Genomic DNA, 223,523 nt, shown 5'->3' with positions numbered 1-223,523 from the left:
ACGACCCCGGGGAGGTGCGCGCCGCCCTCGACCTGCCCGAGGAGGTGCCCGTCGTCCGCTGCGACGCCCGGATCTCCAGCTCCGGCGTTCAGACCCTGCTCATGCTCGTCCGCCATCTCATCGCGCACGCGCCCGCCACACCCACGGGGTACGGCGCCCCCATGTGATCCCCGCACACCCCACGGAGCCCGTCCATGAACTTCGCCCACGCCCCCGGAGCCCGCCCATGAGCTACGACCCGCCCCGCCCGGCCGGTCGGCTGCTGCTCACCCCGGAGGACCGGCAGGCGCCGGAGCGCGCCCGCAGGCTGCGCCGGCTGGGATTCGGGGAGCGCCCCGATCCCGAGCTGGACGCGTTCGCCCGCGGTCTCGCCGAGCTCACCGGGGCGCCGTACGCCGTGGTCAACCTCCCCGGCGAGCACGGGCAGTTCTTCGCGGGTCTGCACACCCCGGGCGTCGCCCCCGTCCTGCGCAGCGACGGCACCGGCGCCCTGCTCGGCCGGGCGCTGCCCCGCGACCACGGCTTCTGCCCCCACGTCATCGCCCGCGGCAGGGCGCTGGTGCTGGAGGACGTGAGTGACTATCCGCGCTTCGCGGGCAATGCGGTGGTGGACGAGTTCGGCGTCCGCTCCTACATGGGGGCGCCGCTCACCGACGGCACCGGCATGGTGCTGGGCACCGTGGCGGTCAGCGACGTACGGCCCCGCGGCTGGGGGCAGCCCGGCCTCGCCGCCATCAAGGCGCAGGCCGCGGAGCTCGCCGCGCGGCTGGAGCGCCGGGAGGGCGACGGGCTGCCGCTGTGACGCGAGGCGCACGCCCGCGCCCGGACGGGTGACGCGTGAAGCAAAGCTGTGGCCGCGCTTAAGAAATCCTCGATGGACCGGTGAGGGTGTTGTACGGCAGATTGCAGTCGATTCCACTCCTCTTCCCGGACCGGGCCGCCTCGGCATGCCCGCACCCGGGACTCACCCTCAGGAGCCGTAGCGTTGAAGGCGCTGGTCAAGGAGAAGGCGGAGCCCGGGCTGTGGCTCACGGACGTCCCGGAGCCCGCCGTCGGACCCGGCGACGTGCTGATCATGGTGCTGCGCACCGGTATCTGCGGCACCGACCTGCACATCCGGAACTGGGACGGCTGGGCCCAGCAGACGATCGACACCCCGCTGGTCCTCGGACACGAGTTCGTCGGTGAGGTCGTGGAGACCGGGCGGGACGTCCCCGACGACATCAAGCCCGGTGACCGGGTCAGCGGCGAGGGCCACCTGGTGTGCGGCAAGTGCCGCAACTGCCTGGCCGGCCGCCGCCACCTGTGCCGCGCCACGGTCGGCCTCGGCGTGGGACGCGACGGCGCGTTCGCCGAGTACGTCGTGCTCCCCGCGACGAACGTCTGGGTGCACCGGGTCCCCGTCGACCTCGACATCGCCGCGATCTTCGACCCGTTCGGCAACGCCGTGCACACCGCGCTGTCCTTCCCGCTGGTCGGCGAGGACGTCCTGATCACCGGCGCCGGGCCGATCGGCCTGATGGCCGCCGCCGTGGCCCGGCACGCCGGAGCGCGCAACGTCGTCATCACCGACGTCAGCGAGGAGCGCCTGGAGCTCGCCCGCAAGATCGGCGCGACCCTGGCGCTGAACGTCGCCGAGTCGACGATCGCCGACGGGCAGCACACCCTCGGCCTGCGCGAGGGCTTCGACATCGGCCTGGAGATGTCCGGCCGCCCCGAGGCGATGCGCGACATGATCGCCAACATGACGCACGGCGGCCGCATCGCCATGCTCGGCCTGCCCGCCGAGGAGTTCCCGGTCGACTGGTCCCGGATCGTCACCTCGATGATCACCGTCAAGGGCATCTACGGCCGTGAGATGTTCGAGACCTGGTACGCCATGTCGGTGCTGCTGGAGGGCGGGCTCGACCTCGCCCCCGTGATCACCGGCCGCTACTCCCACCGCGACTTCGAGGCCGCCTTCGAGGACGCCGCCGGCGGCAAGGGCGGCAAGGTCATCCTCGACTGGACCGCGTAAGCCATCTGCCTCCCAAGGAGCTTCTGAGATGTTCGACTCCGTGCGCGACGACCTGCGCGCCACCCTCGACGAGATCCGCGCCGCCGGGCTGCACAAGCCCGAGCGCGTCATCGGCACCCCGCAGTCCGCGACCGTGAACGTCACCGCCGGCGGCCGCCCCGGCGAGGTCCTCAACTTCTGCGCCAACAACTACCTGGGCCTCGCCGACCACCCCGAGGTGATCGCCGCCGCCCACGAGGCCCTGGACCGCTGGGGCTACGGCATGGCGTCCGTCCGCTTCATCTGCGGCACCCAGGAGGTGCACAAGGAGCTGGAGGCGCGGCTGTCGTCGTTCCTCGGCCAGGAGGACACGATCCTCTACTCCTCCTGCTTCGACGCCAACGGCGGCGTGTTCGAGACGCTGCTCGGCCCCGAGGACGCGGTCATCTCCGACGCGCTCAACCACGCGTCGATCATCGACGGCATCCGGCTGTCCAAGGCCCGCCGCTTCCGCTACGCCAACCGTGACATGGCCGACCTGGAGTGCCGGCTGAAGGAGGCCGCCGAGGGCGGCGCCCGCCGGAAGCTCATCGTCACCGACGGCGTCTTCTCCATGGACGGCTACGTCGCCCCGCTGGACGAGATCTGCGACCTCGCCGACCGGCACGGCGCGATGGTCATGGTCGACGACTCGCACGCCGTCGGCTTCGTCGGCCCCGGCGGCCGCGGCACCCCCGAGCTGCACGGGGTGATGGACCGCGTCGACATCATCACCGGCACGCTCGGCAAGGCCCTCGGCGGCGCCTCCGGCGGCTATGTCGCCGCCCGCGCCGAGATCGTCGCACTGCTGCGCCAGCGCTCCCGCCCGTACCTGTTCTCCAACACGCTCGCCCCGGTCATCGCCGCCGCCTCCCTGAAGGTCCTCGACCTGCTGGAGTCCGCCGACGACCTGCGCGTCCGCCTGGCCGAGAACACCGCCCTGTTCCGCCGGCGGATGACCGAGGAGGGATTCGACATCCTCCCCGGCGACCACGCCATCGCCCCCGTGATGATCGGCGACGCCTCCCGCGCCGGACGCATGGCGGAGCTGCTGCTCGAGCGCGGCGTGTACGTGATCGGGTTCTCCTACCCGGTCGTGCCCCAGGGCCAGGCCCGCATTCGCGTGCAGCTCTCGGCCGCGCACTCCACGGACGACGTGAACCGTGCCGTCGACGCCTTCGTCGCGGCCCGTGCGGAGCTCGACGCCTGACCGTCGCGCACCGCTGCATTTGAGACAATCGATCCCATGATCGAAGCGCGGCGGCTCCACATCCTCCGTGCGGTGGCGGACCACCGCACGGTCACCGCGGCGGCCGCCGCGCTGTACCTCACCCCCTCGGCCGTCTCCCAGCAGCTCACCGCGCTGGAGCAGGAGACCGGTCACCGCCTGGTCGAGCGCGGCGCCAAGGGCGTACGGCTGACCCCGGCCGGGGAGATCCTGCTCAGCCACACCCACGCGGTACTCGCCCAGCTGGAGCGGGCCGAGGCCGAGCTGGCCGCGTACGGGGCGGGGGAGGCCGGCACCGTCACGGTCGCCGCCTTCGCCACCGGCATCGCGCAGGTCGTCGCACCTTCGGTGGCCCGGCTCGCGCGGTCGGCGCCCGGCATCCGCATCAGGGTGCAGGACGCGGAGGGCGACGCGAGCCTCCCGATGGTGCTGGACCGGCAGGTCGACGTCGCCGTGGCGGTCGAGTACCGGGGGGCGCCCGCCGCCGACGACCCGCGGCTGACGCACGTCCCCCTGTACGCCGAGCCGTTCGACGCGGTCGTTCCCGTCACCCACCGCCTCGCCGACGGGCCCGAGGTGCCGCTCGCGGAGCTGGCCAAGGACCCCTGGATCGGCCCGTACCCCGGCAACCCCTGCCACGACGTGGTGGTGCTGGCCTGCGAGAACGCCGGATTCCAGCCGCGTCTCGAACACTCCTCGGACGACTTCCGCGCCGTCGTCGCGCTCGCTTCCGCGGACGTCGGCGTGGCCCTCGTGCCCCGGTCGGCGCTGCGCGGGACGGACCTCACCGGCGTGGTCGTGCGCCCGGTCGACGGGGTGGCGCCCACGCGCCGGGTGTTCGCCGCCGTGCGCCGGGGCGCGGAGGGGCATCCGCTGATCCGCCCGGTGCTGGACGCGCTCCGCGCGGCCGCCGAGGACGCCTGAGAGGCCCTCGCCGGACGAAGGCGACCCGCATGTCGAGCGTGGAGCGCCGCGGTCAGCCTTCCGGCTTCGGGTCGGGCCGGCGGGCCGGGGCGTATCTGGCGAGCATGGTCCGGACGGCCTCGTCGACGGCGTGGTGGATGTCGGAGGCCGTGGGGTCCCAGTCGGTCAGCAGCATGCGCGGCCACAGGACGTAGTTGGCGATCATGCCGAGGAACTGGTTCGCGGCGCTCTCGGCGTCCGGCACCTCGGCGTTGCCCGCCTCGTGCTCGGCTTCCAGGTACTGCTGGACGGACGTGAAGTAGGGCAGTTTGCCGAGCTGGAACTGCATCCGTCCCAGTTCGGGGAAACGAGGCAGTTCGGCGATCACGATCCGGAACAGGGCGGCCATGCCGGGCCGCCCGACCAGGTCGGCATAGCGGCGGCCGATGGCGGTCAGCCCGGAACGCAGGTCTCCTGTCCGCGGCCGCGCGGCCTCGTCGTCGGCGTCACGCTGCCAGGACTCGGCGACGATGGCCTCGAAGAGTGCCGCCTTGGTCGGGAACTGCTTGAACAGCGTGGACTTCGAGACCCCGGCCGCTTCGGCGATCCGGGCCAGCGAGGTGCCGTCGTAGCCACGGTCCAGGAACAGTTCCGTGGCCGCGGTGATGATCGCCTCCCGCTTGCGCTGAGCGAGTCTGCGGTGGTGTACGGAGAGCTCTGCTGCCATGCGGACAGTATGCCGTAAACCCGAGGCGAGTCACTTGACTCGCCTTTCGGTCCTGCTACGGTGGGAGAGGAAGGTGAGTCGAGTGACTCGCATCGCATCTGCGACGCCGGATGATCCGGTGGCCGCGCAGCGAAGGGACCCTCCATGACGAGCGACAGGATCGCCTTGGTGACCGGTGCGAATCGCGGCCTTGGACGCGCCACGGCCGTCGCCCTGGCCGCGCGCGGCGTACGAGTCCTGCTCACCCACCGCGGCGACGCGGACGGGGCCGGGGAGACGGCGGAACAGGTGCGGGCGGCGGGCGGGACCGCCGCCGTGCTCCGGCTCGACATCGGTGACGTCTCCTCCTTCCCGTCCTTCACCTCCGCACTGGGTGAGCAGTTGGAGCGCTGGGGTGCCTCGCGGTTCGACATCCTGGTCAACAACGCCGGGGTGGGGGTCTTCGGACTACTGGAGGGCGTCACGACCGACGACTTCGACACGGTGATGGGCACCAACGTCCGGGGCACGTTCTTCCTCACCCAGGCGCTCGTGCCGCTGCTGGCCCAGGGTGGCCACGTCATCAACGTCTCGACGTCACTGACTCGGCACACCAGTCCCGCCACGTCGGTCTACTCCGCCTCGAAGGCAGCCGTCGAAGCCCTGAGCCGCACCCTCGCCGCCGAGCTCGGCCCGCGCGGCATCCGGGTCAACTCCGTCGCCCCCGGGCCGACCGCCACGGACTTCAACGGCGGGGCGATGCGGGACGACGCCGGGATGCGCCAGGTTCTGGGCGGGCAGACCGCGCTCGGCCGCGTCGGCGAACCCGAGGAGATCGGCGACGCCATCGCGACCCTGGCCTCCGACGGCCTGCGCTGGGTCACCGCTCAGCGGATCGAGGTCTCCGGCGGCGCCCTCCTCTGAGGTCTTCCGGGCTGTTCACATTCGGGATATCGTCCCGGATATGAAACAGGGGCAAGGGCTCGTCCCCGATCCCGTCGACGTCCGGCTCGGTGCGCGTCTGTCCGAACTCCGCGCCGAACACGGCTGGTCCTTGGGGGAGTTGGCCGAGCGCAGCGGCATCAGCCGGTCCACGCTGTCCCGCGCCGAGCGGGCCGAGACCAGCCCCACCGCCTCCCTGCTGAACCGCCTCTGCGTCGTCTACGGCCGCACCATGTCCCAGCTGCTCAGCGAGATCGAGGCGGAGCCGGCACCGGTGGTGCGCGCCGCCGACCAGCCGGTGTGGCGGGACAAGGCCTCCGGCTTCGTCCGCCGCTCCGTGTCCCCGCCGCACGCCGGACTGCGCGGCGAACTCGTCGAGGGCCGCCTCACCGTCGGTGCGGACATTCCCTACGACCGGCCGCCCGTCCCCGGCCTGGAACAGCACATCTGGGTGCTCGAAGGCACGCTGGCCGTCACCGTCGGCGACATCGGGCACCTCGTGGGCGAGGGCGACTGTCTCCGGCTCCGCGTCCGGGGCCCCACCCGCTTCCGCTGCCCCGGCCCCGGGAACGTCCGCTACGTGCTGGCGGTGGTGCGCCCGTGAACATCGAACGCCCCGATGCCGCCCGGCTCCTGGAGATGACCGGCGCGCTGGCCGACCTGCTCGCCGACGCCGTGGAGGGCGGCGCGTCCGTCGGCTTCCTCGCCCCGCTCGACCACCCGGCCGCCGTCGCCTGGTGGACGGAGCGGTGCGCGGCTGTCGCCGCCGGACGGCTCACGGTGTGGACCGCGTCCGAGGAGCCGGGACGGGTGCTGGGCACCGTGAGCCTCGCCCTGCCCGCGGACAAGCCGAACAGCGCGCACCGCGCGGAACTGGTGAAGCTGATGGTGCGCCGCTCGGCGCGCGGCAAGGGCCTCGGCCGCCGGCTGCTGGCGGTCGCGGAGGAGGCGGCGGCCGCGGACGGCATCACCCTGCTGCACCTGGACACCGAGACCGGCAGCCCCGCCGAGCACCTGTACCGCACGTCCGGCTGGACCGAGGTCGGCGCGATTCCGGACTACGCGGCCGACCCGGCCGGCGTGCTGCGGCCGACGACGATCTACTACAAGAGGCCGGTTCTTCCGGATCCGCGCGAGGGCAACACCCTTCAGGGGCGCGGGGAACTGCGCAACGGGGGCCCGGGGGCGGAGCCCCCGGAACCGGGAGCGGCGGGCGCCGAACGGTGACTGTCCGTCCCACCCGCTACCGTGCCAGCCATGCCGGATGCCGAAGACGTACGACGGATCGCCCTGTCCCTGCCGGACACCACGGAGAAGGTCGCCTGGAGCATGCCCACGTTCCGGGTCGCGGGGAAGATGTTCGCCACCCTGCCGGAGGAGGAGACGTCGATCGCCGTGCGCTGCCCCAAGGAGGAGCGGGACGAACTGGCCCTCGCCGAGCCGGAGAAGTTCTGGATCGCGGACCACGAGGCGCAGTTCGCGTGGGTGCGGGTCCGGCTCGCGGCGCTGGAGGACGAGGACGAACTGCGGGACATCCTCGCCGACTCCTGGCGCCAGGCCGCCCCGCCCCGGCTGCTGGATGCGCACCCCCGGCTGGGGCTGCCGTCCGGGGGCTGACGGAGCCGGGCCGTCCGGCCCCCTCCCGTTGTCAGTGCCCCGTGACATGATCCCGATCACGCGTGGCCGCCGGGTCCGGAGGGGGGGCCCGGCGGCCGCCGCGCGCACCCCGCCCCAGGCGGCCGGCTCAGGCACCGGCGGGCACGGCACCGGCGGTGAACCGAGTGATCCGCTCGCGCAGCGACCGCGCGTCCAGGCCGTGCGCCGCGACGTGCTCGTCGATCTGCCCGTAGCGGCGCAGCTCCGCCCGGCCCACGCCCAGCCCCAGCACCCGGTGCGGCACGTCGGCCAGCGCGTCGTTGGCCGCCGCCGTCGACGTCCCCGCCAGATACGGCTCCACCAGCACGACGTCCGTCCCCGCAGTCGCCGTGGCCCGGCGCAGCGCCGCCGCGTCGAAGGGGCGGACGGTGGCGGCGTACAGGACGGTGACGTCCAGGCCCTCCGTCGCCGCGAGCACGGCGTCCAGCATCGGCCCGACCGCGACCACCACCCCCGCGCGCCCCTCCCGCACCGTGAGGAACCGCTGCCCGTCCACGGGCCGCCCGGCCGCGTTGGACTGAAGGGAGAGCCGGACGTACACCTTGTCGTCGCCGGCGGCCACCGCGTGCCGCAGCAGCGTCTCGGCCTCGTCCGGATGCCCGGGCACGTGCACCGTCCACCCGTCCAGGGTGTCGAGCAGCGCCACGTCGCCCGGCGCCATGTGGGTGTAGCCGCCGGCGGGCCAGTCGAAGGAGGCGGCGGCGCTCACCAGCACCGCGCCCACGTCCTGGTGCCCCAGGTCCAGCTTGACCTGCTCGAACGGCCGCTCGACGAGGAAGCTGGCGAAGGTGTGCGCCACGGGGCGCATCCCGGCCAGCGCCATCCCGGACGCCGCGCCGACCAGCAGTTGCTCCCGGATGCCGACGTTGACCACCCGGTCAGGGTGGCGGCGCCGGGCGTCGGCGAAGCCGTCCGCGCCGATCTCCGCGAGAACCACGGCGACCCGCGGGTCCTCGTCCAGCAGCCGGGTGACGACGGGAACGAAACGATCACGCATGGTGTCCACGGGAAACGTCCTTCCGAAGAGCGGTGAGGATGAGTGAGGTGTCGGGAGGGGAGGGGGCGCTCACGCGTTCTTGGGCTCGACGCGCGCCACGACCACGTGCGGCCTGCCCGGGTGCGGGGCGGTGAACGCGGCGTACAGCGCCTCGTGGTCACGGCCGTCGACCGTGCGGGCGGACCACCCGGCCGCCTCGAACCGCGCGGCGATCCCGCCCGGACGGGCGTACGACGCCGAGGCGTTGTCGACGACGACCGTGTGCAGCCGGTTCAGGCCCGCGGGGCCGGCGAAGGCGATCGCCTCGTGGTTGCTGCCCTCGTCCAGTTCGGCGTCCCCGATGAGCGTCCACACCGCCGGGTCGTGCAGCCCCTGGGCGCGCAGCCCGAGCGCCGTGCCCACCGCGATCGGCAGCCCGTGCCCCAGCGACCCGCTGCCGATCTCCACGCCCGGCACGAGCGTCCGGTCCGGGTGATGACCGAGCGGGGAGTCGTAGGAGCCGAAGGCGGGCAGCCGGTCCACCGGCAGGAATCCCTTCGCGGCCAGGACGGCGTAGTACGCCATCGGCCCGTGTCCCTTCGACAGCAGGAACCGGTCCCGTCCCGGGTGGCCGGCGCTGTCCGGGCCGACCCGGAGCACCCGGTCGTAGAGGACCCACAGCACGTCCAGCGTGGACGTCGCGGCAGGTCCGTGCTTCTCGTCCCCGGTCATCAGCCCCATCAGGCCCGGGAGATCGGAGTATCCGAACGTCTGCGTGCGCTGCTCGGTGATCGTCATGAGTCGATCGTGCGACCTCAACCGAAGTTGAGGTCAAGTGTCACCCGGAGGTGTTGCGCGCGGGGAAACGGATGCGCGATCACCGTCCTGAGTGCGGTATGGTTTCCGTGCGCGTTCGGCCGGGGGAATCCCCAGGTCAGGCGGGCAACGGGACGTGGCGCAGCTTGGTAGCGCACTTGACTGGGGGTCAAGGGGTCGCAGGTTCAAATCCTGTCGTCCCGACTTGTGCGAGTCGTGAATCAGGGCCGGTACCGGATGACATCCGGTACCGGCCCTGACGCATGTCGCTCCCGTCAGGCGGGGGCGCCCAGGGGCGGGTGCTCAAGCACGCGGGGCGTGTACTCGACCAGCTGGGTACAGCCGTCGAAGGTGCGGCTCCCGGTCATCTCGAGGGCCACGTCCGGGTAGCCGTCGTAGATGCGTTCCGCGCCTGTGGCCCCGGTGATCACCGGGAACATCACCACCCGGAAGCGGTCGACGAGGCCCGCCCGCAGCAGGGACCGGGACAGGCTGAGGCTGCCGATGGTGCTGAGGATCCCCGACCCGCTCTCCTTCAGGGCGCGGACGGCCTCCACGGCGTCGTCGCGGACGAGCGTGCAGTTCGCCCACTTCAGCGGCTCCTCCAGCGAGGAGGAGAACACCACCTTGGGCGCCCGCGTGAGCTGGTCGACGGACTCCTTCTCCTCGTCCCTGAACTCGTCCTGGCCGGCCGGGACGTCGCCCCCGGCGAAGCCGGACATCAGTCGGTAGGTGTTCGCTCCCATCAGGTACGTGACCTCGGGCTGTTCGCCGAGCCAGGCGAGGTACTCCGGGCCTTCGAGGCCCCAGAACCCGGGCCACCCCTCTCCCGACGCGTAGCCGTCGAGGGAGGTGATGAAGTCGACGAGAAGCTCTGACATGGCGGTGTCCTTTCCTGGAGTGTCACGAGTGCGGACCGCCCGGAGGGCGCGAACTCATCGGTCCGGGCGCCCTAAGAATCGCCCGCGTATGTCCTTGATGTCGCTTTCCTGGCTATCTAACGTTCCGGCGGAGACACCGTCGCGGGTTCCGACGCCCGTGCCGCCGTCCCGGAAGCGAGGTGTGGAGCGATTGCACGCGAGGTGCGGACGTCACAGAAGGCCGCGGCGCGCACGGGCGCTGCTCGCCCTGACCGTGCTCGCCTCGACGCTCGCCGCCTGCGGCGGTGACGACGAGAGCTCCCGCCCCACCCTCAACTGGTACAACTTCCCCGACGACTCCGGCGCCCTCCAGGAGGCCGCCGACCGGTGCAGCCGGGACTCCGGGGGGCGCTACCGCATCGTCTACAACAAGCTGCCCCGCGCGGCCGACGGCCAGCGCCAGCAGATGGTGCGCCGCCTCGCCGCCGAGGACGACTCCCTCGACATCCTGGGCCTGGACGTCACCTGGGCCGCCGAGTTCGCCGAGGCCCGCTGGATCAAGGAGTGGACCGGCGAGAACAAGCGCCGGGCCACCGAGGGCACCCTCGACGTGCCGATCCAGACGGCGACCTGGAAGGGCAAGCTCTACGCGGTCCCGTACAACACCAACATCCAACTGCTCTGGTACCGCAGCGACCTCGTGCCGAAGCCGCCCACGACCTGGGCCGAGATGCTGGACATGTCCCGCGACCTGGCCCGGCAGGGCAAACCGCACTACGCCGAGATCCAGGGCGCCCAGTACGAGGGCCTCACCGTCTGGTTCAACTCCCTGATCAACAGCGCCGGCGGCACCATCCTCAACCCGAGCGCCACCGAGCCCTCCCTCGGCCCGCCCGCCGTGAAGGCCGCCTCGATCATGCGGGACCTCGCCCGCTCCCCGGCCGCCGACCCCTCCCTGCCCAACCAGATGGAGGACCAGAACCGGCTCGCCATGGAGTCGGGAGTCGCCGCCTTCGAGATCAACTACCCGTTCGTCTATCCGTCGATGAAGAGCAACAACCCCACGCTCTTCAAGAACTTCCGCTGGGCGGTCTACCCCCGCGTGGACGCCGACCGCCCCTCCCGCCCCACCATCGGCGGCATCGACCTCGCCGTCAGCGCCTACTCCCGCCACCCCGACCTGGCCTTCGACGCCGCCCTGTGCCTGCGCGACCGGGAGAACCAGCTCAACGCGGCGCTCAAGGGCGGACTCCCGCCCACCCTCCGCGCCCTCTACGACGAGCCGGAGTTCATGAAGGAGTACCCCTTCTCCAAGGAGGTCCTGAGCTCCCTGGAGTCGGCGAGCGTACGGCCGCTCACCCCCGCCTACCAGAACGTGTCGATCGCCGTCTCGCACACCCTGTCCCCGCCCTCCGACATCCAGCCGGAGAGCGACGTCTCCACCATCAGGGAACAGATCGACGAGGCCCTGCGATCCGAGGGTGTGATCCCGTGAGCACCATGGCAGAGCCGGCGAAGGACGAAGCGAAGGACAAGAAGGCCCTGTCGGCGGGCGCCCGGCAGGAGCGGCGGCTCGGCTGGCTGCTGTGCGCGCCCGCCGTGATCGTCATGGTCGCCGTGACCGCCTACCCCATCTGCTACGCGGTCTACCTGTCCCTCCAGCGCTACGACCTGCGCTTCCCCGACCGCGCCGAGTTCACCGGCCTCAGCAACTACGGGGCCGTGCTGACCTCACCGTTCTGGTGGGACGCCTTCTGGGTGACGCTGTTCCTCACCGTGGTGTCCGTGGCCATCGAACTGGTCCTCGGCATGGGCCTCGCCCTGGTCATGCACCGCACACTCTTCGCGCGTGGCACGGTCCGCACCGCCGTCCTCATCCCGTACGGCATCGTCACCGTCGTCGCCGCCTTCTCCTGGCAGTACGCCTGGACCCCCGAACTCGGCTACCTCGCCGGGCTGCTGCCCAGCGGGGAGGCCCCGCTCACCGAGCAGTGGCCCGCCCTGTGGCTGATCATCCTGGCCGAGGTGTGGAAGACGACCCCCTTCATGGCGCTGCTGCTGCTCGCCGGCCTCGCCCTGGTTCCCGAGGAGACGCTGAAAGCCGCCATGGTCGACGGAGCCACCCCCTGGCAGCGCTTCACCAAGGTGATGCTGCCCCTGATGAAACCGGCGATCCTGGTCGCCCTCCTCTTCCGCACCCTGGACGCCTTCCGGATCTTCGACAACATCTACGTCCTCACGGCGGGCGCCCACGGCACCGGATCCCTGTCCATCCTCGGCTACGACAACCTGTTCACCGCGCTGAACCTGGGCATCGGGTCGGCGATCTCGGTCCTGATCTTCATCTGCGTCGGGATCATCGCCTTCACCTTCGTCAAGCTGTTCGGCGCCGCCGCACCGGGCGCGGAGGTGAAGCGCTGATGGCCGCCGCCGGCAGGTCGCACGCGACGCGATGGGGCGTCGTCAACGTCGTGGTGGTGCTGTACGCCCTGTTCCCGGTGTGGTGGATCGTCGCCCTGTCGTTCAAGGCGCCCAGCACCCTCACCGACGGCAGCTACATCCCCACCGACTGGACCTGGGAGAACTACAAGGGGATCTTCCGGACCTCCGAGTTCACCCGGGCCCTGATCAACTCGATCGGCATCGCCCTCATCGCCACGGTGATCGCCGTCGTGCTCGGCACCATGGCCGCCTACGCGGTGGCCCGGCTGCGGTTCCCCGGCAAGCAGGTGCTCATCGGGATGTCGCTGCTCATCGCGATGTTCCCGCCGATCTCCCTGGTGTCCCCGCTGTTCAACATCGAGCGGAGCATCGGCATCTTCGACACCTGGCCCGGGCTGATCATCCCCTACATGACCTTCTCGCTGCCGCTGGCGATCTACACCCTGTCGGCGTTCTTCCGGGAGATCCCCTGGGACCTGGAGAAGGCCGCCAAGGTGGACGGGGCGACGCCCGCCCAGGCGTTCCGGCTGGTCATCGTGCCGTTGGCCGCGCCGGGCGTGTTCACCACGGCCATCCTCGTGTTCATCTTCTGCTGGAACGACTTCCTCTTCGCGATCTCGCTGACCTCCACCGAGTCCGCGCGCACGGTGCCCGCCGCGATCGCGTTCTTCACGGGCAGCTCGCAGTTCCAGCAGCCCACCGGATCGATCGCCGCGGCCGCCGTGGTGATCACCGTCCCGATCATCATCTTCGTCCTGCTCTTCCAGCGGCGGATCGTCGCCGGCCTGACCTCCGGCGCGGTCAAGGGATGAGCCCGAAGGCAAGGAGGCAGCACCCATGGCCGAGATCGTCCTCGAGGGAGTCACCAAGCGCTATCCCGACGGATCCCTCGCCGTGCGGGACGTGGACCTCGAGATCGCAGACGGCGAGTTCGTGATCCTGGTCGGCCCGTCCGGGTGCGGCAAGTCGACCACCCTGAACATGATCGCGGGCCTGGAGGACATCACCGAGGGCACCCTGCGCATCGGCGGGCAGGTCGTCAACGACCTCGCGCCCAAGGAGCGCGACGTCGCCATGGTGTTCCAGAGCTACGCCCTCTACCCGCACATGAGCGTGCGGGAGAACATGGGCTTCCCGCTGCGGCTCGCCAAGGTCGACAAGGCCACCATCGACCAGAAGGTGGAGGAGGCCGCCCGGGTGCTCGACCTCGTCGAGTTCCTGGACCGCAAGCCGTCCAACCTCTCGGGCGGCCAGCGTCAGCGTGTCGCGATGGGCCGGGCCATCGTCCGCGACCCGAAGGCGTTCCTCATGGACGAACCCCTGTCCAACCTGGACGCCAAGCTCCGCGTGCAGATGCGCACCCAGATCTCCCGCATCCAGCGCCGCCTGGGCACCACCACCGTGTACGTCACCCACGACCAGACCGAGGCCATGACCCTCGGCGACCGGGTCGTGGTGATGCGCCAGGGCCTGGTGCAGCAGGTCGGCACCCCCGCCGAGCTGTACGACATGCCGCGCAACCTGTTCGTCGCCGGGTTCATCGGCTCCCCGGCGATGAACTTCGTCCAGGCGTCCCTGACCCCGGACACCCTGCGCACCCCGCTCGGGGACCTGCCGCTGGACGACCGCATGCGCCGCGAGCTGGAACGGCGGGACGCGCCCCGCGAGGTGATCGTGGGACTGCGGCCCGAGGCGTTCGAGGACGCGAGCCTGGCCCGCGACACCGAAGGCCCGGCCGTCACCGTCACCGTGGACGTCCTGGAGTCGCTGGGCTCCGACGCCTACGTCTACTTCAGCGCCGAGGGCGGCCCGGTGAGCACCGCCGAACTGGAGGAACTGGCCTCGGACTCGGGCCTGGCGGACACCGGCGCGGGCGGCGACCAGCAGATCGTGGCCCGGCTGGACGCGGCGACCCGCGCCCGGGAGGGACAGCCGATCGAGCTGCGGGTCGACCTCGGCAAGGCGCACGTCTTCGACCCGAAGAACGGCACCAACCTCACCCACCCGGAGAGCTGACCCCGAGCCGTCCGGACCGCCTTCCCGCCCGGCGGCCCGGACGGCGTCACGCGTCAGATCACGCAGCCCGCGTGCGCCAGCGCCTGCTTCAACAGCACCCCGTGCCCGCCCGGCATCTCGCTCTGCACCGCCCGCGACACGGCCTCCTGCGGGGTGAACCACACCAGGTCCAGCGCGTCCTGCCGAGGCCGGCAGTCACCGGTCACCGGCACGATGTACGCCAGCGACACCGCGTGCTGCCGGGGGTCGTGGAACGGAGTGATCCCCTGGGTGGGGAAGTACTCCGCGACCGTGAACGGCTGCAACGACGCCGGGACCCGGGGGAGCGCCACCGGGCCGAGGTCCTTCTCCAGATGACGCAGCAGCGCGTCACGCACCCGCTCGTGGTGCAGCACCCGGCCGGAGACCAGGGTCCGGCTGACCGTCCCGTCGGGCCCGATGCGGAGCAGCAGACCGACACTGGTGACCTCACCACTGTCGTCCACACGCACGGGGACGGCCTCGACGTACAGGATCGGCATCTGGGCGCGTGCCTGCTCCAGATCGTCGGAGGACAGCCAGCCCGGCGTGGTCTCGGTCATGTCAGACATTGCTTGATCATACTTTCGAGGGTCAGGGCTTCACGGCCACCGCGCCGTACTGGGGCACCACCGGATCGGCGCCGGGTTCGGCGCGCCACCGGGAACAGGAGACCAGACCGGGCTCGACCAGCTCCAGTCCGTCGAAGAACGCGGTGATGTCCGCCGCACCCCGGGCGGTGATCGGGGGAGTGGCGTTCGCGTTCCAGAAATCCATCGCCGGCACCTGGAGTTCCCCGCCCACCTCGGCGTCGAACGTGGGGTGGGTGAGCACCAGGAAACTGCCGGAGGGCACCTCCGCCATGATGCGGCGCACGATCTCCCGGGCCTTCTCCGTGTCCAGCACGAAGTTGAGGATGCCTAGCAGCATCACCGCGACCGGCTTCGAGAAGTCCAGCGTCGCGGACGCCCGCTCCACGATGGCGCCCGGGTCGTGGACGTCGGCGTCGATGTAGTCGGTGGCGCCCTCGGACGTGCCGGTCAGCAGGGTCCGGGCGTGGACGAGGACGATCGGGTCGTTGTCGACGTAGACGATCCGCGTGTCCGGCGCGATGCGCTGCGCGATCTCGTGGGTGTTGTCCGCCGTCGGCAGGCCCGTGCCGATGTCGAGGAACTGCCGCACCCCTCGCTCGCGCGTCAGATACGTGACCGCCCGGCCCAGGAAGTCCCGGTCCGCGCGGGCGATGTCCCGGATGACCGGGATGATCGACGCGACGTGGTCCCCGACCTGTTGGTCGACCTCGTAGTTGTCCTTGCCGCCGATCCAGTAGTTCCACACGCGCGCGTTGTGCGCCACACCGGTGTTCAGCCTCGCCGAGCCGCTCGTCGGGGTGTGGCTCTCACTCAACGGTCTCTCCCTCTCCCTCGCCCGCGTCCTGCCCGTACGGGCCGACCCGGCCATTGTGCATCGCGGTGATCACATTGTCCCGGGAACGGAGCGGGCCGCCCCGTGAACCGGGGCGGCCCGTACGGATGCTGAGGGGCGGTCAGCGGCGTCCGGCTCTGCGCAGGGTGTCCTCGGCGACGTCCTTGTCGAGCGCCGCGCGCACCAGCGCCGCGGACAGCACGGCCGGTTCCGTGCGGCCCGCGAGGCCGAGCAGCCGGTCCGGGTCCTCCGGCAGCCCGAGCCGCCGGGCGCCCTGCAATGCCTTGGCGTCCACCAGCGGGGCCGCCTCGGGCCACACCGCCTGCACCTCGCGCAGGAAGATGCCCGCGCCGGAGGGGCCGACACCGGGGAACTCCTGGAGCAGACGCCGCAGTTCGCCGACGTCACCGTCGGCCTCCGCGCGCAGCCGGCGCAGGTCGCCGCCCCAGCGGTCCAGCAACAGCTCCGCCGCCTCCCCGAGCTGGGTGGCGGTGCGCTCGTCGTAGCGCCGGTAGCCGCCCCGGCCGAGGGCGTCGACCCGGTCCTGCCACGACGCGTCCGCCATCCGGCGCGGGTCGCGCAGCCCCGCCTCGTGCAGGGCACGGGCGGTGGCCACGGCGACCGAGCCGCGGATGCGCGCGCCGAGCAGCCGGGCCAGCACCAGCAGCCGGTACAGCGGCTGCGGCGTGTTCCGCAGGGCGATGCCCGCCTCGTGCGCATACGTCTCGCCGTGCGCGTCGACGAGGACGCGCACCACTGCCCGTTCGCCGTCGCGGCCGGCCACGGTCACGCCTTGAGCGGATCGTGGCCCAGCGTCATCAGACGGTGGCGGCGGGCGGTGTCCCCGGCCACCGGCTCGTTCTCCGGGTCCGTCTCGTCCTCGACGGCGTCCACGACCTCCTCCATCACGCGCAGGTCGTCCTCGGTGAGGTCGGTGCGGCGCTTCTGGAGGATGGCCAGGACGCGCTGTCCCGTCCCGCTGCCCGCCCGGTCCGGCAGCGGCTCCGTCGTCTCGCCGGCGTCACCGACCCGCAGCCATGCGGCCAGCTCCGCCGACGTCATGTTCACCGCGCGGTGGAAGTCCTCCCACAGCGCGTCCATCTCGAGGGCGTCGGTCATCGTGTGCCCCTTCGTCCGCGTGCGTCGTGCGTCCGGGGTCCTCAGGACTCCCGGGGGTGGTTCTCCGCCTCGAACATCCAGCGCTGCTTCTCGAGGTCGGCGGTGACGGAGATCAGCAGGTCCTGCGTGACCAGGTCGGCCTTCTCGGTGGCGTCGATGCGCTCGCGCAGCCGCGTGATCGCCGCGCCGAGCGCGTCGGTCATCACCTCGACGGCCTCGGAATCGCGCAGCCAGCCCTCCGCGGGCGCCGGCAGGGAGAGGACCTTGGCGATCGTCTCCGGGCGGCCGTCCGGCGGCACGCCGATGGCCGAGGCGCGCTCCGCCACCGTGTCGGCGTGCGTGCGCGCGGCCGAGACCACCTCGTCCAGCTGCAGGTGCACCGAGCGGAACCGCGGCCCCACGACGTTCCAGTGCGCCTGCTTGCCGATCAGGGACAGTCCGAGCAGGTCGATCAGGGTCTCCTGGAGGGCCTCGCCGGAGATGCGGCGGGCCTCGTCCGGAAGCGTGCTCCTCACGACGGTCATGAAGTGGTGTTCCTCCCAGTTGATGCGCTCGTGGCGCGAGGGCGCGGACCCGCGGGCGGTGCCGGCGCGGGGCCGCGCTCCGCGACCACTCCGTGAACGCGCGGGTGCCCCCGGCCCACCGGGACAAACCCGGCCGGCGGTACGGCGGGACCAGCCGTGACCTCCAGGATCTTCCCCGGAAGGGCCGGGCGGTCTATAGTCCGAAACTAGCGGTGCTAATTAAGTGAGCCGCCGATCGGCAGCCCGGCCGTCGGCCCCCGGATCAGGAGTTTGCGTTGCGACCCGTCCACTTCGCGGCCGCCCGCCGCACCCCCATCGGCAAACTGCGCGGAGCCCTCTCCGGCGTGCGGCCCGACGACCTCGCCGCCGAGGTGATCCGCGGTCTGGTCGTCGACGTGCCCGCGCTGGACCCGGACCGCGTCGACGACGTCTACTGGGGCGCCGCCAACCAGGCGGGCGAGGACAACCGCAACGTCGCCCGCATGGCCGCCCTGCTCGCAGGCCTCCCCGAGTCCGTCCCCGGCGCCACCGTCAACCGCCTGTGCGCCTCGGGTCTGGAGGCCGTCACCACCGCCGCCCGCACCATCGCGGCCGGCGAGGCCGACATCGTCGTCGCCGGCGGCTCGGAGTCCATGAGCCGCGCGCCCTTCGTGCTGCCCCGCCCCGACGAGGCGCTCCCGCACCGCATGGAGACCTACGACACGCGGCTCGGCTGGCGGCTCGTCAACCCGGCGATGAAGGACCTGCACGGCCTGCTGGCGATGGGCGAGACCGCGGAGGAGGTCGCCGGACGGTACGGCATATCGCGCGAGCGGCAGGACGAGTTCGCCCTGCGCAGCCACCGGCGCGCCGCCGACGCCCGCAAGAACGGCCACTTCGACGACGAGCTGCTGCCCGTGACCCGCCCGGACGGCGTGGTCGTCGACGCCGACGAGTGCGTCCGCGAGGACACCTCCCTGGAGAAGCTCGGCCGGCTGAAGCCGGTGTTCCGCGCGGGCGGCTCGGTCACCGCGGGCAACGCCTCCCCGATGAACGACGGCGCCGCCGGGCTGATCCTGGTCAGCGAGGAGGCGCTCCACGACCTGGGCCTGGAGTCGCTCGGCCGCTACGTCGCCGGCGGCTCGGCGGGCGTCCACCCGGACGTCATGGGCATCGGCCCCGTCCCCGCCACCCGCAAGGTGCTCGCCCGCGCCGGCTGGGACATCGGGGACGTCCAGGAGGCCGAGTTCAACGAGGCGTTCGCCGCGCAGGCGCTGGCCTGCGTCGACCAGCTCGGCATCGACCCGGAGCGGGTGAACCCGTACGGGGGCGCCATCGCCCTCGGCCACCCGCTGGGCTGCTCCGGCGCCCGCATCCTCACCACCCTGCTGCACCGCATGCGCCGCACCGGCGCCGAGCGGGGCCTCGCCACCATGTGCGTGGGCGTGGGCCAGGGCAGCGCGGTTCTGGTCGAACGCCACTGAGGGACGGCCGCCGCGGCGGCCGTCCGGGCGGTCACCGGGTGGGAGGCGGCTCACCGGCGGCCGATGCCCGCACGTAGCATCGGTCGCCGCATGAACACCATGACCCTCTGGAACCTCACCGGCTGGGAATTCGCGGCACTGGCCTTCGCGGCCCTGCTCGTCGGGTTCTCCAAGACCGCCGTCAGCGGCGCGAACACGGTGAGTCTCGCCGTGTTCGCCGCCGTCCTGCCCGCCCGCGCGTCCACCGGCGTGCTGCTGCCCATCCTGATCGCCGGGGACGTCCTCGCCGTGCTGACCTACCGACGGCACGCCCACTGGCCCACCCTGTGGCGGCTGTTCCCCGCCGTCGCGGCGGGCGTGGTCGTCGGCACGGTCTTCCTCATGTGGGCGGACGACGGGATCGTACGGACCTCGATCGGCGTGATCCTGCTGCTGATGGCCGGGGTCACGGTGTGGCGACGGCGCCGCGCCGGCACCGAGGACGAACCCGACGGGGTGGTCACCCGGGCCGGCCGCGTCAAGGCCCGCTCCTACGGCGTCCTCGGCGGTTTCACCACCATGGTCGCCAACGCGGGCGGCCCGGTGATGTCGATGTACCTGCTCTCCGCGGGCTTCCGGAAGCTGGGCTTCCTTGGCACGTCGGCGTTCTTCTTCCTCATCGTCAACACGTCCAAGCTGCCCTTCAGCGCGGGCCTCGGCCTGATCGACGCGGACTCGCTGCTGCTGGACGCGGCGCTTGTCCTGTTCGTGGTGCCGGGCGCCTTCCTCGGCAAGTGGGCGGTGACGCGGATCAACCAGCGGTTGTTCGAACAACTGGTCATCGCGGCGACAGTGGTGGGCGGACTGCAGCTGCTGTTGAAGTGAGTGCCGGGACGGTACGCCCATGGGTGGGGTGCCGGGGGTGCCCCGCAGGGCACCTGCTCAGGTGTCGGACGGGCCGCCCCGGGGTGTCGTCTCCCTGTGGTCCTCCAGGTGCCGTGCCCTGTGGCGGGGCCAGTGGAGGTGGGTGGGGGCCGCCGTGCGGCCCACCGTCGCGGCCAGCTTGCGGAGGCGGCGCCAGTCCAGGCGGGGCGGTCCGGGGGCGACGCCCGGGCGCTTGCGGGGGACGCGGACGCGGAGGGCGCCCGGGGCGATGCGGCAGTGGACCGGCGCGGGCAGGACCATCGCCTCGCCGTCGACGCCCGCCTCGATCTCGTCCCGGTCCGCCTCGACGACCACCTCCGGCGCCGTCAGCACCGTCAGCCCCGCGGGGTCCGGGTTCAGCAGCAGCGCGGCCGCGCTGATCGCGCCCTCCACCTTCACCCCGAGGACGCCCAGCGTCCCCGAGTCCAGCCGCTCGCGCCGCCCGAGCCCGAACGGGTCGCCGGTGCGGTACGGGTTGTTGCTGACCAGGACCGCCTGCGGAGCCGTAAGCGTGGTGTCACCGGCGCGGGCGACCAGCCGGGGCCCCTGCTGCCCGGTGAGCAGGTCCGGCAGCATCTCGAGACTCGTGCCGATCTTGTCGTCCCGGTACGCGGGACTCTGCACGATCGCCGCGTACGCGCCGAACGACGCGTTGTTCACGAACGGCTGGTCCCCGGCGAACCCCAGGTCGACCCGGAGCTCCACCCCGTCCGTCAGGGCGTCCAGGCACGCCGCCGGGTTCCCCCGGTCCAGGCCGAGGTCGAGCGCGAAGTGGTTGCGGGTGCCCGCGCTGATCACCAGGAACGGGACATCGTGCTCCGCGGCCACCGCCGCGACCAGCGCCTGGGTGCCGTCACCGCCCGCCGCGCCCAGCAGGTCCGCGCCGTCGGCGACGGCCCGCCGGGCCAGCTCGGTCACGTCGTGCTGCTGCCCCGGCTCCAGCAGCACCACCCGCGCACCCAGCCGCTCCGCCTTCTCCCGCAGCCGGAACCGCCCCACCTTGCCGCCGCCCGACCGCGGATTCATGATCAGCACCGGCTTCCGGGGCGGCGGCAGCCGCCGTTCCCGCGCCGGGGTGTGCCCGCCCGTGCCGCGCAGCGCGTACCTGCCGCTCCACACCGCGAGGCCCCACAGCGCCAGTGACACCAGCAGCGCCCAGAACAGCGTCACCGCGAACAGCGCCAGCAGCCCCGCCGGCACGCACACGGCGACCAGCGCGGCCCCCCACCGCAGCGGTCCGCGCAACGTCAGCGTCCACCACACGGCCGCCGCACTGAACCCCAGCCCGGCCGCCCCGAGCACCAGAAGCGCCAGTCCGCGCAGCCCGCCGTAGACCAAGGGGGTCGCCACCGCGAGCGCCGCCGCGAGCAACGCTCCCCGCGCCGCCCACCGCTGGGCGTGATAGCCCCGCCTGCTCCACTCCACGCCCATGACTCCTTAGGTCGCCCGGCGTCATCGTAGGGCGAACAGCACAGGCGTGCGGGACGACGGCGATCACCGGCCACCGGGGTGCCCCCGGCCGCCGTACCCCGAGGCCCGTACGCTCGGCGCATGTCCCCGCACGTCCTGATCCTCGGCGGCACCACCGAGGCGCGCCGGCTCTCCGCGGCGCTGGCCGCCCGCCCCGGGACCCGGGTGACCACCTCGCTGGCCGGACGCGTGTCCCGGCCGGGCGCGCTCGACGGCGAGGTACGCGTCGGCGGTTTCGGCGGCCCCGACGGCCTCACGGCCTGGCTCCGTGAGGAGCGCGTGGACGCCGTCGTCGACGCGACCCACCCGTTCGCCGCGGCGATCACCGGGAACGCGGCCGCCGCGGCCGCCGCCGCGCGGGTGCCCCTGCTGGTGCTGCGCCGCCCCGGCTGGCAGCCCGGACCGGGTGACCGCTGGCACCCGGTCCCGTCCCTGGAGGCGGCTGCCGCCGCGCTGCCCGCACTCGGGCGCCGGGTGTTCCTGACGACCGGGCGTCTCGGCCTCGCGGCCTTCGCCGGGCTCACGGACCTGAGCTTCCTCGTGCGATCCGTCGAACCCCCCGGGCCGCCGCTGCCCCCCCACACGCACGTCCTGCTGGCGCGCGGCCCGTTCACCGTGGCCGACGAGACGGCACTGCTGCGCGAGCATCGCGTCGACGTGCTGGTGACGAAGGACAGCGGCGGCGCGGCGACCTCGGCGAAACTCGCCGCCGCCCGGGATTTGGGCCTCCCCGTCGTGGTCGTCCGCCGCCCGCCCCTGCCGGAGGGCGTCACCGCGCTCCCCGACGTGCCGGCGGTGCTGGAAAGGCTCGACGCGGCGCTCAGGGCGGCTCCCTCCCCAAGCGGGGACGGGGGCCCGTATTCGGTCGACAACCGCCGGAGGGACCCGCTGTGATGGTCAGCGACCGCCTGCCGTGCGGAGCGGGCCGGCGACGGGAGTGCGCTCGGGAGCCGAGAGTGCCGCGGAGCTTCGTCGGAGGCGGACGCGGTACGGGCGGGCCTGCACGGTGCCACCCACGGCGAGGGCCTGCTCGAGACCACCACCGACCACCACCGGCCCGCCCCGGCCCCACCCGCGGACCGGACCCGCCCCGCGGGTCCTAACGCTCGCCGGGGGCGCGGCGCAGCAGATACGTGTCCATGATCCAGCCCTTGCGCTCCCGCGCCTCGGCGCGCAGCCGTTCGATGCGCGGGGCGGCCTCGGCGACCGGACCGGAGACCAGGATCTCGTCCGGGGTGCCGATGTACGCGCCCCAGTAGATGTCGACGTCCTCGTCGGCGAAGGCACGGAAACGCTGGTGCGCGTCCAGCATCACCACCACGTCGTCCACGCCCTCCGGGAAACCCTCCTCGGCGAGCCGCCGTCCCGTGGTGATCTGCACGGGACGCGCCACCCGGTTGAGGCCCGTGCGGTGCCGGGCGACGAGGGCGGAGACGCTGCTGACGCCCGGCACGACGTCGTGGACGAAGGGGACCGTGCCCCGCTCCCGCACCTCCTCGAGGATGCCGAGCGTGCTGTCGTACAGCGCCGGGTCGCCCCACACCAGGAACGCTCCGGTCCCGTCCTCGTCCAGCTCCTCCGCGATCAGCCGCTCGTAGATGTCGGCACGGGCGCCGCGCCAGTCGCCGACGGCGGGGGAGTAGGCCGAGCCGCCCGCCGAGCGGTCACGCTCCGGGTCACGCGCCTCGACGACGCGGTACGTCCGGTCCGCCAGATGCGTCTTCAGCATGTCCCGGCGCAGCCGCGTCAGGTCCGCCTTGGCCTCACCCTTGTCGAGCAGGAAGAACACGTCCGTGTCCCGCATGGCCCTGATCGCCTGCAGGGTGAGCTGGTCGGGGTCGCCCGCGCCGATACCGATCACATGAAGAGTCCGCACGCCCCGAGTCTGCCGCACGCCCCCGGCCGCCCCGCACCCAGGTCAGGCGGCGCCCCGCAGCCGAGGCGCCCGCGCGCCCGCGTCCACCGGAACGTCCTGCCCGCGCTCCACATCCGCCGCCAGCTCCCGCGCCCAGCCGATCACCGACGGCAGGTCGATCCCGTGCGGCCGGAGCCCGCCGCCCGCCGCCCACGCCTCGGCCGCGCCCGCCCCGCGCCGCAGCAGCCGCGCCCCGCCCGTGACGTTCCCGCGCGCCGCGTGGGTGAGCCCCACCGCCATCTGGGCCAGCCCTCGCCACAGCTCCCGCTCCTCCTCGGGACCGGACTTCCAGGCGTCCTCGAACACCTCGTGCGCGTGGAAGGGCTTGCCCTCGTCCAGCAGCCGCTGCGCCTCGGCGACGCTCTCCTCCGGCGGCCGGACCACCCCTTCCGGCTGACGGGGCACGCCCTCCTCACCGTACGGCAGGGGCCGCCCGAGACCGTCGCGCGGGCGGGCGTTGCGCGCCCGGCCCTCGTCGTCGCGGTCCCGCCCGGCGGCCGCGCGGCCGGTGGACCGGTGGTCGGTGGATGTGCTGTCCGTAATGCCCATACGGCCGATTGTGCCCCGGCCCGGCGCACCGATTCGTGCCCCGCCTCCCGGCCCGGCTTCGGTCCGGCGCCGGGTGTGCGGTAAAGTGCTCATCGCGCGATCACGCGGTTCGCCCGTGCGACGCGCACCGGGACGTGGCGCAGCTTGGTAGCGCACTTGACTGGGGGTCAAGGGGTCGCAGGTTCAAATCCTGTCGTCCCGACTTGCGACACAGCAGGTCGTCGGGCCGTATCGGAGCACTCCGGTACGGCCTTTCTCGCGTCCGCGCCTCAGTCGAGCGCGATCCGGGCCCGCACCGGCAGGTGGTCGCTCCCCGTGGCGGGCAGGGGGTCGATCCGGCGCACCGTCGCCGAGCGGGCCATCACCTGGTCGATCCGCACCAGCGGCAGCCCCGCGGGGAAGCTGAACGCGAACCCGCGCCGTGGGACCTCGAGCCGTGACGTGAGCGGCTCCAGACCACGGTCGTCGACCGTGCCGTTCAGATCGCCCAGCAGGATCACCCGCTCCACCGGCTCCGCCGCCACCTCCCGTCCGAGTCGCACGGCGCTCTCGTCGCGCTGGGCCGACGTCATCCCGCGCGGCACGATCCGCACCGACGGCAGATGCGCGACGTACACGGCGACCTCCCCGTGCGGTGTGGCGGCCAGCGCCCGCAGCCCCCGGCTCCACGGCTCGGTCAGGCGGGCCGGCTTGATGTCCACCGTCCGCGCCCCGCCCAGCGGGTGCCGCGACCACAGCCCGACGGTGCCCCGCACCACGTGGTGCGGGTAGCGCGCGGCGAGGACCCGCTCGTACGCGGGCAGCGCGTCCGGGACCAGTTCCTCCAGCGCGATCAGGTCCGCTCCGGAGCCCGCGAGGGCGCGGGCCGTGTCCGCCGGGTCCGGGTTCTCGTCGGAGACGTTGTGCTGCACCACGACCAGTTCGCGCGGCCCGGCCGGGTCCGCGGGGAGGAGCAGGCCGCCGAAGAGACGCGTCCACACCGCGACGGGCAGCAGCACGGCCACCAGGACGAGGGGCGACCTGCGTACCAGGCCGTACAGGAACAGGGCGACGGCCGCCAGGCCGAGCCACGGCAGGAACGACTCCAGCAGGCTCCCCACCCGGCCCGGCGTGTTCGGCACGGCCCGGTGCGACGCGAGCAGCGCCGCCGCCAGTACGGCCAGGGCTGCGGGCACCCGTCCGCGGACCGGGCGGGCCTTCGGGATGTCCACCCGGGGCGTCCCCCTCGCGCGTCGTGATGATCAGTACTGATCGTACGGACGCGCGGGGACGGCCCTTTGGTTCACGGTCTGACCAGCAACTGGAAGTCGAAGGAGTACCGGGACGCGCGGTAGATGTGGCTGCCGTACTCCACCGCACGGCCCGTGTCGTCGTACGCGGTGCGCTGCATGGTGAGCAGCGCCGCGCCCTCCTTCTCGTCCAGGCGGGACGCCTCCTCCGCGGTCGCCGAGCGGGCGCCGACCGTCTGCCGGGCGCTGTGCAGGGTGATGCCGGCCGCGCGCATCATCCGGTACAGGCCGGTCGCCTCCAGGCGGTCGCCGTCCAGGTCGAGCAGGCCCGACGGCAGGTAGTTGCTCAGCAGGGCGACCGGGAGGCCGTGGGTGCGCCGCAGCCGCTCCAGGACGATCACCTCGGCGCCCTCGGGCAGCCCCAGGGCGGCGGCCACGCCGGGCGGCGCCGGGGCGGTCTCGTTGCGGACCACCTCCGTGGTCGGCGCCTGCCCGGCCGCCTCCAGGTCGTCGTAGAGACTGGTCAGCTCCAGCGAGCGGCGCACCTGGCTGTGCACCACCTGCGTGCCCACCCCGCGCCGCCGGACCAGCAGCCCCTTGTCGACCAGGGACTGGATGGCCTGGCGGACGGTCGGCCGGGACAGACCCAGGCGCACGGAGAGGTCCACCTCGTTGCCCAGCAGGTCGCCGGGCGCGAGCATTCCGCCGGAGATCGCCGCCTCCAGCTGCTGGGCGAGCTGGTAGTACAGCGGCACCGGACTGCCCCGGTCCAGGGCGAAGTCCAGGGTGTGCGTCACCGGTCCGGCCGAGGCGCGTGCGGGGTCACCGGCCTTCGCCATGGACGTGCCTTCCTGTCGGGCTCCCGGTCGGAGCGCGGGGGACGGGTTCACAGGTGGCGGCGGCGCCCGGCGACCTGGGCGTCGTAGCGTTCGCGGGCCTGCCGGGCGGGCTCGCGGGTGGCGACCTCCGCCACCGGCACGTCCCACCAGGCCTCGGCCGGGGGAGCGGTCGGCGTCGGGTCGGTCTCGACGTAGACGCAGGTCGGACGGTCGGAGGCGCGGGCCTCCGCCAGCGCGGTGCGCAGCTCCCGCACCGTCTTCGCCCGCAGGACGTCCATGCCGAGACTGGCCGCGTTCGCCGCGAGGTCCACCGGCAGCGGGGCACCGGTGAAGGAGCCGTCGGCGGCGCGATGGCGGTAAGCGGTGCCGTACCGCTCGCCGCCGGTCTCCTCCGACAGACCGCCGATGGACGCGTAGCCGTGGTTCTGCACCAGCACCACGTTGACCGGCAGGCCCTCCTGGACGGCCGTCACGATCTCCGTGGGCATCATCAGGTACGTGCCGTCGCCGACGAGTGCCCAGACGGGCGTGCCGGGCGCGGCCTGCTGGACGCCCAGCGCGGCCGGGATCTCGTAGCCCATGCAGGAGTAGCCGTACTCCAGGTGGTACTGGCGCGGGCTGCGGGCGCGCCACAGCTTGTGCAGGTCGCCCGGGAGCGAGCCGGCCGCGTTGATCACCACGTCGTCGTCGCCGACCACCGCGTCCAGCGCGCCCACCACCTGCGTCTGGGTCGGCACGGCGGTGTCGTCCTCGGCGCGCAGCGCGGCCTCGACGACCGCGTCCCAGCGCGCCTTGCCCTGCCGGTACTCCGCCGCGTACGCCTCGTCCACGCGGTACCCGGCAAGTGCCTCCGTGAGCCGCTCCAGGCCGGTGCGCGCGTCGCAGACGAGGGGGCGGGCGGCGAGCTTGTGGGCGTCGAAGCCGGTGACGTTGACGTTCACGAACGTGACGTCCGGGTTCCGGAACAGGGTGCCGGAGGCGGTGGTGAAGTCGGTGTAGCGGGTGCCGACGCCGATCACCACGTCGGCGTCGCGGGCCAGCGCGTCACTCACCGCGGTGCCGGTGTGGCCGATGCCGCCCAGGTCGGCGGGGTGGTCGTGGCGCAGCGAGCCCTTGCCGGCCTGGGTGGAGGCGACGGGGACGCCGGTGGCGTCCACCAGCGCCCGCAGCGCGTCCTCGGCCTCGCTGTGGTGCACACCGCCGCCCGCGACGATCAGCGGCCGGCGGGCCGCCCGTACGGCCGCCACGGCCGCGTCCAGCTCCACCGGGTCCGGGGCGGGCCGCCGTACCGTCCACACCCGTTCGGCGAAGAACTCCTCCGGCCAGTCGTACGCCTCCGCCTGCACGTCCTGCGGCAGCGCGAGGGTGACGGCGCCGGTCTCGGCCGGGTCGGCGAGCACCCGCATCGCGTTCAGCGCGGACGCGATCAGCGCCTCCGGGCGGGTGATCCGGTCGAAGTACCGGGACACCGGGCGGAGCGTGTCGTTGACCGACACGTCGGCCTCGACGGGGTGCTCCAGCTGCTGGAGCAGCGGGTCGGCGGCGCGGGAGGCGAAGTAGTCGCCGGGCAGCAGCAGCACCGGCAGCCGGTTGATGGTGGCGAGCGCCGCGCCGGTGACCATGTTGGTCGCGCCGGGGCCGATGGACGTGGTCACCGCCTGCGCGGAGAGCCGGTTGAGCTGGCGGGCGTACCCGACGGCCGCGTGCACCATCGACTGCTCGTTGCGGCCCTGGTGGTACGGCATCGTGTCGCGGTACTCGACGAGCGCCTGTCCGAGCCCGGCGACGTTGCCGTGGCCGAAGATGCCCCAGGTGCCCGCGATCAGCCGGCGGCGCACACCGTCCCGCTCGGTGTACTGCGCGGACAGGAACCGCACCAGGGCCTGGGCGGTGGTCAGTCGGCGGGTGGTGGCGCTCATGCGGACCTCTCCGGTGCGGTGTAGAGGGGGAGTCGGGGGTCGACGGGCTGCTCGGGCCAGGTGTCGCGGATCCAGGCGTGGCCGGGGTGGTCGCAGATCAGCCAGGCGCGCTCGGCCTCGGGTCCGGCCATGACGTTGAGGTAGTACATGTGATGGCCGGGCACCGCCATGGACGGGCCGTGCCAGCCGTCCGGGATGAGGACGACGTCACCGTCGCGCACCTCCGCCAGAACGTCCGTGTCACGGCCCGGACCGGACGGGGAGACCCGCTGGTAGCCGAGGCCCGGCGTGCCGTCGTGGGCGGCGAACTCGAAGTAGTAGATCTCCTCCAGCACCGACTCCTCGCCCGGCCGGTGCTCGTCGTGCTTGTGCGGCGGGAACGACGACCAGTTGCCGCCCGGGGTGAGCACCTCGACCGCGATCAGCTTGTCGCACTCGAAACCCTGTCCTTCACCGCTTCCGGCGGGGGCCGCCGCCCCGAAGTTGTTGACCTGGCGGGAGCAGTTTCCGGTGCCGCGCAGTTCCACCGGCACGTCCGACGCCGGCCCGTACCGCGCGGGCAGCCGCCGCGAGCAGCGGGCGCCGGTCAGCGCGAACCGCCCGCCTTCCGCCGAGGACACGGTGACCCGGGCGTCGCGCGGTACATAGGCGAAGTCGGTGACGCCGTCGAAGACGCTCGTCCGGCCCGTGAGCGCGAACTCCTCGTGGCCGAAGTCGTCGTCCGAGGCGACCGTGCACGCGCCGGCCAGCGGCAGCACGATCCACTCGCTGTCCCCGGTGTCGAAGGTGTGCGAGCCGCCCGGCTCCAGCCGCAGCACCCGCAGTGAGGAGTACCCCCAGCCGGCGCTCCGCGGGCTCACGTCCACGGCGTACGGGCCGTCGGCGGCCCTGCCCGCGGGAAGGTGATGGGTCATGCGTGCCTCCGTCTGCGAACGTCGTCGTACGGACTTGTCACAACAGGCCGACGGCCGTGTCCACCGCCGTCTCCACACTGCCCTCGGCCGGGTAGAGCAGCGAGCGGCCGACGACCATGCCCTGCACGGTGGGCAGCCGCAGCGCCTTGCCCCAGCGCTCGTAGGCCGCCTCCTGGTCGCCGACCTCACCCCCGAGCAGCACCACCGGCAGCGTCGAGGTGCGCAGGACCTCGTCCATGTCGTCGACGTTCTCGGTGACCGGCAGCTTCAGCCAGGTGTAGGCGGAGGTGCCGCCGAGCCCGGAGGCGATCGCGATGGAGCGGGTGACGGCCTCGGCCGACAGGTCGTTGCGGACCCGGCCGTCCGCCCGGCGGGAGATGAACGGCTCCACGAACACCGGCAGGCGGCGCGCGGCCATCGCGTCGACGGCGCGGGCGGAGGCCTCCAGGGTGGTGAGCGAACCGGGGTCGTCGTAGTCGATGCGGACCAGCAGCTTGCCCGCGTCGAAACCGAGCCGCTCGATGTCCTCGGCGCGGTGGCCGGTGAAGCGGTCGTCCATCTCGAAGGAGGCCCCGGCCAGGCCGCCGCGGTTCATCGACCCCATGACGACCTTGTTCTCCAGCGCGCCCAGCAGGAGCAGGTCCTCCAGGATGTCGGCGGTGGCCAGCACCCCGTCCACGCCCGGCCGGGACAGTGCGACGCACAGGCGTTCCAGCAGGTCGGCCCGGTTCGCCATGGCCAGACGGCGGTCGCCTATGCCGAGCGCGCCCCGCGCGGGGTGGTCCGCGGCCACGATCATCAGCCGGCCGCTGTCGCCGATCAGCGGACGGCGGGTCCGGCGGGCGGCCGCCTCGGCGACGGCCTCGGGATGCCGGGCGCGGACCGTGGTGAGCTCGGGGATGCTGAGTTTCAAGGAAGGGCTCCGTTCAGGACTGGCTCGGCCGGCCGGCCGCGTCCGGCTCCGCGTCCCGTGCGAGGAGGTCGGCGACCTCCGGCCCGGTCGGCATGGCGGACGAGCAGGCGAGGCGCGAGGCGACGAGGGCGCCGGCCGCGTTGGCGTGGCGCATGGTCCGCTCCAGGTCCCAGCCGGAGAGCAGACCGTGGCAGAGCGAGCCGCCGAAGGCGTCGCCGGCGCCGAGGCCGTTGACCACCTCGACCGGCACCGGGGGCACCTCGGCGCGGGTGCCGTCCCGGTGCACGGCCAGCACACCCCGCGGACCCTGCTTGACCACGGCCAGCTCCACGCCCGCCGCCAGCAGCGCCTCGGCGCACGCCTCGGGCTCGCGCACCCCGGTGGCGACCTCGCACTCGTCGAGGTTGCCGACCGCGACCGTGGCGTGGCGCAGTGCCTCGCGGTAGTACGGGCGCGCCTGGTCCGGGTCCTGCCAGAACATGGGACGCCAGTCCAGGTCGAAGACGGTGGTGCCGGCCTTGGCCCGGGCCTCCAGGGCGGCCAGCGTGGCGGTGCGGCTCGGCTCCTCGCTCAGGCCGGTGCCGGTGATCCAGAAGATGCCGGCTGCGCGGATCGCCGGCAGGTCCAGCTCGTGCGGGTGGATCTCCAGGTCGGGCGCCTTGGGACGACGGTAGAAGTAGAGGGGGAAGTCGTCCGGCGGGAAGATCTCGCAGAAGGTGACGGGGGTCGGGTAGGCGGCCACCGGGGTCACCCAGCGGTCGTCCACACCGAAGTCCTTCAGCGCCTCGTGCAGATAGGCGCCGAAGGGGTCGTCGCCGGTGCGCGTGATCACCGCGGTGGAGCGGCCGAGCCGCGCCGCGGCGACCGCGACGTTGGCGGCCGATCCGCCCAGGAACTTCCCGAACGTCTCCACCTGCGACAACGGCACTCCGGTCTGCAAGGGATAAAGGTCGACCCCGATGCGACCCATGGTCACCAGGTCGAAATACTGTGGCGTGTCGGCCATTGAGCGACGCTCCTCGAGCAGCTGGGGATGCGGGGCCCAGGACGCCCTGCCACGGTGGGGACGTGCTTCCGGGGACCTGCCGCCTCCCAGGTGTAGGTCTCGAGGGGCGGCGGTGTCAATAGTTTGTACTTACATTCGGACGAGCGCGTGAAATGATGTCTTAACAAAGTATTGACAGCAGGCGGTTTTCGGGGATTGGATCGCGTCCCAGCACGAACCGCCGTGTGTGATGGCACACACCCCGGACTCCCGAGGTTCCGGGCACCGGACTCTCGGACTCCTCGCCCCCTTTTCCCCGTGAAGCACAGTGAGGTGCAGGACTGATGGACCGCTCTTCCCACCCCCGCTCCCGCAGAGTCGCCCCCTTCGTCGCGGCCGCGGCGGCAGCCGCCCTGGCTCTCGCCGGCTGCTCGAGCAGCAGCGGCGGCAAGAAGTCCGAGGAAGGCGGAGCGGACGCCTCGGCCGGAAAGGCCTCGACGCCGCAGATGACGGTCGCCCTGGTCACCCACCAGGCGCCCGGCGACACCTTCTGGGACATCGTGCGCAAGGGTGCGCAGACCGCCGCCGACAAGGACAACGTCAAGCTGATCTACTCGGCCGACCCGAACGCCGGCAACCAGGCCAACCTGGTGCAGAACGCCATCGACCAGAAGGTCGACGGCATCGCGGTCACCCTCGCCAAGCCGGACGCGCTCAAGGGCGTCATAGCGAAGGCCACCGCGGCCGGCATCCCGGTCGTCGGCCTGAACTCCGGACTGAGCGACTGGAAGGACCTCGGGCTGCTGGAGTTCTTCGGGCAGGACGAGACCGTCGCGGGCGAGGCGTTCGGCAAGAAGCTCAACGAGGTCGGCGCGAAGAACGCGGTCTGCGTCGTCCAGGAGCAGGGCAACATCGGCCTGACCCAGCGCTGCGCCGGCCTGGAGAAGACCTTCGAGGGCAAGACGCAGGTCCTCAACGTCAACGGCACCGACATGCCGTCGGTGAAGTCGACCATCACCGCCAAGCTGAAGCAGGACTCCTCCATCGACTACGTCGTCACCCTCGGCGCGCCCTTCGCGCCGACCGCGGTGCAGTCCGTCGAGGAGGCCGGCAGCAAGGCGAAGGTCGCCACCTTCGACCTGAACAAGGAGCTGACCGGAGCCATCCAGGAGGGCGACATCCAGTTCGCGGTGGACCAGCAGCCCTACCTCCAGGGCTACCTCGCCGTCGACGGCCTGTGGCTCTACAAGAACAACGGCAACTACAGCGGCGGCGGCGAGCAGCCCGTCCTGACCGGCCCGGCGTTCGTCGACAAGTCCAACGTCGAGGCGGTCTCCCAGTTCGCCGCGAAGGGCACCCGGTGATGAGCATGGCCCAACAGGCTGAGCCGGCGGCGACCACGCCGCCGGCCCCCGGCCCCGAACAGCAGAAGGACGGCCGCACCACGCGGCGCCCGCTGGCGCTGCGGCTGCTCGCCCGGCCCGAGGTCGGCGTGTTCCTCGGCGCCGTCGCGGTCCTCGTGTTCTTCCTGGTCGCCGCCCCGCCGGTGCGCGACGGCAGCTCGATGGCGAACATCCTGTACCAGTCGTCGACCATCGGGATCATGGCGCTGCCCGTGGCGCTGCTGATGATCGGCGGCGAGTTCGACCTCTCGGCCGGCGTCGCCGTCGTCACCTCGGCGCTCACCGCGAGCATGCTGAGCTACCAGCTCACCCTGAACGTGTGGATGGGCGTGATCGTCGCCCTCGTGGTGTCCCTCGCCGTCGGCTTCTTCAACGGCTGGATGCTGGTGAAGACCGGGCTGCCGAGCTTCCTCGTCACCCTGGGCACCTTCCTGATCCTCCAGGGCGTCAACCTCGCGGTGACCAAACTCGTCACCGGCAACGTCGCCACCGACAGCATCGCCGACATGGACGGCTTCGACCAGGCCAAGGCGCTCTTCGCCTCCAGCTTCGAGGTCGGGGGCGTCCAGGTGAAGATCACCGTGATCTGGTGGCTCGTCTTCGCCGCCCTCGCCACCTGGGTCCTGCTCCGCACCAAGTACGGCAACTGGATCTTCGCGGTCGGCGGCAACAAGGACAGCGCCCGCGCGGTCGGCGTCCCCGTCACCTTCACCAAGATCTCCCTGTTCATGCTGGTCGGCCTCGGCGCGTGGTTCGTCGGCATGCACAACCTGTTCTCCTTCAACACCGTGCAGTCCGGCGAGGGCGTGGGCCAGGAGCTCATCTACATCGCCGCGGCGGTCATCGGCGGCTGCCTGCTGACCGGCGGCTACGGCTCCGCGATCGGACCGGTCTTCGGCGCCTTCATGTTCGGCATGGTGCAGCAGGGCATCGTCTACGCCGGCTGGAACCCCGACTGGTTCAAGGCCTTCCTCGGCGTGATGCTGCTCGGCGCCGTCCTCATCAATCTGTGGGTCCAGCGCACGGCGACCCGGAGGTGACCGCAATGACCGACAAGACGACCGGCACCGACGGTGCCGTCCGCACGGACACCCCGGCCGACGGGGACCGCCCCCTGGTCGAGCTCCGCGCCGCCGGCAAGTCCTACGGCAACATCCGCGCCCTGCACGGCGTGGACCTGACCGTCCACCCCTCCAGGGTGACCTGCGTCCTCGGCGACAACGGCGCCGGCAAGTCCACCCTCATCAAGATCGTCTCAGGGCTGCACCAGCACACCGAGGGCGAGTTCCTCGTCGACGGCGAACCGGTGCGCTTCTCCACCCCGCGCGAGGCCCTCGACAAGGGCATCGCCACCGTCTACCAGGACCTCGCGGTCGTCCCGCTGATGCCGGTCTGGCGGAACTTCTTCCTCGGCTCCGAGATGACCAAGGGCCCCTGGCCGCTGCGCCGCCTCGACATCGACCGCATGAAGCGGACAGCCGACGAGGAACTGCGCAACATGGGCATCGTCCTGGACGACCTGGAGCAGCCCATCGGCACGCTCTCCGGCGGCCAGCGCCAGTGCGTGGCGATCGCCCGCGCCGTCTACTTCGGTGCCCGCGTCCTCATCCTCGACGAGCCCACCGCCGCCCTCGGCGTCAAGCAGTCCGGCGTCGTCCTGAAGTACATCGCCATGGCCCGCGACCGCGGCCTCGGCGTCATCTTCATCACCCACAACCCGCACCACGCCTACATGGTCGGCGACCAGTTCAACGTGCTGCGCCTGGGCACCCTGGAGCTCAGCGCCGACCGCAGCCAGGTCAGTCTCGAGGAGCTGACCAACCACATGGCCGGCGGCGCGGAACTGGCCGCGCTCAAGCACGAGCTGGCGCAGGTCCGCGGCGTCGACACGGAGGGTCTGCCGGAGTCCGGCGACCTCCGGGCACCCACGGCCGCAACCCCGGAAGGGAAGTCCTGACATGGCAGTCGCCCTCGACCGCATCCGGGTCGGTTCCGCCCCCGACTCCTGGGGCGTCTGGTTCCCCGACGACCCGCAGCAGGTGCCCTGGCAGCGCTTCCTCGACGAGGTCGCCGAGGCCGGCTACTCCTGGATCGAACTCGGCCCCTACGGCTACCTGCCGACCGATCCGGCCCGCCTCACCGACGAGGTGCGCAGCCGCGGCCTGAGCGTCTCCGCCGGCACCATCTTCTGCGGGCTGCACCGCGGCCCCTCCGAGTGGGACTCCACCTGGGAGCAGGTCAGCCGCGTCGCCGCGCTCACCCAGGCGATGGACGCACAGCACCTGGTCGTCATCCCGTCGTTCTGGCGGGACGACAAGACCGCCGAGATCCTGGAGCCGCCGGAGCTCACCACCGAGCAGTGGGGCCACCTCACCCGGGGCATGGAACGCCTCGGCCGCGAGGTGAAGGAGACGTACGGGCTCGACATCGTCGTCCACCCGCACGCCGACACCCACATCGACACCGAGGAACACGTCGAGCGCTTCCTCGACTCCACCGACTCGGGTCTGGTCAGCCTCTGCCTCGACACCGGTCACTACGCCTACTGCGGCGGCGACAGCGTCAAGCTGATCGAGACCTACGGCGAGCGCATCGGCTACCTGCACCTCAAGCAGGTCGACCCGGAGATCCTCGCCGACGTCGTCAAGAACGAGATCCCGTTCGGGCCCGCCGTCCAGCGCGGCGTGATGTGCGAGCCGCCCGCCGGCGTGCCGGAACTGGGCCCGGTCCTCACGGCCGCGCAGAAGCTGGGCGTGGACCTGTTCGCGATCGTCGAGCAGGACATGTACCCCTGCGAGCCGGACAAGCCGCTGCCCATCGCGGTGCGCACCCGCAAGTTCCTCCGCTCCTGCGGCGCCTGAACCACCACACCCGGACCGGGAGGCGACACACATGAACGGGCGCGAGCCCCTCGGCATCGCCGTCATCGGCACCGGCCGCATGGGCGCCGACCACGTGCGGCGGATCGACCGGGTGATCAGCGGGGCGCGGGTCGCCGCGGTCGTCGACGTCGACGAGGAACGGGCCAAGGCCGTCGCGGCCGGCGTCGACGGCTGCACCGCCCACACCGACGCCGACGAGGCGATGGCGGCGCCGGGCGTCGACGCCGTGCTCATCGCCTCCTCGGGACCCGCCCACGAGGCGGCCCTGCTCGGCGCGTTCGCACGCGACCTGCCCGTCCTGTGCGAGAAGCCGCTCACCCCCGACGCGGCCTCCGCGCTGCGCGTCATGGAGGCCGAACTGGCCCTCGGCCACCGCCGGGTGCAGGTCGGCTTCATGCGCCGCTACGACACCGAGTACGTCCGCCTCAAGGCGCTGCTCGGGACCGGGCAGCTGGGCCGGCCGCTGATGCTGCACAACCGCCACCGCAACGTGGCCAGCCCGCCCTTCTTCACCAGCTCCATGCTGATCAGCGACTCCGTCGCCCACGAGGTCGACGCCACCCGCTGGCTGCTGGGCCACGAGATCACCGCCGTGACGGTGCTCCGGCCGACGCCCTCCTCGGGCTCCCCCGACGGACTGCGCGACCCGCAGTTCGTCGTCCTGGAGACGGACGGCGGCGCCCTCTCCGACGTCGAGATCTTCGTCAACTGCGGCTTCGGCTACCAGGTGCAGGCCGAGGCGGTCTGCGAACGCGGCACCGCCCGCATCGGCGACGGCCACCAGCTCGTCACCAACATGGCAGGACGCTGGGGCGGCACCATCACCCAGGACTGGACCGAACGCTTCGCCCAGGCCTACGACGACGAGGTGCAGGCGTGGGTCGACGCCACCCGCCGCGGCGAGGTCACCGGCCCCAGCACCTGGGACGGCTACGCCGCCGCGGCCGTCTGCGAGGCCGGCGTCCGGGCGCTCGAACAGGGCGGACGGGTCGAGGTCGAGCTCGCGGAGGAGCCGCCCCTGTACGCCTGATTCCGCGTTCCCCGCAGGGCCGGCCGTGACCGCACGGCCGGCCCTACGCCGTGTCGTCCAGCCACACGACGATCCCGGTGAGGCCGTTGAGCACCGCCGCCACCCCCGCCCGCACGGCGGCCCCGCACCGGGCCGCCGTGAACGACGCGGGGTCGTACGTCGACGACATGCCGAGCCCTTCGCCGCGGAAGGAAGCCCCGCTCCAGTCGGCCGCCGTGACGTTCTCCGTCGGCTCGGCCAGCTCCGCACCCACCACCAGGAACTGCTGGTCCAGATGGCTCGGCGTGACGGCCGCGAGCGGGTCCACCAGGTCGTTGCCGGCGCCGACGACGAGGTCCGGGCCCATGTCGATCGCCTCGCGGACCGACGCGACGTAGCGGGCGGGGTCGTCGGCGGTCACCGTGCGCAGGTCGACGTCCTCCTCCTCGGCCCAGTCCCGCACGGCCTTCACCAGCGCCCGGGTCGGCCGGTCGTCCCCGGCGGTCAGCAGCACCACCCGGTAGTCCTCCGGCGGGTGCACGCCGTCCCACGACCCGGGGCGTGGGGTGACCGTCGCCTCCGGGGTGGGGGTGGCCGTCGGGTCGGTGAAACCCGGTCCGAGCACGCCCACGGGGGTGGGAGCGGCGTGCGGCCGCGACCAGTTGTCGGCCGAGGCGCATCCGGAGACCAGGGTGGCGACCGCCGCCAGCGCGGCGGCGGCCCGAAGCGGTGAGCGCAAGACGATCGTCCCTCTGAGCGGTGGCGGGTGCGGTGGTGCGCGGATGGGCGCGCCCCCATCCTGCGCCGCCGCACGCCCTCACCCACCCCGTCGAGGGCCCGGGAACGGGTTGTTGTCCGACGTTTCGCCGCCGCGTCGGACGCCGTTCATCCCACCCGCGCACGGTGCTCCGGAAACCTGAAGGAGCACCATGTCACAGCGGATTCGCCGCACTCTTCTCACCCTGTGCCTGACCGTCGCCGCACTCGCCGGGTTCGGCGGGCAGGCACAGGCGCACGGCTTCACCTCCACCGTGTACGCCGACGTCGTCGAAACCGACGGCCGGCCCCGCACCACTCTGCAGCTCGAATACGACCTCCTCGTCGTCTCCGCCGCCGACGCGGAGGACGACGACGCCCTCTTCCGGGAGGGCACGGCAGCCTTCGAGAACGGCGACGACCGCACCAGGGCCCGGGTGCTCGACGACCACGCGGAGGCCGCGGTCGGCTACGTCACCCGGCGCTTCTTTCTCACCTCCGGGGGCCGGGCCTGTACCGCCCACCGGGCGGGCGACGTCACCATGACCCGGCGCGAGGGCGTCCCGTACGCCGTCCTCGTCCTCGACTGGACCTGTGCGGACGGCGACGGAACGGTGCTGCGCAGCACGCTCTTCCCCGACCGGGAGCAGTACGTCAAGGACACGAAGACGATCGTCACGTACGCCGTCGACGGACTCTCCGGCAGCGCCGCGCTCGACGCCGCCCACCCGTCCTTCTCCCTCGACCAGGCCTGGTACGAGCGGTTCGCGGAGTTCTTCCGCCTGGGCGCCGAGCACCTGCTGACCGGCATCGACCACATCCTGTTCCTGCTGGCCCTGATCGTGGGCTCGCGCAGCCCGCGCGAGGTCGTGCTCGCCGCGACGAGCTTCACGCTGGCCCACTCGGTCACCTTCCTGCTCGCCGCGCTCGGTGTGGTGGACGTCCCCGCGGGCGTCGTGGAACCCGTCATCGCCGCGTCGATCGCCGTCGTCGCGGGCTGGCACCTGTGGCGGCTCGCCCGCCGGGCCGACCGCCCGCCCACGCCGGGGCGGGGCCACTTCCGGCTCGACCGGGCCGGCTGGACCCGGCTCGCCGTCGTGTTCTGCTTCGGGCTGGTGCACGGGCTCGGGTTCGCGGGGGCGCTGGGCATCGACGCGGCGTGGTCCTGGACCCTGCTCTGGTCGCTGGCGGTGTTCAACCTCGGGATCGAGGCGGTGCAGCTGGCGCTCATCGGGCTCACCTTCCCGGCGCTGGCGGCCCTGCGGCGGCGAGCGCCCCGCGCGGGCCGCCTCGTCACCGGGCTCGTCGCCGCCGGGGTCGCCGTCATGGGCCTGATCTGGTGCGTGCAGCGCATTACCGAAACCTGAACCGCCCTTGACGGAACGTTCAGGCAAGGCGGCCGGATCGTTCCCCGCCGGTTCATGGCGGGCCGACACCGTTCACACCGCCACATCCGTGCACTCATGAACGCACAAGGAACGAAAGAACGCATGAGACCCAGCAGCAAGACCCAGACCGACGGCTCCGTCGGACGCCGTGTCGCCGGCGGCGCCGCCACGGTCGTCCTGGGACTGACCATGGCCCTCGGCAGCGGGGCGGCGGCCCCGGCCGTCGCCGCCGACTCCGCCGCACTGTCCGGCGTCGTCCTCGGCGTCGGCGCGGACGAGACCCAGCGGACCGTCACCTGGTACTCCTCGGCGGACACCGCGCAGGAGCTCCAGGTCGCCCCCACCGCCACGCTCGTCGGCGGCGAGTTCCCCGCCGGCGCGGCCACCTTCGCCGCCACGGGCGGCGCCAACATCGCCTCCAGCGGCGGCTTCAACCGCCATGCCACCGCCACCGGGCTCAAGGAGAACGTCGAGTACTCCTACCGGGTCGGTTCCGAGGGCAACTGGTCGAAGACCTACACCTTCAAGACGCGTGACTTCGAGGGCGACTACGACTTCCTGTTCCTCGGCGACCCGCAGATCGGCTCCAGCGGCGACGCGCGGAAGGACGGCGTCGGCTGGGCCGACACCCTCAAGGTGGCAACCGAGGCCAACCCCGACGCGGAACTGCTCGTGTCCGGCGGCGACCACGTCGAGAGCGCCAACAACGAGGAGCAGTGGACGTCGTTCCTCGGCCCCGACCAGCTCCGTCAGGTCCCGCTCGCCGCGACCATCGGCAACCACGACGTCGGTGGCAAGGCCTACGAGCAGCACCACTTCACGCCCAACACCGACAAGTCCGACGCGTACTACGACAAGGACGCGGCGACCCGGTCCGGCGGTGACTACTGGTTCATCCACAAGGATGTGCTGTTCATCGACATCAACAGCAACGCCCAGAGCGACACCAAGGACGCCCAGCACGTCGAGTACATCACCGACGTCATCAAGAAGCACGGCTCGGAAGCCAAGTGGAAGGTGCTGGTCTACCACCACTCCATCTACTCGCCCGCCAGCCACTCCTACGACCAGGGCAACAAGGACCGCCGCAAGGACTTCACCACGGCGTTCTCCGACCTGGGCATCGACATGGTGCTGCAGGGCCACGACCACAGCTACTCGCGCAGCTACGCCATCAAGAACGGCCAGAAGGCCGATCCGACGGAGCAGCCGGGCCAGGCCGAGGTCTACCCGGGCCCGGGCGGCGTCATCTACGTGACCGCCAACTCCGCCTCGGGCTCGAAGTACTACGACATCAAGAAGCCCGACAACTCCGGCACGGGCGTCCAGGGCAACGGCCCCGACCCGCTCAACCCGGAGAACTTCTGGTTCAACTCGGTGGAGAACCAGGAGCACGTGCGGTCGTACGTCCGGGTCAAGGTACGGTCCGACAAGCTGGTCCTGGAGAACGTCCGCTCCGGCACCTGCGACGCGCCCAACCCGGCCGTCGACAACGGCAACGTCCCCTGCTCCAACCCGGACAAGCCGGTCGGCTCGGTGGTCGACAAGGTCACCGTGCACCCGTACAACGGTGACGGGCAGTCACTCCAGGTGAACGTCCCGGACGCGGCGCCCGGCGAGTTCGGCTGGACCATCGACGGCTACAACGGCCTGGTCGACCTCGGTACGGCCAAGGAGCGCGACGGCGACCACTTCGAGGCCACCGGCAAGATCAACCCGCTCCGGGTGACCGACAGCCGCCGCTCGCTCTCGCCCTGGTCGGTCTCGGCCAACGTCAGTGACTTCCAGGATGCCGGCAAGAACTTCGCCGGCTCCTACCTCGGCTGGAAGCCGTACGTCCTCAACGGCGGCGCGGGCGCCAAGGCGGCCTCCGCAGTGGCCTCCGGTTACGACGACAAGGGTGCCGGTCTGTCCGTCTCGCGGGGGCTCGCCTCCGCCGAGCAGGGCCACCCGCGGGGCGAGGCCCGGCTGGGTGCCGACCTGGACCTGAAGATCCCGGACAGTGTCGCGAAGGGCTCCTACCGGGCGACCCTCACGATCACCGCGCTGAGCAGTTGATCCGTCCGACGGCGTGGCGGGGCACGCACCTTGTGTGCCCCGCCACGCCTCCCGCTCCTGGAGAACCCCCCATATGCACGTGCTCGCCGTCTCCCGATGGACACCCCGCCTTCCCGTTCGCCTCCCCATGCTTGTCCGCGCCGCCGTCCTCGGCCTGCTGACGGTGCTCGCGCTCGTCTGCGCGCACCCGACTCCCGCGGCGGCCGCCGACGGCGACGTCAGCTGGCGGGTCCGCACCGGCGCCAACGCCTACGGCGACGACCGCTCCAGCTTCAGCTACGCGGTGAACCCGGGCGGCACGGTCGAGGACACCATGGTCGTCACCAACCGCGGCAAGGCGCCGCTGCGGCTCGCCGTCTACGCCTCCGACGGCTACACCACCGACGCCGGACAGCTCGACCTGCTCACCCGCGACAGGAAGTCCACCGGCGTGGGCGCGTGGACCCGTCCGAAGGTCACCGCCGTCACCGTCGCGCCCGGCAAGTCGGCCGACGTCCCCTTCACCGTCACCGTCCCCGAGAACGCCACCCCCGGCGACCACGTGGGCGGCCTCCTCACCTCCCTCAAGCAGGCCGACACCGCCGCCGGCATCAACGTCGACCGGCGCCTCGGCCTCCGTGTCGCCGTCCGGGTCGGCGGCGAGCTGAAGCCGCGGCTCGCGGTGGAGGACGTACACCTCGACTACCACGGCAGCGCGGGCCCCTTCTCGAAGGGCTCGGCCACCGTCACCTACACGGTCCACAACACGGGCAACGCCCTGCTCTCCGGGCGTCAGGAGGTCGCCGTGCGGGGGCCGTTCGGATGGCTGCGCACGGCCGCGGACGACCTGCCCGACACGCCCGCGCTGCTGCCGGGGGAGCGGTGGAAGGTGACGGTGCCTGTGGCGGACGTCGCCCCGGGGGTCCGGCTCACGGCCACCGCGAAGGTGCTGCCCCTGCTGACGGACGCCTCCGGGTCCACGACCCCGCTGAAGCCGGTCGAGGCGAGTGCGGGCGCGTGGGCCGTCCCGTGGACGCTTGCGCTGATCGTGCTGCTGCTGATCGCGGCGGTCTCCGCGATCGTGCTCCTCGCCCGCCGCAACCGCACCCGCCGCAAGGCCCGCGAGGCGGCGCTGGTGCGCGACGCGGTGAAGGCAGCAATGGGCTGAGGTCAGGCCGGTGGGGGGTGAGGTAACGCGTCTGCGGCGCGGGGTGCTGTGGGGGTGAGGGCCTAGGTCCGACGCCTGTGGCGCGGGGTTCTGTCCGGTGGGGGCTGGGGTCGCGTGCCTGCGGTGCAGGGTTGCGGTCGGTGGGGGCGGGCGTAGCGCCTACGGCGGGTGGGTGGTGCGGGGCCGCGGTGGGGGTGGTCGTCCTCGGTCTGGCGCGATCGTGCCTGTCGGCAAGTGAACGGTGCGGACGCGCCAGCCGCTGCGGGCGCCCACCCCCACCCCGTCCCCTCCCCGCCGTGTGCGGCCACACCGACACCGGTGGCGGGCACACGCCGCGCAGTCCGCGGGCATTCGTGCCCCCCAGGGCGATGGGGATACCTCCCGCTCGAGCGAAGCCGAGAGTGGGGAGGGCGGGCGCGGCGGCACCTCGTTGGCGGCGAGGTGCGCCGACCACCCCCCGGCCCACAGCAACACCGGTACCGGCGTGATCAGCGCTCCGTGCGGGGCCGCGGCCCCAACCCCGCCGCCGTGTAACACGCGTCCACCAGCCGCATCGTCTCGACCGCATCGACCGCGTCGAGAGGCATCGGCGTCCCCCGCCGCACCCGGGCGGCGAAGGCCTCCAGCTGGTACGCGTACGACGAGCGCGTGCCCAGATGCTCCGTGCGTTCGCCGTCGCCGGTGCGGATCACGACCCGGTCGTCCTGGTGCGGCAGCACGAAGTTCGGGGCCGTGGCCTCGCCCCGCGTGCCGACGAAACGCAGGCTCATCTCCAGACGGTCGTACGCCATGTGGCAGCGGGCCGTGCCGGTGGCGCCCCCCGGGAACAACAGGTCGGCGTCCAGCCACTCGTCCACGCCCGGCGCGCCCGCCCGCTCCCCGGCCCGCGCCGCGACCGGGCGCGGTGCGCCGCCCGCCCACGGTGCGAGCACGCGCAGGGCGTGCAGGCCGTAGCAGCCGAGGTCCATCAGGGCGCCGCCGGCAAGACGCAGGGACCAGCGCGGGTCGTCGGGCTCGGGGGCGGGGATCGCCACCATCGCCTCCGCGTGCCGGAGTTCGCCCAGTTCGCCGGAGGCCAGCAGCTCGTGAAGCCGCCGGGTGACCGGGTGGAAGAGGTAGTGGAAGGCCTCCATGAAGACCGTGCCGGACGTCGCGGCGGCCTCCCGTACCTCCTGGGCCTCCGCTGCGTTGCTCGCCGACGGCTTCTCCGTCAGGACGTGCTTGCCGGCCGCCAGCGCGGCCAGGTTCCACGGGCCGTGGAGCCCGTTGGCCAGCGGGTTGTAGACCACCTCGACCTCGGGGTCGGCGATGAGATCGGCGTAGGAGTTGTGCGTCCGCTCCACACCGTGCGCGGCGGCGAAGGCCTCGGCGCGGGAGCGGTCGCGGGCGGCCACCGCGACCAGGCGGTGGCCGCCGGACCGGGCCGGGGCGACGAGGGCGCGCTCCGCGATGCGAGCGGCCCCCAGGATTCCGATGCGCAGTGGAGCGGACTCGCTCATGCCTGCCGTACCTCCTCGAGGGTGACGGGACGGTGTTCGTGCAGCGACAGTGTGCACGCCTCGGCGATCCAGCCCGCCTCGAGGGCGTCCTCGATCGTGCACGGGGACGGGCGGGAGCCCGCCACCACCTCGGTGAACGCGAGGAGTTCGGCGCGGTAGGCGTCGGTGAAGCGGTCCATGAAGAAGTCGTGCGGCACGCCCGCCGGGAAGGTGACGCCGGGTTCGACCGAGCGCAGCGGCAGCTTGTCCTCCAGGCCCACCGCGATGGAGTCGGTGAAGCCGTGGATCTCCATGCGGACGTCGTAACCCCGGGCGTTGTGGCGGCTGTTGGAGACCACCGCGAGGGTGCCGTCGTCCAGGGTGAGGATGGCGCCCGTGGTGTCGGCGTCGCCCGCCTCCTTGATGAAGTCGGCGCCCCGGTTGCCGCCGGCCGCGTACACCTCGGTCACCTCGCGGCCGGTCACCCAGCGGATGATGTCGAAGTCGTGCACCGAGCAGTCGCGGAAGATGCCCCCGGACGCGGCGATGTACGCGGCGGGCGGCGGTGCCGGGTCCAGGGTCGTCGAGCGCACGGTGTGGAGCTTGCCCAGCTCGCCTGCCCGGACCGCGGAGCGGGCGGCCACGAAGCCGGTGTCGAAGCGGCGGTTGTAGCCGATCTGGACCGGCACGTCCCGGCCCGCGACGGCCTTCAGCACCTCGACGCCCTCGGTCATCGTGCGGGCGACCGGTTTCTCGCAGAAGACGGGGACGCCCGCCTCGACGCAGGCCGTGATCAGGTGCGGGTGGGCGTCGGTCGCGGCGGCGACGACCACGCCGTCCACACCGGCCGCGAGCACCGCCTCGGGGGAGTCCGCGACCTGCGCGCCGAAGCGCTCCGCGGCGGCCTTCGCGGCGTCCGCGAACGGGTCGGAGACGACGAGGGACTCGACGGCGTCGAGCCCGGACAGGGTCTCGGCGTGGAAGGCGCCGATGCGGCCGAGGCCGAGGATTCCGATGCGCATGTGGTGGTGCTCCTTGGTGAGAGGGCGGGGCAGGTCAGTCGAGGCCGCCGAGGACGTTCTGGTCCCAGTCGACGACGGAGCCGGTGACCACCCCGGAGCGGTCGGAGAGCAGCAGGACCACGAAGTCGGCGATCTCGTCCGGCTGGCCGAGCTTGCCCATCGGCAGCCGTGCGGCGGCCTGCTCCCGCCAGTCGTCGCCGGCGCCGTGGAAGGTGCGCTGTGTGGCGTCCTCTCCCTCGGTCGCGGTCCAGCCGATGTTCAGACCGTTGATGCGGATGCGGTCCCACCGGTGGGCGTGCGCCGCGTTGCGGGTCAGGCCCATCAGACCCGCCTTGGCGGCGACGTAGGGGGCGAGGAACGGCTGTCCGCCGTGCGCCGAGGAGGTGATGACGTTGACGATCGTGCCGGGCTCGGCGCGCCGCACCATGTCCGCCACGGCGGCCTGCATGGCGAAGAACGGCGCCTTGAGGTTGATCGCGATGTGCTGGTCGAACAGGTCGGGTGTGGTGTCCAGGAGCGTGCCGCGTGAGGTCAGTCCGGCGGAGTTCACCAGGCAGTCGATGCGGCCGTACGCCTGTACCACCTGGGCGACCGTGTCCTTGGCCTGCTCGGCGTCGGCCAGGTCGGCCCGTACGAACATGGCCTTGCCGCCCTGCCCGGCCAGTTCGGCGACCAGCGCCTCGCCCGCCTCCGGGCGGCGGCCGCTGACCGCCACGACCGCGCCTTCGCGCACCGCGGCCCGTGCGACGGCGGCACCCACACCCTGGCTGCCGCCGTTGACGAGGACGACCTTGTCGTCGAGGAGTCCCATGATGTCCTTTCGGGTCAGCTCGCGCGGCGGGCGGCCGCGGCCCGCAGTTCGTCGCGCAGGGCTCGGGGGGTCGAGCCCTCGCGCAGCGCCCTGCGTACCACGTCGGCCTGGGACGGCGGGGCGAGGCCGTCGACCGGCGGGTCGTTGTCCAGGTTGGTGGGGAACGGGTAGCCCTCCGCGCTCGCCGCGATCACGTTCTCCAGCCACTGCTCCGAGGCGCCCTCGGCCTTGCGGGCCAGCAGCACCGGGTAGACGGCGCCCACCACGGCCTCGCGGTCCACGGTCTCCATGGCCCGGCCGAAGGCGGACGACACCTGGAGCAGGTTGGCCGCGCGCCGGATGTCCGTCGAGTGGTTGGCGCCGGCGGCGTGGAACAGCGCCGGGTTGAAGAACACCGCGTCACCCTTGGCCAGGGGGAGCTGGATGTGGTGGTCGTCGAAGTACGCCTGGAACTCGGGCAGCCGCCAGGCGAGGTAGCCGGGCCCGAACTTCTGCGAGTGCGGCAGGTACATCGTCGGCCCGGACTCCACCGGCATGTCGCAGTGCGCGACGGCGCCCTGGAGGGTGAGCACGGGGGAGAGGCGGTGCACGTGCGCCGGGTAGGCGGCGGCCGTCTCGTTCGACAGGAAACCCAGGTGGTAGTCACGGTGCACGGTCTGCGCCGCACCGCCCGGGTTCACCACGTTGACCTGCGAGGTCACCTGGTAGCCGGGGCCCAGCCAGGCCGTGGACACCAGGGCGACCATGTCGTTCGCGTAGTAGTCGGCGAACGTCTCCGGGTCGTGCAGCGCGGCCTTCTCCAGCGCGTTCCACACCCGGTCGTTGGCGCCCGGCTTCGCGAAGTGGTCGCCGGCGGTGGCGCCCGACGCCCGCTGCTGGGCGATCAGGGCGTCGAACACGGCGGTGGCCCGGTCCACCACCGAGGTGTCGGAGAAGGCGCCGCGGATCGCCACGATGCCGGGGCCGTCGGCGAGGGCGCGGACCAGCTCGGCCTGCGCGGTGCGGCGGTCGGCGAGCGCGAGCCGCTCGGCGTCGTAGAGCAGCACGTTCCGCTCGACCGCGGAGGCCAGCGGGTACGAGGAGGCGTCGGTCGACTGCTCGACCAAGGCGCGGAAGGCGTCCAGATCACAGTCCCGCTCCGACAGCCAGGCGGCCGGCGCGGGGGTCTGCACGGAAGACGATGCGGACATGGAGTCGTCCCTTCGGGTCACGGAGCGACGCTGGTGATGTCATTCTTGTCAGAACAAACCCCTCGCACCACCATCAGGAACCCATCAAAAACCCCTCAGGAGCAGTCGCATGGGGCACCCCTTCCCGATCCGTGAAATCGCACGTCAGGCCGGACTGAGCGAGGCCACCGTGGACCGGGTCCTCAACGGCCGGGGCGGGGTGCGGGAGAGCACCGCGCGTGAGGTGCACCGGGCCATCGCCGACCTGGACCGGCAGCGCACCCAGGTCCGCCTGGTCGGCCGGACGTTCATGGTGGACATCGTCATGCAGTCGCCGGAGCGGTTCTCGACGGCCGTCCGCGCCGCCCTGGAGGCCGAACTGCCGTCCCTGCACCCGGCGGTGGTGCGCTCCCGCTTCCACTTCCGGGAGACCGGGCCGGCCGAGGAACTGGTCGCGGTCCTCGACCGGATCGCCCGCCGCGGCTCGCAGGGCGTACTGCTCAAGGCGCCCGACGTCCCCGAGATCACCGCCGCCGTCGGCCGGCTCGCCGCGGCCGGCATCCCGGTCGTGACCCTGGTGACCGACCTGCCGGTCAGCGCCCGGATCGGCCATGTCGGCAGCGACAACCGCGCGGCCGGCGCCACCGCCGCCTACCTCATGGGCCAGTGGCTCGGCGACCGGCCCGGCAATGTGCTCACCAGCCTCTCCAGCGGATTCTTCCGCAACGAGGAGGAGCGCGAGATGGGTTTCCGCAGCACCATGCGCGTCCGCCACCCCGGGCGCACCCTCGTCGAGATCGCCGAGGGCCAGGGCCTGGACGCCACCCAGTACGACCTGGTCCGCGCCGCCCTGGCCCGCGACCCGGAGATCCGCGCCGTCTACTCGATCGGCGGCGGCAACATCGCCACCCTGCGCGCCTTCGAGGACGCCGGACGTGAATGCGCCGTGTTCGTCGCGCACGACCTCGACCACGACAACACCCGGCTGCTGCGCGAGCACCGGCTGTCCGCCGTCCTCCACCACGACCTGCGCCACGACCTGCGCGAGGCCTGCCACGTCGTGATGCGCGCGCACGGCGCGCTGCCGCCCGCCGGGCCCACCCTGCCGTCCGCGATCCAGGTGGTCACGCCCTACAACATGCCCGCGCCCGCCGTGGCCGGGTGACCCGCCTGGCGTGTAGCCCCGCCCGCCGGGGCGGCCGTGCCTACCGTCGTGCGCATGAGGAGACCGACCACGGAAGGCGGGCCCGACCGGCTGCTGGCGCTGTCCGACGGCGTGTTCGCCATCGCCATCACCCTGCTGGTCCTCGACATCCAGGTACCGCAGGGACTGGACACCGACGAGTTCCACCAGGCGCTCGGTGACGTCCTGCCCAATCTGGGCGCCTACGCGATCAGCATCGCCGTGCTGGCCGGCTTCTGGCGCGACCACCGGGCGATCTTCCACCGGGTGCGGCTGGTGGACGCCGACGTGATCTGGCTGACCGTCCTGGGCCTGGGCCTCGCCGCGCTGCTGCCGTTCCCCACCGCCCTGGTCTCCGAGTACGGCGACGAAAGCGCCTCCGTCGTCATCTACTCGGCGGCGGTGGCCTCCCTCGGCGCGGTGCACCTCGCCCTCGCCGTCGTCGTCGCCCGCCGGCCCTGGCTGCACGGCGACGCCGAACCCCTGCGGAACGAGTTCCTCTACGCCGTCGACCTGGGGGCCATGGTGGCGGTGTTTCTGATCACCATTCCCCTGGCTCTGGTGGTGGGGCCTGCCGCCATGTGGTGGTGGCTGGTACTGGTGCCGATGAAGGTGTGGCTGGGGCGGAAGGAGGATGCGGCGGCGAGATGAGCGTCCGGTCACTCACGCGGGCGCGTCCACCGTCACCCACGCACGGTCCTCCACCGACCGCGCCATCGCGTCCAGCACGGCCGCGCTGTGCACCGCGTCCGCGAGGGTGGCGCCGTACGGGACGCCCTCGGCGACCGACCGCAGGAAGCGGTACGCCTCGATCACCTTCAGGTCGTCGTAGCCCATGGCGTTGGCCGCGCCGGGCTGGAACGCGCCGAACTCGCCGTCGCCCGGCCCGACGTACACCGTGCTCACCGGCTGGTCCTGGTAGCCGGTGCCGCGGCTGACGCCCAGTTCGTTCATCCGGCGGAAGTCCCAGAACACCGCCCCCTCGGTGCCGTGCACCTCGAAGCCGTAGTTGTTCTGCTCGCCCACGGAGACCCGGCAGGCCTCCAGCACGCCCCGCGCGCCGGAGGTGAACCGCAGCAGGCAGTTCACGTAGTCCTCGTTCTCCACCGCGCCCAGCTCGCCGCCCGTCGCACGGGAGTGCCCCGCGGTGGCGCCGGCCGGGCGGGCCCGCTCGGGCAGGAAGATGGCCGTGTCGGCGGTCAGGGAGGCGATGTCGCCGAGCAGGAAGCGGGCCAGGTCCGCCCCGTGCGAGGCGAGGTCGCCCAGCACGCCGCTGCCGCCGCGCTCCCGCTCGTAGCGCCAGGTCAGCGCGCCCTCGGGGTGGGCCGCGTAGTCGCTGAACAGCCGCACGCGGGCGTGCGTGACCCGGCCGATGCCGCCGGACGCGATCAGCTCGCGGGCGGCCTCCACGGCGGGCGCGTTGCGGTAGTTGAAGCCGACCGCGCCCTGGACGCCGGCCTTGGCGACGGCGTCCGCGACCGCCCGCGCGTCCTCCGCGGTCAGCCCGACCGGCTTCTCGATCCAGATGTGCTTGCCGGCCTCGGCCATGGCCACGCCGATCTCGCGGTGCAGGAAGTTCGGAGCGGTGATGCTGACCGCCCGCACCCGGGGGTCGGCGGCCACCTCACGCCAGTCGCGGGTGGTCGAGGCGAACCCGAACTGCGCGGCGGCCTCCTCCGCCCGCCCCGGCACCTCCTCGGCCACGGCGACCAGTTGCGGCCGCAGCGGCAGCCCTGGGAAGTGGTGCGCCACCCGTGCGTAGGCCTGGGTGTGCACCCGCCCCATCCAGCCGAATCCGACGACGGCGACGCCCAGCGCATCCACCATGACTGCCTCTCTCCGGCCGGGTCCTGTCCTGCCCGCCCACCTTCGGGCCGGGCGGAGTGTCCTGTCAACCGTTTGACAGGACAAATGTGCGGGCTCGCCGGGCTACGGCCCCGGCCCACCCGCCCCTCCGCATACGGTAGGGTTGACCTGCGAGATCACGCGGTTCGCCGCGGGAGTCGCATCGGGACGTGGCGCAGCTTGGTAGCGCACTTGACTGGGGGTCAAGGGGTCGCAGGTTCAAATCCTGTCGTCCCGACGATGCGAGGATCAGGGGCCCGCCGGTACATCCGGCGGGCCCCCGAAGCATTCCGTGCCCACCGCGCGGAATCACGCGGAGCTCTGCGCAGGACCGAGGCCGTCTTCTAGGGTCGTACGTATGACCACCGACACGGGGACCACCGCCGGCCTGCTCTACGACGCCCTGAAGGCGGACGCCCTCACCAGCACGGAACAGTTGCGCGAGCTGTATCCGCAGCCCAACGAGAACGCGGTCCGCAAGGAAATCGACCATCTCACCGACGAGACTCGGGCGTTGATCGGCTGCGCCTCGCTGGTCCTCGTCGGCAGCGCGGACGCCGCGGGCCGCGCCGACGTGACCCCGCGCGGGGGCCCGCCCGGGTTCGTCGCGGTGCTGGACGACCGGACGCTGGCGATCCCCGACGCGACGGGCAACAAGCGGCTCGACACCCTGCAGAACGTGGTGGAGACCGGGCAGGTCGGCCTGCTCTTCGTCGTCCCCGGCCGCACGACCACGCTCCGCGTCAACGGGCACGCCTTCGTCTCGGCCCGCCCCGAACTGCTCGGCCGGCTCACCGCCGTGGGCCAGCCGCCCGCCTCCGCGATCGTGGTGCGGATCGAACAGGCCTACCCGCACTGCCCCAAGTCGCTGATGCGCGGCAACGCCTGGCAGCCCGAGAAGTGGCTGCCCGCCGACGCCCAGCCGAGCAGCGCCCAGGTGACGCTGGCGCAGCTGAACCTGCCGGGTCTGACCGTCGAGCAGATCGAGGAGATCGAGCGGGAATCGCTGCGCACGCGCTACGAGTGAGCGCGAGGCCGGCCGGCCGGTCCGGGGATCAGTACGGCCGCCACGGCCAGGTGCATGAGCGCCGGGCGCCGTGCGCGTCCCGGTGTCCGTGCCGTCGCCGGCCAACGGCAGGCAGGACACGGCCAGTGCGGCGACGGCCACGGCGGTGACCACCCGGTGCCGTGGTCCTCACCGAGGTTCGGCTCGGCCCCGTGCCTCAGGAGTGCGCGCACCGTCTCGACGCGCCCCCGGCATGCGGCCGTACGCCGCCTCGGTCCACGGAGCGACCGACAAGGTGCGGCGTCGTAGGACAGCGCGGGCAGCACGGCGACCCGGTACCGGGCCGTTCCACCGGTACGGCGGGGTCGCGCACCGCCCGCGCCCTGGACACCCCGGCCGGCCCGCACGGGCCGTCCTCACGCCGCCCCGAAAGCCGTGAAGGCCCACCCCGTGGCCCGGTGCAGGGCGTCGTCCGGCATCGCCGACCGGGCGTCGCGGAGTGCCTCGGGGAGAGGGAGACCCGCGGCCAGGCCCTCGTGGAGGGCGAGCATCAGGGGGACGACCGCCGCGTCGTTGACCGGCGCGCTGCACGCCACCACGCCCGCCGTGCCCAGCGGCAGCAACGCCGTGACCAGGCCGAGGAGTTCGTCCGCGCCGACCGTGGCGAAGCGAGCCGTGTCGCAGCAGGACAGGATGATGCGGTACGGGCTGCGGCCGAGCCGTTCGAAGTCGTGCACGATCAGCGGGCCGTCCGCCATCCGGAGGGACGAGAACATGGGACCGTCCGTGCGGAACGTGCCGTGCGCCGCGATGTGCGCGAGCCCCGCCCCGTCCAGCTCCGCGAGCACCCGCGGCACCGTGGCGTCCCGGTGCTCCAGCACCGTCGCACCGCCGTACCGGCCGGCCAGCCGGGTCACCTCCGCGCCGCCCGTCGCCAGACCCGGCCCGCGCACCAGCACCTGACGTCCGCCCCACGGCGGCCGTGTCTCCCGCGCGCGCAGCCAGCTGCTCGCCGACGGGGACACGCTGACGACCCGTTCCCGCAGCGACGGCAGCAGCGCCCACGGCACCCGGTGCAGCCGCCCCGGCGGCACGATCACCACCGGGCCGTCGCCCAGGTGCGCCGCGGCGGGCCCCAGCAGCAGCTCCTCCAGGCGGCGGCCCGCCGCCTCCACCACCGGCAGCCGCGCCTGCGCCCCCGGATGGGCCAGCCGCCGCAGCCCCGCCTGCACGTGCTCGGCCTCCGTCTCGGCCGCCGCCAGCGACCCCGCCTCGAACCGCCGCACCCGGCCTTGCCCGCACAGCAGCACCTGCACCCGCCCGTCGACCACCGCCAGCTCCACCAGCCGTATGCCGTGGCCCAGTTGCTCCAGCAGCCGGCCCACGTCGAAGCGGGTGTCGTCGCCGTGGGCCTCGCCCCGCATGTGCAGGGTGCGGGAGCGGATCGCCCGCTCCAGACGGCGCTGCTCCCGCTCCAGGGCCGGCACCGGTCTGCCCTCCATCCGGGCCTCCTCGGCGCGCGCCGCGATCTCCCGGTAGGCGGTCATGTGACTCAGCAGCTCCGGGTCGGCGGGCGGCCGGGTCGGCGGCGCGGACAGCGCGGTGGCCCGCCAGCGTTCGCTCCACACCAGCAGCCGCCGCGTGCCGCCCGACCGCAGCGCGGCCTGCTGCGCCAGCGCCGCCAGCTCCGCGCCCTGCGTCGTGGCGCGCGCCCGCAGCTCCGACGCGCCCAGCGTCATCCGGTGGTCGTCCAGCACGTCCAGTCCGCGTCGGCACGCCTCCAGCACACCCCGCGTGGACGCGGCCGCCCGTGCGCGCAGCGCCTGCGCGGCCCAGCCCGTCATCCGCGCGAGCGGAGGCCCGTTGTGCCGGCTGCGCGCGGCCACCGCCAGATGCCGCTCCGCGTCCGCCGTCCGGCCCAGGTCCAGCGCGATCCGCCCGGCCAGCAGGAGCGCCTCCGGTGCGGCCGGCGCCCCGAGCTCCACCAGCCGCTCCGCCACCGCCGCCGCGTCCCGGACCAGCCGGCCCGACTTCTTCCCGGCCGCGTGGCGGGCCCCGATCAGCACCAGCCGCGCGTGCGCCTCCCACCAGGCGCGCCGCTGCCCCGCGAACAACCGCACGGCGAGCCCCGCGCGGGCCGTCGCCGTCGCCGGGTCGTCGGCCTGCCGGGCGGCCCGCGCGGCCGCCAGCAGCAGCTCCGCCTTCCGCGTCGACTGCCCGCCGATGGAGTCCAGTTCGGCGATCGCCGTGTCCGCCTCGGCCAGTGCCTCCGCCGCGAGTCCCGCGGCCATCAGCACCTCGCAGCGCCGGATGCTCAGCATGAACGTCGGCGTGCCCAGCTTCGCGTACCGCTCCTCCGCCTCGTCCAGCAGCCGCAGCGCCGCCGGGACGTCACCGGAACGGAAGGCGGCGAGACCTCGGCTCTCCACCGCGTCCGCCTTGTCGTGCTCCTGGTCCGTGACCGCCCACAGGTCCTCCGCCGACGCGAAGTCCGCCTCGGCCCGCTCCACCGCGCCCAGCGCCAGATGCACCGTCGCCCGCAGCGTCAGCGCCCGCGCCGTCCAGATCACGTCGCCCGCCTGCCGCAGCACCGGCACGGCCCGCCGTACGTCCTCCAGCGCCTCCCTGTGATGGCCCAGCACCCACCACGAGTACGCCCGCCGGAACAGCACCCGGGCCCGGGTGTGGCCGGTGCCGCGCCGTACGCCCCGGCCCAGGGCGTCCAGGCCCTGCCGGGTGCGACCGGAGTGCACCAGCGCGACCCCGAGGGTGGCGAGGACGTCCGCCTCCCGGTCCGCCGAACCCGCCCGCGCCGCCCAGTCCCGCGCCCGGCGCAGATGACGCAGGGCGAGCCGCATGTCCCCGAAGTCCCGCTGCCAGATACCGATCACCTGATGCGCCACGGAGGCGTGCAGGGGCTCGGGGCGGTGCCGCAGCACGGACTCCGCCTTCGTCAGTGCCTCGCCCGGGGCGGCGAACACCAGCGGAAGGAGGTCCTGCACCGCGTCGCTTCCCGCTGTCACCTGCACGATGGTAGTGGTCCGCAACCACGCCCCACAGGTTCGGCGTTGTATCAAAGGAGCCCTCGGAGGCTCTTCATCACGACAGCTCCGCGGCTCCGGCCCCGTCGCCCCAGTGGAGGACCACGCCATGCCACCCCAGCGCTTCCGTGAGCAGTTCCGGCAGATCCAGCGCTCCATGCCCGGCGTCCCGCTGGCCGTGGGACCCGACGACGCGGGGGAGTTCCTCTACGAGAAGGGCGTCGTCCTCGCCCGCGAGGGGGAGGAGGCGCAGGTCGTCGAGGACACCGTGCGCGGGCACTTCCGCACCTTCGCCGCGGGCGCCCCGGACCGCGTCCGCCGTCTCGGTCCCGCCGGCAACCGTTCCGGCGTCGTCCGCATCCAGGTGTCCGACCCCGGCGAGGGCGACGCCGGCGGCGACCCTGCCGTCTCCGGCGCCCTGCGCGCCCTCTCCGCGGTGGAGGGCCGCGCCGGACGCCGCATGGTCACCCGCAACCACGTGGTGCACATCGCGGTCAACGCCTGCCCCGGCGACGAGCCGGTGCCCGTGGCGCGCGATGCCCGGCCCAACCCGGCCGTCGCCGAGACGGACGGCGAACCCGGCGAGGACGCCGCGCGCGTGCTGGTCGTCGACACCGGCCTGATGCACGACTACCGCTCCTACCCGCCGCTCGCCCGCACCGTGGGGGACGCGCAGGTCGCCGAGTGCGACGACGACGGGATCCTCCAGCAGTACTGCGGACACGGCACGTTCATCGCCGGACTGGTCGCCGCCGTCGCCCCGCACACCGACATCACCGTCAGCGGCGCGCTCAACGACGCGGGGGCGGTGCTGGAGCACGAGTTCGGCGAGAAACTCTTCGACGCCGTCGAGGCGGGCGGCTGGCCGGACGTCCTCAGCCTCTCCGCCGGCACGTCCAACGGCCGCACCGACGGACTCCTCGGCGTCGACGCCTTCATGCGCGAACTGCGCCGGCAGCGCACGCTGCTGGTCGCCTGCGCGGGCAACAACGGCAGCGCCACGCCGTTCTGGCCGGCCGCCTACGCGGACCTGCCCGGATACGAGGACGCCGTGCTGTCGGTCGGCGCGCTGCGCGCGGACGGCGAGGCCGGCGCCTGCTTCAGCAACCACGGCGGCTGGGTGAAGGCGTACGCCCCCGGCGAACGGCTGACCAGCGCCCTCACCGGCTTCGAGACGCCCGTCCCGTACGTGTACCAGCACTCCACCTACGACGCCTGCCGCTACGGCTCCGACTACGTCTGCACCTGTCACCACCCGCGCCACACAGGCGTGTTGAGCGAGGACGGCGGCACCGCCAAGCCGGATCAGGTGATGTTCGAAGGGCTCGCGCAGTGGAGCGGCACCTCGTTCGCCACCCCCGTCGCGGCCGGCATGATCGCTTCCCACATGGTGGCCCGCGGGGAGCGCGACCCACGCGTGGCCCGTCGGCAACTTCTCGACGCCGTCGACGAGTTCGTGGACGTACGCGGGACGCACAAGGCGGCGCTGCTGCCGCCCACCTGGCGCCCCGTGCGCGTCCCGGCCCCCACCGCGCGGCCATGACGATCGGAATCTTCCCCTCCGCGGCGTACCATGACGTGCCGTACACGAGGGGTGGCACCGTGGAGCGTTCGGAAGTCGGCGCGTTGGTCCGGTCCGCTGTCGACGGAGACGCGGCGGCCTGGAAGGCGATCGTGGAGGGGCTGGGCCCGCTGGTCTGGTCCGTGGTGCGCGCGCACCGGTTGTCCGACGCCGACGCCCACGAGGTGTACCAGACCGTCTGGTTCCGCTTCACCCAGCATCTGGACCGCATCCGGGAGCCGGAGAAGGCGGGCTCCTGGCTGGCCAGCACCGCGCGTCACGAGTGCCTGAAGGTGCACCGCCACGCGCGGCGGCTGGTCCTGACGGACGACCCGCACATGCTCGACACGGTCAGCGAGGACGGCGAGCCCGAACAGGCGCTGCTGGAGACGGAGGAGGCCGCCGCGCAGGGGGAGCGGGTACGGCGGTTGTGGCAGGCGTTCGAGGAACTGGGCGAGCGGTGCAGGCAGTTGCTGCGCGTGCTGATCGCGTCTCCGCCGCCCAGCTATCAGGAGGTGTCCGCCGCGCTCGACATCGCGGTGGGCAGCATCGGGCCGATGCGCCAGCGCTGCCTGCGCCGGTTGAGGGCCCGGCTGGAGTCACGGGGGACGGTATGAGCGACGACATCAGCAGCGGCAAGGGCTTCGGCGACGGCCCCGGCGTCGAGGAGGAACTGCTGGAGGAGGAGCTGCGGCAGGCCGCGTCCCTCCTGGACCCGGTGCCGCCGGCGCTGCTCCAGAGCGCCGTGGACGCCTTCGCGCTGCGGGACCTGGAGGCGCGGGTCGCCGAGCTGACCTTCGACTCGCTCGTCGACGCGATCCCCGTGCGGGGCGCGGCGGCGGCTCCGCGCATGCTGACGTTCAGCGCGGGGGAGACGACACTGGACGTCGAACTGACGGACGAGGGCCTGATCGGTCAGGTCCTCCCTCCGGCGCCCGCCCGTATCGACGTCCTCACGGGCCCCCACCCGGCGGCGACCACCACGGCCGACGACATGGGCCGCTTCACGGCCACGGTGACCCCGGCCGGGCCGTTCGCCCTGCGGCTGCACACGACCGGCGAGACCGTGATGACGGAGTGGCTCCGCGTCTGAGCAGCGCGTCCTTCAGGGGCGGTGGGCGCGCGTGGCGGTGAGCCGTGCGGCCCGGCGGACGCGTGCGGCTGCCGCTCCCCCGGGCCGTCTTCGAGAGGCGCCGCGCTCCCGGACGGACGCGTGAGCTGTCCAGGCGAGCGCCTGTGGTTCCGGTCCTCCTGCGGCGGATACCGGGGACGCCCGTCGAGGGCGCGCGGGAGGCGCGTCGTGTCCCGGCCGGGGTGGCTGACCGCCGCCTGAGGCCGGGGCGCCTGACCCGCAAGCGGCCCGTTGTCGCCTCACACCGCGTCAATCAGGGAGGCCAGCGCCGACGCCAGGCGCGTCACTCCCTCGTGGGCCGGGCCGCCCGGCTCCGTCATGTACGTGTCGCGGCGGATCTCCACCATCAGGGCCGTCACCTCCGCCCGCTTGCCGTAGTACCTGAGCGGGACGTACGTGCCCGCGAAAGGGCTGTCCAGGCCCGTCTCGCCGCACCGGGCGAACGCCTCACGCGCCGCGTCGAGGAGGGCGGGCGGGGTGTGGAAGGGGTCGGTGCCGAGGCAGACCGGGGGCCGGGGCCCGTCGGCGTGGAGCTCGTAGGGGAGCGGGGCCGTCGGGTACGAGTGCACGTCGACGATCACGCAGCGTCCCGTCGCCGCGAGCCGGTCAGACACCGCCTCCGTCATCGCCGACGCGTACGGGAGGAAGTACCGCTCGATCAGCGGGCCCGCGTCGAAGCCGTCGGGGCGGAGGGCGTCCTTGTGCGTGGTCCGCGTGTAGACCGCGCCCAGGCCGACGGCGAGCATCTCCTCCCGCTCGTCCGGGAACCGCTCCGGGTCCACGACCAGCCGCGACAGCCGGTTCACGAACCGCCACGGCGTGACCCCGGCCGCCCGGGCCGCCTCCTCGGCGATCGCCGCGGTGTGCGCGTCGGTGATGTGGTCCAGTTCGCGCTCCAGCACGGCGTCGTCCAGGACGATCCCGGACCGTACGTCGTCCGGGATCTCCCGCGCCGAGTGCGGCACATGCAGGATCACGGGGGAGGCGGCGTCGCCGGGGAGGAGGTCGAACGAGGGCGGCACGACGGTCATGCGCTGCTCCAAAGGTGCTGTCGGTGAAGTACGACGATCAAGGTGCCACACGTCACTGACAACGGCCCTGGACGTCCCCACCCGGCCCCGGACGCTCTCCGGCCAGGCCCGGACGCTCTCCGGCCGGCCCCGGACGCTCTCCGGCCAGGTCCGGACGCTCTTCGGCCAGGCCCCGGAGGCTTTCCGTCAGGCCCCTGAGGCACCGGCCGCTCCCCTCACCCAGGATTCGGGGAGCCCCGCCCAGGCCACCGGACACGGCTCCGCCCCGGCCGGGCAGGTTGCCGGCCGGGGCGGAGCCCAGGGTCGTCCGGATCAGCTCAGGGACGCCAGCGCCTCGTTCCACGTGGTGGACGGGCGCATGACCGCGGCGGCCTTCGCCGGGTCGGGCTGGTAGTAGCCGCCGATCTCGGCCGGCTTGCCCTGGACGGCGGCCAGCTCCTCGACGATCTTCGCCTCGTTGGCCGCGAGGGTCTCGGCGAGCGGCGCGAACGCCTTCGCGAGGTCCGCGTCCTCGGTCTGCGCGGCCAGCTCCTGAGCCCAGTACAGGGACAGGTAGAAGTGGCTGCCGCGGTTGTCGATGCCGCCGACGCGACGGGTCGGGGACTTGTCCTCGTTGAGGAACGTCGCCGTGGCGCGGTCGAGGGTGTCGGCGAGCACCTTGGCGTGCGCGTTGCCGGTCGTGGAGGCGTACTGCTCGAACGACGGCACCAGTGCGAAGAACTCACCGAGGGAGTCCCAGCGCAGGTAGTTCTCCTTGACGAGCTGCTGCACGTGCTTCGGCGCCGAGCCGCCCGCGCCGGTCTCGAAGAGGCCGCCGCCCGCCATCAGCGGGACGACCGACAGCATCTTGGCGCTGGTGCCCAGCTCCAGGATCGGGAACAGGTCGGTCAGGTAGTCGCGCAGCACGTTGCCGGTGACCGAGATGGTGTTCTCGCCGCGGCGGATGCGCTCAACCGACAGCTTGGTCGCCTCGACCGGGGCGAGGATCCGGATGTCCAGGCCCTCGGTGTCGTGCTCCGGCAGGTACTGCTTCACCTTGGCGATCAGGTTGGCGTCGTGCGCGCGGGTCTCGTCCAGCCAGAAGACGGCCGGGTCGCCGGTGGCGCGGGCGCGGGTGACGGCCAGCTTCACCCAGTCGCGGATCGGCGCGTCCTTGGTCTGGCAGGCGCGGAAGATGTCACCGGCGGACACGGCCTGCTCGATGACGGCGTCGCCGTTGGCGTCGACCAGGCGGACGGTGCCGGTGACGGGGATCTCGAAGGTCTTGTCGTGGCTGCCGTACTCCTCGGCCTTCTGCGCCATCAGGCCGACGTTCGGGACCGAGCCCATGGTGGACGGGTCGTAGGCGCCGTTGGCGCGGCAGTCGTCGATCACGGCCTGGTAGACGCCCGCGTAGGAGGAGTCCGGGAGCACCGCGAGGGTGTCGGCCTCCTGACCGTCGGGGCCCCACATGTGGCCGGAGGTGCGGATCATGGCCGGCATGGAGGCGTCCACGATGACGTCCGAGGGGACGTGCAGGTTCGTGATGCCCTTGTCGGAGTCGACCATCGCCAGGTCCGGGCCCTCGGCGAGCTCGGCGTCGAAGGACGCCTTGATCTCGGCGCCCTCGGGCAGGCTCTCCAGGCCCTTGTAGATGCCGCCCAGACCGTCGTTCGGGGTCAGACCGGCGGCGGCGAGCTTGTCGCCGTACTTCGCGAACGTCTTCGGGAAGAAGGCGCGCACCACGTGGCCGAAGACGATGGGGTCGGAGACCTTCATCATCGTGGCCTTCAGGTGCACGGAGAACAGCACGCCCTCCTGCTTGGCGCGGGCGACCTGCGCGGTGAGGAACTCGCGCAGCGCGGCGACGCGCATCACGGAGGCGTCGACGACCTCGCCCTTGAGGACCGGCACCGACTCGCGCAGCACGGTCGTGGAGCCGTCGTCGCCCTTGAGCTCGATGCGCAGCGCGCCGTCCTCGGCGATCACGACGGACTTCTCGGTGGAGCGGAAGTCGTCCTGGCCCATGGTGGCGACGTTGGTCCTGGACTCGGAGGACCAGGCGCCCATGCGGTGCGGGTGGTTCTTGGCGTAGTTCTTCACCGAGGCGGGGGCGCGGCGGTCGGAGTTGCCCTCACGCAGGACCGGGTTGACGGCCGAGCCCTTGACCTTGTCGTAGCGGGCCTGGATCTCCCGCTCCTCGTCGGTCTTCGGGTCGTCCGGGTAGTCCGGCAGCGCGTAGCCCTTGCCCTGCAGCTCGGCGATCGCGGCCTTGAGCTGCGGGATCGACGCCGAGATGTTCGGCAGCTTGACGATGTTGGCCGCGGGCGTCTTCGCCAGCTCACCGAGCTCGGCGAGGGCGTCCGGGATGCGCTGGTCCTCGGTGAGGTACTCCGGGAACACGGCGATGATGCGCCCGGCGAGCGAGATGTCCCGCGTCTCCACGGCGACACCCGCCTGCGAGGCGTATGCCTGGACCACCGGCAGGAAGGAATACGTCGCCAGGGCCGGGGCCTCGTCAGTGTGCGTATAGATGATGGTCGAGTCAGTCACCGGGTGCTCCGCTCCACGTCTGCAACATTGCTCGACATCAAGATATCTTGTGACGGCCCCGGGCTCGACAGGGGTCCACGCCGAGTTCCCGGGGAGCGCCTCGCCGGGGCACGGCTGCGAGAGGGAGCGCGGCGCGCCGGGAGCGCCCCGCAGGGGCGCGGGGAACCGCTCGAACGGGGCCCGGGCGGAGACTCGAGAACCCGCCGGAGGCGGGTGCGCCGGGCCGCGGCGGCCGATCCGCGCCACGGCCCGGGGCCGACCGTCAGACCGGCCGCCCGGTGGTCATGTCGTCCACCGCCGCCGACCCGTCCCGCTGGGACGGAATCAGCACCGTCCCCTGCTGAAGGGCGACCGTCCGCGCGGGCGACGGGATCCGGATGCCCTCCTCGCGGTAGCGCCGGTGCAGCCGCTTGATGAACTCGTGCTTGATCCGGTACTGGTCGCTGAACTCCGCCACGCCCAGGATCACGGTGAACCCGATGCGCGAGTCGCCGAAGGTGTGGAACCGCACCGCCGGCTCGTGCTCAGGCACCGCCCCGGTGATCTCGGTCATCACGTCCGCGACGACCTCCTTCGTCACCCGCTCCACGTGTTCCAGGTCGCTGTCGTACGACACGCCGACCTGGACCAGGATGGTGAGCTGCTGCTGGGGCCGCATGAAGTTGGTCATGTTCGTCTTGGCGAGCTGGCCGTTGGGGATGACCACCAGGTTGTTGGACAGCTCACGGACGGTCGTCTGGCGCCAGTTGATGTCCTCGACGTACCCCTCCTCGCCGCTGCTGAGGCGGATGTAGTCGCCCGGCTGCACGGTCTTGGAGGCGAGGATGTGGATGCCCGCGAAAAGGTTCGCGAGCGTGTCCTGGAGCGCCAGCGCCACCGCCAGACCGCCCACGCCGAGGGCGGTGAGCAGCGGGGCGATGGAGATGCCCAGCGTCTGCAGTCCGATGAGGAAGCCGATCGCGAGGACCAGGATCCGGGTGATGTTCACGAAGATCGTCGCCGACCCGGCCACTCCGGACCGGGACTGGGTGACCGAGCGGACCAGGTCCGCCACCACCCGGGCGGTCGCCACGGTCGCGACGAGGATGACCAGCAGGGTCAGCACCTGGTTGGTCGTGTGCTGCACGGCCCGGGTCAGCGGCAGCGCCGCCGCCGCGGAGGCCGCCCCGCCCGCCATGGCCGCCCACGGGGCGACCGTGCGCAGCGCCTCCACCATGATGTCGTCGCCGCGCCAGGCGGTGCGCTCGGCGTGCCGCGCCAGCCAGCGCAGCAGCATGCGGAGCAGGAACGCCGCCAGCAGGCCGGCGGCGAGGGCGATTCCGGCGTGCACCAGATCGTCCACGGTGAGGGAGCGGGTCACCGCCCACCTCCCGGGCACCCCTGGGCCGACGGCCGTCTCTCCTGGGCCGAGAGCCGTATGTGAAGTCGTGTCACGTGAGTCACCTGCTCGAGGTATACGGGATCCACCGGTGCCGCACCCGCGTTGACCTGCGGGGGCACCGTCGCTCATCCTGCCGTATCCAGAAGGGTGTTCGTACCAGCCGGCGCTCCCGCAGCCGTCTCACGACCCGTCGGGCGCCCCGTGCCGCCCCGCCCCGGACGCGAACCGGGCCGCGCCCTCCAGGCTCTCCGCCAACACGGCAGAACCGTGCCGGAGTTCGGCCGCGAGCGCCTCCTCCTCGCCCAGCCCCTCCTGCTCCAGCACCGACGCGCGGTCGGAGCGCAGGCAAGCCTGTGGGAACCGGGCCAGCGACGCCGCCAGTTCCTCCGCCTCCTCGCGGGCCCGCCCCACCGGCACCACCCGGTTGGCGAGCCCCATCGCATGCGCCTCGGCGGCCGGCACCGGACGGCCGGTGAGGATCATGTCCATCGCCCTGCTCGTACCGATCAGCCGGGGCAGCCGCACCGTGCCGCCGTCGATCAGCGGCACGCCCCACCGGCGGCAGAACACACCGAACACGGCGTCCTCCTCGGCCACCCGCAGGTCGCACCAGAGCGCCAGCTCCAGACCGCCCGCCACGGCGTGCCCGGCCACCGCCGCGATCACCGGCTTGGACAGCCGCAGCCGGGTCGGCCCCATCGGCCCGTCGCCGTCCTCGGTCACCCGGTTGGCGCGCTCCGTGCCCAGCGCCTTCAGGTCGGCGCCCGCGCAGAACGTGCCGCCCTCGCCCCACAGCACCGCCGCCCGCGCCTCGTCGTCCGCCTCGAACGCGCGGAAGGCGTCGGCGAGTTCGGCGGCCGTCGGCCCGTCCACCGCGTTGCGCGCCTCGGGGCGGGAGAGCACCACCGTGGTGACGGCTCCCCGGCGTTCGCTCCGTACCGGCATGACAAGGTCCCTTCCGTGAGTGGGACCGGGACCCTACCCGTCCCGCGTACCACCTCACCCGTCCCGCACGTCAGATCACCTTCATCCGCACCAGTGCCGCGAGTGTCAGCGCGCCCGGCAGCAGCGGCAGCCACACCGTGAGCAGCCGGAACACCACCACGACCGCCGTGGCCGGCGCCGCCGCCCCGCCGGCCGCCACCAGCGCCACGACCAGCGCCGCCTCCACGGAGCCGATCCCGCCCGGGGTGGGCACCAGCGCCACCGCCACCGTGGCCGCCAGGTACGCGACCGCCAGATGCGCGGACGGGACCGCGAGACCGAACGCCCGTGCCACCAGGACCAGTACGCCCGCCTGGAGCGCCGGGAAGGCCAGCGCCCCGCCCCACAGCGCCACCGCCCGTGCGGGCCGGGCGTGCACCGAACGCGCCTCGCCCAGCGCCGTCCGCAGGAACCCGGCCACCACCGTCCGCACCCGCCGTACGGCGGTGAGCCCGCCCACCAGCAGCACCAGCACCGCACCCGCCACGAGGAGCGGCCCGACCGGCGCCTCGTCCGGCAGCAGCGACCCGAACGGCAGCGCGTCGGGGAACGTCACCAGCAGCGCGGCAAGCAGCCCCACCCGCCCGACGCTCTCCGCGAGCAGATACAGCGCCAGGGCGGCCGAGGACCGGGCCGTGCTCAGTCCGCACACCGTCATGAACCGCAGGTTGACCGCGCTCGCCCCCAGCCCCGTGGGCAGCAGGTGGTTCGCCGCGCCCGCCGCGAACTGCGTGGCCACCAGCCGCCGTCCGGGCAGCCGTTCGAGCACGGCGCCCTGCCTGGTGCACGCGGCGGCCGGCCAGGTCAGACACGTCAGACCGGCCGCGGCCAGCAGCCACGGCCACCGGGCGGTCGTCACCAGCCCCAGCCCCTCGGCCAGCACTTCCCGCTGTTGTACGGCGACCACGGCCACGAGCAGCAGCGGCAGCACGCACAGCACCCGGCGGATCGTCACCGTCATGTCCACGGAGGATGAACGTCGCGGGCGAACGGAGAGTTGCGGCAAGCCGGATGCGGGGCGACGGCCCCGGCCCGCGGGCCGGGGCGGCGGAACGGGAGCGTCCTTGACCCCAATCATGGTTGAGGTCATAGCGTCTCCGTCATGAGCATGGAGACCACCGCGTGGGCGCAACTGCGCAGCGTCATGACCGCCGAGGACGAGCGCCGGCCCGTCACCCGGGACACCCTGCGCCGCATCGGCGCCTTCGCCCGCCCCCACCGCCGCAAGCTGATCCTGTTCCTGCTGCTCGGCACGGCGACCGCGGCGCTCGCCGTGGCCACGCCCGTGCTCGCCGGGCGGGTGGTCAACACGATCGTGTCCGGCGGCGACCCGGACACGGTGGTGCGTCTGGCGCTGCTGATCGCGCTGATCGCGGTCGTGGAGGCGGCCCTCGGCGTGCTGGGCCGCCGGCTGTCGGCGGCGCTCGGCGAGGATCTCATCCTGGGGCTGCGGACGGCGGTCTTCGACCACGTGCAGCGGATGCCGGTCGCGTTCTTCACACGCACCCGTACGGGCGCGCTCGTCTCCCGTCTCAACAACGACGTCATCGGAGCCCAGCGGGCGTTCAGCTCCACCCTCTCCACCGTGGTCGCCAACGCCGTCACCCTGGTCCTGACCCTCGGCGTGATGCTCACCCTGTCCTGGCAGATCACCCTGCTGGCGCTGGTCCTGCTCCCCGTCTTCGTGATCCCCGCGCGGCGCATGGGCCGCCGGATGGCCGGTCTCCAGCGTGAGGCCGCCACCCTCACGCGGCCATGGGCACGCGGATGACGGAGCGGTTCTCCGCGCCCGGCGCCACCCTGGTGAAGCTGTTCGGGCGGCCCGAGGAGGAGTCCGAGGAGTTCGCGGTACGGGCACGCCGGGTCCGCGACATCGGCGTGCGGACGGCCACCGCCCAGACGGTGTTCATCACTGCCCTCACCCTGGTCTCCGCCCTCGCCCTCGCGCTGGTGTACGGCCTCGGCGGCCGGCTCGCGCTCTCCGGCTCCCTCGACGCAGGCGCGGTCGTCGCCCTCGCCCTGCTGCTCACCCGCCTCTACGCGCCCCTCACCTCCCTGGCCGGGGCGCGGGTGGAGGTCATGAGCGCGCTGGTGAGCTTCGAGCGGGTCTTCGAGGTGCTGGACCTCGACCCGCTGATCCGGGAGAGGCCCGACGCCCGCGAGGTGCCCGAGGGCCCGGTCGCCGTGGAGTTCGACGACGTCCGCTTCGGTTATCCGTCCGCCGACAAGGTCTCCCTCGCCTCCCTGGAGGAGGTCGCCGCTCTCGACACGCGTGGCGGCGAGGAGGTGCTGCACGGTGTCTCCTTCCGCGCCGAACCCGGGCAGACCGTCGCCCTCGTCGGCTCCTCGGGCGCGGGCAAGTCGACCGTCGCCGCGCTGCTGCCACGGCTCTACGACGTCGACGCGGGGGCGGTCCGCGTGGGCGGTGCCGACGTACGGGACCTGAGCGCGGCGTCGCTGCGGGCCACGGTCGGGATGGTGACGCAGGACGGTCACCTCTTCCACGACACGGTCCGCGCCAACCTGCTGCTGGCGCGGCCGGACGCGGGCGAGGAGGAACTGTGGGACGCGTTGCGCCGGGCGCGCCTGGACGCGTTGGTGCGGGCGCTGCCCGACGGGCTCGACACGGTCGTGGGGGAGCGGGGGTACCGGCTGTCGGGCGGGGAGCGGCAGCGGATGACGATCGCGCGGCTGCTGCTGGCACGGCAGCGGGTCGTGGTCCTCGACGAGGCGACGGCCCACCTCGACAACACGTCCGAGGCTGCGGTCCAGGAAGCGCTGGGGGAGGCGCTGGAGGGGAGGACTGCGCTGGTGATCGCGCACCGTCTGTCGACCGTGCGGGCCGCCGACCTGATCCTCGTGGTCGAGGGCGGCCGCGTGGTCGAACGCGGCACCCACGAGGAGCTGCTGGATGCGGGCGGGCGGTACGCGGAGCTGTACCGGACGCAGTTCGAGGAGGAGCACGCGCCGGCGCGGGCCGGCCTGTGACGGGTACGCCCTGGCTGCTCCCGCCGCGACGGACGGGCCGCCGGTGAGGTGGGCGGCCCGTCACGCGGCCGGCGAGGTCAGCGCATCTCCGGCGGGGAATCCCTGAGGGGCCGTGACCGGGGTGATCACGGAGGTGGTCCTGTCCGTCTGCACGTAGCTCGCCGAGTGCTCGACCCCCTCAGGCACGAGGTGCTCGAGTTCGGCCGGGTCGGCCCCGCCTTTTTCTGCAGATGGCCGCAGCCCGCGGTGTGCTGGTGCTGTTCCTGCGCCCAGGGGTGTCCGGCCTGCCGGAGCATCCGGACGACGGCGGCGTTGCCGGCTGCGACCCGCAGTGGGTGGGTTGGCCGACGTGACCTGCCCGACGAACGCACCGACAGGAACGCCGCCGCGGCTCCGGGCCGCGGCGGCGTTCCGCGGTGTTACGAGCGGCGTCCGCTCGTCGCCGTCTGCTCCTTCCGTCCGTCCGGGTCGGCCGGTGCGCGGCGGGACGGGACTCGGCCGCGGGGACGGCCGCCCGTCCTCGCGTCCAGCTCGATCGCGAGGGGGGACGCGGTGAGCACCGAGGAGTACGTGCCGACGACCATCCCGATGAGCAGCGCCAGGGCGAAGTCCGTCAGCGAGTCGCCGCCGAGCAGAGCCAGCGCGGCCAGGATGAAGATCACGCCGATGCCCGTGTTCACCGTCCGCGGCACCGTCTGCAGGATCGCCTGGTTGGTGACCTGCGCCAGCGGGGCCTTCGCGTCCTTGCGCCACAGTTCCCGGATGCGGTCGAAGACCACCACGGAGTCGTTCACCGAGTAGCCGATCACCGTGAGCAGCGCCGCCAGGAACACGCCGTCGACCGGCTTGCCCAGCCAGGCGAAGATGCCGGTGAGGATCACCACGTCGTGCGCCAGCGCGGCCACCGCGCCCGCGCCGAACATCCACCGGAACCGCACGGCGAGATACAGCAGCTGGGCGGTGAGGGCGAGCCCGAGCGCGATCAGCGCGTTGCGCCGCAGCTCGTCGCCGAGGCTCGGGCCGATCAGTTCGTCGCGGACCTTCTCCGCGCCGCCGCCGACCTCGGCGACGGTCTCCTCGACCTTCACCGCCTCCTCGTTGGTCAGCTCCTCGGTGCGCACCGTCAGACCGCTGTCCCCGGAGGTCTGCACGACCGCCTGCGGGAAACCGGCGTCGGCGAGCGCGGCGCGCGCCCGGTCCGGGTCCACGGTCTGCTCGGTGGAGTACTCGATCAGCCGGCCGCCGGTGAACTCCACGCCGAAGTTCAGCCCGCGCACGAAGATGCCCGCGGTGGCGACGGCCAGGACGACCGCGGAGACGGCCAGCCAACGGCGGGGACGCCGCATCAGCTGCGGGTCGCGGCGGGTGAGGTAGGCGCGGACCCGGCCGACGGAGGCAAGACCGGTGACCGCCGGACGCCGGTGCACCCAGCGGCGCGCCACCGCGAACTCGGCGAGCACCCGGGTGATGACCAGGGCGCTGATCATGGACGCCAGCACACCGATGCCGAGCGTGACGCCGAAGCCCTTCACCGGGCCGGACGCCAGCACGAACAGCAGCGCCGCCGCGATCAGCGTGGTCACGTTGGAGTCCGCGATCGCGCTGAACGCGCCCTTGAAACCGGCGGTCAGGGCCGAGCGGCCGCTGGGCCGGTTGCGTTTGGCGTACTCCTCCCGGGCGCGTTCGAAGACCAGCACGTTCGCGTCCACGGCCATGCCGATGGCCAGCACGAAACCGGCGAGGCCGGGCAGCGTCAGCGTCGCGCCGAGGGCGGCGAGACCGGCGTAGGAGATCAGGCCGTAGCAGAGCAGGGCCACGATCGCGAGGAAGCCCATGAGGCGGTAGACGACGAGCACGAACAGCGCCGTGAGGGCGGTGCCGACCACGGCGGCCCAGGCGCTGGCGCGGATGGCCTCGGCGCCCAGCGTCGGGCCGACGGTCCGCTGCTCCACCGTCTCCACCGGCACCGGCAGCGCGCCGCCGTGCACCAGCAGCGCGAGCTCCTTCGCCTCGTCGCTGGTGAACGAGCCGGTGATCTGCGTGGACCCGCCCGTGATGCCCGCGCCGCACGCCACCGACGGGTCGACCTGCGGCGAAGAGATGATCTTGTTGTCGAGGACGATGGCCACCCGGCGCTGCGGGTCGCCCGCCGGGTGGCAGGCGGCCTCACCGGTCAGCCGGGCCCAGCCCTTGGCGTCCTCGAAGTCGACGGTGACGTGCCAGCCGGCGCCGCTCTGCGGGTCGAAGCGGGACTCGGCGCTCTTGACGTCCTGGCCGCTGAGCGCGGCCTTGCCGAGGTGCAGCCGCTCGCCCGACTCGTCGGGCAGCACCCGCTCGCCCTGCGGCGGCTTCGTCGCGTCCCCCGTGCCCGGCCCCTTCACGGGATGCACCGAGAGTTGCGCGGTGCGGCCCAGCACGTCGGCCGCCTTCCGCGGGTCCTGCACGCCCGGCAGCTCGACGATGATCCGCTGGTCGCCGGAGCGGACGATGGTGGGCTCGGCGACGCCGAGGGCGTCGATCCGGCCGCGCAGCACCTCCAGGGTGCGGTCGGTGGCCTCGGCGTCGGCCTCCAGGGTCTCGGTGGAACGGGTCTCCAGCACGATCTGGGTGCCGCCCCGCAGGTCCAGTCCGAGACGGACGGGGACGGTGACGGCGACGAACACGGACACGGCGATCACGGCGAGCGCGAACAACGCCCTGACGCGGGCGGGACGTTTCACAGATGCCTCCAGCAAGGCACACGTGCCCGTCGGCGGGCACGCGGAAAGCGGAAAGAATGGGGGACGGCTCAGGTGCTGGAGGCGCCGGGCGGAGCCCTCCCCAGGTCCGCCGGGACGTGCGCGGCGGCGGGCGGCGCGTGACCGGCCGCGGGAGCGGGGCGCGCGGGCCGGGGCGGGACGCGCGGGGTGTGCGCGGGGGTGAACAGCAGAGGGCCGGCGGCCGTGTCCTGCCTGCCGGTGTCCCGCTCCGGCCGGGCGAGCACCGTACGGGCGGCGACGTACGCCTCGTCACTGTGCGGCTGCGTCCCGGAGGAGTACGTCGGCGTGCCGGGGGACGCCGGGAAGTAGGCGGGAGCGGCCGGGCCGGCCGCGACGGCCGACGCCGGAGCGGAGCCCGAGGTGAAACCGAGGGTCAGCAGCACGGCCGCGAACGCGGCCAGTACGGCAGCGGCGGCTCTCAGCGGAAGCCGGGCGGCACGGCCCGGGGCGCGGGAGGTCAAGGTTCCACGAGCCCTGCGCGGATCGCGTAACGCGTCAGTTCGAGGCGGTCCCGCAGCCCCAGCTTGTGCAGCAGATTCTCCCGGTGCCGCTGCACCGTCTTGACGCTGATGAACAGCAGCTCCGCGATCTCCTTCGACGAGTGGCCCTCGGCGACCAGCTTCAGCACCTCCTCCTCGCGCGGCGTGAGCAACTGCTCGGGCGCCTCCTCGCCGTGCCGCACCCGGTCCAGGTAGTTGCGGATCAGGGCGGTCACCGCCCCCGGGTACAGGAACGGCTCGTCCCGCATCGCCGCCCGGCAGGCGGCGACCAGGTCCCGGTCGGCGACGGACTTCAGGACGTAGCCGCCCGCCCCTGCCTTAAGCGCCTGGAACAGGTACTGCTCGTTGTCGTGCATCGTCAGCATCAGGATGCGCAGCCCCGGCTTCAGCGCGGTCAGCTCCCGCGCCGCCTGGAGACCGGTCAGCCGCGGCATGGCGATGTCCAGCACCGCGAGGTCCACGTCGTGGGTCCGGGCCATGGCGATCGCCTCGGCCCCGTCACCCGCCTCGGCGACCACCTCCAGATCCGGCTCCCGGTCGAGGATGAGCCGGACCCCGCGCCGCACCAGCGCGTGGTCGTCGGCGAGGAGGATGCGGATCCTCTCCGCGGGGCGGTCCGCGTGGATGTCCTGGTCGTTCATGACTGCTTCCTGACGGCCGGCACGGTCAGCCGGATTCGGGTACCGGTTCCTGCGGCGGAGACCTCGTCCGGACTCCGGACGTCCAGAGTGGCCCCGATCAGCAGCGCGCGTTCACGCATTCCGCGAAGTCCCGCGCCCTCACGGGCCGCGCCGATGCCGCGCCCGTCGTCGGCCACCTCCAGTACGACGGTGTCCCCGACGGCGCGCAACGCCACCTCCACCCGGCGGGCCTCGGCATGCCGGGCCGCGTTGGTGAGGCCCTCCTGCGCCACCCGGTAGATCACCAGCTCCGTCTCCTGGTCCAGGGCGGGAAGGTCCGGATCGAAGCGGCGCGCCACACGCAGCCCGGTGTGCGTGGAGAACTCCGTCGTCAGCGACGTCACCGCGCTCACCAGCCCGAGGTCGTCCAGCACCCCGGGGCGCAGCCGGCGCACCAGCCGCCGCACCTCGTCCAGACTGCCCCGGGTGATCTCCTGCGCCTGCAGCAGCTCCTCACGCAGCGGCTCGGACGCCTCGTCGGACGCCCGCTTCAGGGCCAGCAGCACGGCCGTCATGCTCTGCCCCACCTCGTCGTGCAGCTCCTGGGCGATACGACGCCGCTCACCCTCCTGGGCGAGGATCGCGCGGGCGCTGCTCGCGGCGCGTTCCCCCTCGAGGCGCTCCAGCATCGCGTTGAAGGTGCTCACCAGCTCGGCCACCTCGCCGCCGCCCCGCACGGGCAGCCGCTGGCCGGGGCGCAGCAGGTCGACGGTGGTCATCAGCCGGGTCACGCGGTCCAGCGGGGCGAGTCCGATGCGCAGCAGCGCCGCGTTGGCGACGAGCATCACGACGAGACCGCCGACGAGGATCACCGCCTCCGTCAGCAGCACCGGCACGGACACGGTCACCGGAGCCCACAGCAGCAGCGCCGTGGCGCTGCCGAGCACCACGGCGTTCAGACCGAAGATCCGCCAGTACAGGGACACGGAGGTCACGCCTTCCTCTTTCTTGTCTGCCTCTACTGTCGGTCACCGCGGCCCCTGATGCGGCAGCGACCCCCTGTCCCGGGCGGACACCGGCCAGCCTGCCCCGCCCGCCCCCGCCGGGTCGATGGGCCCCACAGCCCATTTCCCGTCGGCCGGCGGACCCATGCCGCACGGGGTGGGTCCTCGGACCCCGCGGAGATGGGTCCCGCGCCCAATGGGAAGACGGGCCGGCCCGGGCCATGGTGGAAGCGTCATCCCGTACATCTCCCACGTCACCCATGCCCTCCAGGAGGAACACGTGTCGCTCGACCTGCCCCGCACCGACCCCCGTGCCGCGAACCTCGCCGCGGACGAGGTCCGCCGGCGTCTGGAGCACGCCCGAACGACCAGGCTCGCCCAGCTCAAGGCGCTGGACGAAACCGGGGCCGCCCCGGGCGACCACCTGATGTCCAACCAGAAGGACGCCATCAAGCGGGTCCTCCAAGAGATCGACGAGGCATTCGCACGCGTGGAGGACGGCAGCTACGGCACCTGCCTGGGCTGCTCGAAGCCGGTACCGCCGGAGCGGCTGGAGATCCTGCCGCACACCCGGTACTGCGTCGGCTGCCAGCGCGCGGCCTGACCCACACCTGCACGTCCGTCCGCCCCGCTCTGCCCGAGAGGTGCAGTGGTGACCCATCAGACCATCGGCGAGCACGACGAGATCCTCAGCGCCGAGGACCTCGCCGCGCTCCGCGAGAACCTGCACGAGCAGCTGCTGTTCCGCCGCGAACAGCTGCGGCAGTTCGCCACGGTGAGCCGCGCCGACGACCGCCGCGTGCGCGATGACGCCGCGCAGGTCGAGGTCGGCGTCAAGCTCGCCGCGTCGGCCCGTATGGTGCTCGCCGACGTCGAGGAGGCGCTGTCCCGGATGGACTCCGGGACGTACGGCGTCTGTCACCTCTGCCGCCGCCCGGTGGAGCGCCACCGCCTGCTGATAGTTCCCCAGGCCCGCTACTGCGGGCGCTGCCAGCAGGTGCGCGAGGCCGGCCGGTGACCGTGATCCGGCACCCCCGGCCGGCTCCCGTACGGCACCGGCACTGGCCGCTGTGCAGGCGCTGCTCAGGTCTCGCTCTCGACCTGGGCAGCGCCCGCACCCGCGCGTTCGTCACCGGACGGGGCATGGTCCTGGACGTGCCCACGGTCACGTTCCCCGGCTCGGGCGCCGTCCATCCCGTCCAGCGCGGCACCATCGTCGACACCCCCGGCACCGCACGCATGCTGGAGCGGCTGCTCGGCCACCGCCTGCCGCGGATCGGCCGCCCGCTGGTCGTCGTCACCTCGCCGGTGCTGGGCGGTCCCGCGTACCGCGCCGCGGCCCGTACGGCCGTCGAGGTGCTCCGCCCGCGTGCCGTCCTGACGGTCCCCGGCGCGCGGGCGGTCGCCCTGGCCGCCGGCGCCGACCACGTCCGGCCGCTGCTGGTGGTCGACATCGGCGCGCACCTCACCGAGGTGGTGCTGCTCGCCGACGGCGCGGTCACCGACGCCCGGCGCACCGCCCTGGGCACCGCGGACCTGTCCGACGGCACGCCGGGGGAGCTGATCACGGAGGCGGTGATCGGCATGGTGACGGAGATGCTGCGCCAGGACCGCACCTCCCTGACCCGCACCGCGCTGCGCCGTGGCGTGCTGCTGGCCGGCGGGGGAGCACTGCGCCCCGACATCACCGGCGGACTGCCGGGCGGTCTCAACTGCGCGGTGCAGCCAGTGCCGTCCCCGCACACCGCCGCCGTCCGCGGCGCCGCGGGACTGCTGACCGCCGCGCACCGGCATCCGTCGGCCGACGGCGTCCTCTGACCGGCCTGAACCTGTCCGACCGGCTTGCGCCGGGCCGGACCTTGCCCGCACGACCGGCTTGCGCCGGACCGATCTTCCCTCACCCGACCGGCCTGTGCCGGACCGACCTCCACCCTCCCGACCGGCTTGTGTCCGGCCGACCTCGCCCGGCCGGACCCGACCGACCGTTGCCAGCTGGACCGCCCCCGACCTGTTGCAGGCGAACTACCCCGGCCGACCCGTCGCCGACTGAACCGCCCCGGATCCGTGGCCGGCCGAACTGCCCCCGGCCGGCCCACCTTCGCCTGTGACCGCTACCGGAAGGAGATGTGACGTGGCGGGCACCGTACCCGCGCCGCAGCCGCCCCCCGGACCGCCGCCGCGCCCGCTGTTCTGGCCCTGGCGTCCCAACCCGCTGCGCCGCCGCACCGACACCGCGCGGGCCTGGCTGGGGCTCGGCGTGCTGCTCGCCGTTCTGGCCGTGGCGCCCCTGGCAGGCGCCCTGGTGGGTGACGCCGCCCACCGCCACTACCAGGACGTCGCACGTCACCAGCAGCAGACACGCCACCTCACCGACGCGACCCTCCTCCACGACGCGCCCCGGCACCCGGAGCCGGGCTCGGACGAGGAGAAGAAGACGCGCTACCCGGTCGAGGTCCGGGTCGTCACCCGGGAGGGACGGACCCGAACCACCCGCGCGGAGGTCGCGCCCGGACTGACCGCCGACAGCGTCGTCTCCATCTGGATCGACTCCGACGGCGAGGCGACCGACGCGCCCCTGACCGGCAAGGAGGTCCGCAGTCGAGCCGCGGGCTGGGCGCTGCTCACCGCGATCGGCGTGGCCCTGGTCGGCGCCGCCGTGCACGCCGTCACCGGCTTCGTGCTGCACCGCCGCAACCTCGCCCGCTGGGCCGCCGCCTGGGCGGAGACGGCCCCGCGCTGGACGACTCCGACGTGAGGCGAAAGTTTCGTAAGCCCTTGATCGATCTTCGATGAGAAGCTGAGCAGACCGCCACTGTTTCACAACTCAAGTACTCGTACAGGCGGCGTGAACTGGCAGGACAGCGGAGCGTCACGATCTTCGGTCACGCGAACTTTTCGAAACTCTCACCGAAACTGTTGACGGTTGACGCGCTCAGACCAACACTGTCACGGCATCGACCTCCCCATCGAGCCGTAACAGGAGGCGTCACCCATGCATGTGTCCGTTCCCTCCGGCGGCCGCAGACGCGGCCGACTGATCATGAGCGTGAAGAGCGTCTGGACGATCGCTCTCGCCGCGCTCACCGCACTGCTCCTCACCACCGGCACCGCGACCGCCGCCCCCGTCATCTCCACCAACCAGACCGGCACCAACAACGGCTGGTGGTACTCCTTCTGGACCGACGCCCAGGGCACGGTCTCCATGGACCTGGGCTCCGGCGGCAGCTACAGCACCCAGTGGCGGAACACCGGCAACTTCGTGGCGGGCAAGGGCTGGAGCACCGGCGGCCGCAAGACCGTCAACTACTCCGGCAGCTTCAACCCGTCCGGCAACGCGTACCTGACGCTGTACGGCTGGACCACCAGCCCGCTGATCGAGTACTACATCGTCGACAACTGGGGCACCTACCGGCCCACGGGTGAGTACAAGGGCACCGTCACCACCGACGGCGGTACCTACGACATCTACAAGACCACCCGGTACAACGCCCCCTCCATCGAAGGCACCCGCACCTTCGACCAGTACTGGAGCGTCCGCCAGCAGAAGCGCACCGGCGGCACCATCACGAGCGGCAACCACTTCGACGCCTGGGCCGGCAAGGGCATGAACCTGGGCAACCACAACTACATGATCATGGCGACCGAGGGCTACCAGAGCTCCGGCAGCTCCAACATCACCGTGAGCGAGGGCTCCGGTGGTGGCGGTGGCGGTGGCGGTGGCAACGGCGGCTGCACCGCGACCCTGTCGGCCGGCCAGCAGTGGGGCGACCGCTACAACCTCAACGTCTCGGTGAGCGGCTCCAGCAACTGGACCGTGACCATGCGGGTCCCGTCCCCCGCCAAGGTCTCCTCCACCTGGAACGTGACCGCTTCCTACCCCGACAGCCAGACCCTCGTCGCCAGGCCCAACGGCAACGGCAACAACTGGGGCGCGACGATCCAGACCAACGGCAACTGGAACTGGCCGTCGGTGTCCTGCAGCGCAGGCTGATTCCCGCACGAGGAGGACCCCCACACATGAGCACCGGAAAGCGCCGGCCCGTCTCCCGGTACCTGGCACCGGGTGTGGCCGCCGCCGCACTGACCGTGGCCGCCACCGTGACCACGGGCGTCGGCGCCGCCCCCGCCGAGGCGGCCGCCTGCAACGGGTACGTCGCCCTCACCTTCGACGACGGCCCGTCGGCCGGCAGCACCATGAACCTGCTCAACGCGCTGAAGCAGAACGGCCTGCGGGCCACCATGTTCAACACGGGCCAGAACGCCGCCGCCAACCCCTCGCTGGTCAAGGCCCAGGTGGACGCGGGGATGTGGGTCGCCAACCACAGCTACACCCACCCGCACATGACCCAGCTGAGCCAGGCCCAGATGGAGTCGGAGATCTCCCGCACCCAGCAGGCGATCGCGAGCGCCGGGGGCGGAACACCCAAGCTGTTCCGTCCACCCTACGGCGAGACCAACTCCACCCTGCGTTCGGTGGAGGCCAAGTACGGTCTGACGGAGGTCATCTGGGACGTCGACTCGCAGGACTGGAACAACGCGAGCACCGACGCCATCGTTCAGGCGGCCTCCCGCCTGAACAACGGGCAGGTCATCCTGATGCACGACTGGCCGGCGAACACCATCGCCGCCATCCCGCGGATCGCGCAGAACCTCGCCTCCCGCGGGCTGTGCGCCGGCATGATCTCCCCGCAGACCGGCCGCGCGGTCGCCCCCGACGGCTCCGGCGGCGGGGGAGGGGACGGCGGAGGCGGCGGCAACGGCTCCTGCACCGCCACCCTGTCCGCGGGCAGCATCTGGGGCGACCGGTACAACCTCAACGTCGCGGTGAACGGCTCCGGCAACTGGACCGTGACGATGAACGTCCCGTCCCCGGCGAGGGTGTTGAGCACCTGGAACGTCACCACCTCCTATCCCAGCAGCCAGACGCTCGTCGCCCGGCCGAACGGGAGCGGGAACAACTGGGGGGTGACGATCCAGACCAACGGCAACTGGAACTGGCCCACGGTCTCCTGCAGCACCAGCTGAGCACCACGGGCGAGCCGCGTCGGCCTTCCGACGCGGCTCGCCGCACTCACCCCAGGCGCTCGGTGAACCACCCGGCGGCCAGCTCCGCGACCCGCTCCAGCGCGCCCGGCTCGCCGAACAGATGCGTGGCACCCGGCACCACGTCCAGCCGGTGCGGCGCGGACAGCCGCCGCGCGGCCTCGCGGTTCAGGTCCAGCACCTGCGTGTCCGCACCGCCCACCACCAGCAGCACCGGGCACGCCACCAGGGGCAGCGCGTCGCCCGCCAGGTCGGGGCGCCCGCCCCGCGAGACGACCGCCGACACCCGCCGCGGCCGCTCCGTCGCCGCGACGAGCGCCGCCGCCGCTCCGGTACTGGCCCCGAACAGTCCGACCGGCAGGTCCACCGCGTCCGTCCGGTCCTCCAGCCAGTCCACGGTGTTTGCCAGGCGACCCGCCAGCAGACCGATGTCGAAACGGTGCCGTCCCGTCGCCGCGTCCTCGTCCTCCTCCGCCGCGGTCAGCAGGTCGAGCAGCAGCGTGCCGAACCCCGCCCTGCGCAGCACCCCGGCAACGGCCCGGTTGCGCGGGCTGAGCCGCGAACTGCCGCTGCCGTGGGCGAACAGCACCACACCGCGCGCCCCCACGGGAATCTCCAGATCACCGCGCAGGGCCGCCGCACCCGACGGAACCGTCACCGACGCGCTCACCATGCCCGGCCACCTCCTCCGGCCACTCCGGTCCGGCGCACCGGGTACCCGTGCGGGGCGTATCGAGACGGGCCCCCGGTTACCCGGCCGGGGCGTATCGGGACGGGGCCCGGTTTGCCGCCCACGACCGGGGCTACCCGGCCCGGAGGACGAGGCGAAGGAGGTGCGCGGACGTGCGCGACAGCCGTACCGGACCGGGCCGCGAGCCGGTCTCCCGTGCCCGCTCGGGCATGGTCGGCCGCAGGTACCCACGGACCGGCACCGAGCCGGTCACCGCGCGCAGCCCGCTGAAGCTGCGGCTGCTGCTGGCGTCCGTCTTCCTGCCGCTCTTCGTCGCGGGCACCGTGCTGTTCGCCGTGTGGGCGGCGGGATCGAACGAGGGCGACAGCCCCGGCAGCGGCCCACTGACGCTTCTCGCCGTGGTCTGCGGCGTGCTCGCCCTGACGGCCGCGCTGGACCTCGGTGTCGTACTGCGCCGCCTGCGCCGGGAGCGGAGTGCTACGGACTGACCCCCGCCTGTCTCCGGCGAGCGGCGCGCTGTCGTTCGCGGCGCGGTCCCGCACCGAAGCCGGCTGAGCAGGGGCTCTGCTGCGACTGCACGGCGTCCCGGCCGCGACGGCCGCGCTCGACCCCCGCGACCTCGCGTCGCGACGCCCGCTCCGTGCGCGGGCGGCCCATTCCGTGCGCGGGCGATTCGCTCCGTGCGCGGGCGACCCGCTCCGTGCGCGGGCGACCTACTCCGGGCTGCCGTCTCAGCCGTCCAGCACCGCGGTGCTCTGCCGCACCACCAGGTGCGTGGCCAGCTCGATCCGCTGGGCCGACGCCCCCGGGTCGTCCGGGCGCAGCAGCATGCGGGAGGCCTCCTCCGCCATGTGCCGCAGTGGCTGGTGGACCGTGGTGAGCGGTGGGCTGGACCACTGGGCGAGCGGTACGTCGTCATAGCCGACCACCGACAGGTCCTCGGGCACCCGCAGCCCCTTCACGCGGGCCGCTTCCAGCACGCCCAGCGCCTGGAGGTCGCTGCCCGCGAAGATCGCCGTGGGCCGGTCGGGGCCCTCCAGCAGCTCCATGGCCTGCTCGAAACCGCCCTGCACATGGAAGTCGCCGAAGCGGGTCAGCCGCGGGTCGACGTCCAGGCCTGCCATCGCCATGGCCGATCGGTAGCCGTCGAGGCGCGCGAGCGAGCACAGCATGTCGTTGGGGCCGGTGATGATGGCGATGCGCCGGTGGCCGCGCTCGGTGAGGTGGCGGGTGGCGGCGAGGCCGCCTGCCCAGTTGGCGGAGCCGACCGAGGGCACGTCCGGGTCGGGGTCGCCCGCCGGGTCGATGACGACGAACGGTATGGCCGCCGCCCGCAGTTGACGCTTGATGTCCTCGGGCAGGGTGGAGAAGACCAGCACCACGCCGAGCGGCCGGCGCTGCAACACGCCCGGCAGCCAGTCCGGGTCGGGGGTGTGCCGGGTGCCGCTCTCGGTGAGCACGACCGTCGCACGATTTTCCTTTGCGACGTTCTCCACGCCCCGTATCAGCTCCATCGCCCACACGCTCTCCAGCTCGTGGAACACGATCTCGATGAGCGGATAGCGGGCGGCGGGCTGCACGCGCCGCCGGTAGCCGTGCAGGTCCAGCAGCTTCTCCACCTTCGCACGCGTCGCACGTGAGACGTCCGAACGGCCGTTGAGCACCTTCGAAACTGTCGGCATCGAAACCCCGGCCTCTTTCGCTACCGCAGCCAGGGTGACACGCCCGTTCGCCTCGTCGTCTTCACGCATACCCGCAGGATAGAGCACCGCGTGTCGATAACGTTTCGGGCGAGTTGCGACCCGACCGTTGACCCCAACTCCCGTCTGACCTACTGTCCCTCGGCATGGACTTTCGGCGATGAAGCCGAAACTTTCGAAAGGCGAACGATGAAGACACGTGCGCGCTTGCCCAGACTGATCGCCACCGGTGCGACGCTCGCCCTGGCCCTGAGCCTGTCCGCCTGCGGTGACGGCAACGGCGGGGCGTCGGCGGACGACGGCAAGATTCATATTCTTGTCTACGGGGACGCCACCAACAAGATCGAGAAGCAGATCGTCGACAAGTTCAACGAGACGTCCGACGTCAAGGCGGTCCTCGACACCATCCCCGGTGCCGATTACCAGAAGAAGCTTCAGACGATCATCAGCACCCCGCAGGCCCCGGACGTCTTCTTCAACTGGGGCGGCGGCAGCATCAAGCCCTTCGTCAAGGCCGACCTGCTGCTCCCGCTGGACGACTTCATCAAGAAGAACCCGGAGCTGGAGAGCAAGTTCCTCCCGTCCGTCTTCAACAACGCCGTCGTCGACGGCAAGCCGTACGGCATCCCGATGCGCGGCACGCAGCCGGTCCTGCTGTTCCACAACAAGAACGTCCTCAAGAAGGCCGGCGTCCAGCCGCCGAAGACCTGGGACGAGCTGCTCAACGCCGTGGAGGCGCTGAAGGACGAGGGCGTCACCCCGATCGCGCTCGGCGGCGGCGACGTCTGGCCCACCCAGATGTGGTTCCAGTACCTCTTCGACCGCATAGCCGGCCCGGAGCTCTTCGCCAAGGCCATCGAGGGCGACAAGAGCGCCTGGGAGGCCCCGGAGAGCAAGAAGGCCCTGAAGATGATCAGGGAGCTCGTCGACGCGGGCGCCTTCGGCAAGAACTACGACTCCGTCAAGTACACCAACGGCGGTTCGGTCGCGCTGGTCGCCCAGGGCAAGGCCGGCTTCGAACTGATGGGCTCCTGGTACTACTCCCAGCAGCTCACCGACCACCCGGACTTCGCGGAGAAGGGCCTCGGCTACTCCGCCTTCCCGACCGTCGCGGGCGGCAAGGGCGACCCGAAGAACGTCGCCGGCAACACCAACAACTACTACTCGGTGCTGAAGAAGACCAAGCACCCCGAGGCCGTCGCCAAGTTCCTCGAGCTGATGTACTCCGACGAGTTCGTCAAGGCGCAGCTCGACGTCGGCAACCTCACCACCACCACGAACACCGACGAGTTCATCGAGACGTCCGCGACGCCCGAGTACTCCCGCTTCCAGTACGACCTGGTCGCCAACGCCCCGTCGTTCCAGCTCTCCTGGGACCAGGCGTACCCGCAGTCGGCGGCCTCGGACATGCACAAGGCCATCCAGCAGTTCTTCAACGGACAGCTCGACGCGGACGGCTTCATCAAGGCCATGCAGGCCCTCCCGACCGAGTGACGAACGGCTCATGACCACAAAGATCACGAGCGCTCCGCCCGCCGCCGGGCTCCGCAAGGAGTCCCGGCGGCGGCCGGCCGCCCGCTCCTCCATATCCACGGTGGGCCGCCCGGGCTTCGCCTGGGCGCTGCCCGCCGCCCTGTTCTTCACGCTCTTCGCCATCGTCCCGCTCGTGATGGTCGCGGTGCTGTCCTTCATGAGCTGGAACGGGCTCGGCTCGCCCCAGTGGGTCGGCACCGACAACTGGTCGCGCCTGTGGGACGACCCGGTGATGCTGAAGAGCGTCTGGCTCACCCTGCTGCTGACCGCGCTCGGCGTGGTTCTCCAGACCCCGCTGAGCATCCTGCTCGGCGTCTGGGCGGCCGGCTACCAGCGCAACCGCGCGGTGCTGTCCGTCATCTACTTCATCCCGCTGCTGCTGTCCGCCACCGCCGTCTCCGTGCTGTGGCGCGCGCTGCTCGACCCGAACTTCGGCATCCCCGCCGACGCCACCTGGCTGTTCGGCGACGGCAACCTGTTCGGCGAACAGGCCACCGCCATCGGCGTACTGGCGTTCGTGAGCACCTGGCAGTTCACCCCGTTCCACACGCTGATCTACCAGGGCGCCGCCCGCTCCATCCCACAGGTCCTGTACCAGGCCGCGGAGATCGACGGTGCGGGCCGCTACCGGCAGTTCTTCCACATCACGCTGCCGCAGCTCCGCAACTCCATGATCACGTCGATGATCCTGATGATCGTCGGTGGCCTCACCACCTTCGAGACCGTCCTCATCCTCACCCAGGGCGGCCCCGGCACCGACACGACCATCAGCGCCTACTACATGTACGACAAGGCCTTCAAGGGCTTCGACTTCGGCGTCGGCTCCGCCATCGCCCTCGCCCTGGTCGTCGCCGCCACCATCATCTCCCTGATCGTGGTGAAGGTCTCCGGCTACGACAAGATGCGCAGCTCCATGGAAGGTGTGTCATGAGGCGCCGCCCCAACTACCTGGCCGGCGCCGGATCGATCGTCTGGCTGGTCCTGGTCGGCCTGCCGCTGTACGTGATGCTCGCGGCGACCCTGCGCACCCGCCAGGACTACGCCCAGAACGGTCCGGTGTCCTTCCCGGACACCTTCACCCTGGACAACTTCACCGGCGCCTTCGACTCGGGCTTCGGCCGGTACTTCCTCAACACGCTCGTCGTGACCGCCTGCGTGATCGGCATCGTGCTGCTGCTGGTTCCGCCGCTCGCCTACGCCATCGTGCGCAGCCGGGGCAGGACCACGTCGGCGATCTTCCGGCTGTTCCTGCTCGGCCTGGCGATCCCCGCGCAGGCCGTCATCGTGCCGATGTTCTACCTGATCAGCGAAGCCGGACTGTACGACAACCTGCTCGGCGTCATCCTGCCCACGGCCGCGTTCTGCCTGCCGATGTCGGCGCTGATCCTCAGCGGCGCCATGCGCGACATCTCCCCGGAGCTGTACGAGGCGATGGCCATGGACGGTGCCACTCCGCGCCGGCAGTTCTTCCAGCTCGTGCTGCCGCTGTCCCGGGGCGGACTGTCCACCATCGTGGTCTTCTCCGCACTCCAGGCTTGGAACGGCTTCCTGTTCCCGCTCGTGCTGACCCAGTCCGACGCCACCAAGGTCGTCACCCTGGGCCTGTACGACTTCCAGACCGAACACGGCATCGACATCCCCGGGCTGCTGGGAGCCGTGGTGCTGTCCATGGTGCCCATCCTGCTCGTCTACCTGTTCGCCCGTCGCGCCCTGGTCCAGGGGCTGATGGGTGTCGGAGGAAAGTGACCGCGAACGTGGCCGTAGAGACCACCCCCGAAATCCCTCTCTGGAACGATCCCTCCCACCCCGTCTCCGCCCGGGTCGACGCGCTGATCGGCGCCATGACCCTCCAGGAGAAGATCGCCCAGCTGTACGGCGTGTGGGTCGGCGCCTCCGCCGACGGCGGCGAGGTCGCCCCGCACCAGCACGACATGGAGGAGGCCGTCGAGCTCGACGACCTCCTGCCGTCCGGCCTGGGCCAGCTCACGCGACCCTTCGGCACCGCACCCGTCGACCCGGCGCTCGGCGCGCTCTCCCTGCTGCGCACCCAGACCAGCATCACCTCGGCGAACCGCTTCGGCATCCCCGCCGTCGCGCACGAGGAGTGCCTGGCCGGCTTCGCCGCCTGGGGCGCCACCGCCTACCCCGTCCCGCTGTCCTGGGGCGCCACCTTCGACCCGGACGTGATCCGCCGGATGGCCGCCGCCATCGGCCGCGACATGCGCGCCGTCGGCGTCCACCAGGGTCTCGCGCCCGTCCTGGACGTCGTCCGCGACGCCCGCTGGGGACGCGTCGAGGAGACCATCGGCGAGGACCCGTACCTCGTCGGCACCATCGGCACCGCCTACGTCCAGGGCCTGGAATCCGCCGGGATCGTCGCCACCCTCAAGCACTTCGTCGGCTACTCGGCCTCCCGCGCCGGACGCAACCTCGCCCCCTCGTCCGTGGGACCGCGCGAGCGCGCCGACGTGCTGCTGCCGCCGTTCGAGATGGCGATCCGTGAGGGCGGCGCGCGCTCCGTCATGCACGCCTACACCGACATCGACGGTGTTCCCTCCGCGGCCGACGAGAGCCTGCTCACCGAGCTGCTCCGGGACACGTGGGGCTTCGACGGCACCGTCGTCGCCGACTACTTCGGCATCGCCTTCCTCAAGACGCTGCACGGCGTCGCGGGCGACTTCGCCGACGCGGCCGGCGCCGCGCTCAAGGCGGGCGTCGACATCGAACTGCCCACGGTCAAGACGTTCGGCGCCCCGCTCGTGGACGCCGTCACCGAGGGCCGGGTGCCGGAGTCCCTGATCGACCGCGCGCTGCGCCGCGTCCTGACCCAGAAGGCGGAGCTGGGCCTGCTCGACCCCGACTGGAGCCCGGTGCCGCCCGCGTTCGACGGCGCCGACCTGGACGACTCCGAGGCCCTGCGCGGCAAGATCGACCTCGACGGCCCCGAGAACCGCGAACTGGCCCGCGAGATCGCCGAGAAGGCCGTCGTGCTGCTCAGCAACGACGGCACCCTGCCGCTGGACCGCCCCCGCCGGATCGCGCTCGTCGGCCCCAACGCCACCGAGGCGTCCGCCGTCCTGGGCTGCTACTCCTTCCCGCAGCACGTGGGCGTGAAGTACCCGGACATCCCGGTCGGCATCGAACTGCCCGACCTGCGCGAGAGCCTGACCGCCGAGTTCCCGGACGCCGAGATCACGGTCGTCCGCGGCACCGGCGTCGACGACGGGGATCTGTCCGGCATCACGGAGGCCGTGGACGCGGCGCGTGACGCCGACATCGTCGTCGTGGCGCTCGGTGACCGCGCCGGCCTGTTCGGCCGCGGCACCAGCGGCGAGGGCTGTGACGCGGAGTCGCTGTCGCTGCCGGGCGCCCAGCAGCAGCTGCTGGACGCGCTGCTGGACTCCGGCACCCCGGTGGTGACGGTCCTGCTCGCGGGCCGCCCCTACGCGCTCGGCCGCGCGGTGGAGGACTCGGCGGCGATCGTGCAGTCCTTCTTCCCGGGCGTCGCGGGCACCCGCGCCATCGCCGGCGTGCTCAGCGGACGTACGAGCCCGTCCGGCCGTCTCCCGGTCAGCGTCCCGCGCACTTCGGGATCTCAGCCGACGACGTACCTCGGCGCACGGCTCGCCCAGGCCAGCGAGGTGTCCAACATCGACCCGACACCGGCGTTCGGCTTCGGACACGGCCTGACGTACACGGCGTTCGCGTGGAGCGACCTGACCGTGGACGCCGGAGAGGCGCCGACGGACGGGGAGTTCACCGCGTCCCTCACCGTGCGCAACACCGGGGAGCGGGCCGGCACGGAGGTCGTCCAGCTGTACCTGCACGACCCGGTCGCCTCCGTGGTCCAGCCGGTCCAGCGCCTGGTGGGCTACGCCCGCCTGGACCTGGAGCCGGGCGAGGGGCGCAGGGTGCGGGTGACGGTCCCGGCGGACGTGGCGTCCTTCACCGGCCGCGACGGCCACCGCATCGTCGAACCGGGTTCCCTGGAGCTCCGCCTGGCGGCGTCCAGCACGGAGACCCGCCTGACGGCGGAGGTCACCCTGACCGGCCCGGTACGGCAGCTGGACCACACGCGGCGGTTCCACGCGGAGTTCGCGGTGGAGGGCTGACGCTCACACCCTCCCGGCACCACCCCGGCCCGGACCGCTTCTGCGGTCCGGGCCGGTGCACAATGGGCGCGTGGCCGGCAACGACGACAGGAGCGCAGTGGATCCCCACCGGGCACCGGAAGAAGGCGTGAGCGCTACAGGGGGTGGTGTCCGCGGTCGTCGGCCGTGGCTCGTCGCGGGGGCAGCCGTGGGCGTACTGACCTTGGCGGCCGCCCTGATCGCGACGGGACGGCTGCCCGGAGGGACGGACGACGGCGGTGACCGCCTGGCGGAACAGGCGGCGGACGCGCGGTGGGTCGAAGGCGTCACCCCGGAGTGGATGAGCGAACAGATGCGCCTCGACATACCCGTCACGGCCCGCTCCCCCCTGGCCGCGTACGAGGTCACGTCCCGTTTCGACACGGGGCTGCTCACCTTCACCCTGACCAGGGCGGAAGCGGAGGCGTACCTGAAGGAACACCCTCCGGAGGGCGACTGGCTCGAACCGGCCTCCGCACAGACCGACGTCACGCCTCACGACTTCGCGCACCTCGGTCTCCCGGAGCCCGAGTCGCTGAAGGAAGGCATGCGTTACGGCTTCGTCTGCCCCGGTGTCGCAGAGGCCGCCGTGGACCCCCACGCCCCGGGCGTCGACACGTCCGACGAGTCATGCGTCGGCCTCTACGCACACGAGTACACGCCGGCGCGCACGCGCATCTACCTCCGCGACCACTACGAACCAGGCATCAGCCCACTTCCCACGCCGCCCGAATCGACGTGAACGGGCCCGGTGAGCCCGGATCCGTCAGCGGAACGCGTCGGCGTTCTCCTCGGCCCACCGTCCGAAGGCCCGTGCCGGGGCGCCGGTGAGCTGCCGGACCGTGTCGTGCACGGTGAGCAGGGCGTCGTTGACGTCCCCTCCCATCAGGTCGAGCACCGCGTGCGCGTCCCGGTCACCCAGGAGGGGCGCCAGCTGCCGATGCGCCTCCTCCCTGCTGATCTCCGTCACGATGACGTCCTCCCCGAGGGCCGCCCCGATCGCACGGGCCTGCTGCCGCGGCGTGACGCGGGCCGGTCCGGTCAGCGGGTATGTCCGTCCGCGGTGCCCCGGCTCGGTGAGCGCCGCCTTGGCCACGGCCGCGACGTCGGCGGGATGGACGGCGGGCAGACCGACCTCCGCATAGGGCACCTGGATCGACCGGTGCTTCCGGATCGACTCGGCCCACCACAGGGCGTTCGACGCGAACTGCGTGGGGCGCAGGACCGTCCAGCTCATTCCGCTGTCCTGGAGCAGCAGTTCGACGGCCCGGTTGTCGCCTGAGGCGGGCAGGTGCGGATGGGTCTGCACCGCCAGTGAGGACACGAGCACCACGTGCTCCACGCCGGCCTTCCGTGCGGTGTCGAGTACGTCCGCGTCCGCGCCCAGACCCGGCACGAGGAAGAGGGAGCGCGTCCCCTGCAGCGCCCGTGCCAGGGACTCGGGGCGGCCCAGGTCGCCCGGGACCGCCTCGACCCCCGGGGGGAACGAGGCACGGCCCGGGTCACGGGTCAGCCCCCGCACCGGCATGGTGCCGGCGTCGGCCAACTGTCCCAGCAAAGCGCTTCCGATGTTGCCTGTAGCGCCGGTCACGAGAATCACGTCGTCTGCTCCTGCCGTTGACGGTGATCCGGACGCTAGGACCTCAAGCGAGCTTGAGGTCAAGCCGGGGGCACGAGCGTCACGAACGCCGCCCACTGCGCGGGGTCGATCCGCAGTACGGGGCGCCGTCGCCCGCGGCCCTGAAGTCCCGTACGCACACGGTGTCCTCACGGGCGGCGACGCCCCGCCCGCGTCCAGGACGCGTTCCGCCGCCGTACGTCCTACCAGCGGTCCCGGTGGACGACCTCCGTCACCGACCGCCGCCGGACCGGGCCGAACTTGCCGAGAGGCCAGCCCACCGGGATCGCCGCGAACGTGTTCATGTCCTCGGGGATGCCGAGCGCCGCCTTCCACTCGGTCTCGAGGAACAGGTGCCAGATGGTGATGTTGGCGGCCAGGCCCAGGCCGCGCGCCGCGAGCAGCAGGTTCTGCACGCCCGGGTAGACGCAGGACCCCTCCGCGAGGGCGGAGAACCGCTCCTGGATGCGTCCCATTCGCGCGGTCGCCTCAGCGCCCAGCGCCTCGGCGTAGATCCGCAGGCCCTCCTCCTCGATCCGCGGCGGCGGGAACCGGTAGCAGGGGATGACCAGCGCCGGGGTGTCGGCGAAGTGGTCGCGCTGGTACTCGATCGCGGCGACCATGCGCCCGTACGCGGCCTCGTCCATGCCCTCGGGGGCGTACTTCCCGGTCGTGGCCAGGTACGCGTCCACGCACCGCTTCCACAGCGGCGCCAGCTCCGCCATGACCGCCCGGTCGGTGACGACGACGTACTCGTAACGCTGCATGTTGCCGCCGCTCGGGCCCCACACGGCCGCCTGTATCAGCTGGTCGAGCAGCTCGTCCGGCACCGGGTCGGGCCGCAGGCGGCGCATCGCCCGCATCGTGGACATGGTTGAGAAGAGGGACGGCTCGGCGGCGTCGTCGGCCACGGCCCCGGCGAGAGGGGTTTCAGTTGTCATGATCGGGAGTGTAGGGACTGTGAACTTCCCGTGTGACGGCTCTACTTGAAAGCGGGACCGTCGGTCCGCATTTCCCGCGCATGACGTCCCGCCCGGCGCGGTACTCGGCCCGCACTGCGGAAGGGAGCGGATCATGGCGATCTGTGAAGTGTGCGGGAACGACTACGCCCTCTCCTTCGAGGTGCGCACGGTCGACAATTCCGTCCATACGTTCGACAGCATCGAGTGCGCCGCCCACAAGCTGGCGCCCATCTGCGACAACTGCGGCTGCAAGGTGCTCGGCCACGGCCTGCAGGCCGGCGGCCAGTTCTTCTGCTGCGCCCACTGTGCCCGCGCCCAGGGGCACGCGGAGCTGGCCGACAGCGCGTGACCGTCACTCTCCGTGAGAGTAGCGCGGTGCCGGACGGCTGCCCGAACCGGAGCGCAGGTTCAGCTCCGCCTCCGCCAGACGGGCCACGGCCTCCGCGTCCGTCAGACCGGGCACGCACACCACCTCACCGGCCTCCAGCCCGGCCAGGGACGCGGTCACCACGTCCTCCGGGGGCATGCCGCCCTCGTCGTGGACGCGCCGCTCCCCGCTCACCGGGGTGTCCCCGGCGCCCAGGTGGAACTCGGTCGCCGTGAGCCCCGGGGCACACGACCTGCACCCGTACCGGAGTGCCGGCCAGCTCGGCGGCCAGGGTGCGGGTGAACGTCACCGCGTACCCCTTGGTTCCGGCGTAGACGGCCCGCCGGGGAAGCGGGTCCGGCGGCAGGTCACCGGCGAAGGCCAGCAGCGACGCCACGTTGACCACCGCACCCCGCCCACGCGCCAGCATGCCGGGCACCGCGGCCCGGGTGAGCGCCGTGAGCGCCACGACGTTCACGTTCACCGCCCGGGTGAGCAGGCCCGGGTCCACCTCGGCGAACGGGCCGTAACCGTTGATCCCCGCGTTGTTGACCACCAGGTCCACGTCGTCCCCGGACGCCCGCTCCACGACACGGGACAGGTCCTCAGGACCTCCCAGATCCGCCACCAGCGTCTCGACGCCCGCCGCGCCCTCCCTGAGCGCCTCCTTCGCGAGGACATCCAGCCGCTCGGCCCGCCGGGCGACGAGCACCAGCCCCCGGCCGCGCGCCGCCAGCCGGGTCGCGTACTCCCACCCGATACCGGACGAGGCCCCCGTGACGATGGCCGTGCCGGGCGCGTCGTGCGAGGTCATGAGCGTGATCCCTCCGTCGCCGGGTCCTGCCGGACCACACCGCCGTCCGACCTGCGCCGGGTGTCCCGGCGGCCGGTGCGTGAAACGCGGGGACAGACGCGACGGCGGCGTCGTGCCGGCCGGAGAGCCGCCCGCCGGGCGCCCGGAGCACCCGGCTGGCGAGCTTGCGCTGCTGCCACCGGCCGTACCGGCCCCGCGGTTGTTGCCGACTCAGGGCCCGGCGGCTGTCACATCCACTTCAGTGATGGCTGCATCGGGGTGCCGGGCGCCCGTCAGCACCGGGTCCTGCGTCGTGTCGGTGCCGAGATACCGGTGGAAGAAGGCACCGATGTAGGTGACGGCGACATGGCGTTGCTGCGGTTCGGTCAGTTGTGTGGTCGGCGTCGCACCCTCGCGGTCGGTGCACTGCCCGGGATGCCCTTCGACCGGCGTGGCGTCGTCGAAGGCCGCGACCTGGCCACTCGCGGGTGACCATTGCGTGTTGAAGTAGTTGTGGTTGGCCCCGTGGACCGCGAACCGGTGGAAGCCGCTGCGGTTCCCCTGGGCCACGTCGGCCGCGAACGCGAACGCCTCACCGCCCACCTGCCCGTCACACGTTCCCCTGACGACAGCGAAAGGCGTCTTGGTGATCGTGTAGTCGGACATGTTCTCCGTCATCACGTTGTAGGCGGGTGCCAGCGCCGCCACCGCTTTGACCTTCACGCCTCGGGGCCACCGTCCCCGATGGCGGTCCGCAGCCTGCCAGGTGACCCCGGCTCCAGCGCGGGAGTGCCCCATGACTCCCACCTTGCCCAGGTCCAGGCGGTGGAAGAACCCGACGCTTCGTGCCGCCCCGGTCACCGGATCCGTGAACTTCCCGGCGAGTTCCCCCCTGCCGCTGGTGCTGAGCTCCTGCCACATGCGCAGGTGCCGGTTGATGAGATCGGCCCGCGCTGCGGCGTTCTCGTCCCCCGACACGGAGGAGGCGTTGATGCCGTTCGCGCCGGCCGAGACCACGACGAACCCCTGCGCGGCCAGCGTGCGGGCGAGGTAGTCGTACCCGGCCTCGCTGGGCAGGGCCGGCGTTCCCGGCGCACAGGGCCAGGCGAACAGTCTGGCGCCGGCAGCCGCGTACGCGGCATCGTCGCCACTGTCCTCTGCCGCCGTGCGTACGGCCTCGGCCTGACGGTCGGCGCAGCTCTCGTGCCAGCCGTGGAGCATGACGATCAGCGGATGCCGCCCGTCACCCAGGTCGGCGGGGTAGTGCACCACACCGCTCAGTTCGACCGGCTCGCCCGTCTGCGGCAGATGCCAGGCCTCATCACCCAGGTCGTAGCGGACCGTCCTCGTGCCCCCGGACACGTCCACAGAGGATCGGTCCGCCCCGCCCGTCCCCGTCGCACCCGCCGTCGCCGTGGACGTCAAGGCGGCTGCCGCGAGGGTCAGTGCCGCCACCGGCCCGGTCAGCAGGCGGACCGAAGTCCTGGAACGCTTGTGCTTGTTCATCCGTGTCTCCATCTGTACGCAACACGCTCCCGGACTGCCTCTCGGACCCGGAGAACGTGGCACTACTCCTGTCAGCGGGAAGCGGCGTAGGAATCCGTCACGAACGTGATGACCCGGTTCTGCAGCGCTGTCCCTGCGGCTCCGGTCCGCTTGATCATGTCCGTTCCGTGGAAGCCGCTCTTGTCGATGACGAGCTCCTTGTCGCGGGCGGAAGAAGCGGCGTACACCTCACGGACCTGCCTCTCCACCGCGCCGTCCATGTCACCGGGAGACACCACGAGCAGCGTCGGAACACGCAGCTTGTGCTTCCTCACCGCGGCGACGGCATCCAGCCCGCCGCACCGGGCGGGCGAGGACATCATCAGCAGGCCCGTCACTCGAAGGGGCGTGTCCACGCCCGCGACCGCCGCCGTCGTCCCCCCGCACGACGCCCCCGCCAGGAAGACCCGCGTGGCACCGACACGGCGCAGTTCAGCGAGCCCGGCCCGGGCGTCACGGTCGATGTGCTCGTTGTCGGCCGACTCCTCGGACGCCCCGTGATTGCGGTACTCGGGAATCACCACGTGATAGCCACGCTGTGCCAGCTCGCGTCCGATGTCGACGAACGAGCAGATGTTGTAGCCCTGCTCATGGTCCAGCAGCACACCGTCAGGCCCTTCCCCCAGGACCAGCGCAGACAAGTGCACACCATCACTGGTCGTCAGGGTGGTGGCCTTGCTCCTCAGACTCTTCGGCACGCACGAGTTGACGAGATGCCCCCGCGTCGTACGCACCGTCCGGTCGGGCCAGCTCGGCTTGTACGCCACCGGCTCATGATCGCGTGGCGCGGCTGGAGCGCCGCTTCCCGCCACGGACGGTCCTTGTCCGGTGGGTGCGGTGGGTGCGGTGGGTGCGGTGGACGTCTCCGCGCCACGAGACGGCTCGCCGATCGGGCCGGCGCATCCCGACACGATGGCCGCACAGGCCAGCGCCGCCGCGACACCTCTGACTTTCAGCACACTCTTCCTCGGATCTCACCTGGTGGCCCCGGCGCACTGTCCACAGCCGGACGTCTCTGCCCCGGAGCCAAGCCGGAATCTTCCTGCTACGCCCTGACAGACGTACCGGGGCGGCCGAGGTTGCGGGTGGCGGCCCGACCGATCCTCGGAAGGCGCCCGGCCGGCCGGGTGCCGATGCCCGCCCGTTCCGTGCGCAGGCTGCAACCTGACCGGCCCCCGTACGTCCTTTCAGTAAAGGGCGCCCCACCAGAGCCCTGCCCGATTCGAATCACCCGACAGGTTTGACCTTCATGCCAGAAATGCCCTGCCGGAGCACCGGCTGCGGCGCCCGTCCAGCGCTCCCTCAGCACTCCGGATCCAGCACTCATCGTCAGGACGCCGCCGCGCCGTCCACGGGGAAGGACATCGATGGCAGCCGCCCTGGCCTGTGAAGGCTCCATCCCGCACGGCCGGTGGAGGTGGCTGCTCGCACGCATCTCCCAGGGTCGGACAGGCCCCGGCGTCCAGGGGAGACCCTCCGATACGGCGTCGGAGGAGATCGACGCGCTCTACCGCCACCGCAGACTCGACCTTGTACGCCTGGCAGTCCTCCTCGTCGACGACATCCCCACCGCCGAGGACGTCGTCCAGGAAGCCTTTGCAGGGCTCTACCGTCGCCACGGGGACGCACGTGACGGCATCACCGACCCCGAGGCCTACGTACGGCGCAGCGTCGTCAACACCTCCCGGGACGTCCTGCGCAGGCGCCGCACCGTGCGCGCCTTCATCCCTCCGCGCGTCCTCCCCGCGCCCCCGCCCGAGGACGAGGTCCTCCTCAAGGAGGAACACCAGGAAGTGCTGCGCGCACTGCGGCAGCTCACCCTGCGCCAGCGAGAGGTCCTCGTCCTCAGGTACTGGTCCAACATGACCGAAGCAGACATCGCCACCACGCTCGGCCTGTCCCGCGGCACCGTGAAGTCCACCGCCAGCCGGGCAATCGCAGCCCTGGCCAAGAGACTGGAGGAGACGCCATGACAGAAGTCGAAGATCGTCTGCGCGCCGCGCTGCAGGCCCGGGCCGAGCAGGTCACCGCTCTGCGCCCAGCGGCTCCTGCACCGGCTCGCGCGCGGTCGGTCATCGGCCCCGGCCTGCGCAAGGCCACCTTGGTCGCACTGGCCGCCGTACTCGCCACCGTGCTCCTCGTACTGCCGCGCCTCCTCTCGCAAGGTGATCCGGCACTACCCGCCGACACCCCGCCTCCCGCCGGCCCGAGCAGCACCACATCGCCTTCTCCCGCCCCCTCCCCACCCGGCAGCGCACCGCGCCCGGTCGCCCCCTAGGCAGTGTCTGGCAAACGATCTCGGTGGTCGGGCGGGGCCGGGACGACCCGGCGACCGCGGAGCTGCACGGCACCGCGGGCGGGTTCTCGGAGCCCGAGAATGAGCGCCGCGAGGCGGTTCCGTCGATCGGCGGTCGTTCGCGCCGATCACCGCAGGCTCAGCCGCTGTGTGTGGGGGGAAGAGTCGGGATGCACAGGGTCGAGCGGCTTCCGATCAACCGTGGTGGCGGGAACCGCGACCGTGCCCCACCCGGACACGGACGGCGCCGGCCACCAGCGTGGATGCCGTAAAGGCGTGGAGGGGAGGCGCGCTCTCCCCCTACCGTGACCCTCATGCCTCCCGCCAAGACCTCCTTCGTCTGCCTGCCCTGCCGGGCCTCCTGCAAGCAGCCGTACCCGACGCCTGCGAGCAGCGCGAAGAGCGGCCAGCGGGTGTGCCCGCGCTGTGCCGGCACGCTGATCCATGTCGGCTCCGCCTTCGCCCCGCCGCCGCGCAGGGACACCGAGGGCTGGCGGGTGCTCTCCCTGCTGTTGCACGCCGGCATCCGCTTCCACAAGAGCTGCTGCGCCGGACCCGGGTACCGGCCGCGCACGCTGCGCGAGGTGCGTGAGCGGATGACGTACGCCCGGCGAACCGGCGAGCCGATCGCGAGGGCACTGGTGCGTCCCGAGCTGCCCTGACGGCCCGGCCGGACGCGCCCGTACCACCACGGGAGGGGCGTGGGAGGCTGGAGGTATGAACACAGGACGGGCGGCGCACCCCGCCGGCGAGGCGATTCCGGCACCGGTGCCGGACGGCGACCGCACGCTCCCCGCCGAGCGCACCGCCCCCGTGCCGTTCACCCCCGACACCCTCCTCTGGGACATGACCGGCGACATCCGTGTCCTGCTGTACCTCCCCGCCGCCCTCGTCCTCCAGGTCGCGCACCCGGCCGTCGGCGCCGGGGTCGACGAGCACTCCGTGTTCCGCACCGACCCCTGGGGCCGCGCCCGCCGCTCGCTGGACTCGTTGCAGCTGTGGGTCTACGGCGGTGACCGCGCCGTGGAGGAGGGGCGCAGGCTGCGCATGCTCCACCGGGACATCAAGGGCACCGACACGCGCGGCCGCCCGTACCACGCGCTGACCCCCGCCCACTACGCCTGGGTGCACGCCACCGGTTTCCCCGTCTTCCTGCGGGCCGCCGAGTACCTGTTCCGTCCGTTCGACGAGGCGGGGGAGCGGCGCCTGCACGCGGAGGCGCGCAGGCTCGGGCGCATCCTCGGCATCCGGAAGCGCGACATGCCGGGCTCCGTCGAGGAGTTCCGGACCTACTTCGACACGGTCGTCCACGACGAGCTCGAACGGACCGTCGTGGTCGAGGAGTTGCTCGATTCACGCCGGTCCGTGCCGCCGCCGGACGGGTCGGGCGCGGTGCTGCGACTGCTCTGGCCCGTGCTGCGGCCCGCCCTGCTGCGGATCCAAGTCTTCGTCACCAAGGGGCTGTTGCCGCCCGTCGCCCGTGAACGGCTCGACATCGACTGGTCGCCGGGCGACGAACGGCGGCTGCGGCTGCTCGGCCGTTTCGTCCGCACAGTCGTACCCCGCCTGCCGGAACGGCTTCGCTACCTGCCGGTCGCGTACGCGGCACGTCGCGCCGCCCGCGAGTGACCGTCCCGGTATCCCGCTACGGCCGGTAGCGAGCCGGCCTCCGGCGTGACGCTCGCGTCTGACCGTCCCGGTATCCCGCTACGGCCGGTGCCGAGCCGGCCTCCGGCGTGACGCCCGTGCCTGGCGTCCTGGTACGGCCGGTAGCGAGCCGGCCTCCGGCGTGACGCTCGCGTCTGACCGTCCCGGTATCCCGCTACGGCCGGTACCGAGCCGGCCTCCGGCGATACGCCCGTGCCTGACCCTCCCGGTACAGACGGTGCCGAGCCGCTCTCCGGCGGGACGCCCGCCCCCGACCGTCCCGGTACTGCCGGTGCCGAGCCGGCCTTCAGCGCGTCGCCTGCGCCGGCCGTCTCTCGGGACGGCACGAACCGATCCCGCGTCCGGTCCGGCTGTGCCGCTCAGGGCGCGTCCGGTGGATGGTACGGTGACCCTTTTGCCGGGCCTTCCTCGGCACGTCCTCTGCGGAAGGCTCCCTGTGACCCACCCCGACGACACGACGCCCGCCCAAGCGCCGGACGGCTCCTTCACAGCCCTGGGGCTCCCGGAGGCCGTGCTGCGTACCCTGGACCGGCTCGGAGTGCGTGAGCCCTTCCCCATCCAGGCCGCCACGCTGCCCGACGCCCTGCGCGGACGCGACGTCCTGGGGCGCGGACGCACCGGCTCCGGCAAGACGCTCGCCTTCGGCCTCCCCCTGCTGACCCGCACGGCGGGGCGCCGCGCCGACCCGAGGCAGCCCCTCGCCCTGGTCCTGGTGCCCACCCGCGAGCTGGCCCAGCAGGTCACCCAGGCCCTGGAGCCGTACGCCGAGGCGCTGCGGCTGAGGACGGCGACCGTTGTCGGCGGCCTGTCGATCAGCCGCCAGATCGCCGCGCTGCGCCAGGGCGCCGACGTGGTCGTCGCGACCCCCGGACGTCTGCACGACCTGGTCGAGCGCAACGCCTGCACGCTGGGACGGGTGAGGATCACCGTCCTGGACGAGGCCGACCAGATGTGCGACCTCGGCTTCCTGCCGCAGGTGTCCGGACTGCTCGCCCAGGTGCGTCCCGAGGGCCAGCGCATGCTGTTCTCGGCCACCCTGGACGGTGACGTCGGCCAACTGGTCCGCGACCACCTCCACGACCCCGTGGTCCACTCCGTCGACCCGGCCGGCGCCGCGGTCACCGGCATGGAGCACCACCTCCTGGTCGTCCACGGCCCCGACCGCTACGCCGTCACCACGGAGATCGCCGCCCGCGACGGCCGCGTCCTGCTGTTCCTCGAGACGAAGCACGCCGTCGACCGGCTCACCCGTCACCTACGGGCGAGCGGGGTGCGCGCCGGAGCCCTGCACAGCGGCAAGACCCAGCCGCAACGCACCAGGACGCTGGCCCAGTTCAAGGAGGGCGGCATCACCGTCCTCGTCGCGACCGACGTCGCCGCCCGAGGCCTGCACGTCGACGACCTCGACCTCGTCGTCAACGTCGATCCGCCCGCCGACGCCAAGGACTACGTGCACCGGGCCGGACGGACCGCCCGCGCCGGCGCGTCCGGCCGTGTGGTCACGCTGGTGGTGTCGGGCGGGCGCCGCGAGACGCTCCGCATGCTGGCCGAGGCCGGCATCAAGGCCACCGTCACCCCCGTGCGCTCCGGCGAGGCGGAACTGACCCGCATCACCGGGGCGAAGGCCCCTTCCGGCGTCCCCCTCGACGGCGGGCCCGCCGCGCCGCGCCCAAAGAACGTCAACGAGCCCTTCCGCGGGCTCGGCACCAGCAAGGGCGCCCCGCGCGGCGGCGGCTCCGGCGGCAGGTCCCGCAAGGCCGGCGAGGCACGCAAGCTCGCCGAGGCGCGCCGGGCCGCACAGGTGCGCCGAGGCGGCTGAGCGGCACCGCGCGGCGAAATTCGCTGCCCGTACGGCCCCTGCCGTGACAAGCTGAGTCCGCCCGTCCGTCCCCGAACCCAGGAGGTCACCATGACCGCAGAACTCCCCGCCACGGAAGGTTCGGAACCGGCCGACGCCGCGACGCCCCCGGTCACGCCGGAGGCCGACGGCACCTACGACCTCAAGCGCAAGTTCCGCGAGGCGCTGGAACGAAAGCGCGGCGCGCAGGCGGAGGCGGCCGAGGCCGCCGGAAACCCGAATGCGTCCAAGGTGCGTGCCACGCACGGACCGGCGACGCACCAGCGGTCCTTCCGCCGCAAGAGCGGCTGAGCCGGTCCGTCCCGTCCGGCCCGTGACGCCCACGCGTCACGGGCCGGACGGCTCTCACCACCGGTTGCGGGCCTCCTCCGCCCAGCCGGTGAGCCCGTCGAGATCCACCCAGGAGCCGTCGTCGGCGCGGGCGCGCCCGGTGAAGCCGCCGAAGCACTGGTGCGTGTCGTTGGACACCACCAACAGGCTCGTCCTGGCCGCGCGTACGTGGAAGGGATGGAACTCCGCCTCCACCCGGGGCCCGGTGATCCGCCACGGCCGCAGCCAGTCCGTACGGTCGTACTCCCAGACGAGGTCGTCACCGATCTTGTGCAGCCGGCTGTCCACGAACAGGGCGTTCTCCGTCGAGCCCGTGCCGTCGGTCCACCGTCCGCCGAGCTGGATCGCACGCCCCGGCGCGCAGCCCGCCGCCCAGTTCCAGGAGACGGAGTACGGCCATGTGCCGCGCCCGTGGTCCAGCACGGCGAAGGAGTCGGACGCGTCGAGGACGACTTCCCGCGAGCCGAGCCGGAGGCGCCCGTGCACCGGACGGCCGAGGTCCTTCACCGTGTACTGGAACCGGCGCCCGCTCCACGGCACGACCACGCCCAGCGACTCGTGCCCCGGCGCCAGCGGAGCCTCGGCCTCGAGCCGGAACCCCGGAGCGGTCGCGGTGATCGTGGTGCCGTCCGGCCGCTGGACGAACTCCACGGTCACCCCGCCGCCGCGCGCGGACGCCGTCCCCTGCCCGCTCCGGTCCGGCATGCGCACACCCCGCGCCAGGGGTGTCACCGCGTCCTTCGCCAGCTCACGGCCTGTGGCCCGGTCCAGCACGTACACGCCGTGCGTGCCCGCGTAGTCGAGGGACGAAGCGACCAGGCCCACGATGTGGGTCGGAGTGACGATGCCCCAGTACTCCCAGCGCTTGACGCGCCCCCAGCCACGCAGGTTCGCCCGGTGCAGCGGACGCCTGGTCCAGCCGACCGCCGCCGGGTCGAGCCGCCCGTCCGGGAGGCACAGGTCGACGGGGGAGGTGATCTCACGTTCGGCGGTCATCTCGGCTGCGGCCCCTTCACCAAGGCGGTTGCCTGTCGGCTCTCCGGGGCGAACGGTACCGGTCGAAGATCGGCGGACTCGGCGGAGGCCGTCGTCCTCGTCACCGTCGTCGCCTCGCCCGGCGCCGACGACGATCCCGACCGGGAGGACGGGGAGACGGGCCCGTGAGCCCGCCCCCGCAGCCGGCACCTCCTCATCTCACCCCTGCGCGAGCACCGCCTCGAACATCCCGGCCTCGTACGCGCCGCCCTTCTGGTGGGTGACGACCGCCAGCCGGTTGGCAGCGTTGATCATCCCGACCAGGCAGACCAGGGCGGCCGTCTGGTCGTCGTCGTAGTGCTTGCGCACCAGCGCCCAGGTCTCGTCGGACACGCCCTCGTGGGCGTCGGCGAGGCGGGTGCCCTCCTCGGCGAGCGCGAGCGCGGCCCGCTCGGCCTCGGTGAACACCGTGGTCTCGCGCCAGACGGCGACCAGGTGCAGCCGCACCTCGCTCTCCCCGGCCGCGGCGGCCTCCTTGACGTGCATGTCGACGCAGTGGCCGCAGCCGTTGATCTGGCTGGCGCGCAGCGACACCAGCTCCTGCACGGACTTCGGCAGCGTCGAGTCGTGCAGCACCAGCGCCGCGCCGGCGAACCGCTTGGCGAAACGGGAGGCGATGTCGTTCTCGAACAGGTTGAAACGGGCTTCCATCGTGTGGTCCTCACTCGTGGTGGTGTGTTCGGGACACCCACCAGATGCCGGGCGGCCGTACCGTGTGACGGACAGCGGGAGTGAGGTGGACCACACGCCGTCGCTGTCACAGAACCGGCCTGGCCGGCGTCCTGTGCGTATGACTGTGATCGGGAGCCGGGACCAGGGAGCGGACGTGACCAGCGGCAACGACGGGGGCGGGGGCCACGGCGGGCGCGGTGGGGGAGCGGGGCCCGCCACCGAGGACTTCCTCACCCACCGGAACCTGCTGTTCACCGTGGCCTACGAGATGCTCGGCTCGGCCGCCGACGCCGAGGACGTCCTCCAGGAGACGTGGCTGCGCTGGGCCGGCGTCGATCTCGCCGGGGTGCGGGACCGGCGCGCGTACCTGGTGCGCATCACCACCCGTCAGGCCCTGACCCGGCTGCGCACGCTGGGGCGCCGCAAGGAGTCCTACGTCGGCTCCTGGCTGCCCGAGCCGCTGCTCACCTCGCCCGACGTCGCCGAGGACGTCGAACTGGCCGACAGCGTCTCCATGGCGATGATGCTGGTGATGGAGACCCTCGCGCCGACCGAGCGCGCGGTGTTCGTGCTGCGCGAGGTGTTCGACGTCGGCTACGACGAGATCGCGGAGGCCGTCGGCAAGTCACCGTCGGCGGTGCGGCAGATCGCGCACCGGGCCCGCGCCCATGTGGCGGCCAGGCGTCCCCGCGGTGACGGCTCGCCGAAACGCACCCGTGACGCGCTGGAGGCGTTCCTGCGGGCCGTGGAGACAGGTGATCTGCAAGGGCTGCTCGACGTCCTCGCGCCGGACGTCGTCCTGCTCGGCGACGGCGGCGGGATCAAACAGGCGATCCTGCGGCCCGTCGTCGGCGCGGACAAGGTCGCCCGGCTGCTGCAGGGCGGACTGCGGAAGGTCCCCGCCGAGGTGGCGTTGCGGCCGGCCCTCGTCAACGGCGGTCCCGCGCTGGTCCTGCACCTCGACGGCGAACTCGACAGCGTGCTCGCGGTCCGCGTCGACGACGGTCTGGTCACCGGCCTGTACGCCGTGCGCAACCCCGAGAAGCTGTCGCACATGGAGCGGGAGACCGTGCTGCGCCGGTAGGGACGACCGCGCTCGACGACGGCGGCCGTCAGACCCGGTCGCGCCGCGCCCGGCGGGCGGCGCGGCGGCGCAGCCGCAGCGGCAGCACGTACCAGCACAGCCCGAACCACAGCATGACCCCGCCCACCAGCACCTCGGCGAGCACGCCCGGCACCACGAACCGCAGGATCAGCAGCAGCGTGCAGCCGATGGTGAGAGCGAGCAGCACCATCCCGCACACCATCAGTCGTCCGGCCGCCTCCACCACCTCGTCCTTCATCCGCTGCCCGGACAGGAAACGGTGGATGGACACGGGGGCGATCAGCGACCCGGTGGCGGAGGCGCCGAACACCACGGTCATCACGTAGATGACCTTGTCCGGCGTCTCCAGCTCACGGAACAGCGGGGTGAACGCCACGCTCAGCAGGAAGCCGAAAAGGATCTGGACACCGGTCTGCGTGACACGTGTCTCCTGAAGCACCTCGTTCCAGCGGCGGTTGACCCGCTCGCGCGCCGGCTCGGGCGGCTCCGCCTCGGGCCGCCCGGCGTGGTCGTCGTGGCGCGCGCAGCAGGCGCTCTCCTTCTCCGCCGGCTCGGCCGGCTGCTCCGTCATCGTCATGGTGTCCTCCCCAGGTCCAGGCGAACCGTTTGCCCCGATCAGCGCCGGTCATGCCGGCTCGGGGACGAACGAGGGCGAACACACGGGCCCGCGGCTCCAGAAGCTCGTCACACGGCGACCGACGCCTCGTCGGCCGCAGGCGACACCGCCGCAAGTGCGCGGAGCAACGCCCGTGCCACCGCGTCGTTCTGCCGGAACCCCGGCGAGTCGGTGCGGGGCCGGGCGAACGCGGCGACGGAACGGCTGTTGGTGGGCGCGCACAGCGCGACCCTCCGCGGGTGCGGCCCGCCCAGCGACGGGTCGACGAGCCGCCCGTCCCCGGGGCTGACGGCGAGCAGGTCCGAGCGGTGGGTGAACGCGGTGTAGGGCCTGCGCTCAGGCCGCGGCGGACTTCCGCTCGTACGGGATCGTCTCGCCGGCCTCGATCGCGACCGGGAGCCGGTTCTCGGCCGGCGGGAGGGGGCAGGTCGCGAAGTCGGTGTAGGCGCACGGCAGGTTGGTGGCCCGGTTGAAGTCCAGCACCACACGGCCGTCCGGCCCCGGCGCGTCGATCTTCAGCGCCCGGTTGGCGGCGTACGTGGTCACCCCGGACGTCGCGTCGGTGAACAGCACCATCAGGCCGCCCGGTGCGCCGCCTTCGAACGCGGTCAGCTCCAGCTCCTCCCCGTCGTCCAGCTCGACGGTGACCCCGTCGTCGCCGGCCGACCAGAGGCCGGGCGCGCCGGAGAACCGCTGAGGCTCGGAGCCCGGCCAGTGCAGGCCGGTGACGGCGAGGAAGCCGTGTTCACGGGCGAGCGTGGCGTCCTTGTGCCGGCGCCACTCCTCCCACTCGGTGACGAAGGTGCCGACGGGTGAGTCCTGAACGGTCATGCTCACTCCTGCGGTGTGTGGGAAGGGTCAGGGGCGGACGGGCAGCGGGGTGCCCCAGGTGTGCGTGAAGAACGTCTCCGCGCCGGGGCGCCGCTCACGGACGGCGGTCTCCCGCTCATGCAGCTTCGGCGGCAGCAGGTCGGCCGGGGCGAGCGCACCCACGGCGACGACGGACAGCGGCCGGAACCCCTCCGGCACGCCCAGTGACGCGTGCAACGCGTCGGCGTCGAAACCGGACATCTGATGCGCGTGCAGCCCCAAGGCGTGCGCCTGCAACACCAGTTGGGCCACCGAGAGTCCCGTGTCGTACGCGGGGCCGTGCTGAGGCACGCCGTCCTCGACGCGTTCCTCCGCCACCGCCGCCACCAGCAGTGAACTGCTGCGCGCCCACTGCTGGTTGAAGGGGATGAGCGCGTCGAGGATGCGCAGGTACGTGGTGTCGCCGCGCCGGCCGACCAGGAACCGCCACGGCTGGGCGTTGTAGGCGGAGGGCGCCCAGCGGGCCGCCTCGAGCAAGGAGACCAGCTCCTCGTCGCCCAGGGTGTGCGCGGCGTCGAACGACCGGGGACTCCAGCGGTCGGCGAGCAGGGGATGGACGGCCGCGCCGGTGGTCGCGGTGTGGGGTGACATCGGGGTGGTCCTCACTCGTCAGGGGTGTGGGCGGTGGCGTCCCGGCGCCGGCGCCGGCGCGGGGAGCGGGGGAGCGGCGGCAGCAGTTCGCGTACCAGCGCGGCGACCTGCTCCACCTCGATCAGGAAGCCGTCGTGGCCGTACGGCGACTCGACGACGCGCGGCGCGTCGGCCGTGGGGATGCCGGCCGCAAGCTCCGCCTGCTGGGCCGGCGGGTAGAGCCGGTCGGAGTCCACGCCGGCCACCAGCGTGGGTGCGGTCACCCGGCCGAGGGCGGCCCGCACCCCGCCCCGTCCACGGCCGACGTCGTGGCTGTTCATCGCCTCCGACAGCACGACGTAGCTGCCCGCGTCGAAGCGTCGCACCAGCTTGTCCGCGTGATGGTCGAGGTACGAGGCGACCTGGTAGCGGCCGCCGCGCCAAGGGTCCTCGGTCTCCTGCGGGCGGCCTCCGAAGCGGCTCTGCAATTCCGGCTCGCTGCGGTAGGTGATGTGGGCGATGCGCCGGGCCAGGCCGAGTCCGGCGTGCGGGCCGCGCCCGGTTTCGTGGTAGTGGCCGCCGTGCCAGTGCGGGTCGGAGCGGATGGCGTGCACCTGCGTCGAGGCCCACGCGATCTGCTCCGCGCTCGCCGCCGCCGTGGTCGCGAGCAGCAGGAGCGCGCCGGTCCGCTCAGGGTGGGACACGGCCCACTCCACGGCCCGCATGCCGCCCATCGAGCCGCCCACGACCAGCGCCCAGCGGTGGACGCCCAGCGCGTCGGCGAGGGCGGCCTCGACGGCGACCTGGTCGCGCTGGGTCAGGAACGGGAAGTCGCCGCCCCAGCGCCGTCCGGACGGGCCGCGGGAGGACGGGCCGGTGCTGCCCTGGCAGCCGCCGAGCACGTTCGGCGCGACGACGAACCAGCGGTCCGTGTCGAGCGCCCGCCCGGGTCCGACGAGCCCGTCCCACCACCCGGGCGTCGGGTGCCCCGGCTCGGCGGGACCTGCCACATGGCTGTCGCCGGTGAGGGCGTGCAACACCAGCACCGCGTTGGACCGGTCCGAGGCGAGCCGGCCCCACGTCTCGAACGCGAGCCGCACGTCCGGCAGTTCACCACCCGTCTCCAGCGGAAGCGGCTGCGGGTGCGCGTACCACTGCCGCCGCCCGGGCGGGTCCCCCTCCCGCCAGGCCCCGGAGGCCGGCGGGAGGGGGACCGGGGACGGCGTCAGGACGGTGTTCAGGACGCGCCCTTCGCCGCGCGGAACCCGGCCTCCAGGTCGGCCTTGAGGTCCTCGAGGGCCTCGATGCCGACGGACAGCCGCACCAGCCCGGGCGAGGTGCCGGTGGCCGCGAGCTGCTGCTCGTCGAGCTGGCTGTGGGTGGTGGACGCCGGGTGGATGATGAGGCTGCGCACGTCACCGATGTTGGCGAGGTGGCTGAACAGCCGTACGGCGTCCACGAACCGCTTGCCGGCCTCCACTCCGTCCCGCAGCTCGAACGACACGATCGCGCCCGCGCCACGCGGCAGGTACTTCCGCCCCGCCTCGTACCAAGGGCTGGACGGCAGGCCCGCGTAGTGCACGGCGGCGACCTCGTCGCGCTGCTCCAGCCACTCGGCGAGCGCCCGCGCGTTCGAGGAGTGCCGTTCGATGCGCAGGCTGAGCGTCTCCACACCCTGCAGCAGCAGGAACGCCGAGTGCGGGGACAGCGCGGGACCCAGGTCGCGCAGCAGCTGCACCCGCAGCTTCACCGCGAACGCGCCCGGTCCGAGCGCCGGCCAGTAGCGCAGCCCGTGGTAGCTCGGGTCGGGCTCGCTGAAGTCGGGGAACCGGCCGGGGTGCGCCCCGAAGTCGAAGGTGCCCCCGTCGACGACCACACCCGCGACGGCCGTGCCGTGACCGCCCAGGAACTTGGTCGCCGAGTGCACCACGACGTCCGCGCCGTGCTCCAGCGGACGCAGCAGGTACGGCGTCGGCACCGTGTTGTCCACGATCAACGGCACACCCGCCGCGTGCGCGACGTCCGCGACCGCCCGCACGTCGAGGACGTTGCCGCGCGGGTTGCCCAGCGACTCCGCGAACAGCGCCTTGGTGCCGGGGCGGATCGCAGCCCGCCACGCCTCCGGGTCGTCCGGATCGTCCACGAAGGACACCTCGACGCCGAACTTCGGCAGCGTGTGCCGGAACAGGTTGTACGTGCCGCCGTACAGGGAGGTGCTGGACACGATGTGGTCGCTGGCGCTCGCCACGGTCAGGAGCGCCAGCGTCTCCGCGGCCTGACCCGAGGACAGCGCCACGGCCGCGACACCGCCCTCGAGCGCGGCGATCCGCTGCTCGAAGACGTCCTGGGTCGGGTTGTGGATGCGGGTGTAGATGTTGCCGGGCTCGGCCAGGGCGAACAGGTCGGCGGCGTGCTGCGTGTCGCGGAACACGAACGACGTCGTCTGGTAGATCGGCGTCGCCCGCGCTCCGGTCGTCGGGTCGGGCTCGGCGCCCGCGTGGACCTGCTTGGTCTCGAAGGACCAGGCGGGCGTGGTGTCCGCCGCGGATTCCCCGTCGGGGGTGTGGCCTGCGGTGACGGAGTCGATGGGCTGACTGCTCATGAGAGTGCTCCCTGGCGGAAGAGGTGGGACGAGGGCATGCCTGAGGACGCCATGGCGCCACGCGTCACGGCCCCGGACACACAGGGGCGACGGTCAGCGCGGTGCGTCGAAGCGCGAAGGGGAGAAGAGAGGCCGGACTACGGCCGGGCGCGCGGCGTCAGCTCGCGGCGGAACAGCCCGTGGTGGTGACACGCACGTAATCGACGTGGCGGCGGGTCACGAGCACGGTCATGCGCTCAGGTAACCACACGCCGGCGGCGCCGCGCCAGATCGACGGACGCCGTCTCACCCGCCGGGATGACGTACAGGCGTCCTTGACCCGTGTCGTCGACTGCTGTTTTGATCGACGGTATGAAGCGACAGGACCTCACGCGGCGACGCCATGTCGACCTTGCGCGTGTCTCCAGTTCCTGCTGTCGCACCCGGGCCTGAGCGCGACCGAGGACACTTCTCGCCCCGCTCCCACTCCCTGATCACGGCCTCCGGCCGCCCCGCCGACGTCTGCCGTCGCCGCCGCGCCGTCGCCTGACGTCCACTCACGCATCCCTCTGCCCGCCGGTCGGGCAACGGCCCCGCCCGTCCCGCTGTTGACGAAGGACCGGTGGGGCGACCCGTCGCGCCCGAACCCGCACCGATCTCCGGAAGGTCCTCGCATGGCCACCGTCCTGTCCGTCTCCGGAAGCCCTTCCGCCACCTCCCGCACCGCCCGCCTGCTGCGCCACCTCGACCAGCGGCTCGTCGCCCAAGGGCACGACGTCGTACCGCTCGACGTGCGCACCCTCCCGCCCGAGGCGCTCCTGCACGCCGACTTCCGCCATCCGGCGATCGTCGAGACGACGGCCCTCTTCCAGCAGGCCGACGGCGTCGTCATCGGAACACCCGTCTACAAGGCCGCCTACTCCGGGCTGTTGAAGGCGCTGCTGGACCTGCTGCCGCAGTACGCGCTCACCGGCAAGACCGTCCTGCCGCTCGCCACCGGCGGCACCACCGCCCACGTCCTCGCCATCGACTACGCGCTGCGGCCCGTGCTCAACTCCATGGGCCCCGCCCACATCACGCCCGGCTGGTTCACCCTCGACAAGGAGATCACCGTCGGCGACGACGGCGCCCTGACCGTCGCCCCCGCCGCGGCCGAGGCACTGGCCCAGGTCACCGACCAGTTCTCCCGCGCGCTCGGCGGCCGCACCCTGCTGGCGGCCACGGGCTGAAGTACCACGCCCGCGGCATCGACGAGTTCGTCCTCTCCGGCTACCCGCACCTGGAGGAGGCGTACCGTCGGTGGCGTCCCGCGAACGGCGGCACAACGCCCTTAGTCGCGCGCCGAGTTCGTCCAGGTCGAAGGGTTTGGCCAGATAGTCGTCGGCACCGGCGTCCAGTCCGTCCACCCGGTCGGGCACACTGCACATCCCGGTGAGCATCAGCACCGGGGAGCGCACCGGACGGGACCGCAGCCGCCGGAGCAGGCCCAGCCCGTCCAGCACGGGCAGCCGCCGGTCGATGACGAGGACGTCGTACGCGCGGGTGAGGCCGAGGTGCAGGCCCGCTGTCCGTCGGTCGCGACGTCCACCGCGTACCCCTCGTCCCGAAGCACCTCGGTCAGCAGCTCGACCATCTCCCGCTCGTCCTCGACCAGCAACAGGCGCCAGGGATCGCGTGCGTGCTCAAGCGTCACTGTGACCTCCCTCGCCGCAGTCTCGGGCGCTTCAACGCCCGTGCGCCGCAAGGGAGTTCCGCCTTCATACGACTGACAGCAAGGGGACGGGATCACAGGCTGACGAGCGACAGGATCGCGCCGTCGGCGACTCCGGACGCCTTCACCGATTCATCACAATCGGATAGCGCCCCGGAATTATGGCTTCCGTCACAGCCGCAGTGATCTTGTGCCTGATGGGATCACCGGATGCTCGGTTTCCTCGTCCGTCTCCTCCCCTTCTGGGTCCGCGAACCGCTGATCGTCCTCGTCGGGACGGTGTTCGGCGTACGCATCCTCTACATGGCCCTCGTCGACGGGGAGGGATGGGTGCCGGCCGTCATCGGCGCGGTGTTCCTACTGGGGGCGGCGCTGCGCGTGCGCGTGGTCGTCCACGCCCTGCGTGCCCGCCGCCGTCCGGCGCCCGAGGCGGACGAGGTGACGGAGCCCGCTCCCTCGGCGCCCGTCGCCCCGGCGCCGGTGACGCCCGCGGTGCGGCGCCCCGCCGAGAAGAAGCCCAACGCCTTCGCCCAGGCCTTCTTCGCCATCGGCCTCTTCGCGGTGATCGGGGGCGCCCTGTGGATCGAGGGCAAGCTCCCGGAGGACGGCACGGCCGCCACCGGGGCCTCCCGTCCCGCCGCGTGCCGGCTCGACGAGGACGAGAAGCTGCCCGGCGCCTACCGGAGTACACCCGAGGCCGTCACCGGCGCGGACCTGTGCCGCGCGCTCAACCGGCCGGAACTGCCCGAGCTCCTGGGCACCCCCACCGAGAGGTCGGTGTACGCCTCCGGCACCGACAACACCGCCCCGCTGACCGACCGGAAGGTCGCCCAGCCCGAGGCGAGGGTCGAGTTCGAGACGTACACCTTGGAGCTCTCGGCCACGTACAACGAGCTGACGGTCGCCCAGTACGCGAAGCTGACGAGGTACGGGGACGGCAGGGACGCCCGGAACCTCACCGTGCTGGGACGGCCCGCGTTGCTCACCTCGGACCACATGATGAAGATCCAGTTCGACCTGGGCAGCGGCGAGGGGGCGAGCGGCCCGGTGGAGCAGGGACCGCTCGCCCGGACGCTGACCGTGGCGCTCGACGGGAAGGACCGGGGCGGCTCCTACGACCTCACCGTGTGGAGCGAGTCGGGGCTCCTCCCGGAGGACAGCGCCCTCGTCGACATCGCGGAGGCGGTCCTGCCCGGGATCACGCACGAGGACGGGCGGGACCGGGGCTGATCTTCCTCCGGACGGCGTTGGTAACCGGGTGTTCGCCAGGGTCAGTACGGGGCGGCCGTCGGCGTAAAAAGTCGTGCCCTGGCCGGAGACCGTCACGGCGAAGGTGTGCCAGGCGCCGTCGTCGTACATCGTGCAGGTGAGGCGGTTCACCATGACGGCGCCCCGGTCCCGGACGACGAACTGCAGGGCGCCGCCGACCAGTCCGAGGAAGACCTCGCTGGACGGCTCCAGCGGGTTCGAGACGCTGAGGAGGGTCATCGCCAGGTTGCGGCTGGTGGTTCTGCAGGTGGCGAGGACCGTGCCGGTGCTCAGCCCTCTGACGGCTGACACCTGTGCGGAGAGGTCGGTGTGCGTCGTGCCGTCGTACGTCCTCTCGATCCGGTGGTCCAGTACGGGGCCGGCGGTCTGCGCGGCCAGCGCCCGGCCCGTGGAGACGGTCATCGCGGCGGCCAGGGAGCCGGCGGCGGCCAGCACGGCTCGTCTTCGCATGGTTCGTTCCTCGTGAGGTCCGGCGGCCCACGCGGGCCGCCTCGGTCGAATCGTGAGATGTCCGGTGTCGTGTGACGCGGCGGGGCGGTGGGATCCCACCGCCCCGCCGCGTCACCTCGCCCCCCGTCGGATCAGGACTGCGGGACGAAGCTCCACGTCTGGATCGCGCCGGACGCGGCCGGCCGCTGGGAGATCAGCGCTCCGTCGGCACCGGAGGCCAAGGTCAGCAGCAGGCCGCTGGACTTGGAGGTCAAGGTGTAACCGCCGTTCTTCCAGGTGGCGGCCCACCGCTGGTTCGCCGCCCCGCTGCACGGCCACTGGATGACGGCCGCCCCGGCCTCCTTGGAGTTGTCACGGACGTCCGCGCACAGGCCCGAGTGCACGTTCCGCAGGGTGTAGGAATCGTCCGCGGTGCGGGTGACCGTCCACTTCTGGTTGTTGCCGCCGTGCGACGCCGCCAACGTCGGCGTACGCCTGCACGGACTGCCCGAAGGCTGGAAGGCGGAGGTCGCCGAGAAGGACGGCAACCTCCTCGGGATCGTGAAGCCGGGTGACAGCGCCCGCACCACCTGGCTGCTGACCCCTCCGGCGGACGCGGCCGGGCACCACCCCGGCGTGGCAGGGGACCGCCACGTACGCCCATGAGGGCGCGACCAAGGCGGTGACCGCGGACGCCCGCGCCACCGTGACCACCGAACCCCTCCTCCCACCGGGCTCGATGACCGCCACCGCGGACTCGGAGAACCGCTCCTCGGGACCGGGCGAGGGACCGGTGTCCAACGTGCTCGACGGCGACCCGGCCACCATCTGGCACACCGACTACACCGGCTCCGCCGCACCGTACCCGCACTGGGTGAAGCTGGAACTCGGCGGTCCGGCCGACGTGGACGGCTTCGGCTACCTTAACCGGCAGAGCGGCGGCCCGAACGGCCGTGTCGCCGGCTACGAGGTCGCCGTGTCGGACGACGGCACGCACTGGGCCACCGTGGCGGAGGGCACCCTGAAGGACGTCCCGCAGACGCAGCGGATCACCTTCGACCGCGTCCGCGCCTCCCACGTGAGGTTCACGGCGCTGAACGCGCTCAACGGGCAGCCGTTCGCGGCCGCCGCGGAGATGCGGGTGTACGGCACGGCGCTGGACCCTCCGCCGGGGGAACGGCCCGCCGACCGTCCCTGAGCGAGCACCCTCCGGGAGAGCGGTGGTCGTCGTCCCGTCCCACGGACGCCGGCCACCGCACACGCCGCTCGGCCCCTCATGTGCCGGGGCGGCGGAGCAGCGGGCCGTACCCCTTCGGCCTGGCCGCCTCGGTGCGACCGCCGCGCCGCCCGCGGCAGGGGGTGCCGGACGACGACCGAGAACCACCGGAACCCGCGGGTCAGGCCGCCGTCTCGAACCGCACGGAAGGCTCCCGCTCATCAGGCTCGGTGGGCTTCGGACGGGAGATGAGCAATTCCGAAGATCTCCGGTGGCGGTCGAGGAGGGTGTGCCTAGACTGCCCCATGTCCTCAAGTCCTGGCGCGCGTCCGCTGATTGCCGTCGTCGGCAGCGTGGATGCGACACGTACGTACGTGCCCCCGCTGAAGGCGGTGGAGCGGGCGCCTGACGCCTGCCGCATGCTGGGGCGGGAACTCGCACGAGCCAACTGCGACGTGGCGGTCTTCTCCAGCAAACCGAAGTATGCGGAAGCGGACGTGGTCCACGGATACGCCGAGGGGTGCACCGCGGACGACCCGGGCACCGTCGCCGCGTTCCCGCCTCGCCACCGGGGTGTCGACTTCCTGCTGCCGGAGGGCAGCCACGTCACGGTGGACGTGGTGCGCGACACCAGCGGCGAATGGGAGGTCGGGTACTACCGCACCCTCTTGAAGTGTGACGGCGTCCTGCTGATCGGCGGCGGCCAGTCCACGCGGGTAGCGGGAATCATCGCCCTGTCCCAGGGGATCCCAGTTCTGCCGGTTGCGGCCTTCGGCGGTGGAGCGAGTCAGGTCTGGGTGAATCTGGACAAGGTCAGGAACGACACCGACGACGCCGATATCGCACTCCTCGGTGGGGACTGGTCGGCCGATGCGGCGCCGCGGCTGGTGGCATGCCTGCTCCGGCAGCGGGAGCGGCACGAGGCGCGTCTTCGGGATGTGCAGCGGCGCACCCGCGCGGCGGCGTGGGCATCCGCGGCCGGCTGGCTGGTCGCCCTGGTGTGCATGTGCACGGCCGTGGCGGGCCTGGTGACGGCGGGCCCACCCCGGCGGGCCGACGCGCACAATCTCTCCGTGCTCATTGGTGCTCCTCTGCTGGCAGCGGTCGCGGGAGCGGTCATCCGCAGTTCGTTCGAGACGGAGTCCCGGTGGCTCCGTGCCTGCATCCGGGGACTGGGCGCCGGTCTGGTCACCGTTCTGCTGTACGTCGCGTCCCAGCTGCTGAGCGTCCCCACGTTGATGGACCGGCTGGACGTCCGGCGGCTGCTGTTCATCACCGTTCCGCTCGGTTTCACGGCGGGATTCACCTTCGACTTGGTTTTCGAGCGTCTGAGGTCGGGTGCCGTGGGGGGCGCGCCCCCGGGTTCGGATCTGTTGTCGACGTCTGCTCCGTCGGTGGGACAGGGGCAGCCAGGCGGATGACAGCCCGAGGCTTCAGGCTTCCGCACTCGTTGTGACGGGTATGAAGCAGACGGTTGCCGCCGACGGCGGGGCGCATGACAACCCGTGGCCGCCGGAAGAGGGGGGACGAAGTGAGCGTGGTATCCGTGTCCGCGGCGCTTTTGATGAAGGTGGCCTTGGAGGCCAGGGGATCCGGGTCGGTGCTGTGGCAGAAGCTTGAGTCACTGGTGGCCGGTACGGGGGGATCCGCCGCCCTCACAGGACCGTACACGAGAGAGCTGAGCAACCTCGAGCACGCGCCCTCCGATGTCGAGGCCGCGCAGCTGCTGTCCACCGGACTGGCCGAGAGGGCTCAGCGGGACGAGGGGTTCCGGGCGGCGCTGGAGGCGTGGGTGGACCAGGCGGCGGGTCATCTGGTGTATGAGACACGCGGCTGTGTCCCCGTGGGGATCCTGACGATGTCCGTTCTGCGGGACCGCCACTCGGTGGAGGCGCACTACTCCATCTCCGGTGGTACTGAGGACGAACTCAGTCAGCCGTCAGGCGCCTTCGCTCCCTGCTGAAAAGCGGCGCACCAGACGCGCTGCGGCACGCAGCGCCGTATCGGCGCCGGCGCGCTCGTCCGCTGCGGAGAGCAGGTGGCTCACACGGAGCAGGTCGTGGACGAGGACATCGGCCTCGTCACGCAGCGCGTTCTCCGCGTGTGCCTGGTCGGCCACGGCTTCGGCCGTGGCCGGCCGTTCGGCAGCCTCCGCGCGATGCTGGTACGTCTGCTCGAACTCGATCCGTGTGTAGAGCGCCGCGCTGTCGGACAACGCCATGACCGCGGAGCCAAGGTCGCCGTGCTGTTCACAGGCGTTGCCGAGACGGTGCAACACCTGGGCCTCACCGTGAGGATCGCCCAGCGCCTCAAGGTGCGCACCGGCGTTGCGCAGGGCCGGGATCGCCTCGGTGAAGCGGCCCACGTCGAGCAGTATGGTGCCGATGTTGCGCAGGGAGAGGGCTGCCTCGTGCTCGCTCTGGCCCTGTTGGTACAGGGTGCGCGCCGACAGCATCTGCTCCAGTGCCTCATCTGGACGGCCGAGCCGGTGGAGCGCGAGACCGAAGTCGGTGCAGGCATGGGCCTCGGCGACCGGGTCGTCCAGTGAGGCGAACAGATGACGGGCTGCCATGAAGTGTGCGTGTGCCTCTTCCAGCCGCTCGGTTCGCAGGCAGAGCGCGCCGAGTTCCCGGTGCAGGCGTGCCTGGGTGGCCCGGTCCCCCAGCTCTTCGAACCGGCCGACCGCGCGCCGGAACCGTTCAGTGGCCTCGTCGATGCGCCCCAGTGTCTTGAGCACTTCCGCCAGGTTGTGCAGCAGATGACCCTCCTCCGCGGGGGACAGGGAATGCTGGCCGACGAGTTGTTCCGCCTGCAGCAGCGTCTGCAGTGCCTGTTCGGTCCGCCCGGCCTGGTGCAGCGCCGCCCCCAGGTTGCACAGCAAGGACATCAGGGCCACGGGGCGCTCTCGACGGTGCTCCGAGAGGGCGTCCGTCAGCAGCGTGATGGCTTCCCTGGTGTGGTCGGTCTCCAGGAGAACCGCACCGAGGTTGCTCAGCAGACGCAGATACTCGGTCCGCTGGTGCTCGGCGTCCAGCAGCTCCGCGGCGGTGTCCATGATGGCGCGGGCCTGCTGGAAGTCGCCGGTGGCGGCACTGGTCACCGCCAGGTTGTTCAAGGCGGCCGCCGCGGCGGAACGGTCGCCGCTGCGCTTCGACCATTCGTACACGAGCTGCATGAGCTGCAGGAGAGGCGCGAACTCCTTGTGGTGAAAGAGGAAGGTGGCCAGACGCAGAGCGATGGCGGCGCCCTTCGCCTCGCGGCCGTGCTGGAAACAGAATGTGCTCAACGCGATCAGGTTCTCGTGCTCCTCCTGCAGCCACGCGATCGCCTTGTCGTGCTCGCCCACGTCTCGTCCGCTGCGCCGGCGGGAAAGGTTCTTGCGGAAGGTCCGGTCCGCTGCCAGGGCGCGGGTGTGCTGTGCCTCGACGACCCGCTGCAGAGCTTCGTCCGCTTCCTCCCTCGTCACATGACGGAGGAGGTTCGACCGGCCGTAGGTCTGCAGAATGGGATGCATGGCCCAGCGGCCCGGCTCCTCCCGTCCGCTGATGAGGTGGTGCTGGGCGAGGCTGTCCAGCCGCGCGTCCACGGTGTCGTGCTCCGCGAAGAGGACGCGCGCCAGTGCGGTGGTGAAGCTGGTGCCGGGCAGCATGGCCAGGAGACAGAAGGCCCTCTGGTCGTCCGGAGCCGCTCCGTGGAAGGCCAGGTCCAGAGCGCGCGTGACGGGACGCTCGCCCTTGTGTTCCAGTTCGAGGGCCGAGCAGAGGCGCAACATGACCTCCAGATCGGCCACGGTCCGGTGCGGGTCGGCGGTCAGCCATGCTGCCGCGGTGGTCAGCGCGAGGGGGAAACAGCCGCACAGGGCCACAACCTGACGGGTGGCTTCCGGCTGGACCCGCAGACGGCGGTCGTCGGGGTCACGCTGCTTCAGGGAGTGTTCCAGCACGTGGACGGCGTCGTCCTCGGGGAGAGGCCCCAGCTCGACGACCGTCGCACCGGCCAGGCTCAGGGTTCTGCGGGACGTTGCCAGAAGGGCCAGGCCCGTCGGCGCGACGGCGGCGATGTCCCGCAGCTCCTCCTCCGTCACGTCATCGAGGACGAGCAGGGTCCGGCGCGTCGGACCGGACATCAGCATCAGATGGGCCACGCACAGCAGGCGTGCCTGCTGCTCGTCGAGGTGCCGCGTCCGTCCGGCGCCCAGCGCCTGGAGCAGCGCGGCCCAGAAGGGCCTGTCCCCGCCGACCGTCGCCATGAGCACTCCGCCGGTGAACCAGCCCCGCTCTCGTGCCAGGTGTGCCGCCTGAACGGCCATGACACTTTTGCCCGTTCCCGGCACCCCTGTGATCGCTGTGAGCACCGGCATCGTGTTCTCGGGAAGGAGCCCGTGCAGGATCGACTCCACCGCCCCTCGCCTGCCCGGCAAGGCGGGTAGTGCCGGCGGGAGGGCCCCGGTGGCGTAGAGCCGCGCGTAGGGTGAGGCGCTCCTGTGTCCGGTCGGAGGCAGCGTGAAGAACAAGGCCTGGTGCAACAGCAGGGTGGCCGACGGCCCCAACCGGGGTGTCGCCGGTGGTGTCATCGCCGTGGCCGCGACGAGGACGGGTTCTCGCCCGGAGTCATCCAGCAGGTCCAGCAGGGCGGAGGCCAGGTTCTCCCCGGTACGCGGATCGGCCAGGGCCTGGTCGATGTCGTCGAGCCACAGAACCGTGTGCGACCCGATGCCGTCCTCCGCTAGAGCCTGCAGGACGGTCTGGTTGCGGTCGACGGGCGGCGGCGACCAGATCCACCAGGTCGGCCGTGTGGCGCGTACGGCTTCCCACGCTGTACGGGTCCGTCCGCTGCCGGGGGCACCCTGGACCAGCACGATCTCGCTCCGTGACGACATGGTGATCGCGTGGCGCAGGTCCGCGTCGACGGAGGTGGGCCGGTAACGGGTCAGCCGTGGCAGGAGCAGGCCAGCCTGTTCGACGGCACGCAGGTCCGGGGCGATGCCGAAGTGGGGGTAGTCGCGGTCGTGCAGGTCCTGGATGCTTCGCCCCAGCAGGCGCGCCTTGCCCGGCCGCCCCGAGGGGGGCCGACTGATCACTTCCGACCCGCCGGGAGCACCCACGCGGTACACCAGGCCGCGCGCCGTCCGCACGTACAGGGGGACGTGGGCGGCCTCCGCCGCGGTGAACCCGCCGCGGGGCACGCGGACCTCCGTGGCGCTCTCCCAGGCGTCCAGGTCATGGGTCAGCTGCAGGATCCGCGGCTGGGTGTCGGGGACGAGGATGCCGTCCGCAGGCCACGTCGAGTCGCCGAAGGCTATGACGTTGCCGTCGTGGCGCACGGGCAGGACGACGTCCTGAATGTCCGGGGACACGGACGACCGCTCGGCTGACGAGAAGAACAGGTGATGAGACGAAGGGCCCAGCAGCTCGTTGAGGTCCAGCGCCGTCGACGTCTGCCGGACCCGCCGCGGCAGCCGTTCCCAGGCCTGTGCGAACCAGCGGCGCAGACCGTCCCGTCGGCGCGGATCCTCCACGGCCGCACGCAGGACGGATTGCAGCAGCGCGTCGACGTCCGCCGTGTCCGGATGGTCGAGGCCCGCCTCGGCGGTCAGCGCCGCCCACGTCACGCGTTCCTCGACCGCCAGGACGGGAGGCAGATGGTGATGTGCCTCCTCGATGACCTGTCCGGCCCTGCGGATGGGATCGGTGGGGGAACTCCGGGCGAGTTCCTCGACCAGCAGCTCGCGCGCCTGGTGCAGTACGGGACGGCGCAGTGCCATGTACTGCCTGCCCCGGTGAGCCGCCCAGGGGCCGAACCACAGCCCGGACTCCGCTCCGACGTCCAGCGTGGGCCGCACGTGGAGGCGCATGCCCCGGATGAGCTCGGGTTCGATGCGCACGGCGGACGCCAGGGCCACCGCCAGCGGACGTGCCGTCCGCGGCAGGTCGTCGATGCCGGGGTCCCGGTGCAGCGGGTGATTCCGCATGCGGGTGCGGATCATGCCAGCCTCGTGTACGCGGTGGCCGCAGTGGTCGTCCGGTCCCAGGTCAGAACCGGCATTAGAGGCCGTAGCCACGAGGGCTGGCGGCTGTGCGGCAGCGGGGTGAGGGCGACGGGAAGGCAGCCGGCGCGATGGAGCGTCGTCACCATGTGCTGCCAGGTGCTGGGATCACCGCCGGTCCCGGACCGCGGGGCGCGGTGCTGCCCGAAGTCGGTGAGCACCAGCACGCGCGTCCCCAGAGGCGGTGCGATGTAGGGCTTCCACGTCCAGCCCGCACCGCTTCCGTTGTACATCGGGTCCTCGGCGAAGTATCGGACGTCGCAGGCATGGCGGCCGACCACGGCGGCGATGCGATGGAGGAGTTCCTCCTCGTCGCGCAGGAACAGCTCCATGCCGTCCCCGATGTCGACGAGCACCTGCACGCCGAACCGCAGGGTGCGCACCGGGTGGCGTGGCAGGAAGCTCACGTACTGACCGCTGGTCAGAATGGTCAGAGTGCGCTCCACGTCGATGGGCCCCTCGTAGACCCGGCGGGAGAGCAACTGGCGCAGGATTGCGGGCTCGGACCGGGGCGGCAGCAAAGGCTGGTGGACGCTGCGGGTGACGGTGCGGCGTGGCGGTGCTTCGGCGAGCACGGGTTCGTTCCAGGCGCGCTGGACGGCGAGCTCCGTGCCGAGGGGCACCAGAAGGGGCATCGAGGGCGCTGGCTCGCGCAGGGCCCTGGTCCGAGGGGAGTGCGACGGTTGGCGGGGGACCGGCGGCTCGTAGGAATCCGCTCGGGACGCGCTGTCCGCGGCAGCGGTGTCGAGCCTCACGCGGTTCCTCAGCTGAGCGGGAGTGGTCTGCCGCAGGCTCAGCATGGCCGCTGCCTTGTGCAGGGCGGCGTCGTCCAGATCCGGTAGGGCGGCCATGACGCGTGCCATGTCGCCGATCCAGTTCTCGCTCTCCGGGCGGCTTCTCGCCGGCAGTCCGCGCGGCGCGGCGCCCGTCGTCCCCGGCATCCCGTTCAACCCCTCATGTGCTGGGGTTTGACGAGGGTCAGATGACGCAGCTTGTCCCAGCGGCCGTCGTCCCCTCCGACGTCGATCTTCAGGGCGCGGCAGGCCCACAGCGCGTCCAGGTACTCCGCCGTGCTGGGAGGACGGATCCCGTCCCGGGAAGCGGTGGCCCGCACTTCCAGCAGCTCCTCCGCGAGAGCGTGTGCGAGGGCGACGTCCTCGGGGACCGCCTGGCGGAGACGTGCGATGAGGTGAGCCTCGGCGATCTTGACCAGGTCCTCCACCGCTTCGGGTTCCGGCGCGCTGGCGATGACGCAGCGCCGCAGGAAGGCCTGCGGCAGTTCCCTCTCCTCGTTGGTCGTGATGATGACGAGGTGGCGGGAGAAGGGCTGGTGCCGTTGCGGCCGTCCGGGCGGTTCCACATCGACGCGCCGGCCGGTCTCCGTGACGGTGAAACCGTTCGACGCGAGGGGCACCAGCAACCCGTTGGGTACGTCCGGGTCGGCTTTGTCGATCTCGTCGATGAGCACCACCGCGTGGTCGTGGTCGCGGTCCTTGTTCCACCGCTCGTCGCGGGGATCGCCCCCGTCCACCCCGCCGGCGCTGCGACTGCCGCGTACAGAGCGTGCCCGGTCCACGACTTCCGCCGCCGACTTGGGTGCGAACGCCCACCACAGGGGACCGGGCTCGACGTAGATGTTCTCGTCCACCTCCTTCTGTCCTCGCCGCGCGTACCGGGCGATCTGGGCATCGGCCAGGCGGCGTACCCCGTCGAACGTCCACAGCAGATCCGTTGCGCGGGTCTGCGACGTCACCACGTACTCGTAGTAGCGCCAGCGCTCCCGGCGGGCGACGTAAGGAGCGAGCGACGATTTCCCTGAGCCGGGATTGCCGCGTAGCAGCAACGGTCTGCCGGTCGCCTTGGCCACCTCCACGGCCAACTGCAGGTCGGGCGGCATCACATAGACCAGACCGTCCCGGCGGTCCGGCATGTCGGACACATTGGCCTCGGCCGCTTCGTCATTCATGCGCACCGCTCCAGGAGTTCGTCGATGGACATCACCATGATGAAAGCCTCAGCCTGTCTCGCCTCATCGGGTGCGGAGGCGACGAGGACGGCGTCCGCCAGTCCGTTCACCTCGAGTTCCTTGGTGTCCGGAATGCCGTCAGGGGTCAGGATCACCAGTCCGAGCCAGGGCCAGCGGGCCTGCAGCCTCCTCGCCACGTCGGACACGACGTCCAGCGGGTAGTCCTCGAGGCTGACCACCAGGTACTGGGTCACGCGCGCGTCATGGCGAACGGTGGTGAAGTCCTTGTCCCAGGGAGGCGCCCGGAACACTCGGGCGAGGCTGCTCAAGCAGGCGTCGTAGAGTCGGTCGGCCAGTGGCTCGTCGCCCAGCGCCAGGTCGGGCTCGTCCTCCACGGCACCGACGCGCCAGCTCATCGGTCTGACGAAGAGGGCGCGTTGCACGTGGTGATCGGCCACCCAGGCGTCATGTGCCGGAAAGACGATGATCCGCCCCCGCGGCCCGTCCCGGGTCTGGTCCGGCAGGAAGCACCGTGCCGCGTCGGCATCCACCCACCCGGGCTTCACCTGTTCGGCGAGTCCCTTGAGCGAGGCGGTGTTCAGAACGGGTTGCAGTTCCCCCAGCGCCTGGGCCAGCACGACCCCTTTGCCTGCCGCCGTCAGCATTTGGAAGGCGAGGAGGAGGTCCGATCCGATGCGTGCCGCGATCTGCTGCAACTGACCGCCGTGCAGCCCGAGCCGTTCCGCGCTCCTCACCACCCGTTTGTGGCTGCGTTCGCTGGCCCGGTCGATGTAGGCGGCGATCCGCTCCGCCCACTCGAAGACGTCGTCCTCGCTGGTGGCCTGCCCGACGTGGGCGAACTCCCCGAGCAGCCACGCCACGACCTCTTCCACGGTGCTCGCCTGACCGGGCCGCGGGTTCGGACTGGCCGTGCGGTCATGGATCTCGGTCTGGAGGCGGAGCAGTGGGCCGTACCCCTTCAACCTGGCCGCCTTGGTGCCGGCTCCGCCCAGCAGGGCCGGCAGGACATGGGGCAGGCTCCGCATGACATGGCGAGCCATGAGGATCTCGGTCTCACGGCGTACCCACTCCGAGTCCTCCACCGTCTGCGGACCGAGCAGAACGACCGCGGCGTCGCAGCGGAAGAGCTCCATGTACAGATGCTCCGCCCATACGTCGCCCGAGCGGAGGCTCTCCACATCGACGAAGACCTCGTAGCCACGGCGTTTCAGCTCAGGCACTAGCAGGCCGAGGGCTTCCTCGACGCACTCATCCTTGCCCGCGCCATGGCTGATGAAGACTTTTAGACCCACAGCCCCCCGCTTCACGTCCCCCGCACGGACCGTCGTGCGACCCGCTCGGAACGAGATTCTGACGGCTGGCGCCACCACGCGCAGCGGTTTTGGCGAATGACCCCCATATCGGTGTTCACTGCTTCGGGCCGGCCCCGGGCCGTCGGCACCGCGGTGCTGCGGGCCCGGCCCGCAGCATCGGCGTGGTGCACGGTCCCCCGCGCCCGGCCCGTCCGCCGGCGCGAGGGACACGGTCGGCGGGCCGGTCCCGGGAACGTCAGCGGTCGTACGACAGGCCGTGCCCGGACGGGAAGAGGACCTGGGCCGGGTCGTCGGCGCGTGGCACGGGCACGGGCAGCGTGCCGCGAGGCCCGACCCGGCCGGCGATCACCCAGGCGGCGGCGCGCAGTTCGACCTCGGTCCAGCAGTAGGAGGCGAGAGAGGCGGGGACGCCGTCGAGGTGGGCGACGTCGTAGGGGTTGCGCACGGCGAGATGGACGACGGGGACGCCCGTCCCGAGCAGCCGGGACACCAGGGCGCGCTGGGTGTCGGCGGCGCCGACGTTGTCGGTGGTGACGATCACGGCGTCTCGCCCCCGCGCGGCGGCCACGGCCGCGTCGATCGTGGCCGCGTCGGGCGAGCGGCCTGCGGCGCCTCCAGGGCGAGCGTCCCGCTGCGCGGTACGTGCTCGTGGTGCCCCTCGTAGGCGGGGAAGGCGGGGGCGAAGAAGCGCACGCCGAGGCGTTCGAGCAGGGCGTAGACGGCGTACAGGGTGCGCGGTCGCCGAGGCCGGTCAGGACGGTGTACTGGTCGTCGCCGAGGACGGCGAAGAAGTCCTCGGGCGCGCCGGACAGCTCCCGGCCGGCGGCGAGGAGCCGGTCGGCGGGGAGCGTGTCCGTCCAGCCGGTGCCGGCCCGCAGGGCCACGAAGCCGGTGACGCCCTCGGGGGCGGAGCCGCCGGGAGAGAGGCGGCCGGCGCGCAGCGGCAGCCGGACGCCGGTGATTTGCTGGACGTAGTCGCGCAGTTCGGTGGCGGCGAACCGCGTGCTGCCCCCGCCCTGCCAGAGGACGGTGGCCCTCGCCCTGCCGCGCTGGACCAGGGGAACCCCCCGCTCGGCGCGGCGGCCACGGAGGCGGGCCGCGCGGCCGCGGTCTGCAGGGAGCAGCTTCACACGGGGGGGCGAAAGTGGCCAAGGACGGAAAGTTTTCCATGACTTGACGGTGACCGCGGCGCGCGCGCCGGTGCGCCGTTGACGTGACGGGCGAGCGGACCTACATTCGCCTAGAATGTTCATTCTAGAGGAATCGTTCACGCCATGACCCGCATCCCCGTCACCCAGGAGCAGCGCACCATGACCGAAGCCCGGCCCACGGCCCTCGTCATCGCCGGCAGCAGCGGCATCGGTGCCGCGTCGGCCCGTGCGCTGGCGGCGCGCGGTCACCGGGTGGCGGTGCTGGCCCGCGGCGAGGGGGCGGACGCGCTGGCCGAGGAGCTCGGCGGTCTCGCCGTCCGCGGGGACTACACCGGGGCCGGTGTCGTCGAGGCGGCCGTGGAGCAGGTGGTCACCGCCTGGGGGAGGCTCGACGTGCTGGTCAACAGCGCGGGCCACGGCCCGAAGGGGAAGCTCGAGGAGCTGACCGACGAGGACTGGGCCACCGGGTTCGACCTGTACTTCTACAACGTGGTGCGGGCCTGCCGGGCCGCCCTGGCCCCGATGCGCGCCCAGGGCGGCGGCAGCATCGTCAACATCTCCTCGGCCAGCCCTTCCGAGCCTTCGCCCCGCTTCCCCACCTCCATGGTCGCCCGGGCCGCCATGACCACCTGGACCAAGCTGTGGGCGGACGAGGTCGCCGCGGACGGCATCCGGATCAACAACGTGCTCCCCGGGTACACCGTCGCCGACCCGGAGGCCGTGCCCGCCGCATGGACCTCCGCCATCCCCCTGGGACGGGCCGCCGCCTACGAGGAGGTCGCGCGGACCGTGGCCCACCTGGCGTGCGACGCCACCTACACCACCGGGCAGAACCTGCGCGTGGACGGCGGACTGACCCGCGCCGTGTGACCCCGTACGGCGCGGGCGGCCGTGGGCGGCCCTACTTCCGCTCCTCGGCGGCCCTGCGGGCGTAGTCGTCAACCAGGCCCTCCAGGGCCCGCGCCGCCATGTCCGCGTACTCGGCGAAGTCCAGCTCCAGGTGCACGTCGGAGTTGGCGTGGACGTAGAAACCGTCGGTCAACGCCAGGCTCAGCACGGTGAGTTTGGTGGGCAGGTCCGGGAACCGATCGACGACGTCGGCGGGGACGGACTCGGTGATCCGCTCGACGTCCACCTTGAACATCTCCACCCGCATCCGCAGGTACGCCGCGCGCACCTCGTTGTCCTCGCCCAGGCCGCCCAGTTGCCTGCTCAGTGCCCACACCGCCGCGGCCTTGAGCAGCGCCTCCTCCTTCGTGTAGTGCTCGGGATCGGCGCCGGACAGGCCGGCGATGCCGCGTGACAGCTTGCGGCGCAGCCCCTCGGGGCCGGAGTGGAGTTCCGTCCAGGCCTTGTGGCAGTGCTCCAGCAGAGCGACGAAGAGCTGTTCCTTGCTCTTGAAGTGCCAGTACACCGAGCCGATCGGCAGGCCCGAGGACGCGCTCACCGCCGCCATGGTCGTGCCCTGGTAGCCGTGCTCCAACGCCAGGTCCAGCGCCGCCAGCAGGATCTGTTCCCGGCTCCTGTCCGAGCGTGCCTGCCGCGTGCCCTTCGTGCCCTCGCCCCGCCGTGTGCTCCGCGTCATGCCGCCACCCTGTCGCCGTCAGTCGTCCGTACCCGTGCCACCAGCGCGATCATTCTAGAACCGCGCTACTAGCGATTGACCGGCGCGGGACCGAAGTGGCCGCACAGTACGGCCTACTTCGGTCCCGCCCGCTCCCACGGCGTCCTGCCCTCGTCGCGTCACACGGCGCAGGCGGCCTCGAGGACGCGCGCCACGACGTCGTCGAGCTCCTGCGTCAGGCATTCGGCGGCGATCACATGGTCGGGGCGCAGGATCACGGCCCCCACCGGCCGCGCGTCGAACCATGCCTGGAGGCTCGCCTCGCCCCCGAGGTCGCCGACGACGGTGACGCCGGACGTGGTCCGCTTGCGTGCCCATGGCAGTTGCGCCTTCGGCACCACCTGCACGAGACGGGCGCCGAGCCGGTCCAGCGCCGCGCGCCGCCCGGCGGAGAGGAACGCCGTCGGGTCGTTGTTCCAGGTGAGGACGCGCCAGCCCTGACCGGTCGCCTCGTCGAGCAGCATCTCGACGCCGTCCGCGTCGGTGGCGTTCGGCTGCGGGAAGATCGTGCCCGCCAGCCGGGGCACGTCGCGGACGGGCAGCGACTTGGACACCGGCAGCGGGGTGTGCACCACCACCCCATCATCGAACTTCGGCTGGGGCTTGAACGCCTGCCGCTTCTGCGCCTCCCGCTCCTCCGGGGTGCGGGCGGCGGCGATCCGGTCGCGCTCGGCGGCCTTCTCGGGGTCGTGGTCGGTCATCTCCTTCGCCATCCGGAGGGAGACCGCCACCATCTGCGTGACGTGGCCGAGCCGTTCCGTCTCGTACGTGTCCAGCAGACCGTCGGCCGACAGCCCCTTGACGACGGCGGCGAGCTTCCAGCCGAGGTTGAAGGCGTCGCGGATCCCGGAGTTCCAGCCCTGCCCGCCGACCACGGGCATGACATGGGCGGCGTCACCGGCGAGGAAGATCCGCCCGTGCCGGAAACGGCCCGCGATCCGGGCGTGGTGGCGGTAGACGCGGCGGCGGATGATGTCCAGCTTCGACGGGTCCGGCACATGGGGCGCGAGCAGGCCGAAGACGAACGCGTCGTCCTCGACGTCGGCCTCGCCCTCGTCCTCGAAGAGGGTGAACTCCCAGCGGCGGATGCCGTGCGGCAGCGCGATGGAGGCGTAACTGCGGGCGGGGTCACCGCCGAAGACCGCGTGGGGCGTGCCGATCGGGTCGTTGGCGACGTCGATCACGATGCCGTCGGTCGGCCGGGTCTCACCCTCGAACGAGATGCCGAGGCGCTTGCGGGTGGGGGAGGACCCGCCCTCGGCCGCGACGACGTACCGCGCGCGCACCGTCCCGCCGTCCGCGAGCGTGGCGACCACGCCGTCGGCGTCCTCGGTCAGGTCCACGACCTCGGCGCCGAACCGCACGGCGGCGTTGGGGAAGCGGTCGAGACCGGCGAGCAGCACCCGGTCGACCAGCGGCTGCACGAAGCCGTTGCGGCGCGGCCAGCCGAACTCGCGTGTCGTCGGGTTCACTTCGGACAGGATCGCCCCGGCACCGTTGATCATGTAGATCTTCTGGTCCGGGATGGTGTGCGGAAGCACCTCGTCGACCAGCCCGGCGGTCTGCATCGCGCGCAGTGCCTCGTCGTCGATGCCCACGGCCCGCGGGTAGTCGACGAGTTCGTGCTCCCGCTCGACGAGGAGGACGTCGACGCCCTGCTGCCCCAGCAGGTTGGCCAGGGTCAGACCGACCGGACCAGCCCCGACGACGAGGACGTCGCAGGCCTTGTTCATGTGGTGCTCCGTGCGGATCGGGCCGGGCCCAGCCCGGCGATGGTGTCGCCGAACGCGCGGTTCAGCAGGACGAGATCGATGCCGAGGCCGACGTAGTCGACGAGGCCGTCGGCGAACAGGCCGGCCGCGTACTCGGGACGGCCGGAGTAGATGCCGAGGGTGACGCCGTGCGCGCGCGTCACCTCACGGATGTGGGAGACCGCCTCGCGCACCGGACCCTCGTCCCAGTCGCCGCGCCCGGGGAGGCCGTAGGAGACGGCGAGGTCGGCAGGGCCGATGTAGACCGAGTCCAGGCCGGGCGTCGAGACGATCTCCTCGGCCCGGTCGACCCCGGTGCTCGTCTCGATCTGCGCGACGGCCGACACCGCCCGGTTGCCCGCCTCGGTGTACGAGTCACCCGGGTACAGCGCGGGCCGGGAGGGGCCCAGGCTGCGGTTGCCGGCCGGCGGGTACTTGACCGCGGCGACCAGCGCCTCGGCCTCGGACCGGGACTCTACGGTCGGCGCGACGATCCCGCGGGCTCCGCTGTCGAGGAGCCGCAGGACCGGCGCGGGGTCCGGCGAGCCCACCCGGGCGTACGCGTAGGCGTTGTCCCGGGGGAGGGAGCGCAGGATCCCGCAAGCCGCCTCCAGCCCCAGTTCGCCGTGCTGGAGGTCCAGGATCACGCCGTCGTACCCGGCGGCCACCGCCCACTCCGGGATCGAGAACGACGGCACCGTCTGGTGGTACAGCACCGGGTGCCTGTCGCCGCCGAGAGCTTCCCGCTTCACCGTGCCGGCCCTTCCTGTGCGGCCACGCGCGCCGCGTGGGCCGCGGCGGCCCGGCCGCCGAAGACCGGCACGATCTCCCGGCGGGCGAACAGCCACCGGCCGTCGACCTTGCGGTAGCGCTCGCGGAACTCACCGACCGACGCGGGCAGCGTCTGCGGCTCGTTCGTGTCGCGGAAGGTGAGGTACTGCACGGTGCCCTCGACCTCGTCCCCGTCCGCGGCCCGCACCAGACGGATCCCGCCGATGTGGTGACGGCCGACGACGTCCGTCTGCCGGGCCCGCTTGGCGCCCCACGCCTTCATGGCCTCACGGTCCATGTCGCCCATCGGGCCGACGGAGACGCCGTCCTCGGTGTACAGCTCCCAGGTCGTGTCGGCCCGGTTGTGGTCCAGGCGGTACAGCATCTCCGCTATGAGCTGCTCGATCTCGACGCGGGTGGCCGCGTCGACGGGGCGGTAGTCAGTCATGCTCAGCCTTTCGAATCGGCGGTCGCGACCACGCGACCCAGCCCGGTGACGGTGGCGACGCACTCGACGTCGGCGGGCCACGGCTCGATGTAGCCGATGGAGCCCGACAGCAGCACTTCTCCGGCGCGCAGCGGCTCGCCCGTGCGGATCGCGGTCTCCGCCAGCCACACGACCGCGTTGACCGGGTCCCCCAGCACGTTGCTGCCGACACCCCGGGTGATCTCCTTGCCGCCACCCGTGATGACCATCTCGGCCCGGGTCAGGTCGACCTCCCCGTACGGGTGCCGCTCCTCGCCGAGGACGACCCCGCTGCACCCGGCGTTGTCCGCGATGGTGTCGACGATCTGCCCGACGGAGCCGGCGTAGCGGAAGTCCACGACCTCGAACGCGGGCGTCACGTAGTCGATCGCCGCCTCCACGCTCGCCCGGGAGGCATCCGTGACGTCGCTCTTCAGCACGAACGCGACCTCCGCCTCGATCAGCAGGCGGTTGTACGCGGACAGCGGCAGGCGTACGCCCGAGGCGTGCACCATGTCGTCGTGGATGATCCCGTAGTCCGGCTCGTTGATGCCCACGCGCCGCTGCACCAGGGCGTTGGTCAGGCCGACCTTGCGGCCCACCCGTCTCACCCCCAGCTCGCGCTCGCGGAGGGCGGCGAACTCGGCGGAGATCGCGTAGGCGGAGTCGAGGTCGCGCTCGGGCAGCCGGGGGCTCACGTACGGCACGGTGTACACGCCGCGCTTGGCCTCGAACAGCTCGCGTGCGATCTCGTTGATGGTCTCCCGGGTGACGCTCACTCCGGTCCTTTCGTCAGGCATGCTTCCGGTCGTCAGGCGTGCTTCTGGAGGAAGGCGACGGCCGCGGCGTTGAACTCGGCGGCCCCCTCCCACTGCGGCCAGTGCGCGGCGCCGCGGACCAGCAGGTACTCGCCGTCCGGTATGAGCCCGCACAGGCGCGCGCCCTCGGCCTCGTCGCCGGTCGGCTCGTTGTCGGTCCACACCATCAGGGCGGGGACCGGTACGGCCGCGAAGTCGTCGTCGGTCACGCGGTTGCGCCACCGCCGCTCCGGCTCCCGCAGGGCGGACACGTTCGCCATGCTGAAGCCGTCGCGGGCGTAGATCGCCCGGCGTACGCGGACCAGCTCGTCGGTGATGTTCCGCGGATCGTGGATCACGACCTGGAGGCGCTTCTTCACGTTCTCGAAGGTCGGCTCGCTCACCGCCTTCGCGCTCACCGACTGGGTCCGGTCGAGCTGCGGTTCGCCGATCACCCGGCCGCCCGGCGCGGAAAGGATCACCGTGCGCAGGCGCTCGGGGTGCTTCGGCGCGAACTTCAGCGCCAGCCAGCCGCCGAGCGACTCGCCGGCGAGATGGACCCGGTCCAGCTCCAGCGCGTCGAGCAGCGCCAGCAGGTGCTCCTCGTAGTCGGCGATCTCGAGCGGGTGATCGGCGAGCGCGGTGTACCCGTGGCCCGGGTAGTCGTAGCCGACGACCCGGAACCCCGCCTCGGCGAACGCCCGGACGTTCTGCGTCCACGCCTCGATGTGACCGCTGGTGCCGCTGGCCAGGACGACCGTCTGCGCGTCCGGGGACGCCCCGGCGATGTCGAGGACCCGGGTGCGGCAGCCGCCCGCGTCCACGTACCGCAGCGCGTGCTCCAGGTCCGCGATCTCTTCCCACAGGGTCGCCAGGTGCGCCCTCTCCGCCCCGCTCATGCCGTCACCGCCGCCTGCACGGCGAAGCCCGCGCCCCACTTCTCGACCGCCCAGTACCGGTCGACGGCGAAGCGGTAGGGGCCTGCGGTCGACAGGGCCGCGTAGGCCGCGATCCAGCTGCGCATCTCGTGCGCGGCCGAGCCGCCCTCCGCCACGAACCAGCCGTTCTCCCAGCCGTCGGCCGGGGTGAGGTCGCCGGAGCGGAACGTGTCGAGGACGAGCTTGTCCCACTCCTCGTTCAGCGGGTCGCTCGGAGCCTTGCCGTCGGCGATCGCCTGGATGCCCTTGACGATCATCTGCTCGCGCTCGTGCCGCTCCTCGGGGGAGGGCGCGTAGGCGATCAGGCGTTCCTGCACGGTGCCGGGGGCGCCTTCCCAGCGGGGGATCGGCGGGTTGTGGGAGATGCCGCCCGAGGCGAGGAACAGCACCTTCTTGTCCAGGGTCCGGGCGGCCCGGCCGAACGCCTCGCCCATCAGGCGCACCCGCCGCATGGGGGAGAGGGGCAGGCCGATCGCGTTCACGAACACCGGCACGATCGGCTGCGCGAAGTCCTTGCCGAACACGAAGTCCAGGGGCTGGACGATGCCGTGGTCGACCGTCATCCGCTCGCTGCGGCCGATGTCGATGCCTTCGGTGAGGACGGCCGAGTGCAGGGCACGGGCGGCGTCGGCGTCGACGGGGAGCGGCCCCGCGGTGGTGCCGTAGTCGCCGACGCCCTCGGCGGCCGCCCCGATGACCCACGGGGTGATCAGCGAGTAGAGCTGGCCGTTGAAGTGGTCGGGCCCGAAGACCACGACCAGGTCGGGGTCGTAGGCGGAGACGAACTCCCTGACCTCGTCGATGGCGGCATTGATCTCGGCGAACGTCTCCCCGCCCGGGTCGACGTTGCCGAAGGACGGCGCGTGGGAGAGCGCTGCGACGGCCAGCGGCATGGAGCTGGTTCCTTTCTGGGAGGTGCGGACGGCCGCTACGCGGACGTACCGGTGAGGGCGGGTTCGGGGCGCTGGGCCTCGTCCGCGTCGGAGCGGCGCTGGGCCAGGTGGAGGGCGATGATGCTGACGCCTGCGATCAGCATCGGCAGGGAGAAGACGGTGAAGGCCGCGCCCATGCCCCAGCCGGCGTCGAAGGCCGCGCCGCCGATGACCGGGGCGGCGATGCCGCCGAACCGGCCGACGCCGATGACCACACCGAAGCCGGTCGAGCGGGCCAGCGTCGGGTAGAGCGTCGGGACGATCGAGTAGAAGGCCGCGGTGCCCGAGCAGACGAAGAAGGAGGCGGCGAACAGGGTCCACCAGGCGGTGGGCATCTGGGAGCCGACGACGCCGAACAGCGACAGCGTGAAGGTGGCCAGGAGCAGGAAGACCGGGGCGAGGACGCGGATGCTGATCCTGCCGCCCAGGTACCCGAAGAGGACGTTGCCGAGGATGCCGCCGATGCTGAAGGCGGTGACGAGCTGCGGGGCCAGCGCGGGGTTGTCGTTGGCCGAGGCCACGCTGCTCGGGGCCCAGTTGGTCATGAAGTAGAAGCTGAGCATGTACGCGACGTAGCCGACGATCATGAGCAGCGTGTAGAGGCCGGTCCGGCCGGTGAAGACGGTGCGCAGCGAGCCCTTCGGCTTGGTCCCCGTGGACTCCGGCTCCGGGAGCGTCGACAGCGCGGGCCGGTGCATCTTCGCCAGCAGCGCGTTGAGCCGCTCCAAGGAGTCGGGGCGGCGGCCCTCGGAGAGCCAGGCGAGCGACTCGGGCAGCAGCGCGTACGTGGCGACGGCGGCGATCGCGCTGAGGACGAACCCGATCCACCAGCCGAACTGCCAGCCCCGCTCGTCGAGCATCGGGCCGACGATCATCGATCCGAGCAGTCCGCCGATGTTGATGGCTGCGGCGTAGACGGCCATCACCAGGGCGTACGCCCGCTTGCCCGTGTACTCGGCGAGGATGACGCCGACCACGGCCACCAGACAGCCGACCCCGACGCCGGTCACGATGCGGCTCAGCACCAGGGGCCAGGTTCCGGTCTCCGGAGTGGCGAACGGGCCGATGAACATGCCCACCGCGATCGTCGTGGTGGCGATGACGCCCATCTTGCGCCGGCCGATGCGGTCGGCGAGCGGCGCGACGATGATCGAGCCCACGAGCATGCCGATCAGGGCGCCGGACATGACCAGTCCGAGCTGCGCCTTCGAGACGCCGAAACCACTCTCGATGTACGGCGCGGCGAACGACGTGAGGGAGACGTCGTAACCGTCGAGCACGACCAGGGTGATCGCGATGACGACGGCGCGTTTCTGCAGCCCGCTCATTCTCTCCTGCGGGATGTGGTCGGTGATCCTCATACGAGTTCCCCTGTTCCGGGACAGCGCGGACCGGTGCCGGGGCGGGGTCCGCAAAGGAGGAGGCGGAACGCCGGCCAGCCGCGTTCCATCGACGAAAACTAGAAGTTACGTTCTAGAATCGTCATTACAGTGACGAGGGGCTGCGGGTGGTGTCAAGGGGTGGTGGGTGATCGATCAAAAGGGCCGACCCGGAGCGCGGGGAGGTGCCGACACGCGTGTCGGGAACGTCCGATAGGATGCCGACGCTCGTGTCGTCAAGTGCCAGTAAAGGGCGTGCGTGCCCGGCGCCGCGCTCTCCTCACCCCCGTCGCCCGGAGTTTCCGTGTTCCTTGCCCTACGCGATCTGCGCTTCGCCCGCGGCCGCTTCGCCCTGATGGGCGCCGTCGTCGCCCTCATCGCCGTCCTCGGCGTCCTCCTCTCCGGACTCGCCTCCGGCCTGGCGGACGCCGGCATCTCGGGTCTGCGCGCCCTGCCCGTGACCCACATGGCTTTCGACGAGAAGGCGACCAGCGAGCAGTTCTCCCGCTCCACCGTCGAGCAGGACGACTGGGAAGCCTGGGCCGAGGCCCCCGGAGTGGAGCGGGCCGAACCGTTCGGCAACACGCTCGTCAACGCCCAGGTGACCCAGGGCAAGGAGAAGGGCGAGCAGGTCAACCTCGCCGTCTTCGGCATGGCCCCCGACTCGCCCCTGGCCCCGAGCCCCAGCGAGGGCGAAGGCCTGAAGGGCGGTGACGGCGGCATCGTCATCACCCAGGAGATCGTCGACCTGGGCGTGCGTGTCGGGGACGTCCTGACCGCCGACAAGAGCGAGGTCACGCTCACGGTGGTCGGCCTCGTCGACGACACCGTCTCCTACGGCCACATCGGCGTCGCCTACGCCGACCTCGACACCTGGCGCCACGTGCACTACGGCCTGCCGGGCGAGCTGCCCGAGGCCGCACAGCGCCAGGCCACCGCCGTCGCCCTCACCCTGGAGGACGGCGCCGACGTCACCGCCGTCGAGAAGGCCACCGGCACCCGCGCCGACGACAAGGAGACCACCTACGGCGCGTCCCCCGGCTACACCGCCGAGTCGAGCACCATGGCGCTCATCAAGGGCTTCCTCTACGCCATCTCCGCCCTCGTCGTCGGCGCCTTCTTCACCGTCTGGACCGTGCAGCGCAAGCCGGAGATCGCCCTGCTGAAGGCGCTGGGCGCCCCCACCCGCTACATCCTGCGCGACGCGCTCGCCCAGGTCGTCGCCGTCCTCGTCGTCGCCACCGCCGCCGGCACCGCCGTCGGCCTGGCCCTGGGCAGCGCGATGATCGGCAAGGCGCCGTTCTCCCTGTCCGCCCCCGCCATCGCCACCTCCGCCGGCCTCCTCATCGGCCTGGGCACCGTCGGCGCCGCCGTCGCCGTCCGCCGTATCACCGCCGTCGACCCGCTGACCGCCCTGGGAGCCACCCGATGACCACGCCCTCCACCGACCACCGCACCACCCCGGACGCCGCCGGCTCCGACGGGCTGCGCCTGCACGACGTCAGCCTCACCCTCGGTGACGGCGACACCGCCGTCGCCGCCCTCGACCACGTCGAACTGACTGTCGCGCCAGGCGAGTTCGTGGCCGTCGTCGGCCCGTCCGGCTCCGGCAAGTCCAGCCTGCTGGCCGTCGCCGGCGGCCTCCAGCGGCCCACCTCGGGCGCGGTGCACATCGCGGGCACCGAGCTGACCGCCCTGTCCGACAAGGAACGCACGGCGGCCCGCCGGCGCCACATCGGTTTCGTCTTCCAGCAGTCGAACCTGCTCCCGTCCCTGACCGTCCGGGAGCAGCTCCTGCTGCCCCTGCACATCGACGGACGCCTGGACGGCGCGGCCCGGACCCGGGCCGACGAACTCATCGAGGCGGTCGGCCTGGGGCACCGCGCCGGCTCCCGCCCGCACCAGTTGTCCGGTGGCGAACGCCAGCGCGCCGGCCTGGCCCGAGCGCTGATGACCTCGCCCGCCGTCCTGCTGGTGGACGAGCCCACCTCGGCGCTGGACCGCGAGCGATCCGCGGAAGCGGTGCGGCTCATCGCCGAGCAGACGCACCGGCACGGCACCGCGACCGTCATGGTCACCCACGACACGGCGATAATGGACGCCGCCGACCGGGTGCACGAGATGGTCGACGGCCGGCTGTCCTGACCGGGGACGGCGGCCGGCGTCCCGCCCCCGGCACCGTCCGTCCCTCAGGAGCTCCGCCCGTATGCCGAAGATCAACGCCTCCACCGTCGCCGAACACCGTGCGCAGCAGCGCGAGGCGCTGATCGGGGCGGCGATCGACATTCTGGTGGCCGAGGGCGCCGCCGCCGTCACCCCCGCGGCGGTCGGCGCCCGGGCGGGCCTGGCCCGCTCCAGCGTCTACCAGTACTTCGACTCCTCGGCGGCCCTGCTGGCCACGGTCACCGAGGAAGCGTTCCGGCGCTCCAACGAGGCCCTCACCCGCGCCACCGCCGCCGCCCGGGGCCCGGTCGAGCGGGTCGAGGCGTTCTTCCGGGAGAGCCTTCGCCTCGGTGCCGAGGGCGCTCACCGCCCTGCCGCCGCTCTCATGAACGCCGGCCTCCCGCCCGCCTGCCTGGAACGCTTGATGGAACTGCACCGGGAGCAGGTCGAGCCGTTCCGCTCCGCCGTCCGCGAACTCGGCGTCCCGGAACCCGAGCTCACGGCGGACCTGATCGCCGGGATGCTGCACACGGCCCTGGCGGCCGTCGAGTCCGGCGCCCCCCTGGAGACCGTCACGCGGCGCACCCTGACCCTGGTGCGCCGCTGCCTCGTCGCTCAGGACGGCGCGGAGGAGACCCCGGAAGGCGGGCGCTGAGCACAGCGGTGCGGCGGTCCGGGCCTCACGCCCGGACCGCCGCACCGGCTCCCCCTCGGAACAGGTCTCCTTGCCCGCGGGCCGGTCAGCGCCGCAGCGTCAGCAGACCCGGACGGTAGGGCAGCAGGCCGTAGTCACCTCCGGAGTTGGGGCTGCGGCCCTGGTACAGCAGCTGCAGGTTGCAGGGGTCGACGGTCATCGTCTGGTCGGCGCTGGTGCGCAGCAGCTCGCCGTGGCTGATGTCGTTCGTCCAGGTGGCGCCGCTGTTCGCCTTGCCGGCGAAGGGGTTGCTCTCGGTCGCGGCCTGGGGCGTCCACGTGCCGTCGAGGCTGGTCGCGGTGAACGACCGGAAGTAGCGGCCCTGCGAACCGATCGCCTCCACGATCATCAGGTAGCGGTTCTGGTCCTTCAGCTTGTAGACCTGCGGCGCCTCGAACAGGTTGTTCGTCGTGTCGCTCATGATGACGGTCGAGTTCGAGCCGAAGCTGCCCGGGAAGTTCCCGATCGGCATGCTCGCCCGGTAGATCTTGCCGTTGTCGCCGGCGAAGAACAGGTACATGTTCCTGTCGTCACCGATCAGTGCCTGGTCGATGGGTCCCGTTCCGGAGCCGGAGATGCTCCCGGAGAACAGCACCTGCTCGGACGACCAGCCGTTGGGGTTCGTCGGGTCCGTCGACGTGCGGTACGAGAAGGCGGTCGAGCCCCACTGGTAGGCCAGCACCCAGATGTTCTTCGGCGCGAAGTAGAAGAGGCTGGGCGCGACCGTCGAGCTGTTCATCGCGTTCTGCGAGGCCGAGGCCATCTCCGACCAGTTGCCGAACAGGCCGAAGTTCATCGACCCCCACCGCGTCCCGGTGTCGTGCGTGGTCGCGTAGACCAGCTGCTTGCCGTTGTAGGGAGCGACGGTGAAGTCCTTCAGCGACACCCAGCCCGAGCGGGGCTGCGCCAGCGCGCCGCTGGAGCTCCAGCGGTAACTCGACGGCAGGTCACAGGCGCCGGGGTCGCCGGGGTCGCCGGGGTCCGAACCCACCTTGACGAGCTGCCACTGCTGGTTGGCTCCGCCCCAGTCGTCGTACTGGACGACGTTGGCGTTGTCGGCGGTGGACGCGCCCTGCACCTCGAGCGCCTTGCCGCTGTTCCGGTTGATGAGACGGACGTGGCCGTCGGAGCTGTCGGCCAGCCGCCACTGCTGGTTGGCGGCGTTCAGGTCGGTCCACTGCACGATCGAACCGCCGTTGGCGGTCGACCAGTTGTAGACGTCGAGCACCTTGCCGGAGTGGCGCGACTTGATGCGGTAGTAGCCGTTGCCGGAGTCGACGAACTGCCACTGCTGCTGCGCCTGGTCGTTCCTCGCCCACTGAGTGATCCGGCCACCGTCGTTCGTGGCCAGGTTGTAGACGTCCAGCGCCTTGCCGCTGTTGCGGTTGACCAGTACGTACGAGGCGTTCGTGTCCACGGTCGCGGCCTCGGCCGGCTGGGCGCCGACGAACGCGGCCAGCAGCAACAGGGGGGCGAGCACGGCGAGCAGGCGTCTCGGACGGACCGGGGACGCGTGGCGGAGCCACATGTTGTACCTCCTGGAAGTGGGGGTGAGGTGTCGCCGGACAGGGGGGAGCGGCAGGCGCACCGGAATCGAACGCGTCGAATGTTTCGGATCGATCCCGGTCACGTGTCGCCACAAGCTAGGGAGCCCGGGGCGGCCGGTCAAGGCCTGTGACCGGCCAGAGTGGCGATCCGAAACATTCGTAGGGGAGGCAGAAACTCTTTCTGCCGGAGGGCTTGACGGGTCGTCATCAACCCTCCACCATCTGTTTGGCAAACCGACCACTGTTCGATTCATCGAACAAGCTCGCCCCGCGGATCCCGTGAGTCCCGCGAACCAGGCGAGTTCTCGGAGTCCCGCACGTCACGTGCGGGCGACGCCGCACCAGAGCCGCGGTGCGGTGCACGGTGAGTCCCTCTCCTCTGCCTTGGAGGCACAGTCATGGGCTTTCACGCCCTCCCCAGATCCGCCGGCCGGCGGAAGTTCCGAGTCCTGCTGCCGGCGCTGCTCGTCGGCGCCCTCGGCTTCGCCGGCGCGGTGGCCGCACCGCCCCCCCAGGCCCAGGCCGCCGAGAGCACCCTCGGTGCCGCGGCGGCGCAGAGCGGCCGCTACTTCGGTGTCGCCATCGCCGCGAACCGCCTCAGCGACTCGACGTACCAGTCGATCGCGAACCGCGAGTTCAACTCGGTGACCGCCGAGAACGAGATGAAGATCGACGCGACCGAGCCGCAGCGCGGTCAGTTCAACTTCCAGAACGCCGACCGCATCTACAACTGGGCCGTGCAGAACGGCAAGGAGGTGCGCGGTCACACCCTGGCCTGGCACTCCCAGCAGCCCGGCTGGATGCAGAACCTCAGCGGCAATGATCTGCGCCAGGCGATGATCGGCCATATCAACGGCGTGATGGCCCACTACAAGGGAAAGATCGCGCAGTGGGACGTGGTGAACGAGGCCTTCGAGGACGGCAACTCGGGAGCCAGGCGCAACTCCAACCTCGAGCGCACCGGCAGTGACTGGATCGAGGTGGCCTTCCGTACGGCGCGCGCCGCCGACCCGGCCGCCAAGCTCTGCTACAACGACTACAACGTCGAGAACTGGAACTGGGCCAAGACCCAGGCCATGTACCGCATGGTCCGGGACTTCAAGCAGCGCGGCGTGCCGATCGACTGCGTCGGCTTCCAGTCGCACTTCAACAGCGGCAGCCCGTACGACAGCAACTTCCGCACCACGCTGCAGCAGTTCGCCGCGCTCGGTGTCGACGTGGCGGTCACCGAGCTGGACATCCAGGGCGCCTCGCCGAACACCTACGCCGCCGTGGTCAACGACTGCCTCGCCGTCTCCCGCTGCCTCGGCGTGACCGTCTGGGGCGTGCGTGACATGGACTCGTGGCGCTCGGAGCACACGCCGCTGCTGTTCAACAACGACGGCAGCAAGAAGCAGGCGTACAGCGCCGTGCTGAACGCCCTCAACGCGGGCACCGGCGGCGACCCGGACCCGGACCCGGACCCGGAGCCGGGTGACGGCGCCGCGATCAGGGGCGTCGGCTCTGGCCGCTGCCTGGACGTGCCGAACGCCAGCACCTCCGACGGCACCCAGGTCCAGCTGTACGACTGCAACGGCCGCACCAACCAGTCGTGGGAGCTCACCTCCTCCGGTGAGCTGCGGGTCTACGGCAACAAGTGCCTGGACGCGGCCGGCACCGGCAACGGCGCCAGGGTCCAGATCTACAGCTGCTGGGGCGGCGACAACCAGAAGTGGCGCCTGAACTCCGACGGCACCATCGTCGGCGTCCAGTCCGGCCGCTGCCTCGACGCGGTCGGCGCGGGCACGGCCAACGGGACGCAGATCCAGCTGTACAGCTGCGGGGGCGGAAACAACCAGCGCTGGTCCCGCGTCTGACCTCCACCTCTCCTCGTGTGATCGCGGGGGTCACCGTCCTGTCGGCGGTGACCCCCGCGCTTGTGCTGTCGCGGGCCGGTGTGCGTCGGACCCGGTCACTCCGCCCGCCTCCGGTCACTCCGCCCGCCCCACCAGCGTCCGCCGGGCGAAGACTCCAGCGCCCGCCGGGCGAAGACTCCGGCGTCCTGGCCGAGGGAGGATGTGTGGCGCACGCAACGTTCACATGCTGAGATCCGAAATCGGAACGTGGAAAACCGATCTTATTCTGGATCCATGTCCGCACCCGCCCGCCTGCTGTGCCTCGCCCTGATGGCGAACTCGGCGTGGTGCGTCGACGACGGCCTCTGTCGCCGCTGAGCCGGACCGGCCCGTTCCCCGTGCCGTGCGCCGCCGCCCGAGCCGCGGCGCTGCCCCCGGCCTCCCGCACGTGTCGTGCCCCACCCCGACTCGTCCACCTCCCGGAGTCCACCTGTGACCATCGCCCCGTCCCCCCGGGCGGCGAAGACCGCCGCACTGCTGCCCCCGTCACCGACCTCCGTCCCGCAGCCGCCGGCACCCCCCGCGCCGCCGGTGCGCCGCGGTCCGCTCGCGGTGTCCGGGCTGCTCGCCGCGGCACTGACCGCCTTCGTGTGGTCCGCCCACGGGGCCGAGCCCGGGGTCCTGCTGCTGCTCGGCCTCGGCCTGGGGACCGCCCTGTTCCACTCCCGCTTCGGCTTCACCTCCGCCTGGCGGCAGTTGATCGCCGTCGGCAACGGCGCCAATCTGCGGGCCCACACCCTGCTGCTCGGCACCACGGCGACGTTGTTCGCCCTGATCATCGGCACGGGCACCGGACTGTTCGGATCCGTGCCGGCACCGTCGGCCGGACCCCTGGGTGCGGGACTGCTGATCGGCGCGTTCGTCTTCGCCGTCGGCATGCAGCTCGGCGGCGCCTGCGCCTCCGGCACCCTTTTCGCCGTGGGCTCGGGGCAGACGTCGATCCTGCTCACCCTCGGCGGTTTCATCGGCGGCGCGACCCTGGCCGCCTGGCAGTTCGACCTGTGGAAGGACCTGCCCGCCCTGGAACCGGTCGTCATGGCCGACCACATCGGCTGGTTCGGCTCCTGGGCGGTGACGATCATCGCGCTCGCCGCCATCGTCGTGGTCACCCGTGCCGTACAGGCCCGCCGCAACCCGCCGCCCATCGGCGCCGTCCCCTCCGCGCGCGGTGCCGCCCGCGTGCTGCGCGGTTCCTGGCCGCTGGCCGTCGGCGCCCTGGCGCTGGCCGTGCTGGGCGCAGGCGTGCTGCTCGTCTCCGGCGGCGCGTGGGGCGTCACCAGTGCCTTCAGCCTGTGGGGATCGGAGCTGGTGGGGGCGCTCGGAGGCCATCCCGAGGGGTGGACATGGTGGCAGCAGCCCGGAAACAAGGAGATGCTCGCCGGGCCGGTCCTCGCCGACAGGACCAGCCTCACCGACATCGGCATCATGATCGGCGCGGCCGTCGCCGCGGCGCTCGGCGGCACGTGGGCGCTGCACCGCGGCGTTCCGTGGCGGACGGCGGTCGCCGCGGTGCTGGGCGGGGTGCTGATGGGCATCGGCGCCCGGCTGGCGGGCGGCTGCAACATCGGCGCGTACCTCGCGGGCATCGCCTCCGGCAGCCTGCACGGCTGGATCTGGGGCGCAACCGCCCTCCTGGGCACCTGGGCCGGCCTGAAGCTGCGACCGCTGTTCGGGCTGGGCAACCCCAAGCCGGGGGACGGCGTCTGCTGAGAGCGGCCGCCGCGGAGTCGCACGCCGTGCCCGGCCGACGGCGGAACGACGTGCGGCGCCGCCCGCTTCCCGCCACTGCTCTGGCCGGATAAGGGCTCCGGAGATCACCCCCGCGTCAGCCAGACTTGTTGTCTCACGCCACATGCGCACCGCTGCCGCGGTGACCCGTGCTCGGGAGGCTCCTGATGACGTCGGACGTGCGGCCGGACGAGGACGGGGCGGTGACCACGCCCGCAGGGCGGCGGCCTCCGGGTGACCGCGTCGCACTGCGCGGTGACGTGCGGGCCGCCCTGCCCGACGCCACCGCGGCGGTGGTGGTCACCGTGCTCGTGTTCGCCCTCCTGTGGGCGCGTATGGAGTCGGGAGCCTCGGACACCGTCGCGGTCATGCCGTTCATGGACGATCCCGGCACCTACTGGATGTACCTGCTCAGCCAGGCGTTCGGCTGGTCCGCCCTGCTGTGGGCGTGGGGCACGGTCGTGCTGGGACTGCTGCTGTCGGGGCCGCGTCCCGCCCGGCTGCCGGTCTCCCGCCAGGTGCTGGAGCGCTGGCACCGCACCACGAGCCTGACGACCACGGCGCTCATGTTCGCGCATGCGCTGATGTTCGCGGCGGAACTCGTCCGCTACGAGACGCGGGTGGACTGGGCGGAGCGGCTGTGGGTGGCCTTCGCGGACACCTTCGTGCCGGGCTGGTACGACTCGGGAACCGGCCAGGTCGCCATCCCGATCGGTCAGGGCGCCCTTTACCTGGCGATCCCGCTGGGGCTGCTGTTCTACGTCCGGCACCGCATCGGGGCGAACACCTGGCGCCGGCTGCACCGTTTCGTGATCGTCGTGTACGTGCTGAGCGTGTGGCACACGCTGCTGTACGGGACCAACGTCTGGTACGGGGAGTGGCCGCGCACCGTGCTGTGGCTGCTGCAACTGCCGGTGGCGGCGCTGTTGTCGCTGCGTCTCCTGAGGCCGGCCCGGCGGGCGGAACGGCTGGGTCCACGTGGCGGGGGCGCCGGCCGGCCGGGATGGTGGCTGCGGCTGGGGGGACGGGTCGCCGTCGGGGCCGTCGTCGTCGGGCTCGTCGTCGTGGTGGTGTCCGGCCGTGACGGCGGACGGGACCGTCCCACCCATCCTCCCGCGACGGCCCCCCACGTCCAGGAGACGGACTGACGGCGGACGTGAGGTCGCCGACCCGGACGGAGACTCACAGGGGAGGCGGCGCGAGGGACCGGGCCGGGTGGTGCGGGCCGAGGAAGACGACGACGCCCTTGCCGCCGGGGGAGGGGTGGGTGGCCTGCGTCCACCCGCGGCGGCGGTAGAAGGCCATGGCCCGTCCGTTCCGGACCGAGGTGAGCAGCCATGCCCGACCCTCGGGCGCGTCCGCGGTCACCGCGTCGAGGAGACGGCCCGCGAGCCCCGTGCCGTGGGCGACGGGCCGGACCGCGAGTTCGTCGACTTCCCGGCCGCCGCAGAGCCATTCGGCGGTGTGGTCGTCGCCGAGGCCGGCGGCCACCTGGGGATAGCAGCGGTCGGTGGGGAAGGGCGCCGGTGTGGTCCACGCGGTGGCGAAACCGACGGCCTCCCCGTCGTGCACCGCGATGGCGGCGGTGAACCCCGCACGCCGCACGTCCGCCGACAGCCGGGAGACGAACCCGGTCGCACGCGCCTCGTCCTCGCGCCAGGGCGGGGCGGAGAAGGCGTCGACGTACACGGCACGCAGTGACTCGCTGTGCGTGAGTATCCCGGCGTCCCGGTGCACGCGGATGCCGTCGGCCACCGGTCGGTCACCGCCGTTCCCATGTCCCATGGAGAGCCTCCTGCCAGTGCTATGTTGTTGCAACAAGTGTGCAACAAGCTCGCGCAGCCGCACAGTGCGCGTAATGACGTCGGAGGATCTTGGACATGGCGGTGTACACGCTCCCGGAGCTGCCCTACGACTACTCGGCGCTCGCCCCGGTCATCAGTCCGGAGATCATCGAGCTGCACCACGACAAGCACCACGCCGCGTACGTCAAGGGGGCCAACGACACGCTGGAGCAGCTCGCCGAGGCACGGGACAAGGAGCAGTGGGGCTCGATCAACGGCCTGGAGAAGAACCTGGCCTTCCACCTGTCCGGCCACATCCTGCACTCGATCTACTGGCACAACATGAGCGGCGACGGCGGCGGCGAGCCCCTGGCCGCCGACGGTGTCGGCGGCCTCGCGGACGCGATCGCCGACTCCTTCGGCTCCTTCGCCCACTTCAAGGCGCAGCTCACCAAGGCCGCCGCGACCACCCAGGGGTCGGGCTGGGGCGTCCTGGCGTACGAGCCGCTGAGCGGCCGGCTGATCGTCGAGCAGGTCTACGACCACCAGGGCAACGTCGGCCAGGGCTCCACCCCGATCCTGGTCTTCGACGCCTGGGAGCACGCCTTCTACCTGCAGTACAAGAACCAGAAGGTCGATTTCATCGAAGCCATGTGGGCCGTCGTCGACTGGCAGGACGTGGCCAGGCGCCTCGAGGCCGCCAAGGCCCGCACCGACGTGTTGCTGCTGAACCCCTGACCGCGGGGGCCGCATGACGTCCTGCTCGTGATCGTCTTCTCACCCTTCACCTGCAGGCGGCACAGGAAGGGCCTTCGGCCGGCACATCCCGGCCGGAGGCCCTTCCGGCGTGCAGGGGTCCGCCTCACGCGTGGCGACGTCGGCGCCGGTTACGCGGAGGCCCGAACCGGCCGACTACAGCCAGTCGTGCGTCCACGCGTAGCGCGCCGCCTCGTGGCGGGTGCGGGTCTGGGTCTTCTGCATGGCGTTCGACAGGTAGTTGCGTACGGTGCCCTCGGCCAGGTGCAGGCGGGCCGCGATGTCGGCGACGGAGTAGCCGTCGCGGGTACCGCGCAGGACGTCCACCTCACGGCCGGTGAGCGGGCAGTCGTCGACGACGGCGAGCGCGGAGACGTCGGGGTCGATCCACCGCTTGCCCGCGTGCAAGGTGGTGATCACGGCGGTGATGTGCGCCGGCTCCGCCGACTTGCTGACGAAGCCCTGGACGCCGAGCTTCAGGGCCTTGCGCAGCACGCCCGGCCGCGCGTGCCGGGTCAGCATGAGAATCACCTGGTCAGGCCGGGCACGGCGGATCTCGGCGACCGCGCCCAGACCGTCCACCCCGGGCATCTCGAGGTCGATGACGAGCACGTCGGGCCGGTGCTGGAGAGTCGCCCGGACCGCGGATTCGCCGTCCTGAGCCTCGGCGAGCACGGTGATCTCGCCCTCCAGGGTCAGCAGCGCCGCCAGTGCCTTGCGCAGCAGGGCCTCGTCGTCCGCCAGTACCACCGTCGTCATCCGTCCGACCTCCCGCTCGGGAACCGGGCGCGGGTGAGGAAGCGCCCGTCCCTCTTCTCGGCCGTCAGTTCGCCCCCGTTGTCGGCGACGCGCTCCTTGAGCGTGGACAGTCCGCCGAGTCCGGTCAGGGGTGTGGTGCCCGCGCCGTCGTTGAGGACGGCGATGCCCGCCTCGGAGAGTGTGATCCTCACGTACGTGGCCTGCGCATGGCGCAGGATGTTGGTCGTCGTCTCGCGCAGTACCTGGCCGAGCAGCTCGTTGGCCCGCTCGTCGACGTCGGCCTCCCGCTCGACCCGGACGTGGATGCCGGCGGCCTCGAAGAGGTTCTTGGCGTTCTCCAGCTCGGCGGAGAGGTTGAGCCGTCGCTGTGCGTGGGCGAGCTCCTTGGTCTGGGCGATGGTGTCGCCGACGAGGACGCGCACCTCGCTCAGTTCCTCTCCCGCGCGCCCGACGTCGGTCCCCAGCAGCTTCTCGGCCAGGGTGATCTTCAGTTTCACCACGTGCAGGGTGTGCCCCTGGATGTCGTGCAGATCGCTGGCGAACCGCATGCGTTCCTTCACGACGGCGAGTTCCGCCTCCCGTTCCCGCGCGTCCTCCAGTTCCTCGACGAGGTCGTAGTAGACCTGGCCGGCGAACAGGCTGCCGACCATCACCACGGTGACGCCCGTCGGGAGCAGGACGAACAGGAGCAGGACGTCCGTCGCGCCGTCCGGCGCGGTGAGTGCCTTCACCGCGCCCACGAGGGCGACGAAGACGACCAGTCCCACTCCGGCCACGACGCGTCGGTGTCGCAGTTTCGGGGCGTAGAGCGAGCCGACGACGGCGACACCGTAGAACGCGGCGTGGGCGTCGACCACCAGCGCGCCGACGACCCACACGGCCGCCGTGACCGCCAGGCACGGTCGAACGACGCGCGGGATGCCGACCGCCGTCCACCGCACGGAGGCGATGAACGCGGCGATCGCGCCGGCGCCCAGGACGACCGCCTGAGGCCAGGTCCGGGCGGTGACGGCCACGACCAGCGTCCCGGCCGGGAGGGTGACGACGGCCATCGTGACGACGTTCAGCCGGCGCAGCCGCTCACGTGTCTGCGCACGGGGTCCGGTCGTCACGGCGCCGGCCCGCCTCGACGTCACCGCGGGATCCGCCGGCCGTCCAGCCATGGCTCCATGGGACCAGGACAGGGACCGGCGCCGAGACGCCGGAGGGTGACGGCGGCGGTGCTGCTCGGCGGCAGGACGCGCTGGGACCGGATGTCCACGGGAGCTCTCTCCGGAATCGGACGGTGGGGCCGGTCTTGAAGTGTTCCGCGTTTCCTCGGGCGCCGCCAGTGACACCACGTCATGCCCGCACCCCGACAAATGTCACCGACCGCCGGTGACACCACGCCACTGCCGGGCATCCCGAGCCTCGTGTGCAATCGGTACATGACCTCCACGACCGTCATCGACGTTGACCGGCTCAACCTCAGCTACGGCGGCTTCCACGCCGTGAAGGACCTTTCGTTCCAGGTGCGGAAGGGAGAGCTGTACGCGCTGCTCGGAACCAACGGGGCCGGCAAGACCTCCACCCTGGAGACGGTCGAGGGTCACCGTGTGGCCGACTCGGGCACCGTGCGCGTCTTCGGGCGCAGCCCGCGGGAGCGGCGGGCCGTGCGCTCCCGCATGGGCATCATGCTGCAGGAGAGCGGATTCTCCCCAGACCTGACGGTGAAGGAGTCCGTGACGCTGATCGGCACGCTGTCCCGACGCGCCGACACTGTCGAACGCGTGCTCGATATCGTCGATCTGAAGCGCAAGGCCGACACCAAGGTGTCCCAGCTGTCCGGAGGAGAGAAGCGGCGTCTGGACTTCGCCACCGCCGTCTACGGCCGGCCCGAGCTGATCTTCCTCGACGAGCCCACCACCGGTCTGGACATCCAGTCCCGCGACGCCCTGTGGCGGTCCGTGGACAAACTGCGCGAGGACGGCTCCACCGTGGTGCTGACCACCCACTACCTGGAGGAGGCCCAGCAGCACGCCGACCGCATCGGGCTCATGCACAAGGGCGCCTTCCACCAGGAAGGCACCGTCTCCGAGCTGACCCGGACCCTGCCGGCCACCATCCGCTTCTCCCTGGCGGCGCCCGCGCCGGCGCCGTTGCCGCTGTTGGCCGACGGCGACGGCGACGGGAAGCGGTTCCTGATCGAGACCTTCGACCTGCCGCGGGACCTCTACGTCCTGCTCGGCTGGGCGCACTCCAACGGAGTCGAACTGCGCGATCTCGAAGCCGGACCGACCCGGCTCGACGACGTCTTCCGGGCGATCAGCAGCGACTGATGCACCGGGGCCTCCGGCCGACCACCGGCGGCGGCCGCTCCTGACCCCCATGCGCCGGAACCACACAGAAATGAAAGATCACGATGCTCTCCATCGCTCTCAGCGAGCTGATCCAGATCTTCCGCAACCGGCTGGTGCTGCTGACCAGTTTCGTCATCCCGGTCGCGCCGTGCGCCTTCTTCGTCTACCGGCACGAGGTCTTCGCCGACCTGGGCAGCCTCGGATACATCGCCGCGGTGGTGATGTTCACCGTGGCGGCCTTCGGGCTCTACACCACCACGGTGACCACACTGGCCTCGCGGCGCCAGAACCTTTTCCTCAAGCGGCTGCGCAGCACCCCGGCGAGTGACGCGGCGATTCTCGTCGGGCTGATGCTCCCGGTCACCGTCCTCGCGATCGTGCAGGTGGTCGTCATCCTCGCCGTGCTGGCCGCTGTCACCGGAGCGCCGGAGAGCGTCCCGCTGCTCGCGGCGGCGGTCGCTTCCACCGTGGCCATGATGCTCGCCCTGGGCCTGGCCACGGCAGGGCTGACGAACTCGCCGGAGCACGCGCAGGTGACCACCCTGCCCGTCAGCCTCGGCGCCATCGGTGTCTCCACCTGGGTGGGGATCACCGGCACCCAGGAACTCACCGAGCTCAAGCGGATCCTTCCGGGCGGTGCGGCCACCGAACTCGTCCTCAACGCCTGGAACGGCGGTGCGGCCGTGGCGGACTCCCTGCCGCTGCTGCTGCCGACGTTGCTCTGGGTCGTCGTCGCCTTCGTACTCGCCTCCCGCATGTTCCGATGGGAACCGCGTCGCTGACCTCGCCTTCCGTCCCGCGGGATCCACTACCGGAAGGACGTCATCAGTGCACGAGACGCACCCATGGACAACCGGTCCTTGCCGCGCGGCGGACGTTCCGCCGGGGGCCGCGCACGTGAGGCGGGCATGAACCGGACGGTCCGGCCCGGTGAGGCGGGCACGACCCGGACGGTCCGGCCCGTCGCGGAGCACGAGGGCCGAGGTTTCGGCGGGATGTCCGGGCCCGGATACGAAGGGCGGCGACGGACCAGGACCGGGAGAGCGGATATCTACGGCCGCGGCATCGTCTACGCGGCGTCCGGCCTCGTGCCGCTCGTTTCGGTCTGCATCCCCGTCCTTCTCGCGGTTCCGGCCCAGCCGCTCCCGCTCGTACTGGCCGGACTGGTCACGGTCGTCGCATCGGCGCTGGCCGGTGCCGGTATCGGCGCGGTCCGACAGGCGCTGGCCTGCCACACGCACAGAGGAACCGCGCCCTGGACCCGTCTGGAACTGTGCGCGGGGCTGCTGGTGCTCCTCCTGGCCACGTTCGTCGGCTTCGCGGCACTGGTGGGTCCGGACGGCTGGGCGGTGCGGACGGCGCTGCTGTTCGCCCCGGTTCCGTTCGCCACCCCCCTCGCCATGGTGGTGCCGGTGCGGGTCTACGCCGTGGTGTCCGGGACGTCCGTGCTCCTGGGCGCGGCCCTCCTGGCCGTGGCGGGTCAGACAGGCGCAGCTGTGGCGTCGGCGTCGGTGATCATGCTGACCGGCTTTCTGCTGTCGGCGTGCGTCGGCCGGTTCGGCGCGTGGTCGCTCTCACTCCTGCGGGAGCTGGAACGGGCCGAGGGCACCGAAGCGCGGCTCGCCGTGGCCGAGGAACAACTGCGGTTCGAATCCGATGTGCGCGACGGGCTGGGAAGGAAGCTCACGGTGATGGCCCTCGAGAGCGAGCTGGCCGTGCAGATGGCACGGCGGGGCCGGCCGGAGGCGGTGGACCGGATGGTCGAGGTGCAGCGTCTCGCACGGATGCGCGGGGCGAGGCGTACGAGGCCGTCCGTGGACACCGGAAGGCCGGGCTGCGGGACGAACTCATGAGCGTGGCGGGCGTGCTCGAGGCTTCGGGAGTGCGCTGCCGCATCTTCGTGACCGACCTGCCGGAGCTGCCGGGTGACGTCCGGTCGTCCTTGGCGCGGGTGGTGCGCGAGGGGACGACCGACGTGCTGCGGTACGGGAACGCCCAGTGGTGCGAGATCACGCTGGCGGTCACGCGAGCGGTGGCCGAGCGGTGGGCGGTGCTCACCGTCGAGCACGACGGCGCCCCGGTGGGACCACCGGGCACCGCCGGCTTCGGACTCGCAGGCCTCCGCGGACACCTGGAGGTCCTGGACGGCACGCTGCGGGCGGAGGCCGGGGAGGGCACGTACCGGCTGACGGCAGAGGTACCGCTGGAAGAGGTGACGGCGTGACCGGCGGCGGGGCTCGGCAGAACACGCGGGCCGGGGGCGCACCGCCGTCCGCGCCCGCGGACGACGCACACACTGTGCGCGCCACGATGGCCGCCATGTTCTCCCTGGAGGACGACCTCACGGTCGTCGCCGGCCTGAACGAACGACTGGCCTCCCTGAACGACATCCCGGAGGCGGAACCCGTCGACCGGGTGTGTTCGGAGTGCTCCACATCGACCGACAACATCCACGCGGCGGAAGAAGGTACTGACGAATGAGCCGGCAACCCGATGAACGACCCGTCGAGGCACGGGCGGATGCGGCCTCCGAGCCACACAGCTCCGGCCCTCCGACCCTGCCCGAGGACCTTCTGCTCCTCCTCTTCCGCCCCGAGCACGGCGTGATCGCGGGGCACAACGGGCGGCGGGCCGGCCTCGTCAAGGACGTCCGCGACGTCCTCCTCGACGGCAAGGAGCCCACCGCTCGTACCTCCGCACTGGCCGCACTGATCTGGGGCCATGGCACGCTCCACCGGTTCGACCCGGAGATCCCCTGGAACTCATCGTGATCGACCGGGCGCAAAGGCTGGAACAGGGCAACTGGGGCGCCGGAGCAACCGGCGAAGCGGTCACACGCACCATGACCGCTGCCATCGTCGACAACGTCATCAGCGCGACGGTGTAGGTGTCGCCACGGCAGTGAGCTCTTGCAGCTGTGCGCAGGCGGCACCGGCCGAATGGAGCACGCGCCGATGATCTCGCTACGCTTCCCCCATGAACGCAACCCCGCGGTGGCTGACCCCGGAGCAGCAGGCGGCCTGGGACGGTTTCATCCGCATGCAGGAGAAGCTCATCGGGCGTCTCGCCCGTAGGGTCCAGGCCGACTCCCGTATGTCCGCCGCCGATTACATCGTGCTGGCCAAGCTCACCGAGGCCGGCGGGCGGATGCGTTTCATGGACCTGACCAAGCTGGTCGAGTGGGAGAAGAGCCGCATGTCCCACCAGGTCGGGCGGATGGTGAAGCGCGGGCTGGTGGCGAAGGAGGAATGCCCGGACGACGGGCGCGGAGCCTTCGTCGTCGCCACCCCGGCCGGCTACCAGGCGATCGAGGACGCCGCGCCCCTCCACGTCGAGCACGTCCGTCGACTGTTCGTCGACGCTCTCACCGAGGAAGAGCTCGCCACGATCGCCCGGATCTCGGCCCGTGTCCTCGAGCACCTGGAGAAGCAGCCCGACTGAGACGCCGGCTCATGCCCGCCCTTCCGTGCCGGCGGCCGGACGGGCACTCAGCCGAGCTGTGTCCTCAGCCACCGCCGGACGTCCGGGGTGACCCGGTCGGTGATGTCCGCGAACTCGTCGTGGCGCTTGAGGAACGTGGAGACGTAGGGGCAGACAGGGACGATCCGCATCCCGGATGCGCGGACGTCGTCGAGTGCCTGCTGGACCAACTGCGAGGCCAGCCCTTGGCCGGCGAAGGCCTCGTCGATCTCCGTGTGGTAGAAGACGCGCTGCCCGTTCAGATCGCGGTACGCGGTCAGACCCGCGCGACGCCCGTCGACGAGGATCTCGTAGCGGTGGTCGCCGTCCTTGCGCTCGACGGTCGTGGTGGTGGAGGAATCGCTCATGGTGTGCCTTTCGTCAGGGGACTCAGCGGGTCGGTGGGTTCCGGCGCGGTGTGATGACGGCGTTGGGCAGGGCGGGTGCGGGTAGCCGGCCGACGGGGGAGTCCTCGATGACCCCGAAGCGATCGGAGGAGGCTTCCCAGTCCTCGCGGGCTCTCACGATGTCCTCGTGACTGCGGCCGATGAAGTTCCACCACATGACGATCTCCTCCCCGAAGGGAGGCCCTCCGAGGAGGACGGCCCGCGCCGGGGCGTCGGTCTCGTTCGCCATGGTCACCGTCTCCGCGCCGGGCGGAAGGTAACCGAGTTCGGCGGACCGCAGCGGAGTGCCGGCCAGGTCGATCTCCCCGGTGTCCACGAGAAGGCCGTGCTCGAAAGCCGCGTCCACGGACAGAGCGAGCGTCGCGCGGGGTTCGAGGACGATCTCGGCGCCGAGCAGCGGCGTGAAGGTCCTGACCGGGGAGGTCTGTCCGGCGAGCGAGCCCAGGAAGACCCTGATGCCGGCTCCGTCGACCCGGGTGAGTTCGGGTGCGTGGTGCTGGAAGTCGCGCGCGGCGTCGCGGTGTTCCTCCGGCAGCGCGACCCACAGTTGCACGCCGTGGATGACGGTGGTGTCCGGGGTGGAGACCTCCGAGTGGGCGATGCCGTGACCGCCGGTCATGAGATTCACTTCGCCGGGCCGGATATGGGCGTGGGTGCCCAGGGTGTCACGGTGCTCGAACGTGCCGCTGAACAGCCAGCTCACGGTCTGCAGGCCGGTGTGCGGATGCGGAGGCAGGTCCATGGATCCCTGTGCCGCGACCTCGTGCGGGCCGAAGTGGTCGGCGAAGCACCAGGCGCCGATCAAAGTGCGCGCACGCTGGGGCAGGGTCCTCCGCACGTGCATCGCTCGTGGACCGCCGAGGGGGACCTCTCGCGCCGACAGGACGTCGACTCCGAGGGACCCTGCGGGACGGCCCCCGTCGACGGAAGCGCCGCAGCGCAGAGCGGCGGCATCGGTCTCCGTGTTGCTCACGAAAGGTACCTCCACGATTTGGTTGTCAGGTCAACTAGAATGTCATGGCGGCGTGCAAACGGCCACTGGGGCCGCCTGCGACGCTGTCAGGCCGTCTTCACCGGATGACCACTCATGATCGAGACGCGGTTGAACGCGTTGATGCTGATCGCGACCCAGAGGACGGCCGAGATCTGCTCGTCGGTCAGGTCGTCGCGTGCGGCTGCCGCCGCGGAGCCTCGTGCGGAGTCCTGAAGGTTCGTCGTCGCCTCTGCCAACGCCAGTGCGGCGCGCTCCGCGGGGGTGAAGACCTCCGTCTCGCGCCAGGCCGGCAGAAGACCCAGGCGCTGCGCCGTCTCGCCGGCCTCGAGCGCCGTACGCGTGTGGACGCGCAGGCAGTACGCGCATCCGTTGATCTGGGAGACGCGGATGTTGACCAGTTCCACCAGGCCGGCCGACAGGCCCACGCGAGTGGCCGCCGCACCTGCCGCCTGCGCGGTCCGAGCCAGGGCGCGGAACACTTCGGGGTCGGACTTGTCGATGAAAACGTGCTGGTCACGGGATGACGTCGTGGTGACGGCCATGGTGCTCCCTGGGTTCGTGTGCGGACGGGAAGACGATGCGGTTCGCCGGGCGACCGGCTCCGCCGAGTGGGTTACGCCGTCACGGCAGAGGGCCTTCGTGGCGCAGCCAGAAGTCGACGGCGTCCGGCCGGGGCCGGGGCGCCACGGCGCTGCCGGCGTCGAATCTCATGACCTTGTCCGTCTCCTCCTGGAAGGTGGGCCAGTGCGGAAGCCCCGGCCCGTTCGGATCCCCGGTGCGCGCGAAGTTGATCCAGTAGCCGCTCATCTGGTCGCGCAGGGTGAAGTCACGCTCGTCGTACGCGGCGTCGCCGTCCTCGCCGAGGTTGTCGTACGCGTACATCACCTCCGCCCCGTGATAGGCGCCGAACCGTCGCAGACCGGCCTCCGGGGGGACGTGCGTGAAGTGGTAGGTGTAGGCGTCGGCGTTGCCCGAGTGCGTCTGCAGCATCGCCCATCGGCGCATGGCGCGGGTCATCACCTTGTCGGTCTCGGCCCGGAGGAGGGAATCGAGTACCTGCTCCTCGGTGTCGCCGGGGTAGAGGCGGAGGAACAACTCGGCGTCAGAGCCGTGCTCTTCGCGGACCGCCTGCCGGTAGTCGTCGACGTCGGCGTCCGGAGGACTGAGCAGAGCGAGGGAGGCCTCGTCCGCGTTGCTCCCGACGAGGACCGGTACGTCCGACTGGTCGCCCGCCGCATAGATGTCCGCGGGCACCCGGTCGAGGACGTACCCGTCGACGGACGGGCGCCAGTGACCTTTCAGGGGTTCGGCCGCTTCCACGACCCGGTCCGCGGGCATGCGGCGCATCTCCTCCACGGTGGCGCCGCCCAACCGCTCACTCAGGTCCGTCCCCGCCGCTTCCGCCGCCGGCCGGGTGTCGTACTGATCGCCTCGGTCGGTGTCGCCGAGCGTCCCCATGCAGGCTCCGCTGCCGCCGATGACACCGTGCACCAGTCCCTTGGCACGGGGCGTCGCGCCGAGGATGCAGACGCTTTCACCGCCCGCGGACTCGCCGGCGATCGTCACACGCTCGGGGTCGCCCCCGAATGCCGCGATGTTCTGCCGCAGCCACCGGAGGGCGGCGATCTGGTCGAGCAGCCCGTAGTTGCCCGAGGCGCCGACACCGGACTCCTCGGCGAGGCCGGGGTGCGACAGGAAGCCGAGCACGCCGAGGCGGTAGTTGATCGTGACGGTGATCGCCTCGCCTCTGGACGCCAGCGACTCGCCGTCGTAGAGCGGCAGGGCTCCGGAGCCGGTGGCGAATCCGCCGCCGGGGATGTAGACGATGACGGGAAGCTTCGCCGCCGAGGGGTGGGTGCTGCGCCAGATGTTGAGGTACAGGCTGTCCTCACTCACCGGATACGGATTGAGGAGGGTCCCCTCCAGCGGTGCTTCCACCACCTGGGACAGCGCGCGGGTGAGGAAGGTGGACGTGCCCTGGACGGGAACATCGGAGAACCGGTCGGCGGTGAGCAGATCCGAGCGCGGTTCGGGAGGCTGCGGCGGTCGCCATCGCCGGTCGCCGACGGGAGGCCGGGCGTAGGGGACCCCCGCGAAGATCTCGACGTCGCGCTCGTCGTTGAGGACCCCCCTGACCGGCCCCTCCCGCGTGGGAACGGTCCGGGACGGCCGGGGATCGGCGCTCCCGGCGGCGCGGTTCTCCGCCGGGGGGTAGGCGAGTACGGCAGTGGTGCACAGGACCGCTCCCGCGAGCAACCAGGCCCCTGCCTTGAGCAGGGCGGGGCCCCGGAGCCACCAGCGGGTGGTGAGACCGAGCGCGACGAGACAGGCGACGACCAGCCCCCATCCCCACCACGGTGCGCGGTTGAGCCAGGCGACCGAGAAGGCCGCCGCGCTCAGAGGGAGGAAGGGGATCCACCTCCAGGCGGAGCGCCTCGGCCCGCGCGGCTCGCGCGGGCGATCGCCGAGGAGGCGTTGAGCGGCCGGAACCGCCCGCTGTCTTCTTCTCATGTCCACCGCTGCCTCGCGCTCGGGACTCGCGTGGGCCGGGCGCTTAGTTGACGTGTCAAGTTCTGGTCCACTGTAACCCACGCGCGCACACGGCTCCGGCGTCGGCGGCTCGCCCGAGCAGACCGCGAAGAGTCCGGGAACAGCCGGCCTGCACCGCCGCTACGAACGCAAGGCCGAACACTTCCTCGCCTTCGTCGGCATAGCCGCAGCCCTCATCGCCCACCGCCGACTCGCCAAGTGAAACAACGTGTTACTCGGCTGGCCCGGCCTGAGCCATGGGGGTGTCCCCACACCCGCTCGGAGGCTGCCGCCATGGGCGCAGCCGACCCGCCGCGACAGAGTGTGAAGGCATGAAGGCAATACGGAAGACCTCGCGGGCCCGCCTTGCCACCGCCGCTCTCCTCGCCGGCGCCGTCGCGTCCACGGCACTCGCGCCTGGTACTGCGGCCGCCCCCCACCCGGCGTCTGCGGACACCGCGGCCTCCGCGGCCGGCCGGCTCACCTCCCGGCAGCTCCAACGCGAGACGGCCCGCGTCCTTGCAGAGGGTGGGTTCGTCGGCATCACAGTGCGGGTGCGTGACGGCGCCCGCACAGTACACGCCCGAGCGGGCAAGGCCGAGCTGCACACCGGCCGCCCAGTGCCCCGCGGGGCGGAGTTCAGGATCGGCAGCGTCACCAAGACGTTCGTGGCCACCGTGGTGCTGCAACTCGTCGCCGAGGGCCGCCTGTCCCTGGACGACACCGTCGAGCGCTGGCTGCCGGGTGTGGTGAGCGGCAACGGCAACGATGGCAGCCTCATCACCGTCAGGAATCTATTGCAGCACACCAGCGGCATCCACAACTACGGTCCCGAAGAGGACACCGGGAACACCGCAGCTGATTTTGAGCGGACACGATTTGACCACTGGGACGCCGAGCAACTGGTCGCCGGCGCGGTGCGCCACCGGCCGGATTTCCCACCCGCACCGGCCGATGCGCCCAAGCCCGACTGGAACTACTCCAACATCGGCTATGTCCTCGCCGGGATGGTCATCGAGAAGGCCACCGGGCGGCCCTGGGCCGAGGAGGTACGCGACCGCATCGTCCGGCCGCTCGGCCTGACTGGCACCTACGCCCCAGGCGACGACCCGTACCTGAAGCCGCCGCACGCCCACACCTACCACCTGTTCCCCGGCTCGGTCACCTGGACCGACACCACGGCCAGGAACATCTCCCAAGTGGACGCGGCCGCTGCCCTTGTCGGCACCGAACGAGACGTGGACCGCTTCTTCACCGCCCTGCTCGGCGGGCGCCTGCTGCCTCCCGCCCAGCTTGCGGAGATGCGCAGGACCGTGCCCGTCAGCGACAACTTCCAGGTGGGGTTTCCCGGCCTGCGGTACGGCCTGGGACTGATGCAGCAGCCGCTGACCTGCGGCGGCGATACCTGGGGCCATGGAGGGGACCTGGAGGGATTCACGGTGCGCACCGGCTTCTCCGCAGACGGGCGCCGCTCGGTCGTCGTCGTCGCCAACGGCACCGGCAGCGGCGAGCAGCTGCTCGCCGCCGAGCGGGCCGTCCGCGGGCTTGTGGACCGCGCCCTGTGCGCCGGTACCCAGGACATCGCCGGCTCCAGGCCGTCGGCCACCCCCCACAACAGCCGGTAGCGTTCCGGGGGCTTCAGGTGCCGGATGTCGACCTGCTGTCCGGCCGCCCTGCCGCCGGCGCGGGTGGCGATCAGCAGACGGTCCGGATCGGCGATCACCAGCGGACGGCGGATCCTGCGGTAGCGGCCGGCGGACTGGGCATCGGCGATCACCTCGGCGCGGTCGACGTCGCGGTGGTCGGTCAGGCCCCTCGCCACCGAGCCGGGACGCTGCCCCAGCGGGCCGACACGCCCCTCGCAATCGCCCCCGGCCGCCAGAACTGCGAGATCCGGCAGCAGTTCCTGGCCCCGCCGGCAACTCCACGCCGGTCACCGCTGACTGCTCGGAGATCCGCGTGCCGGTGCGGACCATCGTTTCGAGGCGTGCTGTCATCGTTCCTCCTTGCTGCCCGTGTGCGGGACGTCTGCCTCGGCGTCCACCAGGTGCACGCGCGGCGGGACTGGGTCCTCGCCGAACCGCTGCGCTGCCCCTGGCCTCGGTGGCGCGCAGCCGGCCGTGGGGCGCGGATCACGCCGGCTATCGCCGGCGGCAGGGAGGGGTCGGCCCATGAGTCTTCACGGTGGCCGGCAGCTCGCCGACGCAGCTCATGGAGTCCCACGGGCCGATTGTGGGAGCGAGTTTCCAGTGGTCGGGTGAGCGGGCCTCTTGTCCACGCGGCTGAGCGCAGAGCCGCGGTGTCGCGGGAGATCATCGCGTCCACGGCCCCCACTGGCCGGACAGCCTCTTGACTTACCCGACAAAATCATCAGGTACGTCAGCATCCAGTCAGCATCTGGCCGGGGCAGTCTGGCATTCGTACTCCCGGTCGGCGGCTTCACGGCAGCTTGCTTCGCGCATGTCGCACGGGTGAGAAGCCCGCTCGCCACGGCGCACGATGTTGTGGAGGGTCGTTGTCATCTGTCTCGCGGACGCGTACTTGCTCAGCCACCTGCACAGCTTCCCTGTTGTGCACTGCTGGTGAGTGTCATTCCGCCGGCGTGCCGATCCGAAGCCGGTTGCCGTCAGGGTCGTGCAGCTCAATCTCACGCGCCCACGGAGCGTCCTTCGCCTGCACCCCGAACTCGGAGGCAATGGCCTCGACATCACGAACGCGGAGGTAGACGAGCGTGTCGGGACTGGCATCGCCCTTGTGCTCCGACAAGAACAACCGCACCCCGCCCCGGGCGACCTCGACGAACGCGGGAAGCCCCGGTTCGTAGCGGTGTTCCCACTGCTTGGCGAAGCCCAGCCGCTCGTACCAGGCGACCGCCGCAGCGGCGTCCTCGACGCGAAGAATGGGAATGACGCCCTCGTCCATGGCGTCATCGTCGCAGATCGTCCAGGGTGTTCGTCGCCCGATGCGGCACCAGGTCGCGCGGACGCACGCGGTAGTCGGGGGCCTTCAGTTGCGTGGCTCTTCGGGGAGGAACGTCACCTGCGGGGCGCCCGTGCGCGGATGGGTGGATACTTCCGCCGCCACTCCGTAGACCTCGGCCAGGAGCCCGGGGGTGAGGATCTCGGCGGGTGGGCCGGAGGCGGTGACCTCGCCGTGGTGCAGGACGTAGAGGCGGTCGCAGTAGTAGGCGGCCAGGTTCAGGTCGTGCAGGGCGAGCAGCACGGTCGCGGGCAGACGGCGCAGGGTGTCGAGCACGGACAGCTGGTGCCGGACGTCGAGGTGGTTGGTGGGTTCGTCGAGGACGAGGAGGGTGGGCTGCTGGGCGAGGGCGCGCGCGATGAGGACGCGCTGGCGCTCGCCGCCGGAGAGCCGGTCGAAGGGGCGGCCGGCCAGGTGGACGGCGTCGACCGCGAGGAGCGCGGAGTCGATGAGGCCGGCGTCCTCGGGGGTGTCGCCGGCGAGGAGCCGTTTGTGCGGGGTGCGGCCCATGGCGACGACCTCGCGGACGGCGAGGTCGAAGTCGGCGGCCGAGTCCTGGACCACCGCCGCCACGGTGCGGGCCAGTTGCCGCACCGGAAGCGACCAGGCGTCGCCTCCGTCGACCCGGACCTGACCGGTGTCGGGGCGCAGGACGCGGTAGACGGTGCGCAGGAGGCTGGACTTGCCGCTGCCGTTGGGGCCGACGAGCCCGATGGTCTCGCCCGGGCGGGCGGTCAGGGAGACGTCGCGGACCAGGTGGCGGGCTCCGGCGGTGAGCGTGACGCCGTCGACGCTCAGTTCGGTCGCGGTCATGCCACTCCTCGGTCGGTGCCGCGTCGGGCGTCCCGGCGCATCAGCCACAGGAAGAACGGTCCGCCGCACAGGGCCGTGAGCACGCCGACGGGTATTTCCATCGGTGCGGCGATGGTCCGTGCGGCGATGTCGGACCAGATGAGGAAGACCGCTCCGCCGAGTGCCGCCGTCGGCAGGACCCGGCGGTGGTCGCCGCCGACGAACAGGCGCACGATGTGGGGCATCATCAGGCCGACGAAGCCGATCGGTCCGGCCGCTGCGACCAGCACACCCGTGACGAGGGAGAGCAGGACGAACAGGCGGGCGCGGAACCGGGCCACGTCCAGCCCCATCGTGGTGGCCGCCTCCTCGCCGGCCAGCAGCAGGTTCAGGTTGCGGGCCTGGATCATGAGGACGCCGATGCCGAGCAGGAGGGCCGTGCTCGGCAGCCACAGCGAGCCCCAGTTGACGCCGCCGAGACCGCCGAGGGTCCAGGCGAGGACCGCGCGGGCCTCGTTGCCCCGGGCGGTGGTGAGCAGCAGCAGATCGAGGACTGCGGTGAGTACCGCCGCGATCGCTACTCCGGACAGCACCAGCCGTGCCGAGGTGATGCGTCCGCCGGTGCGGGCGGTGGCGTACACGAGCAGGAGCGCGCCCAGGGCGCCCACGAAGGCGGCCATCGACAGGGAGAGGGGCCCGAAGAAGGTGACCCCGAACACGATCACGGAGACCGCGCCGAGCGACGCCCCCGAAGAGACGCCGAGCAGGTACGGCTCGGCGAGCGGGTTGCGCACCAGTGCCTGCAGAGCCGTACCGATGACCGCCAGGCCGGCGCCGGTGACCGCACCGAGCAGCACCCGCGGCGCCCGCACGTCCACCACGATGGTCTCCCGGGCCCGCGACCAGTCCGGCTGCTGCCAGTCGGCGCCCAGCGCGTGCGTCACGATGCCCCACACCTGGCCGGGCGGCACCCGGACGGAGCCGATCGCGAGGCCCGCCGTGGCGGAGACGACGAGCAACGCCGTGAGTGCCAGCAGTGTGACGGCCAGCCGTGTACGGCCTGTCTCCGGCCTGGTGGTCTTCCGCCGAGGCGCCGCCTCTTCGGCGGGCGTGCCCGTGGCGGCCTGGGTCACCGGAAGCTCTCGGGGTGCAGTCCGCGGGCCAGGTCCTCGACCGCGTAGGCCGAGCGGATGCCGACCAGGGTGGCGGTCAGCGGCAGGACGACGAACCGCTTGTTCCTGATGGCGGGTACGTCGGCGAGCGCGGGCTGGGAGAGCAGGTACTCCTTCTTCTCCTTCACGCTTCCGGCGCCCGCGTAGTCGTAGATCGCGATGACTTCCGGTTTGCGTTCGACGACCTGCTCCCAGGAGACGTCGCCGAAGACGTCGTCGAGGTCGGCGAAGACGTTCTCGCCGCCGGCCAGCCGGATAAGCTCGGTGCCCAGGCTCTTGCCGCCCGCGGTGAAGGCGCTCTTGTCGCCGCTGTCGTAGACGAAGACGGACAGCTCGGGCTCGCTCTGGACCTTGTCGGCGGCCTTGGCGACGCGGACCTCGAGGTCGGTGACCAGGTCGTCGGCCCGGTCCGGGACGCCGAAGATCGTGCCGATGGTGCGGATCTCGTCGTAGGTGTCCTTCATCGTCACCCGCTTCCCGCCGCAGTACTCGCGGTTGAGGTAGGTGTCGATGCCCGCGTCGGCGAACGCCTTGCGGGAGCGGCCCTCCTTCTCGTCGAAGGCGCTGCCGTAGCCGCCGTAGACGAGGTCGGGTTCGGCGTCCAGGACCTTCTCGAAGGACGGTTCCCTCTCCGCCAGTTCCGGTACGGACTCGTAGTCCCTCTCCAGCTCGGGCAGGACGGCGGAGTCGGGGAAGGCCGTGCCGACCATGCGGTCCTTCAGGCCGAGGGCGAGCATGAGTTCCGCCGGGTGCTGGTGGATGGTGACCACCCGAGACGGAGGCTTGTCGTACGTCGTCTTCACGCCGCAGTTGTCGACGGTGACCGGGAAGCCCTCGGACGCGGCTGCGGTGGCCTTCGCGTCCCCGCCGCCCTCGTCGGACGCACCGCAGCCGGTGGTCAGCAGCATGGACGACAGTGCCATGGCAGCGGCCGTGGCACGACGGAACCCGCGCGTGCGGGCAGGGGTGAACAGCTGGGACACGTGAAGCCTCCTGGAGTCCGCGCTCCTCGGATCGGGCCCGCGACGGACCAGTGTCCTGACTCCCGGATCGACGTTCCCTCCGCCTTCCCGCGCGGTGCGCAGTGGCATGTCGGAGGGGCGCTCCCCGGTCACAGTGGCGGGACCGTGCCGGATTCGCACCGGCTTCCTGTCTCCCGTCGCGGCGATGACCAGGTGATCCTACGGTCCTCCGAGCCGACGGCAAAGGGCGTGCGGACCCGGCCGCACGCCCTTTGCCTCCCTCACGCTTCGCAGACCGCCCGAGGGACGAGCCGCTCGGCACTCTCGTCGTAGGGGCGCCCGTCGAACCCGCCGAAGACCTCCACGCGGCCGAAACCCGTCTCCTCGGCCATCCGCGGCAGCTCCACCGCGCTGTACGCGAACCACGTCAAGGTGGCCCGCGTCACTCGCTCGCCCCGGACCAGCGACCAGCACCCACTCGCTGCGCAGGCGCGCCCACTCGTCCAGCACGGTGTCGGTCTGCACCATCAGGTCGTCGCCCCGCCGCACCACCTTGGGCGGGGTGACCCTGCGGGCCAGGAGCTCCTTCCCGGTGAGGTCGAGGACGAGCTTGCCGCCGGGAGCCAGGCAGGTGTACATGGTGCGCAACACGCGCGCGTTGTCGGCGGGGTCCTCGAAGTACCCGAAGGAGGTGAACATGTCGAGGACGACGTCGAAGCCACCCGGTGCCTCGTACTCGCGGGCGTCGGCCCGCACGTACGTCACCTCCGCACCGGCGTCGGCCGACCGCTTGCGTGCCCGGTCCAGCATGGCCGGGCTCAGGTCCACTCCGGTCACGCGGTGACCGCGACGGGCGAGCGGCACGGTGAACACCCCGGGTCCGCATCCGGCCTGTCCGCAGAGGTTGTACAACTGCCCACCCAGCACGCCGCTCGCGCAGGCGCGCGGCCAGCGGCTGCTGGCCGAAGACCACGGCGTCGGAGCGAGGGCTGCGGCGCAGTGCCTCAAGCGGTGTCCGGTCGGCAGATGCTGTCGCCACTGACTACCTGCCCGAGGGCCAGGGCGAGGTGCCCTGGCATCAGATCGTCGACACCCGTCTGAACGACGCGCTGGTGGCGTGGGTGAACGTCTCGACCGGCAACCTGATGCTGGCGGCCACGGACTTCGACATCGCGGGCGTCGGCCAGAGACTCCAGTTGACCCGCACCTACAACTCCCTGGAACCCCCGTGGGGGAAGGTGTCGCAGCCGTGGTGGCAGGCGTATGAGTGCTACCTCCAGGTGAAGGACGGTGAGGTGGGCGTCTTCGACGCCACCGGCGAGCTGCTGCACTCCACGGCCAACGCCGACGGCACGTACACGACGCCGGCCGGTTACTCGAAGGACCTGAGGAAGAACGCGGACGGGATCTACACCCTGACCGACCGCAGGTCCGGCTCGAAGGACACGTACAGCGAGCACGGCACCCTCACGAGGGTGACGGACAGGAACGACGGCACGATCACCGTCGACCAGCACGACGAGGGCGCCGAGCACAAGGGCTTCAAGCTCACCGAGACCCGCTCGGGCCGTTGGATCGACCTGGTCAAGACCTACCCGAACCAGTGGCAGGCCAAGGACCACACAGGCCGCACCGCCGTCCTCGACCTCGACGGGGCCGGGAACCTGGCCAAGGTGACGGACACGGCCGGCAAGGCCACCGCCTACGAGTACGACTCCTCCGTCGGGTGACGAAGGTGACCACCCCCGAGGGCACGGTCACCCTGTTCACCTACGACGGCCACAACCGCGTCACCTCCATGCAGCGCGCCACCGAGTCGACGTCGAGCGGCCACACGGGCCCGACCTGGCGCTACGACTACACGGCCGCCACATCGGCGGATGCGGCGACGACCACGGTCACCGATCCGGACGGCGACGCCACGAAGTACATTCACGATGCGGACGGCGAAGTCACCAAGGTCACCGACCCGCTCGGCCACTCCCGCCACGCCACGTACAAGAACCACCTCACCCAGACCGCCATCGACGCCATGGGCACCGGCGCGGACGGCACGGGCGGGAACACGACCACGTACGGATGGGACGGCCGCAACAACGCCCTCTCCCAGAAGCTGCCGCTGGGCGCGACGGCGTCCGTGTCGGCGTACCAGACGGTCGCGGGGACCGACCTGCCCAACGACTTCACCACCGCGGACGGCCGCAAGGACTTTTTTGAGTACCGGCCTGTTTCTTGCGCCTCTCATATGGATCGCCGCTGCGGTTCCGTGGGTGATCCTGCACAGCACCCTCGGAAGACGTCACCGCAGGGCAGCCCTGACTGCAGGGCTCATCTTCACGCTGTGGTTCACCTGGTTCCTTGTCACCTGGCTCGGCATGCCGGACTCCTACACCGCCCCGTTGTGCCCGGGCAACGTCCCGCCCTGGTGGCCGAGCTTCATCCCGGCATGACTACGGCGTAGCCCGTGAACGACCTCGGCACCGGCGACCTACTCAACAGCGCCCCCGGACCAGCCGCAGCACACCAGCAAGATCGTGTTACGAGTTCTCGGCATCTTCGAGTGCGAGGAGTGTCGGTGTACAGTGAACAACGCCCTTGACCTGCACAAAGCAGGCAGGGAGCCACGACTTCCAGGAGTCCAACGTGCTGCGCACCATGTTCAAGTCCAAGATCCACCGTGCCACCGTCACCCAGGCCGACCTGCACTACGTGGGATCCGTGACGATCGACGCGGACCTGCTCGACGCCGCCGATCTGCTGCCCGGTGAGCTCGTGCACATCGTCGACATCACCAACGGCGCCCGGCTCGAGACGTACGTCATCGAGGGGGAGCGCGGATCCGGTGTGGTCGGCATCAACGGGGCCGCCGCCCACCTCGTGCACCCCGGCGACCTGGTGATCATCATCAGCTACGCCCAGGTGACCGACGCCGAGGCGCGGGCACTCGAACCGCGCGTCGTCCATGTGGACGCCGGCAACCGTATCGTCGCCCTCGGCGCCGACCCCTCCGAGCCGGTACCCGGGTCGGACCAGGAGCGCAGCCCGCAGGCGGTGGCCACGGCCACGGTCTGAGTGGTGCCGGGGCGACGACCGAGGAGCAGGGGAGTGACGGGTATGGACGGGATCGAGATCCGCGACGACCGGGACGCCGGGCGCCTCGAGGCGGTCGAGGGCGGTGAGGTCGTCGGACGGATCGAGTACTTCGTTCTCGACGAGCCGGCCTCCGCTCTGGTGCCGGTGCACACCGTCGTCGAGCCCGCCCACGAGGGCAAGGGAATCGCCGGGTCGCTCGCCCGTGAGCTGTACGTCCTCGCCGCTCGTGAGGGTGTCGTGGTCGCGCCGCTGTGTCCCTACGTCGTCCGGTGGGCCTCACGGCATCCGGAGGAGGCTCCCGCTGCCGATCCGGAGCTGCTGCGCGCGGCCAAGGCGTGGCTTGCCGCGCATCCCGAGCGGTTCTGAGAGGTACGTCCGAACGGCCCCGTGCGTCCTCTCGTCACGCGCCCGGGTGACCCGGGTGACTGTGCGCGGGGGCGCCGGGTAGGCGGGGAGTAGTCCGGAGCACACGTCACGTCGAACGGACGGTCGGAGGACACGCGTCATGACGAACCCGTACCCGGATCCTGTGCCGCCGGGGCCTACGCCTGGTCCCGCTCCGGGGCCGGATCCCGCACAGCCGCCGACCCCTGAGCCGGGTCCTGCACCTGAGCCAGGGCCTGCGCCGCCCCAGCCGCCGCCTGGACCTGGGCCTCAGCCGCCCGGGCCCAATCCGCCGGGGCCTCACCCGCCCGGGCCCAATCCGCCGCAGCCGGAGCCGCCGCCTGAACCGTCGCCGTCCCCGATTCCGCCGGGGCCGGAACCGGTGCCGAGTCCGGAGCCTGGGCCTCCGCTCACCTGAGTTTCCGCAAGAGCGGGTGCGTCGGGGTTGCTCGCGCAGTTCCCCGCGCCCCTTGGGGGCGGGGCCCGCTTGCGCTGGTGCGGGTGTGTGGGGGTTGCTCGCGCAGTTCCCCGCGCCCCTTCGGGGCACGAGCTGCTTCCGCCCGTGTCGGTGTGTGGAACTGCGCGAGCAGCCCCCACCGGCCCACGCGGGCGGGGTTGCCGGGCCTCGCCGCAACGCGATCAGGGGCGCGGGGAACTGCGCGGCCGGCCCTCGCCTGCCCGCGCGGGCGGGAGACGGCCGGCCCCGCGCCCTACGCCGACACCTCCGACCGGTCCCCGCCCCACAGCGTGTGGAACGAGCCGTCGCGGTCCGCGCGGCGGTACGTGTGTGCGCCGAAGAAGTCCCGCTGGCCCTGGGTCAGAGCCGCAGGGAGGCGTTCCGCGCGGAGTGCGTCGTAGTAGGCGAGGGCGGCCGCGAAGCCGGGGGCCGGGACGCCCTGGCGGGTCGCCGCGATCAGGACCTCGCGCCAGTCGTCCTGAGCCTCCGCGATCTCGCGGGCGAACGTCTCGTCCGACAGCAGGCTCGGCAGGTCCGCCCGCGTGTCGTACGCCGCCCGAATGCGGTCCAGGAACGCCGCGCGGATGATGCATCCGTCGCGCCAGATGGCCGACACCGCGCCGAGGTCGATGTCCCAGCCGTACTCCTGGCTGCCGGCGGCGATCTGGTGGAAGCCCTGGGTGTACGACACGATCTTCGACGCGTACAGCGCCTGCTCCACCCGGTCGGCGAACGCCGACGCCTCCGACTCGCTCATCGGCACCGGCTTCGGGCCCGCCAGGCCCTGCGAGGCCTCCCGCAGCGCCGCGTGGCCCGACAGGGAGCGGGCGAACACCGCCTCCGCGATGCCCGACACCGGCACGCCCAGGTCCAGGGCGATCTGCACGGTCCAGCGGCCCGTGCCCTTCTGCTCCGCCTGGTCCACCACCACGTCGACGAACGGCTTGCCCGTCGCCGCGTCCACGTGCGACAGCACCTCCGCGGTGATCTCGATCAGGTACGAGTCCAGCCGGCCCGTGTTCCAGGTGCGGAAGATGTCCGCGATCTGCGCGGGGGAGTACCCGGCGACGTCCCTCAGCAGCTGGTACGCCTCACCGATCAGCTGCATGTCCGCGTACTCGATGCCGTTGTGCACCATCTTCACGAAGTGGCCGGCGCCGTCCGGGCCCACGTGCGTCACGCACGGCGAGCCGTCCTTCGCCTTCGCGGAGATCTTCTCCAGCATCGGGCCCAGCGAGTCGTACGACTCCTTCGGGCCGCCCGGCATGATGCTCGGGCCGTTCAGCGCGCCCTCCTCACCGCCGGAGACGCCCATGCCGACGAAGTGGATGCCCTGCTCCCGCAGCGCCCGCTCCCGACGGCGGGTGTCCGCGAAGTGCGCGTTGCCACCGTCGATGATCATGTCGCCGGGTTCCAGCAGCGGGGCGAACTCCTCGATCACCGCGTCGGTCGGCTCCCCGGCCTTCACCATCACGACCAGGCGCCTGGGCCGCTCCAGCGCCGCGACGAACTCCTTGGCCGTCTCGGCCGCCACGAAGCTGCCCTCGTGCCCGAACTCCTCCACCAGCGCGTGCGTGCGGGACGCGGTCCGGTTGTGCACCGCGACCGTGTAGCCGTTGCGGGCGAAATTCCGTGCGAGGTTGCGGCCCATGACCGCGAGCCCGGTGACGCCGATCTGCGCTGAACTGCTCATAAGGGTGACTCCTGGTGACCTCGGTATCGGTGCCGCCGGGTGCCGGTGCTGCCGGGTGGACGCCCGCCGGTCCTGACATCGACCATCCTCGCGTGCCGCACTCGCGTGCGCATGCGCGGGTCGTCCGGGACCCGCGCAGGCACATACGCACGAAGGTGCCCTCCGTACTCAGCGTTCCGGCCGGTCATCTGATGCCCGGCCCGTCCCGTTGCGGCCGGCCACCCCCTCCGCGCGCCCCTCCGGCGCGCGCCGCGACACGCACCCGCGCCCGGCGGCAGGCGCCCGCGCACGCTCCCCTCCGGTGGCAAACAAGGGCGCAACGGGCGTATCAACCACGCCATTTGGCGCATCCGTGCGGCCGATAGCCGCCTTGTCACGGCCTGTTCGCAGCGCTTACTTTTGCCCCTCCTGACGCATTGTCGAGGGGGATTCCATGGCCGTGCGCGGCCGGCACCGCCGGTATCAGCCGAACAGGATCAACCGGGCCTCGCTCACCGTCACCGTAGGTGGCGCGGGCATGGCCCTGCCGCTCATGGGCACGGGAACGGCGCAGGCCGCCGACGTGGAGACCTGGGAGAAGGTCGCCGCCTGCGAGTCGACCGACAACTGGGACGTCAACACCGGCAACGGCTACTACGGCGGACTGCAGTTCAGCCAGTCCACGTGGGAGGCGTTCGGCGGTACCCGGTACGCGCCCCGGGCGGATCTGGCCACCAAGGACCAGCAGATCGCGATCGCCGAGAAGGTCCTCGACGGACAGGGCCCCGGCGCCTGGCCGACCTGCTCGGTACGCGCCGGACTGACCCGCGACGGGGCGGATCCGGACATCCGCCCGGCCACCGGCCGCCCGGACCGCGCCCAGCGCGACGACCGCCGCACCTCCGTCGAGGACGTACGGCCGCAGACCACGCCCCAGGCCCGCGCCGGCCGCGCCGAGATGTACACCGTGGTCTCGGGCGACACCCTCTCCGGCATCGCCGAGCAGGAGCGCGTCCGCGGGGGCTGGCAGGGGCTCTACGAGGCCAACAGATCCACCGTCGGTGCCGACCCCGACCTCATCATCCCGGGCCAGCGGCTCAGGCTCACCGGCGGAACCGCCGCGTCCGGCGGCACGGCCGAGGCGCCCGCCGGGCCCGCCGCCCCGTCACCGAAGCCGTCGGGCAAGAAGGCCGCCCCCAAGAGCGAGAACGACAGGAAGACGGAGAAGAAGGCCTCCTCCAAGACGGAGAAGAAGGCCCCCTCCAAGACGGAGAAGCGGACCCAGGACCGCGCCGACCGCTCCGGTTCGTCCTCCGCCTCCACCGCCGCCAACCGCGTCGCCCCCGTCAGCGCCGCCCTCGGCACGCCGTACCACAAAGCCGGGTCCTCCTGGTCGAAGGGCTACCACACCGGCGTGGACTTCCCCGTGCCCACCGGCACGCCCGTGAAGTCGGTCGGCGCCGGCACCGTCGTCGCCGCGGGCTGGGAGGGGTCGTTCGGCTACCAGGTCGTCGTGCGGCACGCCGACGGCCGGTTCAGCCAGTACGCCCATCTGTCGGCGATCTCCGTGAAGAACGGCCAGTCCGTCGGCGCGGGGCAGCGCATCGGGCGGTCCGGTTCCACGGGCAACAGCTCGGGCCCGCATCTGCACTTCGAGGTGCGGACGGGGCCCGGATTCGGATCGGACGTCGACCCGCTGGCCTACCTGCGCGCCGGCGGCGTCAAGATCTGACCGAGCGGTCAGGTCCTGACGCGGGCGGTCACGGTCTGACGCGGGCGCTCACGGTCTGGCGCGTGCGGTCACGGTCTGGCGCGGGCGCTCACGGTCTGGCGCGTGCCAGGTGCCGGTCGCCCACCGGCACCGGCACGTAGGGGCCGCCGTAGAAGGGCGCGTACGGCATGACCGGTACCGCCGCCGGGTCCGCCGCGTCCGGCCCGGCCGCCGCCGCGGGCACGGTGGCGGGCGGCGGGACGACCTCGGGGAGCGTCACGTCCTCCGGCACCTTCAGATCCGCCAGCAGCAGCTCGGCTGCGGCATCCTCCGCCTCCCGCCCGGCCGTCGCCACCGGTGCGGGCACGGTCCGCGTCTCCACGGGAACCGCCGCGCCCGCGGCACCCTCCCGCGCCAGCCGCTCCGTCGTCAGCAGGATCAGTCCGCCCGCCGCCACCACCCCACAGCTCAGCGCCAGCGCCGTGCCGGTCGTGCCGTACCGGAAGGTCTCTCCGAACATCGTGATGCCGACCGCCGCCGCCACCACCGGGTTCACCACGGTGAGCGTCGCCAGCGGGGCCGCCAGGCCCGCGCCCCGGTAGGACGCCTGGGACAGCAGCATGCCCGCCGTCGCCAGCACACCGATCACCGCGAGGGACGGCAGGTCGCCCGCCGACACCCCGCCCGTCCAGTCCACCGCGACCGTCTTGGTGAAGACGGAGGACATGCCGAACGCGACACCGGCCGCCGTCGCCAGCAGGATGCTGCGCACCGCCGGGTGCCGGTGCACCGCGCGCGCCGCGACCATCAGCGTCACGACCGCCGCCGCCGTGGCCACGGCCGCCGCGACCCGCTGCGGGCCGTCCAGCGACTGCGAGCCCGACGCGCCGACCAGCGCCAGCAGACCAGCGAGACCTACCGTCGCCATCAGGGCCCCCCGCCAGGCGGTCGCCCCGGCCCTGCGGCCGACGAACAGCGCGGCCATCGGCAGCGCGAACACGATCGTGAGGGCGCCCAGCGGCTGGACCAGACTCAGCGGGCCGTAGGCCAGCGCCACCACGTGCAGGAGTGCGCCCAGACCGTTCAGCGCGACCGCGGCCCACCACGCCGGACGGCGCAGCGGGGCGTACTGCCGCGCGCCGGACGACGACAGCGCCACCTGCTCCTGCACGATCGCGCCCCCGGCGTACGCCACGGCGGACACGAACGAGAGGACCACGGACAACGCGAGGGCGCTCATCGGCTGCTCCTCTGCGTGAGGCGGGGGCGGTCTGCCCGGCGCGGCGAACGGTCGTCATCCATGACCAACACCTTGCCGTGTCAGGGTGTTCCCCGTCGTCGTCCCTGAGCACCCAATGCGTCCTACTGCCGATGGAGTACCGGGACGCCCCTGTCATCCCCTGGGTGGGCGTCGGAAGGCCGAGGCCCCTGACAACCACCCCTGAGAGACTTGGTACTACTGCACGTCGTGGACCTCGACCCCCGCCTCACCGCCCTCCGTGCCCTCGGTGGCTTCTTCGCGCTGCGCGCGGGGGAGGACGCCGACCGCCACCTTCCCACGCTCGCCCAGGCATACGGCCCTGCCCGCCCGGACGTTCACCGGGCCGACCCCCTGACCGTCCGCGTGGGCCGCGTCGCCGCGGCCCTGCGCACCCAGGAGGTCCGCGTCGCCGCCTCCGTGGCGCACCAGGGTCTCGCCGCGCGTCTGTGGTCCGTGGCCCTCGGCTGCGCCGCCCTCCACGGCTCCGTCCCCGACCTCGCCCCGGACACGGTCCGTTGGGACCCGGAGGGCAGCGCCCCCGACGACCTGCACCTCCCCGAGGTCCGCCCGCTCCCCGGTGACGCGGCGACCGTCGCGGCCGTCGTCCTGCACGGCCACCTCGAACCCCTCTCTGCCGCCCTGCGCGCCCGTCACCGCGTCGCGCCCGCCCTCCTGCGCGGCAACGCCGCCTCCGCCCTCGCCGCCGCGGCCCGCGAGATCACCCGCCACGCCCGCCCCGACGACGCCGCCCGCGCCGCCCGGCTCTCCCGTGAACTCCTCGCCCACCCCCTCCTCTCCGGCGCGGGCAACCTCACCGCCACGGGCTTCCGCCGGCGCAGCTGCTGCCTGTACTACCGCGTCCCCGGCGGAGGCGTCTGCGGCGACTGCTGCTTCGAACGGCCGCCCCGGTCTTCCCCGGGCGCCCCGTCTGCGTGACCATGGGAGGGACGTCCGCGCAGACAGGGGGTTCAGGGTGCGAGTGGGACTGCTGACCCGGGAGTACCCCCCGGACGTGTACGGCGGCGCGGGCGTCCATGTGGAGTTCCTGGCCCGGGAGCTGCGGTCCCTGGTGGACCTGGAGGTGCACTGCTGGGGCGAGGGCCGCGCCCCCGGCGTGCTGCGTCACCGCTCGTGGCCCGCGCTCGACGGCGCCAACGACGCCCTGCGCACCTTCTCGACCGACCTCGCCATGGCCGCCGCCCTCGAAGGCCGCGAGCTGGTCCACTCCCACACCTGGTACGCCAACCTCGGCGGCCACCTCGCCAAGCTGCTGTACGGGATCCCGCACGTGGTGACCGCGCACTCCCTGGAGCCGCTGCGTCCCTGGAAGGCCGAGCAGCTCGGCGGCGGGTACGCCCTGTCGAGCTGGGCGGAGCGCACCGCCTACGAGGCCGCCGACGCGGTGATCGCCGTCTCGGGCGCCATGCGCGACGACATCCTGGAGTGTTACCCGGCCCTCGACCCGGCCGGGGTGCACGTCGTCCACAACGGCATCGACACCGCCCTGTACCGCCCCGATCCCGGCACCGACGCCCTGGACCGGGTCGGACTCGACCGCTCCAGGCCGTACGTGCTGTTCGTCGGCCGGATCACCCGGCAGAAGGGCGTGCCGCATCTGCTGCGGGCGGTGCGGGACGTCGACCCGGCCGCGCAGGTGGTGCTGTGCGCGGGTGCCCCGGACACCCCGGAGATCGACCGGGAGTTCCGCGAGCTGTACGGGGAGCTGAGCCGGGTCCGCGAAGGCGTGCACTGGATCCCGCAGATGCTGCCTCGGCCCGAGGTGATCCAGCTGCTGACGCACGCCACCGTGTTCGCCTGCCCCTCCGTGTACGAGCCGCTCGGCATCGTCAACCTGGAGGCGATGGCGTGCGGAACCGCCGTGGTCGCCTCCCGCGTCGGGGGCATCCCGGAGGTCGTGGACCACGGGCGGACCGGCCTGCTGGTGGACGTGGACGACGGCTTCGAGGCGGGGCTCACCCGTGCGCTGGACGCGGTGCTCGGCGACCCGGACACCGCTCGGGTCATGGGCGAGGCGGGCAGGGAGCGCGCGGTCACCGAGTTCGGCTGGGACGCGGTGGCCCGCCGTACGGCCGGACTCTACGAGGAGATCCTCCGGCAGGCTTAGCCCGGCCCGTCCGGGGCAGTCATGGGAAAACTCGGCGTGAGGAGACGGGCATGCGTCGTGGTGGTCCTTCGGTCCTGGGAATCGTGCTGGCGGGCGGCGAGGGCAAGCGCCTGATGCCCCTCACGGCGGACCGTGCCAAACCGGCGGTCACCTTCGGCGGCACGTACCGCCTGGTCGACTTCGTGCTGTCGAACCTGGTGAACGGCGACATCCTGCGGATCTGCGTGCTCACGCAGTACAAGTCGCACTCGCTGGACCGGCACGTCACCACCACCTGGCGGATGTCCAGCCTGCTCGGCAACTACGTCACCCCGGTCCCCGCGCAGCAGCGGCTCGGCCCCCGCTGGTACCTGGGCAGCGCCGACGCCATCCTCCAGTCGCTGAACCTGATCTACGACGAGCGTCCGGAGTACGTGGCGGTGTTCGGCGCCGACCACGTGTACCGCATGGACCCGCGCCAGATGCTCAACCAGCACATCGAGAGCGGCGCCGGGGTCACCGTGGCCGGCATCCGGGTGCCGCGCGCGGAGTCGTCCTCGTTCGGCGTGATCACCCCGGGTTCCGACGGGCGCACCGTGGAGCGCTTCCTGGAGAAGCCCGCCGATCCGCCGGGGCTGGCCGACGACCCCGACTGCGTGTTCGCCTCCATGGGCAACTACATCTTCACGACCAAGGCGCTCGTCGAGGCGCTCCAGCGGGACGCCGAGGACGAGGACTCGGTGCACGACATGGGCGGTTCGATCCTGCCGCAGCTCACCGAGCGGGGCGAGGCCCATCTGTACGACTTCAGCACCAACCACGTGCCGGGGGAGACCAGCCGCGACCAGGGCTACTGGCGGGACGTCGGCACGCTCGACGCGTACTACGACGCGCACATGGACCTGATCGCCGAGCGCCCCGCGTTCAACCTCTACAACCGCCAGTGGCCCGTCTACACCCACTCCGGGCAGCTCTCGCCGGCCCGGTTCAACGCGGGCGGCATCGCCAGCGAGTCGATCATCAGCGCCGGCTGTCTGATCCGGGGCCAGGTGACGCGGTCCGTGCTGTCGCCGGGCGTGGTGGTCGACCCGGGCGCGGTGGTGCAGGGCTCGGTGCTGCACGACAACGTGCACATCGGGCGGGGCGCGGTGGTGCGCGGGGCGGTGCTGGACAAGAACGTCGAGGTGCCGCCGGGCGCGACGATCGGCGTCAACCCGGACCGTGACGCGGAGCTGTACACCGTCTCCAAGGGCGGCGTGATCGCTCTCGGCAAGGGGCAGCTGGTGCCGTAGCGGCTCCCGACGAGGCCCCGGTCGCACGAGACGGTCCGGCGACTACGGCTTCCTCGGGCCGCGGATCGACCCGCGGACCGGCAGACGCCACCGGGTCTGGGCGTTCGTCATGGTCCTGCCGTGTTCGCGGTACACGTTCGTCCGGCCGGTGCTGCACCTGCACCGGCATGCGCGGACGGAAGCGCACCTCGCGGCCTCCCGCTACTTCCAGGGTGTCCCGCACCGGCTCGTCCCGGACAACCTGAAGACCGAGGTCGACAAACCCGACCTCTACGACCCGATGGTCGCCGTAGGGGAACGAATCTAGACCCTCACCGAACACGTCCGCCTGAAACAGCAGCGAGGTCGATGATCAAGCTCAGAGATTGCGCGAGACCGGAGCCAGTCCGGTCACTGGTTTCCTGCCGAACAGGGCAGGTCAACGGGCTGGGTCGTCCTGCTGACGGATCACGACGACGGGGCAGGCCGCGTGCTGGGCGCAGCGCTGACTGACCGAGCCCAGCATCGCCCGGGCGAAGCCGCCACGCCCGCGGCGGCCCACGACGAGCATCTCTGCCCCCTCCGAAGCGCGGATCAGCACCTCCGACGGATCGCCCTCGACCAGGTGCCGCGTCAGACGGTCCGGGAGCCCGTCGGGGAAGACCTCGTGCATTTCCTGCTCGAACAGCTCTCTGGCCTGTCCGGCGTCGAACTCCGGGTCGATCGCCGGTCCGCTCCAGCCTCGGGAGGACGGTGTGTCCCATACGGAGACGGCTTCTAGGGCACCGCCGACGCCCTGCGCGTAGCGGTCTGCCCATCGCAGTGCGGCGTGCGACGAAGGGGAGCCGTCGACGCCCACGACGATGCGTGGCCCTTCAGGTGATTGCATGGCCCACCTCACCGGCAGTCGTGACTTACCAGTTCCACGCTGCCGGTAGCGGCGCCACCCCGCCAGCGGGGCCAGGCCGGGCAGGAGGGAGACTGCGGAGTTCGTCCGGCACGAGGCTGTGCATCGGACTCCTTCCAACACACCGAAGCGCCGGGGGTGGTGCCAGGTACGTGCGGTCCTCCCAGGGGTCTGCGCGACGATGCGCGCGCGTCCCGGCCGGGCTCGTCGTTCGGCCCCGCGCCGTCGGTCGAACCGCCAGGCGCCACGGCCGGGCAAGTACCGTCCCCGCTCCCGACAGGCTGTGGCGTGGCGTCGACGGGCGGCGGAGACGAGTCTGGAGGGATGGAGAACGGACGTCACGAGGACCCTCCGGAGGCGTCATGACCGGTACCGACGGGCGTCGCCCGCTCGTGGGCGTCGATCCCGACCCCGCGAAGCGCCTGGCGCTGTCCTGGGCCGCCGATGAGGCGGACCGGCGCAGGCTGCCGCTGCGGCTCGTGCACGCCCAGGGCACTCCGACCGGCGGATACCGGTCGGGGGAGGTACGCCCCTCCTGGGAGGAGTGGAACCGGACGCTGCACGAACTGGGCGACCGGGCACTCAAGGACGCGGTCTCCTTCGTGGAGTCCCGGCAGCCCGCGGTGGAGACCGCGACGTTGCTTGCGGAGGGGGAGCCGGCCTGGGTGCTGCGGGAGGAGGCACGGAGCGCCTCCCTGGTCGTGCTCGGTTCATGGCACCTGAGCAGGCGGCGCGGCGTCTTTTCCGCCGCATCCGTGGCGCTCCCGCTCGCGGCTCACGCCGCGTGCCCCGTCGTGGTCGTTCCCGAGCCGGAGCACATCACTCAGCAGCCCGCGTACTTCTTGGTCGGTGTCGACGGCAGCGCGCACTCGGCCGCGGTGGTGGACCTGGCCGTCGAGGAGGCGGCCCTGCGGGGAGCGGGTCTGCGGGCGCTGTCTGCGTGGCATCCGCCGTTGCTGGGTGTCCTCGACGAGCACGTGGCGGTGCAGGAGTGCCGCCGGGTCCTGGCGGAAACCGTGGCGGGGCGCACCGAGGCCCACCCGGATGTCGACCTGCACCACGAAGTCGTCCGTGGCCATCCGGTGCAGGTCCTGACGGAAGCCTCCGAGCACGCTCCGGGCCTGGTTGTGGGCACCCGGGGGCACGGCGGTTTCAAGGACGTGGTGCTGGGCTCAGTGAGCCAGGGTGTGCTCCACCACGCCCGCTGCCCGGTCGTCACGGTTCCCGCATGAGCTGTCCGGAAGCACCGAGGACGTGTGCGGTCGGTCCTGTCAGTGACCTGGCGAGTGAGCGTCTGCCGACGACGGGCGGCTCGGTGTCGGGACGACCGCTGGGGCGCCGGGGCGGTCGACGAACGACGCCACGGGACCGCGGACACGGGCGGCGGGAAGGGCGAGGTCTGCGGCCCCGGGCCAAGTCCTCCGGTAGCGGAGCTTGCGGTGGACGAGGCGTTCGTCGCACTGGAGACGTCACCGCGAGGGCTGACGGCGGCACAGGCGGCCCAGGAGCGCCTGGCGACACACGTCGCCGGCGAACTGCCCAGTACGGTACGCCGGGCCGTGGTCCGCCCGCGTGCGCCTCACTCACGGCGCAGTGCCACCTTGAGCGCGCCGGACGTCGCGCCGTGAGAGAACACCTCGTAGGCCTCCGCCGCCCGTTCCAGCCCGAAGGTGTGGGTGACCAGAGGGGCCACGGGCAGGCGGCCGAACTTCAGCACCTCCAGCAGCCAAGGCGTGGAAGAGGTGTCGACCTGGCCGGTGCTGACCGTGACGTTCTTGCGCCACAGGGACTCCAGATGCAGTGTGGCGGCCTTGCCGGGTGTGCCGACGACGGCGATGTGGCCGCCCGTGCGGACGGCACGGGTGCACAGGACGAAGCCCTCCGGCTCGCCCGACGCCTCGACGACCACGTCGGCACCGGGCCCCTCGGAAAGCTCGGCGATCATCGTTCCGGGCACCTCGGCGGCGTCGGCACCCATGCGGACGGCGGCCTCCAGCCGGGCGGCGGACAGGTCCACCGCGATGACCCGGCGGGGCTGGCAGAGCCGGGCGATCGCGACCGTGGCGAGACCGACGGGGCCCGCGCCCACCACGACGACGGTGTCTCCCGGGCCCACTTGTCCGTTGCGCACGCCGACTTCGTAGGCGGTGGGGAGGACCTCGGCGAGCAGGACCGCCACGTCGTCCGGCAGGGCGGGAGGGTGGCGGTGGGTGGAGTGGTCGGCGAAGGGCACCCTCACGAACTCGGCCTGGGTTCCGTCGATCAGATTCCCCAGGATCCATCCGCCGCCCCCGCGGCACTGCCCGAGTAGTTGCTCGTGGCACGGTCGGCAGTGACCGCAGGCGGAGACGGACGAGACGATCACCCGGTTCCCCGGGCGCAGGTGGTGGACGTCGCTGCCGATGTCCACCACCTCGCCGACCGCCTCGTGACCGAGGACCGTCCCCGGCTTCACCTCGGGCAGGTCGCCGCGCAGGATGTGCAGATCGGTGCCGCAGACGGTCGTGGTGTCGACGCGTACGACGGCGTCGGCGGGATCCTCGATAACCGGATCGGTGACGGTGTCCCAGGAAATCCGACGGGGACCGTGATAGACGAGGGCTCGCATGGCACCCACTCCCTTGCGGCTCGGCCGGCTCCTTCCACCGTGGCGTCGGGCCGCCGCCCGGGCAACCGGGGTCCGCGCCGCAGAGCAGCACCGACCAGGTGCATTCACCCGCAGGGTTGTTCACACGACTGAGCGGCGACCGGCTGCCGAGTGCGGCCGTGACGCGGACGACGAGTTGAGCGTGCCCGTGCCGGCTCTCCACGGTGGTCTTCTGGCCGTCACGGGCGGCGTCCTCGGACTGCAGGTCGAGGCAGCCGGGCCGGAGCCTCCGCGATTGTGACGGTTCCCCCGCCGTCAGGCGAGTGCCGACGGGTGCCCGAGGACAACGGCCATCAGCCCGGCTCCATGTAGGGACGCCGGAACACCGGCGCCTGGGCCGCCCTCCACGGGCGTACGACGTCCAGAGCCCTGGCAACCGCGAAACCCAAGGAGCCACCGGTGTCGACTGGTACGGCCTCCGGCCACGGCGGCTCCGCCGCCCCCATCGCGGCGGCGACGGAGGCGTCGGCGTCGGAGGGCCCCGACGTACGCGCGTCGAGCCGGGACACCGCCACATCGTCAGGCACGTGGCAGTGCAGGGCCACCAGGTCGGCGCTGGTCCGTCCCGCGACGCGCAGGGCGGCGTCCCGCTGCGCCGCGTCGGACCAGGAGGCGTCCAGGACGACGGACTCCCCCTCGGCCAGCAGCGCACTCGCGCGTTCGAGCAGCGCTGCGTAGGTCCTGGCCGTCCACTCCGGTGTGTAGATGCCCTCGCGGTACCCCGCTGCAGCGGACCGCTCCGCGGGGATGCCCGCCAACTCCTTGCGAAGCCGGTCGCTGCTGAGCAGCGTGACTCCCAGGCGGTCGGCCAGTGCCCCGGCCAGGGTCGACTTGCCGCTGCCCGGCAGTCCACCGACCAGCGTGAGGCCGACGGCTGCGGCCCGCAGGTGCCGCAGCGTCGTGGAGACCAGCCGCCGGAACGCCGCCTCCGCACCCGGTGCGCCCTGGTGCGCCTGAATGAGGGAGACCTTGGCGCGGACGAACGCACGGTAGGCGACATAGTGGTGCCACAGGGAGGGCGGGGCCGGGTCGCCGGAGAACTCGCCGTACCGCGCCAGAAAGGTGGCCGCGGCCTGTGGAACGCCGAGCTGTTCCAGGTCCATGGCGAGGAAGGCGGCGTCGTCGAGGCCGTCGACGTGGCGCAGGTGGTCGTCGAACTCCAGGCAGTCCAGAATCCGGGGACCGTCGTCGAGACAGAAGATGTCCTCCGCGAGCAGATCCCCATGACCGTCGACCACCCGGCCCTGCTCGATCCGCGCGTCGAACAGAGGCTCGCGGCCCGCCAGGTAGCGACGCACGAGCCGCTCGACCTCCGGCACTTCGTCCGGCAGGCCGTCACCCTTGGCCAGCTCACGCACCTGCCGGAAGCTGTCCTCCCAGCGTGAGGACAGTGCGTCCCGTGTGCCCTGTGCGTTCACCTGTGGGCCCCGGGGCGCCTGCGCGTGCCACGCCGCGAGCTGGCGGGCCACGGCCCGCAGGACATCGTCGACGGCCGACCCCTGCTGCACCAGGCGGGAGAGACGACGGTCCGAAGGCATCCGGCGCATCACCACGAGCGGTTCCGGCGCCTGTGCACCGGGGTCGCGCAGTTCACCGAGTCCCAGGTAGACATCGGGGGAGAAGCGGCGGTTGAGAGCCACTTCATGCTCACAGGTCGTCCGGCGGGCCTCCACCGTCGTGTGATCCACGAACCCGAGATCCACAGGCTTCTTCAGCTTGTAGACCCGGTCACCGATGAAGAACAGGATCGCGGTGTGGGTCTCGGACACCTCCGCGCGCGGCGGCAGGACATCACTCACGCTTCGGTCCTCCGCCGCTCGAGAACGACTGACCACATGGCGGTGCTCCCCCGTCTCGTTGGAAGGTGGAAAGTGGGACGGATCGCCACGGCCCCCTGCGCGCGAACGACAAGAGTGGCGGCCGGGTGCGCGTAGCGGTTATCTCGTTCGACAAGTACCCCAAACCGGGCCGGGGCGCATGTGCGCCGTGGCCCGAGCCGTCACAAGCCGCCGCAGGAGTGGCCCACAGCCGCCGCCCGCCGGGCCCGGACACGGGGGGGGCAGGCGGCGACCGTCCCGTCCTGTCGCGAGGACCTTCGGCCCTGTGAACGATGCGCCCACTTGCCCGATGCTGGAAACGGTGATTGACAAGCCGGCGACATGCTGGAGGTGGAGTCATGAGTGCACGACATCCGCCACCCCGAGAACCCCGGCCGCGCCACCATGTGCCCAAGAAGTCGAACCCGCTGCGCCGCCGCTCCGATCACCTCGAGGCATGGATCAGCCGCTTGCTGCTGCTGATCCTCCTCCTCGGCCTTCCGGCAGCAACCCTGGGCACGGGACTGGCCACGTACCGTTCGGCCATGGGAACGGTGCGAACCCAGTCGGCGGAGCGTCACGAAGTGGACGCCCGAGTCGTGTCCGCCGTCAGGACGGTTACCGCCAACGAGGAACAGCGGGCCCAGGTCCGCTGGATCGATGACGAGGGAACCACGCGGACGGACAACGCCCTCGTGAAGCCGCATACACCGAACGGCGCCACCGTGCGGGTGTGGGTCACGCGCGACGGGGCAGTGACCGGCCCGCCCATGACCGAGAACCAGGCGATGACCACCAGTTGGTTCACGGGCGGGGCTGCTGCGACCGGCTTCGTGGCGATGATCTACGTGACCCGGGTAGGGGTACGGCACAAACTGGACCGGGAGAGGTACGCGCTGTGGGACGCCGAGTGGGAGCGCGTAGAGCCCCTGTGGGCCGGACGGTTCCGCCGGTGACCAGGCGGAACCGGCCAGACATGAAGATGCGGCGATGCACATGTCCGACGCGACAACCGCCGACGCACAAGGCGGCGATGGCCATGGCCGGCCCGCGGCCTTCACTTTCTCTCCTCAGAGCTGACTGGAGTCCCGCTGCGCGCTCACGGCGCGGTGTCCGGCCGTCCGACGTCGTCGGTCCGGTATGCGAGGTGCTCGGTGACCGACACCACGCCGTCGACGCTTCGGCACAGTCGCTCGATCACGGGGATCAGGCTCCGGTACTCGACCGATCCCGTGAGCTCGACGCGTCCGTCGTGCACGTCGGCCGTCACCTCCGCGGGAGCCAACCGCATCGTGCGCGACAGTACGTCGCTGGTGATCTCGTCGAGAATGGCGTCGTCCCGCCGCAGGAAGACCCGCAGCAGGTCGCCACGGCTGACGACGCCCAGGAGCCGGTCCGTCTCGTCCACGACCGGCAGGCGCTTGACGTGCTGGGTCTCCATCAGGCGTGCGGCTTCCACGACGCTCCACTCCGGTCGCGCGCACACCGGGGGTGCCGACATCAACTCCTCGGCACGAGAACCCTCGGCCTTGGCCCGTTCCCACGCTTCCAGGCGCGGAACGGCAATCCTGCCTGCAGGGTCGGCCTGGTCGGCCGTCTTGCGCAGCAGATCGGCCTCGGACACTACGCCCACGGGGCGGTCCAGGTCGTCCACCACCGGTACGGCGGTGACGTCATTCTCCGCCAGCAGCCGGGCGATCTCCTTGAACGGCATGTCGCGCCGTGCCTTGACGATGTTCCGGGTCATGAGTTCCGCGACCGTTCGGTGCTGCATGTCGCCTCTCCCGTCCACACGGTGACCGCCGCCAACCGGCCCACCGCCCGCTCCCGCAGTTACGCGCCGGTCGTGCCGTGCGGTGGGGTGCCGACCGTGGCACGTTGGATACAGCACCATTGTGAGGAGAGGGCGGCGATCATGCGAGCTCACCTTGGCGACAGGCTCGTCGTTGAGAGCCCGGCGACCGGCGTCGTCCGGCGCGACGGTGAGATCGTCGGACTGCACCACGACGACGGAACGCCTCCCTACGACGTGCGCTGGTCCGACACGGACGACATCACCCTCGTGTTCCCCGGCCCTGACGCGCACATCCAGCACACCGACACCGAGCACGAACACGCCGACGGCGCCGGCCGGTCCTCCCCGCCGGCCGTGACCCGTCCAGTGCCGGAGGAGGACCCAGGCGACATCGGCCGGCGCGTGGCCGTCGAACGCCGCAGGCGAGGGCTGAGCCGGGAGGAGACGGCGCGCCGGGCCCGCATCTCCCCCCAGTACCTGGCGTACCTGGAGGAACAATCGGCCGACCCGAGCACGGCGACCCTCCTGGCGCTGGCCGCCGCACTGGGCACCACCGCCACGGCGCTGCGCGGAGCGGGTGTCGATCTGCCACCCGGGCAGGGGCACGCCCTGCTGCGTCCGCAGTTGCGGGACCTCGGCCCGGAGGAATGCCGACGCCTGCTGTCCACCCATGGCGTCGGGCGTATCGCCGTGACGGCGTCCGGCGGACGCCCCGCGGTCGTCCCGGTCAACTACGAGGTCGTGCAGGACGAGATCGTCTTCCGCACCATGCCCGGCTCGGTGCCGGCGGCCGCGGCCGGCACCGAGGTCGCCTTCGAGGTCGACCACGTCGACGATGCGATGAGCCGAGGATGGAGCGTCCTCGCCGTCGGTCCGGCGAGCGTCGTCACGGAGCCCGACGCCGTGCGTGAACTCACCCGGCGCGCCCACACAGAACCGTGGGCGGGCGGTACCCGCGATGTCTGGGTGGCGATCCGGCCCACGCGCGTCACGGGCAAGCGCATCACTCCGGCCGAGTAGCAGGCACCCACGAGCACCGGTCCGAGAGGGGTGGCTTCGGTGACCCGACCGACACCGGCCGACAAGCAGGTGACGTCGCTTGTCCGAGATGCCACGGCGGCTCCGTCCATGCACAACGCGCAGCCGTGGTTCTTCCGCTACTTCCGTAGCAGCCGTACGTTCGAGATCCATGCAGACCAGGCACGCGCCATGCCGCACTCCGACCCCCGGAACAGAGGCCTGCACATCGGCTGCGGCGCCGCGCTGCTCAATCTGAGGGTCGCCGTCCTCCATGAAAGTCTGCACCCGGAAACGCTCCTGCTGCCCGACCCCACGACCCCCTCACTGGTGGCGACGGTACGGCTGACCGGCTCCGCAGCAGGCACGAGCGGACTCGGCGCGCTGTACCCGGCGATTCACCGGCGTCACAGCAGTCGATTCCCGTTCGAGGAGAGGGACATCCCCGGTGCCGTCCGGGAGGAACTCCAGGCGGCGGCCGCCGCCGAGGGAGCGACACTGACCTTCCCCACGTCATGGCACCTGCAGGAGGTGCTCGAACTGGCGCGCGAGGCGGAGGCGCGAAACATCACCGACCGCCGCACCGACGAAGACCTTGCCCGGTGGACGCGTACCGACGCGTCCTCCGCGGCGGCCGCCGACGACGGGGTGCCCTACTACGCCTTCGGGCCGCGCCGCCGGGGAGGAAGGACGCCCGTGCGCGACTTCGCAGGCTCCGGGAGGGTTCCGGGTCGTGACGCGGCCGACTTCGAGTACAACCCTCAGATGGCGCTGGTCAGTACGGCCTACGACCGTCCGGAGGACTGGCTCCGCGCGGGTCAGGCCGTGGAGCGGGTTCTGCTGCTGGCCACTTTGAACGACTTGGCCTGCTCCTTCGCCAGCCAGGCTCTTGAGTGGAGTGATCTGCGCTGGCCCCTGCGGGACCCTGTGACGGGGACGGGCCACGCCCAGATGCTCCTGCGGCTGGGCTATGGCCCTCAAGGGCCCGGCGCACCGCGTCGGCCGGTGCCGGACGTGCTCGACCTTCAGCCGTGACGGTGACGCACGACTGACACGGCGACGCACCGCCCACAAGGAGCGCGCGTGGTCAGCGCAGTGTCCCACTCCCGTGCCCGCCCGACGGCTCCCCGCCGAGCCGCGGTTCGACGTCCACCACGCCTTCTACCGCACGCGCCAGCCGCACCGCGAGCGGGATGAGCGAGGTGTCCCGGACGTGTCCGTCGAGAGTGACGACTCCCTCCTCGACGTGCACGTGGATGCCATGGCTCAAGGCAGGGAAGAGGTCGGACACCACCGTGCGGCGGACCTCCTCCTCGATCTCCTCGTCCGGGCGGAGGTACACCTTCAGCAGATCGGCCCGGCTCACGACGCCCTGAAGCCTGCCGCCACCGTCGACCACGGGAAGTCGCTTGACGCGCCGTACAGCCATGATCCTGGCCGCTTGCGCCAGCGTGGCGTCGGGGCCGACTGTGACCGCCGGTGTGCTCATGAGCTCCTGCGCCGTCACCGCCCCGGCCTTGGCGACATCGGCCAGGCGACGGCGCTGTACGACGAGACTCGGGTCGCTGTCACGAAACTCTTCCTTGGGCAACAGGTCGGCCTCGGACACCACGCCGACGACACGGTCCTCCCCCTCGAGGACCGGCATCGCGCTGACCTTCCACTGATCCATAGTGCGCACGATCTCCTTGAACGGCGCACCGCGTTTGACGGCTACGACCCTCCGGGTCATCACGTCGCCGACAGAGTGCGGGGTAACAGGCACTGCGGTCCTCCTCCGGCCGCCGGACCGCGTTTTCGCGCTCATCCGGTGCGTTCGGCCATGACGGTGACCAGGGATCGGGGCCTGCCAGCTCGCCCTGTCTCCGGCCGTACAACTCCACGATGGCCGCGAAACGGCGCAGTGCAACCGGGCCGCCCGTCTCGACTCGGAGCCGGGCCACGCCTGGCCCGTGCAGCAGTCGTACGTCGACGTCGACCCGGCGAGCTACACCGACGACTACCTCACCAAGCCCGACGAGGTGCGGGCGCTGGTGTGCCGGGGCAGCAACGGCGCCGTCTACACCCAGATCTCCGACGTGGAGGGTGAGCTGAACGGTCCGCTCACCTACGACCGGTGGGTGATGAAGCCCGACGTGGAGCGGGTGCGGGCCGCTCAGCGGGACCTGATCCGGGACGCCTCCCGGGCCAGGCCCGCAGGCTGCCCGGCCACGGGCTGACGGGTCCGCGGCCAGGGGCGCCGCCCGTCCGGGTGGCGTGCGTCACTCCGCCGGACGGCCGGAAAGCCCTTCGGGCCCCGCATGTCATTCGGTTTCCGCCCCTTCTGCCGTAACAGCGGAAGGGGCGGAGACGTCACATGCTGTTAACTATGGGTAGCCAGATCGTACTTGACCGTAATCGGCCGGGAGCGATTGACTGCTGATCCGTTCCCGTCGTCGATGCGAGGCCCCCGCTCATGACCGCAGACCCGCTCGCCCCCCTCGACCTGGCGTTCTGGAACCTCGAGTCCGCAGGTCATCCCATGCATCTCGCGGCGCTCGGCATCTTCACGGCCGGCTCGCCCTCCGCGGCCGCCCACGCCGCGGACCTGCTCGCCGCGCGGTCCGCCGCCGTACCCGGACTGCGCATGCGCATCCGCGACACCTGGCAGCCCCTCGGACTGCGGCGCTCGCTGTCGGCGCTGCGCCGCTCCCTGCCCGCCCCCGGTGAGCCCCTCACCGCCGCGCTGGGCCGCCCGCTCACCTCCGTCGTCCGCGGCTCGCTCGCCTTCGGCGGCGCCGCCCGCGAGCCCGACCCCGGCTTCGACCCCCTGGACCACGTCCGGCTGCACACGCCCGTCGCCGACTTCCACGCCGCCGCGGGCGAGCTGATGGGACGCCCCCTGGAACGCACCCGCCCGCCGTGGGAGGCGCACGTGCTGCCGGAACAGGGCGGCGCCCGCTTCGCCGTCCTGTTCAAGTTCCACCACGCCCTCGCCGACGGACTGCGCGCCCTCACCCTCGCCGCCGCGCTGATGGACCCGATGGACCTGCCCACGCCCCGGCCGCGGCCCACCGAGCCGCCCCGCGGCGTCGTCCCGGACGTCCGCGAGGTGCCCGGCATGGTGCGCGAGGCCCTCGCCGAGGCCGGCCGGGCCCTGGACATCGGCGCCGCCGTCGCCCGGTCCACCCTCGACATGCGCTCCTCGCCCGCCCTCACCTGCGCGCCCAGCGGCACCCGCCGCACCGCGGGCGTGGTCGTCGACCTCGACGACGTGCACCTCGTCCGCAAGAGCGCCGGCGGCACCGTCAACGACGTCCTCATCGCGGTCGTCGCCGGCGCGCTGCGCCGCTGGCTCGACGAGCGCGGCGACGGCAGCGACGGCGTAGCCCCGCGCGCCCTCGTCCCCGTCTCCCGGCGCCGCCCCCGCACCGCCCACCCGCAGGGCAACCGGCTCTCCGGGTACTTGATACGGCTCCCGGTCGACGAGAAGGACCCGGTCACCCGCCTGACCCGGGTCCGCACCGCCATGGACCGCAACAAGGAGGCGGGCCCGCACCGTGGCGCGGGCGCGGTCGCACTGCTCGCCGAGCACGTGCCGCCGCTCGGCCACCGGCTCGGCGGACCGCTGCTCGGCCAGGCGGCCCGGCTCTGGTTCGACGTCCTGGTCACCAGCGTGCCGCTGCCCGGCTTCGGCCTGCGCCTCGGCGGCGACCCGCTCGGCGCGGTCTTCCCGCTCGCGCCGCTCGCTCCCGGCCACTCCCTCGCGGTCGCCGTCTCCACCTACCGGGGGCGCGTCCACTACGGCCTGGTGGCCGACGGCGCGGCCGTGGACGACCTCGACCTGCTCGCCCGTGCGGTGACCGAGGAGGTGACGGCACTCACCGTGGCCTGCGCTCACTGAGCGCAGCGGTTTGGTGCTGCGGCCCGGCGCTCCGTAAAATCCCCCGTTCGACAGCGGACGCGGACGGAGCGCCGCGCGAACCGAAGCGGGAACGGCAGCGGCGATGACGGTGACACAGGACGGCCCCGGGACCACGGACGAGGTGGCGTACGGGCCGGGCATCGACCCGGAGCGGCTGGCCGTCTGCCTGAGCGTGCTCGAGGAGCTCGACAAGATCGACGTGGACCACCCGGACGCGATCAAGGTGCGCCGGGCCACCTCGCACATCTACCGCACGGTCAAGCAGCGCCGCCGCCAGGAGCGCCGGGCCGCGAAGACCGCGCACGACAAGGCGGTCACCGAGGCCACCGCCACCGGCTCCGCCGAGCGCATCGACGACGAGACGGAGGGCATCCTGCCCTCCTCCCGCGTCGAGCCGGGCCGGATCGCGGGCATACTCCAGCGCCCCCGCTCCTGCTACGTCTGCAAGACGCGGTACGTCGAGGTCGACTACTTCTACCACCAGCTCTGCCCGAAGTGCGCCGACGAGAACCGGACCCGCCGCGAGGCCCGCGCCGACCTCACCGGCAAGCGCGCGCTGCTCACCGGCGGCCGCGCCAAGATCGGCATGTACATCGCGCTGCGGCTGCTGCGCGACGGCGCCCACACCACGATCACCACGCGTTTCCCGAAGGATGCCATTCGCCGCTTCAAGGCGATGGACGACTCCGCGGACTGGATCGACCGCCTGGAGGTCGTCGGCATCGACCTGCGCGACCCCGGCCAGGTCGTCGCGCTCGCCGACCAGGTCGCGGAGCAGGGCCCGCTGGACATCCTGATCAACAACGCCACCCAGACCGTGCGCAGGCTGCCCTCCGCCTACGCCGCGCTCGTCGAGGGCGAGAGCGCACCGCTGCCGGCCGGCGAGCTGCCCGCCCACCATGTCATCGGCGCCTTCAACTCCGGTGCGGTGGACGGCCTGACCGCGCTGCCCGCCGGGACGAGCGGCCTGGACGCGCAGGCGGTGGCCGACCTCGCCCTGGTCGCCGGCAACGCCAGCGTGGAGCGGCACCGGGACGGCACCGCCATCGACGCGGGCGGCCTGCTGCCGGACGTCGTCGACTCCAACACCTGGGTGCAGACCATCGAGCAGATCTCCCCGGTGGAGCTGCTGGAGACCCAGCTGTGCAACTACACGGCGCCGTTCATCCTGATCAGCAAGTTGCGCCCGGCGATGGCCGAGGCGGCCCGCCGCTCGTCCTCGAAGCGCGCCTACGTGGTCAACGTGTCCGCGATGGAGGGCGTGTTCGCCCGCGGCTACAAGGGGGCGGGACACCCCAACACCAACGCGGCCAAGGCGGCCATGAACATGGTGACGCGGACCAGCGCCCAGGAGATGTTCGACTCCGACCGGATCCTGATGACCTCGGTCGACACCGGCTGGATCACCGACGAGCGCCCGCACTTCGACAAGCTGCGCCTCGCCGAGGAGGGCTTCCACGCCCCGCTCGACCTGGTCGACGGCGCCGCCCGCGTCTACGACCCGATCGTGCGCGGCGAGGAGGGCGAGGACCTGTACGGCGTCTTCCTGAAGGACTACGCGCCCGGCCGCTGGTGACCGGCCACACCCGGCACACCGACGACGGTCGGCGGCGCTCGCACCGCGCCCCGGCCGTCCGGAGTTGTCCGCTGCTTCGGGCCGCGCGTACTCCGATCGAGTGAGCTACGGTGCGCATTCTGTCACGACATGCCGGGAAATAGCGCCTGATGATGGGCGATCTGTCATGTGATTGTTACAGCCAGTTTGCAGCCCCATCGAGCAGGGGGCCGCTCATTTGGTTAATCTGAGGCGGACGGACAGCAACAAGGGTCCTACCCGCACCCACGATCCGTCATGGGACCGCCGGTTCACCACGGCCTGCCCTCCCTCTGAACGACCGGCGCCACCGCGTCCGAACGGCATTGGACTCAGACCCGCTCGGGCGCCGGGCGCCGGCCGCAGGGCCGACGCGGTACGTCCCGAGGGTGACCGACACATAAGGAGTGCGCGGTGACACCGGAGCAGACGAAACTCGAACAGCGCCCCGAGGAACGCACGGAGCGTTCCGGCCGCAGGCCGGGGGAACTGGGAAGCCTCGACGTGTGGGCCCGCTCGGCCCCCATCCGCCTCGCCGGGTACGAGGAGGACCTCGCGGAACCGCACATCCTCCCCAGCGTCGACTGACACGTCACCCCCTCGGACCCCCCGCCCGCACCGGCGTGCCAGACTCGCATCCATGCTGATCAGGGAAGCGCGCCCCGACGACTGGCCGCGCATCTGGCCGTTCTGGCACCGCATCGTCGCGGCGGGCGAGACCTACACCTGGGACCCGGGCACCTCCGAGGAGGACGCCCGGGCCCTGTGGATGAGCCCCGCCAAACGGGTCTACGTCGTCGAGGACGACGACCGGACCGTCGTCGCCTCCGCCTACCTCACCCCCAACTACGGCGGCCCGGCCGCCCGCATCGCCAACGCGGGCTTCATGGTCGACCCCGGCCGGGCGGGCCGGGGGACCGGACGGCTGCTGGCCGAGCACGTGCTGGCCGAGGCGCGCGACGCCGGGTACCGGGGCATGGTGTTCAACGCCGTCGTCGAGACCAACCCCGCGGTGAAGCTGTGGAGTTCGCTCGGCTTCACCGTCCTGGGCACGGTCCCTGACGCCTTCGACCACCCCCGGCACGGCCGGGTCGGGCTGCACATCATGTACCGGTCGCTCTGACCCGGGGGCACGCTCAGGGCCGGACGTACGGCCGGGTCATGATCTCCATGTTGTGGCCGTCCGGGTCCTCGAAATAGGCGCCCTTGCCGCCGAACAGGTCGTTCACGCGGCCCGGTTCGCTGTGCCGGGGGTCCGCGTAGTACGTCACCCCGGCTTCCTCCAGGCGCCCGATCATGGCGTCGAACCGCTCCTCGGGCACCAGGAACGCGTAGTGCTGCGACTGCACGGGCTCGTCGCGCAGCTCGTAGTAGTCCAGGGTCACGCCGTTGCCCAGGTCGACCGGCAGGAACGGCCCGAACGGCGCCCCCACCTCCAGACCCAGGATCCCGGCGAGGAACTCGGCGGAGCGTCTGCGGTCACGGGCGTACACGGCGGTGTGGTTCAACTCGATGTGCGCTGCTGCGGGCATGGTCGTCTCTCGTCTCCGGTGTCGGTGTGCCGTTCCCCGCCGGCGGAAGCACGGCGGGTTGAAGGAACGACCGACGACGGAGGCGCACGCGCCCGCCCCGGACTCACTCCGGAGCCGGGAGCGCCTTTCGTGAACGGCGCAAGGCCGACCCGGCAGTCACGCGCCCGACCTTAGTTCGTGAGCGAGGGGCGGGGCAACGGGGTACGACGGACGGCGGTTCCGCCCCCGTGGGCCGGGGCCGCGCGTTGGTGCGGGAGGCGGTTCGAGGAAGGCGTGGGAGGGGAGTGGTACCCGGGGGTCCCGTCCCGCGGGGCGGGACCCACGTACGGCAGCGAACCGGCCACAACCATGGAGCGCCGCATGCATGACGACCGCACCCTGGTCGAAGCCCGTCTGAGGCGGGTCCTCGACGAGCGCGTCCGACCCGCCGTGTACCCCGAGTCCGTGCCCCTGGAGGTATCGGTGTGGCACGCACCGGGGGAACCGGTCCCGGTCGCCGAGGGACTGGCCGCCGACGTCGAGCCGATCACCGTCGGCTCCCGCTGGGGCGCGCCGTGGGGCACCAGCTGGTTCCGGGTGACCGGGACCGTCCCCGAGGCGTGGGCCGGCCGCACGGTGGAGGCGATCCTCGACCTCGGCTTCGACGAGAACATGCCCGGCTTCCAGTGCGAAGGGCTGGTCTACCGCCCCGACGGCACGCCCGTGAAGGGCCTCAACCCGCGCAACCAGTGGGTGCGGGTCGGCGCTCCCGTCGAAGGCGGGGAGGAGGTCCGCCTGCACGTCGAGGCGGCATCCAACCCCGTCATCATGGGCCACCGCCCGTTCACACCGACCCCGCTCGGTGACCTGGAGACCGCGGGCCGCGCCCCCCAGTACACCCTGACCCGCATGGACCTCGCCGTTCTGGACGAGACGGTGTGGCACCTGGTGACCGATCTGGAGGTGCTCGGCGAGCTGATGGCCGAGCTGCCCGTCGACTCGCCCCGCCGCTGGGAGATCCTCCGCGCCGTCGAGCGCGCCCTGGACGCCGTCGACCTCCAGGACGTCAACGGCACGGCCGAACGGGCCCGTTCACGCCTCACGGAGGTGCTCTCCGCGCCCGCCGTGCCGTCCGCGCACCGCATCAGCGCCGTCGGGCACGCGCACATCGACTCGGCCTGGCTGTGGCCGCTGCGTGAGACGGTGCGCAAGGTCGCCCGCACCGCCGCCAACATGACCGCCCTCCTCGACGACGAGCCCGACTTCGTCTTCGCCATGTCGCAGGCACAGCAGTGGGCGTGGATCAAGGAGCACCGGCCCGAGGTGTGGACGCGGGTGAAGAAGGCGGTGGCGGACGGACGGTTCGTGCCGGCCGGCGGCATGTGGGTGGAGTCCGACACCAACATGCCGGGCTCCGAGGCCATGGCCCGGCAGTTCGTGCACGGCAAGCGGTTCTTCCTCGACGAGTTCGGCGTGGAGAACGACGAGGCGTGGCTGCCGGACACCTTCGGCTTCGCCGCCGGACTGCCCCAGATCATCAAGGCCGCGGGCTCCACGTACCTCCTCACGCAGAAGATCTCCTGGTCCCGCACCAACCGCTTCCCGCACCACACGTTCCGCTGGGAGGGCATCGACGGCACCCGGATCTTCACCCACTTCCCTCCCGTCGACACCTACAACTGCTCCATGCGCGGCGCCGAGATCGCCCATGCCGTCCGCAATTTCAAGGACAAGGGCGCCGCCCGGCACTCCCTCGCGCCCACCGGCTGGGGCGACGGTGGCGGCGGCACCACCCGCGAGATGGTCGCCAAGGCCGCCCGGCTGCGGGACCTCGAAGGGTCGGCCACGGTCGCGTGGGAGACCCCGTCCGCCTTCTTCGCCAAGGCCGCGGCGGAGAACCCCGAACCGCCCGTCTGGGTCGGCGAGCTGTACCTCGAACTGCACCGCGCCACGCTCACCAGCCAGGCCGGCACCAAGCAGGGCAACCGGCGCAGCGAGCATCTGCTCCGGGAGGCCGAACTGTGGGCGGCCACGGCCGCCGTGCGCACCGGCCTCCCCTACCCGTACGCCGACCTGGACCGGATCTGGAAGACGGTGCTGCTGCACCAGTTCCACGACATCCTGCCGGGCTCCTCCATCGCCTGGGTGCACCGCGAGGCCCGCGCGACCTACGCCCGGGTCGCCGACGAGCTGAACGCGATCATCGACGCCGCCCAGCGCGCCCTGGCCGGCGAGGGCGACGTACCGCTGGTCTTCAACGCGGCGCCGCACACCCGCGCCGGAGTCCCGGCGGGCGGCGCACGCCCGGCCGAGGCGCCCGGACGCACCACGCACACGGAACGCCCCGACGGCGGACACGTCCTGGACAACGGCCTGCTGAGGGTCGGCATCGACGCCCGGGGCCTGGTCGACTCCGCTCTCGACCTGGAGAACGACCGCGAGACCGTCGCCCCCGGCCGCGCCGGCAACCTGCTCCAGCTGCACCAGGACCTGCCGAACATGTGGGACGCCTGGGACGTCGACGAGTTCTACCGCAACACCGTCACCGACCTCACCGACGCGGAGGAGGTCGCCCCCGGTGACGACGGCGCCTCGGTGCGGATCGTCCGCGCCTTCGGCGGCTCCCGCGTGACACAGGTGCTGTCGCTGCCACCGGGGGAGAAGCGCCTGGTGGTGGACACCGAGGTCGACTGGCACGAGACGGAGAAGTTCCTCAAGCTCGCCTTCCCCCTGGACCTGCACACCGACCGCTACGCCTCCGAGACGCAGTTCGGCCACTTCTTCCGGCCCACCCACACCAACACGTCCTGGGAGGCCGCCAAGTTCGAGGCGTGCAACCACCGTTTCGTCCACCTCCAGGAGCCCGACTGGGGCGTCGCCGTCGTCAACGACGGCACGTACGGCCATGACGTGACGCGCGCGGTCCGCACCGACGGCGGCACGACCACCACCGTCCGCGTCTCCCTGCTGCGCGCCCCGCGCTTCCCCGACCCGGAGACCGACCAGGGCGTCCACCGCTTCCGGCACGCCCTGGTGCCCGGCGCGTCGATCGGGGACGCGGTACGCGAGGGCTGGCGGATCAACCTGCCCGAACGGCGTCTCGACGGGGCCGCCGAGGTCGCCCCGCTGGTCAGTGCCGACCGGGACTCCGTCGTGGTCACGGCGGTCAAACTGGCCGACGACGGCAGCGGCGACGTGGTGGTCCGCTTCCACGAGGCGCACGGCGCCCGCGCCCGTACCACGCTCACCGCCGGTTTCCCGATCGCGGGCGTGGAGGTGACCGACCTGCTGGAACGGCCCCTCGCGGACACGGCCCCGCCTGCCGTCGACGACGGGCGGATCGCCGTACGGCTACGGCCCTTCGAGCTGAGGACGCTGCGGCTGAAGCGGGCGTGACCGGGCGACGGGGCCACGTCCGGCGCCCTGGCCGCAGGACGGTGCGGCGCGCGGCCGCGGGCCCCGTATGCTCGGCCGCGTCCGGCCCGTGATCACGACGAGGAGCAGCCCGCCATGAGTGACTCCGCAGTCCCGACGGGCCCGTCCGAGCCGGTCCGCCGGAGACTCGGCCGCAGCGGTGTGGAGATCACCCCGCTCGCACTCGGCACCTCGGGGATCGCCAACCTGTACACCCCGGTCACCGAGGAGCAGGCGCGGGAGGCGGTGCGGGCCGCGCTGCGGCGGGGCATCCGCTACTTCGACACCGCCCCGCACTACGGCCTCGGCCTCGCCGAACGCAGGCTGGGCGCCGTCCTGCGGGAGCTACCCCGCGACTCGTACACGGTGTCCACCAAGGTGGGCCGCCGTCTCGAGCCGTCCGACGCCGGCGGCGACGACCTCGCCAACGGCTTCGCCGTGCCCGCCACCCACCGCCGCGTCTGGGACTTCAGCGCCGACGGCGTCCGCCGCTCCCTGGAGGCGAGCCTGGAACGCCTCGGCCTCGACCGCGTGGACGTCGTCTACCTCCACGACCCCGACGACCACGGGGACCAGGCCTTCCGCGAGGCCTACCCGGCCCTCGAAAGGCTCCGCTCCGAGGGTGTCGTCGGCGCCATCGGCGCCGGCATGAACCAGACCGCGATGCTCACCCGCTTCGTCCGCGACACCGACGCCGACGTGGTGCTGTGCGCGGGCCGCCACACCCTGCTCGACCACAGCGCCGCCGCAGAGCTGCTGCCCGCCGCGCTGGAACGCGGGGTGTCCGTCGTCGTCGGCGGCGCCTTCAACTCCGGTCTGCTCGCCGACCCCCGGCCGGGCGCCACCTACGACTACGCGACCGCTCCCGCCGCCCTCGTGGAGCGCGCCCAGCGGATCAAGGAGGCCGCCGAGCGGCACGGCACCTCGCTGCGCGCCGCGGCCCTGGCCCACTGCGCCGCCCACCCGGCGGTCACCGCCGTCCTGGTCGGCGCCCGCTCGGCCGCGGAGGTCGACGACTGCGCCGACCGTTTCGAAGAACCCGTCCCGGACGCCCTGTGGGAGGAACTCCGCGCAACCGGCCTGCCGGGTGCCTGAGACTCACGGCCGCCTACGACTTCCGCGCGCTCCCGGCCAGCCGGGTCGGCGGGAAGAACTCCCGCACGTACGTCCGCTCCCAGCACGCGCCCGTCTCACGCAGCTCCCGCCAGGTGGTGAAGCGGTAGCGGAACAGACGGGCGCGGACGTGGCGGGGCGGGGCGTCCGCGGGGAAGGGGGAGCGGCGCAGCAGGCGGAGGGTGTCGGGGTCGTTCTCCAGCAGCCGCTCCACCAGCCCCCCGAACCAGGGACTCGCGTACGAGGGGGACAGCGCGGCGAACCACATCAGCCAGTCGAGCCGCAGGTGGTACGGGGCGAACTGGCGCGGCCACCGCCGGGGGTCGCCCGGCTTGCCCTTGAACTCGTACTCCCGCCAGTCGGAGTCCTCCCGGGGCGTCTCGTCCGCCGTGCCCTCCAGCACCACCTCGTGCCGCACCCGGCTCACGCTGCCGAACGCCCCGTAGGTGTTCACCAGGTGCAGCGGGTCGAAGGAGCGGTTCATCACCTGGCGCCGCGAGAGCATGTTCCGCACCGGCGCGTGACTGAGCGCGAGCAGCAGCGCCGACACTGCGAGCACGACCACCACGTACCAGAGCGGGGCGTCGCCCACCGGCGGCGGATCGGACGGCCAGGCCACGACGGGCAGCGCCAGCACGACGGTGACCCAGTTCAGCCAGGCGAAGTTCCCGGACAGCACCAGCCACAGCTGGGTGGCGATCATCAGCGCGGCGGCCGCCGACGCGACCGGCTGCGGAGCGAACAGCAGGAACGGCACCACCAACTGCGTGACATGGTTGGCGGCCGTCTCGACGCGGTGCAGCGGTTTGGGCAGACGGTGGAAGAACCAGCTCAGCGGCCCCGGCATCGGCTGGGTCTCGTGGTGGTGGTCCAGACAGGTGAGGCGGCGCCAGCACTCGTCGCCGCGCATCTTGATCAGCCCGGCGCCGAACTCCACCCGGAACAGCGCCCACCGCAGCAGGAACAGCACGACGACCGGCGGAGCCACCTCGTCGTTGCCGAGGAACACGCCGAGGAACCCCACCTCCAGCAGCAGCGACTCCCAGCCGAACGCGTACCAGGTCTGCCCCACGTTCACGATCGACAGGTACAGCGCCCAAGGCACCAGCCACAGCAGCATCGCCGCCCACAGCGGCACGAGCGCGTCCGCCCCCGCGAGCAGCGCCGCCGCCACCGCGCACCCCGCCCACGCGCACCCGGCGAAGAAGCGGTCCGAGTAGTGCAGATGGAAAAGGCTGGGGGAGCGACGCGCGGGCACCCGCGCCACGAAGCGCGGCACCGGCAGCATTCCCCGCTCCCCGATCAGCGCGCGGAACTGCAGCGCCGCGGCCAGGAACGCGACCAGGTAGAGCGCGGCCAGCCCTTTCTGGAAGACCAGCCGGCTGGTCCAGTACTCGGTCGCCCCGAACCACTCCACGGCCGCACCCTCCGTCCTGCGCCGGCCCGTCGGACGGGCCCCGGCACGCTCCCGGGCCCGTGGGCGCCCTGCTGCCTGTGACTTCCCGTGTACCACCGGGCGTCCCGGGATACCCGTGCCCCTGGCGTCCCAGCGGTCGAAGAATCGCCCGAATCCTGGCAAGGTGGCCCCATGGCTGATCGGGGAGCGAGCCCCCTGTCACTCCCGGACGACTGGCCGGAACACCCGGATCCGATCCTGGCGCTCAACCGCATGGGCAGTTTCGACTGGGACCTGGACGCCGGGGTGATGCAGATGGACGCCCAGGCGCACGAGATCTTCGACATGCGCCCCGACGAGTACGACGACCGGCCGGAAACCCTCGCCATCCGCGTCCCGCCCGCGGAGGCGCGGCGGCTGGACGGCGTCGTGGCCCGGGCGCTCAACACCGGCCAGGAGAACTACGGCGCCTACTTCCGCGTCCGCTGCCGCGACGGTTCCCTGCGCTGGACCCACACCCAGGGCTACATCAGACGGGACAAGGCCGGCCGGCCCCGCCGCATCATCGGCATCGTCCGCGACGCCACGCAGGAGCTGCGCGAGAGCGGCGACCGGCGCGCCCAGGCCCTCCAGGAGAGTCTGCGCCGTCAGCAGACCAACGTGGTCCAGCTGACCACCGCGGCGCTCGCCCACGCCCGGACCGTGAAGGACGTCATCGACGTCCTCAAGGACACCCACGGCCTCACCCATCTGGGTGCGACCAGCCTGGTGATGGGGCTGGTCGAGGCCGGCCGCATCCGGCTCATCGCGGAGGGGCCGGCGGACAGTTTCGTGCCCGGCACCGAACTCACCGGGATCGACGAGCGGTATCCGATGAGCGAGGCGGTCCGCACCCTCAGCCCGCGCTTCATCGAGTCCCCCGAGGAGTTCGCCGAGCGCTATCCGGAGCTGTGGCGGGGCATCACCGGGCTGAACATCACCTCGGCCGCCTATCTGCCGCTCATCGTGCAGGCCCGCCCGATCGGCGCGATGGGCCTGCTCTACAGCGACCGGCGCGGCTTCACCGCCGAGGAGCGCAACATCCTGGTCGCGCTCGGCAGCAGCATCTCCCAGAGCCTGCAGCGCGCGATGTTCTACGAGCAGGAGATGGACCTCGCGCAGGGGCTCCAGCAGGCCATGCTGCCCCGCACCATCCCCAGCGTGCCCGGCGCGGACCTCGCGGTCCGCTACCGTGCCGCCACCTTCGGCGGCTCCTTCGGCCGGGACATCGGCGGCGACTGGTACGACCTGATCCCGCTGCCCGGCGGCACCGCGGGCGGCAGCCGGGTCGGCGCCGTCATCGGGGACGTCCAGGGCCACGACACGCACGCCGCCGCCGTCATGGGCCAGCTCCGCATCGTGCTGCGCGCCTACGCCGCCGAGGGCCACACGCCCGCCACCGTCATGGCCCGCGCCTCGGTCTTCCTGAACGAACTCGACACCGACCGCTCCGCGACCTGCCTCTACGCCGAGGTCGACCTGTCCACCGGCGTCATCCAGGCGGTCCGCGCCGGGCACATCGACCCGATGGTGCGCCGCGCCGACGGCTCCTGCTGCCGGGTCACCGTGCCCGGCGGCCTGCCCCTCGGCCTGTCCGCCGAGTTCGACGGGCTGGAATACCCGGTGGGGCGGATCGAGCTCGAGCCGGGCGAGACGCTGGTGCTGTGCACCGACGGCCTGGTCGAGCAGCCCGGCGCGGATCTCGACGACGGTGTGGAGACCCTCGCCGCGCTGATCGCCGTCGGCCCCGACGACGTACGCGACCTGGCCGACCGGCTGATCGACGTGGCCGACGAGCGGGGCGGCGACGACGACGTGGCGCTGCTCCTGCTGCGCCGCCGCGAACCGGAGGGCCCGCGCTCCGGCGGCCGGCTCAAGCAGCTGGTTCCGTCCGGCGACCCGGAGGCGCTGTCCGACACCCGGCGCATGATCCGCACCGCGGCCGCCGCGTGGGGCGCACGGGACCGGGCCGACGAGATCGAGCTGGTCGCCGACGAGATGATCACCAACGTGCTGATGCACACCGAGGGATCCGCGGAGGTCACGCTCCGGGTGCTCGACGGCGCCGAACGACGGCTGCGCGTCGAGGTGGAGGACTCCTCCAGCGCCCTGCCGCGCCGCCGCGAGGCCGGCGAGGGCGGCGTCTCCGGCCGGGGGCTGCTGCTGGTGGAGACGCTCACCGACCTGTGGGGAGTCGAGGCGCGCGGCGGCGGCAAGTGCGTGTGGAGCGAGTTCGTGGTCGTGAAGGACCCGCAGCCGGCCGGAGGCCGGAAAGCCGGCACGGGCTGAGGACACCCGCCGCCGGTGGCACCCTTGACGCATGCCGGAACTCCCCGAGGTCGAGGCGCTCAAGGACTTCCTCACCGAGCACCTGACCGGCCACGAGATCGTCCGGGCGCTGCCCGTGGCGATCAGCGTCCTGAAGACCTACGACCCGCCGCTCACCGCCGTGGAAGGGCGCGAGGTCACCGCCGTGCGGCGGTACGGCAAGTTCCTCGCGCTGGCCACGGACGGCGGCCCGCACCTCGTCACCCATCTGGCGCGCGCGGGCTGGCTGCACTGGAAGGACCCCCTTCCCAGCGGCGTGCCCCGCCCCGGCAAGGGCCCGCTCGCGCTGCGCGTCGCCCTGGAGACCGGAGCCGGCTTCGACCTGACGGAGGCCGGCACCCAGAAGCGCCTCGCCGTGTACGTGGTGGCCGACCCGGCGGAGGTCCCGGGGATCGCGCGGCTCGGACCGGACCCGCTGGCCGACGGCTTCGACGAGGCGCGGCTGGCGGAGCTGCTCTCCGGGGAGCGCCGCCGGCTCAAGGGCGCCCTGCGCGACCAGAGCCTGATCGCGGGCGTCGGCAACGCGTACAGCGACGAGATCCTGCACGCGGCCCGCATGTCCCCGTTCAAGCTGGCCTCCTCGCTCACCCCGGAGGAGACGGCCCGGCTGTACGAGGCGCTGCGCACCACCCTCACCGACGCGGTGGAACGCTCGCGGGGGCTGGCGGCCGGGCGGCTGAAGGCGGAGAAGAAGACCGGCCTGCGCGTTCACGGCCGCACCGGTGAGCCCTGCCCGGTGTGCGGGGACACAATCCGCGAGGTGTCGTTCAGCGACTCCTCGCTCCAGTACTGCCCCACCTGTCAGACGGGCGGCAAGCCGCTGGCGGACCGGAGACTGTCGCGGCTGCTGAAGTGACCCCCGCACACTCCCCGCCGCGGACCGCCGGGGTCACTCGGGCCGCAGCACCACCAGCGTCTCGCCCTCCGTGGAGCGCACCTCGTACCGCTGGATGTCGTCGGAGCGCATCGCGGAGCCGCCCGGGACGGTGTTCGGGCGTGCGTCGTGCCGGGGCACCGCCCAGTTCGTCATGACGTGCTCGGAGCCGTCGCGGCCGATCCCCACCAGGACGCAGTCGCGTGGTCCCGCCGCGTCCTTCACCCGCAACTCCACGCTGCTGCCCCAGTCGCGGTCCTCGATCCTCACCTGGGCCCACACCCCGGAACGCTCGTCGGTCGCCTCCACGGTCAGCGGGCGCGGCCCGGCGTCGCCCCGCGCCACCACCGTGACCGCCGGGGCGGACACCGCGAGCACCACGGAAGCGGCCAGCGCCAGCAGCACCCGGCGGCGCCCGACGCGCCGCCGGGCGGACACCTGGGTGAGCAGGCGGTCCAGCATCCGCGGCGAGGGCTGCGCCGCCGGGTGGACCGTGCGCGGGGTCGCACTGCGGTAGAGCATCAACTGGCGTGTCGCGGGGCCGAACTCGGTCACCTGGACGGCGCAGCTGGGGCACTCCATGAGGTGGTCCTCGAAGCGGAACGCCTCCGCCTCGTCCAGCACGCCGAGCGCGTAGGCGCCGACGTCGCGATGCCTCTCCAGGGACCTCATGCCGAATCCTCGTGCCGTTGGGTGCGGGTGGGGTTACTCCTTGCTCCCACCGGTACGCACCAGGCAGCCGATCGACTCAGCGACGCACCGAATCGTGACCTAAGGATTCGGAGACCTCGGGCCCGCGGATTGGTCGGATTTTCCGCGGACCTCGGAACGGGCCGGGACGGCCTAGAAGAGGTGGATGGCGAGATGCCCGAGCGGCAGTCCGAGCTGCCACGCCGGCGTCCACACCTTCGGTCCCTCGTCCTCGCCGCCCGCCGCGCCGCCCGGCACCGCGTTCAGGTCCGGGGCCAGCAACTCCGTCTCCCGCAGCCAGCGCCACGCCTCCACGGCCAGCTCCAGGTCCGGGCCCGGCGCACCCCTGCCGGACACGGCGGCGTCCGAGGCCAGGTCGTCCAGCCGCCGCTGCACCCACTCCTGCCACGGCTGGTCGTACGCGGTCAGCGACAGCCAGGTCTCCAGCTGGGTGATGACCCGGATGCCGGACAGTTCGCCGTCGGTGTCGGACAGGAAGACGGTCAGCGCCAGCGCGTCCCGGCCGGCCCGGAACTCCACGGACGTCGGCGGCATGAGGTCGCCGGTGCGCAGCAGCTCGTCCGCGATGTACTCGGCGTAGAACCAGGCCATGGGGACGGCGGGTCCGCCGTCGCCGTCCGTGTTCTCTCGACCTCTGTGCAGCATCCCTTCCTGCCTCCTCCGGTGCGTGCGCGTCGCCCGAGCCCGGATGTCCGGTCCGGAACACGGATGAGGACAGCCGATCCCCAACCGGGTTCCACGGCAAGGCGCTTTACGGAGGTTTGACCCGACGGCCGGTTTCACCGCATGTCGGAGGCGTAGCCCGGAAGCACCCGGCGCAGGGCGCGCAGCGCGTAGTACGCGCGGGACTTCACCGTACCGGGCGGGATTCCGAGGGCCGCCGCCGCTTCCGCCACAGTCGCCCCCTGGAAGTACACGAGCACCAGGACGTCACGGTGCTCGGGAGTGAGAGTCTTCACAGCCTCCCGCACGTCGAGCGTCGCGGCGGCCCGTTCCGCGTGGTCGGAGATCACCCGGGCGTTCTCCAGGACGGCGTCGCCAACCTCGGCGGGCCGCGCCTGCCGGGCCCTGCGCGCGTCGATGGCGAGCCGCCGCGCCACGGTCAGCAGCCAGGGGCGTACGGAGTCGAAGTTCTCGGCGCGCAGGGCCTCGGGGTGCTGCCAGGCGCGCACCAGCGTCTCCTGGACCAGGTCCTCCGCGCGCTGCCGGTCCCCGTCGCAGAGCCGGAGCAGCAGCGCGAAGAGCGGCCGGCCGTGCTCCCGCTGGAGCGCGGCGAGCTCGTGCTCGGCGGTGGTCCCGTTCGTGAGTGTCATTCCGGCCGTCATGGCCGTATGGCAACGCACCCCGCCGCCGGGGGACAGGGCGCGCACAGGAGTGTGCGGCGGACGGTCGATCGCGTCGACGAACGGTTCGACGAACGGTCGGGACGGCCGTTTCCGCACGCCGGACGGCCTAAAGAGCGTGTCGGAGCGCCGTTCGCCGCAATATGGCTTTTTACCTGTTCATCCATAAATACGACCACAGCGGGGTGACGTGATGATCGCACGCAGCAGACAGCTGGCCCTCGTCCTGACGGCCGTCCTCGCCGCGGGCGCCGCCTGCCAGGCCGGCGACCACACACCGCCGGCCCACGGGCGTCCGGCCCCCTCGGCGACGGCCCACCGCGCCTTCACCCTGGTCGCATCGGGCGACGTCCTGCCCCACACCTCCGTCATCGAGCAGGCCGCGTTCGACGCCGGGGACGACGGCCACGACTTCCGGCCGATGCTCTCCGGCATCCGCTCCGTCGTCGCCCCCGCCGACCTGGCCCTGTGTCACATGGAGACCGTCTACGGCGCCGACGGCGACTACAGCGGCTACCCCCTCTTCAGGTCGCCGCCCGAGGTGGCCGCCGGCCTCGCCGCCACCGGCTACGACGGCTGCTCCACCGCCTCCAACCACACCCTGGACGACGGCGAGGAGGGAATCCGCCGCACCCTCGACGCCCTCGACCGGGCGGGCGTGCGCCACGCCGGCTCGGCCCGCTCCGCGCAGGAAGCCGCCGCACCGACCCTGTTGGACGCGGGCGGCGCCCGGGTCGCGCACCTCGCCTACACCTTCGACACCAACGGAATCCCGCTGCCGCAGGACCGGCCCTGGGCGGTGAACCTGATCGACGAGCGGCGGATCGTCGCCGACGCCCGCGCCGCCCGCAAGGACGGGGCCGACGTCGTGGTGGTCTCCCTGCACTGGGGCACCGAGTGGCAGGACGCGCCCGACGACCTCCAGCTCTCCCTCGCCCGCTCCCTCACCGCCTCGAGGACCGGCGACCGCCCGGACGTCGACCTGATCCTCGGCACCCACGCCCACGTCCCGCAGGCGTACGAGAAGGTCAACGGCACCTGGGTCGTCTACGGCATGGGTGACCAGATCGCCGGCGAGATGACCAACCACGACGGCGTCCACGACCCGCGCGGCAACCAGGCCACCGTCGGCCGCTTCACCTTCTCCCCGCCGTCCCGCCCCGGCGGCCGCTGGGAGGTCACCCGCGCCGAGTTCGTGCCCCAGCTGTACGACGTGGACGCCGGCCGGGTCGTCGACCTCAACGCGGCCCTCGCCCGGGGCGCCGAACTGCACGCCGTCCGCGACCGCATCCGCGACGTGGTGTTCAGCAGGGGCGCGGCGAAGGACGGGCTCGTGATGGCGGGCGGGACACGCGAGGAGGGCGACGGCTGAGCGGTGCGCGCAGGACGGGAGTGCGGTCGTCAGGACGTCCACGACCAGGGGTAACGTCTCCGCATGCACGTCGCGACCGACCAGCCGCCCGCCCCGGACTCCCGCCCGCCCGCGCGCCCGTCCGAAACGGCGGCGATCGGGACGGTCGACCCGTTCGCGTACGCGGTGCTGGGGCCGGTCCGCGTCTCGCGTCACGGCGAGCGGGTGGACCCGGGCTCCCCTCAGCAACGCGCGGTCCTCGTCGCCCTCCTGCTGCGCGAGGGACGGCGGGCGTCCGTCGACGAACTGACCGACGCCCTGTGGGGCTGCGCGCCCCCGCGCTCGGCCGCCCAGACGATCCGCACCTACGTCCACCGCTTGCGCAGGGTGCTGGGACCGGTGAGTCCCGCGGACGCCTCCCCCCTCGTCTCCGACGACCACGGCTACGCGCTGCGGTTCTCCCCGGACCGGCTCGACCTCCACGCCTTCCGCCGGCGGGTGGCCGGCGCCGAGGCGGCCGCCGACCAGGGGGACCACGCCGCGGCCGTGACCGGCTTCCGGGACGCCCTCACGCTGTGGCACGGGGAGGCGCTGGCCGGCATACCCGGCGAGTACGCGGCCGCGCAGCGGGCCGCCCTGGAAGCCGCGCGCCTGTCCGCCGTGGAGAAGCGCATCCGGTCCGAATGGGAACTGGGCCGCCACGGCGAGAGCACCGGGGAACTGGCCGGCATGGTCGCCGCGCACCCGCTGGACGAGCAATACCTGGAGATGCTGATGCTCGCCCTGAGCCGGTCGGGACGCCGGGCGCAGGCGCTGGAGGCGTACCGGGAGGCACGGGCGCATCTGGTGAGCGAGCTGGGCGTCGAGCCGGGCGCACGGCTGCGACGGCTTCACGAGCGGATACTCGCGGCGGATCCGGCGCTGTCGGCGCCGGCCGCCCTCCCCGTGAAGAGCGGGCGCGCCGCCCGGGAGCCGGGCGGCACCGGCCCCGTCGCCCCGGTCCCGGACGGACTGCCCGCCGACCCGCCCTCGTTCATCGGCCGGCAGCACGAACTCGCCACGCTGGACGCCCTGCTGACGGAACAGGAGACGGCCTCCGGGACCGCGATCGTCGTGATCGCCGGCATGGCCGGGGTGGGCAAGACCAGTCTCGCGGTGCACTGGGCGCACCGCACCGCGCACCGCTTCCCGGACGGCCGGTTGCATCTCGACCTCCGCGGGTTCGACCCGTCCGGCCCCGCCGTGTCCGCGTCCGACGCGCTGGGATCGCTGCTCCAGTGCCTGGGCGTGTCCCCGGCACGGCTTCCGGCGGACCCTGCCGCACGGACCGCGCTGTGGCGGACCCTGCTCGGCGGCCGGCGAGTGCTGCTCCTGCTCGACAACGCCAGGGACGCGGAACAGATCCGTCCGCTGCTGCCCGGCGGGCCGGGGCCGCTGGTGCTCGTGACGAGCCGGCACCAGCTCTCCGGTCTGACCGCCCTCGAAGGCGCCCGCCCGCTGCGGATCGACACGCTGGACGCCGCCCGGTCCACGGCCTTCCTCGTCCGCCGGATCGGCGAGGCGAGGGCCGCGGCCGAGCCGGGCGCCGTCGACGACATCGCCGCCCGCTGCGGCGGCCTCCCCCTCGCGCTGGCCGTCGTCGCGGCGCGCGCCGTCTGCAATCCGGAGTTCCGGCTGGGCAGACTCGCCGACGAGCTGCGGGACGCCCAGGGCAGCCTCGACGCGTTCACCGACGCCGATCCGTCGGCCGATGCGCGGGCCGTCTTCTCCTGCTCCTACCGCGTCCTGACCCCTCCGGCGGCCCGGCTGTTCCGCCTGCTCTCCGCGCACCCCGGCACGTTCGGCGTGAGCGCCGCGGCCGCCCTCGCCGACGCGACCACGGAGGAGACCCGGGGGCGGCTCGTCGAGCTGGTGCGGGCCCATCTCCTGCAGGAGCCGGCGCCCGGCCGGTACGCCTTCCACGACCTGCTGCGGGTCCACGCGTCCGAACTCGCCCGCGCGACGGACCCGCCCGCCCGGCGGGACGCGGCCGTCCGGCGCATGCTCGACCACTACGTGCACGCCGGTTTCGCCGCCTGCCGGACCCTGTTCCCCCACCGGCGTCCGGTGGGGCCCTGTGTCCCGCTCGCCGAGAGCCCCGTCACCGCCCCGCCCGACCGGGACAGGGCCCTGGCCTGGTTCACGGCCGAACAGCACGCGCTGACCGAGCTGACCGCCCGGGCCGCCCAACTCGGGGAGGACACCCGGGCCTGGCAGCTCGCCTGGGTCTGCAAGCACTTCTTCTACCTGACGGGCATGCGGCACCCCCTGCTCGCCGCGCAGCGCCTGGCCCTCGAGGCGGCCCGGCGGCTCGGCGACCCGGTCGCCCTCGCCCACACCCACCTCACGCTGGTGCGCGCCGAAGCACAGCTGGGCCGCCGGGACGCGGCCCACGACCACGCCGCTCAGGCCCTCCGGATCTTCACCGAGGCGGGAGACGCCGCGGCGTGCGCGGAGACCCACCGGGAGGCGAGCTGGGTGCGGGAACTGGAGGGCGACATGGACGCGGCCCTCGCTCACGCCCGGAAGGCCCTGGCCCTGGTCGAGGCCGGCGGCGACCGGCTGCGGCACGGCCTGGCGCTCAACGCGGTCGGCTGGTACCACGCCCGGCTGGGCCAGGAGGAGGAGGCGCTCGACCACTGCCGGCGGGCCCTGCGCGAACTGGAGGCCGTCGGCGACGCGGAGGCGCAGGCCGATGTCTGGGACACCCTCGGCTACGCCCACCAGCGCCTCGGCCGGCACCGCGAGGCCGCCCGCTGTTACGAGCGCACGCTGGATCTGCACCGCCGGGTGCGGGCGGGCCACGCCGAGGCCGGCACGCTCATCCGGCTCGGGGACGTCAGGCTGGCCCTGGGCGAGGAGGAAGAGGCGGGCACGGCCTGGCGGCGCGCCCTGGGCATCCTCGACGAAGTCGGACCGCCGCACGGCGCGGAACGGCAGGAGACCCTGGACCGGCTGAGCCGGCTGCGTTGAGGAATACGGCCAGTGGAAGAACGGGCCGCAATGACAATAGCGTTTCCGTGTGCACAGGAAATAGACACCCGATGGACGTCGCGTCAACATGCCGCGGAACGTGCAATTCGGTCGGTCGCCAATGTGTTTCACGGGAGTTACTCCAATTTGAGAGAACCAGCAGGTCAGATGGGTCGTCAGCGTCCTCTCGCGCTGGACGGTGAAAACCTGGGACCCGTGCGGTGAATTCCGATCGTATTCAAGGCTGTACTTTTCCTCCCGTGAAGTGATCCACTGCGCCTCGTCATCGTCCCCTGGAGGCACAGTGAGATTTCCCCCGCCCCGACGTGCCGCGGCTCCTCTGGCCGTCGCGCTCGTCGCCGTACTCATGACCCCGGCCGCCGCCTCAGGTGGCGGCAGGTCCCAACCGCCGCCTCAGGCACCGGTCTCGGCCGGTGAGGCCGCCCGCCCGCCCGTCGTCGTCACCCTGCTCACCGGCGACCGGGTGACGGTGACCCCGGGGAGCGGCGGGCCGGCCCTGACCGTGGACGCGATCCGACGCCGTCCGGGCGCCACGGGTTCGGTGCGCGTCGCCGTCGAACGCGGGGACACCTACGTGTATCCCGAGGAGGCGCTGCCCTACATAGCGACGGACCGGATCGACCGGCAGCTGTTCAACGTCAGCCGGCTGGTGGCCGACGGGTACGACGACGCGCACAGCGACGAGCTGCCGCTGATCGTCACCCGCGAGGCGGCCGGGTCCGCCACCGCCCGGGGCGCCGGCACCGGCCGGATCGGCGCGCGTCTGCCGGGCGCGGAGACTGCGCTGGACCTGCCGTCCGTCGACGGCGAGGCCGTACGCGCCGAACGCTCACGGTCCGCGGAGTTCTGGTCCGCCCTCACCGGCGGCGGGGACGGGTCCGCCCGTTCCTCGCGGAAGGCGTCCGGCGAGGCCCCCGAGGACACGCCGCCCTTCCTCGACGGCGTCCGCAAGATCTGGCTGGACGGCAAGGCGGAGGCGGCCCTGGCCGACTCCACCGCCCACGTCGGGGCTCCCGCCGCATGGTCGGCGGGCGGCACCGGAGCCGGGGTGCGGGTCGCGGTGCTGGACACCGGGGTGGACACGACGCACCCGGACCTGGCCGACCGCATCACGACGACCAGGAGCTTCGTCCCGGGCGAAAACGTCCTCGACCGGCACGGCCACGGCACTCACGTCGCCTCCACCGTCGTCGGGACCGGCGCCGCCTCCGGCGGGAAGGAGCGCGGCCTGGCCCCCGGCGCCGACCTGGTGGTGGGGAAGGTCCTCGGCAACGACGGAATCGGGTCGGAGTCGGGGATCATCGCCGGCATGGAGTGGGCGGCGCGCGACACACACGCCACGGTGATCAACATGAGCCTGGGCAACAGGTTCTGGCGCACCCAGAACGACCCGATGAGCGAGGCCGCGAACCGGCTGAGCGAGGAGACGGGCGCCCTCTTCGTCGTCGCGGCCGGCAACGCCGGACCCGGCCCCTCCACCGTGACGTCACCGGCCACCGCCGAAGCCGCGCTCGCCGTCGGCTCGGTGGACACCTCCGACGTCCTCGCCCCGTCCTCCTCGGCCGGACCGCGCGCCGGCGACGACGGCCTCAAGCCCGACCTGACCGCCCCCGGCGTGGGCGTCCTCGCGGCCCGCTCGCAGTACGCGGGCGAGGGCGAAGGCACCTACATGGAGCTGAGCGGCACCTCCATGGCCGCACCGCACGTCGCCGGCGCCGCCGTCCTGCTGGCACAGAAGCACCCCGGGTGGACCGGGCGCCAGATCAAGGACGCCCTGATGAGCACCACCGTCCGGACCCCCGGCTACAGCCCGTACCAGGCAGGCACCGGCAGACTCGACGTGGCCGCCGCCTACCTCGGTGACCAGGTCGTCGCGACCGGGTCGGTGGACGCCGGACCCGTGACCGTGCCGCACGGCGGCGCGGACCCGGCCCCGGTCGAGCGGAAGATCACGTACACGAACACCACGAAGAAGGCCGTCACCCTCACCCTCGGGGTCGACCGGGGCGACACGCCCGCCGGGGTGTTCACCCCGGCCGCCGACCGCGTCACCGTCCCGGCGCAGGGCTCCGCCACGGTCGGTCTCCTGGTCGACGTCGAAGGGCTGGCCACCGGCCGCTACACCGCGCAGGTCGTCGCGCGGCACGCGGGCGGCACGGTGCACACCGTGGCCGCCGTCGCCGTGGAACCGGAGAAGCACCGGCTCACCGTGCGGTTGAAGGGCCCGGACGGGAAGCCGCTGAGCGGCGAGGTGGAGATCACCGGCCCCGACGGTGACACCTCGGTCCGCTGGGCGAAGGACGGCGTACTCACCGGCCGCTGGACGCCCGGCTCGTACACCGCCGTCGCCGCCGTGGAGGTCAGGGGCGCGCACGGGCCGCACTCCCTCGGCTACGCGCTGCTGACCCTGCCCGAGATCGACCTGACGAAGGACAGCGAGGTGGAGCTCGACGCCTCGAAGGCACGCCAGGTGAAGGCGGAGACGCCCCGTGCGGCCACGGTCGTCGACCGCAGGATCGACGTCTACCGCTCCACCACCCTGCGGGAACCGGCGCCCGGCGACAGCAACGCCCTGCACCAGATCATCTGGCCCGCCGTCACCTACGACAGCGTCTGGGTCCTGCCGGGCAAGGACAAGGTGAAGAAGGGCAGCTTCGTCCTGACGACCCGGGTCCGCGCCCTGCAGACACCGCTGCGCATCACCTACCCGGGGCAGCGTCTCGACGACGTCCTCGTCCCGCAGCCCGGCTCCGCGCCCCTGGCCGACGGCGCCACCCGCCTGGACGCGGTCGACGCCGGCCGCGGCACTCCCTCCGACTACGCCGGCACGGCCGCGCGTGGCAGGGTGGCGGTGGTGCGGGCCGGCCTGGACGTCTCTCCGGCGGACCGGGTGGCCGCGGCACGGGCCGCGGGCGCGGCGATGCTCCTCGTGGTCAACGACGGGGCCGGCAGGCGGAGCGATTGGTACGGGGCGGCCGACGGATTCACTCCCGGACCGCTGCCCGTCGTCTCGGTCACCAAGGACGAGGGCGACGCGCTGACCGGGAAGATCCGCGGGGCCGCGACGCACCGGGTGGCGCTGACCGTCGAGTCCCGCACGACGCCCGAATACCTGTACGACCTGGTGCGTCAGCACCGTGACGCCGTGGCCGCGGATCCCTCCTTCCGGACCGACCCGGGCAGTCTCGCGCGGATCGACCAGGAATTCGGACGGCGCGCCGCGCCCATGAAGGAGATCCGCGACGACATCCCGCCCTACGGCGCCGCCCCGACGTCCGGGCGGATCGAGCCGTTCCCGTGGAGGCCCCTCGCGCCCGGGACGCGGACGGACTGGGTCTCCGCGGGCGACGGGATCCGGTGGCGGCAGTCCGTGAGCGCGAACGGCTGGTCCGCGCACACCGACGCGGTGGCCTACCGTCCCGGCAGCGTCCAGAAGGACCAGTGGTTCGGGCCGGTGATGCGGCCCCGGCCGACCGCCGACGAACTGCCCATACGGACGGGGGCCTCCCTCGACGGTCCCGTCATGCCCGCGGGCGACGGAGGGGCCGGGCACAGCGGCTACAGCCCCTGGCTGTCCTCGACCGTCTCGGTCTACCAGGGGGACACGCTGGTGGGGCGGGCGGAGAACGCGTCCCAGTTCGCGGCCTTCGACCTGGCGCCGGGGCGGCTGCCGTACCGGCTCGTCCTCGACACCGCCGTCACCGCCCAGGGACGCGAGGTCTTCGGACCGTACTCGACCGCCACCCGCACCGAATGGCGGTTCCACTCGGAGGCGACGGCGCTGCCGCGGACGGTCCCGCTGGTCCAGCTCGACTACGGGATCGACCTGGACGCCGAAGGCAGGGCGAAACGCACGTCGGACCTCGTCCTCACGCCCGTCGCCCTCGGCGGCGACCGGTCCGCGCCCACCTCGGTCGTGCTCGACGTGTCGTACGACGACGGCGCCACCTGGCAGCGCCAGGACCTGCGGGAGGACAAGGGCTCCTGGAGGGCGAAGCTCAAGGCCCCGTCGCGGGCCGGGTACGTCTCCCTCCGGGTCGTGGCCGGGCAGCGCGACGGCGACGGCGTCACCCAGACCGTCACCCGGGCCTTCGGCCTGAGGTGACCCGCCGGACGGGCATTCGAGGTGACCCGCCGGGCGGGTGTCCGAGGTGACCCGGCGGGCGGGCGGCACCGGCCGCCCGCCCGTGTCCACGGGCCCGTCCCGCGCCGCACGCGGGGCGGGCCCGTCCGGCCGTCAGGCCGTGGCCCCGGTCCCCCCGGCCGCCGCGGGCGCCGGCGGGCCGTCCGCCGCCTTGCGCCGTCGGCGGAACATGACGACGAGGGCGCTGACCAGGACGCCGCCCACAGCCCAGGCGGAGAGCACCCACCAGGCCGTGGCGGTGTGATGACCTCCGAAATAGGCGTAGTTGCGGATCAGCGTGACCGAGGCGCCGTTCGGCAGCGCCGGTCCGATGTCCCGCCAGAACGGCGGCAGGAGCGCCGCCGGATACACACCGCCCGCGCTGGGATTGCCGAACACGACGAAGATCAGCACGGACAGCGCGATGCCGATGGGCCCGAGCAGCACCTGGAAGGCCATACCGGCGGCCGCCGCGGCGAACGTGGTGAGGGCGCCGATCCACCAGATGGCGGCGAAATGGCCTGGCAGCGCTTCGAAGACCAGGTCGGCGATGATCGCGCCGGCGAGTCCCGACAGCACCGACAGCAGGGCCAGCGCGCCGAGCCGGATCACCATGCGGTGCGGATCGGGTGGCCGGGCCCCGTACGAGGCGGACGCCGCCGCGGAGGCCAGATAGCCGCCCACGACCAGGCCGACCGCCAGGTAGAAGCTGGCCAGTCCACGCCCGTCCGCCTCGTTCGGTGGTCGCAGATCGGTGACCTGAACCGGCCGCGAGGGGTCGGCCTTCTGGAAGACCACTTCCAGCGCCTGGACGCCCGACGGGCCGCCGGCCGAGGCCACCAGCAGTCGGTCGCCCCGCTCCTGGGGTGCGACCAGCAGAGCGGCGTCCACCTCACGCTCCAGCACCATGGCGCGCGCCTGTGCCGCAGTGTCGGCGGGCCGGCCCTCCAGCGGCTCCCCGGGGATGGAGTTCAGTTTCTCGATCACCGCCCCCTGCTCCGCGGCGGGAGCCACGACGGCCACCGGGATCTTGTCCGGGGTGGGGGAGTGGAAGGCCCCGATGTAGGAGACGACGAAGGCCACTTCGATGATGAGGACGCCCAGCATGAGGAGGCCGGCGCGTGGCGTGATCGCGTCCCGCACCTCGCGGCGGAACCGCGCGGCGGGTGACTGGGCGGGAGGGCTGCCGGGTGGCTGTCCACCAGGTGTGAAGGGCTCGACCATGTCGACTCCTTGGTCGGTGGTGTCCGTCCGCGCCGGATTCGTGGGGGCGGAGGCGCCGGTGTCCCGGGCCGGGCCTACGGCGGGCGTCCTGTGGCGGTCGCCGGCGACGGACGCTCGGTCAGGGGAAGAACTGCTCCATCAGCAGGGCCACGTCGAGCACGGTGACGGCCGCGACGACCACGCCGATGCCGATCTTCACGGGGAGCCGGTTGGCGTGGTCGCCCATCACACGGCGGGAGGAGGTCAGCAGTCCGAGCGGGACGAGGACGAAGGGCAGGCCGATCGCGAGGATCACCTGACTGGCGATGAGCGCGCCGACCGGTGAGATCCCGGCCGTCAGCAGGGCGACCGCGGGCAGAACGGTGATCAGCCGACGCAGCGACCGCGGGATCCGGCGGCGCATCAGTCCGCTCATCACCACCTCCCCGGACTGGGTGCCGACGGCGGTGGAGCTGAGCCCGCTGGTGAGGAGCGCCACCAGGAACGCGGTCTGTGCGGCGCCCCCGACCCGGTCCGACAGCCCGTGGGCGATGCCCGCGAAGTCGTCGGCGCCCAGTCCGAACAGGGCGCCGGCCCCGACCACCAGCATCGAGGCGTTGACGGTCCCGGCGAACAGCATCGCCATGAACACGTCGACGCGGTGCGCCTTGAGCCGCCCGTGGGTCCGGGCCAGCGCGCTGTGGATGTGCACGGCGTGCGGCATGATCGTGGCGCCGACGATGCCGGCCGCGAGGTAGAGGGCTCCGTCCCCCGGCAGGCCGGGCACCATGCCGCTGCCCAGCTCGTGCAGGGCGGGCGGCCGGTAGGCCAGGCAGAACACGAAGGCCGCGCCGATGACGCCGAGGGCGGCGACGGCCACGCCCTGCAGGAACCGCTCGCCGAGCCGGTCGCCCGCGGCGAGCAGCACCCCGCCCACCACGGCGGCGATCACCCCGCCCACCGGCATCGGCACCCCGAACAGCAGGTACAGGGCGAAGGCCGCCCCGATCACCTCGGCGACGTCCGTGGCGATCGAGACGATCTCCGCCTGCACCCAGTAGGCCACCCGCCAGGGGGTGGAGCAGTTCCTCCCCACCAGTTGCGGAAGGGTGAGGCCGGTGGTCGCGCCCAGCTTGGCCGCGAGGTACTGCACGGGCCCCGCCACCAGCGTCGCCAGCACCACCACCCACAGCAGGCCGGTGCCGAACTGCGCGCCGGCCGTCACATTGGTGACCAGGTTGCCCGGATCGACGTAGGCGATGGCCGCGACGAACGCGGGGCCCAGCAGCCGGACCGCGGAGCGACGCGACCGGGGCGGCGAGGGCGCGAAACGCAGCGTCGTCACGACGCCGGCCCAGGTGTCCTCGGGAGGGCCAGGATCGCCGCCGTGGCGCCGGCCGCCGCCACGGCGGGGCCGAGCCGGGCGTCGATCGCCATGGCCCCGGACGCCGTCAGGGCGCCCAGGAACAGCATGACGACGACGCCCACGCGGACGGCCGCGTGCCGGGTGCTGCCGTCGGCGGCGTCCTGGGCCAGGCTGGTCATGGTGCCGGTGACGAAGGTCGTCGTCACCCCCGAACCGCCCGCGGCCCGCTTGGCGGCCGCGGTCTGGCTGCCCATCGCCGCCGCGGACACCGCGAGCATCACCAGCCGCAGGGCCGTGCCGGGGGTGCCACTCACGGACTTCAGGATCAGCACCAGGAGGTCCAGCGCGACCACGGCCACGAGCACCGCACGGATCCTGCCCCACTGCGGCTGCGGCCGTTTCGGCGCCGCCCTGGACGCCAGGTACACGGCGATCAGGAACGCCCCGAGGGCCACGGACGCCCCCGCGACCAGGGAGCCGTACCCCGGCCGGCTCGTCAGACCCGACAGGACCAGACTGCCCGTCATGTTGGCGGTGAACACGCCCCCGAGTTCGACGAACGCGAACGCGTCACCGGCTCCCGTCGCGAAGGACAGGAGCGCGGCCACGACGGCCAGCCGTACCGACGCCGGCGCCTGCGCGGTTGCCGCCGCCATGGGTCAGGCGGTCTTCGGCGCGGACGTCGGGTTCTTGCGTCCCACGATGAGCGGGTCGGTGGTGGTGAACGGGAAGTCGGGGACGTCCCGCTCGTCCACGCCCAGGGTGGACGCCAGCACCTCGCGGGAGAACGCGGTCGCCGTCGTCCGGTAGCCGATGTCGCCCGGGGTCGGCTGATCGAAGAAGATCAGGAAGTGGAACGCCTCGTCGCCGAGCACCTCGATGTGGTGCGGATAGGCGCGCGGGACGAAGTAGACGTCCCCCGTGTCGAGTTCGTACTCGTCGAGCGTCACGTCGGGGTCGAGGATGCGCATCCGGGCGCGACCCTGGGCCACGTACCCCATCTCCGCGGTCACGGGGTGCCAGTGGGCGTCCCTCATCCCGTTCTCCTTGATCCGCAGGGAGTACATGGAGAGGTCCTCGAGCGCCGCCCAGAACTGCTTGCGCGCCAGCCGCGCCGACCCGTAGTCGTAGGCCGTCGGCGGGTGCTGTCCCTCGACGTCGAAGAGGTGGGCGTTGGGGAACCGGTCGGTGGGGTTCACCGAGGAGTTCGCCTGACGCGGCAGGATCTGCTGGGCGTCCGGCCGGGCGAACGCGTCGAAGGCCGAGGACGGCAGGTCGTAGGTGTTGCCGAGGACGGAGTCGGTCATCGCCGAGAAACTGTCCCGCAGTGAGAAATGCTGGGGCTGTTCGCTGCGCAGCGCGATGATGACTTCCGCCTCGGTTGCCGCGAGGTTTTCGATGTGGTAAACCGACCCGGATTCCACGTGGTACATCTGCCCCTCGCCGGCCACGAACGAGGAGAACTGGTTACCGCTGCCCAGCATCGATACGAGGACTTCGCCCCGTACGACATAGGCGAGTTGGTTGGCGTTGACATTCCACTGGGGTTCCCTGAGGGTGTTCGGCGCCAGCACCACACGCTTGATCGACAGGCCGTTGAGCAGGGGAAAGGCCTGGCGGTCGACCGCCTGGACGCTGCCCAGATCGCTCTCGAAAAGCGGAGGGCTTTTGGCAAGGGAAACCCAGTGCGGAGACGTCGGAGACATCTCGATCACCCTTTCGGAGGAGTTCCCACCATGGTTGCCACACGTCGTTGAATGGTGCATCTCGAATGGCTGCGGTCCTCTCCGGAGGTGAGAGCCCTCTTTCCGCGGTGCGGTTGCGGAACGGCGCGCGCCGATGACACTGCGGAAGACCGGTCCGAGCGCCGCCCGCACGGTGCTCCACGCGCCCGTGACGCTCCACGCAACCGCCCGGAGGAAGGGCGAGGTGTCAGTCGTCCGCGACGTGGTCCAGTGCCGTGAGGAGTTCACCCAGGACCCGCAGGCAGGCCGTCACTTCGGCGTCCGTGAGCCCGCCACCGGTCTCCCGCAGCAACCGGTGCTCCCTGTCCAGCACTTCGGTGATGGCCGCGGTGCCCCGCTCCGTCGGGCGGATGAGCGACGAGCGCCGGTGGGCGGGGTTGGGGATGCTCTCCACCAGACCCCGGTCCGCCGCCTCGTTCACCATGCGCTGCACGAACTGCCGGCTGATCGCCTGGGCCCTGCCCATCTGAGGCACCGTCATCGGGCCGTTGCGGTGCAGCAGCGTCAGCACGGCGCGTACACCGAGGGACAGTTCACCGCCCGTCAGCTCCTGCTCCACGCTGCGCTGGGCGCGCCGGTAGAGGGTGCCGACCAGGTCGTACACCTCGGTGAGGCGCCGGCCGAGCTCGTCCGGCGGAAGGGGGGTCTCGTGGTCCGTCATCCGCCCATCATGACATCCAGGTTGTCAAAGTGAGGGCAACATGACACCTTGGTTGTCATGACTGGTGCTTCGGATCTCCGTACCTTCCCGTCCGCCGACGGCGACCTCGCCTACCGCGACTCCGGCTCCGGCGACCTCGTCGTCCTGCTCCACTCCGGCTTCCTCGACCACCGGATCTGGGCCGACCACGTCCCCGTCCTCGCCGAGCGGTACCGGGTCGTCACCCCCGACACGCGCGGCCACGGCTGGTCCGCCAACGCCACCGCGCCGTTCCGCTGGGCCGACGACCTGGCCGCGCTGCTGCGCCACCTCGACGCCGGGCCCGCGGTCCTCGTCGGCCTCTCCATGGGCGGCGTGATCGCCACCGACACCGTGCTGGAACACCCCGGCCCGGTCCGCGCGGTGGTCACCGCCGGGGCCGTGACCGGGGACTTCCGGTACACCGACGCCTGGCACCGAGAGCTCCAGGACACGATCAACGGGGCGCTGGCGACCGGGGACGTGACCACGTGGCTCCACGCCTTGCTGCGGCTCGTACCCGGCCCCCGCCGCTCGGCCGACGACATCGACCCGGACATCCTGCGACGCGTGCGCGAGATGGCCCTGCACACGCTGTCCAAGCACAGCGCGGACGAGAAGGACCGGCTGGTGCCGGTGACCGGCTCCCTCGAACGGGCCGGCGAGATCCGCGTTCCGCTGCTCGCCGTCAACGGGTCCCTGGAGCCGGCCGAACTGCACGCCGCTGCCGGGCGCCTGGCCGCCGCGGTCCCCGACGGCCGCACCGCGACCGTCGAGGGCACCGGCCACTACTCGGCCATGGAACGCCCCGACGCGTTCACCCGCGTCCTGCTCGACTTCCTGGAGACCCTCTAGTCCCGGCCCCCGGCATCCTCCCCGCCCGTCCGCGCCAGCGCCGAACGACGGTACGAGTAGCCGAAGTACACGACCAGACCGATCGCGAACCACACCGCGAACCGCACCCACGTCTCCCACTGCAGGAACGTGATCAGCCAGACCGAGAACATGACGCCCAGCGCGGGCACCACCGGCATGAACGGCGTACGGAAGGAGCGCGGCAGCTCCGGCCGCCGGTAGCGCAGCACGATCACCGCCGTGCACACCACCGCGAACGCCAGCAGGATGCCGATGTTGGTCAGCTCGGCCGCCTCGCCGATCGGGAGGAACCCGGCGATGGCGGCCGACGCCACCCCCACGATCCAGGTGACCCGCGTCGGCACGTGCCGCGTCGGGTGGGTCTTCGCGAACCAGCGGGGCAGCAGTCCGTCCCGCGACATCGCGAACCACACCCGGGTCACGCCCAGCATGAACGTGAACATCACCGTGAGGATGCCGATGATCGCGCCCACCGCGATCACGTCCGCCAGCCCGGTCAGCCCCACCGACTTGAACGCCGTGGAGAAGCCGCTCTCCGGGTCGATGTCCCTGAAGTCCTGCATGCCCGTCAGCACCAGGCAGGCCGCCACGTACAGCACCATCGAGATGATCAGCGAGTAGACGATCGCCTTCGGCATGTGCCGCTGCGCGTCCTTGGACTCCTCCGCCGCCGTCGACATGGCGTCGTAGCCGAACACCGCGAAGAACACCGTCGCCGCACCCGTGAACGCCCCGCCGACACCGAACGGGAAGAACGGCTCGTAGTGCGTCGCCCGGATGTGGAACATCCCGACGCCGATCACCAGCAGCACGACCGCCACCTTCAGCACCACGACGACCGTCTCGAAGCGCGCCGCGTTCTTGATGCCGAGGTTGAGCAGCGCCGCGATCAGCAGACACAGCAGCGCCGCGAACAGATCGACCCGGTGCCCGTCCCCGGTGCCGGGCGCACCCAGCATCCAGGCCGGAAGGTCCGCGCCCATCTCGTTCACGAGGAAGCTGAAGTAGCCGGAGATGCCGATGCCGACCACCGCGACGATCGCCGTGTACTCCAGCAACAGGTCCCAGCCGATGAACCAGCCCGCCAGCTCGCCCAGCACCGCGTACCCGTACGTGTAGGCCGACCCCGCCTTCGGGATCATCCCCGCGAACTCCGCGTACGACAGCGCCGCCGCCGCGCTCGCCACACCCGCGATCAGGAAGGACAGCAGCACCGCGGGTCCGGCCGTGCCGTTCGCGACCGTCCCCGCGAGGGTGAAGATGCCCGCGCCGATGATGCCGCCCACACCGATCGCGGTGAGCTGCCACAGGCCCAGGGTGCGCTCGAGGCGCGGGCCCCGGCCGGCCTCCGTCTCCTCGATGTGCTCGATCGGTTTGCGGCGGAGAACTCCCTCGCCCGCCCGGAGACCGGCCATGCGCCTCACCTCTTCGCGTTCGGCAAGCGTCCGACGAGGGCTCATGATCCCCTCGCGACACCGCCGACGGAAGACACCACGCGAGCCGCGGGGCCCGCCTTCACCGGACTACGGCACCACCGTCACCGGCCAGCGCCCGGCCTTCACCAGCCGCACGGCCACGGAACCGATGAACCGGTGCCCCGCCTGCTCGGACGCACCCACCACCACCGCGTCCGCCGTGAGGTCGTCCGCCGCCTTCACCAGGCCGTTGTAGGGGTCGCCCCGGAAGGTGTGGAACTCCCAGCGCATGTCGAACATCCCCTTGATCCGCTCCATCGACTCCCGGATGTGCGCCGCCAGGTCCTGCGCTATCTCCTCCGTCGTGTCCGCCACCGGCGCGCCGAGCGCCGCCCCGCCCGCCAGCACCGGCTGCACGTACACGATGGCGAGCAACGCTCCCTGACGCCGCGCCAGGCCCGCGGCGTACGCCGCCGCGCGCAGCGACGAGTCGGAGCCGTCCACGCCGGCCACGATCACCTTCGGGCCGTCCGTGCCCCGCTCGAACCGATGGGACTGCTGTTCCGTCACGACCGCGAGGCTATCGGAGAGCCGTACGGCCGGACACGGCGCGGTCCCCGGAGAACTCCGTCATATGCTGCGCCGATCAGGTGAAATGGTGCCGCCGCACCGGTGTCGTGGCGCTGTGCCGGACCTCCGCGGGGCGACTCATGAGTCATGCAGATGGATCACTTGCTCACCCGGCGCCGGGCGTTGCTCGCCGGTGCCGCCACGCTGGGCGCGGCAGGTGTGGCCGCGGCGCTCGCGCCGGGGGCCGGCAACCGGGGTGCACCCGCCTCGCCGCCCGCCGCCGGAGCGCCCGCGGCCCGCCGCCCGCTCAGGCCCTCCGAGTACCGGCTGAGGCCGCTGACCGGCTACGGCCCCCCGCGCACCCCGCCCGGCAGCACCCCGGTGCGCAAGGAGCCGCTGCTGAAGGTCCCGGACGACGGCCGCACCGTCGTTCTCACCTTCGACGACGGGCCGGACCCCCGCTACACCCCCGACATCCTCGACACCCTGGCCCGGCACGAGGTGCGCGCGATGTTCTTCGTGTGCGGCGAGATGGCCGGCTACAACCCCGGCCTGCTGGCCCGCATGGCCGACGAGGGCCACGTCGTGGGCAACCACACCTGGTCGCACCCCCTGCTGACGAAGCTCCGCCGCCGCACGATCCGCTCCGAGATGGAACGCACCAGTGACGTCGTCGAGAAGCACTACGGCGCCCGCCCGGAGTGGTTCCGCGCCCCCTACGGCGCCTGGAACCGGGCCGCCTTCGAACTGGGCGCCGAACTGGGCATGGAGCCGCTCGCCTGGACCGTCGACACCCTCGACTGGACCGAGCCCGGCACCCGCACCATCGTCGGCCGGGTCGAGGACGGCGCCGCGCCCGGCGTCGTGGTGCTCTCCCACGACGCCGGGGGCGACCGCTCGCAGACCGTGAAGGCCCTGCGCTCCTATCTGCCGCACCTGCTGGACTCCGGCTACCACGTCACCGTGCCCCGCCGGGAGTACGTCTGAGAACGGCCGAGCCGTCCCCGCCGGGAAGGGCGGGGACGGCTCGGCCGACGGCTCAGCGGACCTCGGTCAGGCGGGCGAAGGCGACCACGTTGCCGTCGTAGCCGTCCTGCTGGGTGAAGCCGCCGCCGCAGGTGATGACCCGCAGCTCGGCGGTGCCCTTGGACGCGTAGACCCGGTCGCCGGGGAAGTCGTTCTTCGAGAAGACCTCCACACCGTAGACCTCGAACACGGCGGTCCTGCCGTCCTTGCGGGCGACCTCGACCCGGTTGCCCTTCTTCAGCGCTCCCAGGCCGTAGAACACGGCGGGGCCCTGCGCGTTGTCCACGTGCCCGACCACGACCGCCGTGCCCTTCTCGCCCGGTGAGACCGCGCCGGTGAACCAGCCCGCCAGGTTCGGGTCCTCGGGCGGCGGCGCGTCCACCCAGCCCTCCGCGTCCAGGCCCACCGGCACGATCGGCGCGTCCACCTGGATCGCCGGGATCCGCACCCGGTCCGGCACCGCGTACGGCAGCGCCGGCAGCGTGCCGGCGGCGACACCGGGGGTCGCGCTGTCCGCGGCGGCCGCACCGGCCGGCTGCGGCGGGCCCACGTCGAACTCCCCGGAGCCGTTGCGGAGCAGCGCGAGGCCGGTGAGCAGGACCAGCGCTATCACGCCCCACGGGGCGCGCCTCCTCGGCCGCGCCTCCTCTTCGGCTTCGGCCGGCTCGAAAGCTGACATTCGCCTTCCCCTCTCGACACGGCCGTCGCCGTGTCACTCGCGCATGACGTGAACGCTAAGCCGAGGGTGCGCCACCGGCGACGGGACGACGGCGAACGGGTGGCCCCCGGGCGGGCGGCGTGCGCCATCCGAGGTGATCCGGGACGAAGATCCTCTGACGGTCCGTGACCTGCGGTGATGGCCTCGCCCGCACGGGAGGGGCGGGGGCGGCCCTCAACCGTACGGACCATTCCCGAAATGCGCGGCGGCGCAGGGCAACTGAGGGTCTTTCCGGGAGGCGCTTTCTCGCCGATCGGACCGGGGACGGGACCCGGGGCGTCTCCCGCGGAGGATCACATGCGCAAGACACGTGCCCTTGCGGCCGCCGGAGCCGCGGTCGCCGTTCTCGGGTTCGCCGCCCCGGTGGCCGTCGCGGACGGCGGACGGGTGGCCAACCCGTCCAACATCGTCGCAATGCCCGGCGTCATCGCCCGGGGCGGCCAGCTCACCATCACCGTCGACGGCTGCCCCAACGGCGGCCACGCCACCTCGGACGCCTTCCAGCGGACCAACCTGACGCCCATCAACAACCGCAACGACACCGCCAGGGGCACCGCCACCATCGACGAGAACGCCCGTCCCGGTTCCTACGACATCACCGTCCACTGCTCCGGACGCAGCCTCACCCGGCCCCACGCCTTCACCGTCATCGGCGGTGTCCGCGGCGGCATCGGCGGCAGCAGCACCACCGGCGCGACCCCCACCGACATGGCGATCGGCGGGGCGCTGGTGGCCGCCGCGGTCGCCGGCAGCGGCTTCTTCTGGATGCGCCGCCGCGCCGAGAAGCGGATCTGAGGCGCTGTTCGCCTCGGTCTCCCGTTCCGCACGTGCTCGAAGCCCGCGCCCCGGACCCTGACGGGTCCGGGGCGCGGTCGTGTGCGCGCGGCGGGGTCAGATCCAGCCGCGGCGGGTGGCCTCCATCGCGAGCTGGAAGCGCGTCTGCGCGCCGAAGCGCCGCAGCAGTTTGGTGATGTGCCGCTGCACCGTGCGCTCGCTCCAGCCGAGGGACCGCCCCGCCGCCTTGTCGGTCGCCCCCGACGCCAGCAGGGTCAGCAGCTTCTCCTCGTCCGGCGACAGCCGCTCCGGCAGGTCCCCCACCACCGGCGGCACCGACGGGCGTATCTGCACGCTGCGTTCCCACACCGCCTCGAACAGGGCGGCCAGCGCGTCCAGCAGGGGAGAGGGGTGGACGACGTACGAGGCGGTGACCGAGTCGTCGCCGGGGCGCAGCAGGGGAAGCATGGCGACCCGGTCGTCGCAGATCGCGAGTTTGGTCGGCAGCCCCGTGGCGATGCGCGCCTGTTCCCCCAGCCGTATCCCCGCGGTCACGTCCTCCAGCCAGCCTTGCATCTCCAGCACCGAACTGTCGTACAGCACGCGGTACTTCACACCGCGGGAGAGCAGCTCCAGCTCGACCGGGTTGGGTTCGCGGTGCCCGGCGGCCGCCGCGTAGGGAGGGCAGTCGAAACCGCGCACCTGCGTGCGGCTGGCCCGCTGCATCTGCGTCCAGACGCGATTCACCTCGTCCCGGCCGGAGACGACCTCGACCAGGTCGCCGGGGTGCGCGAAGTTGCTGCCCGCCCGGTACAGCGACATCAGGTCCGCGACCTGGGAGCGCACGCCGTTCAACGCCTGCTCCCGCTCCCGCAGCACGGCCTCCAGCGCGCTGTCGGGCGGCGCCGCGGCGTAGCGGACGGGCCGTCCCCGTCCGGCCGAGGCGAGCCCGAGGTCCACCAATGACCGCAGCACCCGCGCGGCCGCCCGCGGAGTGAGACCGCAGTCGGCCGCCAGCTCCGCCGCCGTGGCCCGGGTCCTGCGGATCAGCGCGTCGTACACCGCCTCGCCGCGCTCGTCCAGACCGATCGGTTCCAGCACGCTCCCGCCCCTCCGTCCGCTGTCGTCTTCCCGCCGGATGACGGGAAGTCGCCGCCTGTCGATCTTGTCAGGCGTCCGCGGCGGATGTCAGCGTTCGACGAGCTTCGTGACCTGCTCTCCCCGTTACCCCCTTACCCCGTTACCCCGTTGCTCCGTTACTCCGGCGCACCTCGCGCCACAAGAAGGAGTGCCCCCATGCCGCTCCCGTCCCGTCCGCGCCGCGGACGACACCGCTACAGATCCCTGCTGTCCGTGATCGGCATCTGCGCCACCGCGCTGACCGCCGTACCCGCGACCGCGCACGCCGCCCCCGCCGGACCGTCCCAGCCGGCGGGCGCCCACGCCAAGATCGACCCCGCCGTGCTGGCCCGCATGGACGCCGCCGAGGCCCGCGGCGACGGACGCGTCGAGGCCGCCGTCGTCCTCCGCGCCGGCGCCGGCTCCCTCCCCGACGGCACCGGCGCAGAGGTGCGCCGCGCGCTCGCCCGGGGCACCGCCGCCGACCAGGCCCCGGTCGTGGACCTCGTCGAGGGGAGCGGTGACCGGGTCCTCAACACCTTCTGGCTGAAGAACATGGTGCTGGTCCGGGCCACCCCGGACACCCTCCGCCAACTGGCCGCGCTCGCCCCCGTCGAGCGGGTCATCCCCAACTTCACCCTGGAGACCCCGCCCGGCGAGACCCCCGAGAAGAGCGCCGCGGCCGTCGCCCGCGCCACCGCCGGAGCCACCACCTGGGGCCTGGCCAAGATCGGCGCCGACAAGGCACAGGACGAGCGCAAGCTCACCGGCGCCGGCGTGCGTGTCGCCGTCCTCGACACCGGCATCGACACCGCGCACCCCGACCTCGCGGGCAAGCTCACGAGCGCGGACCCCGCGGACCCGGCCCACCCCGGCGGCTGGATCGAGTTCGACGCCGACGGCCGCCCGGTCCCCGGCTCCCTGCCCCATGACAGCGCCTACCACGGCACCCACGTGGCCGGCACCGTCGCGGGCGGCGACGCCTCCGGCACCCGGATCGGCGTCGCGCCCGGCGCCGAACTGATGGGCGGCCTGGTCATACCCGGCGGACGCGGCAGCCTCGCCCAGGTGATCGCCGGCATGCAGTGGGCGATCGCCCCCTACGCCGCCGACGGCACCCCCGCCGGAAAGCCCGCCGACGTGGTCAGCATGTCGCTCGGCTCCGACGGCTACGCCGACGAACTCGTCGAACCGGCCCGCAACATCGCCCGCGCCGGCGTCTTCCCCGCCTTCGCCATCGGCAACGAGTGCCTGCAGGGCTCGGCCGCGCCCGGCAACGTCTACGAAGCCGTCTCCGTCGGCGCCACCGACGCCGACGACAACGTTGCCGACTTCTCCTGCGGCGAGGTCGTCCACAAGAGCAACTGGACCGACCCGCCCGCCGAATGGCCCGACACCTACGTCGTGCCCGAGGTCTCCGCACCCGGCGTCGACGTCCTCTCCGCGCTTCCCGACGGCGGCTACGGCACCCTCGACGGCACCTCGATGGCCACCCCGCACGTGTCCGGCACCGTCGCCCTCATGCTCCAGGCCCGGCCGGACCTCACCGTCGACGAGGCCCTCGCGATCCTCACCGGCACCTCGCGCGCCGACGACCGCTACGGCGCCCTGCCCAACCCGCGCTACGGACACGGCCGCATCGACGCCTACGCGGCGGTGGCCGAGGCGGCCCTGAACAGCGGGGTGCGCGGCACGGTCACCGACGGGCGGAGCGGCAAGCCGCTGGCCGGCGTCGCCGTGGCCCGCACCGACACCGGCCGCACGGTCACCACCGACGAGGCGGGCCGCTTCTCCATCCGCCTCGCCCCCGGCACCCACGACCTCGCGCTGTCCCGCTTCGGTTACCAGGACACCGTGGCCCGCGAGCGGGTGCGCGCCGAGCGCTGGACCGACGTGCGCCTGGAGCTCGCGCGCACCCGCTGGACGACGGTCGACGGGACGGTGACGTACGGGCCGACCGGGACGACCGTGCCGGGCGCCACCGTCAGCGTCCTGGACGTGCCGGACGCCCTGACCGCGGTGACCGACGCACACGGCCGCTACACGATCCGCGACGTGCCGGTGGGCACCCACCGTCTGACGGCCGTCGCACCCGGCATCTCCCGGTCCCGGCCGCTCACCGTGACCGTGGCCGGCCCCTCCGGCGTCCGCCGCGCCGACCTGGAGCTGCCGCGTCCCCCCGCCACCGAGCGAGTGGCCCTCAGCAGCCAGGGCAGCCAGCCGAACGGGGAGACCTGGTGGCCCGACGTCAGTGACGACGGCAAGGTCGTCGCCTTCGCGAGCGCGGCCTCCAACCTGGTCCCCGGCGACACCAACGGCACGCTCGACATCTTCGTCACCGACCGGGAGCGCCGGACCACCGCACGCGTGTCGGTCGCCTCGGACGGCACCCAGGGCGACGACTTCTCCCTGACGCCGACCCTCAGCGCCGACGGCCGGTACGTCGGCTTCAGCAGCGGCTCGACCAACCTGGTGCCCGGCGACACCAACCGGGAGACCGACGCCTTCGTGCACGACCGGACGACCGGAGTCACCGAACGGGTCTCGGTCGCCTCGGACGGCACCCAGGCCAACGGCCTGTCCTCGGCCCCGTCGCTGAGCGCGGACGGCCGCTGGGCCGTGTTCAACAGCGAGGCCGACAACCTGGTGGCGGGCGACACCAACGGCACCACGGACGTCTTCCTCCGTGACCGGAAGCTCGGCACCACGGTCCGTGTCTCCGCGGCCCCCGACGGCACTCCGGGCAACGGCCCGTCCCGAGAGCAGACGATCAGCGCCGACGGCCGGTGGATCGCCTTCCAGAGCACGGCCGACAACCTCGTGTCCGGCGACACCGACGGCGTCGCCGACGTCTTCCTGTACGACCGGCTCACCGGCACGACTCGCCTGGTCGACGGGCCCGACGGTCCCAACACGTCGCCGAAGATCAACGGTGACGGCAGCGTGGTCGTGTTCGACAACGACTTCCGGCTGTACGTCCACGACCTGCGCACAGGGAAGAACGAGCGGGTCGACGTCGCCGGCGACGGCACCCCCGCCGAGCAGTGGGCCTACGCGCCCTCCATCAGCGCGGACGGCACCAAGGTGGCCTTCTACAGCTACGCGGCCAACCTGGTTCCCGGCGACACCAACGGGATGGCGGACGTGTTCGTGCGCGACCGTGCGGCCGGGACCACGGTCCGGGTGTCGGACGGCCCCGAGGGCGCCGGCGGAGACGGGATGTCCGCACTGCCCGCGCTCAGCGGTGACGGCCGGTACGTCGCCTTCGAGAGCACCTCGGCCAACCTGGTCGGTGACGACACCAACCGTCACTCGGACGTCTTCGTCCACGACCTGGTCGCCGGGCCCGAGGCGCGCTTCGCTCCGCACGGCCTGACGGTGACACCGCCCCGGGTGCGCCCCGGCGCCCCGGTCCGGGTGACGGCGCGGGTGCGGAACGTGGGCGAGGCGAAGGGCACGTACACCGCCGTGCTGACGGTCGCCGGCGAGCCCGAGCAGCGCCAGGACGTCACCGTCCGCCCGGGTGGGGAAGCGACGGTGAGCTTCACCGTCCGCCGGGCGGCCACGGGGAGCTACACGGTGGGAATCGGCGCGCTGACTGGGGAGTTCGGCGTGCGGCGATGAACACCGGCGTGGCCCCTGTGTGACGGCCGCCCCCGACCGCTGTCGGTCGGGGGCGGCAGCCATGCCGGCTCCTCAGCTCTTGACCTCCGGGAACAGACGCAGGAACGGCTCCGCCGTCGCGGCCAGGCCCCTGCTGTACGGCGCGTCGAAGTCCCAGATGAGGAACAGCAGGAAGGCGATGAGCGCCGAGAACAGCCCGGCGAGAGTCAGTTCGCGGCGGGTGCGCCGGATCTGCAGGGCGAAGATCATGCCGATGGTGATCACGGCCCCGGCGACCAGGCCGAACCACACCACCCCCGGCATGGTCGCCCCGGTCGACTCCGCGCGGGCGCTGCGCGCCTGGTCGGCGGCGGCCACCTGGTCCACCAGCGGCTGGTAGGCCTGCGCCTCGAAGTCGGTGCGCGGCTCGTAGTCGGTCACGTCCCGGCGGAGCCGGTCCAGGAGTTCGGTGCCCTCGTCGGTCAGCCGGTCGTGGTCGGCCATGGTCTTCCACTCCGCGGTGACGACGTGTCCGACATAGGCGTTGACATCGTCACGGATCCGGTCGCGGATCTCGGCGGGGTAGACCCGTACCCGCTCCGAGACCTCGTGCAGGGCGACCGCCTCGGCCCGGACGTTGTCCTGGGCCGCGCTGCGGCCCTCCCAGACACCGGCGATGGCGAGACCCAGCACGATGGCGTACACGACGCCGATCCACATCGTCATGTACTCGATGACGTCCGGGGTCTCGCTGGGGTCCTCGTCCTCGGCCGCCCTCCGGTGCCTCAGGAGGGTGATGATCACCACGACGGAGCAGGCGGCGAGCATGGCGAGGGTGAGAACAAGCCATTCCGGCAAGAGGTGCCTCCAGGAAGAGAAGGGCGATCGGTTGCGCGGGCGGTCGTCAGCGCGGACGCAGGGCGGCCACGGCGACCACCGCCGGGGTGGTGATGAGCAGGACGAAGACGAGCGGTGACGTGGTGCTCCGGGCCGGCCGCTTGACCTCGGTCGCGCGGTGGTGCGGGTAGGTGACGGTCCGCAGGGTCGGGCGGGGGCTCGGGGTCGCGGACGGCTTCGGCGGCGGGGGCGGCGGCGCCGGACGGGACGTCGGGCGCGGCCTGACCGTCGGCGTCGGCGGAGGCGGCGGTGCGGGGCGCGCCGCGGGCGGTGCGACGGGCCGGACGGTGGGCGTGGGCTTCGGTTTCGGCGGGGTCGGCGTCGGTGTGGGCGGCGGTGGGGGAGGGGGCGGAGTCGGGGTCGGCGTCGGGGTGGGTGTGGGGGTCGGTGTGGGGGTGGGGGGCGGTGGCGGAGGCGGCGGGGAGCAGGGCGGGACGTCCCAGTCGATGTGGCCCGCGATCGCCACCGCCTCCGTGCCGTCCGGCCCCGTCGAGGCGTACGCGCAGGCGTCCGCCGCCGCCTGGCCGGGTGCGCCGGCGAGTGCCCACAACAGCGTGACCACGAACAACGTGCGCGCCGCGGTGCGGGTTTGGGTCGGTACGAGTGCTTGCACGACGAAGATCATGAGTCGTCCGGGGCCGTCCCACGCGCGAGAGCCGGGGGAATGGCACGAAGGAGTTAAGAAAAGAAAAACAGGCCGCCGTTGAACACAACCTGTGCCGCCGTGCGTACCCATCGTCGAGCGGCGGCGCGGCAGAGCGCTGCGACACCTCTGCGATCAACTGGAGTTGACGATGAAGACCTCCTGGCGGACCGCCTCACTGGTGGTGAGCGCCGCGGCGGTGCTGACCCTGACGACGGCGTGCGGTCAGGACACCCAGCCGCCCTCCAGCCAGAACGTGGGGATCACGGCGCCGGGCGACCTCGGCGGCATCGGCAGCGGCGCGCAGGCGGGCCAGAGCTCACCGGCCCCGAGCCAGCCGGCCAACACGGCGGGGCAGCTGAACGTGGCCACCGACGCCAAGCTCGGCAAGGTGGTGACGGACGAACTGGGGCTGACGCTCTACCGGTTCGACCAGGACTCCGCGAACCCGCCCAAGTCCAACTGCGACGGGGACTGCGCGAAGACCTGGCCGCCGGTGCCGGCGGACGACGCCTCGGCCGGCGAGGGCATCGACAAGGCCCTGCTCGGTGAGATCACCCGCGCCGACGGCACCAAGCAGCTCACCGTGGACGGCTGGCCGGCCTACCGGTACGTCAAGGACGTCAACGCCGGTGACGTCAAGGGCCAGGGCGTGGGCGGCAAGTGGTTCGCGTTCACCCCGGAGGGCAAGAAGGCGCAGTCGGCCGATCTGCCGGGGCTGTCGACCCGGGAGGACTCCAAGCTCGGCGAGATCGTCGTCGACGAGAAGGGCATGACGGTCTACCGCTTCATGAAGGACGAGGCGTGGCCGGAGCCCGTCTCGAACTGCACCGGAGAGTGCGTGAAGAAGTGGCCGGTCGTCTCTCCGGTCGACTTCGGCGACACCAAGGGCATCCAGAAGAAGGGCTACATGACCTTCACCCGGCCCGACGGCGCCGAGCAGCAGACGATCAACTGCTGGCCCATCTACACCTTCGCCGGGGACAAGGCACCCGGCGACACCAACGGTCAGGGCGTGGGCGGTACCTGGTACGCCGTACGGCCCGACGGGAAGCCGGTCGGCGCGTCGGAGAAGTGACGACCTCCCCAGGGTGCCGACCCCGGCGCCGCCGGCCCCGAGTCCGCCCCTCCGCGATCCGCGGAGGGGCGGACCGTTTTTCTCCGGGTTCCTCCCGCGCGCCGGAACACTCCGGAGTGTCGTGATCACGTCACGTGACGATCCTGTGCACCCGCAAAGCAGGCACGTGCCAGAGGCAGTGACCGGGAACGGATGGTCAATTTCCGTTTGGGGTCGCCCTGTTGGCGGGCGATCAGTAGCCTCTGCTCGAACACCGGATCGCCTACGCCTTGGAGAGATACATGGAGCGTCCCGCCTGGGCCCCACGGAGCATCGACATCACGGTGCCCAGTGTCTCCCGGATGTACGACTACTACCTGGGCGGTTCGCACAACTTCGAGGTCGACCGGGAAGCCGCCCGCAAGGCCATGGAGTTCATGCCGGGGCTGCCCAAGGTCATGCAGGCGAACCGGGCGTTCATGCGGCGGGCGGTGCGGTACGCCGTGTCCGAGGGGGTCACCCAGTTCCTCGACATCGGCTCCGGCATCCCCACGTTCGGGAACGTGCACGAGGTGGCCCGGGCGGCCGACCCCGAGGCGCGGGTGATGTACGTGGACCACGACCCGGTGGCGGTCGCGCACAGCAAAGTGGTGCTGGAGGGCGACGACCGCGCGGACATCCTCGCCGCCGACCTCCGCAAGCCGCAGGAAATTCTCGGCAGTGACGAAGTCGGCCGGCTGATCGACCTGAATCGGCCGGTCGCGCTTCTTCTCGTTGCCATACTTCACTTCGTGGAAGAAGCGGACGACCCGTACGGCGCGGTGGCCGAACTGCGCGAGGCCCTGGCGCCCGGGAGCATGCTGGTGCTCACCCATGCGACGTACGAGGGGATCCCGTTGCCGCCGGAGCGGGCCGAGGGGGCGGTCGACGTGTACCGAGACATGCGCAACCCGCTGATCATGCGCACGCGCGACGAGATCGCGCGGTTCTTCGAGGGGTACGACATGGTGGAACCCGGACTGGTGCCGATGCCGCGTTGGCGTCCCGACACCGCACCGGAGGACGAGGATCCTTACGCCTTCTCCGGCCTCGCGGGCGTGGGGCGTACGGCGTGAGCGCGGAGCCGGACGGGCCGGAGGGCAGACTGCGCCGGTTCGCGACGATCTGGAGCCGGGCCGTGTACCCGGTGACCTCGACCGCCGCCACCCGCCCCGAGTTCGAGGAGCGGCTGCTCCCGGTCGCCCGGCGGCTGAGCGAAGCCCTGCGCGCCCGTTCCTTCGACGCGGAGGCGGGCCGTGAGGCCGGCTCGGCGCTCGTCGAGGCGCACTGCACGGACCCCGAGGCGCTCAGCCGCACTCTCGACTGCGTCGACGCCTACCTCGTCCTCTACTGCGGCGACGACGACGGCGACCGCGAGACCCTCAGGACGCGCAGCGCACGCCTCCAGCACGCCATGGCGGCCGGCTTCGCCCGGGCCCTTCGCGAGCGGACGCTGGCCGAGCAGGAGGCCATCGCCAAGGCCGCGCTGGAGGCACAGGGCGTGGTCGCGCAGGCCCTGCACGCCACCGAGACCCGGTTCCGCGCGGTCTTCGAAGGCGCGGCCATAGGCATCGGCATCGCCGACCTCGACGGCAACGTCCTCCAGGTCAACGGCGCCCTCACCCGGATGTTCGGCCTGACCGAGCAGGCCCTCCTCGGCCGCAACGTCCGCGACTGGACCCACCCCGACGACGCCCCGCAGACCTGGCGGCTCTACGAGGAGCTGGTGAGCGGCGAGCGCGAGCACTACCACGTCGAGAAGGCCTTCTACCGACCCGACGGAACGGTCCTGTGGACCAATCTGACCGTCTCCCTGCTGCGCGACGCCGACGGCGAACCCCACTACCAGCTCGCCCTCATGGAGGACACCACCGAGCGGCGGCTGCTCAACCTCCGGCTGCGTTACGAGGCCACCCACGACGCGCTCACCGGGCTGCCCAACCGCACCTTCTTCTTCGAGCGTCTGGAGAAGGCCCTCGCGGCCGGACCCGGCCAGCGGTTCGGCCTCTGCTACCTCGACCTGGACGGCTTCAAGACCGTCAACGACAGCCTCGGCCACGCGGCCGGCGACCGGCTGCTCGTCGAGGTCGCCGACCGCCTCCAGTCCTGCGCCACCGCGCCCGGCGAGATGGTGGCCCGGCTGGGCGGCGACGAGTTCGTCGCCCTCACCACCGGCCCCGACACCCGCCGCACGGTCGACGAGCTGGCCGGACGCATCATGAACGCGCTGCTGGCCCCGATCAGCATCGACGGCCGGGAACTGACCGTCCGCGGCAGCATCGGCATCGTCGAGGGCCCCGCGGGGGAGCGCAGCGCGGCGGAGGTGCTGCGCAGCGCCGACATCACGATGTACCGGGCCAAGGCGGCCGGCGGCAACCGCTTCGAGCTGGCCGACCCGGAGGCCGACGCCCGCGCCATCACCCGGCACGGCCTCACCACGGCGCTGCCCACCGCCCTGGACCGGGGCGAGTTCTTCATCGAGTACCAGCCCCTGGTGCACCTCGGCGACGGCAGCGTCCGGGGCGCCGAGGCGCTGGTGCGCTGGCTGCACCCGCAGCACGGGGTGCTCTCCCCGGACCGCTTCATCCCGCTCGCCGAGCACACCGGGCTGATCGTGCCGCTCGGCCGCTGGGTGCTGGAGCAGTCGGTGCGCCAGGCCCGCGCGTGGCGTGATGCCAACGGCGGCGACGCGCTCGGCCCGTTGCGCATCAACGTGAACCTGTCGCCCTGTCAGCTCACCCACCCGGGCCTGGTGCAGGACACCGTGGAGATCCTGGAGCGCACCGGCGTCGCCCCGGACGCGCTGTGCCTGGAGGTCACCGAGTCCGCGCTGATCGGCGCCGACGACGACCTGCTCAAGCCGCTGCGTCGGCTCGCCGAGATGGGCGTCGACATCGCCCTCGACGACTTCGGCACCGGTTACTCCAACCTCGCCAACCTGCGCCGCCTCCCGGTGAGCGTCCTCAAGCTGGACCGCTCCTTCACCCAGAGCATGCAGCGATTCCCCGCCGACCCGGTCGACCTCAAGATCGTCGAGGGGATCGTCTCGCTCGCCCACAGCCTCGACCTCGCGGTCACCGTGGAGGGCGTGGAGACCGGCGCGCAGGCCGAGCAGCTGCGCATCCTCGGCTGCGACACCGCGCAGGGCTGGTACTACGCCCGCCCGGGCCCGCCGGAGCGGCTGCACGAGCTGGCCCTGGTGGACGCGACGGGATGACCTACGGGACGAGGTGCGCACGGTGACCGACGCGGAGGCGGAGGCCGTCCGGGCGGCGATCGAGGGAGAGCTGCGGCTGATGTACTACCACCAGGGCACCCCCGTGCCTGCGGACGTCCCCTAGCGACTCGTCCTCGTGAAGCCGTGGGCACCGTTGCTGTTGGTGGGCGGGGTGCCGGCGTGGTGCAACGGGGTCGGTCGGGTTCCGGTGTCACGGTGTCAACGCCCCGGTCGTCGTCATCAGGAGGGCATGGGCGGCGTCTTCGAGCCGTAGATCCATTCGTCGATGTAACGGGTGAAGTCGCGTCCGCTGATTTCGTTGACGACGTCGATGTAGTCCTGTGTCGTGGCGTTCTTGTGGCGATACCTTTCTACGAAAGTCCTCTCGATACTCCGGAACACCTCCGGCCCGAGCTGCTGTCGCAGCCCGTACAGCATGAGCGCACCCGGCGCGTTGGTCGCACCCAGCACGTCCGCGGCGTTCACGAGACGGCCAGGAGGTCCGCTGAGCGAACGGTTCTCCATGTCGTACTCGTAGGCTCGCTCCATGCTGTCCCTCATGGGTACGGCCTTCCTCTCATCTTGATAGACGAAGGTGTAGAAGGTGGCGTGACCCTCGCTGATCCACATGTCATCCCAAGTCTCCGGTGACACGGCGTCACCGAAATACTGGTGAACAAGTTCGTGAATCATCGTCGGCACCTCCCGGGGTGACAGCCCGGGGTTGGCGCTGTACGTCGACACGGTGGCTGTCTCGAGCGCGGCACCGTACTCGTCGACGCCCAGGACGCCGTACGTTTCATACGGAAAAGGGGATCCGATCTGCTCTTCCACCCATGTGAGGTGCTGTGCCGCAAGGTCGACTTGAGGCGCGGCGGACACGGCGGATTCCCTGGTCACGAAGCTGCGTAGAGGCAGTCCGTGCGGCCCTGTACCGCGGAACTCCTTGAACTGCCCCACTGCCGCCTGGACAACGTGGGTCGGTATGGGGTCGCGCGTGGCATAGACCCACGTCGAGCGGTCGCCGTGGCTGGTACGCGACACCAACGTGCCGTTCGCCACCGCGGTCATGTCCTTGGGGGTCGTGATGCGGAAAGTGACTCGAGCCTTGTCGCCGGGGTGGTCGTTCATCGGGAAGAAGAGGTGGGCCCGGTCGGGCTGGCCGAGCAGTGCGAACCCGTCACTTCCGTGGTCCCACCAGCCGGAGATGGATCGCTGCTGACCGGGAGTGGCAGGGGAGGGGGGTGCGGCCGTGCGGTCGGCGACGAAATCGATCTCCACGGTGAAAGGCTTGTCCTTCGGCAGCGGGGACCGTGGTTCGATGACGAGCTTTTCGTTCTGTTTCTCGTAACGAGCTCGTACACCGTTGATCTTGACGACCTTTATCCTCTGGCCTGCGGAGTCGAGGCTGAGTTCGGAAAGGTCCTGCCTGGCGACGGCCTTGATGCGGACATGCGAGTTCATGAGGGACCGGTCGGCCACGTAGTCGTAGGCGACGTCGTACGACTCGACGTCGTAGCCGCCGTTGCCCAGGTACGCGAAGAGCCGGTCGCCCGCGCTGCGCGCGCCCGGTGTCGCCGAGTCGACTCCCGAGGTCACGGGGGGTGGTGCGGTGGCGGCCGCGCCGTGCGACATGGCCAAGGACGTGACGGCCAACACCACCCCTGCGCCGATGGCTTGCGTGAGCCGGGTCTGCCTCATGGAATATCCCTCTGCCGGTCCGGTGAGAACGGGATCACTGTGCCGCTTCAGGTTCTCCGCGAGCCCGCAAGGGAGTGTCGTCACAGACGCAGATTCGTGTCGGTCCTGTATCTCCTCACCGGGCCGGCGACCTTCCACCGCAACGCAGCCGTGAGGCCGACGCGCCGGCTGCGAGACGAAGCCGTCCGCCTGAGAGCCACCGGCTCATGGCCGGGCTCGGAGTGCTCGTGCCGAGCGTGACCGTTCGCCGTTCGTTCATCACGCTCTCACTGCCAGTCTGCACAAGTACCGCACCACAGGGTTTGTCTGTCGTGCGTCCAGTCGGACCCGAATGCGAGGCACCACATGTCCCTGCGGCACATCATCATCGCCGGTATTGTCCTCACTCCTTCGCTCGCCCTCCCGGCGACGGCGCAGGCAACCACGACGACTCACCACGACAAGCCGCCACACCCGGCCGTTTTCGACCTGCAGGCCCACCGTGGAGGCCTCGGGCTGACCACTGAGGAGTCTCTGCAGGCTTTCGGCAAGGCTCTGCGCCTGGGTGTCAGCACCCTGGAGCTGGACACCCAGGTCACCAGAGACCGGAAGGTGGTCGTCAATCACGACCGCCAGATCAGTGCCCAGAAATGCGCGGACACTGCCCCGGTGAAGGCGGGCGACCCCGCGTTCCCCTATGTCGGGAAGTTCATCAAGGATCTCACTCTCGCCCAGATCCGCACCATGAACTGCGGGTTCCAGCAGCTGCCGGGTTACCCCGAGCAGGAGCAGATCCAAGGTTTCCGTATGGTCGAGCTCAAGGACGTCCTGAACCTCGTCAAGAGCTACAAGGCCAAGGGGGTGAAGCTGAACATCGAGACCAAGGTGGAAGCCGGCGCTCCCGAACAGACCGCTCCGCGTGACCTGTTCGTCCGCCGTGTGTTCGAGGAGATCCACCGCTCCGGCATCGAGAAGCAGGTCACCATCCAGTCGTTCGACTGGGGGGCGCTGAAGGAGATGCACAAACTCGCGCCGTCCTACCCGCTGGTGGCCCTGACGAACTACGACTTCCTGGAGGTAGGCGAGCCCGGCGCCTCTCCATGGCTCGGTGGCATCGACGCTGACGACTACGACGGCGACTTCGTCAAGGCCGCCGCATCCATACGCGGCGTCACGGCCCTCTCTCCGAACTACGGGTTCCCGCAGAACGGGACCGTGGCCGACCCGGACTTCCGGTTCTACCCCGACAAGAAGATGATCTCAGACGCACACCGGCGTGGTCTGAAGGTCATCCCGTGGACCTGCGACGACCCCGCGACCATCAGGGCACTCATGGACATGGGCATCGACGGCATCATCACCGACTACCCGAACCGGGTCCGGGACATCATGAAGGAACGGGGCATGCACCTGCCGAAGGCCTACCCCGCCCCGGGACACGGGACCCGTGGAGCCGCATGAGGACGGCGGCGCGCTCCCCGTCGCCGTCCGTGACGGCGGCGGCGAGCTCCTCGTGATCGTCCAGGGAGTCGGCCGTACGGGCCGGGGGCCTCGTCGATCCGGCCGGTGCCCGGCGTGAGGCGGCCGCTCAGCACGTGAGGCGGCCGCTCAGCAGCGGTGCACGCCGCACTTCGGCGATGCGCACGGCAAGGCCGCGCGTTCCGTACGGACGTCCCTCACCGCTCCAGCAGCATCCGCTGCAACTCCCTGGCCGCCCGCGGCGGTGCCACGTCGCTGCGGTGGGCCAGGGCGATGGTCCGGTACAGCCCTGGCCGGGCCAGCGGAGTCACCCGCAGCCCGTGCCCCGACCGCGCGGCCACCATCCGCGGCACCACCGCCACGCCCAGCC

Annotated in this window: 204 protein-coding genes, 3 tRNA genes, 6 pseudogenes and 1 riboswitch (2 of these 214 running past the window's edge); of the genes and pseudogenes, 111 read left to right on the top strand and 102 right to left on the bottom strand. The window is 72.1% G+C overall.

What is annotated here, in order from left to right:
* The 5 genes from ACF1AG_RS18560 to ACF1AG_RS18540 form a co-directional block, all read left to right on the top strand.
* Positions 1–167, top strand: the final stretch of a protein-coding gene (locus tag ACF1AG_RS18560) for an ATP/GTP-binding protein (RefSeq protein ID WP_359600790.1). Its footprint begins 466 nt before the window's first position; only the last 167 of its 633 coding nucleotides appear in the window; its start codon lies beyond the left edge, outside the window; its stop codon occupies positions 165–167.
* A 59-nt stretch (positions 168–226) separates the two neighbouring features.
* Positions 227–802, top strand: coding sequence for a GAF domain-containing protein (locus ACF1AG_RS18555; RefSeq protein WP_359600791.1), 576 nt, complete (start codon positions 227–229; stop codon positions 800–802).
* 183 nt (positions 803–985) lie between these two features.
* Positions 986–2,017 (top strand): L-threonine 3-dehydrogenase, encoded by a 1,032-nt coding sequence (gene tdh, locus ACF1AG_RS18550; RefSeq protein WP_391810050.1) that lies wholly within the window; start codon positions 986–988, stop codon positions 2,015–2,017.
* Positions 2,018–2,045: 28 nt separating this feature from the next.
* Complete coding sequence (locus ACF1AG_RS18545) at positions 2,046–3,245, top strand: glycine C-acetyltransferase (RefSeq protein ID WP_359600793.1); 1,200 nt, start codon at positions 2,046–2,048, stop codon at positions 3,243–3,245.
* A 36-nt stretch (positions 3,246–3,281) separates the two neighbouring features.
* Positions 3,282–4,187, top strand: coding sequence for a LysR family transcriptional regulator (locus ACF1AG_RS18540; protein WP_359748753.1), 906 nt, complete (start codon positions 3,282–3,284; stop codon positions 4,185–4,187).
* 52 nt (positions 4,188–4,239) lie between these two features.
* On the opposite strand, the gene ACF1AG_RS18535 is transcribed toward ACF1AG_RS18540, so the two are convergent.
* Positions 4,240–4,893 carry a TetR/AcrR family transcriptional regulator gene (locus ACF1AG_RS18535; RefSeq protein ID WP_359600795.1) on the bottom strand — a complete coding sequence of 218 codons (654 nt, stop codon included), beginning with the start codon at positions 4,891–4,893 and terminating at the stop codon, positions 4,240–4,242.
* Positions 4,894–5,037: 144 nt separating this feature from the next.
* Between ACF1AG_RS18535 and ACF1AG_RS18530 the strand changes: the two genes are divergently transcribed.
* Genes ACF1AG_RS18530 through ACF1AG_RS18515 form a run of 4 tightly spaced genes read left to right on the top strand, consistent with a single transcriptional unit; the run spans position 5,038 to position 7,431 of the window.
* Positions 5,038–5,796 carry an SDR family oxidoreductase gene (locus ACF1AG_RS18530; protein ID WP_359600796.1) on the top strand — a complete coding sequence of 253 codons (759 nt, stop codon included), beginning with the start codon at positions 5,038–5,040 and terminating at the stop codon, positions 5,794–5,796.
* 40 nt (positions 5,797–5,836) lie between these two features.
* The gene (locus tag ACF1AG_RS18525; protein ID WP_391810049.1) at positions 5,837–6,418 is read left to right on the top strand and encodes a helix-turn-helix domain-containing protein; all 582 of its coding nucleotides are present in this window, start codon (positions 5,837–5,839) and stop codon (positions 6,416–6,418) included.
* 35 nt (positions 6,419–6,453) lie between these two features.
* Positions 6,454–7,041 carry a GNAT family N-acetyltransferase gene (locus ACF1AG_RS18520; RefSeq protein WP_387795293.1) on the top strand — a complete coding sequence of 196 codons (588 nt, stop codon included), beginning with the start codon at positions 6,454–6,456 and terminating at the stop codon, positions 7,039–7,041.
* A 30-nt stretch (positions 7,042–7,071) separates the two neighbouring features.
* Complete coding sequence (locus ACF1AG_RS18515) at positions 7,072–7,431, top strand: MmcQ/YjbR family DNA-binding protein (RefSeq protein ID WP_391810048.1); 360 nt, start codon at positions 7,072–7,074, stop codon at positions 7,429–7,431.
* Between the two features lie 127 nt (positions 7,432–7,558).
* On the opposite strand, the gene ACF1AG_RS18510 is transcribed toward ACF1AG_RS18515, so the two are convergent.
* The gene (locus ACF1AG_RS18510) at positions 7,559–8,476 is read right to left on the bottom strand and encodes a transketolase (protein WP_359600799.1); all 918 of its coding nucleotides are present in this window, start codon (positions 8,474–8,476) and stop codon (positions 7,559–7,561) included.
* 60 nt (positions 8,477–8,536) lie between these two features.
* Positions 8,537–9,244: a transketolase gene (locus ACF1AG_RS18505; RefSeq protein WP_359600800.1), complete on the bottom strand. Its 708-nt coding sequence runs from the start codon at positions 9,242–9,244 to the stop codon at positions 8,537–8,539.
* A 148-nt stretch (positions 9,245–9,392) separates the two neighbouring features.
* Between ACF1AG_RS18505 and ACF1AG_RS18500 the strand changes: the two genes are divergently transcribed.
* Positions 9,393–9,466 (top strand) — tRNA-Pro (locus ACF1AG_RS18500).
* Positions 9,467–9,537: 71 nt separating this feature from the next.
* Here the strand turns inward: ACF1AG_RS18500 and ACF1AG_RS18495 are convergent.
* Entirely contained in the window at positions 9,538–10,143 is a 606-nt protein-coding gene (locus ACF1AG_RS18495; protein WP_391810047.1) for a dihydrofolate reductase family protein, read from the bottom strand.
* 253 nt (positions 10,144–10,396) lie between these two features.
* Between ACF1AG_RS18495 and ACF1AG_RS18490 the strand changes: the two genes are divergently transcribed.
* Genes ACF1AG_RS18490 through ACF1AG_RS18475 form a run of 4 tightly spaced genes read left to right on the top strand, consistent with a single transcriptional unit; the run spans position 10,397 to position 14,580 of the window.
* Complete coding sequence (locus ACF1AG_RS18490) at positions 10,397–11,617, top strand: ABC transporter substrate-binding protein (protein ID WP_359600802.1); 1,221 nt, start codon at positions 10,397–10,399, stop codon at positions 11,615–11,617.
* A gap of 5 nt (positions 11,618–11,622) precedes the next feature.
* Positions 11,623–12,543 carry a sugar ABC transporter permease gene (locus tag ACF1AG_RS18485; RefSeq protein WP_359748810.1) on the top strand — a complete coding sequence of 307 codons (921 nt, stop codon included), beginning with the start codon at positions 11,623–11,625 and terminating at the stop codon, positions 12,541–12,543.
* Positions 12,543–13,376, top strand: a complete 834-nt coding sequence (locus ACF1AG_RS18480) for a carbohydrate ABC transporter permease (RefSeq protein ID WP_359600803.1) — start codon at positions 12,543–12,545, stop codon at positions 13,374–13,376. Before ACF1AG_RS18485 ends, ACF1AG_RS18480 begins: the two co-directional genes overlap by 1 nt.
* Before the next feature lie 25 nt (positions 13,377–13,401).
* A complete protein-coding gene (locus ACF1AG_RS18475; RefSeq protein WP_359600804.1) occupies positions 13,402–14,580 on the top strand; it encodes a sn-glycerol-3-phosphate ABC transporter ATP-binding protein UgpC in 1,179 nt (392 codons plus the stop codon).
* A 53-nt stretch (positions 14,581–14,633) separates the two neighbouring features.
* Here the strand turns inward: ACF1AG_RS18475 and ACF1AG_RS18470 are convergent, their stop codons facing one another.
* The 5 genes from ACF1AG_RS18470 to ACF1AG_RS18450 form a co-directional block, all read right to left on the bottom strand.
* A complete protein-coding gene (locus tag ACF1AG_RS18470; RefSeq protein ID WP_006130344.1) occupies positions 14,634–15,161 on the bottom strand; it encodes an NUDIX hydrolase family protein in 528 nt (175 codons plus the stop codon).
* 31 nt (positions 15,162–15,192) lie between these two features.
* Positions 15,193–16,005, bottom strand: coding sequence for an SAM-dependent methyltransferase (locus ACF1AG_RS18465; protein WP_359600805.1), 813 nt, complete (start codon positions 16,003–16,005; stop codon positions 15,193–15,195).
* A 139-nt stretch (positions 16,006–16,144) separates the two neighbouring features.
* Positions 16,145–16,807, bottom strand: a complete 663-nt coding sequence (locus ACF1AG_RS18460; protein ID WP_391810060.1) for an endonuclease — start codon at positions 16,805–16,807, stop codon at positions 16,145–16,147.
* A 2-nt stretch (positions 16,808–16,809) separates the two neighbouring features.
* The gene (locus ACF1AG_RS18455; protein ID WP_391810046.1) at positions 16,810–17,142 is read right to left on the bottom strand and encodes a DUF3140 domain-containing protein; all 333 of its coding nucleotides are present in this window, start codon (positions 17,140–17,142) and stop codon (positions 16,810–16,812) included.
* Between the two features lie 41 nt (positions 17,143–17,183).
* On the bottom strand, positions 17,184–17,666 hold the full coding sequence (locus ACF1AG_RS18450; RefSeq protein ID WP_359600807.1) for a DNA starvation/stationary phase protection protein: 483 nt from the start codon (positions 17,664–17,666) through the stop codon (positions 17,184–17,186).
* A 275-nt stretch (positions 17,667–17,941) separates the two neighbouring features.
* Between ACF1AG_RS18450 and ACF1AG_RS18445 the strand changes: the two genes are divergently transcribed.
* Together ACF1AG_RS18445 and ACF1AG_RS18440 are read left to right on the top strand one after the other, a co-directional pair.
* On the top strand, positions 17,942–19,129 hold the full coding sequence (locus ACF1AG_RS18445) for a thiolase family protein (protein WP_359600808.1): 1,188 nt from the start codon (positions 17,942–17,944) through the stop codon (positions 19,127–19,129).
* 90 nt (positions 19,130–19,219) lie between these two features.
* Positions 19,220–19,993, top strand: a complete 774-nt coding sequence (locus tag ACF1AG_RS18440; protein WP_359600809.1) for a sulfite exporter TauE/SafE family protein — start codon at positions 19,220–19,222, stop codon at positions 19,991–19,993.
* A 57-nt stretch (positions 19,994–20,050) separates the two neighbouring features.
* Here the strand turns inward: ACF1AG_RS18440 and ACF1AG_RS18435 are convergent, their stop codons facing one another.
* Complete coding sequence (locus ACF1AG_RS18435; RefSeq protein ID WP_387795271.1) at positions 20,051–21,463, bottom strand: diacylglycerol/lipid kinase family protein; 1,413 nt, start codon at positions 21,461–21,463, stop codon at positions 20,051–20,053.
* Positions 21,464–21,583: 120 nt separating this feature from the next.
* Here ACF1AG_RS18435 and ACF1AG_RS18430 point away from each other — a divergent pair, with 120 nt between their 5' ends.
* Positions 21,584–22,396 (top strand): cobalt-precorrin-6A reductase, encoded by an 813-nt coding sequence (locus tag ACF1AG_RS18430; RefSeq protein WP_391810045.1) that lies wholly within the window; start codon positions 21,584–21,586, stop codon positions 22,394–22,396.
* Between the two features lie 205 nt (positions 22,397–22,601).
* Here ACF1AG_RS18430 and cobF read toward each other — a convergent pair whose 3' ends face one another.
* Together cobF and ACF1AG_RS18420 are read right to left on the bottom strand one after the other, a co-directional pair.
* Positions 22,602–23,378 carry a precorrin-6A synthase (deacetylating) gene (cobF, locus tag ACF1AG_RS18425; RefSeq protein ID WP_391810044.1) on the bottom strand — a complete coding sequence of 259 codons (777 nt, stop codon included), beginning with the start codon at positions 23,376–23,378 and terminating at the stop codon, positions 22,602–22,604.
* A 42-nt stretch (positions 23,379–23,420) separates the two neighbouring features.
* Positions 23,421–23,966 (bottom strand): DUF309 domain-containing protein, encoded by a 546-nt coding sequence (locus tag ACF1AG_RS18420; RefSeq protein WP_391810043.1) that lies wholly within the window; start codon positions 23,964–23,966, stop codon positions 23,421–23,423.
* A 128-nt stretch (positions 23,967–24,094) separates the two neighbouring features.
* Between ACF1AG_RS18420 and ACF1AG_RS18415 the strand changes: the two genes are divergently transcribed.
* Positions 24,095–24,168: transfer RNA gene (locus ACF1AG_RS18415), tRNA-Pro, on the top strand.
* Positions 24,169–24,235: 67 nt separating this feature from the next.
* On the opposite strand, the gene ACF1AG_RS18410 is transcribed toward ACF1AG_RS18415, so the two are convergent.
* From ACF1AG_RS18410 to iolC, 6 genes are all read right to left on the bottom strand, one after another.
* Positions 24,236–25,177 carry an endonuclease/exonuclease/phosphatase family protein gene (locus ACF1AG_RS18410; protein WP_387795268.1) on the bottom strand — a complete coding sequence of 314 codons (942 nt, stop codon included), beginning with the start codon at positions 25,175–25,177 and terminating at the stop codon, positions 24,236–24,238.
* 71 nt (positions 25,178–25,248) lie between these two features.
* The gene (locus ACF1AG_RS18405) at positions 25,249–26,034 is read right to left on the bottom strand and encodes a GntR family transcriptional regulator (protein ID WP_359600815.1); all 786 of its coding nucleotides are present in this window, start codon (positions 26,032–26,034) and stop codon (positions 25,249–25,251) included.
* Between the two features lie 47 nt (positions 26,035–26,081).
* On the bottom strand, positions 26,082–27,953 hold the full coding sequence (iolD, locus tag ACF1AG_RS18400) for a 3D-(3,5/4)-trihydroxycyclohexane-1,2-dione acylhydrolase (decyclizing) (RefSeq protein ID WP_387795267.1): 1,872 nt from the start codon (positions 27,951–27,953) through the stop codon (positions 26,082–26,084).
* Positions 27,950–28,867, bottom strand: coding sequence for a 5-deoxy-glucuronate isomerase (gene iolB, locus ACF1AG_RS18395; RefSeq protein WP_359600817.1), 918 nt, complete (start codon positions 28,865–28,867; stop codon positions 27,950–27,952). The genes iolD and iolB overlap by 4 nt, the downstream gene beginning before the upstream one ends.
* A 37-nt stretch (positions 28,868–28,904) precedes the next feature.
* Complete coding sequence (locus ACF1AG_RS18390) at positions 28,905–29,780, bottom strand: deoxyribose-phosphate aldolase (protein WP_359600818.1); 876 nt, start codon at positions 29,778–29,780, stop codon at positions 28,905–28,907.
* A gap of 13 nt (positions 29,781–29,793) precedes the next feature.
* Positions 29,794–30,786 (bottom strand): 5-dehydro-2-deoxygluconokinase, encoded by a 993-nt coding sequence (gene iolC / locus ACF1AG_RS18385; RefSeq protein ID WP_359600819.1) that lies wholly within the window; start codon positions 30,784–30,786, stop codon positions 29,794–29,796.
* Positions 30,787–31,109: 323 nt separating this feature from the next.
* Between iolC and ACF1AG_RS18380 the strand changes: the two genes are divergently transcribed.
* Genes ACF1AG_RS18380 through ACF1AG_RS18360 form a run of 5 tightly spaced genes read left to right on the top strand, consistent with a single transcriptional unit; the run spans position 31,110 to position 36,080 of the window.
* Entirely contained in the window at positions 31,110–32,129 is a 1,020-nt protein-coding gene (locus tag ACF1AG_RS18380) for a sugar ABC transporter substrate-binding protein (protein ID WP_359600820.1), read from the top strand.
* The gene (locus ACF1AG_RS18375; protein ID WP_359600821.1) at positions 32,129–33,208 is read left to right on the top strand and encodes an ABC transporter permease; all 1,080 of its coding nucleotides are present in this window, start codon (positions 32,129–32,131) and stop codon (positions 33,206–33,208) included. The genes ACF1AG_RS18380 and ACF1AG_RS18375 overlap by 1 nt, the downstream gene beginning before the upstream one ends.
* A gap of 5 nt (positions 33,209–33,213) precedes the next feature.
* Positions 33,214–34,125: an ATP-binding cassette domain-containing protein gene (locus ACF1AG_RS18370; protein WP_359600822.1), complete on the top strand. Its 912-nt coding sequence runs from the start codon at positions 33,214–33,216 to the stop codon at positions 34,123–34,125.
* Position 34,126: 1 nt separating this feature from the next.
* On the top strand, positions 34,127–35,029 hold the full coding sequence (locus ACF1AG_RS18365; protein ID WP_359600823.1) for a sugar phosphate isomerase/epimerase: 903 nt from the start codon (positions 34,127–34,129) through the stop codon (positions 35,027–35,029).
* A gap of 31 nt (positions 35,030–35,060) precedes the next feature.
* Entirely contained in the window at positions 35,061–36,080 is a 1,020-nt protein-coding gene (locus tag ACF1AG_RS18360; protein ID WP_359600824.1) for a Gfo/Idh/MocA family oxidoreductase, read from the top strand.
* A gap of 43 nt (positions 36,081–36,123) precedes the next feature.
* Here the strand turns inward: ACF1AG_RS18360 and ACF1AG_RS18355 are convergent, their stop codons facing one another.
* On the bottom strand, positions 36,124–36,798 hold the full coding sequence (locus tag ACF1AG_RS18355; RefSeq protein WP_391810042.1) for a hypothetical protein: 675 nt from the start codon (positions 36,796–36,798) through the stop codon (positions 36,124–36,126).
* A gap of 190 nt (positions 36,799–36,988) precedes the next feature.
* Between ACF1AG_RS18355 and ACF1AG_RS18350 the strand changes: the two genes are divergently transcribed.
* The 3 genes from ACF1AG_RS18350 (at position 36,989) to ACF1AG_RS18340 (ending at position 41,408) form a co-directional block, all read left to right on the top strand.
* Positions 36,989–38,182 (top strand): HupE/UreJ family protein, encoded by a 1,194-nt coding sequence (locus ACF1AG_RS18350; protein ID WP_387795265.1) that lies wholly within the window; start codon positions 36,989–36,991, stop codon positions 38,180–38,182.
* A 123-nt stretch (positions 38,183–38,305) separates the two neighbouring features.
* Entirely contained in the window at positions 38,306–40,261 is a 1,956-nt protein-coding gene (locus tag ACF1AG_RS18345; RefSeq protein WP_391810041.1) for a fibronectin type III domain-containing protein, read from the top strand.
* A gap of 127 nt (positions 40,262–40,388) precedes the next feature.
* Positions 40,389–41,408 (top strand): WxL protein peptidoglycan domain-containing protein, encoded by a 1,020-nt coding sequence (locus ACF1AG_RS18340; protein ID WP_391810040.1) that lies wholly within the window; start codon positions 40,389–40,391, stop codon positions 41,406–41,408.
* Between the two features lie 488 nt (positions 41,409–41,896).
* Here ACF1AG_RS18340 and ACF1AG_RS18335 read toward each other — a convergent pair whose 3' ends face one another.
* The 4 genes from ACF1AG_RS18335 to ACF1AG_RS18320 are packed head-to-tail and all read right to left on the bottom strand — an operon-like array spanning position 41,897 to position 45,909.
* Entirely contained in the window at positions 41,897–42,907 is a 1,011-nt protein-coding gene (locus tag ACF1AG_RS18335) for a Gfo/Idh/MocA family protein (RefSeq protein ID WP_391810039.1), read from the bottom strand.
* Positions 42,904–43,908 (bottom strand): Gfo/Idh/MocA family oxidoreductase, encoded by a 1,005-nt coding sequence (locus ACF1AG_RS18330; RefSeq protein ID WP_359606573.1) that lies wholly within the window; start codon positions 43,906–43,908, stop codon positions 42,904–42,906. The genes ACF1AG_RS18335 and ACF1AG_RS18330 overlap by 4 nt, the downstream gene beginning before the upstream one ends.
* Positions 43,909–43,942: 34 nt before the next feature.
* Positions 43,943–44,719 carry an SDR family oxidoreductase gene (locus tag ACF1AG_RS18325; RefSeq protein WP_359606575.1) on the bottom strand — a complete coding sequence of 259 codons (777 nt, stop codon included), beginning with the start codon at positions 44,717–44,719 and terminating at the stop codon, positions 43,943–43,945.
* Positions 44,720–44,733: 14 nt separating this feature from the next.
* The gene (locus ACF1AG_RS18320; RefSeq protein ID WP_387795262.1) at positions 44,734–45,909 is read right to left on the bottom strand and encodes a phytanoyl-CoA dioxygenase family protein; all 1,176 of its coding nucleotides are present in this window, start codon (positions 45,907–45,909) and stop codon (positions 44,734–44,736) included.
* A gap of 109 nt (positions 45,910–46,018) precedes the next feature.
* Here ACF1AG_RS18320 and ACF1AG_RS18315 point away from each other — a divergent pair, with 109 nt between their 5' ends.
* Positions 46,019–47,053: a LacI family DNA-binding transcriptional regulator gene (locus ACF1AG_RS18315; RefSeq protein WP_359606578.1), complete on the top strand. Its 1,035-nt coding sequence runs from the start codon at positions 46,019–46,021 to the stop codon at positions 47,051–47,053.
* Positions 47,054–47,146: 93 nt separating this feature from the next.
* On the top strand, positions 47,147–47,722 hold the full coding sequence (locus tag ACF1AG_RS18310) for a TMEM175 family protein (protein ID WP_359606585.1): 576 nt from the start codon (positions 47,147–47,149) through the stop codon (positions 47,720–47,722).
* 12 nt (positions 47,723–47,734) lie between these two features.
* Here the strand turns inward: ACF1AG_RS18310 and ACF1AG_RS18305 are convergent, their stop codons facing one another.
* Positions 47,735–48,898: a Gfo/Idh/MocA family oxidoreductase gene (locus tag ACF1AG_RS18305; protein ID WP_359606579.1), complete on the bottom strand. Its 1,164-nt coding sequence runs from the start codon at positions 48,896–48,898 to the stop codon at positions 47,735–47,737.
* Positions 48,899–49,080: 182 nt separating this feature from the next.
* Between ACF1AG_RS18305 and ACF1AG_RS18300 the strand changes: the two genes are divergently transcribed.
* Positions 49,081–49,154: transfer RNA gene (locus ACF1AG_RS18300), tRNA-Pro, on the top strand.
* A gap of 120 nt (positions 49,155–49,274) precedes the next feature.
* Complete coding sequence (locus ACF1AG_RS18295) at positions 49,275–49,943, top strand: MSMEG_1061 family FMN-dependent PPOX-type flavoprotein (protein WP_391810038.1); 669 nt, start codon at positions 49,275–49,277, stop codon at positions 49,941–49,943.
* A gap of 395 nt (positions 49,944–50,338) precedes the next feature.
* On the opposite strand, the gene ACF1AG_RS18290 is transcribed toward ACF1AG_RS18295, so the two are convergent.
* A complete protein-coding gene (locus tag ACF1AG_RS18290) occupies positions 50,339–52,945 on the bottom strand; it encodes a CHAT domain-containing protein (RefSeq protein ID WP_359606581.1) in 2,607 nt (868 codons plus the stop codon).
* 127 nt (positions 52,946–53,072) lie between these two features.
* Here ACF1AG_RS18290 and ACF1AG_RS18285 point away from each other — a divergent pair, with 127 nt between their 5' ends.
* The 3 genes from ACF1AG_RS18285 to ACF1AG_RS18275 are packed head-to-tail and all read left to right on the top strand — an operon-like array spanning position 53,073 to position 55,617.
* Positions 53,073–54,506 carry a S8/S53 family peptidase gene (locus ACF1AG_RS18285; RefSeq protein WP_359606582.1) on the top strand — a complete coding sequence of 478 codons (1,434 nt, stop codon included), beginning with the start codon at positions 53,073–53,075 and terminating at the stop codon, positions 54,504–54,506.
* 59 nt (positions 54,507–54,565) lie between these two features.
* Complete coding sequence (locus ACF1AG_RS18280) at positions 54,566–55,141, top strand: sigma-70 family RNA polymerase sigma factor (RefSeq protein WP_359606583.1); 576 nt, start codon at positions 54,566–54,568, stop codon at positions 55,139–55,141.
* Positions 55,138–55,617 (top strand): hypothetical protein, encoded by a 480-nt coding sequence (locus ACF1AG_RS18275; protein ID WP_359606584.1) that lies wholly within the window; start codon positions 55,138–55,140, stop codon positions 55,615–55,617. Before ACF1AG_RS18280 ends, ACF1AG_RS18275 begins: the two co-directional genes overlap by 4 nt.
* 278 nt (positions 55,618–55,895) lie before the next feature.
* On the opposite strand, the gene ACF1AG_RS18270 is transcribed toward ACF1AG_RS18275, so the two are convergent.
* From ACF1AG_RS18270 to ACF1AG_RS18250, 5 genes are all read right to left on the bottom strand, one after another.
* Positions 55,896–56,687 carry an N-formylglutamate amidohydrolase gene (locus tag ACF1AG_RS18270; RefSeq protein WP_359608208.1) on the bottom strand — a complete coding sequence of 264 codons (792 nt, stop codon included), beginning with the start codon at positions 56,685–56,687 and terminating at the stop codon, positions 55,896–55,898.
* Positions 56,688–56,999: 312 nt separating this feature from the next.
* A complete protein-coding gene (locus ACF1AG_RS18265; RefSeq protein WP_359605008.1) occupies positions 57,000–59,219 on the bottom strand; it encodes an NADP-dependent isocitrate dehydrogenase in 2,220 nt (739 codons plus the stop codon).
* 262 nt (positions 59,220–59,481) lie between these two features.
* Complete coding sequence (locus ACF1AG_RS18260) at positions 59,482–60,579, bottom strand: mechanosensitive ion channel family protein (protein ID WP_359605006.1); 1,098 nt, start codon at positions 60,577–60,579, stop codon at positions 59,482–59,484.
* A 201-nt stretch (positions 60,580–60,780) separates the two neighbouring features.
* The gene (locus tag ACF1AG_RS18255; protein ID WP_391810037.1) at positions 60,781–61,545 is read right to left on the bottom strand and encodes a crotonase/enoyl-CoA hydratase family protein; all 765 of its coding nucleotides are present in this window, start codon (positions 61,543–61,545) and stop codon (positions 60,781–60,783) included.
* Positions 61,546–61,615: 70 nt separating this feature from the next.
* Complete coding sequence (locus ACF1AG_RS18250) at positions 61,616–62,545, bottom strand: lysylphosphatidylglycerol synthase domain-containing protein (protein WP_359605002.1); 930 nt, start codon at positions 62,543–62,545, stop codon at positions 61,616–61,618.
* 147 nt (positions 62,546–62,692) lie between these two features.
* Between ACF1AG_RS18250 and ACF1AG_RS18245 the strand changes: the two are divergent.
* Positions 62,693–64,572, top strand: a pseudogene (locus ACF1AG_RS18245) (ABC transporter ATP-binding protein).
* Positions 64,573–64,991: 419 nt separating this feature from the next.
* Here the strand turns inward: ACF1AG_RS18245 and secD are convergent.
* The 4 genes from secD to ACF1AG_RS18225 all read right to left on the bottom strand — a co-directional run bounded on the left by secD (position 64,992) and on the right by ACF1AG_RS18225 (position 69,446).
* Positions 64,992–67,292: a protein translocase subunit SecD gene (secD, locus tag ACF1AG_RS18240; RefSeq protein ID WP_391810036.1), complete on the bottom strand. Its 2,301-nt coding sequence runs from the start codon at positions 67,290–67,292 to the stop codon at positions 64,992–64,994.
* Positions 67,293–67,360: 68 nt separating this feature from the next.
* Positions 67,361–67,792: a hypothetical protein gene (locus ACF1AG_RS18235; protein WP_359604998.1), complete on the bottom strand. Its 432-nt coding sequence runs from the start codon at positions 67,790–67,792 to the stop codon at positions 67,361–67,363.
* Entirely contained in the window at positions 67,789–68,472 is a 684-nt protein-coding gene (locus tag ACF1AG_RS18230; protein ID WP_359604996.1) for a response regulator transcription factor, read from the bottom strand. Before ACF1AG_RS18230 ends, ACF1AG_RS18235 begins: the two co-directional genes overlap by 4 nt.
* Positions 68,469–69,446, bottom strand: a complete 978-nt coding sequence (locus ACF1AG_RS18225) for a sensor histidine kinase (RefSeq protein ID WP_359604995.1) — start codon at positions 69,444–69,446, stop codon at positions 68,469–68,471. Before ACF1AG_RS18225 ends, ACF1AG_RS18230 begins: the two co-directional genes overlap by 4 nt.
* 289 nt (positions 69,447–69,735) lie before the next feature.
* Between ACF1AG_RS18225 and ACF1AG_RS18220 the strand changes: the two genes are divergently transcribed.
* The 6 genes from ACF1AG_RS18220 (at position 69,736) to ACF1AG_RS18195 (ending at position 74,480) form a co-directional block, all read left to right on the top strand.
* A complete protein-coding gene (locus ACF1AG_RS18220) occupies positions 69,736–70,059 on the top strand; it encodes a TraR/DksA C4-type zinc finger protein (protein WP_033276337.1) in 324 nt (107 codons plus the stop codon).
* A 45-nt stretch (positions 70,060–70,104) separates the two neighbouring features.
* A complete protein-coding gene (locus ACF1AG_RS18215) occupies positions 70,105–70,473 on the top strand; it encodes a TraR/DksA C4-type zinc finger protein (protein ID WP_359604993.1) in 369 nt (122 codons plus the stop codon).
* The gene (locus ACF1AG_RS18210) at positions 70,470–71,273 is read left to right on the top strand and encodes a rod shape-determining protein (protein WP_359604991.1); all 804 of its coding nucleotides are present in this window, start codon (positions 70,470–70,472) and stop codon (positions 71,271–71,273) included. Before ACF1AG_RS18215 ends, ACF1AG_RS18210 begins: the two co-directional genes overlap by 4 nt.
* A 313-nt stretch (positions 71,274–71,586) precedes the next feature.
* On the top strand, positions 71,587–72,210 hold the full coding sequence (locus tag ACF1AG_RS18205) for a hypothetical protein (RefSeq protein ID WP_359604989.1): 624 nt from the start codon (positions 71,587–71,589) through the stop codon (positions 72,208–72,210).
* Positions 72,211–72,447: 237 nt separating this feature from the next.
* Positions 72,448–73,446, top strand: a complete 999-nt coding sequence (locus ACF1AG_RS18200) for a glycoside hydrolase family 11 protein (protein WP_359604988.1) — start codon at positions 72,448–72,450, stop codon at positions 73,444–73,446.
* Positions 73,447–73,472: 26 nt separating this feature from the next.
* Positions 73,473–74,480: a polysaccharide deacetylase family protein gene (locus ACF1AG_RS18195; RefSeq protein ID WP_359604986.1), complete on the top strand. Its 1,008-nt coding sequence runs from the start codon at positions 73,473–73,475 to the stop codon at positions 74,478–74,480.
* A gap of 46 nt (positions 74,481–74,526) precedes the next feature.
* On the opposite strand, the gene ACF1AG_RS18190 is transcribed toward ACF1AG_RS18195, so the two are convergent.
* Positions 74,527–75,171, bottom strand: coding sequence for a dienelactone hydrolase family protein (locus ACF1AG_RS18190; RefSeq protein WP_359604984.1), 645 nt, complete (start codon positions 75,169–75,171; stop codon positions 74,527–74,529).
* A 227-nt stretch (positions 75,172–75,398) separates the two neighbouring features.
* Between ACF1AG_RS18190 and ACF1AG_RS18185 the strand changes: the two genes are divergently transcribed.
* Positions 75,399–75,677 (top strand): DUF6343 family protein, encoded by a 279-nt coding sequence (locus ACF1AG_RS18185; protein WP_387795290.1) that lies wholly within the window; start codon positions 75,399–75,401, stop codon positions 75,675–75,677.
* A gap of 243 nt (positions 75,678–75,920) precedes the next feature.
* Here ACF1AG_RS18185 and ACF1AG_RS18180 read toward each other — a convergent pair whose 3' ends face one another.
* On the bottom strand, positions 75,921–76,940 hold the full coding sequence (locus ACF1AG_RS18180) for a LacI family DNA-binding transcriptional regulator (RefSeq protein ID WP_359604980.1): 1,020 nt from the start codon (positions 76,938–76,940) through the stop codon (positions 75,921–75,923).
* A gap of 138 nt (positions 76,941–77,078) precedes the next feature.
* Between ACF1AG_RS18180 and ACF1AG_RS18175 the strand changes: the two genes are divergently transcribed.
* The 5 genes from ACF1AG_RS18175 (at position 77,079) to ACF1AG_RS18155 (ending at position 83,294) form a co-directional block, all read left to right on the top strand.
* Positions 77,079–78,383, top strand: a complete 1,305-nt coding sequence (locus tag ACF1AG_RS18175; protein WP_359604979.1) for an extracellular solute-binding protein — start codon at positions 77,079–77,081, stop codon at positions 78,381–78,383.
* Between the two features lie 10 nt (positions 78,384–78,393).
* Positions 78,394–79,353 (top strand): carbohydrate ABC transporter permease, encoded by a 960-nt coding sequence (locus ACF1AG_RS18170; protein WP_387795254.1) that lies wholly within the window; start codon positions 78,394–78,396, stop codon positions 79,351–79,353.
* Positions 79,350–80,168 carry a carbohydrate ABC transporter permease gene (locus ACF1AG_RS18165; protein WP_359607966.1) on the top strand — a complete coding sequence of 273 codons (819 nt, stop codon included), beginning with the start codon at positions 79,350–79,352 and terminating at the stop codon, positions 80,166–80,168. The genes ACF1AG_RS18170 and ACF1AG_RS18165 overlap by 4 nt, the downstream gene beginning before the upstream one ends.
* Positions 80,165–82,534 (top strand): beta-glucosidase, encoded by a 2,370-nt coding sequence (locus tag ACF1AG_RS18160; protein WP_391810035.1) that lies wholly within the window; start codon positions 80,165–80,167, stop codon positions 82,532–82,534. Before ACF1AG_RS18165 ends, ACF1AG_RS18160 begins: the two co-directional genes overlap by 4 nt.
* 187 nt (positions 82,535–82,721) lie before the next feature.
* Positions 82,722–83,294 (top strand): hypothetical protein, encoded by a 573-nt coding sequence (locus tag ACF1AG_RS18155; protein ID WP_391810034.1) that lies wholly within the window; start codon positions 82,722–82,724, stop codon positions 83,292–83,294.
* Between the two features lie 24 nt (positions 83,295–83,318).
* Here ACF1AG_RS18155 and ACF1AG_RS18150 read toward each other — a convergent pair whose 3' ends face one another.
* Together ACF1AG_RS18150 and ACF1AG_RS18145 are read right to left on the bottom strand one after the other, a co-directional pair.
* Positions 83,319–84,152, bottom strand: a complete 834-nt coding sequence (locus ACF1AG_RS18150) for an NAD(P)H-binding protein (protein ID WP_359606956.1) — start codon at positions 84,150–84,152, stop codon at positions 83,319–83,321.
* 221 nt (positions 84,153–84,373) lie between these two features.
* Positions 84,374–85,111 (bottom strand): nitroreductase family protein, encoded by a 738-nt coding sequence (locus tag ACF1AG_RS18145; RefSeq protein ID WP_359606958.1) that lies wholly within the window; start codon positions 85,109–85,111, stop codon positions 84,374–84,376.
* Between the two features lie 133 nt (positions 85,112–85,244).
* On the opposite strand from ACF1AG_RS18145, the gene ACF1AG_RS18140 reads away from it, so the two are divergent.
* Positions 85,245–85,481, top strand: coding sequence for a hypothetical protein (locus ACF1AG_RS18140; RefSeq protein ID WP_019521546.1), 237 nt, complete (start codon positions 85,245–85,247; stop codon positions 85,479–85,481).
* A 3-nt stretch (positions 85,482–85,484) separates the two neighbouring features.
* On the opposite strand, the gene ACF1AG_RS18135 is transcribed toward ACF1AG_RS18140, so the two are convergent.
* The 4 genes from ACF1AG_RS18135 to ACF1AG_RS18120 all read right to left on the bottom strand — a co-directional run bounded on the left by ACF1AG_RS18135 (position 85,485) and on the right by ACF1AG_RS18120 (position 88,649).
* Positions 85,485–85,640: a hypothetical protein gene (locus ACF1AG_RS18135; protein WP_359606960.1), complete on the bottom strand. Its 156-nt coding sequence runs from the start codon at positions 85,638–85,640 to the stop codon at positions 85,485–85,487.
* Positions 85,606–86,313, bottom strand: a complete 708-nt coding sequence (locus ACF1AG_RS18130; protein WP_359606962.1) for an SDR family NAD(P)-dependent oxidoreductase — start codon at positions 86,311–86,313, stop codon at positions 85,606–85,608. The genes ACF1AG_RS18135 and ACF1AG_RS18130 overlap by 35 nt, the downstream gene beginning before the upstream one ends.
* Before the next feature lie 210 nt (positions 86,314–86,523).
* Positions 86,524–87,798, bottom strand: coding sequence for an alpha/beta hydrolase (locus ACF1AG_RS18125; protein ID WP_387795252.1), 1,275 nt, complete (start codon positions 87,796–87,798; stop codon positions 86,524–86,526).
* 71 nt (positions 87,799–87,869) lie between these two features.
* Entirely contained in the window at positions 87,870–88,649 is a 780-nt protein-coding gene (locus ACF1AG_RS18120; RefSeq protein ID WP_391810033.1) for an alpha/beta hydrolase, read from the bottom strand.
* A gap of 555 nt (positions 88,650–89,204) precedes the next feature.
* Here ACF1AG_RS18120 and ACF1AG_RS18115 point away from each other — a divergent pair.
* The 6 genes from ACF1AG_RS18115 to ACF1AG_RS18090 all read left to right on the top strand — a co-directional run bounded on the left by ACF1AG_RS18115 (position 89,205) and on the right by ACF1AG_RS18090 (position 93,950).
* Complete coding sequence (locus ACF1AG_RS18115) at positions 89,205–89,810, top strand: SigE family RNA polymerase sigma factor (protein WP_359606968.1); 606 nt, start codon at positions 89,205–89,207, stop codon at positions 89,808–89,810.
* The gene (locus ACF1AG_RS18110; RefSeq protein ID WP_359606970.1) at positions 89,807–90,115 is read left to right on the top strand and encodes a hypothetical protein; all 309 of its coding nucleotides are present in this window, start codon (positions 89,807–89,809) and stop codon (positions 90,113–90,115) included. Before ACF1AG_RS18115 ends, ACF1AG_RS18110 begins: the two co-directional genes overlap by 4 nt.
* A gap of 332 nt (positions 90,116–90,447) precedes the next feature.
* The gene (locus tag ACF1AG_RS18105) at positions 90,448–90,795 is read left to right on the top strand and encodes a deoxyxylulose-5-phosphate synthase (protein WP_359606972.1); all 348 of its coding nucleotides are present in this window, start codon (positions 90,448–90,450) and stop codon (positions 90,793–90,795) included.
* A 55-nt stretch (positions 90,796–90,850) separates the two neighbouring features.
* Positions 90,851–91,762: an oxygenase MpaB family protein gene (locus ACF1AG_RS18100; RefSeq protein ID WP_391810032.1), complete on the top strand. Its 912-nt coding sequence runs from the start codon at positions 90,851–90,853 to the stop codon at positions 91,760–91,762.
* 475 nt (positions 91,763–92,237) lie between these two features.
* A complete protein-coding gene (locus ACF1AG_RS18095) occupies positions 92,238–93,620 on the top strand; it encodes a DEAD/DEAH box helicase (RefSeq protein ID WP_359606975.1) in 1,383 nt (460 codons plus the stop codon).
* A 90-nt stretch (positions 93,621–93,710) separates the two neighbouring features.
* Positions 93,711–93,950 carry a DUF5302 domain-containing protein gene (locus tag ACF1AG_RS18090; protein ID WP_359606977.1) on the top strand — a complete coding sequence of 80 codons (240 nt, stop codon included), beginning with the start codon at positions 93,711–93,713 and terminating at the stop codon, positions 93,948–93,950.
* A 54-nt stretch (positions 93,951–94,004) separates the two neighbouring features.
* Here the strand turns inward: ACF1AG_RS18090 and ACF1AG_RS18085 are convergent, their stop codons facing one another.
* Both ACF1AG_RS18085 and ACF1AG_RS18080 read right to left on the bottom strand, forming a co-directional pair.
* A complete protein-coding gene (locus ACF1AG_RS18085; protein WP_359607049.1) occupies positions 94,005–94,985 on the bottom strand; it encodes a DUF2804 domain-containing protein in 981 nt (326 codons plus the stop codon).
* A gap of 198 nt (positions 94,986–95,183) precedes the next feature.
* Positions 95,184–95,675 carry a carboxymuconolactone decarboxylase family protein gene (locus tag ACF1AG_RS18080; protein ID WP_359607051.1) on the bottom strand — a complete coding sequence of 164 codons (492 nt, stop codon included), beginning with the start codon at positions 95,673–95,675 and terminating at the stop codon, positions 95,184–95,186.
* Positions 95,676–95,814: 139 nt separating this feature from the next.
* Here ACF1AG_RS18080 and ACF1AG_RS18075 point away from each other — a divergent pair, with 139 nt between their 5' ends.
* Entirely contained in the window at positions 95,815–96,780 is a 966-nt protein-coding gene (locus ACF1AG_RS18075) for an RNA polymerase sigma-70 factor (RefSeq protein WP_387795242.1), read from the top strand.
* A 28-nt stretch (positions 96,781–96,808) separates the two neighbouring features.
* On the opposite strand, the gene ACF1AG_RS18070 is transcribed toward ACF1AG_RS18075, so the two are convergent.
* The 5 genes from ACF1AG_RS18070 to ACF1AG_RS18050 form a co-directional block, all read right to left on the bottom strand.
* Positions 96,809–97,378: a DUF6328 family protein gene (locus ACF1AG_RS18070; protein ID WP_359607055.1), complete on the bottom strand. Its 570-nt coding sequence runs from the start codon at positions 97,376–97,378 to the stop codon at positions 96,809–96,811.
* A gap of 375 nt (positions 97,379–97,753) precedes the next feature.
* The gene (locus ACF1AG_RS18065) at positions 97,754–98,248 is read right to left on the bottom strand and encodes a DUF1684 domain-containing protein (RefSeq protein ID WP_359607057.1); all 495 of its coding nucleotides are present in this window, start codon (positions 98,246–98,248) and stop codon (positions 97,754–97,756) included.
* A 27-nt stretch (positions 98,249–98,275) separates the two neighbouring features.
* Complete coding sequence (locus ACF1AG_RS18060) at positions 98,276–98,878, bottom strand: nitroreductase family protein (protein ID WP_359607059.1); 603 nt, start codon at positions 98,876–98,878, stop codon at positions 98,276–98,278.
* Between the two features lie 11 nt (positions 98,879–98,889).
* Positions 98,890–100,098 (bottom strand): homoserine O-acetyltransferase, encoded by a 1,209-nt coding sequence (locus ACF1AG_RS18055; RefSeq protein ID WP_359607068.1) that lies wholly within the window; start codon positions 100,096–100,098, stop codon positions 98,890–98,892.
* Positions 100,095–101,459 carry a bifunctional o-acetylhomoserine/o-acetylserine sulfhydrylase gene (locus tag ACF1AG_RS18050; protein ID WP_391810031.1) on the bottom strand — a complete coding sequence of 455 codons (1,365 nt, stop codon included), beginning with the start codon at positions 101,457–101,459 and terminating at the stop codon, positions 100,095–100,097. Before ACF1AG_RS18050 ends, ACF1AG_RS18055 begins: the two co-directional genes overlap by 4 nt.
* A gap of 351 nt (positions 101,460–101,810) precedes the next feature.
* Between ACF1AG_RS18050 and ACF1AG_RS18045 the strand changes: the two genes are divergently transcribed.
* Positions 101,811–101,891, top strand: coding sequence for a putative leader peptide (locus ACF1AG_RS18045; RefSeq protein ID WP_350328476.1), 81 nt, complete (start codon positions 101,811–101,813; stop codon positions 101,889–101,891).
* Positions 101,892–102,112: 221 nt separating this feature from the next.
* A complete protein-coding gene (ssuE, locus tag ACF1AG_RS18040) occupies positions 102,113–102,667 on the top strand; it encodes an NADPH-dependent FMN reductase (RefSeq protein ID WP_359607063.1) in 555 nt (184 codons plus the stop codon).
* A gap of 162 nt (positions 102,668–102,829) precedes the next feature.
* On the opposite strand, the pseudogene ACF1AG_RS18035 reads toward ssuE, so the two are convergent.
* Positions 102,830–102,940, bottom strand: a pseudogene (locus ACF1AG_RS18035) (DNA-binding response regulator); the annotation flags it as partial.
* Positions 102,941–103,359: 419 nt separating this feature from the next.
* On the opposite strand from ACF1AG_RS18035, the gene ACF1AG_RS18030 reads away from it, so the two are divergent.
* Both ACF1AG_RS18030 and ACF1AG_RS18025 read left to right on the top strand, forming a co-directional pair.
* Entirely contained in the window at positions 103,360–104,379 is a 1,020-nt protein-coding gene (locus ACF1AG_RS18030; protein ID WP_387795240.1) for a DUF6215 domain-containing protein, read from the top strand.
* A gap of 73 nt (positions 104,380–104,452) precedes the next feature.
* Entirely contained in the window at positions 104,453–104,884 is a 432-nt protein-coding gene (locus tag ACF1AG_RS18025) for a hypothetical protein (protein WP_387795239.1), read from the top strand.
* A gap of 115 nt (positions 104,885–104,999) precedes the next feature.
* Here the strand turns inward: ACF1AG_RS18025 and ACF1AG_RS18020 are convergent, their stop codons facing one another.
* Positions 105,000–105,329 carry an RICIN domain-containing protein gene (locus ACF1AG_RS18020; RefSeq protein ID WP_359604635.1) on the bottom strand — a complete coding sequence of 110 codons (330 nt, stop codon included), beginning with the start codon at positions 105,327–105,329 and terminating at the stop codon, positions 105,000–105,002.
* Here ACF1AG_RS18020 and ACF1AG_RS18015 point away from each other — a divergent pair.
* From ACF1AG_RS18015 to ACF1AG_RS18000, 4 genes are all read left to right on the top strand, one after another.
* On the top strand, positions 105,280–105,513 hold the full coding sequence (locus ACF1AG_RS18015) for an NEW3 domain-containing protein (RefSeq protein ID WP_359604637.1): 234 nt from the start codon (positions 105,280–105,282) through the stop codon (positions 105,511–105,513). The two genes, ACF1AG_RS18020 and ACF1AG_RS18015, sit on opposite strands and share 50 nt — an antisense overlap.
* 16 nt (positions 105,514–105,529) lie before the next feature.
* A complete protein-coding gene (locus tag ACF1AG_RS18010) occupies positions 105,530–106,045 on the top strand; it encodes a discoidin domain-containing protein (RefSeq protein ID WP_359604639.1) in 516 nt (171 codons plus the stop codon).
* Between the two features lie 371 nt (positions 106,046–106,416).
* Entirely contained in the window at positions 106,417–107,484 is a 1,068-nt protein-coding gene (locus ACF1AG_RS18005) for a hypothetical protein (RefSeq protein ID WP_391810030.1), read from the top strand.
* A 74-nt stretch (positions 107,485–107,558) separates the two neighbouring features.
* Positions 107,559–108,026, top strand: coding sequence for a hypothetical protein (locus ACF1AG_RS18000; RefSeq protein WP_387795238.1), 468 nt, complete (start codon positions 107,559–107,561; stop codon positions 108,024–108,026).
* Here the strand turns inward: ACF1AG_RS18000 and ACF1AG_RS17995 are convergent.
* The 5 genes and pseudogenes from ACF1AG_RS17995 to ACF1AG_RS17975 form a co-directional block, all read right to left on the bottom strand.
* On the bottom strand, positions 108,003–112,049 hold the full coding sequence (locus ACF1AG_RS17995; protein WP_391810029.1) for a tetratricopeptide repeat protein: 4,047 nt from the start codon (positions 112,047–112,049) through the stop codon (positions 108,003–108,005). The two genes, ACF1AG_RS18000 and ACF1AG_RS17995, sit on opposite strands and share 24 nt — an antisense overlap.
* Positions 112,046–113,050 carry a hypothetical protein gene (locus ACF1AG_RS17990; protein ID WP_359604647.1) on the bottom strand — a complete coding sequence of 335 codons (1,005 nt, stop codon included), beginning with the start codon at positions 113,048–113,050 and terminating at the stop codon, positions 112,046–112,048. The genes ACF1AG_RS17995 and ACF1AG_RS17990 overlap by 4 nt, the downstream gene beginning before the upstream one ends.
* 5 nt (positions 113,051–113,055) lie before the next feature.
* On the bottom strand, positions 113,056–114,075 hold the full coding sequence (locus ACF1AG_RS17985; protein ID WP_359604649.1) for a MoxR family ATPase: 1,020 nt from the start codon (positions 114,073–114,075) through the stop codon (positions 113,056–113,058).
* A complete protein-coding gene (locus tag ACF1AG_RS17980) occupies positions 114,072–115,388 on the bottom strand; it encodes a toll/interleukin-1 receptor domain-containing protein (RefSeq protein WP_359604651.1) in 1,317 nt (438 codons plus the stop codon). The genes ACF1AG_RS17985 and ACF1AG_RS17980 overlap by 4 nt, the downstream gene beginning before the upstream one ends.
* 256 nt (positions 115,389–115,644) lie before the next feature.
* Positions 115,645–116,007 (bottom strand): annotated as a pseudogene (locus ACF1AG_RS17975) (glycoside hydrolase family 3 C-terminal domain-containing protein); the annotation flags it as partial.
* A gap of 676 nt (positions 116,008–116,683) precedes the next feature.
* Here ACF1AG_RS17975 and ACF1AG_RS17970 point away from each other — a divergent pair.
* Positions 116,684–117,430, top strand: coding sequence for an SDR family oxidoreductase (locus ACF1AG_RS17970; protein ID WP_359604653.1), 747 nt, complete (start codon positions 116,684–116,686; stop codon positions 117,428–117,430).
* Positions 117,431–117,461: 31 nt separating this feature from the next.
* On the opposite strand, the gene ACF1AG_RS17965 is transcribed toward ACF1AG_RS17970, so the two are convergent.
* The 8 genes from ACF1AG_RS17965 to ACF1AG_RS17930 form a co-directional block, all read right to left on the bottom strand.
* Positions 117,462–118,145: a TetR/AcrR family transcriptional regulator gene (locus ACF1AG_RS17965; RefSeq protein ID WP_359604655.1), complete on the bottom strand. Its 684-nt coding sequence runs from the start codon at positions 118,143–118,145 to the stop codon at positions 117,462–117,464.
* Positions 118,146–118,303: 158 nt separating this feature from the next.
* Positions 118,304–119,917: a bifunctional 3-(3-hydroxy-phenyl)propionate/3-hydroxycinnamic acid hydroxylase gene (locus tag ACF1AG_RS17960; protein ID WP_391810028.1), complete on the bottom strand. Its 1,614-nt coding sequence runs from the start codon at positions 119,915–119,917 to the stop codon at positions 118,304–118,306.
* On the bottom strand, positions 119,914–120,687 hold the full coding sequence (locus tag ACF1AG_RS17955) for an aldolase/citrate lyase family protein (protein WP_359604659.1): 774 nt from the start codon (positions 120,685–120,687) through the stop codon (positions 119,914–119,916). The genes ACF1AG_RS17960 and ACF1AG_RS17955 overlap by 4 nt, the downstream gene beginning before the upstream one ends.
* On the bottom strand, positions 120,684–121,154 hold the full coding sequence (locus ACF1AG_RS17950; RefSeq protein ID WP_359604661.1) for a nuclear transport factor 2 family protein: 471 nt from the start codon (positions 121,152–121,154) through the stop codon (positions 120,684–120,686). The genes ACF1AG_RS17955 and ACF1AG_RS17950 overlap by 4 nt, the downstream gene beginning before the upstream one ends.
* Before the next feature lie 2 nt (positions 121,155–121,156).
* The gene (locus tag ACF1AG_RS17945; RefSeq protein ID WP_391810027.1) at positions 121,157–121,972 is read right to left on the bottom strand and encodes a 2-keto-4-pentenoate hydratase; all 816 of its coding nucleotides are present in this window, start codon (positions 121,970–121,972) and stop codon (positions 121,157–121,159) included.
* 11 nt (positions 121,973–121,983) lie between these two features.
* Complete coding sequence (locus ACF1AG_RS17940; RefSeq protein WP_359604665.1) at positions 121,984–122,868, bottom strand: alpha/beta fold hydrolase; 885 nt, start codon at positions 122,866–122,868, stop codon at positions 121,984–121,986.
* Entirely contained in the window at positions 122,865–123,800 is a 936-nt protein-coding gene (locus ACF1AG_RS17935; protein ID WP_391810026.1) for a 3-carboxyethylcatechol 2,3-dioxygenase, read from the bottom strand. Before ACF1AG_RS17935 ends, ACF1AG_RS17940 begins: the two co-directional genes overlap by 4 nt.
* A gap of 35 nt (positions 123,801–123,835) precedes the next feature.
* Positions 123,836–125,200: an MFS transporter gene (locus tag ACF1AG_RS17930; RefSeq protein ID WP_359604669.1), complete on the bottom strand. Its 1,365-nt coding sequence runs from the start codon at positions 125,198–125,200 to the stop codon at positions 123,836–123,838.
* Between the two features lie 322 nt (positions 125,201–125,522).
* Between ACF1AG_RS17930 and ACF1AG_RS17925 the strand changes: the two genes are divergently transcribed.
* The 3 genes from ACF1AG_RS17925 to ACF1AG_RS17915 all read left to right on the top strand — a co-directional run bounded on the left by ACF1AG_RS17925 (position 125,523) and on the right by ACF1AG_RS17915 (position 128,036).
* Positions 125,523–126,650, top strand: coding sequence for an ABC transporter permease (locus tag ACF1AG_RS17925; RefSeq protein ID WP_391810025.1), 1,128 nt, complete (start codon positions 125,523–125,525; stop codon positions 126,648–126,650).
* A complete protein-coding gene (locus ACF1AG_RS17920; protein ID WP_359604673.1) occupies positions 126,647–127,363 on the top strand; it encodes an ABC transporter ATP-binding protein in 717 nt (238 codons plus the stop codon). Before ACF1AG_RS17925 ends, ACF1AG_RS17920 begins: the two co-directional genes overlap by 4 nt.
* 61 nt (positions 127,364–127,424) lie before the next feature.
* Positions 127,425–128,036, top strand: coding sequence for a TetR/AcrR family transcriptional regulator (locus ACF1AG_RS17915; protein WP_359604675.1), 612 nt, complete (start codon positions 127,425–127,427; stop codon positions 128,034–128,036).
* An 85-nt stretch (positions 128,037–128,121) separates the two neighbouring features.
* On the opposite strand, the gene ACF1AG_RS17910 is transcribed toward ACF1AG_RS17915, so the two are convergent.
* Entirely contained in the window at positions 128,122–129,603 is a 1,482-nt protein-coding gene (locus tag ACF1AG_RS17910; RefSeq protein WP_359607542.1) for a non-reducing end alpha-L-arabinofuranosidase family hydrolase, read from the bottom strand.
* A 417-nt stretch (positions 129,604–130,020) separates the two neighbouring features.
* Between ACF1AG_RS17910 and ACF1AG_RS17905 the strand changes: the two genes are divergently transcribed.
* The 3 genes from ACF1AG_RS17905 (at position 130,021) to ACF1AG_RS17895 (ending at position 134,393) form a co-directional block, all read left to right on the top strand.
* Positions 130,021–131,478 carry an endo-1,4-beta-xylanase gene (locus ACF1AG_RS17905; RefSeq protein ID WP_391810024.1) on the top strand — a complete coding sequence of 486 codons (1,458 nt, stop codon included), beginning with the start codon at positions 130,021–130,023 and terminating at the stop codon, positions 131,476–131,478.
* 471 nt (positions 131,479–131,949) lie between these two features.
* Complete coding sequence (locus tag ACF1AG_RS17900) at positions 131,950–133,227, top strand: YeeE/YedE family protein (protein ID WP_359607546.1); 1,278 nt, start codon at positions 131,950–131,952, stop codon at positions 133,225–133,227.
* A gap of 185 nt (positions 133,228–133,412) precedes the next feature.
* Complete coding sequence (locus ACF1AG_RS17895; RefSeq protein ID WP_391810023.1) at positions 133,413–134,393, top strand: ferric reductase-like transmembrane domain-containing protein; 981 nt, start codon at positions 133,413–133,415, stop codon at positions 134,391–134,393.
* 34 nt (positions 134,394–134,427) lie between these two features.
* Here ACF1AG_RS17895 and ACF1AG_RS17890 read toward each other — a convergent pair whose 3' ends face one another.
* Complete coding sequence (locus tag ACF1AG_RS17890; protein ID WP_359607552.1) at positions 134,428–135,000, bottom strand: GNAT family N-acetyltransferase; 573 nt, start codon at positions 134,998–135,000, stop codon at positions 134,428–134,430.
* A gap of 125 nt (positions 135,001–135,125) precedes the next feature.
* Between ACF1AG_RS17890 and ACF1AG_RS17885 the strand changes: the two genes are divergently transcribed.
* On the top strand, positions 135,126–135,767 hold the full coding sequence (locus ACF1AG_RS17885; protein WP_359748602.1) for a superoxide dismutase: 642 nt from the start codon (positions 135,126–135,128) through the stop codon (positions 135,765–135,767).
* A 174-nt stretch (positions 135,768–135,941) separates the two neighbouring features.
* Here ACF1AG_RS17885 and ACF1AG_RS17880 read toward each other — a convergent pair whose 3' ends face one another.
* Both ACF1AG_RS17880 and ACF1AG_RS17875 read right to left on the bottom strand, forming a co-directional pair.
* A complete protein-coding gene (locus ACF1AG_RS17880; RefSeq protein ID WP_391810022.1) occupies positions 135,942–136,544 on the bottom strand; it encodes a response regulator in 603 nt (200 codons plus the stop codon).
* Positions 136,541–137,656: a histidine kinase gene (locus ACF1AG_RS17875; protein ID WP_359601892.1), complete on the bottom strand. Its 1,116-nt coding sequence runs from the start codon at positions 137,654–137,656 to the stop codon at positions 136,541–136,543. The genes ACF1AG_RS17880 and ACF1AG_RS17875 overlap by 4 nt, the downstream gene beginning before the upstream one ends.
* Positions 137,657–137,971: 315 nt before the next feature.
* On the opposite strand from ACF1AG_RS17875, the gene ACF1AG_RS17870 reads away from it, so the two are divergent.
* The 7 genes from ACF1AG_RS17870 (at position 137,972) to ACF1AG_RS17840 (ending at position 142,324) form a co-directional block, all read left to right on the top strand.
* Positions 137,972–138,862: an ABC transporter ATP-binding protein gene (locus ACF1AG_RS17870; RefSeq protein WP_391810021.1), complete on the top strand. Its 891-nt coding sequence runs from the start codon at positions 137,972–137,974 to the stop codon at positions 138,860–138,862.
* Between the two features lie 83 nt (positions 138,863–138,945).
* Entirely contained in the window at positions 138,946–139,665 is a 720-nt protein-coding gene (locus ACF1AG_RS17865) for an ABC transporter permease (RefSeq protein WP_359601890.1), read from the top strand.
* Between the two features lie 126 nt (positions 139,666–139,791).
* Positions 139,792–140,736, top strand: a complete 945-nt coding sequence (locus ACF1AG_RS17860; RefSeq protein ID WP_391810020.1) for a hypothetical protein — start codon at positions 139,792–139,794, stop codon at positions 140,734–140,736.
* Complete coding sequence (locus tag ACF1AG_RS17855; protein WP_391810019.1) at positions 140,733–141,107, top strand: hypothetical protein; 375 nt, start codon at positions 140,733–140,735, stop codon at positions 141,105–141,107. The genes ACF1AG_RS17860 and ACF1AG_RS17855 overlap by 4 nt, the downstream gene beginning before the upstream one ends.
* A gap of 95 nt (positions 141,108–141,202) precedes the next feature.
* A complete protein-coding gene (locus ACF1AG_RS17850; RefSeq protein WP_391810018.1) occupies positions 141,203–141,364 on the top strand; it encodes a hypothetical protein in 162 nt (53 codons plus the stop codon).
* Positions 141,361–141,654 (top strand): hypothetical protein, encoded by a 294-nt coding sequence (locus ACF1AG_RS17845; protein WP_391810017.1) that lies wholly within the window; start codon positions 141,361–141,363, stop codon positions 141,652–141,654. The genes ACF1AG_RS17850 and ACF1AG_RS17845 overlap by 4 nt, the downstream gene beginning before the upstream one ends.
* Before the next feature lie 205 nt (positions 141,655–141,859).
* Positions 141,860–142,324, top strand: coding sequence for a MarR family transcriptional regulator (locus tag ACF1AG_RS17840; RefSeq protein WP_359601886.1), 465 nt, complete (start codon positions 141,860–141,862; stop codon positions 142,322–142,324).
* A 47-nt stretch (positions 142,325–142,371) separates the two neighbouring features.
* On the opposite strand, the gene ACF1AG_RS17835 is transcribed toward ACF1AG_RS17840, so the two are convergent.
* The 4 genes from ACF1AG_RS17835 to ACF1AG_RS17820 form a co-directional block, all read right to left on the bottom strand.
* Positions 142,372–142,710 carry a GNAT family N-acetyltransferase gene (locus ACF1AG_RS17835; protein WP_387795230.1) on the bottom strand — a complete coding sequence of 113 codons (339 nt, stop codon included), beginning with the start codon at positions 142,708–142,710 and terminating at the stop codon, positions 142,372–142,374.
* Positions 142,711–142,732: 22 nt separating this feature from the next.
* Positions 142,733–143,722, bottom strand: coding sequence for a pirin family protein (locus tag ACF1AG_RS17830; protein ID WP_391810016.1), 990 nt, complete (start codon positions 143,720–143,722; stop codon positions 142,733–142,735).
* A gap of 86 nt (positions 143,723–143,808) precedes the next feature.
* The gene (locus tag ACF1AG_RS17825; RefSeq protein ID WP_391810015.1) at positions 143,809–144,285 is read right to left on the bottom strand and encodes a carboxymuconolactone decarboxylase family protein; all 477 of its coding nucleotides are present in this window, start codon (positions 144,283–144,285) and stop codon (positions 143,809–143,811) included.
* A gap of 79 nt (positions 144,286–144,364) precedes the next feature.
* A complete protein-coding gene (locus tag ACF1AG_RS17820; protein WP_391810014.1) occupies positions 144,365–146,254 on the bottom strand; it encodes a carboxylesterase family protein in 1,890 nt (629 codons plus the stop codon).
* A gap of 136 nt (positions 146,255–146,390) precedes the next feature.
* Between ACF1AG_RS17820 and ACF1AG_RS17815 the strand changes: the two are divergent.
* Positions 146,391–146,495 (top strand): annotated as a pseudogene (locus ACF1AG_RS17815) (IS5/IS1182 family transposase); the annotation flags it as partial.
* 109 nt (positions 146,496–146,604) lie between these two features.
* Positions 146,605–147,897 carry a serine hydrolase domain-containing protein gene (locus tag ACF1AG_RS17810; protein ID WP_391810013.1) on the top strand — a complete coding sequence of 431 codons (1,293 nt, stop codon included), beginning with the start codon at positions 146,605–146,607 and terminating at the stop codon, positions 147,895–147,897.
* A 964-nt stretch (positions 147,898–148,861) separates the two neighbouring features.
* On the opposite strand, the gene ACF1AG_RS17805 is transcribed toward ACF1AG_RS17810, so the two are convergent.
* From ACF1AG_RS17805 to ACF1AG_RS17785, 5 genes are all read right to left on the bottom strand, one after another.
* On the bottom strand, positions 148,862–149,194 hold the full coding sequence (locus tag ACF1AG_RS17805) for a glyoxalase superfamily protein (RefSeq protein WP_359601880.1): 333 nt from the start codon (positions 149,192–149,194) through the stop codon (positions 148,862–148,864).
* 84 nt (positions 149,195–149,278) lie between these two features.
* On the bottom strand, positions 149,279–150,064 hold the full coding sequence (locus ACF1AG_RS17800; protein WP_387795227.1) for an ABC transporter ATP-binding protein: 786 nt from the start codon (positions 150,062–150,064) through the stop codon (positions 149,279–149,281).
* Positions 150,061–151,176, bottom strand: a complete 1,116-nt coding sequence (locus ACF1AG_RS17795) for a FecCD family ABC transporter permease (protein WP_387795226.1) — start codon at positions 151,174–151,176, stop codon at positions 150,061–150,063. Before ACF1AG_RS17795 ends, ACF1AG_RS17800 begins: the two co-directional genes overlap by 4 nt.
* Positions 151,173–152,138, bottom strand: coding sequence for an ABC transporter substrate-binding protein (locus tag ACF1AG_RS17790; protein ID WP_391810059.1), 966 nt, complete (start codon positions 152,136–152,138; stop codon positions 151,173–151,175). Before ACF1AG_RS17790 ends, ACF1AG_RS17795 begins: the two co-directional genes overlap by 4 nt.
* 108 nt (positions 152,139–152,246) lie before the next feature.
* A riboswitch (cobalamin riboswitch) is annotated at positions 152,247–152,368 on the bottom strand.
* 28 nt (positions 152,369–152,396) lie between these two features.
* Complete coding sequence (locus ACF1AG_RS17785) at positions 152,397–153,014, bottom strand: class I SAM-dependent methyltransferase (RefSeq protein WP_391810012.1); 618 nt, start codon at positions 153,012–153,014, stop codon at positions 152,397–152,399.
* Positions 153,015–153,166: 152 nt separating this feature from the next.
* Here ACF1AG_RS17785 and ACF1AG_RS17780 point away from each other — a divergent pair.
* From ACF1AG_RS17780 to ACF1AG_RS17770, 3 genes and pseudogenes are all read left to right on the top strand, one after another.
* Positions 153,167–154,398 (top strand): annotated as a pseudogene (locus ACF1AG_RS17780) (DUF6531 domain-containing protein); the annotation flags it as partial.
* 422 nt (positions 154,399–154,820) lie between these two features.
* Positions 154,821–155,249: an aspartate 1-decarboxylase gene (panD, locus tag ACF1AG_RS17775; RefSeq protein ID WP_387795287.1), complete on the top strand. Its 429-nt coding sequence runs from the start codon at positions 154,821–154,823 to the stop codon at positions 155,247–155,249.
* A gap of 42 nt (positions 155,250–155,291) precedes the next feature.
* On the top strand, positions 155,292–155,636 hold the full coding sequence (locus tag ACF1AG_RS17770; protein WP_359600391.1) for a GNAT family N-acetyltransferase: 345 nt from the start codon (positions 155,292–155,294) through the stop codon (positions 155,634–155,636).
* A 728-nt stretch (positions 155,637–156,364) separates the two neighbouring features.
* On the opposite strand, the gene gndA is transcribed toward ACF1AG_RS17770, so the two are convergent.
* The gene (gndA, locus tag ACF1AG_RS17765; protein ID WP_359600344.1) at positions 156,365–157,804 is read right to left on the bottom strand and encodes an NADP-dependent phosphogluconate dehydrogenase; all 1,440 of its coding nucleotides are present in this window, start codon (positions 157,802–157,804) and stop codon (positions 156,365–156,367) included.
* Between the two features lie 433 nt (positions 157,805–158,237).
* Between gndA and ACF1AG_RS17760 the strand changes: the two genes are divergently transcribed.
* Positions 158,238–159,515, top strand: a complete 1,278-nt coding sequence (locus ACF1AG_RS17760; RefSeq protein ID WP_391810011.1) for a transglycosylase family protein — start codon at positions 158,238–158,240, stop codon at positions 159,513–159,515.
* A gap of 88 nt (positions 159,516–159,603) precedes the next feature.
* Here ACF1AG_RS17760 and ACF1AG_RS17755 read toward each other — a convergent pair whose 3' ends face one another.
* Positions 159,604–160,734, bottom strand: a complete 1,131-nt coding sequence (locus ACF1AG_RS17755; RefSeq protein ID WP_359600347.1) for a DMT family transporter — start codon at positions 160,732–160,734, stop codon at positions 159,604–159,606.
* 210 nt (positions 160,735–160,944) lie between these two features.
* On the opposite strand from ACF1AG_RS17755, the gene ACF1AG_RS17750 reads away from it, so the two are divergent.
* The 4 genes from ACF1AG_RS17750 to ACF1AG_RS17735 all read left to right on the top strand — a co-directional run bounded on the left by ACF1AG_RS17750 (position 160,945) and on the right by ACF1AG_RS17735 (position 164,458).
* A complete protein-coding gene (locus ACF1AG_RS17750) occupies positions 160,945–161,691 on the top strand; it encodes a (2Fe-2S)-binding protein (protein WP_359600349.1) in 747 nt (248 codons plus the stop codon).
* Positions 161,692–161,728: 37 nt separating this feature from the next.
* On the top strand, positions 161,729–162,880 hold the full coding sequence (glgA, locus tag ACF1AG_RS17745) for a glycogen synthase (protein WP_359600350.1): 1,152 nt from the start codon (positions 161,729–161,731) through the stop codon (positions 162,878–162,880).
* A 50-nt stretch (positions 162,881–162,930) separates the two neighbouring features.
* Entirely contained in the window at positions 162,931–164,151 is a 1,221-nt protein-coding gene (gene glgC, locus ACF1AG_RS17740) for a glucose-1-phosphate adenylyltransferase (protein WP_359600352.1), read from the top strand.
* A gap of 109 nt (positions 164,152–164,260) precedes the next feature.
* Positions 164,261–164,458: a hypothetical protein gene (locus tag ACF1AG_RS17735; protein WP_391810010.1), complete on the top strand. Its 198-nt coding sequence runs from the start codon at positions 164,261–164,263 to the stop codon at positions 164,456–164,458.
* Between the two features lie 111 nt (positions 164,459–164,569).
* Here ACF1AG_RS17735 and ACF1AG_RS17730 read toward each other — a convergent pair whose 3' ends face one another.
* A complete protein-coding gene (locus ACF1AG_RS17730) occupies positions 164,570–165,019 on the bottom strand; it encodes a universal stress protein (RefSeq protein WP_359600356.1) in 450 nt (149 codons plus the stop codon).
* 380 nt (positions 165,020–165,399) lie between these two features.
* Here ACF1AG_RS17730 and ACF1AG_RS17725 point away from each other — a divergent pair, with 380 nt between their 5' ends.
* The gene (locus ACF1AG_RS17725; protein WP_391810009.1) at positions 165,400–166,269 is read left to right on the top strand and encodes a universal stress protein; all 870 of its coding nucleotides are present in this window, start codon (positions 165,400–165,402) and stop codon (positions 166,267–166,269) included.
* A 347-nt stretch (positions 166,270–166,616) separates the two neighbouring features.
* On the opposite strand, the gene ACF1AG_RS17720 is transcribed toward ACF1AG_RS17725, so the two are convergent.
* Together ACF1AG_RS17720 and ACF1AG_RS17715 are read right to left on the bottom strand one after the other, a co-directional pair.
* Positions 166,617–167,645 (bottom strand): alcohol dehydrogenase catalytic domain-containing protein, encoded by a 1,029-nt coding sequence (locus tag ACF1AG_RS17720; RefSeq protein ID WP_359600359.1) that lies wholly within the window; start codon positions 167,643–167,645, stop codon positions 166,617–166,619.
* Positions 167,646–167,977: 332 nt separating this feature from the next.
* Complete coding sequence (locus ACF1AG_RS17715) at positions 167,978–169,453, bottom strand: AAA family ATPase (protein ID WP_387795286.1); 1,476 nt, start codon at positions 169,451–169,453, stop codon at positions 167,978–167,980.
* A gap of 407 nt (positions 169,454–169,860) precedes the next feature.
* Between ACF1AG_RS17715 and ACF1AG_RS17710 the strand changes: the two genes are divergently transcribed.
* Positions 169,861–170,457, top strand: a complete 597-nt coding sequence (locus ACF1AG_RS17710) for a hypothetical protein (RefSeq protein WP_391810008.1) — start codon at positions 169,861–169,863, stop codon at positions 170,455–170,457.
* A 143-nt stretch (positions 170,458–170,600) separates the two neighbouring features.
* On the opposite strand, the gene ACF1AG_RS17705 is transcribed toward ACF1AG_RS17710, so the two are convergent.
* Entirely contained in the window at positions 170,601–171,275 is a 675-nt protein-coding gene (locus tag ACF1AG_RS17705) for a CBS domain-containing protein (protein WP_359600363.1), read from the bottom strand.
* Between the two features lie 141 nt (positions 171,276–171,416).
* On the opposite strand from ACF1AG_RS17705, the gene ACF1AG_RS17700 reads away from it, so the two are divergent.
* Together ACF1AG_RS17700 and ACF1AG_RS17695 are read left to right on the top strand one after the other, a co-directional pair.
* Positions 171,417–172,316, top strand: a complete 900-nt coding sequence (locus ACF1AG_RS17700; protein WP_391810007.1) for a pyridoxamine 5'-phosphate oxidase family protein — start codon at positions 171,417–171,419, stop codon at positions 172,314–172,316.
* 39 nt (positions 172,317–172,355) lie between these two features.
* Complete coding sequence (locus ACF1AG_RS17695) at positions 172,356–173,348, top strand: Acg family FMN-binding oxidoreductase (RefSeq protein ID WP_391810006.1); 993 nt, start codon at positions 172,356–172,358, stop codon at positions 173,346–173,348.
* 52 nt (positions 173,349–173,400) lie between these two features.
* Here the strand turns inward: ACF1AG_RS17695 and ACF1AG_RS17690 are convergent, their stop codons facing one another.
* The gene (locus ACF1AG_RS17690) at positions 173,401–174,078 is read right to left on the bottom strand and encodes a CBS domain-containing protein (protein ID WP_387795222.1); all 678 of its coding nucleotides are present in this window, start codon (positions 174,076–174,078) and stop codon (positions 173,401–173,403) included.
* A 169-nt stretch (positions 174,079–174,247) separates the two neighbouring features.
* On the opposite strand from ACF1AG_RS17690, the pseudogene ACF1AG_RS17685 reads away from it, so the two are divergent.
* From ACF1AG_RS17685 to ACF1AG_RS17665, 5 genes and pseudogenes are all read left to right on the top strand, one after another.
* Positions 174,248–174,532, top strand: a pseudogene (locus ACF1AG_RS17685) (glycoside hydrolase family 2); the annotation flags it as partial.
* 236 nt (positions 174,533–174,768) lie between these two features.
* Positions 174,769–176,196, top strand: coding sequence for a wax ester/triacylglycerol synthase family O-acyltransferase (locus tag ACF1AG_RS17680; protein WP_359600367.1), 1,428 nt, complete (start codon positions 174,769–174,771; stop codon positions 176,194–176,196).
* Positions 176,197–176,299: 103 nt separating this feature from the next.
* Positions 176,300–177,793 carry an SDR family NAD(P)-dependent oxidoreductase gene (locus ACF1AG_RS17675; RefSeq protein WP_359600369.1) on the top strand — a complete coding sequence of 498 codons (1,494 nt, stop codon included), beginning with the start codon at positions 176,300–176,302 and terminating at the stop codon, positions 177,791–177,793.
* Positions 177,794–178,225: 432 nt separating this feature from the next.
* Positions 178,226–178,399: a hypothetical protein gene (locus tag ACF1AG_RS17670; protein ID WP_106963359.1), complete on the top strand. Its 174-nt coding sequence runs from the start codon at positions 178,226–178,228 to the stop codon at positions 178,397–178,399.
* Positions 178,400–178,451: 52 nt separating this feature from the next.
* On the top strand, positions 178,452–178,934 hold the full coding sequence (locus tag ACF1AG_RS17665; protein WP_359748552.1) for a GNAT family N-acetyltransferase: 483 nt from the start codon (positions 178,452–178,454) through the stop codon (positions 178,932–178,934).
* Positions 178,935–178,947: 13 nt separating this feature from the next.
* Here ACF1AG_RS17665 and ACF1AG_RS17660 read toward each other — a convergent pair whose 3' ends face one another.
* Entirely contained in the window at positions 178,948–179,343 is a 396-nt protein-coding gene (locus tag ACF1AG_RS17660) for a VOC family protein (RefSeq protein WP_359600372.1), read from the bottom strand.
* Between the two features lie 360 nt (positions 179,344–179,703).
* Between ACF1AG_RS17660 and ACF1AG_RS17655 the strand changes: the two genes are divergently transcribed.
* Both ACF1AG_RS17655 and ACF1AG_RS17650 read left to right on the top strand, forming a co-directional pair.
* Complete coding sequence (locus ACF1AG_RS17655; RefSeq protein ID WP_391810005.1) at positions 179,704–182,718, top strand: alpha-mannosidase; 3,015 nt, start codon at positions 179,704–179,706, stop codon at positions 182,716–182,718.
* A gap of 114 nt (positions 182,719–182,832) precedes the next feature.
* The gene (locus ACF1AG_RS17650) at positions 182,833–183,831 is read left to right on the top strand and encodes an aldo/keto reductase (RefSeq protein ID WP_359600376.1); all 999 of its coding nucleotides are present in this window, start codon (positions 182,833–182,835) and stop codon (positions 183,829–183,831) included.
* Between the two features lie 13 nt (positions 183,832–183,844).
* Here ACF1AG_RS17650 and ACF1AG_RS17645 read toward each other — a convergent pair whose 3' ends face one another.
* On the bottom strand, positions 183,845–185,266 hold the full coding sequence (locus ACF1AG_RS17645) for a lipase maturation factor family protein (RefSeq protein WP_391810004.1): 1,422 nt from the start codon (positions 185,264–185,266) through the stop codon (positions 183,845–183,847).
* 171 nt (positions 185,267–185,437) lie between these two features.
* Between ACF1AG_RS17645 and ACF1AG_RS17640 the strand changes: the two genes are divergently transcribed.
* Positions 185,438–187,573, top strand: a complete 2,136-nt coding sequence (locus tag ACF1AG_RS17640; RefSeq protein ID WP_359600379.1) for a SpoIIE family protein phosphatase — start codon at positions 185,438–185,440, stop codon at positions 187,571–187,573.
* Positions 187,574–187,604: 31 nt separating this feature from the next.
* On the top strand, positions 187,605–188,468 hold the full coding sequence (locus tag ACF1AG_RS17635; protein WP_359600381.1) for a DNA-formamidopyrimidine glycosylase family protein: 864 nt from the start codon (positions 187,605–187,607) through the stop codon (positions 188,466–188,468).
* Positions 188,469–188,501: 33 nt separating this feature from the next.
* On the opposite strand, the gene ACF1AG_RS17630 is transcribed toward ACF1AG_RS17635, so the two are convergent.
* The 3 genes from ACF1AG_RS17630 to ACF1AG_RS17620 form a co-directional block, all read right to left on the bottom strand.
* Positions 188,502–189,158 (bottom strand): zf-HC2 domain-containing protein, encoded by a 657-nt coding sequence (locus tag ACF1AG_RS17630; RefSeq protein WP_359600383.1) that lies wholly within the window; start codon positions 189,156–189,158, stop codon positions 188,502–188,504.
* Positions 189,159–189,329: 171 nt separating this feature from the next.
* Positions 189,330–189,842, bottom strand: a complete 513-nt coding sequence (locus ACF1AG_RS17625; RefSeq protein ID WP_359600384.1) for a hypothetical protein — start codon at positions 189,840–189,842, stop codon at positions 189,330–189,332.
* Positions 189,843–189,976: 134 nt separating this feature from the next.
* Positions 189,977–190,522, bottom strand: coding sequence for a sigma-70 family RNA polymerase sigma factor (locus tag ACF1AG_RS17620; protein WP_359600385.1), 546 nt, complete (start codon positions 190,520–190,522; stop codon positions 189,977–189,979).
* Between the two features lie 211 nt (positions 190,523–190,733).
* Between ACF1AG_RS17620 and ACF1AG_RS17615 the strand changes: the two genes are divergently transcribed.
* From ACF1AG_RS17615 to ACF1AG_RS17605, 3 genes are all read left to right on the top strand, one after another.
* Positions 190,734–191,912: a CapA family protein gene (locus ACF1AG_RS17615; protein ID WP_391810003.1), complete on the top strand. Its 1,179-nt coding sequence runs from the start codon at positions 190,734–190,736 to the stop codon at positions 191,910–191,912.
* 63 nt (positions 191,913–191,975) lie between these two features.
* On the top strand, positions 191,976–194,903 hold the full coding sequence (locus ACF1AG_RS17610; RefSeq protein ID WP_391810002.1) for a BTAD domain-containing putative transcriptional regulator: 2,928 nt from the start codon (positions 191,976–191,978) through the stop codon (positions 194,901–194,903).
* Between the two features lie 304 nt (positions 194,904–195,207).
* Positions 195,208–199,029 (top strand): S8 family serine peptidase, encoded by a 3,822-nt coding sequence (locus ACF1AG_RS17605; RefSeq protein ID WP_391810001.1) that lies wholly within the window; start codon positions 195,208–195,210, stop codon positions 199,027–199,029.
* Between the two features lie 132 nt (positions 199,030–199,161).
* Here ACF1AG_RS17605 and ACF1AG_RS17600 read toward each other — a convergent pair whose 3' ends face one another.
* The 5 genes from ACF1AG_RS17600 to ACF1AG_RS17580 all read right to left on the bottom strand — a co-directional run bounded on the left by ACF1AG_RS17600 (position 199,162) and on the right by ACF1AG_RS17580 (position 204,022).
* Complete coding sequence (locus tag ACF1AG_RS17600; RefSeq protein WP_391810000.1) at positions 199,162–200,271, bottom strand: DUF3533 domain-containing protein; 1,110 nt, start codon at positions 200,269–200,271, stop codon at positions 199,162–199,164.
* Between the two features lie 118 nt (positions 200,272–200,389).
* Positions 200,390–201,595 (bottom strand): Nramp family divalent metal transporter, encoded by a 1,206-nt coding sequence (locus ACF1AG_RS17595; protein WP_359607367.1) that lies wholly within the window; start codon positions 201,593–201,595, stop codon positions 200,390–200,392.
* A complete protein-coding gene (locus ACF1AG_RS17590; protein ID WP_359607369.1) occupies positions 201,592–202,272 on the bottom strand; it encodes a YoaK family protein in 681 nt (226 codons plus the stop codon). The genes ACF1AG_RS17595 and ACF1AG_RS17590 overlap by 4 nt, the downstream gene beginning before the upstream one ends.
* Positions 202,273–202,275: 3 nt before the next feature.
* A complete protein-coding gene (locus ACF1AG_RS17585) occupies positions 202,276–203,322 on the bottom strand; it encodes a cupin domain-containing protein (RefSeq protein WP_391809999.1) in 1,047 nt (348 codons plus the stop codon).
* A 226-nt stretch (positions 203,323–203,548) separates the two neighbouring features.
* Positions 203,549–204,022 (bottom strand): MarR family winged helix-turn-helix transcriptional regulator, encoded by a 474-nt coding sequence (locus ACF1AG_RS17580; RefSeq protein WP_387795209.1) that lies wholly within the window; start codon positions 204,020–204,022, stop codon positions 203,549–203,551.
* 57 nt (positions 204,023–204,079) lie between these two features.
* Here ACF1AG_RS17580 and ACF1AG_RS17575 point away from each other — a divergent pair, with 57 nt between their 5' ends.
* A complete protein-coding gene (locus ACF1AG_RS17575; protein WP_391809998.1) occupies positions 204,080–204,895 on the top strand; it encodes an alpha/beta fold hydrolase in 816 nt (271 codons plus the stop codon).
* Here ACF1AG_RS17575 and ACF1AG_RS17570 read toward each other — a convergent pair.
* Together ACF1AG_RS17570 and ACF1AG_RS17565 are read right to left on the bottom strand one after the other, a co-directional pair.
* Positions 204,892–206,331, bottom strand: a complete 1,440-nt coding sequence (locus tag ACF1AG_RS17570; protein ID WP_387795208.1) for an amino acid permease — start codon at positions 206,329–206,331, stop codon at positions 204,892–204,894. The two genes, ACF1AG_RS17575 and ACF1AG_RS17570, sit on opposite strands and share 4 nt — an antisense overlap.
* A 108-nt stretch (positions 206,332–206,439) precedes the next feature.
* Positions 206,440–206,901: a universal stress protein gene (locus tag ACF1AG_RS17565; protein WP_191879232.1), complete on the bottom strand. Its 462-nt coding sequence runs from the start codon at positions 206,899–206,901 to the stop codon at positions 206,440–206,442.
* A 147-nt stretch (positions 206,902–207,048) separates the two neighbouring features.
* Between ACF1AG_RS17565 and ACF1AG_RS17560 the strand changes: the two genes are divergently transcribed.
* Positions 207,049–207,888 (top strand): polysaccharide deacetylase family protein, encoded by an 840-nt coding sequence (locus ACF1AG_RS17560; protein WP_359607376.1) that lies wholly within the window; start codon positions 207,049–207,051, stop codon positions 207,886–207,888.
* 52 nt (positions 207,889–207,940) lie between these two features.
* Here the strand turns inward: ACF1AG_RS17560 and ACF1AG_RS17555 are convergent, their stop codons facing one another.
* Positions 207,941–208,606: a class F sortase gene (locus tag ACF1AG_RS17555; protein WP_359608182.1), complete on the bottom strand. Its 666-nt coding sequence runs from the start codon at positions 208,604–208,606 to the stop codon at positions 207,941–207,943.
* A gap of 336 nt (positions 208,607–208,942) precedes the next feature.
* Between ACF1AG_RS17555 and ACF1AG_RS17550 the strand changes: the two genes are divergently transcribed.
* Positions 208,943–209,440 (top strand): hypothetical protein, encoded by a 498-nt coding sequence (locus tag ACF1AG_RS17550; protein ID WP_391809997.1) that lies wholly within the window; start codon positions 208,943–208,945, stop codon positions 209,438–209,440.
* A 96-nt stretch (positions 209,441–209,536) separates the two neighbouring features.
* Here the strand turns inward: ACF1AG_RS17550 and ACF1AG_RS17545 are convergent, their stop codons facing one another.
* Positions 209,537–210,520: a helix-turn-helix domain-containing protein gene (locus tag ACF1AG_RS17545; protein WP_359607592.1), complete on the bottom strand. Its 984-nt coding sequence runs from the start codon at positions 210,518–210,520 to the stop codon at positions 209,537–209,539.
* A 195-nt stretch (positions 210,521–210,715) separates the two neighbouring features.
* Between ACF1AG_RS17545 and ACF1AG_RS17540 the strand changes: the two genes are divergently transcribed.
* Entirely contained in the window at positions 210,716–214,162 is a 3,447-nt protein-coding gene (locus ACF1AG_RS17540; protein WP_391809996.1) for a S8 family serine peptidase, read from the top strand.
* A gap of 72 nt (positions 214,163–214,234) precedes the next feature.
* Here ACF1AG_RS17540 and ACF1AG_RS17535 read toward each other — a convergent pair whose 3' ends face one another.
* Positions 214,235–214,999 carry a hypothetical protein gene (locus ACF1AG_RS17535; protein WP_391809995.1) on the bottom strand — a complete coding sequence of 255 codons (765 nt, stop codon included), beginning with the start codon at positions 214,997–214,999 and terminating at the stop codon, positions 214,235–214,237.
* A gap of 46 nt (positions 215,000–215,045) precedes the next feature.
* Positions 215,046–215,651, bottom strand: coding sequence for a hypothetical protein (locus ACF1AG_RS17530; protein WP_359607598.1), 606 nt, complete (start codon positions 215,649–215,651; stop codon positions 215,046–215,048).
* A gap of 181 nt (positions 215,652–215,832) precedes the next feature.
* On the opposite strand from ACF1AG_RS17530, the gene ACF1AG_RS17525 reads away from it, so the two are divergent.
* From ACF1AG_RS17525 to ACF1AG_RS17515, 3 genes are all read left to right on the top strand, one after another.
* Complete coding sequence (locus ACF1AG_RS17525) at positions 215,833–216,759, top strand: SCO0930 family lipoprotein (RefSeq protein WP_359607600.1); 927 nt, start codon at positions 215,833–215,835, stop codon at positions 216,757–216,759.
* Between the two features lie 281 nt (positions 216,760–217,040).
* The gene (locus ACF1AG_RS17520) at positions 217,041–217,853 is read left to right on the top strand and encodes an SAM-dependent methyltransferase (protein ID WP_359749097.1); all 813 of its coding nucleotides are present in this window, start codon (positions 217,041–217,043) and stop codon (positions 217,851–217,853) included.
* On the top strand, positions 217,850–219,994 hold the full coding sequence (locus ACF1AG_RS17515) for an EAL domain-containing protein (RefSeq protein WP_359606033.1): 2,145 nt from the start codon (positions 217,850–217,852) through the stop codon (positions 219,992–219,994). Before ACF1AG_RS17520 ends, ACF1AG_RS17515 begins: the two co-directional genes overlap by 4 nt.
* A gap of 240 nt (positions 219,995–220,234) precedes the next feature.
* Here the strand turns inward: ACF1AG_RS17515 and ACF1AG_RS17510 are convergent, their stop codons facing one another.
* Positions 220,235–221,695 (bottom strand): M1 family metallopeptidase, encoded by a 1,461-nt coding sequence (locus ACF1AG_RS17510; RefSeq protein ID WP_391809994.1) that lies wholly within the window; start codon positions 221,693–221,695, stop codon positions 220,235–220,237.
* Positions 221,696–222,040: 345 nt separating this feature from the next.
* On the opposite strand from ACF1AG_RS17510, the gene ACF1AG_RS17505 reads away from it, so the two are divergent.
* Positions 222,041–223,135: a glycerophosphodiester phosphodiesterase family protein gene (locus tag ACF1AG_RS17505; RefSeq protein WP_391809993.1), complete on the top strand. Its 1,095-nt coding sequence runs from the start codon at positions 222,041–222,043 to the stop codon at positions 223,133–223,135.
* A gap of 215 nt (positions 223,136–223,350) precedes the next feature.
* Here ACF1AG_RS17505 and ACF1AG_RS17500 read toward each other — a convergent pair whose 3' ends face one another.
* Positions 223,351–223,523 carry the 3' end of a LysR substrate-binding domain-containing protein gene (locus ACF1AG_RS17500; protein WP_359606039.1) on the bottom strand. It continues 712 nt past the right edge of the window, so the window shows 173 of its 885 coding nt (coding positions 713–885); its start codon lies off the right edge, out of view; it ends in the stop codon at positions 223,351–223,353.

The sequence above is a fragment of the Streptomyces sp. NPDC014764 genome (assembly GCF_043082785.1).
Lineage (GTDB): Bacteria > Actinomycetota > Actinomycetes > Streptomycetales > Streptomycetaceae > Streptomyces > Streptomyces althioticus.
Note: the sequence above shows the minus strand (reverse complement) of the source record. Positions and strands in the feature narration are given on the sequence as shown.

Bases quoted from the DNA above. Each gene is read 5' to 3' on its own strand.
- ACF1AG_RS18555 (WP_359600791.1), top strand. From the start codon at position 227: ATGAGCTACGACCCGCCCCGCCCGGCCGGTCGGCTGCTGCTCACCCCG.
- ACF1AG_RS18545 (WP_359600793.1), top strand. From the start codon at position 2,046: ATGTTCGACTCCGTGCGCGACGACCTGCGCGCCACCCTCGACGAGATC.
- ACF1AG_RS18540 (WP_359748753.1), top strand. From the start codon at position 3,282: ATGATCGAAGCGCGGCGGCTCCACATCCTCCGTGCGGTGGCGGACCAC.
- ACF1AG_RS18535 (WP_359600795.1), bottom strand. From the start codon at position 4,893: ATGGCAGCAGAGCTCTCCGTACACCACCGCAGACTCGCTCAGCGCAAG.
- ACF1AG_RS18530 (WP_359600796.1), top strand. From the start codon at position 5,038: ATGACGAGCGACAGGATCGCCTTGGTGACCGGTGCGAATCGCGGCCTT.
- ACF1AG_RS18525 (WP_391810049.1), top strand. From the start codon at position 5,837: ATGAAACAGGGGCAAGGGCTCGTCCCCGATCCCGTCGACGTCCGGCTC.
- ACF1AG_RS18520 (WP_387795293.1), top strand. From the start codon at position 6,454: ATGACCGGCGCGCTGGCCGACCTGCTCGCCGACGCCGTGGAGGGCGGC.
- ACF1AG_RS18515 (WP_391810048.1), top strand. From the start codon at position 7,072: ATGCCGGATGCCGAAGACGTACGACGGATCGCCCTGTCCCTGCCGGAC.
- ACF1AG_RS18505 (WP_359600800.1), bottom strand. From the start codon at position 9,244: ATGACGATCACCGAGCAGCGCACGCAGACGTTCGGATACTCCGATCTC.
- ACF1AG_RS18495 (WP_391810047.1), bottom strand. From the start codon at position 10,143: ATGTCAGAGCTTCTCGTCGACTTCATCACCTCCCTCGACGGCTACGCG.
- ACF1AG_RS18485 (WP_359748810.1), top strand. From the start codon at position 11,623: ATGGCAGAGCCGGCGAAGGACGAAGCGAAGGACAAGAAGGCCCTGTCG.
- ACF1AG_RS18480 (WP_359600803.1), top strand. From the start codon at position 12,543: ATGGCCGCCGCCGGCAGGTCGCACGCGACGCGATGGGGCGTCGTCAAC.
- ACF1AG_RS18475 (WP_359600804.1), top strand. From the start codon at position 13,402: ATGGCCGAGATCGTCCTCGAGGGAGTCACCAAGCGCTATCCCGACGGA.
- ACF1AG_RS18470 (WP_006130344.1), bottom strand. From the start codon at position 15,161: ATGACCGAGACCACGCCGGGCTGGCTGTCCTCCGACGATCTGGAGCAG.
- ACF1AG_RS18455 (WP_391810046.1), bottom strand. From the start codon at position 17,142: ATGACCGACGCCCTCGAGATGGACGCGCTGTGGGAGGACTTCCACCGC.
- ACF1AG_RS18450 (WP_359600807.1), bottom strand. From the start codon at position 17,666: ATGACCGTCGTGAGGAGCACGCTTCCGGACGAGGCCCGCCGCATCTCC.
- ACF1AG_RS18440 (WP_359600809.1), top strand. From the start codon at position 19,220: ATGAACACCATGACCCTCTGGAACCTCACCGGCTGGGAATTCGCGGCA.
- ACF1AG_RS18435 (WP_387795271.1), bottom strand. From the start codon at position 21,463: ATGGGCGTGGAGTGGAGCAGGCGGGGCTATCACGCCCAGCGGTGGGCG.
- ACF1AG_RS18430 (WP_391810045.1), top strand. From the start codon at position 21,584: ATGTCCCCGCACGTCCTGATCCTCGGCGGCACCACCGAGGCGCGCCGG.
- ACF1AG_RS18420 (WP_391810043.1), bottom strand. From the start codon at position 23,966: ATGGGCATTACGGACAGCACATCCACCGACCACCGGTCCACCGGCCGC.
- ACF1AG_RS18405 (WP_359600815.1), bottom strand. From the start codon at position 26,034: ATGGCGAAGGCCGGTGACCCCGCACGCGCCTCGGCCGGACCGGTGACG.
- iolD (WP_387795267.1), bottom strand. From the start codon at position 27,953: ATGAGCGCCACCACCCGCCGACTGACCACCGCCCAGGCCCTGGTGCGG.
- iolB (WP_359600817.1), bottom strand. From the start codon at position 28,867: ATGACCCATCACCTTCCCGCGGGCAGGGCCGCCGACGGCCCGTACGCC.
- iolC (WP_359600819.1), bottom strand. From the start codon at position 30,786: ATGGCCGACACGCCACAGTATTTCGACCTGGTGACCATGGGTCGCATC.
- ACF1AG_RS18380 (WP_359600820.1), top strand. From the start codon at position 31,110: ATGGACCGCTCTTCCCACCCCCGCTCCCGCAGAGTCGCCCCCTTCGTC.
- ACF1AG_RS18375 (WP_359600821.1), top strand. From the start codon at position 32,129: ATGAGCATGGCCCAACAGGCTGAGCCGGCGGCGACCACGCCGCCGGCC.
- ACF1AG_RS18370 (WP_359600822.1), top strand. From the start codon at position 33,214: ATGACCGACAAGACGACCGGCACCGACGGTGCCGTCCGCACGGACACC.
- ACF1AG_RS18365 (WP_359600823.1), top strand. From the start codon at position 34,127: ATGGCAGTCGCCCTCGACCGCATCCGGGTCGGTTCCGCCCCCGACTCC.
- ACF1AG_RS18360 (WP_359600824.1), top strand. From the start codon at position 35,061: ATGAACGGGCGCGAGCCCCTCGGCATCGCCGTCATCGGCACCGGCCGC.
- ACF1AG_RS18350 (WP_387795265.1), top strand. From the start codon at position 36,989: ATGTCACAGCGGATTCGCCGCACTCTTCTCACCCTGTGCCTGACCGTC.
- ACF1AG_RS18345 (WP_391810041.1), top strand. From the start codon at position 38,306: ATGAGACCCAGCAGCAAGACCCAGACCGACGGCTCCGTCGGACGCCGT.
- ACF1AG_RS18340 (WP_391810040.1), top strand. From the start codon at position 40,389: ATGCTTGTCCGCGCCGCCGTCCTCGGCCTGCTGACGGTGCTCGCGCTC.
- ACF1AG_RS18335 (WP_391810039.1), bottom strand. From the start codon at position 42,907: ATGAGCGAGTCCGCTCCACTGCGCATCGGAATCCTGGGGGCCGCTCGC.
- ACF1AG_RS18330 (WP_359606573.1), bottom strand. From the start codon at position 43,908: ATGCGCATCGGAATCCTCGGCCTCGGCCGCATCGGCGCCTTCCACGCC.
- ACF1AG_RS18325 (WP_359606575.1), bottom strand. From the start codon at position 44,719: ATGGGACTCCTCGACGACAAGGTCGTCCTCGTCAACGGCGGCAGCCAG.
- ACF1AG_RS18320 (WP_387795262.1), bottom strand. From the start codon at position 45,909: ATGTCCGCATCGTCTTCCGTGCAGACCCCCGCGCCGGCCGCCTGGCTG.
- ACF1AG_RS18315 (WP_359606578.1), top strand. From the start codon at position 46,019: ATGGGGCACCCCTTCCCGATCCGTGAAATCGCACGTCAGGCCGGACTG.
- ACF1AG_RS18305 (WP_359606579.1), bottom strand. From the start codon at position 48,898: ATGGTGGATGCGCTGGGCGTCGCCGTCGTCGGATTCGGCTGGATGGGG.
- ACF1AG_RS18295 (WP_391810038.1), top strand. From the start codon at position 49,275: ATGACCACCGACACGGGGACCACCGCCGGCCTGCTCTACGACGCCCTG.
- ACF1AG_RS18285 (WP_359606582.1), top strand. From the start codon at position 53,073: ATGCCACCCCAGCGCTTCCGTGAGCAGTTCCGGCAGATCCAGCGCTCC.
- ACF1AG_RS18275 (WP_359606584.1), top strand. From the start codon at position 55,138: ATGAGCGACGACATCAGCAGCGGCAAGGGCTTCGGCGACGGCCCCGGC.
- ACF1AG_RS18270 (WP_359608208.1), bottom strand. From the start codon at position 56,687: ATGACCGTCGTGCCGCCCTCGTTCGACCTCCTCCCCGGCGACGCCGCC.
- ACF1AG_RS18255 (WP_391810037.1), bottom strand. From the start codon at position 61,545: ATGCCGGTACGGAGCGAACGCCGGGGAGCCGTCACCACGGTGGTGCTC.
- ACF1AG_RS18250 (WP_359605002.1), bottom strand. From the start codon at position 62,545: ATGACGGTGACGATCCGCCGGGTGCTGTGCGTGCTGCCGCTGCTGCTC.
- ACF1AG_RS18230 (WP_359604996.1), bottom strand. From the start codon at position 68,472: ATGAACGACCAGGACATCCACGCGGACCGCCCCGCGGAGAGGATCCGC.
- ACF1AG_RS18200 (WP_359604988.1), top strand. From the start codon at position 72,448: ATGCATGTGTCCGTTCCCTCCGGCGGCCGCAGACGCGGCCGACTGATC.
- ACF1AG_RS18195 (WP_359604986.1), top strand. From the start codon at position 73,473: ATGAGCACCGGAAAGCGCCGGCCCGTCTCCCGGTACCTGGCACCGGGT.
- ACF1AG_RS18190 (WP_359604984.1), bottom strand. From the start codon at position 75,171: ATGGTGAGCGCGTCGGTGACGGTTCCGTCGGGTGCGGCGGCCCTGCGC.
- ACF1AG_RS18185 (WP_387795290.1), top strand. From the start codon at position 75,399: ATGGTCGGCCGCAGGTACCCACGGACCGGCACCGAGCCGGTCACCGCG.
- ACF1AG_RS18180 (WP_359604980.1), bottom strand. From the start codon at position 76,940: ATGCGTGAAGACGACGAGGCGAACGGGCGTGTCACCCTGGCTGCGGTA.
- ACF1AG_RS18175 (WP_359604979.1), top strand. From the start codon at position 77,079: ATGAAGACACGTGCGCGCTTGCCCAGACTGATCGCCACCGGTGCGACG.
- ACF1AG_RS18170 (WP_387795254.1), top strand. From the start codon at position 78,394: ATGACCACAAAGATCACGAGCGCTCCGCCCGCCGCCGGGCTCCGCAAG.
- ACF1AG_RS18165 (WP_359607966.1), top strand. From the start codon at position 79,350: ATGAGGCGCCGCCCCAACTACCTGGCCGGCGCCGGATCGATCGTCTGG.
- ACF1AG_RS18145 (WP_359606958.1), bottom strand. From the start codon at position 85,111: ATGACAACTGAAACCCCTCTCGCCGGGGCCGTGGCCGACGACGCCGCC.
- ACF1AG_RS18140 (WP_019521546.1), top strand. From the start codon at position 85,245: ATGGCGATCTGTGAAGTGTGCGGGAACGACTACGCCCTCTCCTTCGAG.
- ACF1AG_RS18130 (WP_359606962.1), bottom strand. From the start codon at position 86,313: ATGACCTCGCACGACGCGCCCGGCACGGCCATCGTCACGGGGGCCTCG.
- ACF1AG_RS18125 (WP_387795252.1), bottom strand. From the start codon at position 87,798: ATGAACAAGCACAAGCGTTCCAGGACTTCGGTCCGCCTGCTGACCGGG.
- ACF1AG_RS18115 (WP_359606968.1), top strand. From the start codon at position 89,205: ATGGCAGCCGCCCTGGCCTGTGAAGGCTCCATCCCGCACGGCCGGTGG.
- ACF1AG_RS18110 (WP_359606970.1), top strand. From the start codon at position 89,807: ATGACAGAAGTCGAAGATCGTCTGCGCGCCGCGCTGCAGGCCCGGGCC.
- ACF1AG_RS18105 (WP_359606972.1), top strand. From the start codon at position 90,448: ATGCCTCCCGCCAAGACCTCCTTCGTCTGCCTGCCCTGCCGGGCCTCC.
- ACF1AG_RS18100 (WP_391810032.1), top strand. From the start codon at position 90,851: ATGAACACAGGACGGGCGGCGCACCCCGCCGGCGAGGCGATTCCGGCA.
- ACF1AG_RS18090 (WP_359606977.1), top strand. From the start codon at position 93,711: ATGACCGCAGAACTCCCCGCCACGGAAGGTTCGGAACCGGCCGACGCC.
- ACF1AG_RS18085 (WP_359607049.1), bottom strand. From the start codon at position 94,985: ATGACCGCCGAACGTGAGATCACCTCCCCCGTCGACCTGTGCCTCCCG.
- ACF1AG_RS18080 (WP_359607051.1), bottom strand. From the start codon at position 95,675: ATGGAAGCCCGTTTCAACCTGTTCGAGAACGACATCGCCTCCCGTTTC.
- ACF1AG_RS18075 (WP_387795242.1), top strand. From the start codon at position 95,815: ATGACTGTGATCGGGAGCCGGGACCAGGGAGCGGACGTGACCAGCGGC.
- ACF1AG_RS18070 (WP_359607055.1), bottom strand. From the start codon at position 97,378: ATGACGATGACGGAGCAGCCGGCCGAGCCGGCGGAGAAGGAGAGCGCC.
- ACF1AG_RS18065 (WP_359607057.1), bottom strand. From the start codon at position 98,248: ATGACCGTTCAGGACTCACCCGTCGGCACCTTCGTCACCGAGTGGGAG.
- ACF1AG_RS18060 (WP_359607059.1), bottom strand. From the start codon at position 98,878: ATGTCACCCCACACCGCGACCACCGGCGCGGCCGTCCATCCCCTGCTC.
- ACF1AG_RS18050 (WP_391810031.1), bottom strand. From the start codon at position 101,459: ATGAGCAGTCAGCCCATCGACTCCGTCACCGCAGGCCACACCCCCGAC.
- ACF1AG_RS18045 (WP_350328476.1), top strand. From the start codon at position 101,811: ATGAAGCGACAGGACCTCACGCGGCGACGCCATGTCGACCTTGCGCGT.
- ssuE (WP_359607063.1), top strand. From the start codon at position 102,113: ATGGCCACCGTCCTGTCCGTCTCCGGAAGCCCTTCCGCCACCTCCCGC.
- ACF1AG_RS18030 (WP_387795240.1), top strand. From the start codon at position 103,360: ATGCTCGGTTTCCTCGTCCGTCTCCTCCCCTTCTGGGTCCGCGAACCG.
- ACF1AG_RS18000 (WP_387795238.1), top strand. From the start codon at position 107,559: ATGACAACCCGTGGCCGCCGGAAGAGGGGGGACGAAGTGAGCGTGGTA.
- ACF1AG_RS17995 (WP_391810029.1), bottom strand. From the start codon at position 112,049: ATGATCCGCACCCGCATGCGGAATCACCCGCTGCACCGGGACCCCGGC.
- ACF1AG_RS17990 (WP_359604647.1), bottom strand. From the start codon at position 113,050: ATGCCGGGGACGACGGGCGCCGCGCCGCGCGGACTGCCGGCGAGAAGC.
- ACF1AG_RS17985 (WP_359604649.1), bottom strand. From the start codon at position 114,075: ATGAATGACGAAGCGGCCGAGGCCAATGTGTCCGACATGCCGGACCGC.
- ACF1AG_RS17970 (WP_359604653.1), top strand. From the start codon at position 116,684: ATGACCCGCATCCCCGTCACCCAGGAGCAGCGCACCATGACCGAAGCC.
- ACF1AG_RS17965 (WP_359604655.1), bottom strand. From the start codon at position 118,145: ATGACGCGGAGCACACGGCGGGGCGAGGGCACGAAGGGCACGCGGCAG.
- ACF1AG_RS17960 (WP_391810028.1), bottom strand. From the start codon at position 119,917: ATGAACAAGGCCTGCGACGTCCTCGTCGTCGGGGCTGGTCCGGTCGGT.
- ACF1AG_RS17950 (WP_359604661.1), bottom strand. From the start codon at position 121,154: ATGACTGACTACCGCCCCGTCGACGCGGCCACCCGCGTCGAGATCGAG.
- ACF1AG_RS17945 (WP_391810027.1), bottom strand. From the start codon at position 121,972: ATGCCTGACGAAAGGACCGGAGTGAGCGTCACCCGGGAGACCATCAAC.
- ACF1AG_RS17940 (WP_359604665.1), bottom strand. From the start codon at position 122,868: ATGAGCGGGGCGGAGAGGGCGCACCTGGCGACCCTGTGGGAAGAGATC.
- ACF1AG_RS17935 (WP_391810026.1), bottom strand. From the start codon at position 123,800: ATGCCGCTGGCCGTCGCAGCGCTCTCCCACGCGCCGTCCTTCGGCAAC.
- ACF1AG_RS17930 (WP_359604669.1), bottom strand. From the start codon at position 125,200: ATGAGGATCACCGACCACATCCCGCAGGAGAGAATGAGCGGGCTGCAG.
- ACF1AG_RS17920 (WP_359604673.1), top strand. From the start codon at position 126,647: ATGACCACGCCCTCCACCGACCACCGCACCACCCCGGACGCCGCCGGC.
- ACF1AG_RS17915 (WP_359604675.1), top strand. From the start codon at position 127,425: ATGCCGAAGATCAACGCCTCCACCGTCGCCGAACACCGTGCGCAGCAG.
- ACF1AG_RS17910 (WP_359607542.1), bottom strand. From the start codon at position 129,603: ATGTGGCTCCGCCACGCGTCCCCGGTCCGTCCGAGACGCCTGCTCGCC.
- ACF1AG_RS17905 (WP_391810024.1), top strand. From the start codon at position 130,021: ATGGGCTTTCACGCCCTCCCCAGATCCGCCGGCCGGCGGAAGTTCCGA.
- ACF1AG_RS17895 (WP_391810023.1), top strand. From the start codon at position 133,413: ATGACGTCGGACGTGCGGCCGGACGAGGACGGGGCGGTGACCACGCCC.
- ACF1AG_RS17885 (WP_359748602.1), top strand. From the start codon at position 135,126: ATGGCGGTGTACACGCTCCCGGAGCTGCCCTACGACTACTCGGCGCTC.
- ACF1AG_RS17880 (WP_391810022.1), bottom strand. From the start codon at position 136,544: ATGACGACGGTGGTACTGGCGGACGACGAGGCCCTGCTGCGCAAGGCA.
- ACF1AG_RS17870 (WP_391810021.1), top strand. From the start codon at position 137,972: ATGACCTCCACGACCGTCATCGACGTTGACCGGCTCAACCTCAGCTAC.
- ACF1AG_RS17865 (WP_359601890.1), top strand. From the start codon at position 138,946: ATGCTCTCCATCGCTCTCAGCGAGCTGATCCAGATCTTCCGCAACCGG.
- ACF1AG_RS17860 (WP_391810020.1), top strand. From the start codon at position 139,792: ATGAACCGGACGGTCCGGCCCGGTGAGGCGGGCACGACCCGGACGGTC.
- ACF1AG_RS17855 (WP_391810019.1), top strand. From the start codon at position 140,733: ATGAGCGTGGCGGGCGTGCTCGAGGCTTCGGGAGTGCGCTGCCGCATC.
- ACF1AG_RS17850 (WP_391810018.1), top strand. From the start codon at position 141,203: ATGTTCTCCCTGGAGGACGACCTCACGGTCGTCGCCGGCCTGAACGAA.
- ACF1AG_RS17845 (WP_391810017.1), top strand. From the start codon at position 141,361: ATGAGCCGGCAACCCGATGAACGACCCGTCGAGGCACGGGCGGATGCG.
- ACF1AG_RS17840 (WP_359601886.1), top strand. From the start codon at position 141,860: ATGAACGCAACCCCGCGGTGGCTGACCCCGGAGCAGCAGGCGGCCTGG.
- ACF1AG_RS17835 (WP_387795230.1), bottom strand. From the start codon at position 142,710: ATGAGCGATTCCTCCACCACCACGACCGTCGAGCGCAAGGACGGCGAC.
- ACF1AG_RS17825 (WP_391810015.1), bottom strand. From the start codon at position 144,285: ATGGCCGTCACCACGACGTCATCCCGTGACCAGCACGTTTTCATCGAC.
- ACF1AG_RS17820 (WP_391810014.1), bottom strand. From the start codon at position 146,254: ATGAGAAGAAGACAGCGGGCGGTTCCGGCCGCTCAACGCCTCCTCGGC.
- ACF1AG_RS17810 (WP_391810013.1), top strand. From the start codon at position 146,605: ATGAAGGCAATACGGAAGACCTCGCGGGCCCGCCTTGCCACCGCCGCT.
- ACF1AG_RS17805 (WP_359601880.1), bottom strand. From the start codon at position 149,194: ATGGACGAGGGCGTCATTCCCATTCTTCGCGTCGAGGACGCCGCTGCG.
- ACF1AG_RS17800 (WP_387795227.1), bottom strand. From the start codon at position 150,064: ATGACCGCGACCGAACTGAGCGTCGACGGCGTCACGCTCACCGCCGGA.
- ACF1AG_RS17790 (WP_391810059.1), bottom strand. From the start codon at position 152,138: ATGGCACTGTCGTCCATGCTGCTGACCACCGGCTGCGGTGCGTCCGAC.
- ACF1AG_RS17770 (WP_359600391.1), top strand. From the start codon at position 155,292: ATGGACGGGATCGAGATCCGCGACGACCGGGACGCCGGGCGCCTCGAG.
- gndA (WP_359600344.1), bottom strand. From the start codon at position 157,804: ATGAGCAGTTCAGCGCAGATCGGCGTCACCGGGCTCGCGGTCATGGGC.
- ACF1AG_RS17760 (WP_391810011.1), top strand. From the start codon at position 158,238: ATGGCCGTGCGCGGCCGGCACCGCCGGTATCAGCCGAACAGGATCAAC.
- ACF1AG_RS17755 (WP_359600347.1), bottom strand. From the start codon at position 160,734: ATGAGCGCCCTCGCGTTGTCCGTGGTCCTCTCGTTCGTGTCCGCCGTG.
- glgC (WP_359600352.1), top strand. From the start codon at position 162,931: ATGCGTCGTGGTGGTCCTTCGGTCCTGGGAATCGTGCTGGCGGGCGGC.
- ACF1AG_RS17735 (WP_391810010.1), top strand. From the start codon at position 164,261: ATGGTCCTGCCGTGTTCGCGGTACACGTTCGTCCGGCCGGTGCTGCAC.
- ACF1AG_RS17730 (WP_359600356.1), bottom strand. From the start codon at position 165,019: ATGCAATCACCTGAAGGGCCACGCATCGTCGTGGGCGTCGACGGCTCC.
- ACF1AG_RS17725 (WP_391810009.1), top strand. From the start codon at position 165,400: ATGACCGGTACCGACGGGCGTCGCCCGCTCGTGGGCGTCGATCCCGAC.
- ACF1AG_RS17720 (WP_359600359.1), bottom strand. From the start codon at position 167,645: ATGCGAGCCCTCGTCTATCACGGTCCCCGTCGGATTTCCTGGGACACC.
- ACF1AG_RS17710 (WP_391810008.1), top strand. From the start codon at position 169,861: ATGAGTGCACGACATCCGCCACCCCGAGAACCCCGGCCGCGCCACCAT.
- ACF1AG_RS17705 (WP_359600363.1), bottom strand. From the start codon at position 171,275: ATGCAGCACCGAACGGTCGCGGAACTCATGACCCGGAACATCGTCAAG.
- ACF1AG_RS17700 (WP_391810007.1), top strand. From the start codon at position 171,417: ATGCGAGCTCACCTTGGCGACAGGCTCGTCGTTGAGAGCCCGGCGACC.
- ACF1AG_RS17680 (WP_359600367.1), top strand. From the start codon at position 174,769: ATGACCGCAGACCCGCTCGCCCCCCTCGACCTGGCGTTCTGGAACCTC.
- ACF1AG_RS17675 (WP_359600369.1), top strand. From the start codon at position 176,300: ATGACGGTGACACAGGACGGCCCCGGGACCACGGACGAGGTGGCGTAC.
- ACF1AG_RS17665 (WP_359748552.1), top strand. From the start codon at position 178,452: ATGCTGATCAGGGAAGCGCGCCCCGACGACTGGCCGCGCATCTGGCCG.
- ACF1AG_RS17660 (WP_359600372.1), bottom strand. From the start codon at position 179,343: ATGCCCGCAGCAGCGCACATCGAGTTGAACCACACCGCCGTGTACGCC.
- ACF1AG_RS17655 (WP_391810005.1), top strand. From the start codon at position 179,704: ATGCATGACGACCGCACCCTGGTCGAAGCCCGTCTGAGGCGGGTCCTC.
- ACF1AG_RS17650 (WP_359600376.1), top strand. From the start codon at position 182,833: ATGAGTGACTCCGCAGTCCCGACGGGCCCGTCCGAGCCGGTCCGCCGG.
- ACF1AG_RS17640 (WP_359600379.1), top strand. From the start codon at position 185,438: ATGGCTGATCGGGGAGCGAGCCCCCTGTCACTCCCGGACGACTGGCCG.
- ACF1AG_RS17635 (WP_359600381.1), top strand. From the start codon at position 187,605: ATGCCGGAACTCCCCGAGGTCGAGGCGCTCAAGGACTTCCTCACCGAG.
- ACF1AG_RS17630 (WP_359600383.1), bottom strand. From the start codon at position 189,158: ATGAGGTCCCTGGAGAGGCATCGCGACGTCGGCGCCTACGCGCTCGGC.
- ACF1AG_RS17625 (WP_359600384.1), bottom strand. From the start codon at position 189,842: ATGCTGCACAGAGGTCGAGAGAACACGGACGGCGACGGCGGACCCGCC.
- ACF1AG_RS17620 (WP_359600385.1), bottom strand. From the start codon at position 190,522: ATGACGGCCGGAATGACACTCACGAACGGGACCACCGCCGAGCACGAG.
- ACF1AG_RS17615 (WP_391810003.1), top strand. From the start codon at position 190,734: ATGATCGCACGCAGCAGACAGCTGGCCCTCGTCCTGACGGCCGTCCTC.
- ACF1AG_RS17610 (WP_391810002.1), top strand. From the start codon at position 191,976: ATGCACGTCGCGACCGACCAGCCGCCCGCCCCGGACTCCCGCCCGCCC.
- ACF1AG_RS17600 (WP_391810000.1), bottom strand. From the start codon at position 200,271: ATGGTCGAGCCCTTCACACCTGGTGGACAGCCACCCGGCAGCCCTCCC.
- ACF1AG_RS17590 (WP_359607369.1), bottom strand. From the start codon at position 202,272: ATGGCGGCGGCAACCGCGCAGGCGCCGGCGTCGGTACGGCTGGCCGTC.
- ACF1AG_RS17585 (WP_391809999.1), bottom strand. From the start codon at position 203,322: ATGTCTCCGACGTCTCCGCACTGGGTTTCCCTTGCCAAAAGCCCTCCG.
- ACF1AG_RS17580 (WP_387795209.1), bottom strand. From the start codon at position 204,022: ATGACGGACCACGAGACCCCCCTTCCGCCGGACGAGCTCGGCCGGCGC.
- ACF1AG_RS17575 (WP_391809998.1), top strand. From the start codon at position 204,080: ATGACTGGTGCTTCGGATCTCCGTACCTTCCCGTCCGCCGACGGCGAC.
- ACF1AG_RS17570 (WP_387795208.1), bottom strand. From the start codon at position 206,331: ATGGCCGGTCTCCGGGCGGGCGAGGGAGTTCTCCGCCGCAAACCGATC.
- ACF1AG_RS17560 (WP_359607376.1), top strand. From the start codon at position 207,049: ATGCAGATGGATCACTTGCTCACCCGGCGCCGGGCGTTGCTCGCCGGT.
- ACF1AG_RS17555 (WP_359608182.1), bottom strand. From the start codon at position 208,606: ATGTCAGCTTTCGAGCCGGCCGAAGCCGAAGAGGAGGCGCGGCCGAGG.
- ACF1AG_RS17550 (WP_391809997.1), top strand. From the start codon at position 208,943: ATGCGCAAGACACGTGCCCTTGCGGCCGCCGGAGCCGCGGTCGCCGTT.
- ACF1AG_RS17540 (WP_391809996.1), top strand. From the start codon at position 210,716: ATGCCGCTCCCGTCCCGTCCGCGCCGCGGACGACACCGCTACAGATCC.
- ACF1AG_RS17525 (WP_359607600.1), top strand. From the start codon at position 215,833: ATGAAGACCTCCTGGCGGACCGCCTCACTGGTGGTGAGCGCCGCGGCG.
- ACF1AG_RS17520 (WP_359749097.1), top strand. From the start codon at position 217,041: ATGGAGCGTCCCGCCTGGGCCCCACGGAGCATCGACATCACGGTGCCC.
- ACF1AG_RS17510 (WP_391809994.1), bottom strand. From the start codon at position 221,695: ATGAGGCAGACCCGGCTCACGCAAGCCATCGGCGCAGGGGTGGTGTTG.
- ACF1AG_RS17505 (WP_391809993.1), top strand. From the start codon at position 222,041: ATGTCCCTGCGGCACATCATCATCGCCGGTATTGTCCTCACTCCTTCG.